General features: G+C 62.5%; 177 protein-coding genes, 1 tRNA gene and 1 pseudogene (1 of these 179 running past the window's edge). 75 read left to right on the top strand and 104 right to left on the bottom strand.

Annotation, left to right across the window (positions count from 1 at the left end; all coding sequences use genetic code 11):
* Positions 1–113 (bottom strand): annotated as a pseudogene (locus V3C85_RS05880) (sarcosine oxidase subunit delta); the annotation flags it as partial.
* Between the two features lie 81 nt (positions 114–194).
* Entirely contained in the window at positions 195–1442 is a 1248-nt protein-coding gene (locus tag V3C85_RS05875; RefSeq protein WP_331794153.1) for a sarcosine oxidase subunit beta family protein, read from the bottom strand.
* Positions 1443–1791: 349 nt separating this feature from the next.
* On the opposite strand from V3C85_RS05875, the gene ccmI reads away from it, so the two are divergent.
* The 3 genes from ccmI to V3C85_RS05860 are packed head-to-tail and all read left to right on the top strand — an operon-like array spanning position 1792 to position 3726.
* The gene (gene ccmI / locus V3C85_RS05870) at positions 1792–3021 is read left to right on the top strand and encodes a c-type cytochrome biogenesis protein CcmI (RefSeq protein ID WP_331794152.1); all 1230 of its coding nucleotides are present in this window, start codon (positions 1792–1794) and stop codon (positions 3019–3021) included.
* Positions 3018–3491 (top strand): Holliday junction resolvase RuvX, encoded by a 474-nt coding sequence (gene ruvX / locus V3C85_RS05865; protein WP_331794151.1) that lies wholly within the window; start codon positions 3018–3020, stop codon positions 3489–3491. Before ccmI ends, ruvX begins: the two co-directional genes overlap by 4 nt.
* A gap of 4 nt (positions 3492–3495) precedes the next feature.
* Complete coding sequence (locus V3C85_RS05860; protein ID WP_331794150.1) at positions 3496–3726, top strand: DUF1289 domain-containing protein; 231 nt, start codon at positions 3496–3498, stop codon at positions 3724–3726.
* On the opposite strand, the gene V3C85_RS05855 is transcribed toward V3C85_RS05860, so the two are convergent.
* Both V3C85_RS05855 and V3C85_RS05850 read right to left on the bottom strand, forming a co-directional pair.
* The gene (locus V3C85_RS05855) at positions 3723–4472 is read right to left on the bottom strand and encodes a phytanoyl-CoA dioxygenase family protein (RefSeq protein ID WP_331794149.1); all 750 of its coding nucleotides are present in this window, start codon (positions 4470–4472) and stop codon (positions 3723–3725) included. The genes V3C85_RS05860 and V3C85_RS05855 overlap by 4 nt on opposite strands.
* A complete protein-coding gene (locus V3C85_RS05850) occupies positions 4466–5290 on the bottom strand; it encodes a sulfite exporter TauE/SafE family protein (protein ID WP_331794148.1) in 825 nt (274 codons plus the stop codon). Before V3C85_RS05850 ends, V3C85_RS05855 begins: the two co-directional genes overlap by 7 nt.
* Before the next feature lie 144 nt (positions 5291–5434).
* On the opposite strand from V3C85_RS05850, the gene V3C85_RS05845 reads away from it, so the two are divergent.
* Positions 5435–6622 (top strand): multidrug effflux MFS transporter, encoded by a 1188-nt coding sequence (locus tag V3C85_RS05845; RefSeq protein ID WP_331794147.1) that lies wholly within the window; start codon positions 5435–5437, stop codon positions 6620–6622.
* Here V3C85_RS05845 and dusA read toward each other — a convergent pair.
* The 3 genes from dusA to V3C85_RS05830 form a co-directional block, all read right to left on the bottom strand.
* A complete protein-coding gene (gene dusA / locus V3C85_RS05840; RefSeq protein ID WP_331794146.1) occupies positions 6606–7598 on the bottom strand; it encodes a tRNA dihydrouridine(20/20a) synthase DusA in 993 nt (330 codons plus the stop codon). The two genes, V3C85_RS05845 and dusA, sit on opposite strands and share 17 nt — an antisense overlap.
* A 181-nt stretch (positions 7599–7779) precedes the next feature.
* On the bottom strand, positions 7780–7983 hold the full coding sequence (locus V3C85_RS05835) for a hypothetical protein (protein ID WP_331794145.1): 204 nt from the start codon (positions 7981–7983) through the stop codon (positions 7780–7782).
* 67 nt (positions 7984–8050) lie between these two features.
* Complete coding sequence (locus tag V3C85_RS05830; RefSeq protein WP_331794166.1) at positions 8051–8386, bottom strand: hypothetical protein; 336 nt, start codon at positions 8384–8386, stop codon at positions 8051–8053.
* Here V3C85_RS05830 and purU point away from each other — a divergent pair.
* From purU to V3C85_RS05815, 3 genes are all read left to right on the top strand, one after another.
* A complete protein-coding gene (gene purU / locus V3C85_RS05825; RefSeq protein WP_331794165.1) occupies positions 8292–9131 on the top strand; it encodes a formyltetrahydrofolate deformylase in 840 nt (279 codons plus the stop codon). The genes V3C85_RS05830 and purU overlap by 95 nt on opposite strands.
* Positions 9132–9302: 171 nt before the next feature.
* Positions 9303–9617 (top strand): hypothetical protein, encoded by a 315-nt coding sequence (locus V3C85_RS05820; protein WP_331794144.1) that lies wholly within the window; start codon positions 9303–9305, stop codon positions 9615–9617.
* 208 nt (positions 9618–9825) lie between these two features.
* On the top strand, positions 9826–10227 hold the full coding sequence (locus V3C85_RS05815; RefSeq protein ID WP_331794143.1) for a rhodanese-like domain-containing protein: 402 nt from the start codon (positions 9826–9828) through the stop codon (positions 10225–10227).
* Between the two features lie 97 nt (positions 10228–10324).
* On the opposite strand, the gene V3C85_RS05810 is transcribed toward V3C85_RS05815, so the two are convergent.
* The 3 genes from V3C85_RS05810 to V3C85_RS05800 all read right to left on the bottom strand — a co-directional run bounded on the left by V3C85_RS05810 (position 10325) and on the right by V3C85_RS05800 (position 14515).
* Positions 10325–12529, bottom strand: a complete 2205-nt coding sequence (locus V3C85_RS05810) for a hybrid sensor histidine kinase/response regulator (RefSeq protein WP_331794142.1) — start codon at positions 12527–12529, stop codon at positions 10325–10327.
* Complete coding sequence (locus tag V3C85_RS05805; RefSeq protein WP_331794141.1) at positions 12526–13746, bottom strand: FIST N-terminal domain-containing protein; 1221 nt, start codon at positions 13744–13746, stop codon at positions 12526–12528. Before V3C85_RS05805 ends, V3C85_RS05810 begins: the two co-directional genes overlap by 4 nt.
* 76 nt (positions 13747–13822) lie before the next feature.
* The gene (locus V3C85_RS05800; protein ID WP_331794140.1) at positions 13823–14515 is read right to left on the bottom strand and encodes a response regulator transcription factor; all 693 of its coding nucleotides are present in this window, start codon (positions 14513–14515) and stop codon (positions 13823–13825) included.
* A gap of 169 nt (positions 14516–14684) precedes the next feature.
* Between V3C85_RS05800 and V3C85_RS05795 the strand changes: the two genes are divergently transcribed.
* Together V3C85_RS05795 and V3C85_RS05790 are read left to right on the top strand one after the other, a co-directional pair.
* Entirely contained in the window at positions 14685–15155 is a 471-nt protein-coding gene (locus tag V3C85_RS05795; protein WP_331794139.1) for a lytic transglycosylase domain-containing protein, read from the top strand.
* On the top strand, positions 15155–16213 hold the full coding sequence (locus V3C85_RS05790; RefSeq protein WP_331794138.1) for a lysine-2,3-aminomutase-like protein: 1059 nt from the start codon (positions 15155–15157) through the stop codon (positions 16211–16213). The genes V3C85_RS05795 and V3C85_RS05790 overlap by 1 nt, the downstream gene beginning before the upstream one ends.
* A gap of 73 nt (positions 16214–16286) precedes the next feature.
* On the opposite strand, the gene V3C85_RS05785 is transcribed toward V3C85_RS05790, so the two are convergent.
* Complete coding sequence (locus V3C85_RS05785) at positions 16287–18056, bottom strand: PQQ-dependent methanol/ethanol family dehydrogenase (protein ID WP_331794137.1); 1770 nt, start codon at positions 18054–18056, stop codon at positions 16287–16289.
* 213 nt (positions 18057–18269) lie between these two features.
* Positions 18270–18674: a c-type cytochrome gene (locus V3C85_RS05780; protein ID WP_331794136.1), complete on the bottom strand. Its 405-nt coding sequence runs from the start codon at positions 18672–18674 to the stop codon at positions 18270–18272.
* A gap of 198 nt (positions 18675–18872) precedes the next feature.
* Between V3C85_RS05780 and V3C85_RS05775 the strand changes: the two genes are divergently transcribed.
* A complete protein-coding gene (locus V3C85_RS05775) occupies positions 18873–19856 on the top strand; it encodes an ABC transporter substrate-binding protein (RefSeq protein WP_331794135.1) in 984 nt (327 codons plus the stop codon).
* Between the two features lie 3 nt (positions 19857–19859).
* On the top strand, positions 19860–20468 hold the full coding sequence (locus tag V3C85_RS05770; RefSeq protein ID WP_331794134.1) for an ATP-binding cassette domain-containing protein: 609 nt from the start codon (positions 19860–19862) through the stop codon (positions 20466–20468).
* 26 nt (positions 20469–20494) lie between these two features.
* Here V3C85_RS05770 and V3C85_RS05765 read toward each other — a convergent pair whose 3' ends face one another.
* The 8 genes from V3C85_RS05765 to V3C85_RS05730 all read right to left on the bottom strand — a co-directional run bounded on the left by V3C85_RS05765 (position 20495) and on the right by V3C85_RS05730 (position 33860).
* Entirely contained in the window at positions 20495–21025 is a 531-nt protein-coding gene (locus V3C85_RS05765; RefSeq protein ID WP_331794133.1) for a tetratricopeptide repeat protein, read from the bottom strand.
* A 68-nt stretch (positions 21026–21093) separates the two neighbouring features.
* Complete coding sequence (locus V3C85_RS05760; RefSeq protein WP_331794132.1) at positions 21094–22623, bottom strand: trimethylamine methyltransferase family protein; 1530 nt, start codon at positions 22621–22623, stop codon at positions 21094–21096.
* A gap of 96 nt (positions 22624–22719) precedes the next feature.
* Positions 22720–24348, bottom strand: a complete 1629-nt coding sequence (locus V3C85_RS05755) for an alpha-D-glucose phosphate-specific phosphoglucomutase (RefSeq protein WP_445941982.1) — start codon at positions 24346–24348, stop codon at positions 22720–22722.
* A complete protein-coding gene (gene glgX, locus V3C85_RS05750; protein WP_331794130.1) occupies positions 24345–26468 on the bottom strand; it encodes a glycogen debranching protein GlgX in 2124 nt (707 codons plus the stop codon). Before glgX ends, V3C85_RS05755 begins: the two co-directional genes overlap by 4 nt.
* Positions 26465–27889 (bottom strand): glycogen synthase GlgA, encoded by a 1425-nt coding sequence (glgA, locus tag V3C85_RS05745; RefSeq protein WP_331794129.1) that lies wholly within the window; start codon positions 27887–27889, stop codon positions 26465–26467. The genes glgX and glgA overlap by 4 nt, the downstream gene beginning before the upstream one ends.
* A 62-nt stretch (positions 27890–27951) precedes the next feature.
* The gene (glgC, locus tag V3C85_RS05740) at positions 27952–29226 is read right to left on the bottom strand and encodes a glucose-1-phosphate adenylyltransferase (RefSeq protein ID WP_331794128.1); all 1275 of its coding nucleotides are present in this window, start codon (positions 29224–29226) and stop codon (positions 27952–27954) included.
* 25 nt (positions 29227–29251) lie between these two features.
* On the bottom strand, positions 29252–31417 hold the full coding sequence (gene glgB / locus V3C85_RS05735; protein ID WP_331794127.1) for a 1,4-alpha-glucan branching protein GlgB: 2166 nt from the start codon (positions 31415–31417) through the stop codon (positions 29252–29254).
* A 37-nt stretch (positions 31418–31454) separates the two neighbouring features.
* Entirely contained in the window at positions 31455–33860 is a 2406-nt protein-coding gene (locus tag V3C85_RS05730) for a glycogen/starch/alpha-glucan phosphorylase (protein ID WP_331794126.1), read from the bottom strand.
* A 90-nt stretch (positions 33861–33950) separates the two neighbouring features.
* On the opposite strand from V3C85_RS05730, the gene V3C85_RS05725 reads away from it, so the two are divergent.
* Together V3C85_RS05725 and V3C85_RS05720 are read left to right on the top strand one after the other, a co-directional pair.
* The gene (locus V3C85_RS05725) at positions 33951–34199 is read left to right on the top strand and encodes a hypothetical protein (protein ID WP_331794125.1); all 249 of its coding nucleotides are present in this window, start codon (positions 33951–33953) and stop codon (positions 34197–34199) included.
* A 108-nt stretch (positions 34200–34307) separates the two neighbouring features.
* The gene (locus V3C85_RS05720) at positions 34308–34742 is read left to right on the top strand and encodes an RrF2 family transcriptional regulator (RefSeq protein WP_331794124.1); all 435 of its coding nucleotides are present in this window, start codon (positions 34308–34310) and stop codon (positions 34740–34742) included.
* A gap of 10 nt (positions 34743–34752) precedes the next feature.
* Here the strand turns inward: V3C85_RS05720 and V3C85_RS05715 are convergent, their stop codons facing one another.
* A complete protein-coding gene (locus tag V3C85_RS05715) occupies positions 34753–35721 on the bottom strand; it encodes a DUF808 domain-containing protein (RefSeq protein WP_331794123.1) in 969 nt (322 codons plus the stop codon).
* Between the two features lie 206 nt (positions 35722–35927).
* Here V3C85_RS05715 and gap (V3C85_RS05710) point away from each other — a divergent pair, with 206 nt between their 5' ends.
* From gap (V3C85_RS05710) to V3C85_RS05685, 6 genes are all read left to right on the top strand, one after another.
* On the top strand, positions 35928–36929 hold the full coding sequence (gap, locus tag V3C85_RS05710; protein WP_331794122.1) for a type I glyceraldehyde-3-phosphate dehydrogenase: 1002 nt from the start codon (positions 35928–35930) through the stop codon (positions 36927–36929).
* Positions 36930–36963: 34 nt separating this feature from the next.
* Positions 36964–37107 (top strand): hypothetical protein, encoded by a 144-nt coding sequence (locus V3C85_RS05705; RefSeq protein ID WP_331794121.1) that lies wholly within the window; start codon positions 36964–36966, stop codon positions 37105–37107.
* Positions 37108–37194: 87 nt separating this feature from the next.
* Entirely contained in the window at positions 37195–38196 is a 1002-nt protein-coding gene (gene gap, locus V3C85_RS05700) for a type I glyceraldehyde-3-phosphate dehydrogenase (RefSeq protein WP_331794120.1), read from the top strand.
* A gap of 109 nt (positions 38197–38305) precedes the next feature.
* Positions 38306–38653 (top strand): hypothetical protein, encoded by a 348-nt coding sequence (locus V3C85_RS05695; RefSeq protein ID WP_331794119.1) that lies wholly within the window; start codon positions 38306–38308, stop codon positions 38651–38653.
* A gap of 160 nt (positions 38654–38813) precedes the next feature.
* The gene (locus tag V3C85_RS05690; protein ID WP_331794118.1) at positions 38814–41375 is read left to right on the top strand and encodes a cation:proton antiporter; all 2562 of its coding nucleotides are present in this window, start codon (positions 38814–38816) and stop codon (positions 41373–41375) included.
* Between the two features lie 113 nt (positions 41376–41488).
* Complete coding sequence (locus V3C85_RS05685; RefSeq protein WP_331794117.1) at positions 41489–41659, top strand: hypothetical protein; 171 nt, start codon at positions 41489–41491, stop codon at positions 41657–41659.
* A 27-nt stretch (positions 41660–41686) separates the two neighbouring features.
* Here the strand turns inward: V3C85_RS05685 and coaD are convergent, their stop codons facing one another.
* The 3 genes from coaD to V3C85_RS05670 all read right to left on the bottom strand — a co-directional run bounded on the left by coaD (position 41687) and on the right by V3C85_RS05670 (position 43661).
* Entirely contained in the window at positions 41687–42184 is a 498-nt protein-coding gene (gene coaD / locus V3C85_RS05680; protein WP_331794116.1) for a pantetheine-phosphate adenylyltransferase, read from the bottom strand.
* A gap of 89 nt (positions 42185–42273) precedes the next feature.
* A complete protein-coding gene (locus V3C85_RS05675; protein ID WP_331794164.1) occupies positions 42274–42708 on the bottom strand; it encodes a CBS domain-containing protein in 435 nt (144 codons plus the stop codon).
* Between the two features lie 56 nt (positions 42709–42764).
* Positions 42765–43661, bottom strand: a complete 897-nt coding sequence (locus V3C85_RS05670) for a LysR family transcriptional regulator (RefSeq protein WP_331794115.1) — start codon at positions 43659–43661, stop codon at positions 42765–42767.
* 99 nt (positions 43662–43760) lie between these two features.
* On the opposite strand from V3C85_RS05670, the gene V3C85_RS05665 reads away from it, so the two are divergent.
* The 4 genes from V3C85_RS05665 (at position 43761) to V3C85_RS05650 (ending at position 46837) form a co-directional block, all read left to right on the top strand.
* Positions 43761–45260 carry a CoA-acylating methylmalonate-semialdehyde dehydrogenase gene (locus tag V3C85_RS05665; RefSeq protein WP_331794114.1) on the top strand — a complete coding sequence of 500 codons (1500 nt, stop codon included), beginning with the start codon at positions 43761–43763 and terminating at the stop codon, positions 45258–45260.
* A 161-nt stretch (positions 45261–45421) separates the two neighbouring features.
* The gene (locus V3C85_RS05660) at positions 45422–45841 is read left to right on the top strand and encodes a hypothetical protein (protein ID WP_331794113.1); all 420 of its coding nucleotides are present in this window, start codon (positions 45422–45424) and stop codon (positions 45839–45841) included.
* Positions 45842–45895: 54 nt separating this feature from the next.
* On the top strand, positions 45896–46543 hold the full coding sequence (locus tag V3C85_RS05655; RefSeq protein WP_331794112.1) for a Crp/Fnr family transcriptional regulator: 648 nt from the start codon (positions 45896–45898) through the stop codon (positions 46541–46543).
* 84 nt (positions 46544–46627) lie between these two features.
* Positions 46628–46837: a YgaP family membrane protein gene (locus V3C85_RS05650; protein WP_331794111.1), complete on the top strand. Its 210-nt coding sequence runs from the start codon at positions 46628–46630 to the stop codon at positions 46835–46837.
* Positions 46838–46902: 65 nt separating this feature from the next.
* Here V3C85_RS05650 and V3C85_RS05645 read toward each other — a convergent pair whose 3' ends face one another.
* Positions 46903–47355: a hypothetical protein gene (locus tag V3C85_RS05645; RefSeq protein WP_331794110.1), complete on the bottom strand. Its 453-nt coding sequence runs from the start codon at positions 47353–47355 to the stop codon at positions 46903–46905.
* 213 nt (positions 47356–47568) lie between these two features.
* The gene (uvrA, locus tag V3C85_RS05640) at positions 47569–50427 is read right to left on the bottom strand and encodes an excinuclease ABC subunit UvrA (RefSeq protein ID WP_331794109.1); all 2859 of its coding nucleotides are present in this window, start codon (positions 50425–50427) and stop codon (positions 47569–47571) included.
* 236 nt (positions 50428–50663) lie between these two features.
* On the opposite strand from uvrA, the gene V3C85_RS05635 reads away from it, so the two are divergent.
* The gene (locus V3C85_RS05635) at positions 50664–51023 is read left to right on the top strand and encodes a rhodanese-like domain-containing protein (RefSeq protein WP_331794108.1); all 360 of its coding nucleotides are present in this window, start codon (positions 50664–50666) and stop codon (positions 51021–51023) included.
* Here V3C85_RS05635 and V3C85_RS05630 read toward each other — a convergent pair.
* The 6 genes from V3C85_RS05630 to V3C85_RS05605 form a co-directional block, all read right to left on the bottom strand.
* Positions 51005–52156 carry an MFS transporter gene (locus V3C85_RS05630; RefSeq protein WP_331794107.1) on the bottom strand — a complete coding sequence of 384 codons (1152 nt, stop codon included), beginning with the start codon at positions 52154–52156 and terminating at the stop codon, positions 51005–51007. The genes V3C85_RS05635 and V3C85_RS05630 overlap by 19 nt on opposite strands.
* An 83-nt stretch (positions 52157–52239) precedes the next feature.
* Entirely contained in the window at positions 52240–53637 is a 1398-nt protein-coding gene (lpdA, locus tag V3C85_RS05625; protein WP_331794106.1) for a dihydrolipoyl dehydrogenase, read from the bottom strand.
* A 111-nt stretch (positions 53638–53748) separates the two neighbouring features.
* Positions 53749–54327 (bottom strand): DUF924 family protein, encoded by a 579-nt coding sequence (locus V3C85_RS05620; protein WP_331794105.1) that lies wholly within the window; start codon positions 54325–54327, stop codon positions 53749–53751.
* A gap of 60 nt (positions 54328–54387) precedes the next feature.
* A complete protein-coding gene (locus V3C85_RS05615) occupies positions 54388–55653 on the bottom strand; it encodes an MFS transporter (RefSeq protein WP_331794104.1) in 1266 nt (421 codons plus the stop codon).
* An 86-nt stretch (positions 55654–55739) separates the two neighbouring features.
* A complete protein-coding gene (gene queA, locus V3C85_RS05610; protein ID WP_331794103.1) occupies positions 55740–56774 on the bottom strand; it encodes a tRNA preQ1(34) S-adenosylmethionine ribosyltransferase-isomerase QueA in 1035 nt (344 codons plus the stop codon).
* Positions 56771–60151 (bottom strand): hypothetical protein, encoded by a 3381-nt coding sequence (locus V3C85_RS05605; RefSeq protein ID WP_331794102.1) that lies wholly within the window; start codon positions 60149–60151, stop codon positions 56771–56773. The genes queA and V3C85_RS05605 overlap by 4 nt, the downstream gene beginning before the upstream one ends.
* 150 nt (positions 60152–60301) lie before the next feature.
* On the opposite strand from V3C85_RS05605, the gene V3C85_RS05600 reads away from it, so the two are divergent.
* From V3C85_RS05600 to V3C85_RS05585, 4 genes are all read left to right on the top strand, one after another.
* Entirely contained in the window at positions 60302–60775 is a 474-nt protein-coding gene (locus V3C85_RS05600) for a peroxiredoxin (RefSeq protein WP_331794101.1), read from the top strand.
* 60 nt (positions 60776–60835) lie between these two features.
* On the top strand, positions 60836–61666 hold the full coding sequence (locus V3C85_RS05595; RefSeq protein ID WP_331794100.1) for a ferritin-like domain-containing protein: 831 nt from the start codon (positions 60836–60838) through the stop codon (positions 61664–61666).
* A gap of 179 nt (positions 61667–61845) precedes the next feature.
* Positions 61846–63183: a M23 family metallopeptidase gene (locus tag V3C85_RS05590; RefSeq protein ID WP_331794099.1), complete on the top strand. Its 1338-nt coding sequence runs from the start codon at positions 61846–61848 to the stop codon at positions 63181–63183.
* Complete coding sequence (locus V3C85_RS05585) at positions 63173–63706, top strand: bactofilin family protein (RefSeq protein WP_331794098.1); 534 nt, start codon at positions 63173–63175, stop codon at positions 63704–63706. The genes V3C85_RS05590 and V3C85_RS05585 overlap by 11 nt, the downstream gene beginning before the upstream one ends.
* A gap of 61 nt (positions 63707–63767) precedes the next feature.
* On the opposite strand, the gene V3C85_RS05580 is transcribed toward V3C85_RS05585, so the two are convergent.
* From V3C85_RS05580 to V3C85_RS05560, 5 genes are all read right to left on the bottom strand, one after another.
* The gene (locus tag V3C85_RS05580; protein WP_331794097.1) at positions 63768–64541 is read right to left on the bottom strand and encodes a DUF2189 domain-containing protein; all 774 of its coding nucleotides are present in this window, start codon (positions 64539–64541) and stop codon (positions 63768–63770) included.
* Positions 64542–64655: 114 nt separating this feature from the next.
* Positions 64656–65780, bottom strand: a complete 1125-nt coding sequence (gene prfB / locus V3C85_RS05575) for a peptide chain release factor 2 (protein ID WP_331794096.1) — start codon at positions 65778–65780, stop codon at positions 64656–64658.
* A gap of 91 nt (positions 65781–65871) precedes the next feature.
* The gene (locus V3C85_RS05570; RefSeq protein ID WP_331794095.1) at positions 65872–68418 is read right to left on the bottom strand and encodes a penicillin-binding protein 1A; all 2547 of its coding nucleotides are present in this window, start codon (positions 68416–68418) and stop codon (positions 65872–65874) included.
* Between the two features lie 121 nt (positions 68419–68539).
* On the bottom strand, positions 68540–69751 hold the full coding sequence (locus V3C85_RS05565; RefSeq protein WP_331794094.1) for an N-acetylmuramoyl-L-alanine amidase: 1212 nt from the start codon (positions 69749–69751) through the stop codon (positions 68540–68542).
* Positions 69752–69797: 46 nt separating this feature from the next.
* Positions 69798–70982: a pyridoxal phosphate-dependent aminotransferase gene (locus V3C85_RS05560; RefSeq protein WP_331794093.1), complete on the bottom strand. Its 1185-nt coding sequence runs from the start codon at positions 70980–70982 to the stop codon at positions 69798–69800.
* Positions 70983–71082: 100 nt separating this feature from the next.
* On the opposite strand from V3C85_RS05560, the gene V3C85_RS05555 reads away from it, so the two are divergent.
* A complete protein-coding gene (locus V3C85_RS05555; RefSeq protein ID WP_331794092.1) occupies positions 71083–71820 on the top strand; it encodes a DsbA family protein in 738 nt (245 codons plus the stop codon).
* Between the two features lie 51 nt (positions 71821–71871).
* Here V3C85_RS05555 and V3C85_RS05550 read toward each other — a convergent pair whose 3' ends face one another.
* From V3C85_RS05550 to V3C85_RS05520, 7 genes are all read right to left on the bottom strand, one after another.
* Positions 71872–72657, bottom strand: coding sequence for a hypothetical protein (locus V3C85_RS05550; protein ID WP_331794091.1), 786 nt, complete (start codon positions 72655–72657; stop codon positions 71872–71874).
* Entirely contained in the window at positions 72654–73670 is a 1017-nt protein-coding gene (locus V3C85_RS05545; RefSeq protein WP_331794090.1) for a molybdopterin-binding protein, read from the bottom strand. Before V3C85_RS05545 ends, V3C85_RS05550 begins: the two co-directional genes overlap by 4 nt.
* Positions 73670–74662: an XdhC family protein gene (locus tag V3C85_RS05540; RefSeq protein ID WP_445941981.1), complete on the bottom strand. Its 993-nt coding sequence runs from the start codon at positions 74660–74662 to the stop codon at positions 73670–73672. The genes V3C85_RS05545 and V3C85_RS05540 overlap by 1 nt, the downstream gene beginning before the upstream one ends.
* A gap of 246 nt (positions 74663–74908) precedes the next feature.
* Entirely contained in the window at positions 74909–76837 is a 1929-nt protein-coding gene (locus V3C85_RS05535; protein ID WP_331794089.1) for an OmpA family protein, read from the bottom strand.
* A 154-nt stretch (positions 76838–76991) separates the two neighbouring features.
* Positions 76992–78257 (bottom strand): vWA domain-containing protein, encoded by a 1266-nt coding sequence (locus V3C85_RS05530; RefSeq protein WP_331794088.1) that lies wholly within the window; start codon positions 78255–78257, stop codon positions 76992–76994.
* Between the two features lie 70 nt (positions 78258–78327).
* On the bottom strand, positions 78328–79293 hold the full coding sequence (locus V3C85_RS05525; protein ID WP_445941980.1) for an AAA family ATPase: 966 nt from the start codon (positions 79291–79293) through the stop codon (positions 78328–78330).
* Between the two features lie 189 nt (positions 79294–79482).
* Positions 79483–81687, bottom strand: a complete 2205-nt coding sequence (locus V3C85_RS05520) for a hypothetical protein (RefSeq protein ID WP_331794086.1) — start codon at positions 81685–81687, stop codon at positions 79483–79485.
* A 168-nt stretch (positions 81688–81855) separates the two neighbouring features.
* Here V3C85_RS05520 and V3C85_RS05515 point away from each other — a divergent pair, with 168 nt between their 5' ends.
* From V3C85_RS05515 to V3C85_RS05445, 15 genes are all read left to right on the top strand, one after another.
* Positions 81856–84156, top strand: coding sequence for a glycosyltransferase family 2 protein (locus V3C85_RS05515; RefSeq protein WP_331794085.1), 2301 nt, complete (start codon positions 81856–81858; stop codon positions 84154–84156).
* Complete coding sequence (locus V3C85_RS05510) at positions 84153–85124, top strand: glycosyltransferase family 2 protein (RefSeq protein ID WP_331794084.1); 972 nt, start codon at positions 84153–84155, stop codon at positions 85122–85124. Before V3C85_RS05515 ends, V3C85_RS05510 begins: the two co-directional genes overlap by 4 nt.
* Positions 85121–86098, top strand: a complete 978-nt coding sequence (locus tag V3C85_RS05505) for a glycosyltransferase family 2 protein (protein ID WP_331794083.1) — start codon at positions 85121–85123, stop codon at positions 86096–86098. The genes V3C85_RS05510 and V3C85_RS05505 overlap by 4 nt, the downstream gene beginning before the upstream one ends.
* Before the next feature lie 127 nt (positions 86099–86225).
* Positions 86226–87251 carry a phosphoadenosine phosphosulfate reductase gene (locus V3C85_RS05500; protein ID WP_331794082.1) on the top strand — a complete coding sequence of 342 codons (1026 nt, stop codon included), beginning with the start codon at positions 86226–86228 and terminating at the stop codon, positions 87249–87251.
* A 49-nt stretch (positions 87252–87300) separates the two neighbouring features.
* Positions 87301–88344: a dihydroorotase gene (gene pyrC / locus V3C85_RS05495; protein ID WP_331794081.1), complete on the top strand. Its 1044-nt coding sequence runs from the start codon at positions 87301–87303 to the stop codon at positions 88342–88344.
* 88 nt (positions 88345–88432) lie between these two features.
* On the top strand, positions 88433–89113 hold the full coding sequence (locus V3C85_RS05490; protein WP_331794080.1) for an orotate phosphoribosyltransferase: 681 nt from the start codon (positions 88433–88435) through the stop codon (positions 89111–89113).
* 216 nt (positions 89114–89329) lie between these two features.
* Positions 89330–90799, top strand: coding sequence for a replicative DNA helicase (locus V3C85_RS05485; RefSeq protein ID WP_331794162.1), 1470 nt, complete (start codon positions 89330–89332; stop codon positions 90797–90799).
* Between the two features lie 50 nt (positions 90800–90849).
* Complete coding sequence (gene alr, locus V3C85_RS05480) at positions 90850–91899, top strand: alanine racemase (RefSeq protein WP_331794079.1); 1050 nt, start codon at positions 90850–90852, stop codon at positions 91897–91899.
* Between the two features lie 28 nt (positions 91900–91927).
* Complete coding sequence (locus V3C85_RS05475; RefSeq protein WP_331794078.1) at positions 91928–92338, top strand: hypothetical protein; 411 nt, start codon at positions 91928–91930, stop codon at positions 92336–92338.
* Between the two features lie 140 nt (positions 92339–92478).
* Positions 92479–93249 carry a DNA repair protein gene (locus tag V3C85_RS05470; protein ID WP_331794077.1) on the top strand — a complete coding sequence of 257 codons (771 nt, stop codon included), beginning with the start codon at positions 92479–92481 and terminating at the stop codon, positions 93247–93249.
* A gap of 35 nt (positions 93250–93284) precedes the next feature.
* On the top strand, positions 93285–93719 hold the full coding sequence (locus tag V3C85_RS05465) for a paraquat-inducible protein A (protein WP_331794076.1): 435 nt from the start codon (positions 93285–93287) through the stop codon (positions 93717–93719).
* Between the two features lie 33 nt (positions 93720–93752).
* Positions 93753–95111, top strand: coding sequence for a DNA repair protein RadA (gene radA, locus V3C85_RS05460; protein WP_331794075.1), 1359 nt, complete (start codon positions 93753–93755; stop codon positions 95109–95111).
* 20 nt (positions 95112–95131) lie between these two features.
* Positions 95132–95722, top strand: a complete 591-nt coding sequence (locus V3C85_RS05455) for a CvpA family protein (protein ID WP_331794074.1) — start codon at positions 95132–95134, stop codon at positions 95720–95722.
* Between the two features lie 107 nt (positions 95723–95829).
* Complete coding sequence (gene purF, locus V3C85_RS05450; RefSeq protein ID WP_331794073.1) at positions 95830–97293, top strand: amidophosphoribosyltransferase; 1464 nt, start codon at positions 95830–95832, stop codon at positions 97291–97293.
* Between the two features lie 82 nt (positions 97294–97375).
* A complete protein-coding gene (locus V3C85_RS05445; RefSeq protein WP_331794072.1) occupies positions 97376–98032 on the top strand; it encodes an SDR family NAD(P)-dependent oxidoreductase in 657 nt (218 codons plus the stop codon).
* Positions 98033–98084: 52 nt separating this feature from the next.
* Here the strand turns inward: V3C85_RS05445 and V3C85_RS05440 are convergent, their stop codons facing one another.
* The 3 genes from V3C85_RS05440 to V3C85_RS05430 all read right to left on the bottom strand — a co-directional run bounded on the left by V3C85_RS05440 (position 98085) and on the right by V3C85_RS05430 (position 100436).
* Complete coding sequence (locus tag V3C85_RS05440) at positions 98085–99188, bottom strand: cystathionine gamma-lyase (RefSeq protein ID WP_331794071.1); 1104 nt, start codon at positions 99186–99188, stop codon at positions 98085–98087.
* Between the two features lie 140 nt (positions 99189–99328).
* Positions 99329–99937 carry a peptidylprolyl isomerase gene (locus V3C85_RS05435; RefSeq protein ID WP_331794070.1) on the bottom strand — a complete coding sequence of 203 codons (609 nt, stop codon included), beginning with the start codon at positions 99935–99937 and terminating at the stop codon, positions 99329–99331.
* Positions 99927–100436, bottom strand: a complete 510-nt coding sequence (locus tag V3C85_RS05430) for a peptidylprolyl isomerase (RefSeq protein WP_331794069.1) — start codon at positions 100434–100436, stop codon at positions 99927–99929. The genes V3C85_RS05435 and V3C85_RS05430 overlap by 11 nt, the downstream gene beginning before the upstream one ends.
* 143 nt (positions 100437–100579) lie before the next feature.
* Here V3C85_RS05430 and V3C85_RS05425 point away from each other — a divergent pair, with 143 nt between their 5' ends.
* The 7 genes from V3C85_RS05425 to V3C85_RS05395 all read left to right on the top strand — a co-directional run bounded on the left by V3C85_RS05425 (position 100580) and on the right by V3C85_RS05395 (position 107934).
* Positions 100580–101770 (top strand): phosphoglycerate kinase, encoded by a 1191-nt coding sequence (locus tag V3C85_RS05425; RefSeq protein ID WP_331794068.1) that lies wholly within the window; start codon positions 100580–100582, stop codon positions 101768–101770.
* A complete protein-coding gene (locus V3C85_RS05420) occupies positions 101767–102585 on the top strand; it encodes an SDR family NAD(P)-dependent oxidoreductase (RefSeq protein WP_331794067.1) in 819 nt (272 codons plus the stop codon). The genes V3C85_RS05425 and V3C85_RS05420 overlap by 4 nt, the downstream gene beginning before the upstream one ends.
* 126 nt (positions 102586–102711) lie before the next feature.
* Positions 102712–103605 (top strand): fructose bisphosphate aldolase, encoded by an 894-nt coding sequence (locus V3C85_RS05415; RefSeq protein WP_331794066.1) that lies wholly within the window; start codon positions 102712–102714, stop codon positions 103603–103605.
* 114 nt (positions 103606–103719) lie between these two features.
* A complete protein-coding gene (locus V3C85_RS05410; RefSeq protein WP_331794065.1) occupies positions 103720–104022 on the top strand; it encodes an FtsB family cell division protein in 303 nt (100 codons plus the stop codon).
* Positions 104023–104234: 212 nt separating this feature from the next.
* Positions 104235–105224: a pyruvate dehydrogenase (acetyl-transferring) E1 component subunit alpha gene (gene pdhA / locus V3C85_RS05405; protein WP_331794064.1), complete on the top strand. Its 990-nt coding sequence runs from the start codon at positions 104235–104237 to the stop codon at positions 105222–105224.
* A gap of 14 nt (positions 105225–105238) precedes the next feature.
* Positions 105239–106621, top strand: a complete 1383-nt coding sequence (locus V3C85_RS05400; protein WP_331794063.1) for a pyruvate dehydrogenase complex E1 component subunit beta — start codon at positions 105239–105241, stop codon at positions 106619–106621.
* Between the two features lie 11 nt (positions 106622–106632).
* The gene (locus V3C85_RS05395) at positions 106633–107934 is read left to right on the top strand and encodes a pyruvate dehydrogenase complex dihydrolipoamide acetyltransferase (RefSeq protein WP_331794062.1); all 1302 of its coding nucleotides are present in this window, start codon (positions 106633–106635) and stop codon (positions 107932–107934) included.
* A gap of 63 nt (positions 107935–107997) precedes the next feature.
* Here V3C85_RS05395 and cysE read toward each other — a convergent pair whose 3' ends face one another.
* Positions 107998–108819 carry a serine O-acetyltransferase gene (gene cysE / locus V3C85_RS05390; RefSeq protein WP_331794061.1) on the bottom strand — a complete coding sequence of 274 codons (822 nt, stop codon included), beginning with the start codon at positions 108817–108819 and terminating at the stop codon, positions 107998–108000.
* Positions 108820–108974: 155 nt separating this feature from the next.
* Positions 108975–109856 (bottom strand): LysR family transcriptional regulator, encoded by an 882-nt coding sequence (locus V3C85_RS05385; RefSeq protein WP_331794060.1) that lies wholly within the window; start codon positions 109854–109856, stop codon positions 108975–108977.
* Positions 109857–110035: 179 nt separating this feature from the next.
* Between V3C85_RS05385 and V3C85_RS05380 the strand changes: the two genes are divergently transcribed.
* Positions 110036–111259: an acyl-CoA dehydrogenase gene (locus V3C85_RS05380; protein ID WP_331794059.1), complete on the top strand. Its 1224-nt coding sequence runs from the start codon at positions 110036–110038 to the stop codon at positions 111257–111259.
* Positions 111260–111299: 40 nt separating this feature from the next.
* On the opposite strand, the gene V3C85_RS05375 is transcribed toward V3C85_RS05380, so the two are convergent.
* The 24 genes from V3C85_RS05375 to V3C85_RS05260 form a co-directional block, all read right to left on the bottom strand.
* Positions 111300–115199: a baseplate multidomain protein megatron gene (locus tag V3C85_RS05375; protein ID WP_331794058.1), complete on the bottom strand. Its 3900-nt coding sequence runs from the start codon at positions 115197–115199 to the stop codon at positions 111300–111302.
* 3 nt (positions 115200–115202) lie between these two features.
* Entirely contained in the window at positions 115203–115646 is a 444-nt protein-coding gene (locus tag V3C85_RS05370; protein WP_331794057.1) for an NlpC/P60 family protein, read from the bottom strand.
* Positions 115646–116509, bottom strand: a complete 864-nt coding sequence (locus tag V3C85_RS05365; protein ID WP_331794056.1) for a DUF2163 domain-containing protein — start codon at positions 116507–116509, stop codon at positions 115646–115648. The genes V3C85_RS05370 and V3C85_RS05365 overlap by 1 nt, the downstream gene beginning before the upstream one ends.
* Positions 116506–117138, bottom strand: a complete 633-nt coding sequence (locus V3C85_RS05360) for a DUF2460 domain-containing protein (protein ID WP_331794161.1) — start codon at positions 117136–117138, stop codon at positions 116506–116508. The genes V3C85_RS05365 and V3C85_RS05360 overlap by 4 nt, the downstream gene beginning before the upstream one ends.
* Before the next feature lie 7 nt (positions 117139–117145).
* Complete coding sequence (locus V3C85_RS05355; RefSeq protein WP_331794055.1) at positions 117146–117799, bottom strand: phage tail tape measure protein; 654 nt, start codon at positions 117797–117799, stop codon at positions 117146–117148.
* A complete protein-coding gene (locus V3C85_RS05350; protein ID WP_331794054.1) occupies positions 117786–117995 on the bottom strand; it encodes a rcc01693 family protein in 210 nt (69 codons plus the stop codon). Before V3C85_RS05350 ends, V3C85_RS05355 begins: the two co-directional genes overlap by 14 nt.
* The gene (locus V3C85_RS05345; RefSeq protein WP_331794053.1) at positions 117992–118312 is read right to left on the bottom strand and encodes a GTA-gp10 family protein; all 321 of its coding nucleotides are present in this window, start codon (positions 118310–118312) and stop codon (positions 117992–117994) included. The genes V3C85_RS05350 and V3C85_RS05345 overlap by 4 nt, the downstream gene beginning before the upstream one ends.
* 11 nt (positions 118313–118323) lie before the next feature.
* On the bottom strand, positions 118324–118737 hold the full coding sequence (locus V3C85_RS05340; RefSeq protein ID WP_331794052.1) for a phage major tail protein, TP901-1 family: 414 nt from the start codon (positions 118735–118737) through the stop codon (positions 118324–118326).
* 35 nt (positions 118738–118772) lie between these two features.
* A complete protein-coding gene (locus V3C85_RS05335) occupies positions 118773–119171 on the bottom strand; it encodes a DUF3168 domain-containing protein (RefSeq protein WP_331794051.1) in 399 nt (132 codons plus the stop codon).
* On the bottom strand, positions 119168–119506 hold the full coding sequence (locus V3C85_RS05330; protein WP_331794050.1) for a head-tail adaptor protein: 339 nt from the start codon (positions 119504–119506) through the stop codon (positions 119168–119170). Before V3C85_RS05330 ends, V3C85_RS05335 begins: the two co-directional genes overlap by 4 nt.
* A complete protein-coding gene (locus V3C85_RS05325) occupies positions 119503–120102 on the bottom strand; it encodes a head-tail connector protein (protein WP_331794049.1) in 600 nt (199 codons plus the stop codon). The genes V3C85_RS05330 and V3C85_RS05325 overlap by 4 nt, the downstream gene beginning before the upstream one ends.
* Positions 120103–120253: 151 nt before the next feature.
* Positions 120254–121450: a phage major capsid protein gene (locus tag V3C85_RS05320; protein WP_331794048.1), complete on the bottom strand. Its 1197-nt coding sequence runs from the start codon at positions 121448–121450 to the stop codon at positions 120254–120256.
* Positions 121451–121484: 34 nt separating this feature from the next.
* Positions 121485–122030: an HK97 family phage prohead protease gene (locus tag V3C85_RS05315; RefSeq protein ID WP_331794047.1), complete on the bottom strand. Its 546-nt coding sequence runs from the start codon at positions 122028–122030 to the stop codon at positions 121485–121487.
* Between the two features lie 4 nt (positions 122031–122034).
* Positions 122035–122280, bottom strand: coding sequence for a GTA head formation protein, RCAP_rcc01685 family (locus V3C85_RS05310; RefSeq protein WP_331794046.1), 246 nt, complete (start codon positions 122278–122280; stop codon positions 122035–122037).
* Positions 122277–123467, bottom strand: coding sequence for a phage portal protein (locus tag V3C85_RS05305; RefSeq protein ID WP_331794045.1), 1191 nt, complete (start codon positions 123465–123467; stop codon positions 122277–122279). Before V3C85_RS05305 ends, V3C85_RS05310 begins: the two co-directional genes overlap by 4 nt.
* Before the next feature lie 41 nt (positions 123468–123508).
* Positions 123509–124855: a DNA-packaging protein gene (locus tag V3C85_RS05300; protein ID WP_331794044.1), complete on the bottom strand. Its 1347-nt coding sequence runs from the start codon at positions 124853–124855 to the stop codon at positions 123509–123511.
* A complete protein-coding gene (locus V3C85_RS05295; protein ID WP_331794043.1) occupies positions 124806–125195 on the bottom strand; it encodes a hypothetical protein in 390 nt (129 codons plus the stop codon). The genes V3C85_RS05300 and V3C85_RS05295 overlap by 50 nt, the downstream gene beginning before the upstream one ends.
* A 193-nt stretch (positions 125196–125388) precedes the next feature.
* Positions 125389–126567, bottom strand: coding sequence for an endolytic transglycosylase MltG (gene mltG / locus V3C85_RS05290; protein ID WP_331794042.1), 1179 nt, complete (start codon positions 126565–126567; stop codon positions 125389–125391).
* 1 nt (position 126568) lies between these two features.
* Complete coding sequence (gene fabF / locus V3C85_RS05285) at positions 126569–127828, bottom strand: beta-ketoacyl-ACP synthase II (RefSeq protein ID WP_331794041.1); 1260 nt, start codon at positions 127826–127828, stop codon at positions 126569–126571.
* Positions 127829–127948: 120 nt separating this feature from the next.
* Positions 127949–129001 carry a Gfo/Idh/MocA family protein gene (locus V3C85_RS05280; protein ID WP_331794040.1) on the bottom strand — a complete coding sequence of 351 codons (1053 nt, stop codon included), beginning with the start codon at positions 128999–129001 and terminating at the stop codon, positions 127949–127951.
* The gene (locus tag V3C85_RS05275; RefSeq protein ID WP_331794039.1) at positions 128998–129783 is read right to left on the bottom strand and encodes a ThuA domain-containing protein; all 786 of its coding nucleotides are present in this window, start codon (positions 129781–129783) and stop codon (positions 128998–129000) included. The genes V3C85_RS05280 and V3C85_RS05275 overlap by 4 nt, the downstream gene beginning before the upstream one ends.
* 115 nt (positions 129784–129898) lie before the next feature.
* A complete protein-coding gene (locus tag V3C85_RS05270; RefSeq protein ID WP_331794038.1) occupies positions 129899–132250 on the bottom strand; it encodes a TRAP transporter large permease in 2352 nt (783 codons plus the stop codon).
* 15 nt (positions 132251–132265) lie between these two features.
* A complete protein-coding gene (locus tag V3C85_RS05265) occupies positions 132266–133183 on the bottom strand; it encodes a TRAP transporter small permease subunit (protein WP_331794037.1) in 918 nt (305 codons plus the stop codon).
* A 114-nt stretch (positions 133184–133297) separates the two neighbouring features.
* Complete coding sequence (locus V3C85_RS05260) at positions 133298–134383, bottom strand: TRAP transporter substrate-binding protein (RefSeq protein WP_331794036.1); 1086 nt, start codon at positions 134381–134383, stop codon at positions 133298–133300.
* Between the two features lie 237 nt (positions 134384–134620).
* Between V3C85_RS05260 and V3C85_RS05255 the strand changes: the two genes are divergently transcribed.
* The 3 genes from V3C85_RS05255 to V3C85_RS05245 are packed head-to-tail and all read left to right on the top strand — an operon-like array spanning position 134621 to position 137427.
* Positions 134621–136024 (top strand): cache domain-containing protein, encoded by a 1404-nt coding sequence (locus V3C85_RS05255; RefSeq protein WP_331794035.1) that lies wholly within the window; start codon positions 134621–134623, stop codon positions 136022–136024.
* Positions 136025–136034: 10 nt separating this feature from the next.
* Positions 136035–136682, top strand: a complete 648-nt coding sequence (locus V3C85_RS05250; protein WP_331794034.1) for a response regulator transcription factor — start codon at positions 136035–136037, stop codon at positions 136680–136682.
* Positions 136683–136692: 10 nt separating this feature from the next.
* Positions 136693–137427 carry a phosphotransferase gene (locus tag V3C85_RS05245; RefSeq protein WP_331794033.1) on the top strand — a complete coding sequence of 245 codons (735 nt, stop codon included), beginning with the start codon at positions 136693–136695 and terminating at the stop codon, positions 137425–137427.
* On the opposite strand, the gene V3C85_RS05240 is transcribed toward V3C85_RS05245, so the two are convergent.
* Both V3C85_RS05240 and V3C85_RS05235 read right to left on the bottom strand, forming a co-directional pair.
* Entirely contained in the window at positions 137390–137839 is a 450-nt protein-coding gene (locus V3C85_RS05240; protein ID WP_331794032.1) for a DMT family transporter, read from the bottom strand. The genes V3C85_RS05245 and V3C85_RS05240 overlap by 38 nt on opposite strands.
* A gap of 124 nt (positions 137840–137963) precedes the next feature.
* Positions 137964–139907, bottom strand: coding sequence for a PhoX family protein (locus V3C85_RS05235; protein ID WP_331794031.1), 1944 nt, complete (start codon positions 139905–139907; stop codon positions 137964–137966).
* A 234-nt stretch (positions 139908–140141) separates the two neighbouring features.
* Between V3C85_RS05235 and V3C85_RS05230 the strand changes: the two genes are divergently transcribed.
* The 4 genes from V3C85_RS05230 to V3C85_RS05215 all read left to right on the top strand — a co-directional run bounded on the left by V3C85_RS05230 (position 140142) and on the right by V3C85_RS05215 (position 144176).
* A complete protein-coding gene (locus V3C85_RS05230; RefSeq protein WP_331794030.1) occupies positions 140142–141056 on the top strand; it encodes a calcium/sodium antiporter in 915 nt (304 codons plus the stop codon).
* 367 nt (positions 141057–141423) lie between these two features.
* Positions 141424–143178, top strand: coding sequence for an acetolactate synthase 3 large subunit (locus V3C85_RS05225; protein ID WP_331794029.1), 1755 nt, complete (start codon positions 141424–141426; stop codon positions 143176–143178).
* Between the two features lie 81 nt (positions 143179–143259).
* Complete coding sequence (gene ilvN, locus V3C85_RS05220) at positions 143260–143820, top strand: acetolactate synthase small subunit (RefSeq protein WP_331794028.1); 561 nt, start codon at positions 143260–143262, stop codon at positions 143818–143820.
* On the top strand, positions 143820–144176 hold the full coding sequence (locus V3C85_RS05215) for a hypothetical protein (RefSeq protein ID WP_331794027.1): 357 nt from the start codon (positions 143820–143822) through the stop codon (positions 144174–144176). Before ilvN ends, V3C85_RS05215 begins: the two co-directional genes overlap by 1 nt.
* Here the strand turns inward: V3C85_RS05215 and V3C85_RS05210 are convergent.
* From V3C85_RS05210 to V3C85_RS05190, 5 genes are all read right to left on the bottom strand, one after another.
* Positions 144151–145386 (bottom strand): cyclopropane-fatty-acyl-phospholipid synthase family protein, encoded by a 1236-nt coding sequence (locus V3C85_RS05210; RefSeq protein WP_331794026.1) that lies wholly within the window; start codon positions 145384–145386, stop codon positions 144151–144153. The two genes, V3C85_RS05215 and V3C85_RS05210, sit on opposite strands and share 26 nt — an antisense overlap.
* 68 nt (positions 145387–145454) lie before the next feature.
* On the bottom strand, positions 145455–146231 hold the full coding sequence (locus tag V3C85_RS05205; protein WP_331794025.1) for an enoyl-CoA hydratase-related protein: 777 nt from the start codon (positions 146229–146231) through the stop codon (positions 145455–145457).
* Positions 146232–146307: 76 nt separating this feature from the next.
* A complete protein-coding gene (locus tag V3C85_RS05200; protein ID WP_331794024.1) occupies positions 146308–146775 on the bottom strand; it encodes a cytochrome c-type biogenesis protein in 468 nt (155 codons plus the stop codon).
* 5 nt (positions 146776–146780) lie between these two features.
* Positions 146781–148754: a heme lyase CcmF/NrfE family subunit gene (locus tag V3C85_RS05195; RefSeq protein ID WP_331794023.1), complete on the bottom strand. Its 1974-nt coding sequence runs from the start codon at positions 148752–148754 to the stop codon at positions 146781–146783.
* A gap of 103 nt (positions 148755–148857) precedes the next feature.
* On the bottom strand, positions 148858–149289 hold the full coding sequence (locus V3C85_RS05190) for an Lrp/AsnC family transcriptional regulator (RefSeq protein ID WP_331794022.1): 432 nt from the start codon (positions 149287–149289) through the stop codon (positions 148858–148860).
* Positions 149290–149399: 110 nt separating this feature from the next.
* Between V3C85_RS05190 and rocF the strand changes: the two genes are divergently transcribed.
* Positions 149400–150323: an arginase gene (gene rocF / locus V3C85_RS05185; RefSeq protein ID WP_331794021.1), complete on the top strand. Its 924-nt coding sequence runs from the start codon at positions 149400–149402 to the stop codon at positions 150321–150323.
* Positions 150324–150336: 13 nt separating this feature from the next.
* Positions 150337–151365 carry an ornithine cyclodeaminase gene (locus tag V3C85_RS05180; protein ID WP_331794020.1) on the top strand — a complete coding sequence of 343 codons (1029 nt, stop codon included), beginning with the start codon at positions 150337–150339 and terminating at the stop codon, positions 151363–151365.
* 90 nt (positions 151366–151455) lie between these two features.
* On the opposite strand, the gene V3C85_RS05175 is transcribed toward V3C85_RS05180, so the two are convergent.
* The 4 genes from V3C85_RS05175 to V3C85_RS05160 form a co-directional block, all read right to left on the bottom strand.
* Positions 151456–152490 (bottom strand): response regulator, encoded by a 1035-nt coding sequence (locus tag V3C85_RS05175; protein ID WP_331794019.1) that lies wholly within the window; start codon positions 152488–152490, stop codon positions 151456–151458.
* A gap of 258 nt (positions 152491–152748) precedes the next feature.
* Positions 152749–152824: transfer RNA gene (locus V3C85_RS05170), tRNA-Thr, on the bottom strand.
* A 41-nt stretch (positions 152825–152865) separates the two neighbouring features.
* Positions 152866–154533, bottom strand: a complete 1668-nt coding sequence (locus tag V3C85_RS05165) for an ABC transporter permease (protein ID WP_331794018.1) — start codon at positions 154531–154533, stop codon at positions 152866–152868.
* Between the two features lie 9 nt (positions 154534–154542).
* Positions 154543–154680, bottom strand: a complete 138-nt coding sequence (locus V3C85_RS05160) for a hypothetical protein (RefSeq protein ID WP_331794017.1) — start codon at positions 154678–154680, stop codon at positions 154543–154545.
* A gap of 21 nt (positions 154681–154701) precedes the next feature.
* On the opposite strand from V3C85_RS05160, the gene V3C85_RS05155 reads away from it, so the two are divergent.
* Positions 154702–155574, top strand: a complete 873-nt coding sequence (locus V3C85_RS05155) for a hypothetical protein (RefSeq protein ID WP_331794016.1) — start codon at positions 154702–154704, stop codon at positions 155572–155574.
* A gap of 77 nt (positions 155575–155651) precedes the next feature.
* Here V3C85_RS05155 and V3C85_RS05150 read toward each other — a convergent pair whose 3' ends face one another.
* Positions 155652–155906 carry a DUF2312 domain-containing protein gene (locus V3C85_RS05150; protein WP_331794015.1) on the bottom strand — a complete coding sequence of 85 codons (255 nt, stop codon included), beginning with the start codon at positions 155904–155906 and terminating at the stop codon, positions 155652–155654.
* Positions 155907–156031: 125 nt separating this feature from the next.
* Between V3C85_RS05150 and V3C85_RS05145 the strand changes: the two genes are divergently transcribed.
* Positions 156032–156250 (top strand): hypothetical protein, encoded by a 219-nt coding sequence (locus V3C85_RS05145; protein ID WP_331794014.1) that lies wholly within the window; start codon positions 156032–156034, stop codon positions 156248–156250.
* On the opposite strand, the gene V3C85_RS05140 is transcribed toward V3C85_RS05145, so the two are convergent.
* The 3 genes from V3C85_RS05140 to V3C85_RS05130 form a co-directional block, all read right to left on the bottom strand.
* On the bottom strand, positions 156237–158015 hold the full coding sequence (locus V3C85_RS05140) for an enoyl-CoA hydratase-related protein (RefSeq protein WP_331794013.1): 1779 nt from the start codon (positions 158013–158015) through the stop codon (positions 156237–156239). The genes V3C85_RS05145 and V3C85_RS05140 overlap by 14 nt on opposite strands.
* A 157-nt stretch (positions 158016–158172) precedes the next feature.
* Positions 158173–158412, bottom strand: coding sequence for a hypothetical protein (locus V3C85_RS05135; RefSeq protein ID WP_331794012.1), 240 nt, complete (start codon positions 158410–158412; stop codon positions 158173–158175).
* Positions 158413–158428: 16 nt separating this feature from the next.
* Positions 158429–158746 (bottom strand): TraR/DksA family transcriptional regulator, encoded by a 318-nt coding sequence (locus V3C85_RS05130; protein ID WP_331794011.1) that lies wholly within the window; start codon positions 158744–158746, stop codon positions 158429–158431.
* Positions 158747–158927: 181 nt separating this feature from the next.
* Here V3C85_RS05130 and V3C85_RS05125 point away from each other — a divergent pair, with 181 nt between their 5' ends.
* From V3C85_RS05125 to V3C85_RS05110, 4 genes are read left to right on the top strand one after another with little or no spacing between them, the layout of a single operon-like run.
* Positions 158928–159791, top strand: coding sequence for an MBL fold metallo-hydrolase (locus V3C85_RS05125; RefSeq protein WP_331794010.1), 864 nt, complete (start codon positions 158928–158930; stop codon positions 159789–159791).
* A gap of 60 nt (positions 159792–159851) precedes the next feature.
* Positions 159852–160277, top strand: coding sequence for a YeeE/YedE family protein (locus tag V3C85_RS05120; RefSeq protein WP_331794160.1), 426 nt, complete (start codon positions 159852–159854; stop codon positions 160275–160277).
* Between the two features lies 1 nt (position 160278).
* Complete coding sequence (locus tag V3C85_RS05115) at positions 160279–160731, top strand: DUF6691 family protein (protein WP_331794009.1); 453 nt, start codon at positions 160279–160281, stop codon at positions 160729–160731.
* On the top strand, positions 160713–161138 hold the full coding sequence (locus V3C85_RS05110; protein WP_331794008.1) for a TIGR01244 family sulfur transferase: 426 nt from the start codon (positions 160713–160715) through the stop codon (positions 161136–161138). The genes V3C85_RS05115 and V3C85_RS05110 overlap by 19 nt, the downstream gene beginning before the upstream one ends.
* 41 nt (positions 161139–161179) lie before the next feature.
* Here the strand turns inward: V3C85_RS05110 and V3C85_RS05105 are convergent, their stop codons facing one another.
* From V3C85_RS05105 to V3C85_RS05070, 8 genes are all read right to left on the bottom strand, one after another.
* Entirely contained in the window at positions 161180–162157 is a 978-nt protein-coding gene (locus tag V3C85_RS05105) for a FliM/FliN family flagellar motor switch protein (RefSeq protein WP_331794007.1), read from the bottom strand.
* 81 nt (positions 162158–162238) lie between these two features.
* A complete protein-coding gene (locus V3C85_RS05100) occupies positions 162239–164926 on the bottom strand; it encodes an ATP-binding protein (protein ID WP_331794006.1) in 2688 nt (895 codons plus the stop codon).
* Between the two features lie 9 nt (positions 164927–164935).
* Positions 164936–165223, bottom strand: coding sequence for a hypothetical protein (locus V3C85_RS05095; protein WP_331794005.1), 288 nt, complete (start codon positions 165221–165223; stop codon positions 164936–164938).
* Positions 165224–165227: 4 nt separating this feature from the next.
* Positions 165228–165593: a response regulator transcription factor gene (locus V3C85_RS05090; protein ID WP_331794004.1), complete on the bottom strand. Its 366-nt coding sequence runs from the start codon at positions 165591–165593 to the stop codon at positions 165228–165230.
* Between the two features lie 100 nt (positions 165594–165693).
* The gene (locus tag V3C85_RS05085) at positions 165694–167001 is read right to left on the bottom strand and encodes a helix-turn-helix domain-containing protein (RefSeq protein ID WP_331794003.1); all 1308 of its coding nucleotides are present in this window, start codon (positions 166999–167001) and stop codon (positions 165694–165696) included.
* 103 nt (positions 167002–167104) lie between these two features.
* Complete coding sequence (locus V3C85_RS05080; protein WP_331794002.1) at positions 167105–167710, bottom strand: TetR family transcriptional regulator C-terminal domain-containing protein; 606 nt, start codon at positions 167708–167710, stop codon at positions 167105–167107.
* A gap of 149 nt (positions 167711–167859) precedes the next feature.
* Positions 167860–167991, bottom strand: a complete 132-nt coding sequence (locus V3C85_RS05075; protein ID WP_331794001.1) for a hypothetical protein — start codon at positions 167989–167991, stop codon at positions 167860–167862.
* 112 nt (positions 167992–168103) lie between these two features.
* Complete coding sequence (locus V3C85_RS05070; protein WP_331794000.1) at positions 168104–169324, bottom strand: deoxyguanosinetriphosphate triphosphohydrolase; 1221 nt, start codon at positions 169322–169324, stop codon at positions 168104–168106.
* Between the two features lie 83 nt (positions 169325–169407).
* Between V3C85_RS05070 and V3C85_RS05065 the strand changes: the two genes are divergently transcribed.
* Positions 169408–169734, top strand: a complete 327-nt coding sequence (locus tag V3C85_RS05065) for a HesB/IscA family protein (protein ID WP_331794159.1) — start codon at positions 169408–169410, stop codon at positions 169732–169734.
* A gap of 59 nt (positions 169735–169793) precedes the next feature.
* Here the strand turns inward: V3C85_RS05065 and V3C85_RS05060 are convergent, their stop codons facing one another.
* The 3 genes from V3C85_RS05060 to V3C85_RS05050 all read right to left on the bottom strand — a co-directional run bounded on the left by V3C85_RS05060 (position 169794) and on the right by V3C85_RS05050 (position 172120).
* Positions 169794–170729, bottom strand: coding sequence for a DMT family transporter (locus V3C85_RS05060; RefSeq protein WP_331793999.1), 936 nt, complete (start codon positions 170727–170729; stop codon positions 169794–169796).
* Position 170730: 1 nt separating this feature from the next.
* Entirely contained in the window at positions 170731–171792 is a 1062-nt protein-coding gene (locus V3C85_RS05055; RefSeq protein ID WP_331793998.1) for a DUF6902 family protein, read from the bottom strand.
* A gap of 64 nt (positions 171793–171856) precedes the next feature.
* Positions 171857–172120: a hypothetical protein gene (locus tag V3C85_RS05050; protein ID WP_331793997.1), complete on the bottom strand. Its 264-nt coding sequence runs from the start codon at positions 172118–172120 to the stop codon at positions 171857–171859.
* 198 nt (positions 172121–172318) lie between these two features.
* Here V3C85_RS05050 and xth point away from each other — a divergent pair, with 198 nt between their 5' ends.
* Positions 172319–173098, top strand: coding sequence for an exodeoxyribonuclease III (gene xth / locus V3C85_RS05045; protein WP_331793996.1), 780 nt, complete (start codon positions 172319–172321; stop codon positions 173096–173098).
* A gap of 5 nt (positions 173099–173103) precedes the next feature.
* On the opposite strand, the gene V3C85_RS05040 is transcribed toward xth, so the two are convergent.
* Genes V3C85_RS05040 through V3C85_RS05030 form a run of 3 tightly spaced genes read right to left on the bottom strand, consistent with a single transcriptional unit; the run spans position 173104 to position 176145 of the window.
* Positions 173104–174141, bottom strand: coding sequence for an ABC transporter substrate-binding protein (locus tag V3C85_RS05040; RefSeq protein ID WP_331793995.1), 1038 nt, complete (start codon positions 174139–174141; stop codon positions 173104–173106).
* Complete coding sequence (locus V3C85_RS05035) at positions 174105–175475, bottom strand: sensor histidine kinase (RefSeq protein WP_331793994.1); 1371 nt, start codon at positions 175473–175475, stop codon at positions 174105–174107. The genes V3C85_RS05040 and V3C85_RS05035 overlap by 37 nt, the downstream gene beginning before the upstream one ends.
* A gap of 4 nt (positions 175476–175479) precedes the next feature.
* Positions 175480–176145, bottom strand: a complete 666-nt coding sequence (locus tag V3C85_RS05030; RefSeq protein WP_331793993.1) for a response regulator transcription factor — start codon at positions 176143–176145, stop codon at positions 175480–175482.
* A 141-nt stretch (positions 176146–176286) separates the two neighbouring features.
* Between V3C85_RS05030 and V3C85_RS05025 the strand changes: the two genes are divergently transcribed.
* From V3C85_RS05025 to V3C85_RS05000, 6 genes are read left to right on the top strand one after another with little or no spacing between them, the layout of a single operon-like run.
* Positions 176287–177252: a Bug family tripartite tricarboxylate transporter substrate binding protein gene (locus V3C85_RS05025; RefSeq protein WP_331793992.1), complete on the top strand. Its 966-nt coding sequence runs from the start codon at positions 176287–176289 to the stop codon at positions 177250–177252.
* Entirely contained in the window at positions 177252–177692 is a 441-nt protein-coding gene (locus V3C85_RS05020) for a tripartite tricarboxylate transporter TctB family protein (RefSeq protein ID WP_331793991.1), read from the top strand. Before V3C85_RS05025 ends, V3C85_RS05020 begins: the two co-directional genes overlap by 1 nt.
* Before the next feature lie 12 nt (positions 177693–177704).
* The gene (locus V3C85_RS05015) at positions 177705–179234 is read left to right on the top strand and encodes a tripartite tricarboxylate transporter permease (protein WP_331793990.1); all 1530 of its coding nucleotides are present in this window, start codon (positions 177705–177707) and stop codon (positions 179232–179234) included.
* A 14-nt stretch (positions 179235–179248) separates the two neighbouring features.
* Complete coding sequence (locus V3C85_RS05010) at positions 179249–180607, top strand: acyclic terpene utilization AtuA family protein (RefSeq protein ID WP_331793989.1); 1359 nt, start codon at positions 179249–179251, stop codon at positions 180605–180607.
* The gene (locus tag V3C85_RS05005; protein WP_331793988.1) at positions 180604–180900 is read left to right on the top strand and encodes a DUF4387 family protein; all 297 of its coding nucleotides are present in this window, start codon (positions 180604–180606) and stop codon (positions 180898–180900) included. Before V3C85_RS05010 ends, V3C85_RS05005 begins: the two co-directional genes overlap by 4 nt.
* Positions 180897–181928: an AbrB family transcriptional regulator gene (locus tag V3C85_RS05000; RefSeq protein ID WP_331793987.1), complete on the top strand. Its 1032-nt coding sequence runs from the start codon at positions 180897–180899 to the stop codon at positions 181926–181928. Before V3C85_RS05005 ends, V3C85_RS05000 begins: the two co-directional genes overlap by 4 nt.
* On the opposite strand, the gene V3C85_RS04995 is transcribed toward V3C85_RS05000, so the two are convergent.
* Complete coding sequence (locus V3C85_RS04995) at positions 181925–182713, bottom strand: crotonase/enoyl-CoA hydratase family protein (RefSeq protein ID WP_331793986.1); 789 nt, start codon at positions 182711–182713, stop codon at positions 181925–181927. The genes V3C85_RS05000 and V3C85_RS04995 overlap by 4 nt on opposite strands.
* A 2-nt stretch (positions 182714–182715) precedes the next feature.
* Positions 182716–183100, bottom strand: partial view of a hydroxymethylglutaryl-CoA lyase gene (locus V3C85_RS04990; protein WP_331793985.1) — the 3' end only. It continues 467 nt past the right edge of the window; 385 of the gene's 852 nt are visible here — the last part of the coding sequence; its start codon lies off the right edge, out of view; the stop codon is at positions 182716–182718.

Raw genomic sequence — 183100 nt, 5'->3', positions numbered from 1 at the left:
AATTCCTCATCGGCCGAACCGGGACCAAACCGCTTGAGATGCGCCTCGCCCCCCGGGGCCAGTTCGGTTTCCTCGGCCTTAACGCCGCAATAGGGGCATTCAAGGATCAGCATGTCAGTGCTCCCTTTGAGCGGGCGCGACGGGGGCTCTGCCCCCGGACCCCCGGGATATTTATGAACAGATGAAGGGCCATGTCAGTGTGCCACCCCGGCTGCGACGCTTTCGTCAATGAAGCGGCCTTCGCGGAAGCGCCACATGTCAAATTCCGCCGCCAGCGGCCCCGGCTCTCCCTTGGCCATCAGATCGGCCATGGCCCAACCCGAACCGGGAATGGCCTTGAAACCGCCGGTGCCCCAGCCGCAGTTGATAAAGCAATTGCCAAGCGGCGTTTTCGAGATGATGGGCGAGCGGTCCCCCGTCATATCGACGATTCCGCCCCACTGACGCAACATCTTGAGTCTGCTGATCATCGGGAAGGTCTCGATCAGGGCGCGGAGGGTTTCTTCGATGTGGTGAAAGCTGCCGCGTTGGGTGTAGTTGTTGAACCCGTCGGTGCCGCCGCCGATGACCATTTCGCCCTTGTCCGATTGCGACATGTAGCCGTGCACGGTGTTGGCCATCACGACCACATCCATGCAGGGTTTGATCGGCTCGGACACCAACGCCTGAAGGCACAGGGATTCGACCGGCAGGCGGAAGCCCGCCATCTCGGCCAGCTGGCCCGAATGGCCCGCGACCACGATGCCCAGCTTTTTCGTGCCGATAAAGCCCTTGGTCGTTTCCACCCCGGTGACCTGACCGTTTTCAGACCGCACCCCTTTGACTTCGCAATTCTGGATGATGTCCATCCCCATGGCCGAACAGGCCCGCGCATAGCCCCAGGCCACAGCATCATGCCGCCCGGTGCCGCCGCGTGCCTGCCACAGCGCGCCCAGAACCGGATAGCGTGGACCGTCTATGTTCATGATTGGACAGAGTTCTTTCACCTCTTGCGGGGTGATGAAGCGGGTTTCCACGCCTTGCAGACTGTTCGCATGGGCCGTGCGCAGATAGCCGCGCACCTCGTGGTGGGTCTGGGCCAGCATCATCACGCCGCGGGGGCTGAACATGACGTTGTAGTTGAAATCCTGCGACAGGGTTTCATACAGGCTGCGCGACTTTTCATAGATCGCGGCCGAGGAATCTTGCAGGTAGTTCGACCGGATGATTGTGGTGTTGCGCCCGGTGTTGCCGCCGCCAAGCCACCCCTTTTCAATGATCGCGACATTGCGGATGCCGTGATTTTTCCCAAGATAATAAGCGGTTGCAAGGCCATGGCCGCCTGCGCCGACGATGATCGCGTCATAGGCCTTTTTCGGTTCGGGCGATTTCCAGGCCCGTTCCCAGCCCATGTGATAGCCCATGGCCTGTTTGGCGATGGCGAAGACGGAATAGCGTTTCATCGGACGAACATCCTTGGCGGTGATCCTGAAAGTCGTGCCCATATGTGGACCCGTGGCGTATTTTATCCGCCCTCAGCAGCGGCACTACAGGGAAAATTGCGACATCGGCAAGGGGTGTTTGCGCAAGCCGCCTTTGGGCTGCAAATCGGGCCGAAAGGCCGTGGTATTCGCGTGGTTTTCGCGTGGTTTTCCTGTGGTTTTCGCGTGGTGCATCTGTAGTGTCGCCGAAAAGGCACAGCAGATCACATCAATATGCAGGACGCAAAGGCCGCCTGCGGCCAATTGCGGCTTTCGGATCGGGCGGCAAACCATTAGATCGGGGGCCAAGGACGAGGAAAGGCACAAGACGATGCAAGACTGGGGCTTTTGGCTGGCGGTGGCCGGGGTGATGCTGGCCGTGGCGGCAACCTTGATCCGTGCGCTGGTAAAGGGGCGGCACGAAGGCGCAACGCCGGCTGAATTCGACATCGTCGTTTACCGCGACCAACTGGCCGAGATTGACCGCGACATTGCCCGCGGCACCCTGCCCGGCGACGAAGGCGCGCGGCTGAAGGCCGAAGTGTCACGCCGCTTGCTGGAGGCCGACCGCGCCGCCCAGGCCCAGACCGGGGCCCGCAGCGGGCGGGCCGGGATGGGGGTGATCGGGCTGATTGCGGTGCTGATCGCGGGGTCTGCGCTGTTGTATTGGCGGATCGGCGCGCCGGGCTATCCTGACCTGCCGCTGAGCGACCGGTTTGCCATGGCCGAGGAGTTGCGCGCCAACCGCGTGTCGCAGGCCGAGGCCGAAGCATCTGCGCCGCCCGTCACGCCGCGCACCGATGTGGACCCGTCTTTTCTGGAGTTGATGGACAAGCTGCGCGCCACCATGGCCGAGCGCCCCGATGATCTGCGCGGGCTGGAATTGCTGGCGCGCAACGAGGCGGCACTTGGCAATTATGCCGCCGCCAAAGAGGCGATGGCGCGGATCGTGGCGATCAAGGGCGATCAGGCCCAAGCCGAAGAAGTGGCGACCTGGGCCGAGATGATGATTCTGGCGACCGGGGGCTATATCACCCCCGAGGCCGAGGCGGTGCTGATCCAGGCGTTGGAGCGTGATCCGCAAAATGGGCTGGCGCGCTATTACACCGGGGTGATGTTCGCCCAGGTGGGGCGGTTTGATCGCACCTTTGCCCTGTGGCGGTCGCTGCTGGAGCAAAGCCCACCCGACGCGCCCTGGGTGGCGCCGATCCGGGCGCAGATGCCCGATGTGGCCGCGCGCGCAGGGGTGAATTACGAGATGCCGGCCGCCGGGCCTGCCTTGGCCGGGCCAAGTGCCGACGATATTGCCGCAGCGGGTGAAATGACCGAGGGCGACCGGACGGCTATGATTGAGGGCATGGTGGCGCAACTGGGCGAGCGTCTGGCCACCGAAGGCGGCAGCGCCGAAGAATGGGCGCGGCTGATTTCGTCGCTGGCGGTGCTGGGCCGCGTCGATGAGGCACGCGAGATCTATGCCGAGGCGATGGCGCGGTTCGAGGGCCAGACCGTGGAATTGCAGGGCCTGCGCGAGGCTGCGGTTACCGCCGGTGTGGCCGAATGATCCTGCCCGACATCGAGGGTTTTGTCGCCGCCCTGCCCGCCAATCGCGCGATTGCGGGGCTGGATCTGGGCGACAAGACCATTGGTGTCGCCTTGTCCGATCTGCGGCGGCAGGTGGCGACCCCGGTCGAGGTGATCCGGCGCGAGAAATTCACGCTGGATGCCGCGCGTCTGCTGGCCCTGCTGGACAGCCGCCAGATTTGCGGCATCGTTCTGGGCCTGCCGTTGAACATGGACGGATCAGAAGGCCCGCGCGTGCAATCGACCCGCGCCTTTGCCCGCAATCTGGAAAAGCTGACGGCCCTGCCCATCACCTTTTGGGATGAGAGGTTATCGACCGTTGCGGCAGAAAGGGCACTGCTGGAGGCGGATACGTCGCGAAAGCGTCGGAAAGAGGTGATTGATCAGGTGGCGGCGGGCTATATCTTGCAGGGCGCGCTGGACCGACTGGCGCATATGAGCCGGGGATGAGCCTTTGAAAGACGATGTCTGGAAGCGGGACGAAATTCAGTCGCCTTGTGTCAAGCTGTGCGTCGTGCATCCCGAAGAGCGCATTTGTGTCGGCTGCTTCCGGTCGATCGACGAAATCACCGCCTGGTCGCGGATGAGCCATGAGGCGCGGGCCGCCGTGATGGCCGAACTGCCCGCACGCGCGCCACGTCTGCAAAAGCGCCGGGGCGGGCGGTCGGCCCGGTTGGGCAATTAGGGGCGCGTCAGCCAATCATGGACGCTGCCCAGAAGCGGGCGGAAATAGGCGATGATCCGGCCCTCGGGCGCGGCAGTGGCGGTGCTAGCCCAAGGTGCAACGCCGTGGATGGTCAGCCGATGCAGCAACGTGGCCTCTCCGGGGCGGGCGGGCAGCAGGATGCGGCGGCAGGTGGCAAAGACCTGTTGGCGTGCCGCCTGATAGGCCTGCGTGATATCGACATTGTGCCAGTCATGCGGCGGATGCGGGGCCAGGGCCTTGTGCAGGGCGGCGCGCATCAGCTGGTGGCTGCCCTCCCACACCGTCAGGGGGGCGGCATCGGGGCTGGCGTCGGTCAGCGGCAGGCCCAGAATCCAGCCATGCGGCTCGCGGATCATGCGGCGGCGGTCGGGGCCGATGGGCAACAGGCCATCCAGATGCGCCGCATCGCGGGTTTGGCGAAAGCGAAAGGCGGCGGGGCTTTCGTCGGGTGAGGGCTGGGGATAGCCGGGGCGGATGGTCGAGAGCTGCGCAGGGTGCAGCGGTTCGGGGGCAAGGCCAAGGCTGGCCCAGGGAAAGGGCGTGGCGGTGATGCTGCCATCGGGGGCATTGGGCAGGGCATCAACCCCCACAAACCAGGTGCCCCCGCAGCGCCAGGGGTCGGGGCTGCGGGCAATGGCCTGTCGGGCCAGCGGCAGGGCCGCAGCGGCCCAGGCGGCGATGGCCGGATCGGGGCCGATGCGTTGCCAGCCGGGCGCGCCTACCATCCCAGGGCCTTGCGCAGCATGTTCAGCGCGACCAGCGTGATGAACACCGCAAATATGCGCTTGAGCGGTTTGGGATCCAGCGCATGGGCCAGCTTGGCGCCAAGGGGGGCGGTCATCAGTGTCATTGCGATCACCAGAAAGAAGGCCGGCAGGTTGACCGCGCCAAGGCTGTAGGGCGGTGCGTCCTGCACGGGCAGGATCAGAAAGCCGATGACCGAAGGCAGGGCGATGGTCACGCCAAAGCCTGCCGCCGTGGCCACGGCGCGGTGGATCGGCATGTTATACAGCGTCATCAGCGGCACCCCAAAGCTGCCGCCACCGATGCCCATCAGCACCGACAGAAACCCCACGATCGGGGCCATCACGGCGCGGCGCGGGCCTTTGGGCATCGCCTCGCCCAAGCGCCAATGGGCACGGCCAAGGGCCATGTAAAGGCCGACAAAGATGCCAAGCACCCCAAAGATCATCTGCAAGGTGCCCGAACTGAGCGCCGAGGCGGTGACAACGCCAACCGCCGCCCCAAGGGCAATGAACGGCGCCCAGCTTTTCAGCACGTCCCAATCGACGGCGCCCTTTTTGTTATGCGACAGAACCGAGCGCAACGAGGTTACGATGATTGTGGCCAGCGAGGTGGCAAGGCAGACCTGCATCAGGTTGGGCCCGACAAAGCCAAGGCTGGTAAAGGCGTAAAAGAACGCAGGCACCAGAACGATGCCGCCCCCAACCCCCAAAAGGCCCGCCAGCACCCCGGCAAAGGCACCGATCACGGCAAGCAAGGCAATCATGGCAAGCAAAAGCATGGGGTCGATTGGGGGCATTGGGGCGTTCCTTGGATCTTTCGGTGCCCCGATTTAGCGCGCGCCGCGCGCAGGTGCCAGAGCGGGGTGACATTGCAAGGTGACTTTGGGGGCCCAAAAGCCTAAGCCTGCGGGCAGAACAACCGTGGGGAAGGAGCCCGAGCCATGTCCGATAGCCTGATGCGCCCTGCCCTAGTGCTGGGGCTGCTGTCCTCGGTCGGGCCTTTTGCCATTGACATGTATCTGCCTGCCATGCCCGAGATCGGGCGTGATCTGGCGGCGGCGGTGCCGGCGATGCAGGGCACGATCACGGCCTATTTTCTGGCCTTTGGGCTGGCCCAGTTGGTGTATGGCCCTTGGGCAGATCAGGCCGGGCGCAAGCGGCCACTTTATGCCGGGCTGGCGGTCTTTTTGCTGGGCACGCTGATCTGCGCCCTGGCCGGATCGGTCGAGGTGATGTGGCTGGGCCGGTTCGTGCAGGGCCTTGGCGGGGCGGCGGTGATGGTGGTGCCCCGCGCGATCATCCGCGACATGGCCACGGGGCATGAGGCAACGCGGCTGATGGCGGCCATCATGCTGGTGATTTCCGTCTCGCCCATGCTGGCGCCCTTGGCCGGGTCGATCGTGCTGGCCTTTGCCGGATGGCGGATGATCTTTGCGGTCTTGGCGGTGGCGGCGCTGGTGTCGCTGGCGATGATCCGCTTTGTGCTGGCCGAGACGCTGCCGCAGCAGCACCGCCAGACCTTTGACATGGGGCGCAGCCTGCAGGGCGCGCGGCGGCTGCTGACCGACCGGGGCTTTATGGGGCTGACCTTTCTGGGCGGCTTTGGCATGGCCAGCTTTTTCGTCTTCATCGCCTCGGGGCCTTTTGTCTATACGCAGGCCTTTGGCCTGAGCCCCACGCAGTTTTCCCTGGCCTTTGCGGTGAATGCGATCGGCTTTTTCGGGGCGTCACAACTGGCGGCGGGTCTGGGGCTGCGGTTTGGGGCGCAGACCGTGGTGCAGCGGGCGACCTTTGGCTTTGCAGCGGCCACGGCGGGGCTGTTGGGGCTGGGGCTGGCCGGTTATGCCAGCCTGCCGGTGGTTGTGGCCGGATTGTTTCTGGCCAATGCCTGCCTTGGGCTGGTCATTCCCACCGTGATGGTGCTGGCGCTTGAGGATCACGGCGATGTTGCTGGCTTGGCCTCGTCTTTGGGGGGCACGCTGCAAATGCTGGCGGGGGGGGTGATCGTGGCGATCAGCGCGCCGTTCTTTGACGGGACGGTGCTGCCGATGCTGGCCACGATCTGTGTCTGTGCGGCTTTGGCCCTGGGGCTGGCCCTGCGGATGGGCGGGGTCAGGCGGCCAGCCTGACCTGATCCAGCGCGCGGTCCAGCAGATCAAGCCCGGCCCCGTCGCGGCTGGCGCCTTCGGACAAGGTGCGCCGCCAGTGGCGGGCGCCGGGGCGGCCGGTGAACAGGCCCAGCATGTGCCGGGTGATCTGGTGCAGGCGCCCGCCCTGCCCCAGATGCGCCGCGATATAGGGGTGCATGGCCCGCACCACGGCCACCGGGTCGGGCGCGTGATCCTCGCCCCACAGGGCATCGGCCCCGATCAGAACCGAGGCCGGATCGTGATAGGCCGCACGGCCGATCATCACCCCGTCAAGCCCAAGGGCCAGCAGATCCCTGGCCTGCGCCAGCGTGGTGACGCCGCCGTTGATGCAGATCGTCAGATCGGGGAAATCGCGCTTGATCTGCTGCACAAGGGCGTAATCCAGCGGCGGGATTTCCCGGTTTTCCTTGGGCGACAGGCCCTGAAGCCAGGCCTTGCGGGCATGGATCACGAAATGGCGCACCCCGGCGCGGCTGACGCGGTCGATGAAATCGGGCAAGATCTGTTCGGGCAGCTGATCATCCACGCCGATCCGGCATTTCACGGTGACAGGCACGGCAGATTCGCCGATCATCGCCGCCACGCAATCGGCCACCAGGGCCGGACGCTCCATCAGAACCGCGCCGAAGCAGCCCGATTGCACCCGATCAGACGGGCACCCGACGTTCAGGTTGATCTCGTCATAGTGCCAGTCGCGGGCGATGGCCGTGGCCTGCGCCAATTCGCGCGGATCAGAGCCCCCCAGTTGCAAGGCGATGGGGTGTTCCGCATCGGAATAATCCAGCAGGCGCGGCTTTGGCCCATGAATCACCGCCGGGGCCGTGACCATCTCGGTATAAAGCATCGCCCGCCGCGTCATCAGCCGGTGAAAGAAACGGCAATGGCGGTCGGTCCAATCCATCATGGGCGCGACGGACAGTTTGTGCGCGTGATCTTTGGTTGGTCGGTCTTGCATCTTCACCCCGTTGACACGGCACGGCGGGGTGCCACGGCCGCCCCACCGGTCTTGCTTGGCCCGCCTGCCCTGTGGCGGTGATCTGGCTGCCCTGCCTATAGCCGATATCGAGGGCCAAGGGAAACCACCTTGGCCCGAGTGCGGCAGGGGACAGGGCAAGGGGCCTTGCCGGATCTGCGCGTCAGATGGGGATCAGGCGGTTGTCCCAGGCAAGGGGGTGCTTTTCCAACAGGGTCAGGCCCTGATCAAGCTGCCATGCCGCGCCCTGCCCGTCGGCGACGACGAATGTCTCCCCGCGCGCGGCCACGCCTGACAGATCGGCGCGGTGATGCGTGTCCAGGGGCGATGTGCCGACATACTCGCAGCGGTTACTTATGGTCGGCACAGTGTTCGTGCCCCTGGCTTCACCGCCAAGAGGCATCCCAGCTGCGCCCAAAAATGCGGCAGATACATCAGCACATGCCCACCGAGTTCGTTTTTTGATCATCCATGCCGAGGTTCGGAGTGTTGGGCGCGCTTTGCGGGGCAAGCCGTTTGTCCTTGTGATTGACGCCAGCCTTGGCAGCATGGCACTGGCGGTTGACGGGCCATTGCGAAGGCCCGCTGAACAACGCACCCTGCGCCGCATGATCCCTTTCCGGAGTTCCCATGACCAAGTTCTGCCTGACCGTCACCTGCCCGTCCCGTCGCGGGATCGTTGCAAAGATCTCAACCTTTATTGCCCAAGAGGGCTGCAACATCACCGACAGCGCCCAGTTTGATGACATCGACAACGGGCGTTTCTTCATGCGGATCAGTGCTGTGGCCGAAACCGGCGCAACCCCCGACACCCTGACCACCAAATTTGCCGAGATTGCCAAAGAATTCGACATGGATTTCGCCTTCCATGACACGGCGACCAAGATGAAGGTCGTGCTGATGGTGTCGCGTTTTGGGCACTGCCTGAATGATCTGTTGTATCGGGTGCGCATCGGGGCGCTGCCGATCGAGGTTGTGGCGGTGATTTCGAACCATATGGATTACCAGAAGGTTGTGGTTAATCAGGATATTCCGTTCCACTGCATCCGCGTGACCAAGGCCAACAAGCCCGATGCCGAGGCGCGGATCATGCAGGTGGTCGAGGAATCGGGCGCCGAGTTGATTGTGCTGGCGCGCTATATGCAGATCTTGTCGGATGAGATGTGCCAGAAGATGTCTGGCCGGATCATCAACATCCACCATTCGTTCCTGCCCAGTTTCAAAGGGGCCAACCCCTATAAGCAGGCCTATGAGCGCGGCGTGAAGCTGATTGGCGCAACCTCGCATTATGTGACGGCCGATCTTGATGAAGGCCCGATCATCGAGCAGGACACGATCCGCGTGACCCATGCCCAATCGGCCGAAGATTATGTCTCGTTGGGCCGCGATGTCGAAGCCAGCGTGCTGGCGCGGGCCATTCACGCCCATGTGCATCACCGTGTCATGCTGAACGGTGACAAGACGGTGGTCTTTCCGGCCTCGCCCGGCAGCTATAGTTCGGAACGGATGGGCTGAGTGCAGCCGGGGGCAGCGGCGCAGGCTGCCCCCACCGCCCGCGCTGCGTCGTCAGGCGGCGGCGCGCGATGCATTCATCCTTGTGACCATCCTTCGGACAGCAATGCCTAAATCTGCTAACTTGACCTATGCGCCGACTCGTTGCCGGCGGTGGTCTTGGGGAGGGATCGGATGCCAAATTTCATATTCGCCTATCATGGCGGGGGGATGCCAGAGACGCCAGAACAAGGCGTGATCGTCATGGCCGCCTGGGATGCGTGGTATCGGTCGATGGGGGCAGCTGTGGTTGACGGCGGTGCCCCCGTTGGCCTGTCAAAAACAGTTACCAAGGCGGGTGTGCAAAGCGATGGCGGCGCAAATCCCCTGTCGGGCTATACTGTCATCTCGGCCAAAACGATGGACGAGGCTTGCGCCATGGCCAAGGGCTGCCCGATGGTCTTGGATGGCAGCGGGTCGGTCGAAGTTGCGCAAATTCACGAAATGTGAGCGCCGGTCAACGCGTGGCAGATCCCGCTTTCCTTTGCGCATCGCGCGCAAGCTGGGTCACGGGCGGAGTTCTCGGGAATCTTAAGGGCCTGCTGATGCGGGACAATAGCCTGTCGCCTGCTGTTTGCTTTGCGGATAGGGTTTGCTGAAGGTTCAGATCGCTTGCCGATGCGCTATATCTGTTCCAGATGCCAAGACAGGACCCCAGATGACTCTGAAACTCTCATCCGCCGAAATGGTCGCAGCCGCACGCCAGCGGATCACCGAAATTGAAACTCCCGACCTGATTGCCATGCTGGGACACCCGGATGTCGTGGTGGTCGATCTGCGTGATATCCGCGAGCGAATGCGCAGCGGCTTTATCCCCGGCAGTTTTCACGCGCCGAGGGGCATGATCGAATTCTGGATCGATCCTGACAGCCCCTATTACAAGGATATCTTCGGCCAAAACGGAAAGACATATGTCTTTCATTGCGCCTCGGGCTGGCGGTCGGCTTTGACCACCGCCACCTTGCAGGATATGGGGTTTAAGGCCGCGCATCTGAAAGAGGGCTTTTCCACATGGGAAAAATACGGCGGCCCCGTAGAATTCCCCGCACAGAGGGACTGACCGTTACCACACGCCCAAGAGCCGCGCGCTTTGGGGCGAACAGCGCCGAACTTGTGCTCGCGTGTCCGGTGAATTTCACCCGCGCACGGGCCATCTATCAGGGCAGGCTGGTCAGAAACGCCTCAAGCGCGCGGGGGTCGATGGGTTTCATCATCATCTCGACTCCGGCCGTCAGGGCCTGACTGCGCACCTCGGCGCTGCGATTGGCGGTGACAAGGCGGGCAGGCACATCGCCATGGCGCGCACGCATGCGGGTGATGAACTCGACCCCCGTCATCCCGTCGCCCAACTGGTGATCGACCAGAAAGAAATCGGGCAAGATCCCCAATTCCTCGATCAGGCCCAAAGCCTCTTCGCCGGTTTCGGCATCCAGCACCGACAGGCCCCATTTTTCCAGCAAGAGGCACATGGCGCGGCGCAGATCATGGTCGTTCTCGACCAGAAAGCCGATCTTGTTTTCCAGTTGCATCCGGGCTTCGGCCGGGCGGGGCTGCGGGCGGGCCACCTGCGCCTCGTCAGAATTGGACAGCGGCACCTGCAACATGAAACAGGTGCCCTTCCCCAGCCGCGACGACAGGCCCAAGGGATGCCCCAACAGCGCGCAGGCGCGCTCGACGATGGCAAGCCCCAGCCCCATGCCTTCGCTGGCCGAGGCGCGGGCGTTCAGGCGGTGAAATTCCTTGAAGATATTGTCTTGCTCTTCTTCGGGAATGCCGGGGCCGGTATCCCAGACCTCAAGCCGCACCATGCCGCCGCGCAGGCGCGCGCCAACCAGAACCCGGCCGCTGGTGGTATATCGAATGGCATTGCCGATCAGGTTTTGCAAAATCCGCCGCAAATAGGCCGGATCGCTGGTCACAAGGGCCTTGACCGGGCGCACCGTCAACCGAAGGCCCTTGGCGGCGGCAATGGCGGTGAACTCCTCTTCCAACTGGCGCAGCAAGGGGCCAAGCGCCACCTGCCCCACCGACATCGAGGCCCGGCCCGATTCCAGCTTGGAGATATCCAGCAGCGCATCCAGAATGCCCTCGACCGACACCAGCGCGTTTTGCGCCTTTTTCAGCGCCTCATGCGCCGAAGGGTCGATGGCGGCATCGTCGATCGACGAGATGAACAGCTTGGCCGCCGACAGCGGTTGCAGCAGATCGTGGCTTGCCGCGGCCACAAAACGCGAGCGGCTGGCATTGGCGCGTTCGGCATTGGTCAGCGCATCTTCCAGTTCCAGCGTGCGGTCCATCACCCGCGCCTCCAGCGTTTCATTGGCCCGGCTCAGGGCCTCGATCGCGGCGCGTTCGGCGGTGACATCCGTAAAGCTCATCACAAAGCCGCCATCGGGCATTTCCTGCGCGAAAACGGCCAGGATCATGTCATCGCCATTGCGCCGCACCTCGAACGACAGCGGAGCGCGGCCTTTGGGGCCATGCACCCAATCTTCCAGCATGCCATCGGTCATCCCATCGGAAAAACCGATCTCGGCCCGAAAACGCTGCAACAGATAGTCGAAGGACGCCCCCACCCGAAACCGCACCAGCGGAATCGCCAAAAGCTGGCCCAGCCGTTCGTTCCACCCCACCAGACGCGCCTGCGCATCAAAGATCGACACACCCTGATTGATATGGTCCAGCGTGGCGCGGATCACGCGGGCCTGATCATCCAGCATCTTGCCCCGCTCATGGCGTTCCGAGCGGATGATGTCGGTCACATCGGTTTGCAAGATCACCGTGCCGCCATCAGCGGTGCGATGTTCGCTGACCTGCACCCAACGGTCCCAGATCATGCGCACGTTAAAGATCACATGCCGGTCTTGATGACGACGCTTGCGGCGCACGGCCCAATCTTCGGGGCGTTCCGTTTCGGGCAAGGAAAAATAGCGCGACCGGCTGACCCGATCGACATATTGATCAAAGGTCAGGCCGGGGCGCAGATCGGCCTGAATATCCTCCATATGCATGCCAAAACGCGAATTGCACATCACCAGAATGTCTTGCGCGTCAAACAGGGCAAAGCCTTCCTGAATCGTCTCGATGGCATTGGACAGGTTCTGCCGGGCGGCCTCGGCATTGTGATTGGCCTGTGCCAGACGTGCGTTCGATTCGTTCAGCAGATCAAGCGCATGTTCCAGATCGCGGGTGCGGTCGCGCACCTGATCTTCCAGCATGGCTGCGCGCTGAAACTGGGCGTAGGCGGCGCCGCTGTCATCGGTGGTCTGCTCGACCCGCCGCATCAGCGCCCCGGCAATCGTCAGCAGCTTTGACAACTGCCGGTCGGGCGGATCGGCGGGGTTGATCAGCGTGTCGGTCATTCCGCCTCGCCCTCGGGGGCATAGATCGCAACCCCCGTCATTGTCTGGTTCACATGCATCGAATTCCACTGTTCGCCATAGGTGGAAAAGCCCACGACGCGATGGTTGCGCAGCACCTGCGACAAGGCCCCGTATTTCTGTTTCTCCAAGGCCTCCATCCGGCGCAGGATGCAGTCGCAGGCCAGAATGGCGGCAGGCGCGCCATCTTCGGACAGCCGGGCCAATTCGCGGTCAAGATGGGCCACCATGTCTTGCGGTTCGGCCAGAGTCAGCACAAGGCCTTCGTCAATGGCCGAGAAAAAGATCAGATCGCCGTTTTCATCAACCCGCTGGATGGCACGCACATGATGCCGCCCGCCCACCTGCACCACCACCGGATGGGCGGCAAAGGTAAAGGTGGTCAGCTGGGCGGGGTCTTTGCCCAAAAGGCGCGCATATTCCCGCGCTGCCGGTTCGGCATTGATCTGGCGCACGATCCGGCGTTTTGGGTCAGCCTCGGTCACCACCATCTTGCGCCCGGTGGGCACCAGATGATCCAGGTTGAACACCTTGACCCGCGCCCGCGTGCGCACCAGCGTCAGGATTGCCGCATTGCTCAGGGCCTTGCCCTGCCAGATCACCCGCGTTTCGCCAAAGCGAATGCCATCGCCCGCCGACCCGCCAAACAGGGGCACCGGCCCCAGCCCCGGCGCAAGGGCCGAGGTCAGTTCGTCTTCCAGTGTCGAAAGGCCATCCACCAGCAGAAAGGCAAATTCGCCATCAAAGCCCGGCGATTGCGCCGTCAGAGCCGTGCGGCGGCGGATCGTCTCGCCGATCAGATCCTGGGCCGCGATGGCCGTCAGATCAGGCACCAACAGGCAATCGACGGCAAAATGGCTGGCAGGCAGACCCACGGCCACGATCTCGCCCTCGGCATAGCCCGCGCCCGAAATCTCGCCCGCCGTGGTGCAGCCGATGACAACAGAGGCGTCAAAGCAATCGCCAATCGCCGCAGTCAGCGCGGCCAGATCGGCCTCGGCCGTGACGAATAGAAAGACCTTGGCAAACGGGCCCGGACCAAGCGCCGCGCAAAGGCGTTCGGTGCAATCGGGGTCTGTCGCAGGGATAGAGGCCGTGGCCACCAGCGGCAGCGCGGCCAAGCCACGCTTTGCCCCCACCGATGCCGGTCTGGCATCGCGGTCAGGTGAGCTTGCCCCCCATGCCGACGCGTCCTGCATCCTGATCCTCCCTCAGCCAGGAAAGGCTACGCGCCAACCTGCCCGGGCTGCAAGCGAAAGCACACCGCCCAGGGCGCTATTCGCTTTCTGGCATAAGGCTGTCGAAACTGGCGCCGCGCGCCATCAACACCGCCTGCGTGCGGCTTTGCACCCCCATCTTGCGCATGATCGCGGTGACATGGGCCTTGACCGTGGTTTCGGCAATCGACAGATCATAGGCAATCTGCTTGTTCAACATGCCCTCGCAGATCAGTTGCAGGATCTTGGCCTGCTGGCGTGTCAAAAGCGACAGTCGGGCGATCGCCTCTTCCTTTTGGGTCGCGGGGGAATTCGGATCATTCGACGGGGTAAAGCCTTCGGGCACATAGGTCTTGCCCAGACGAATGGCCTCAAAGGCGGCACGAAAAACGTCGCGGTGGCTGTGCTTGGGCACAAAGCCCGACGCCCCCGCCCGCAAGGCAGCCCCGATCACCCGATTGTCAGCCAGCGACGAAACCACCACCACCGGCGCCCCCGCTGCCACCGATTTCAGCCGGATCAGCCCATCAAGCCCATCGACATCGGGCAGGTTCAGATCCAGCACCACCACATCGGGCAGCGGTTCGCGATCCAGCCGGGCAATCGCAGCCTCAAGCCGGTCGGCGGTTTCGATGCGCGAAATACCTGCCACTGCCTTCAGCGTCATCGACAAAGCATCACAAAACAAGGGGTGATCATCCACGATCAGGGCCGAGGTCAGCATCGGTTCAGTAAGGGAATGCGAGGTCATGGAACACCTTTTCGCGCCTGCTGTCGTTTCAGCCTAACAACCCGGCCAAGTCGGGCAAAGCTGGCCTTAAGTCCTATATGGTGTCGCATGTTCCCGCCAATCGGCAAAGCAGGGACTAGAGGCGCAATCCGATTTGGTCTAAGCCCACGCCGTCACCCGGAGAGTTCACATGACGATTACCCGCCGCACCGCCCTTGTCTTGGCCCTTGGTCTTGCCGTTTCCGCCTGTGGTCGGCCCAAAGGCCGGGAAGACAAGCCGCCGCAGCACCGCGAGCAGGCGGGGAATACCCCGGAGATGCAGGCTCTGATCACCAAATATGCGCGAATCCATGACATCCCCGAAAGCCTGCTGCACCGGGTGATTCAGCGCGAAAGCAGCTATAACCCCGCCGCGCGCAACGGGCCCTATTACGGGCTGATGCAGATCTTGCCGCAAACCGCGCGCACCATGGGCCACCGTGGCCCGGCCGAGGAGTTGCTGGATGCCGAAACCAACCTGCGCTACGCCGGGCGCTATCTGCGCGGGGCCTGGATCGTGTCGCGCGGCAATCAGGACCGGGCGGTGATGTGGTATTCCAAGGGATATTACTATGAGGCCAAGCGCCTGGGCCTGTTGGAAGAAACCGGGCTGCACAGCTGATGCAGCTTGCCCCTGACACTCACAAGGGCCGCGCCACGGTGTCGGTCGCGGATCTGATCCGCGACGGTTTTGCCCTGCCCGCCGAGGCCGATACCCTGACGCGTGTGGTGCAGGATTTCCGCCTGCGCATCACGCCCGAGATGCGTGACGCCGCCACCTCGGATGGCGTGGCACGGCAATTCGTGCCCTCGGCCCAGGAATTGATTGCCCGGCCCGAAGATCTGACCGATCCGATCGGGGACGCGGCCCATGCGCCGGTGCCGGGGCTGACGCATCGCTACCCCGACCGCGCCATCCTGCACATCACCAAAACCTGCGAGGTCTATTGCCGCTTTTGCTTTCGCCGTGAAACGGTGGGCGACACCGGGCATCTGCCGCCCGACCAACTGGACGCGGCCCTTGACTACATCGCGCAGACCCCACAGCTGTGGGAAGTGATCCTGACGGGCGGCGACCCCTTGGTTCTGTCGCCCCGCCGATTGGCCGATGTGATGCAGCGGCTGGCGGCAATCGACCATGTTCAGGTGGTGCGCTTTCACAGCCGGGTGCCGGTGGTGGCCCCCCAGCGGATCAACGCGGCCCTGATCGACGCACTGCGCACCCGCCTGACACCATGGATCGTGATCCACACCAACCATGCCGATGAGCTGACGCCCGCCGCCACCGAGGCCATCGGGCGGCTGGCCAATGCGGGGATCGGCCTGTTGTCGCAATCGGTTCTGCTGCGCGGGGTGAATGACACAGCCGATGCGCTGGAGACGCTGTTTCGCCGGCTTTATGCCCTGCGGGTCAAACCCTATTACCTGCACCATTGCGACATGGCGCGGGGCGCGGGCCATTTTCGCACCACGATTGCCCAGGGCCAGGCCCTGATGGCCCAACTGCGTGGCCGCCTTTCAGGGCCCTGCCTGCCCAGCTATGTGCTTGATATTCCCGGCGGGCATGGAAAGTCACCCATCGGCCCGGGGTATCTGACCCATCTGAGCCGTGGGGCGTGGGAAGTGACCGACTGGAACGGCAAGCGCCATCTTTACGCTGATCCGGCAGAGCCGGCGTAACAGCGCGCAGGCGCAAAACCAACCGCGCCCCGGTTGCCCGGGGCGCGCGCTGGTCAGGCCTGACCGGAGGGGGTCAGTTGGCCTGCGCCAGTTGTTTGGGCAGACGGAACGTCCAGACCATACCGCCCTGGTTCAGGTAGTTGACCTTTTTGGCCACTTCGCCACCCCACAGCGGCACAGCACCCCCCCAGCCCGAGATGACCGAGACATATTGCTCGCCGTCCATTTCCCAGGTGATCGGTTGGCCCACGATGCCCGAACCGGTCTGAAAGCTCCAAAGCGTTTCGCCGGTTTCGTCATCAAGTGCCAGGAATTCGCCCTCGGGCGTGCCAAAGAACACAAGGCCCCCGGCCGTGGTCATGACACCCCCCCAAAGCGGGGCATCATTCTTGTATTCCCACTTCCATTCCCCGGTGACCGGATCAATCGCCTTCAGGCTGCCGATATGGTCTTCGTAATTGGGCTTGATGGTAAAGCCCGAGCCCAGATAGGCCGCCCCTTTCTTGTAGGTGATCGGCTCGTTCCAGATATCCATGCCCCATTCGTTCGAAGGCACATAGAACAGGCCGGTTTTCTGGCTGTGCGCCATCGGCATCCAGTTCTTGCCGCCAAGGAACGAGGGCGAGGAGAACACCACCTCTCCTTTGCCGCCATCAGCGGCTTTGGCCGGGTCGCCGGGGCGGTTGGCTTCGTTAAAGATCGGGCGGCCGGTTTCGTCGATGCCACTGGCCCAGGTGATGTCTTTCACAAAGGGATGGGCGCTGACGAATTTGCCATCTTCGCGGTTCAGCACATAGAAAAAGCCGTTGCGATCTGCGGTTGCAAACCGCTTGTTGCCGTCCTTGTCCACAAAGGACACGACTTCGTTCACCCCGTCATAATCCCAGCCTTCGCGCGGGGTGGACTGGAAGTGCCATTTGATCTCGCCCGTGGCCGGGTCGATGCCCAGGCGGCTGGCAGCGTAAAGGTTGTCGCCGACATTGCCCTCGGTCGGTGCGCCTGCATTGCGCAGGTGGCTGTTCCAGGGGGCCGGGTTGCCTGTGCCAAAGACCAGCGTGTTGGTATCGGCATCATACGAGCCCCCCAACCACGTCGCCCCACCGCCGGTTTTCCACAGATCGCCCGGCCAGGTGGCGTTCAATGTGCCGGTCATCGTGCTTTCGGCGCCGTTCAGCGTGCCCATATGGCCCTCGATCACCGGGCGCGTCCAGACGGTTTCACCGGTCAGGGCATCGCGGGCCTGCACTTCGCCCACGATCCCGAATTCGCCACCCGAATTGCCGGTGATGACCAGCCCGTTCACGATCAGCGGTGCGGCGGTGTAGGAATAGCCTTCCTTGTATTCAGCGATCTTCTTGTTCCAGACCACATCGCCGGTCTTGGCATTCAGCGCCACAATGCGGGCATCCAGCGTGCCGAAATAGATATTGTCGCCGTAAAGCGCCGCGCCGCGGTTGACCACATCGCAGCAGGGCAAGATGCCTTCGGGCAGGCGGGCATCATATTGCCACAGCTCTTTGCCCGTCATCACGTCAATCGCATAAAGCCGCGAATAGGATCCGGTGATATACATGACCCCGTCATGCACCAGCGGCTGGGTTTCTTGCCCGCGCTGCTTTTCGCCCCCAAGGCTGAAGGCCCAGGCCGGCAGCAGGTTCTTGACGTTGTCCTTGTTCAGCGTCTCAAGCGGGCTATAGCGTTGCAGGTCGCGGCCCATGCCATTGGTCACGACATCGCCCACGGTGGTGGCGTCATTGGCAAGGTCTTCTTCAGTCACACCAGCCCAGGCAGCCGGAGCGGCAGCCATCAAAGCGGCGGTGACAGCGATGACAAAGCGATTCATCCGGGTCTCCTCCCTCGGTTTTGACGACACGGTCCGCGACTTGCCCCCTCCTGCACAGTCAGCGCCGGTCTGCTGGCATCATCGTGATCGCAAGGGCCCGAGGGTATTGGCCATTGGTCTTACGACCTTTGTCTCTTGGCCGTGGCGATCAGGAGAGGCGCCCTCCCGCATCTCCTTGATCTTGCGCAGGGTTTGCCGAAAAATCGGCTGGATTTAGGGCTGGATCGTGGCCAGATAGGCAAGGATGAAATCCTGCACCACCGGATCTTCGATGCCAACATGGCGCATCTTGGTGCCCGGCACGAATCCCTGATTGTCGGCGATCCACGCCTTCAGCGCGGGCACCGTCCAGACGAATGAGGCCGATTTCAGCGCATCCGAATAGGGATAATCGGCCACAGACCCGGCTGGCCGCCCGATCACACCACCCAAAAGCGGGCCATAAGAGCTGCGGTCCGCCTCGACCGAATGGCAGCGGCGGCATTCCGCGTTGAACAGATCTTCGCCCGCTGTCACCTTGATTTCGTTAAAAATCTTCGGCTCGTCCGCTTGCGCGGGCGCAAGGGCGGGCAGGCCAAGCATCAAGGCAAGGCACAGGGTTTTGGCGGTTGGGGTCATTTTCAGTCTCCGTGGCTTGGGGTTGCGGCGTTTCCGCCCAAGGTGTGCGCCCGCAAGGCCCCTGCGCGACTTGACCCATGTCAAGAAAGGCCGGGCTTATGGTCGTAGATGGGGCGTAAAATGGTCGTAGTGCGAAGGTCGCATTTCGCCCCGGCGCAAGCTTGCTAGGCTGAGCCCATCGATCGGGAGGAGATCATCATGTCATTCACGCGCCGTTTCCTGGGGGCCGCCGTGTTGGGGGCCAGTGCTGCCCTGACGCTGGCCACCGCCGCAATCGCCCAGCAAGACAACCTGCGGATCGCCACGCAAGTCTCGGGCACCGTGAATTGGGAACTGACCACAATCGCCGCACAAGGGCTTGATAAGGCGAATGGATTCACCATGGTGGTGCAAGATGTCGCTGCCGGGCCGGCGGCACAGATTGCTTTTCAAGGCGATCAGGCCGATGTCATCGTCTCTGACTGGCTGTGGGTGGCGCGCATGCGGGCCGAGGGGAATGACTATGTCTTTATCCCTTATTCCAAAGCCGTGGGCGCGCTGATGGTGCGGGCCGACAGCCCGGCGCAGGCCCTGACCGATATGGCGGGCAAGAAGATTGGCATCGCGGGCGGGCCGGTGGACAAAAGCTGGTTGATCCTGCGTGCCTATGCCCAAAGCCAAGGCTTTGATCTGCAATCAGAAACCGAGCAGGTCTTTGGCGCCCCACCGCTGATTTTCGAAACCGCCCTGAATGGCGAAACAGATGGCGCGATCAACTTCTGGCACTTCAACGCCAAGGCCGAGGCAGCGGGATTTCGTCCCTTGATGACGGTTTCCGATGCGGCTTTGGCCTTGGGCCTGTCCGATCAGACACCGCTGCTGGGCTATGTCGTCAAGGGCAGCTTCCTGCGTGAACATCCTGAAATCGTTGATGGTTTCAGCAAGGCCAGCCGCGCGGCCAAAGAGATTCTGGCCGTCGATGACACCGCATGGGATAGCCTGCGCCCGATCATGAACGCAAAATCCGATGCCCAGTTTGAGGCCCTGAAAGCCGGGTTCCGCGCCGGCATCCCGGCCCCCGGCCCGGTTGATGAAGCTTCGGCCGCCAAGATGCTGGAAATCATGGCAAATCTGGGTGGAGAGGAGCTGATGGGCAAAACCACGTCGCTGCCCGAAGGCGTGTTCATTCAGCCCGGAAGCTGAGCGTTGACGCAAAGCCCCGCGCTTACCTTGGTGCTGGCCCATGCCAGCCATGGACAGGTGCCCGTTCTGGGTGGCCTGTCCGTCACCATTGCGGCAGGTGAAGCGGTGGCCCTGACCGGGCCGTCTGGCACGGGAAAGACCACCTTGCTGCGGGTGATTGCGGGGCTGCATCGCGATTGGGCGGGCACCGTGACCCGGCCCGGAACACTGGGCGTGGTGTTTCAGGACCCCACTTTGATGCCCTGGCGCAGTGCGATTGAAAACATCACGATACCAACGCGTTGCGACAAAAAGCTTGCGCAACACCTGATGGCCGAGGTGGGGCTTGAAGGGCTGGAACAGCGGTTTCCCGATGCCTTGTCTTTGGGCCAGCAGCGGCGTCTGGCCCTTGCGCGGGCGCTGGCGGCAAAGCCTGATCTTTTGCTGATGGATGAACCCTTTGTCAGCCTTGATCCGGCCACGGCTGATGAGATGATGATGGTGTTCGAGCGCAGCCTGAAAACGCGTCAGATTGCCGTGCTGCTGGTCACCCATGCCGAGTCCGAGGCGCAGCGGTTGGCCAGCCGCATTCTGCGGTTGCAGGGCGCGCCCGCGCAGCTGACGGCGGCCTGACGGCGGCTTGGGGCCGCCCCCGCGCATCAGAACAGGGGCGCATATTTCCAGTTGTCGGCATCGGGCGTGACCTCATCCAGATCATAATCCGAGGCCCGCAAGCGCTGCGCCGTGGGCAGGCCAAGTTCGGCGGCGCGATCCACCAAAGCGCGGCCCCCTTCGACATCTTGCGCCACACCCCGGCCCCGCATCAGATCAAGGCCCAGGTTGAACATGCCCACCGGATCACCAGCCTCGGCTGCGCGCCTGTCCCATTGGGCGGCGGCATCGGGGTTTTCGGGCGCCCCAAGGCCATTGTCGTCAAGCTGACTCATCCATGTCATCGCGCCGGTATAGCCAGCGGCGGCACAGGCCTCGAACAGTTGGCGGGCCTGAACGTGACGCCCGGCCTTGGTGATGAAATAACCTGACGCGCAGGTCGTCATCGATACATCGCCCTCACGCGCATGCTCTAGCACCCGGTCGATCGTCATTTCTTCGGGGTTCAGCGTGCCATAGCTTTCGGTTTCGGCAAAAGCCGGGCTGGCAGCAATGGCAAGGGTGATCAACGCACGCATCTGAACCTCCGGCTTTGCACAAGCCTAACGCAAAGCGGCGGGCCGATCACCCCGGCTATGGTCGTAGATCAATACCAGGCGTCTGCCATGCCCTCTTTGCGCTTGGCAATGAAATCGGCCAGCCCATCGCGGATCCCCGCATCCAAAGCCGGGGCCTGATAGTCGGCCAGGCGCTTTTTCCACAGCCGGTTGGCGCGGGTGGCGGCATCCACGCTGCCCGCGGCTTCCCATTTTTCGAACGGGTCGCTATCGGCCAGATCACTGTCCCAGAACGCGGTTTCGTAATGGGCCATGGTATGGGCGCAGCCAAAGAAATGGTTGCCGGGGCCAACTTCGGCAAAGGCATCAACGGCCAGTTGGTCGTCATCGACGGTGATCCCGTCCAGATAGGCATGCAAAGCGCCGCACAGATCGGCGTCGAGCATGAATTTTTCGTAGGACATCGACAGCAGGCCATCCAGAAATCCGGCCGAATGCAGGATGAAATTCGCCCCGCAATGAACGGCCGACAGCATCGACATCGTGCCTTCGGTCATGGCCTGCGCATCGGGCAGCTTAGAGGTGGTAAAGTTGCCCGCGCAGCGCAGCGGCAGGTTCAGCCGACGCGCAAGCTGGCCGATGACCATCGAACCGATGGCCGGTTCAGGTGTGCCAAAGGTGGGCGAGCCTGAGCGCATGGCCATCGACGACAGGAAGTTGCCAAAGATAACGGGCGCCCCCGGACGCTCCAGTTGTGTCAGCGCGCAGCCCACCATGGTTTCTGCCAGACTTTGCGCAATCGCCCCGGCGCTGGTCACCGGCCCCATCGCACCGCCCAAAATAAAGGGCACAACGACCGCAGCCTGATTGGCGCGGGCATAGGCGCGCAGGCTTTTGGTCATGGTGCCATCCCAGACCAAGGGCGAGTTGACATTCACATTGCCCAGAATGACGCAATTCTGATCGACGAAATCGGCACCGAACAGAATGCGGCACATCTCGATGCTGTCTTCTGACCGTTCCTCGGCGGTGACCGAGCCCATGAAGGGGCGGTCAGACAGTTCGATATGGGCCATGACCATATCAAGATGACGCTTGTTCACCGCGATGTCGGTGGGTTCACAAATCGTGCCGCCCGAGTGGTGAAAATTGGGGCTGGACTGGGCCAGCTTGATGAAATTGCGGAAATCCTCGATCGTGCCAAAGCGGCGGCCCTTATCCAGATCCATCACAAAGGGGCTGCCATAGGCGGGCGAAAAGACCACCGATTTCCCTCCGATCTGGATGGAATTGGCCGGGTTGCGGGCATGCTGGGTGAACTGCGCCGGGGCGGTGCGCAGGATTTCACGCAGCATTCCGGGCGGAAATCTGACCGTTAGCCCATCAATCCGCGCACCGGCCCGTTTCCACAGGGCCAGAGCGTCGGGGTCGTCGCGAAACTCGATGCCGGTTTCGGCAAGGATGCGGTCGGCCGCGGCCTCGATCTTTTGCAGGCTGTCTTCGCCCATGATGTCATAGGTCGGGATATTGCGGATGATATAGGGCCGGCCCATCCCCCCGCCCTTTTGCGCGCGTTCAGCCTGCCGGGCTTGACGCCCTGATCTGCGGTGTTCGGTCATATCGGGCCCCCCTTGGTTCCCGATATGACAGCGCCCGAGGCGGGGATAAGTCCGCATCGGGCGCGACAGTTAAAGGTCTGAAAGCGGCGTCTCAGGTCAGGTTACGACATCGGGCGCGGTGCGACCGGTGAACTCGGTCAGGCGCGACAGGCTGTGGGCCGCGCGAATGACCGGGCCAAGGGCCTGCTGCGGGTCGTGGTGCAACCCGTCCGGGCCGGGGGCAAAGCGTTCAAGATAGACGCGCAGCGTGGCGCCTTCGGTGCCGGTGCCCGACAGGCGCATCACGATGCGGCTGCCATCGGTGAACTGGATGCGGATGCCTTGCTTTTGGCTGGTGCTGCCATCAACCGGGTCGGTATAGGCGAAATCATCGGCTGCGGCGATGGTCATCCCCTCGCACTGCTGGCCGGGCAGGTTTGGCAGGCTGGCACGCAGCGCGGCGACCATGGCATCGGCGCGATCGGTGGCAATTGCCTCAAAATCATGGCGGCTATAGTAGTTGCGGCCATAGGTCTGCCAATGCTCTTCCAGGATCTGGCGCACCGATTGCTTGCGCACAGCCAGAATGTTCAGCCACAGCAGAATGGCCCATAGCCCGTCTTTTTCACGAACATGGTCTGAACCGGTGCCAAAGGATTCCTCGCCACACAATGTGGCACGGCCTGCATCCATCAGATTGCCAAAGAATTTCCAGCCCGTCGGGGTTTCAAACTTGGCAATTCCCATGGCATCGGCCACCCGGTCAGCCGCGGCCGAGGTGGGCATCGAGCGCGCCACCCCGGCCAATCCCTGCGCATATCCCGGGGCCAGATGGGCATTGGCCGCCAGCACGGCCAGACTGTCTGACGGCGAGACATAGATGCCCGCCCCCACCACCATGTTGCGGTCGCCATCTCCATCACTGGCAGCCCCGAAATCGGGGGCGTTTTCCCCCATCATCTCGGCCATCAACTCATGCGCCCAGGTGGGGTTCGGGTCGGGATGCATGCCGCCAAAATCAGGCAAGGGGATGGCATGGGTCACTGTGCCCTTGGCCGCGCCCAGCCGATTTTCCAGAATTTCCACCGCATAGGGGCCGGTGACGGCACACATGCTGTCCATCCGCATCCGAAAGCCACCCGCAAACAAGGCGCGCAAAGCCTTGAAGTCAAACAGGCTTTCCATCAGCGCCGCATAATCGGCGACCGGATCGACAACATCGACCACCATCTCGCCCAGATGCTTGCGCCCAACAGTGATCAGATCGACATCCTGCGCTTCGAGCATGTGGTATTCGGTGATCTCGGTCGTGCGCTGGAACATGGCTTCGGTCACGCCTTCGGGGGCGGGGCCGCCGTTGGGCATGTTGAACTTCACCCCGAAATCTTCGTTCGGGCCACCGGGATTGTGGCTGGCCGACATGATGATGCCGCCATCGGTCTTGTTCAGGCGGATCAGGTGGCTGGCGGCGGGCGTTGACAGAATCGCCCCCTGCCCCACGATCACCCGCACCGCCCCATTCGCCGCCGCCATGCGCAAGATCACCTGCGCCGCGCGATCGTTGAAATAGCGCCCGTCGCCCCCAAGCACAAAGGTCTTGCCCTTGGCGCCGACCACATCAAAGATCGCTTGCACGAAATTTTCCAGGTAATGCGGCCCCATGAAAACCGGGGTCTTTTTGCGCAGACCGCTGGTGCCCGGCTTTTGTCCGGCAATGGGCTGCGTCTTTACGGTGGTGATCATCACTTCCCTCCCTTGGGGTCGTCCTCTGACGGGGTCGAACGGAACATCAAGACAGATTGCGCAGGCAAATCCTTGGGCGCGGGGCCCAAGGTCACGTCGGGGCGTGTCGTGTCCAGCACCAGCTGCCACCCGGCGGTATCGGGCAAGGTCAGCGGGGTGGCAGGGCCTGCGTTAAAATACAAAAGCACCGCACCGGGGCCGGGATCGCCGCCTTCGGCGGCCATGCGCAACTCAACCCCAAGCGCGCGAAAGGCCGGATCATGCCAGACATGGCCCTGGGGTTCCCGCCCATCGGCGTGGCGCCAGATCACATCGCGCAAACCATCAGCCGGGCGTTGGCGGGCATGCAAAAAGCGGCGCTGGCGCAGTTGCGGAAAATCACGGCGCAGTTGCGACAGGCGGGCGACAAAGGCGGTCAGGCCCTGATCGGCCTTGGCCCAGTCCAGCCAGGTGGTTTCGTTGTCTTGCGCATAGGCATTGTTGTTGCCGCCTTGGCTGTGGCCGATCTCATCGCCTGCCAGCAGCATGGGCACCCCCTGCGACAGCATCAGCGTGGCCAGCAGATTGCGCTTGCGCAACGCACGGGCGGCAAGGATGGCGGGATCGTCACTCGGCCCCTCGACCCCCAGATTGTCGGCATGGTTTTCGTGGTGGCCGTCGCGGTTGTCTTCGCCATTGGCCCAATTGCGCTTGACCGTATAGCTGACCAGATCTTCCAGCGTAAAACCATCATGCGCGGTGATGAAATTGACCGAGGACGTGGCGCTGCGGCCCGAATGGTCAAACCGCTCGGCGCTGCCCAGAACACGCTTTGACAGATCGGCCGTCAGGCCCGGATCGCCCTTCCAGAACCGGCGCGCCCCGTCGCGAAACTGATCATTCCATTCGTGAAACGGATGCGGATATTGCCCCAACTGATAGCCGCCGGGGCCAATGTCCCAAGGCTCGGCAATCAGTTTGACATGGGCCAGCACCGGATCTTGGCGGATCGCATCAAAAAAGCCGCCGTTCGGATCAAAGCCCTGCGCCTCGCGCCCCAGAACCGTGGCCAGATCAAAGCGAAAGCCATCGACATGCAGGGTTTCAACCCAATAGCGCAAGGAATCCATCACCATACGCAGAACCATCGGATGCGTCAGGTTCAGCGTATTGCCAGTGCCGGTATCATTCACATAATGCCGCCCACCATCGGCAAGCCGGTAATAGCTGGCGTTATCAAGGCCGCGATAGCACAGCGTCGGCCCCCATTGGTCACCTTCGCCCGTGTGGTTATAGACGACATCCAGCACCACCTCGATCCCGGCGGAATGCAGGCGGCGCACCATGGTCTGAAATTCCCACAGCGCGCCCTTGCACATATAACGCGGCTCGGGCGCGAAGAAGGCCAGCGTGTTATAGCCCCAATGGTTCTTCAGCCCCTTGGCCACCAGAAAGCGGTCATCGACGAAATGCTGGGTCGGCAGCAGTTCGATCGTGGTGACGCCCAGCCGTTGCAGGTGGTCGATCATCGGGTCAGAGGCCAGCCCCAGATAGGTGCCCCGCATCCCCTTTTCGATGGCGGGGTGGCGTTCGGTCAGGGCTTTGACATGGGCCTCATAGATCACGGTTTCGCTGCGCGGGATGCGCGGCAGGCGATCATCGCCCCACGAAAAGGATGTGTCGGTGACCACCGCCTTGGGCACGGCAAAGGCGCTGTCGCGGGTGTCAAACGACAGATCCGCGCGGGGGCTGCCGATCTTGTAGCCCATCAGCGCGTCAGACCAGCGCAACCGTCCTTCCAGCGCACGGGCATAGGGATCAAGCAGCAGCTTATGCGGGTTAAAGCGGTGCCCCTGTTCGGGCGCATAGGGGCCATGGGCGCGAAAGCCATAGACGGTGCCAAAGGTCAGCCCACCGACATGCATGTGCCAGATGTCGCCATCGCGTTCGCGAAACGGGATACGGGCCAGTTCCTTGCGCCCGTCGGGGCTGAACAGGCACAGCTCGATCTTTTCGGCATGGGCGGAAAAGACGGCAAAATTCACGCCATCGCCATCGAATGTGGCGCCCATGGGCCAAGGACGACCAGGGCCAGTGGCATGGCCTGACAGCCGTTTGGGCAAAGGGGCTGATGCTGGTGTCACTGCGACAGGCCCTGATACAGCGCCGCATAGGCCGCAGCCGAGGCATCCCAGCCGACAGGATGGGTCATGGCGGTTTTCTGCATCTGGCCCCAGAGCTTGCGGTCGGCATAGAGCGCCACCAGTTTGCGCAGCGCCTGCCCCAGGGCCAGCGCATCGGTCGGGTGGAACACGATGCCGGTGGCTGCACCGCTGGCCAGGGTGGCCGGGCTGGCGCCGATCACCGTATCGGCAAGGCCCCCCGTGGCCGACACCACCGGCAAGGTGCCATAGCGCAGCCCATACATCTGCGTCAGCCCACAGGGTTCAAAGCGTGACGGCACAAGAACGGCATCGCCCCCGGCAAAGAGCTGGTGGCTGAGTGTTTCATCATACCCCACATGCAGCGCCACACGCCCCGGATGGGCCTGTGCCAGATCGCGCATCGCATGTTCCAGCGCCGGATCGCCCGAACCAAGGATGACAAGCCCGCCCCCGGCCGCGACGAAATCGGGGATGGTTGCGGGCAACAGGTCGATCCCCTTTTGATCGGTCAGCCGGCTGACAACAATGGCCAGCGGCCCCGGCACATCCACACCAAAGCGCGCACAAAGGGCCGCGCGGGCCGTGGCCTTGCCCGCCAAGGCACGGCCCGAATAGGGTGTGGGTTCCGCCGCCGGATCCCAGATGGTGGTATCAACCCCGTTCAAAATGCCCAAGACATCGGCCTTGCGCGCGGCCATCACGCCTTGCAGCCCCATTCCGAATTCCGGTCGCATCAGCTCTTCGGCATAGGTGGGGGAAACCGTGGTGATCTTGTCGGCCGTCACCAGCCCGGCCTTAAGGCTGGACAGGTTGCCATAATATTCCAGCCCGCCGGGATGAAACTGATCCAGCGGCAGGCGCAGGTCAGACATCAGCCGCGCATCGGCCCAGCCCTGAAAGGCGATGTTGTGAATGGTCAGCACCGACTTTACCCCGCCCGCCCCGTGATAGCGCAGATAGGCCGGGGCAAAGCCCGCCTGCCAGTCATGGGCATGCAGGATGTCGGGTTTCCAGCCGCCCACCCCTTCGCGCGCCATCCGGGCCGCAACCCAGGACAACGCGGCAAAGCGTTGGGCATTGTCCCACCAATCGCCCGAGGGGCCGGTATAGGGCCCGCCCTCACGGTCATACAGATGGGGCGCATCCAGCAGCAAAAGATCGATGCCCTGCACCTGCCCGTGAAACACCTGGGCCGCGCCGCCAAACAGCGCGCCTTCGGTCCAGACCGGGGTCATGCTGTCCAGCAAGGGACGCAACGACCGATAGGCGGGCAAAAGAACCCGCATCTGCCAGCCTGCCCCGGCCAAGGCCGCAGGCAACGCCCCCACCACATCGGCCAGACCACCGGTCTTGATGAACGGCACGGCTTCCGATGCAACTGACAGGACACGACCGCCCATGGTCTTTTCCTTTATCCAAATTCCTCAGGCCTTCGGAGGGCATGCCCCCCGAACACCAGACCTTAGGACAGCTTTGCCGCGCGGGCGTCAAGCATATCCTGTGTGATCAACACGATACCGCTTTCGGTGCGGCGGAACCACTTGGCATCTTCCAGCGGGTCTTGGCCCACGACCAGACCTTCGGGAATGATCACACCGCTGTCGATCACCACATTCTTCAACTCGGCCTTGCGATTGACCACCACACGCGGCAGCGCCACCACATGTTCAAGGCTGGCATAGCTGTGTGTGCGGCACCCCGTGAACAACAGCGAATTGCGCACCTCGGACCCCGAAACGATACAATCGCCTGAAATCAGCGAGGAGATGGCCATACCGCGCCGCCCGCCATCTTCGTCATGGATGAATTTGGCCGGGGGCACGATTTCGGAATAGGTCCAGATCGGCCAGCTGTTGTCATAGATATCCAGCTTGGGGGTGAAATCGGTCAGGTCGATATTGGCCTGCCAAAAGGCATCAATCGTGCCGACATCACGCCAATAGGGTTCATCTTCCAGCCCGGTCGTGACGCAACTGTCCGCGAATTTATGCGCCATCGCCTTGCCGTTCTTGACGATCTCGGGGATCAGATCATTGCCGAAATCATGGCTGGAATTCGGATCGGCCATGTCACGCAACAGCAGATCGCGCAGGAAATCCCAGTTGAAAACGTAAATCCCCATACTGGCCAGGGCATGGTCGGGATCACCCGGAATGGCAGGCGGATCGGCGGGTTTTTCCAGAAAGCTGGTGATGCGCATGGATTTATCGACATGCATGACGCCAAAGGCGGTCGCCTCTTGCCGTGGCACGGTCAGGCAGCCGATGGTCACATCGGCCTTGTTGTCCTCATGCTCGCGCAGCATGACCTCGTAATCCATTTTGTAGATATGGTCGCCGGCAAGGATGACAACGTATTTGACCTTATAGCTGTCAACGATATCAATGTTTTGCGCCACCGCATCTGCGGTGCCCAGATACCATTTGCTTTCATGCACACGCTGGCTGGCGGGCAGAATATCCAGATATTCATTCCGCTCGGCCCGAAAGAAGTTCCAGCCGCGCTGGCAATGGCGGATCAGGCTGTGGGCCTTGTATTGCGTTGCAATCGCCATCTTTCGGATGCCCGAATTCAGCGCATTCGACAGGGCAAAGTCGATGATCCGCGTTTTGCCGCCGAAATAGACCGCAGGTTTGGCGCGGCGGTCTGTCAGTTCCTTCAACCGGCTGCCCCGCCCGCCCGCCAGAACAAAGGCCATCGCTTGGCTGGAAAGCCTTACATTGGGTCTTGCCTTCATGATCCCCTCCCTTTGGGCTCTTGCCCTAGACCAAACTGAAATAAAGCGCAGAAAGCGGCGGCAGCGTGACAAGCGCGGAATGATCGCGCCCGTGCCAAGTGACCGCCTCGGCGACAACACCCCCCAGGTTGCCGCGATTGCCCCCGCCATAGGCGGCGGCATCGGTATTCAAGATCTCGGCCCAATGGCCCGCAGACGGCAGGCCGATGCGATAGGTGCGTTCGACCGGGGTCATGTTCACGACGGCCACCACCGGCTTGTCATCTGGCCCGCCCTTGCGCAGCCAGACGTAAACCGAGGCCTGCGCGTCATTCGACTCGATCCATTCAAAGCCCTCGGCCCGGCAGTCGTTCACATGCAAGGCCGGGGTCTGGCGATAGACGCGGTTCAGATCGCGCACCAAGGCTTGCATCCCCGCATGCTGGGGGTAATCAAGCAGATGCCAATCCAGCGACTGGTTGTGGTTCCATTCCGCGCCTTGGGCGAATTCCTGCCCCATGAACAACAGCTTTTTGCCGGGATGGGCCCACATGAACCCGTAATAGGCGCGCAGATGGGCAAAGGGTTCATCCCCGCCCCCCGGCATCTTGGCCAGCATGCTGCCCTTGCCGTGCACCACCTCATCATGGCTGATCGGCAGCACATAATTTTCAGACCAGGCGTAATGCAGGCCAAAGGTCATCTGATGGTGATGGTATTTGCGGTGGATCGGGTCTTTTTGCATGTAGGACAGGGTGTCATTCATCCAGCCCATGTTCCACTTGAAGCCAAAGCCAAGCCCCCCATGGCTGACCGGGCGGCTGACACCGGGAAAGGCGGTGGATTCCTCGGCCACCGTCATGATGCCCGACACCTCGCCATAGGTGATGCTGTTCATCCGTTGCATCATGGCGATGGCTTCGTAATTTTCACGCCCGCCATCGCGGTTGGGCACCCATTCGCCCGGATTGCGGCTGTAGTCGCGATAAAGCATCGAGGCCACGGCATCAACGCGCAAGCCGTCAATATGATATTCCTCTAGCCAATACAGCGCGTTAGAGACGAGGAAGTTCTGCACCTCGGTCCGGCCATAGTTGTAGATCAGGGTGTTCCAGTCCTGATGAAAGCCTTCGCGCGGATCGGCATGTTCGTAAAGCGCGGTGCCGTCGAAATGGCCCAGACCATGCGCATCGGTGGGGAAATGGCCCGGCACCCAGTCGATCAGCACCCCAAGGCCGTGCTGGTGGGCGGCATCGACAAAGGCGCGAAACTCGGCCGGGGTGCCGTGACGGATGGTGGGCGCAAAAAGGCCAACGGGCTGATAGCCCCAAGACCCGTCAAAGGGAAATTCCGACACCGGCAGCAATTCGATATGGGTAAAGCCCATATCCGCGGCATAGCCCACCAATTGCTCGGCCAGTTCCATATACGACAGCATCCGCCCGCCCGGCGCGCGGCGCCAAGACCCCAGATGCACCTCATAGACCGAAATCGGCGCGTCGATCGTCTGGCGGGGGCCCCGCGTGGCCATCCAGTCGGCGTCGTGAAACTCTCCGCTGATGGGGCGCACGACACTGGCATTGGCGGGCGGATGTTCGCTGCCAAAGCCCACCGGATCGGCCTTGAGAGGCAGCGCCTGCCCGCCCTGCCCGATGATTTCGTATTTATAGGTTGTGCCTTCGCCCAGACCGGGAATGAAAATCTCCCACACGCCGGTGGGGCCACGGCGACGCATCGGGTGGCGGCGGCCATCCCAGATGTTGAAATCACCCACCACACTGACGCGATCGGCATTCGGGGCCCAAACGGCGAAATGGGTGCCTGCCACGCCGTCATGGCTGATCAGATGCGCCCCCAGAACCTGCCAAAGGCGTTTGTGCGTGCCTTCGCCCAGCAGGTATTCGTCCATTTCACCCAGCACCGGGCCAAAGCGGAACGGGTCATCCCAATCCCAACGGGTGCCGTGGCCTTCGGCGCGCAACCGGTAAGCCGCCTTGCGCGGCAGGGGGCAGAGGAACAGCCCCTCGCCCCAGGCCTGCGCCTCGGTTTCCTTGGCCTTGCCGGTCAGCACCCAAAGACGCTCGGCCCCCGGTGCAAAGACGGTGACAACCCATGTCTTCCCGCGTTTGTGCAGGCCCAGCACCGAGAATGGGTCGCCGTGGCGCCCCTCGATGATGGCCCGGGCTGCACCTTCGTCTATCAGGTCTGACATGGCTTTCCCCCCCGGACTTGCCTGTTTCTGCCCCCGGTCAGAGGGCCGATGTGACGCCCCATATGTCTGACATATAGCTGCGGATCGTTCGGTCTGACGAGAAAAAGCCCGACCGTGCCGTGTTCAGTGCCGCCATCCGCGCCCAGCCATCACGATCGGCATAGGCCGCATCGACGCGCGCCTGCGCTGCATCAAACGCATCAAAATCGCTGGCCACCAGGAAGTAATCGCTGTGCCACATGTTATGCACCAGGCCATGATAGCGGTCAGGCTGATCGGGCGAAAAGCGGCCCTCGGCGATCATTTGCAGCACATCCATCAGGGCCTGGCTGGCCTCAATCGCCTTGCGGGCATGATCGGGATCCTGGCGGCGCTGCATCACCTGATCGGCGGTCAGACCAAAGAGGAAGAAGTTCTCCTCGCCCACCTCTTGCAGGATTTCGACATTGGCGCCGTCCAGCGTGCCGATGGTCGGCGCGCCGTTCATCATGAACTTCATGTTGCCCGTGCCCGACGCCTCTTTGCCGGCGGTCGAAATCTGTTCCGACAGATCCGCCGCAGGGATCAGGCGCTCGGCCATGCTGACGTTATAGTTCGGCGGATAGACGATTTTCAGCAGATCGCCCGTCAGCGGGTCGTTGTTCACCACTTCGGCCACATCATTGATCAGGCGGATGATTTCCTTGGCCACGGCATAGCCGGGCGCGGCCTTGCCGCCAAAGATCTTGACGCGCGGCACATAGGCGCCCTTCGGATTTTGCCGGATGCGGTGCCAATGGGCGATGGTTTGCAAGATGTTCAGAAGCTGGCGCTTGTATTCATGAATGCGCTTGATCTGCACATCGAACAGCGCATCAGGGCTGACCGAAACGCCTTGGGTTTCGGCGATCCAGTTCGACAGCGCCACTTTGTTCAGCCGCTTGGCCGCATCAAATTCAGTGCGGAAGGCCTTGGTTTCAATCAGCTTTTCCAGCTCTTTCAGGCGGTCAAGATCAGCTTCCCACCCGGCGCCGATGCTGTTGGTGATCAATGACGCCAGCGGACGGTTGCACATTTTCAGCCACCGCCGCGGCGTCACCCCATTGGTTTGGTTGATGATGCGGTCAGGATGCAGGCGGTGCAGTTCGGGGAACAGGTTTTTCTTGACCAGATCGGAATGCAGCGCCGAAACGCCGTTCACCTTATGCGCCATGATAAAGGCCAGCTCGCCCATCCGCACCTCATGGTGCTTGACGATGCCCACATAATGGGGCCGCGAGGGATAGCTGCGGCGGTGCCAGCTGTCGATGCGTTCAATGATCTGCATGTGGCGCGGCAGCACATTGCCAAAGGTAAAGGTCGCCCATTTTTCCAGCGCCTCGGGCAGCAATGTGTGGTTGGTGTAACCAAGGCAGGCCCGCGCGATGGTCAGGGCCTGATCGAATTCGATCCCATGATCATCCATCAGCAGGCGCATCAACTCGGGCCCGGCGATGGCGGGATGGGTGTCGTTCATCTGGATCGCCACCTTTTCAGGCAGACGGTTCAGATCGTTATGGCTTTGCAGGAAGCGGCGCAGAATATCTTGCAGCGCGGCAGAGGTCAGGAAAAACTCCTGCTTCAGGCGCAATTCCTTGCCTTGATAGGTGGTGTCATCGGGATAAAGCACCCGCGACAGCGTGCGCGCCAGCGTTTCCGGCTCGGCGGCGGCGGCGTAATCGCCGCGGTTAAAGCGATCAAGATCGAACATCGTGGTGGGCTGTGCCCCCCACAGGCGCAAGGTATTGGCCCAAGTGCCCTGCCACCCCACCACCGGGGTATCATGGGCACTGGCGATGACGGATTCGCCGGGCACCCAAAGTTCGCGCCCGTCGCGGGTTTCGACATGGCCCTTGAAGCCGATCGTATAGGCCGCCTCGGGGCGGGCAAATTCCCACGGATGGGTTTGCTTCAGCCAGTCTTCAGGGGTTTCGACCTGACGCCCGCCTTCAAACCTTTGGCGAAACAACCCGTGTTCATAGCGGATGCCATAGCCATAGGCCGGGCACCCCAGCGTGGCCATCGATTCCATGAAACAGGCCGCCAGACGCCCCAGCCCGCCATTGCCAAGTGCGGCGTCAGGTTCGTCTTCCACAATGGCGCGGAAATCCTGACCAAAACGGGCCATCACCTCTTGCGCCGTGTCGCGCAGGCCAAGGTTGATCGTGGCATCTTCCAGAATGCGACCGATCAGAAATTCCATCGACAGGTAATAGACGCGCTTGTGATCGGTCTCATACGTCTTCTTCGTCGAGGCAAACCACGGCGCCACGATCCGGTCGCGGATCGCATAGGACAGCGCCATTCGCCAATCATAGGTGCTGGCGTGATCGGCATCCTTGCCCAGCGTATAGGTCAGGTGGCGCAGGATATCGGCTTCGAGGGACGAGGGGGTGACACTGAGATCGTTCAAGGCATGTTCCATCTATAGGCGCCGTCACTGCATTCGAGGCTACGACTGCAAGCCCTGCGGTCAAGCCGCCACCGGCCCGCAGCGGACGCCTTTGGTGCGGCCATGACGGAATTGAAGCCACTGTTACCGCAAACATTCACAAAAGGCACGGAGTTTTCGCAGCTTTTCGACTGGGAAAAGGATATTCAAAGCGCTTTGAAAGATCAATCGACAGTTTTTCTGGCCGCTGCGACGCGCAGGGCTGAAAAACAGGCAGTTTTGGCGTCAAACCCCCTGCCCCAGCCTTTGCCCCCGGCTGCATCTTGGCCAAGGCACCCGGTCCGAACACCGAATCTGCGCAGGCTGATTTGATTCAGATCGCCGCGCGCGGGGCTGCGACGGATGATCTGGATCAAGGCAGGCGGCGGATGAAAGATCACAATACAATGCAGCTATTGTCCCCAAACCCCGAGAATGCCAATGCGCCTGACCACCCGAACCAACCTTGCCATGCGGACACTGATGGTTTGCGCAGCCAATCCCGGCCAGTTCGTGCGCAAGCATGAGGTTGCCGAAACCTGCGCGGCCAGTGAAAACCACTTGGCGCAGGTCATTCACCTGTTGGCACAAAAGGGGTTCTTGAAAACCATCCGCGGCCGGTCTGGCGGCCTGATGCTGGGCCGCAAGGCCGAAGATATCAGCGTGGGCGATGTGTTTCGCGCCTTTGAGGCGGTTCTGCCCTTTACCGAATGTTTTGCGGGCGGCGAAACTACCTGCCCCCTGGCCGGGGCCTGCCAGTTGAAATGCGTGCTGTCCGAAGCGTTGGATGCCTTCTATGCCCGGCTTGACCGCACCTCGATTGCCGATCTGATCGGCGACAATGCCGATCTGACCGATCTGTTGAAAGTGGCCTGAAGCCGCCGGATCACCCGGCCTTTTTACCGCCCGACAGGGCCGCCGCCAGCGGCCCCAACACCCGCGTGACCACCGGGATCAGCGCAAAGCCAAAGGCAAGGCCGATGACACCATCACAGGCCGCCGTCACGGCCCAAGCCACCAGCCCGGATGCCTGCGGCACCTGCGCCGCGGCGATTTCGGCCCAATGGTGGATCGTGTCATAGGGCGCGTGCCAGCCCAAAGCCTCGGCCCCGTGAACCAGGATACTGCCCCCTACCCACAGCATCGCCACCGTGCCAACGGTCGACAGCACCACCAGCAGTTTCGGCATCCCCGCAACCAGCCCCCGGCCCATCGAACGGCCAAAGCCCGTGCGGCCATTGGCGGCAACGTAAAGGCCGACATCATCCATTTTCACGATCAGCGCGACGGCCCCATAGACAACCACGGTGATCATCACGCCAACGATGCCCAGGGTGATCGCCTCCATCCACAAGGTGCTAGAGGGGATGGCGGCAAGGGTGATGGTCATGATCTCGGCCGAAAGGATGAAGTCGGTCTTGATGGCCCCGGCGACGCGCTCTTCTTCAAGATGCACAGGATCGCCCGTGTCGAAATCCTGTTCGACCGTCGCATCACCATGGGGAAACAGGTAGTGAAACACCTTCTCCGCGCCTTCAAACGACAGATAGGCGCCGCCCAGCATCAGCAGTGGGGTGATCAGTTGCGGCAGAAAGGCTTGCAACAGCAACAGGCCCGGCAACAGGATGACCAGTTTGTTGCGCACCGACCCGCGCGCGATTTTCCAGATGATCGGCAATTCACGATCGGCCGAAAAGCCGGTGATGTATTTGGGCGTTACCGCCGCATCGTCAATCACCACCCCTGCCGCCTTTGATCCGGCCTTGGCCGCGGCGGCGGCGATATCATCAACCGAACTGGCCGCCACTTTGGCAATGGCCGCCACGTCATCCAGCAGTGCAATCAAGCCACTCATACCCAGTTATCCCCGCGCTGTTCGCCGCCGTTCTAACCCAGCCGCGCGCAAAGGCAAAGCCACCCCCACTCGCCCGGTTTAGCGCAACCGTTAGCGCAACCAGCATATTTTTGCGCTAACATCATGAAAATACGTCGATTTTATACTTTGAACACTGGGGCATTGCGGGTAAGCCCAACCCGACTCTGATGCCACAGGAGACGCGCATGACCATCACCGTCGGAATCAACGGCTTTGGCCGGATCGGGCGTTGCACGCTTGCCCATATCGCGGAATCAAACCGGAACGACGTTCAAGTCGTGGCGATCAATGCCACCGGCCCGGTCGAAACGAATGCGCATTTGTTGAAATACGACTCGGTGCATGGCCGCTTTCCCGGCACGGTGCGGGTGACCGATGGCATGCTGGATCTGGGCCGTGGCCCGATCCGCGTGATGTCAACCTATAACCCCGAAGATCTGGATTGGGATGGCGTTGATGTGGTGCTGGAATGCACCGGCAAATTCAACGACCGCGCCAAGGCCGCCGTGCATCTGGGCCGCGGCGCAAAACGTGTGCTGGTTTCGGCCCCCGCCAAGAATGCCGACAAGACGGTGGTCTATGGCGTGAACCACCGGCAGTTGACCGCGGATCATCTGGTGGTGTCGAACGGGTCGTGCACGACCAACTGTCTGGCCCCGCTGGCCAAGGTGCTGAACGACGCCATCGGCATTGAATCGGGCATCATGACCACGATCCATTCCTACACCGGTGATCAGCCCACGCTGGACCGCCGCCACAGCGATCTTTACCGCGCGCGCTCGGCTGCGATGGCGATGGTGCCAACCTCGACCGGGGCTGCCAAGGCACTTGGCGAAGTGCTGCCCGAGTTGAAGGGCAAGCTGGATGGCAGCGCCATCCGCGTGCCCACCCCCAACGTCAGCGCCGTGGACCTGACGTTTATCGCGGCGAAATCGGTCACGGCAGATGAGGTGAACCAGATCGTGCGCGAGGCCTGCGCCGGCTATATGGGCATGGTGATGGCCTATGATCCTGAACCCAAGGTCTCAATCGACTTCAACCATACGCCGCAATCGTCTATCTTTGCCCCAGACCAGACCAAGGTCGTGGGCCGTTCGGTGCGCGTTCTGGCCTGGTATGACAATGAATGGGGCTTCTCTTGCCGCATGGCCGATGTGGCCGGCGTGATGGGGCGGCTGGCACAATAAGGCGGTCTTGGGGGCCGCCGCACAAGGGGGCCGTGTGACCGACCGAATTTCTTTGGCCTTGGGCGGCGTGATCGTCGCAGCCATATGTCTGGACCTGTTCGCCAATGGCGGGCAGGCCTTGCTTTTTCTGGCCCCAAAGTTTGCAGCTTTGGTAGATTGGGTGATATTCTGGAACTGACAACGTCAAACTGACGTTGCTTTTTGGGCCTAACTGGTGATGTTAGCGCTAAACCTGACAACCGAGTCGCAGATCAAGGGGATTGCCATGACAGTTAAAGTTGCCATCAACGGATTCGGGCGGATCGGCCGCAACATTCTGCGCGCCATCATCGAATCCGGCCGCAAGGATATTGAGGTCATTGCGATCAACGATCTTGGCCCGGTGGAAACCAATGCCCACCTGCTGCGCTTTGACAGCGTGCATGGCCGCTTTCCCAGCGAGGTGACAACGGGCGACGATTGGATCGACGCCGGGCGTGGCAAGATCCGTGTCACGGCAATCCGCAACCCCGCCGACCTGCCATGGTCGGATGTGGATATCGTGATGGAATGCACCGGCATCTTCACCAGCAAGGAAAAGTGCCAGGCCCATCTGGAAAACGGCTCAAAGCGGGTGCTGATTTCCGCCCCCGGCGAAGGCGCAGACAAGACCATCGTTTACGGTGTGAACCATGACACGCTGACCGCTGCTGATCTGGTGGTGTCGAATGCCTCTTGCACCACCAACTGCCTGTCGCCCTTTGCCAAGGTGCTGAACGATGTGATCGGCATCGAAAAGGGCATGATGACCACGATCCACAGCTATACCGGCGATCAGCCGACGCTGGATACGATGCACAAGGATCTGTATCGCGCCCGCGCCGCAGCCTTGTCGATGATCCCCACCAGCACCGGGGCCGCCAAGGCCGTGGGTCTGGTCCTGCCCGAGTTGAAAGGCAAGCTGGATGGCTTTGCCATTCGCGTGCCAACGCCGAATGTCTCGGTGGTGGATCTGAAATTCATCGCAAAACGGGCGACCAGCGTTGAAGAAATCAATGCCGCGATCAAAGCCGCGGCTGATGGCCCGCTCAAAGGCGTTCTGGGCTATACGATGTTCAAGAATGTCTCGTCGGATTTCAACCACGACCCCCATTCCAGCATCTTCCACATGGATCAGACCAAAGTCATGGATGGCACCCTGTGCTCGGTTCTGTCGTGGTATGATAACGAGTGGGGCTTCTCGAACCGGATGGCCGATACCGCCGTTGCGATGGGCAAACTGATCTGACATAGGTTCAGCAGAACAGCAGTTCCCCCTGCCAGTTCGCAGGGGGAACTTCATTTTGGAACCCGTCATGAACCCAAGTCATATTCTGCCCTCACACCTCAGACGGCCCGTGGCACTGACCGTCCTGGCCCCGTTTTTCCTGATCGGGTGCATGACAGTTCAGGCCGAACAGGCGGTGCGGATGCAAGATGGCAAGCCTGTGTATGTGACCACATGCAATGTCGATCAATCCGTGTTGGGCAACAAGGCGGTCATTGGCAAGAACCGTGGCCAGGTGATAACGCCGGAAAATTACTGCCAGAAAGTGGCCGCAACCTGCCCGAACGGGGTCAAGGTGATCGACCTGCAACAAGGCCCGCCCGAGTTTCAGGTAGCGCGCATGGACAGTGGCACCCAACGCATCACGCGGCGTTTCTATACGCGCAAAACCACCACAACCTATCAGTGCCTGGGCTGACAACGCAGGCCCGCCCCTGCCCTTGGCGCGCCTGCCCGAACCGGGTGTCAGGCTAAGGCGGCGGCGTTCATGCGGGCCGGTGCTTTGCGTGTTACTGGCCCGTCACCATTCGTGACTGGTCCTGTCTTTTTGTTTTTGGGCAAGCCTTTATGCTGACCTCATGAATCTGCTCGTCCTCTTAGCCATCCTGTCGGGGCTGTTTCTGGCCATCGCCCTGTCCGAGCCGCTTGCGGCCCGGCTGCGCCTGCCTGTCAGCGTTATTCTGGCCGCTGTGGGCATTGCCATCGGGGCGGGTGCATCGTGGTTCTGGACAACCACCGTCACCGATGCGCTGAACCCGGTGGCACTGGCGATTTTGAACCTGCCGATCTCGTCGGGCATCTTTATCTACATCTTTCTGCCGATCCTGTTGTTTCAAGTGTCTCTGACACTGAATCTGCGGCGGCTTTTGGATGATTGGGTGCCGGTGCTGACCCTGGCCGTGGTGGCTGTGATCGTGGCCACCTTCATCATCGGCATGGCCATCGCGCCCTTTACCAGCATGCCGCTGATCGCCTGTTTCCTTCTGGGATCAATCGTTTCCACCACCGACCCATCCGCCGTGGTCAGCATCTTTCGCGCCACCCCCGCCCCGCAGCGGCTGGCCCGGATTGTCGAGGGGGAAAGCCTGCTGAACGATGCCGCGGCCATCGCGCTGTTTTCGGTGTTCCTGACTGCCGTTGCCACCCGAGAGGCTGAACCCGACATCGCCGCTGCGCTGTGGCGCCTGCCGTGGTTGATCGGCGCTGGGGCCGTGGTCGGCTGGCTGATCGGGCGTGTGGGCGTTGTGGTCATGGGTTGGCTTGCCCCGTGGCCCTTGGCGCAGGTGTCGGTCAGCTTTGCCATCGCCTTTGCCACCTTCCTGACAACCGACCAGATTGTCGGGGCGTCGGGCGTGGTGGCGGTGGTGGTGGCGGGGATGACGGTCAATTTCATGGCCCCCGGCCGCATTTCACCCCCATCAGCCGAGCAATTGCGCGATTCCTGGGACTTGATGGCCTATTGGGCTGGCGGGTTGATCTTTGTGCTGGCGGCCCTGCTGATCCCACGCGCGCTTGAAAATTTGCGGCCGGGCGACTTTGGGCTGATCTTGATCACTGTCGTCGCGGCTTTGGTGGCGCGGGCGATCATCCTTTACGCGGTGTTGCCCGTGCTGACCCTGACCAAATTGTCCCCCCGGGTCGAACCGCCCTATCGTCTGGCCATCCTGTGGGGGGGCTTGCGCGGGGCCGTGACCTTGGCGCTGGCCTTGGCGGTGACGGAAAGCCCGTCGATCTTTGTCGAGGTCAAACGTCAGGTCGGCATCGTGGCCACCGGCTTTGTGCTGTTCACCTTGCTGGTGCAGGGCACGACGCTGCGCTTTGTGATCAGCCTGCTGGGGCTGGACAAACTGTCTGCGCTGGACCGCGCGCTTTCGGATCAGGTGGTTGCCGTTTCGCTGCAAGAGGTGCGCGAAACCGTGGCCGAAACCACGCGGCAACTGTCGCTGACCCCGGCCATCGTGCGCGATGAGGCCGTGCGCTTTGGCGACCGGTTGAACCGTGCCGTGGACAAAGCCGAAGAAGCGCGCGACGTTCTAGAGCGGGACCGCGTGACCCTGGGCCTTGTGGCCATGGCCGGGCATGAACGCGATCTGATTCTCTTTGCCTTTCAAGACAGCCTGATTTCGGCCCGCCTGGCCGACCGGATGCTGGCCGATGCCGACCGCCTGATCGAAGCCACGCGGGTCGATGGGCGGCATGGCTATCGTGTGCAGGCCCGCCGGTCGTTGCAGCCGGGGCGCATGTTGCGACTGGCCGAACAACTGCACAACCGGCTGCGGCTGAACGGCCCGCTTGCCACGCTGACCGCCGACCGGTTTGAATTGCTGGTCGCCCATGCCCAGATGCTGCACAGCCTTGCCAGCTTTGTCGAAGGCCGCATCCTGCGCATCCATGGCCGCCGCGTGGCTGGCCTGTTGCATGATCTGCTGAAACGACGGGTCGAAGATGCCGAGCGTGAAATGGAGGGCCTGCGCACGCAATTTCCCGGCTATGCCGAGGAGTTGGAGCGCCGGCTGATCCGTCGGCTGGTCTTGCGCCAGGAAGAGCTGGAATATGACCAGATGACCCAAGATGGGCTGATCGGCCCGGAATTGCGGCTGGCCCTGCGCGAAGAAACCTCCACCGAAAGCAGCCGCCTGCAAAAACGGCCCAAGCTGGACCTGCGGGTGCAGCGGGTTGATCTGGTGCGCGCCTTCCCGCTGTTTTCGGGGCTGGATGAGGATTCACTGGGCAAGCTGGCCGCCCGGATGAAGACAGTCTATGCCAAGCCCGGCGATGTTTTGATGAACAAGGACGAACGGCCAAACCGCGTCTGGTTCATTGCCTCGGGCGCGGCCGAGGTAGAACAGGCCGGACAGCGGCTCTTGCTGGGCCGGGGCGAGATGTTCGGGCAATTGTCCTTGTTGCTGCGAAAATCGCGCCGGGCCAAAGTCTCGGCCGTGACACATATGACGCTGCTGTCGCTGGAGGAAGCGCGCTTTCTGGATCTGCTGCGGCGGTCGCCCACCCTGTGCGCCGCAGTCGAAGCCAGTGCCGAAAAGCGCGGCGTGGCGCTGGACGAAACCGTGTTGCCTCACGGTGCCCCGTCAGAAGACCCATGGCTGAACCGGTTTCGCAGTGCCATGCGCTTGCGACGATAGCCATGCGTCTACCGCATGGCGGACTCTCGCATTTGAGCGTTGTTAGCGATAACGGAATGCTTACATCCTGACCAAGCGGAACGATCCGCCTGAATTAGGAAAGGAGAGACACCATGATCTCTGTTTATGAAATGCTGCGCAATTCGGCCCGCACCTATGCGCTTTATCGCAAAACCCGTGCCGAAATTGCCAATATGCCGCTGAATGTGGCGCGTGATCTGGATATCTACCCCGGCGATGCCGACCGGATCGCCCGCAAAGCCGTGTATGGCGACGCGGCCTAAGTCGGGCCTTATGGCCCGGCCCTCGGCCTAGCTGTGCGCGTATTTTGCCTGCAAGGCAACATCCACCGGCGGGGTCACGAACTTTGACACATCGCCCCCCAGGCGCGCGATTTCCTTGACCAGCTTTGATGCAATCGCCTGCCGTCGTGCATCGGCCATCATGAACACCGTCTCAATGCTGGCATCCAGCGCGCGGTTCATGCCAACCATCTGAAATTCATACTCAAAATCTGCAACGGCCCGCAGACCGCGCACGATGACGCTGGCCCCCACATCGCGGGCACAGTCGATCAGCAGGTTCTCGAACGGATGCACCACAATCTCACCCCCGGTGCGGTCGGTGATGGCCCGGCACTCTGCCTCGACCATGGCAACCCGCTCTTCCAGGCTGAACAGCGGCCCCTTGTCGCGGTTGATGGCAACCCCGATGACCAATCGATCAACCAGCGCCATGGCGCGCTGGATGATATCGACATGGCCCAGCGTGATCGGGTCGAAAGTGCCGGGATAAAGGCCGATGCGCATGAGAGTCCCTCGGATTTTTGCGGCACGCAACAATATTGCGCGCGTGAATGCAAGCGTGAAAGCGCTGCATCCGCCCGTTTGGCTGCCGATCAATAGCCCTTGATCATGCCTTCCAAAGCATCTTTCTCGGCCGCCAGTTCCATCAGCCGGGCCTTGACCACATCCCCGATCGAGATCAGCCCCACCATTTCATTGTCCACCATCACGGGCATATGGCGAAAGCGCCCGTCCGTCATTTTTTGCAGCACCTCATCGGTCTGGTCGCCTTGCGCACAGGCGATGATCTTTGAGGTCATGATGCTGTCCACGGTTTCGGCCATGCAAGCCGGGCCCCGGCGCCCCAATTCGCGCACGATATCGCGTTCAGAGACAATGCCCGCCACGCGTTTGCCATCGGGCGAAACGATCAGCGCCCCGATCCGGCGGGCTGACAAGGTTTCGGCGGCTTTGGCCACTGTGGTGCCCGGCGGCACAGTCACCACCCCTTCATCGGCTTTGGATTTCAGAATCTGGCTGACCAGCATGGCATCTCCTCCCCTCATGTCCTTGGGTCAAGGGTCGGACGGGCACCATGAGTCTGTCAAGAAAAAGCTTCAAGTCTTTGAACTTCGCGCCGGATTCCCAATGCCAGGGCATCGGCAAACCGGGCCAGCCTGGCCGAGCGTGCATCGCCTTCGTGACGGATCAGCCAAAAGGCGCGGGTCAATCGCATCTCTTGCGGCAGCAGGCGCACCAGCTCGGGCGCATGGGGGCGGGCAAAGTCATGCACCACCCCCACACCAGCACCGGCGCGCAGCAATTGCAACTGCACCGGCACCGAGTTTGACGTGACCGCCGCCGTCGAGGCCCCAAGTTCGGCCAGGTAATCCAGTTCCTTGTCAAAGATCATATCGGGGATATAGCCCACAAGCCGATGGTGGCGCAGATCGGCAAGGCTGGTCAGGGGCGGTGCCGCGGCCAGATAATCGGGGTGGGCCGCCAATGACAGGTGATAATCCGTCAGCTTTTGCACGGTCAATCGCCCGGCTTGTGGGCGGCTGACCCCGATGGCCATATCGGCCTCTCGTTTTGACAGGTTGAACACGCGCGGCAGGGCCACGATCTGCACCTCTAGCCCCGGATTGGCCTGCGTGATCTGGGCGATCACCGGGGGCAACAGATAGTTTGCACAGCCGTCGGGGGCACCAAGGCGGATCTGCCCGGCCAAGCCCCCTGCCCCCTCAGCGCCCCTCAGCGCCTCATCCGCGGCCAGGGCCGCAGCCTCGGCCGCTTCGGCATGGGGCAGCAGGCGCGCGCCCTCTTCGGTCAGGGCATAGCCTTGCGGGGATTTGGCAAACAACAGGGCGGCTGAACGATCCTCCAGCCGTGCGATCCGGCGGCCGATGGTTGCCGGATCAAGACCCAGCCGCTTGCCCGCGCCCGACAGGCTTTCGCTGCGGGCCACGGCCAGAAAGATGCGCAGATCATCCCAGTCCATCCGCCCCCCTTTGCATTAATGCAAAATGCTTTTGGGATATTTGATCTTTTTAAGGCATTTCCGCAAGGCTATTGTGCCCCAACAATTGGAGGACTTCCCATGAAAGAGATCGGACACTGGATCAACGGCAAGCATGTTGCGGGCACGTCGGGCCGCTTTGCGGATGTGTTCAACCCGGCGACGGGCGAGGTGCAGGCCAAGGTTGCGCTGGCCACCAAGGCCGAGCTTGACGCCGCCGTGGCCGCAGCCGCCGCCGCACAACCGGCTTGGGGGGCCACCAACCCGCAGCGCCGCGCCCGCGTGATGATGAAATTCGTCGATCTGCTGAACCGCGACATGGACAAGCTGGCCGAGGCGCTGTCTTCCGAACATGGCAAGACCTTTCCCGATGCCAAGGGCGACATCCAGCGCGGTCTGGAAGTGATCGAATATTGCATCGGCGCCCCACAGATGCTGAAGGGCGAATTCACCGACAGCGCCGGCCCCGGCATCGACATGTATTCGATGCGCCAACCCGTTGGCGTGGCCGCGGGCATCACGCCCTTCAACTTCCCCGCCATGATCCCGATGTGGAAGATGGGCCCCGCGCTTGCCTGCGGCAACGCCTTCATCCTCAAGCCGTCCGAGCGTGACCCCAGCGTGCCGATGATGCTGGCCGCGCTGATGCAAGAGGCCGGGCTGCCCGATGGCGTGTTGCAGGTGATCAACGGCGACAAAGAGTCGGTCGATGCGATCCTCGATAACCCGACCGTTGCCGCCATCGGCTTTGTCGGATCGACGCCGATTGCCGAATACATCTATGGCCGTGGCTGTTCGAACGGCAAGCGCGTGCAGTGCTTTGGCGGCGCCAAGAACCATATGATCATCATGCCGGATGCCGATCTTGATCAGGCCGCCGATGCGCTGATCGGGGCCGGCTATGGCGCGGCAGGCGAACGCTGCATGGCAATTTCGGTGGCCGTGCCGGTGGGCGATTCCACGGCAGATGCGCTGATCGAAAAGCTGATCCCACGGATCGAAAAGCTGAAGGTTGGTCCCTGGACGGCCGGAAATGACGTGGATTACGGCCCCGTTGTCACCGCAGCCGCCAAGGCCAACATCCTGAAACTGGTCGAATCCGGCGTGCAGCAAGGCGCAAAGCTGGTGGTCGATGGCCGCGACTTCAAGTTGCAGGGCTATGAGGACGGTTTCTTTGTTGGCCCGCATCTGTTTGACCATGTGACCAAGGATATGGACATCTACCGCAAAGAGATTTTCGGGCCGGTCCTGTCCACCGTCCGCGCCAAGACCTATGAAGAAGCGATCGGCCTTGCCATGGATCATGAATACGGCAATGGCACCGCGATCTTTACCCGCGATGGCGATACGGCACGCGATTTCGCCAACCGCATCAACATCGGCATGATCGGCATCAACGTTCCGATCCCGGTGCCGCTGGCCTATCACACCTTTGGCGGCTGGAAAAAATCGGCTTTTGGCGATCTGAACCAGCACGGGCCTGATGCGTTCCGCTTTTACACGCGCACCAAAACCATCACCTCACGCTGGCCCAGCGGTATCAAGGAAGGCTCGGCCTTCAACTTCAAAGCGATGGACTGATACCCGGCCAAATGCAGCGCAAGGCCCACCGATGCACAATCGGTGGGCTTTTTTCGTGGTTTCTGCACAACATACCTGATATGCCTGCAAAAAAGACTTTGCGTGTTTAATGTCGCCAGTGTTCAATCAGTGGTCGCAATGGGTAGTCAGGCATCAAAAGTATGGCAGTTGATTTTCGTATTCTCAGGGAATTTGGCCTTGTTTACGTTCGCGTCTCGGGCGACGTGACCATCGCCGAAGCGAAGGAAGCGTTTCGGGATCACATGTCTCACCCTGACTGCGCCTTGGGCCAAAAGCGGTTCATTGATCTGTCTGCCATGACCAGCATCGAGTCGAACCCGGTGGGCATGATGCAATTTCTGGCCATGATGGCCGACCATTTCGTAAAGCCGGGCGTCCAGACCCTGATGGTCTATTACGCGCCAACAGATGCGACGCGATCTGTGGCCCATACGATGACACGGTCTTGGGATGTGTCGAATTTCGTTGTGGCCCGCGTGATTGATGATGAGCAAGAGGCCCTGCAATTGCTGGGCTTGTCGGCAAAGTCGATTTCACACCTCTTGGCCCAAGCTGCCTGATCACAGGGTCTTTGCGCCCTTGCAAAAGGCGGGAATTCCAGTTCCCCTGCGCCCATGACACATTGGATTTCCACTCTTCCCGGATTGTCGCCAGACCATGCCGCGCGCCTGGCGGCGCTGCCCGCGCGCGACGTGCCCAAAGGCACCGTCTTGTTTCGCGCCGGTGATGCGGCAAACGGGTTTGCAGTGGTCTTGCACGGACGGATCGACGTCAATCTGACCGGGCCTTCTGGGCGCGAAATTCTGCTGTATGCCGTTGAACCCGGCCAGTCCTGCGTGCAAACCACCTTGGGCCTGCTGGGAGGAGAGGCCTATACAGGCGAGGCGATCACGGCGACCGCCGTGCAACTGACCGTCATCCCAAAGCCCCTGTTTCTGGATTTGATGCAGGAAGATGCAGGCTTTCGCAGTTTCGTTCTGGCAAGTTTTGCGCGCAGAATGAACGATCTGACCCGCCTTTTAGAGCGCGTCGCCTTTGGCCGCATTGAATGCCGTCTGGCGGCCGAGCTGCTGGAGTTGCAAAACGACGGTGTGGTTGTCGCCACCCATGCAGAACTGGCCGCGCGTATCGGATCGGCCCGCGAGGTGGTGACGCGCCGGATTGATGGTTTTGCGCGCCAAGGATGGGTCAGCACCGAACGGGGCGAAGTGCATTTGCGCGATATGCCTGCCTTGCGGCGGCTTGCCGCATCCCTTGGGTGACCAGATCACAGACGGATCTGACGCCATCGCCTAATCTTATGCGTGATCTGGCTGGTGCCAGAACCTTAGGGAAAGGGTCTTGATATGCTTAAAACCAATGTGGGCGGCACAGACCGCATCTTGCGCATCGTTGTCGGGATCGCGCTGTTGGCGTGGTTCTTCCTCGATCAGGGCACGGGCTTTTGGCACTATGCCAAACTGATCGGGATTGTGCCCTTGCTGACGGGCCTGATGTCCACTTGCCCCGCCTATTCGATCCTGGGGCTGAACACCTGCCCGATGAAAAAGGGCTGACAAAGCCGGAACAAACGTCGAAAGGGCCCCCTTGGGGGCCTTTTTGGTGTGGCTTTGGCGACAGATCAGAACCCGCCAATCGACATCGGCGAAAAGGCAGAGCGGCCAACAGCCTGCACGCCAATCTCTTCTTCCCATGTCCGCTCCAGATCATAGGGCGTTTCGCGCATCGCCATCAAGGTTTCGAACAACGCCTGATTGCCAAGCTGATCACGCGGCAAAAGCTGAACGATGGTCTGTTGCGGATAGCCCTCGAGATCAATCTGAACCGTCTGGATCACGCCACCACCAGACAGCCCCCCCATCGACACCACCGCCACAAGGGCAAAGATGATGCCATAGGCCGCCGCCAGAACGGGTTTCATGCTGCTGGGTTGGCCAATCAGGATCAGCGCCGCAAGCGCAAGGCACAGCATAACAATCCCGAACCGCAGGGTCAGAACCGGTGCGTCGAGCAAGGTCACACCAGCCGCAAGCCAGACCCACGACAGGACCAGCGCCAAAAGCAAAAGTTTCAAAAAGGATGTTGTAAATGTTTTCGTCAAAGTCATGTCGGCCCCCTAGACCTGCTCATTCTTTCACGATGAAGAACAATCAGGGCCGATAGGCGACAACAATAGGGAAATCGCGCGGCAATCGGCCCGCTGCTGCCCCATTGTTGCCGCAGCGTAAACCAAGGTTTCCAAACCGCAACCAACCGGCCCTGCCACACAGCAGGGCCGGTGCCCGTATCACTCGGCAGCCACGCGGCGCGGCTTGAGCATATCTTTCAGATAGCGCCCGGTATGGCTGGCCTCGACCTTGGCCACGTCTTCGGGCGTGCCCTCGGCCACGATCTTGCCACCGCCATCACCGCCTTCGGGGCCAATGTCGATGATCCAGTCTGCTGTTTTGATCACATCAAGATTATGTTCGATCACCACCACGGTGTTGCCCTGCTCGACCAATTCGTGCAGCACTTCCAGCAGTTTGCGCACATCTTCGAAATGCAGGCCCGTCGTCGGCTCGTCCAGAATATACAGCGTGCGACCCGTGGCCCTGCGCGCCAGTTCCTTTGACAGCTTGACCCGCTGCGCCTCGCCCCCGGACAGGGTGGTGGCCTGTTGGCCTACCTTGATGTAACCCAGACCCACCTGACACAAGGCATCCATCTTTTCACGGATGCTGGGAACGGCGCTGAAAAACTCTTGCGCGTCTTCACAGGTCATGTCCAGCACATCGGAAATCGACTTGCCCTTGAACTTGATCTCTAAGGTCTCGCGGTTATAGCGCTGGCCCTTGCAGGTTTCGCAGGTCACATAGACGTCGGGCAGGAAATGCATCTCGATCTTGATGACGCCATCACCCTGGCAGGCCTCGCAGCGCCCGCCCTTGACGTTGAAACTGAACCGCCCCGGCTGATACCCGCGCGCCTTTGACTCGGGCAGGCCCGCGAACCAGTCGCGGATCGGCGTAAAGGCCCCGGTATAGGTGGCCGGGTTCGACCGTGGCGTGCGGCCAATCGGGCGCTGGTCGATGTCGATGACCTTGTCCAGATGCTCAAACCCCTTGATCGTCTCACACGGGGCTGGGGTTTCGCGCGCGCCGTTCAGCTTCATCGCGGCGGTCTTGAACAGGGTTTCAATGGTCAGCGTGGATTTACCGCCCCCCGACACCCCGGTAACACAAACAAACTTGCCCAAGGGGAAATCAGCCGTCACCTTTTTCAGGTTGTTGCCCTCGGCCCCGACCACGGTCAGCTTCTTGCCGCTGCCCTTGCGCCGCACCTTTGGCACTGAAATCTCTCGCTGGCCCGACAGATACTGGCCGGTCAGACTGGCCGGATCGGCCGCCACCGCCTGCGGCGTGCCATGGCTGACCACCTGCCCGCCATGCACCCCGGCACCGGGGCCGATGTCAAAGACGTAATCCGCCTCACGGATCGCATCCTCGTCATGCTCGACCACCAGCACAGTGTTGCCCTGATCGCGCAGGTTTTTCAGCGTGGTCAGCAGGCGATCGTTGTCGCGCTGATGCAGGCCGATACTGGGTTCATCCAGCACATACAGCACCCCCGTCAGGCCCGAGCCGATCTGGCTGGCCAGACGAATGCGCTGCGACTCTCCCCCTGACAGCGTGCCTGCGTTGCGCGACAACGTCAGGTAATCAAGCCCGACATTCACCAGAAAGCCCAAACGTTCGCGGATCTCTTTGAGAATGGCGCGGGCGATTTCATTCTTCTGGTTCGTCAGCGCCTCGGGCACCGAGCCGATCCAGTCAAACGCCTCACGGATCGACATCTGGGTGACCTGACCCACATGCTTGCCCGCGATTTTCACCGCCAAAGCCTCGGGCTTCAGGCGATAGCCACCGCAACTGCCACAGGCGCGGTTGTTCTGGAACCGCTCCATATCTTCACGGCTCCAGGCGCTGTCGGTTTCGCGGTAGCGCCGTTCCATATTGGGAATGACCCCCTCGAACACCCGCTTGACCTGATAGATCCGCCCCCCTTCGTCATAGCGGAACTCGATCTCCTCGCCACCCGAGCCATGCAGGAACAACTGCTGCACAAAGGCGGGCAGGTCTTTCCACTTCTTCTTCTTGTCAAATTCGTAATGCTTGGCCAGCGCATCAATCGTCTGGGTGAAATAAGGGGATTTCGACTTTGACCACGGCGCAATTGCCCCCTGCATCAGGGTCAGCCCCTGATCTGGCACAACCAGCCGTTCATCAAAGAACAACTCTACCCCCAGCCCGTCGCACACCGGGCAGGCCCCAAAGGGCGCGTTGAACGAAAACAGACGCGGCTCGATTTCGGCAATGGTAAAGCCCGACACCGGGCAGGCGAATTTCTCGGAATAGGTGATCCGCTCGCCCTCGCCCTCAGTTGGCGCGGTTTCAATCACCGCAATGCCATCGGCCAGATTCAGCGCGGTGCGAAAACTGTCGGCAAGCCGCGTCTCAAGCCCCTCACGCACCACGATGCGGTCAACGACCACGTCGATATTATGGCGGAACTTCTTGTCCAGAACGGGTGGTTCTTCCAACTCATAAAACGCGCCATTCACCTTGACGCGCTGAAACCCCTGCTTGCGCAGATCAAGGAATTCCTTTTTGTATTCGCCTTTTCGGTCGCGCACGATGGGCGCCAGCAGATAGGCGCGCGTGCCCTCCTCCATCGCCATCACCGCATCGACCATATCCTGCACCTGCATGGCCGTGATCGGCAGGCCCGTGGCGGGGGAATAGGGCGTGCCCACACGGGCAAACAGCAGGCGCATATAGTCGTAAATCTCGGTCACAGTGCCAACGGTGGACCGGGGGTTCTTGCTGGTGGTCTTTTGTTCGATGGAAATCGCGGGCGACAGACCGCTGATATGGTCAACGTCTGGCTTGCCCATCATGTCCAGAAACTGCCGCGCATAGGCCGACAACGATTCGACATAGCGCCGCTGGCCTTCGGCATAGATCGTGTCAAAGGCCAGACTGGATTTGCCCGACCCCGAAAGCCCCGTAATCACAACCAGTTGGTCACGCGGAATATCGACATCGATGCCCTTGAGATTATGCTCTCGCGCCCCGCGCACTTCGATGAACTTCTGCTCGGCCATGATCACCCCCGATACCAGCCGCCCACAAATAGGCTGAAATGCAGGACTCTCCAATGCCAAAATGTGAACAAACCAGAAACGGGCAAGAGTTTTCCCCCGTTCTCTGACACGGGCTTGGGCGCCTTGCCCAGTTTGACGCAAAAAGCGCCGCGGCTTGCGGGGAGCGCGGGCCTTTGGCTCTTTACATATTCATTAGTTTATATATGAAAGAGAAACATCGGTTTCAGGAGTTCAGAATGTTCAATTTCCTGCGCAGTGCCCCCTCTGCCCCGCCACCGTCCGTTGCCGAAATCGCTGCCAAAGTTGCGAGAAACGAGATGACTTTGGTCGATGTGCGGGAAATGGCCGAGATCAAGGCCTCGGGCAAAGCCAAGGGCGCGGTGGCCATTCCGCTGTCGATCCTTGGCCTGAAATGCGATCCGCAGGCCGCCGATTGCATGATTTCACATGACAAGCCGGTGGCTCTCTATTGCGCCTCGGGCGGGCGGTCGTCGATGGCGGCGCAAACCCTGTCGCGCCTTGGCTATGCCCAAGTTTACAACATCGGTGGCTTTGGCGACTGGATGGCGGGGGGCGGTCAGGTCGAAAAGATCTGACGCCGCCGCGCCTGCAGTGCATGCAGGCCAATCCCCAACAGACAGGCGGCAATGGCAACCAGGGCAAGCCCCTTTGCGCCGCCTGTCGCCAGGATCGCAGCGATCACCGGGGTGCCGGTGGTTGTGCCCAGATTTCCCAGTTGCGCTACGGCCCCCGCCGCCCGTGCCCGCCCCTCGGCCGTGGGGTTCAGCACCGGAATCGCTGCGAAACTGGCCCCCTGCACCAACCCCAATGCGGCCGACAGCCACAGCGCCGCCACCGCCATCGTGGGGCCATGCCCCCATCCCAGGGCCAGCACCCCAAAAGCCGGGATCGCCGCCCAATAGCCCATCTGCACCAGACGCACCGGGCTAAGGCGCGACAGCAGCCACACCCCCAGCGTCAAAGACACGGCAATCGACACAAAGGGCATCGCCCCCGCCACGAACCCACGCAATGCCCCAGGCACCTGCGGCGGCACCAGCGTCAGCAAGGCCACATAAAGAAAGGTGTAGCAAAAGAACCCCATCGCCGGCGCTGCCATCTGGGGCGAGCGATAGATGGCCAGATGTTGCGCCCAAAGCCCCCCGCCCTTGGGCCGGCCCGGCGATGGCGGATCCGCGGGCAGCAACACCGCCAGCGCCATGCCGCAGATCAGCAACCAGACCGCATGGCCAAGAAACAGCCCCTCGACCTGCCAGGGTGCGAACAGCGCCAGGAGGGTATAGGCCATGCCAAAGAAACTTGACCACAAGGTCATCACCAAACCGCGCGTGCGGTCTGTCGCCATGGCCGCCATCACTGTCGGCCCCACCACCACAATCGTCAGATGCGAAAAGCCCTCGACAATGCGCGAGGCGATCATCAGCGGATAGCCAAGCCCCAGCGCCTGCACCGCCGACATCGCGGCCCCGGCCCCCAGCGCCGCCACCATGGCCCGGCGCGGCCCGATCCGCGCCACCACCAACCCTGCCGTTGTGCCAAAGATCAGCCCGACGATGCCCACGATCGACACCACCAGCCCAACCGCCACCAAGGAATGATCGGAATACTGCCGGGAAAAGGCTTCGAACAGGATCGAGACCTTGCCGAATTGCGCTGCAGCACCCAGACCCGCACACCAGACCGCGATGACCGTCAGCACTGAACGCATAACCGCCCCTTCATCTGTTCATAAATATCCTCGGGGGGCGGCCGCAGGCCGAGGGGGGCAGACAGCCCCCCTACAGCCTTTCATTACATGTGCAGTGCCCGGCCATAGGCGTCCAGCACCGCTTCATGCATCATCTCGGACAAGGTCGGATGCGGGAAGACGGTGTTCATCAGGTCTTCTTCCGTCGTCTCCAGTGACCGCCCGACAACATACCCTTGGATCAGCTCCGTCACCTCGGCCCCAATCATATGCGCGCCCAGCAATTCGCCCGTCTTGGCATCGAACACGGTCTTGATCATGCCCTCGCTCTCGCCCAGGGCAATCGCCTTGCCATTGCCGATAAAGGGGAAGCGCCCGACCTTGATCTCATGGCCCGCCTCTTTGGCCTTGGCCTCGGTCAGACCAACGCTGGCAACCTGCGGGTGGCAATAGGTGCAGCCGGCAATGCTGTTGGGCTTGATCGGATGCGGATGACCGCCCGCGATCAATTCTGCAACCATCACGCCCTCATGGCTGGCCTTGTGGGCAAGCCACGGCGCCCCGGCGATGTCGCCAATGGCATAAAGCCCGTCAACGCCAGTGCGGCAGAATTCATCCGTCACCACATGGGTGCGGTCGATCTTTACGCCCAAAGCTTCCAGCCCAAGGTTTTCGACATTGCCAACAATGCCAACGGCCGAAATAACGGTGTCGAACTCGTGGGTTTCAACTTTGCCCCCCACCTCGATATGGGCAACCACGCCTTTGCCGGGCGTGCGATCCAGCTTTTTGACTGCCGCCTTTTCCATGATCTTCATGCCCTGTTTGACAAAGCTTTTCTTGGCAAAGGCACTGATCTCGGCATCCTCCACCGGCAAGATGCGGTCCATCACCTCAACCACCGTGGTATCGGCGCCAAGTGTGTTGAAAAAGCTGGCGAATTCGATCCCGATCGCCCCAGACCCAATGACCAGCAGCTTTTTCGGCATCCGGCTTGCCACCAGCGCATGTTTGTAGGACCAGACCAGATCACCATCCGCCTCTAGCCCCGGCAATTCGCGCGCCCGCGCCCCGGTGGCCAGCACGATCGACTTTGCCGTCAGTTCCTCGGTGCCCTTGTCGGTCTTGACCGAAACCACACCCTTTTTGGGCAAGGTTGCGGCACCCATGAAGACCGTCACCTTGTTCTTCTTCATCAGATGGCCAATGCCGCCCGACAGTTGCTTGGCAACCGCGCGGCTGCGCGCCACAACGGCGGGCAGATCATAGCCGATACCGTCGGCTTTCAGGCCAAACTCCTTGGCGCGCTCCATCAGGTGAAACACCTCGGCGCTGCGCAGCATGGCTTTGGTCGGGATACAGCCCCAGTTCAGACAAATGCCGCCCAGATGCTCGCGCTCGACAATGGCCACCTTCTGGCCCAGCTGACTGGCGCGAATGGCCGCGACATAGCCCCCCGGCCCCGCACCGACAACGATCACATCAAAGTTCTGAGCGGCCATATTTCCCTCCCGTGAAAAAGTGGTTTACCCCTAAACTATCGCCTCGGATGAAGCAACAGAGCTGACGCCCGCCCCCCATGCATGCAGCGCATGGCTGACGCCGGGCCCGTTTCATGCCTGATCGGCCTGCAACTGCCGCACCACCGCACCATACCCCCCGGCCTCCAGAAAGGCGGCTTCCTCGGGGCTGGTGTCACGGCCAAGGGCAGCGTTGCGAAACGGAAAGCGGCCAAACCGCGCAATGATCTCACGATGGGCGCGGGCATGCAGCAGGTTACCCGGCTCGGATGGCAGGCGTTCTTCCATCAGGCGCACGCAAAAGTCCTGATCGGCCAGATCTTCCGAATGCTCGAAGGGCAGGTAAAAGAATTGCCGTTCCGGTTCGGGCGCATCCAGATCCCAGCCCTGTTCGACCGCCAGCCGGGCCGCGGCGCGGGCCTTGCCATCGGTGGCGAAAGCCAGTGCCGTGCCGCGATGGATGTTGCGCCCGAACTGGTCGGCCACGATCAGATAGGCCAGCGTGCCCACCGTGCCCCCGATCCAATGCTCCAGCCCGTCATCATGCAGGGCCTGCCACAGATCGCCAAATTGCACGGCAATCGCATCATCAATTTCGGGCGTGCCCGCATACCAACCCTCGGGGCCGATGTCCCCCAGCCAGAAATCCAGCACCTGAACCGGATCAGACATGCGCGCTTCCTTCTCTTTTGGCCCACCGTGACAGCAGGCCAAGCGGCGCGCAAGCCTCGTTCACTCTCCCGGTGTTGCGTTGGGGTCGTTCAGCCGGGCATCCTCGGCATCTACCAGCGCCGCCGCCTCGACCGCCACGACCGAGGCCGTGGGCGAAATCGCCGTATAGCCCGAGGTCGCATCTGGCGTGATCCGCCGCTGCGTCATCCGCCAGCCGCCATAGGCCGCCAGAACCGCGAACAAAATCGCCATGAACAGGAAAAAGCCCGAAGGCCCCACGGTTTCCATCATCCAACCGGTGATGATCGGGCCGGAAATCGCGCCCAGACCATTGATGAACAACAGCCCCGCCGAGGCTGCGGCCATGTCGGTCTTGTCCAGATAGTCGTTCACATAGGCCAACAGCAGCGAATAAAGCGGATTGGAAATACCGCCCCCAAAGGCCCCAATCAGCACCAGCCCCCAGAACGGCAGATCGGTCAGCACCGGCAGCGTCAGAACCAAGGCCCCCGCCACCGAAAGCCACAAGATCAGCGTCCGCCGATCCATCCGGTCAGACAGCCAGCCAATCGGATATTGCAGCACCAGACCGCCCGTATAGATGCCCGAGACGAAAATCGTCAGATCAGCCACCGAAAGCCCCACCTGCGTGCCCCAGACCGAGGCCATGCCGAACTGCGCCGAAAACACGCCGCCCAGCAAGAACATCCCGACGCAGCCTAGTGGCGACGCATGGAACAACCGCTTGAAGGACAAAGGCTTGGTCGTGTCAAAGGCCGGGGCCTGACTGACCGACAAAAGAATGGGCGTAAAGGCCAGTGACACCAGAACCGACGGGATCACAAACAGGATATAGCCAGACGGATCGCCCACATTCAGCAGCAACTGCGCCGCGATGATCCCGATCATCTGCACGATCAGATACAGCGACAGCGCCTGCCCCCGCGTTTCATTGGTCGAGGCGTTGTTCAGCCAGCTTTCGGCGGTGATATAGACGCCCGAGAAGGAAAACCCGATGATCACCCGCAACGCGGCCCAAACCATCCAGTCGGGGGCCGCCGCATACAGCACCAGCACGGCCGAAATCATCGACCCCAAGGCCGCAAACACCCGCACATGCCCCACACGGCGGATCATATCGGGGGCCATGCGGCTGCCGAACAGAAAGCCGACGAAATAGCATGACATGACAATCGACATCTGGGTGGTCGTGAATTCTTCCAGCGCGCCACGAATACCCAAAAGCGTGCCCTGCATGCCGTTGCCCAGCATCAAAAGCCCAAGGCCAAGCAGCAGGGCCCAAGTGTTGCGCAAAACCAGAAACATCCGAAAGTCCTTTTTCCTGCCTCAACCCTAGCGGGCGCGGCCGTCTTTGTCGCGCTGTCGGCGACCTGAAAGATGAAGTTCCCGCCCTAGCCCGGGATCAGCAGTGACGCATCGCCATAGCTGAAAAAGCGATAGCCCTGTTTTATGGCATGGGCATAAACGCGGTCGATGCAATCCTTGCCCATCAACGCCGAGACCAGCATCATCAAGGTCGATTTCGGCAGGTGGAAATTCGTCATAAGCGCATCGGTCACCTGAAAGCGGAAACCGGGATAGATGAAAATATCAGTCGGCCCTTCCCAGGCCTGCACCCGGCCCGAGCGGCCCGCAGATTCGATCAACCGCAGCGCCGTGGTGCCAACCGGAATGACACGCCCCCCCGCCGCCTTGGTGGCGTTGATCTCGGCGGCGGCAGTTTCGGTCACGCGGCCCCATTCGGCATGCATCTTGTGGGTGGCAACATCTTCAACCTTGACCGGCAAAAAGGTGCCCGCCCCGACATGCAGGGTCACTTCGGTGATCGTCACGCCCTTGGCAACCAGGGCGCGCAACAGCGGCTCGTCAAAATGCAGGCTGGCGGTGGGGGCCGCCACAGCCCCGGCGTGGCGGGCAAAGACCGTTTGGTAATCGGTGGCATCCTGCGCATCCGGCGCACGTTTGGCCGCGATATAGGGCGGCAGCGGCATGGCCCCGGCCTGCGCAAGGGCCGCGTCAAAATCATCCCCCTGCAGGTTGAAGATCAGCCGCAGGTCGCTGTCCGACTTTTCGGCCACCGTTGCCGAAAGTGCGGGCGAAAAGACAATCACCTCGCCCGGATTGACCTTGCGCAGCGGCTTGGCCATCGCGCGCCACCCGTCGGATGCAGGTTCCATCAAGGTGATTTCGACCTTGGCTTGCGCCTCTCCGCGGGTGCGGGTGCCGGTCAACCGGGCTGGAATAACCTTGGTGTTGTTCAGAACCAGCCTGTCGCTGGGCTGAAACAGATCAACCAGATCGCGCACATGCAGATCGCGGATCGCATCGCCCTGCGCCACCAGCAAGCGCGCCGAAGTGCGCGGCTTGGCCGGCCGCGTGGCAATCAGCCCTTCGGGCAGATCAAAATCAAAATCACTCAGCTTCATTCGGCGCGTCTTCCCAAGACTGGTGCGGGGCTGCGGAAAATCTCGCGGAACATGCCCGGCGTCAGGATAGACAGCGGGTTGACCTGCACCTGCGGATCATCCGCCGTGCCCGTAACAGCATAGTTAAAGCCGAACAAGCCTTCGCCGCGCCGTGTCAGCGCCGCCCCGATGCCGTTGATCACATAAACCGGCGAGATCACGCCCTGCAGGGCCAGTTGCTTGGTGCGCGTGGCATAAACCCCCGCCACGGTCACACCCAGCGTAGCACCAATGGCCGCCCCATTGCTGATCTGAACGGCATCGGGTGTCAGCACCAGATCGAAATCGGCATTGGCAAACAGAATGCCCGTGCCGTTCAATTGCTCAAGCAGCCCCACCACGGAAATGGCCGATAGCAATTCTGCCAACGCGCTGGTCTTGCGCACCCGCACCCCCACCATTTCGGCGCGGCCATCATAGCTGTCGGCCTCGGGCCGCGGGATCAGGCGCAACGCCAAAGTGCCACCGCGCGCAGACTGGAAAATACCTGCCGCACGCAGCACCGCGCCCGCATCTTCGCCCGACAGGCGCAGAGCCGTGCCATATTTCGAGGGCACCACCTGCCCGCTGACCCGCGCCGCACCATTCACACTGCCCCGGAATTGCCCGTTCAAGCCACCACGCAATCCAAAGGTGCCCTGCAACCCTGTCAGGGCAATGCCATCGGTCACGATCAATCTGTCAAGTTGCAGGCTGACGGTGCCCGCGTCAGTGTTTGACCTGCCGTTGCCCCCCGGCGCCTTGAACCGCCGCAGATCAATCTCGCCCGAGGTGACGGCAACATCCGGCGCGCGGTTGGCCCCCCGCCCGGTCAGGCGCACCGCCCCCTTCAGCCAGTCGCCCAGAACCACCCGGTCAAAGCTGGCAGCGTCCAGCCCGCCACCCGCGCGCAGGCTGACCGCGCCTGTCGCACTCAGCCCCGGTGCCGTCAGCGCCAGCCGCGTCACCTGCGGCGGGCTGCCAAGCCGGGCCTCAAGCTCCAGCTTGCCTTTGGTGCCCGCCCCTATCGCCCAGCCCACCGCATCTATCCGCAGCCCCAAGCCCGCCAAATCGGTCTGCAACGACAACAGCGGCGGCGCGCCTTTGACCAGGTCCAGCCGCAACTGCCCCCGTCCCGCGCCCGACACCATGCCATCGGGCAGCGCCACATCAAATTCCTTCAGCGCAGCGGGCGACAGTGCCACCTCACCTTCCACACTGGCCCGCCCCTTGGCCTCGGGGCCAAAGCCTTGGCGGAACGTCACGTCAAAACTGGCCGCCCCCACCTGACCGGGGCCAAAGATCGCCAATCCGCCCTTGTCCGCCTTCAGGCCCAGCTCTTTCGCCGTAACGGTCTTGCCCGGAATGATCTGGTCCGAGGCCACATCGCGCAACACCCCCGACACGGAATAATCGACATCATCCAACTGCACCCGCCGCTGCATCGGCAGCGACAATTGCGTATGAACCACGGCCCGCCCCTGCCCCAGATCGGCTGGCCGACCTGCCTTTGTCATGAACCCAAAGGGCGGCAAATCCAGCAGCGACAGGGCCGCTGTGATCGTGCTGTCTGTTTTCAGGCTGATCTCGGCGCGGGCGGGCTTTTGTGTGACATCCGGCACCCGAAAGACCGACCCCGAGGCATTGATTTGCCCCCCCAAGGGGGCCTCAACCTCGCCTGAATCCAGCACGACCAGATAGGTCTTGCCCTCGATCGACGATCGTCCTTTCCCGTTGCGGATGGGCGGCAAGGTGCGCAGGAACCGCACTTCGGCATCGTCGAATTCATACCCCAGGGCCAGCCGCGGCTCGGCCCCCGGAGAGATCCGCAGCGCGGCCTTGACGTCGGTCAACAGGCCCGTGGCCACGTTCTGGCCCACCCAGTCGCGGGTCTTGGGCACCAGTGCCTTGGGCCAAAGCTGCAACAGCCGGTCATGGGCAATGGCATCCAGCCGCAAATCCATCGCCACCTGCCAGCCTTCGGGCAAAACCGCCGCATGGCCCGACAGCGACAAACGACGGTCGCGCTCCTCTGTCAGCGATACCTGCCCGATATCCAGCCGAAAGGGCGACAGAGTCAGCCGGGCATCCATCGCACCTTGGGTAAAGATCAGCGGGCGTTCAAACAGGCCTTCGGGGTCAATCTGGGCCTCGCTGACCTGCACCTGCCCCAGAAAGGCCGCTGGCAATCGCTGGCCCAAGGGCCCGGTCAAGATATGGCCCGACTGATCCAGCGGATAGGCATGGCCACTGGCCTGCAACCGCAGGGTCTGGCTTTCAACCGACAGATCATCCAGCCGGATGCGCCCCCGCGTCGGATCATAGCCAAGACGCAAAGCCGCCCGATCAAAGGGGATGGGCCGGGCAGCGCCTTCGGGTTGCAAGGCCCCGGCCCCCAAGGCCATTTCCGCATCCAGCACCGCAAGCCCGGTTTCCGTAACCTCTGCCGCAATCCGCCCCGAGATCGGCGCCGACAGCACCCCCAGCCACGACAGGATCGGGGCCTGCGCCGCAATATCGCGCGCGGCCACCTGATCGATCGCGGCATTCACGCGCAGCCGCGTTTCGCCCTTGGGGCGGATCACCGTCAGCACGGCCTGCGCCGGCGTCTCACCCCCGTCCAGCAGCGTCAGCGCGACTTCGGCGGCCAGTTCGTCAGACCGCAGATCCATTCGCATCCGCCCATCGCCCACCGACCACAGCCGCCCCGTCAGCGCATCCCGCAGCGTCAGGCTGGCGGCCTCGGCCTCGATCAGCGTCAGCCGAGACAGCAGGGGCGCGGCCAAGGCGCGGTCCACCAAGGCCAGCGCATCACCCAGCCCCCGGATCGGCGGCAATTGCCCGCCACCGCCAAATTGCAGATCCAGCGTGCCATCGGTCTGCCGACGCAGCGCCACCGAACCGCCGATCAACCGCAGGCTTTTGGGGCGCAGTTGCGCGCCCGTCAGCAGGGCCGTGCCATCGAACACCACCCGCACATCGGGCAGCGCCAGCACCGTGCTGCCCTGCCCTTGCAACAGCCGCAGATCCTCAAGCCGCAGGCGCGGGGTCCAATCGGGGTCAATGGTAATTTCCACGCCGCCAAGCGCGATGCCCGCGCCGGGCATGTCGCGGGCCAGAATGGCATTGCCCCGCGCCTCTACCTCGGCCACCACCCAGACCGGCAGGCGGATCGCCTTGCCCGTCACCGCCAACAGCCCGACAGTGGCAACAGCGGCCATCAGCCCCAGCACCAACACCAGAACCAGACTGGCCCGCCCGGCCCGGCGCGCATGATGACGCGCGCGCTGCCCGCGACCCGAGCGCGGCCTGACCGGCTTTTGCACCTTTTCCCCCAGATCCGGGGGCGCGTCTGTCATCGCTGATCCTGCCTCGGTTGCCCTGTGTCCTGCCCGCAAACCACGCCACAGGCCTGTCTTTTGCGCCTATGCGCGTCTTCTCTCTTTATTCTTGCGGATCGTCACCTAAAACACAAAGGGTCGTGACAAAAACAGCAAGGAGCCGCCCAGATGGCCGCCGACCTCCCCGCCGCAGGAAGCCCTGCCCCCGATTTCACCCTACCCCGCGATGGTGGTGGCACCGTTACCCTGTCGGCGCTGCGGCCCGGCAAGGTGGTCTTGTATTTCTACCCCAAGGACGACACCCCCGGATGCACGCTTGAGGCGCAGGATTTCAGCGCCCGCATGACCGATTTCGCCGCCGCCAACACCACCGTGATCGGGATCAGCAAAGACAGCGTCGCCAAGCATGACAAGTTTTGCAAAAAGCACGGCCTTTCGGTCATTCTGGCCAGTGATGAATCCGGGACGACCTGCGAAGACTATGGCACTTGGGTTGAAAAAAGCATGTATGGCAAAACCTATATGGGCATCAACCGCGCCACCCTTTTGATCGACGGCGAAGGCAAGGTGGCCCGCGTCTGGCCCAAGGTTTCGGTCAAGGGCCATGCCGATGAGGTCTTGGCAGCAGCCCAAGCGCTGTGAGATAGCACGCCCAAGGCCCTGACAGCGGCAGGGCCTTGGACACAAGGCAGCGGGGCACCCATGGCGCAGACATTGGCAGATATGGCGGTCGAGGTTCTGACCACAGCCGATGGGCGCGAAAAGACGGCCCTTGCGCGCCGCCATGCCGCACAGTGGTTTGCCGCCCGCGCCGCAGGCACACCCTTGGCCGTGGGTCGCGCCAATCCACCCGATTTTCCCGCCCGCCCGACTGACCCGCCACTGCTGCCGCCGCGAGATGTGCCGCGCCGTCGCCCGGGAACTTTGGTCGGGCGTCAGGCCCTGTTGCATGCGGTGGCGCATATCGAATTGAATGCCGTCGATCTGCACTGGGATATCATCGCCCGTTTTACCGACCAGCCGATGCCTCTGGGCTTTTACGATGATTGGGTCAAGGCAGGCGACGAAGAAGCCAAGCATTTCAACCTGATGTGCGACTGCCTTGAAGCAACCGGCAGCCATTACGGCGCCATGCCCGCCCATGCCGGAATGTGGCGTGCCGCAACCGACACCCAAGACGATCTGCACGGGCGGCTGGCCGTGGTGCCCATGGTGCTTGAGGCGCGTGGCCTGGACGTGACCCCCGGCATGATCGAGATTTTCCGCAAGGCTGGCGACACGGCGGCCGTTGCCGCGCTTGAGGTGATCTATGCCGAGGAAGTCAGCCATGTGGCCTATGGGTCCAAATGGTTCAACTGGCTGTGCGGGCGGGATGGCAGCGACCCGAAAGAGACGTTCCACACCCTTGTGCGGCGCTATTTCCACAGCACGCTGAAGCCCCCGTTCAACGAGGCCAAGCGCGCCGACGCCGGCCTGCCGCCCGATTTCTACTGGCCCTTGGCCGAAGAAGCTGCGGCACGTTCACGCAGTTGACGGCCCGCATCCACGCCAATCGGCGAAACTTTGCCGATCCCATGCTCAAAACCGCCTAGAAATCGTCGGATTGGTCAAATTTGTTGCAGGGGTTGGCGGGCTTGGCTAATCAAAGGCAGGGTTCGCCACTGGCATGGCCCGTCGCCAACTGGAACAGGTAACGAACGGAAAAAGCTCGCGTGTTGAACAGGCTTGCATATCGCATCAATGGAACGCTGGAACGGTATTTGCCCGAACAGCGTCTTTTCTTGAAATCAGACCGTGAGACGCGCTTTATCCGCCTGCGGCCCGCAACCCAAGCCATTGCCTTGGCCGGGGGCGGCATTGCCCTTGCGTGGACGATCCTGGCGACAGCGATCATCTTGATGGATTCGATCAGCGCCGGATCAGGCCGCGATCAGACCGCGCGCCAGCAGGTGCTGTATGAACAGCGGCTGAACGCGCTGAGTGAAGACCGCGACACCCGCGCCGAAGAAGCCGCCAGCGCGCAGGATCGGTTCAATCTGGCGCTGGAACAGGTTGCTGAAATGCAAGGCCGCCTGCTGGCCTCCGAGGATCGGCGGCGCGAGTTGGAAACCGGGATCGACGTGATCCAGAACACCCTGCGCCGCACCATCAAGGAACGCGACGAAGCGCGTGTGCAACTGGAGGCGATGAATGTGGCGCTGGCGGAATCGGGGGCCAGCCACACCGAGGCGGGCCGCGCCCAGGATGCGCTTGCCACTGTCGATATCCTGTCCCAGGCCCTGGCCTCGACCGCGCAAGAGCGGGATGTGATGGAGGGCGCCGCAGAAATGGCGGCCGCGCGGATTGATACCGTTCTGGCCGAAAAGCGCGCCCTGCAAGACCGCAACAATGAGATTTTCGCCAAGCTGGAAGAGGCGGTTTCCGTCTCGATGGAGCCGCTGGACAAGATGTTCCGCGAGGCGGGCATGTCGCCCGATGACCTGCTCAATCAGGTTCGGCGCGGCTATTCCGGCCAAGGCGGGCCGCTGACGCCGTTGTCTTTGTCCACCAAGGGCAGCGTGGCCCATGGCGATGAATTGCGCGCCAACGCCATCCTGTCGGGGCTGGACCGGATGAACCTTTATCGTCTGGCTGCCTTCAAAGCCCCCTTTGCCATGCCTGTGAAAGGCGCGTTCCGCTGGACCTCGGGCTTTGGCTATCGCCGCGACCCCAAGGGCGCCGGCACCCGGATGCACGAAGGCACGGATATGGCGGGCGCCTATGGCTTGCCGATTTATGCCACCGCCGATGGGGTCGTGGTGCATGCGGGTTGGGATTCAGGATATGGCCGTCTGGTCAAGATCAAGCATGAATTCGGAATCGAAACGCGCTATGCTCACATGTCCGCGATACGCGTCAATGTTGGCGATCGGGTCTCGCGCGGGGACCGGATCGGTGATATGGGCAACTCTGGCCGCTCGACCGGCACTCACCTTCACTACGAAATCCGCATCGGCGGCAGAGCCGTGAACCCGATGACCTTCATAAAGGCAGCGAACCATGTTTTCTAAGAGCCGAATCAACGAACCCGGGCCCAAGGCAGACGACAAGCCGAAGGCCCCCGAAACACCGGCAAAATCTGGCATGGAATTTACTCCCCCCGCCCCCAAGGGCAAAGCTTCGGCTTCTGTCCTTTCGTCTGACCTGACCATCGTCGGGAACCTGCGCACCACTGGCGACATCCAGGTCGAAGGCACAGTTGAGGGCGACATCCGCGCCCACCTGTTGACCGTTGGCGAAAGCGCCACCATCCGTGGCGAGATCGTGGCCGATGATATCGTGGTCAATGGCCGCGTGATTGGCCGTGTTCGTGGCCTGAAAGTGCGCCTGACCGCGACCGCGCGCGTCGAAGGCGACATCATCCACAAGACCATCGCAATCGAATCTGGGGCCCATTTCGAAGGTTCGGTTCAGCGTCAGGACGACCCGCTGGCCCAGGGCCGCATCTCGGCCCCGGCAGCACAGCCCGCCCTTGCCGCCCCGGCCCCGGCACAAGCCCCGGCCCCCAAACAGGCCGCTGGCGACGGCGTCTGATCAGCCGCCATTCTGGCCCAAAGACAGCCCGGCGCGCCATCTGGCGCGCCTTTTTCATTTTTCAGTCCAAGGCACGCCGATACAAATGCCAGGTGGCATGACCAAACAACGGCAAGACCAGAAACAGGCCCAGAAAGCCGCTGATCATGCCCAGAAACAGCCCGGCGGCGATCAGAAACGCCCAGACCGCCATGACCCTTGGATTGGCCATCACCAGGCTCCAACTGGCTATCATGGCGGTGATGAAATCCACCTCACGGTCCAGCAACAGCGGCAGGCTGACCACGGTCAGGGCGAACAAGACACCCGCAAAAAGCGCCCCCACCACGGTGCCAAAGGCCAGCATGGTCAGCCCCTCGGTCGTCAGAAACACATCAAGACTAGAGGTGATATTCGTCAGCGTGGCCTGCCCCAGAAACAGGGCAAAGATCATATGCGCAAGGAAGTTCCAGAACAGAAAGAACACCACGACAATCGCGGCCATCGTGGGGATCTGACGATCCTTTTGCCGAAAGATCACCCCCAGCACCTCGGGCCAGGCCAGCGCTGCCCCCTGCTCTAATCGGCGCGACACTTCGTAAAAGCCGCAGGCGATGAACGGCCCAAGAATTGGAAAGCCCGCCCCGGCAATGATGGTCCACCAGATCTGGCCCTTGGTGGTCATCGCCCAATAGATCATCCAGCCGCCCAAGACATAGACCGCCGAAAAGAACAGGCCAAACAGCGGCGCCGCCCGGAAATCGGCCCAACCGGCCGTCAGCGCGGCCCGCAAGTCGCCAAGATCAAGCAGCATGATTTCGGGCATCGGGCGGCTGTGCACCACGTCTTCGGCCATTCGGTCCTCCCAAACCTGTGTCAGGGAAAGACTAAGCGCCAAAACGCCGCAGGCAAAGACATATCTGCAAGCCGGAATGCGACGGCGGGGCAATCGCCCCGCCCGGAAGACACCTTAGTCGGCGTTTGCCTCGGCCCGGCTTTTGCCAGACACATCCATGGCCAGGGTCGCGGCCATGAACTGGTCAAGGTCACCATCCAGCACCCCTTGGGTGTCACTGGTTTCCACACCGGTGCGCAGATCCTTGACCATCTGATAGGGCTGCAACACATAAGACCGGATCTGGTTGCCCCAGCCCGCTTCGCCCTTGTTTTCATAGGCGGCGTTGATGGCAGCGTTACGCTTGTCCAACTCCATCTGATACAGCCGCGATTTCAGCGCATTCATCGCAATTTCGCGGTTCTGGTGCTGCGACTTCATCGAACTGGTCGTCACGATCCCGGTGGGCAAGTGCGTGATCCGCACGGCCGAGTCCGTGGTGTTGACGTGCTGCCCGCCCGCCCCCGAGGACCGATAGGTATCAATGCGGATTTCGTTGTCGGGCACCACGATTTCGATATTGTCGTCGATCACCGGATAAACCCAGACCGACGAAAAGGACGTATGCCGCCGCGCCGCCGAGTCATAGGGCGAGATCCGCACCAGCCGATGCACGCCCGACTCTGACTTTAGCCAGCCATAGGCATTATGGCCCGAGATCTTGTAGGCGGCAGACTTGATACCGGCCTCTTCGCCCGCGCTTTCAGACTGCAACTCAACCTTATAGCCCTTCTTCTCGGCCCAACGGACATACATCCGCGCCAGCATGCTGGCCCAGTCACAGCTTTCCGTGCCCCCTGCCCCCGAGTTGATTTCAAGGAAGGTATCGTTGCTGTCGGCCTCGCCATCCAGCAGCGCCTCAAGCTCTTTGGCCTGTGCCAGCGGCACCAGATCCTTCAGGGCCTTTTCCGCTTCGGTGACGATTTCGGCATCACCCTCCATCTCGCCCAGCTCGATAAGCTCGACATTGTCTTTCAAGCCGCTTGAAATCAGCTTGTAGGTCGAGACCGCATCCAAAAGCCCCTGCCGTTCCCGCATCAGCTTTTGCGCCTTGGCGGGATCGTTCCACAGGTTGGGGTCTTCGATCATCGCATTGAACTCTTCCAGCCGATGCGGGGCGGTTTCCCAATCCATCCGCTGCGCCAGAAGTTTCAGCGACTTCTCGATCAGGGCGATGTTGTTCTGCGTCTCTGCGCGCATGTCTCTTCCCTTGGGCTGTGCCGGGTGTGATTAGCGAAAAGCAGCGGGCGCGGCAAGACACAGCGCCGCGCCACAGGCTGTAACAGGGCCGTTAATACAGGCCGCCCGAACTGAGCGAGCCGAAATCAGCCTTTTTCGGGATCACCTTGGTTTCCCCCGTGGCCGTGGTGACGGTCGATCCACCCGTATCCACCTCGCCCGCCGCGAACAGCGGCAGGTTGCCGCCCATTTCAAAGCCGCCATCGACGAACAGGCCAAAGATCGGCTCTTCGCCTTCGCGGAAATATTCGGCCACCACATTGTCGCCCGATGCCCCTTCGCCCAGACGGGCACCCGTAAAGCGGTCGATGTTGATGAAATAGCCCCCCGGCGGCACCTTGAACGACGTGCCACCGTATTTCTTGATCGCGGTGCGCATGAATTGTTCGAACACCGGCCCGCAGAACCCACCACCCGACGCGCCCGAGCCCAGAGTGCGCGGCTGGTCATAACCGATATAGCAGCCCGCCACGATGTTGCTGGTATAGCCCACGAACCACACATCCTTGGAATCGTTGGTGGTGCCGGTTTTGCCCGCCACCGGAACCGGCAGGTTGATGCCGCGCGCCGTGCCGCGCTTGACCACACCTTCCATCATGCTGGTCAGCTGATAGGCGGTGATGGCATCCATCACCCGCTCGCGTTTGGACACCAACTCAACCCCCGCACCGGGCGACAGGCTGGCCAATTGGCAATCGCGGCATTCGCGCTGATCGTGGCGATAGACGGTGCGGCCATAGCGATCTTGCACTCGGTCCACCAAGGTCGGCTCCACCCGCTCTCCGCCATTGGCGAACATTGCATAGGCGGCCACCATGCGGAACAGCGTGGTTTCCTGCGACCCCAGCGCATTGGCCAGAAACGCATTCATCCGGTCATAAACGCCAAAGCGTTCGGCATAGCCTGCGACCGTATCCATCCCGATTTCTTCGGCAATCCGCACCGTCATCAGGTTCCGCGATTGCTCAATCCCGGTGCGGATGGTGGTGGGGCCGTAAAACTTGTTCGACGCATTCTTGGGCCGCCACAGGCCCTGCGGGGTGTTCACCTCGATCGGCGCATCGACGACGATGGTGGCCGGGGTAAAGCCACTGTCCAGCGCAGCGGCATAGACAAAGGGCTTGAAGCTGGACCCCGGCTGGCGCGTGGCCTGCGTGGCGCGGTTGAACACCGAATACTGATAGGAAAAGCCACCCTGCATCGCCAGAACGCGGCCCGTGTTCACGTCCATCGCCATGAACCCGCCCTGCACCTCGGGCACCTGACGCAGCGACCAGCGCATGAAATCGCCGGTCTTGTCATCGGTCACCGCGCGCACATGCACCACATCGCCGACATCAACCAGATCGCCAGCCCGTCGCGCCTTGGACGCCAATTTGCCATCGGGCAGGCGCTTGCGGGCCCAGGTTACATCTTCTGCCGGGATGAAATGGCCGTCTTCGTCTTCCTCAACGCCTTCGATCCCGATCCGCGCGGCGTTTTCCCCAACCGACAGCACCACAGCCGGATGCCAGCCCGCAATGTCGCGCGGCACATCGACCTCGGCCAAAGCCGCGCGCCAATCGTCTTCCGATGTCAACCGATCAGGCGAGATGGTCTGTCGCGTGCCGCGCCAGATGCCCAGACCGCGGTCATAGCGTTCCAACCCGCGACGCAGCGAGGCTGCGGCCACAGTCTGCAATTCAGGATCAACCGTGGCGCGGATCGACAAACCACCGGCGAAAAACTCTTCCTCGCCAAAGCTGCCCGAAAGCTGGCGGCGGATTTCATCGGTAAAATAATCGCGGTCAGGCAAGGATTCGCGGAAGGCCGGGTAATCGCCGTTCTGCACCGATTTCAGCGGCTGCGCCTTTTCGGCTTCGGCCACCTCACGCGTGATGGCCCCATCCTCGACCATGCGGTTCAGCACATAGGCCCGCCGTTCCATCGCGCGTTCCTTGTTGCGCACGGGGTGCAGGTCGGACGGGGCTTTGGGCAGGGTCGCCAGATAGGCGGCCTCGCCCGCTGTCAGATCGACCAGCGACTTGTTGAAATAGGTCTGCGCCGCAGCCGCCACACCATAGGAATTCTGGCCCAGAAAGATCTCGTTCAGATACAGTTCCAGGATCTTGTCCTTGGACAGCGTTTCTTCCAGCCGGCTGGCCAGAATCAGTTCCTTGATCTTGCGTTCGCCGGTGCGGTCGCCCGACAACAGAAAGTTCTTCATCACCTGCTGGGTGATGGTGGATGCGCCGCGCACATTCTGACCCCGGCTTTTCACCGCATCCACAAGGGCCGAAACCATACCCGTCACGTCATAGCCGCGATGGGTGTAAAAATTCTTGTCCTCGGCGCTGATGAAGGCGGCCTTGACCAGATCGGGAATATCCTCGATCGGCACGAAAAGGCGACGTTCCTGGGCGAATTCGTCGATGATCCGGCCTTCGGCCGAATAGATGCGGCTGATCGTCGGCGGCGAATACTGGGCAAGCCGTTCATGGCTGGGCAGATCTTGCGCATACATGTAAAAAATCGCGCCAATCGACAGCGCGGCAAAAAGCACACCCATGGTGATCATCGTAAAGATGCCACCGAAGAAAGAGCCGACAAATCTGACCACGCGCGGGAATCCCAAAACTACTGCTGCGGTATCATATCGCTTGTGCGCGATGCGGTCAAAACGATCAGGGCCAAACCGGCCCCTATCCGCGCACAACTTTGCGTCACAGCGCCTGCCGGGGCTATTGGCGGCGCAGGGCCGACAGGGCGGCATCTTCGGCCGCCCAGGTCTTCAACCCGTCGCGCAGCGCATCGACCATCCGGGCCCGCCAGTCGGAATCGGTCAGCCGGGCCAGATCGCGCGCCGAAGACATGAAGCCAAGCTCGACCAGGACCGACGGAATATCGGGCGATTTCAGCACCGAAAACCCGGCCGTCTGATGCGGAAAGCGGTGCATCCGCAAGTCACGCGCCTTGATTGCCGACTCCAGCGCGACGGCCAGCCGTGCGATCCGTGGTTCGGTATCGGTGCGTGCCATATCCATCAGCACCGTCGCCACCAGATCATCCTGCGCACTCAGATCAACGCCCGACAGCAGATCGGACCTGTCGTGGCGTTCGGCCAGGGTCTGGGCCGCAGCGTCACTGGCATCATCCGACAAGGTATAGATCGTGGCCCCCACGGCCTCGCCCTCGGCAATGGCATCGGCATGCAACGACAGGAAAACATGGGCCCCAGCCGCGCGAGCGATCGAGATGCGCGTCTCCAGCGGCACAAACACATCTTCCTCGCGCGTCATCACCACCAGAAAACTGCCATCCCGCAGCAGGGCCTCTTTCAGCTCGCGCGCGAAGGTCAGCACCAGATCGGCCTCGGTAAATCCATCTCGCTCGGCACCCGGATCGATGCCGCCATGGCCCGGATCCAGCACCACGACGATGGGGCCCGCCCCGCGCGGCAAGGGCTTGGCCAGATCGGCCGCAGGCGGCAGCGCCCATTCGGGCGGCTCGGGCTGGGCTGCGGCTTGGGCAAAGGCCTCTGGCGTCTCGGGTTCCAGCCGCAGGGTCAGCACCGTTGTCCCCGTCGTCTGCATCTCGGCACTGGCCACCCGCATCGGCCCGGCCAGTTCCAGCACCAGCCGCGACCAGCCCTGACGGAACACACCCGCGCGCAACGACAAGATGTCCGGGCTGTCTTGTGCCACCTGCCCAAGGGGCGACCAATCCACCTCGCGCATATCCAGAACCAGCCGCGGCGGGTTGTCCATCACCCGCACCCGCCATGGCACCGGCTGGCTGATGGTCAGGGCAATTTCCGTTGCAGATCCGTCCTGGGTGATGACCGACTCTGCCGCATCCAGCCGCGCCAATGCCGACAGCGTTTGCGCCGCCACACTGCCCGCCCCACCGACCAGACACAGCCAGACACCCAGACCAATCAGAAAAAACCGCATCACCCTGCCCTTTTTCGCGCCACTGTCCCGATCAACCGGGGCGCCGTCAACTCACACCCCGGTCAGAAGCGCCTTCCCCCCCCACAAAGCCCGCCGCAGCCATGAAATCTTGCAACCGCGACAGCCCTTCGCGGATATCGGCCGTGGCGCGCGCATAGGAAAAGCGCAAGGTGCCCTTGCCGCGCACAGGATCAAAATCGACCCCCGGCGTCACGGCGACCCCCGCCTCGTTCAGAATGCGGCGGGCAAAGGCAAGGCTGTCGTCCGTCATCTCGGACACATCGGCATAGATGTAAAAGGCCCCGTCGGGCGGTGCAATCTTGGTAAAGCCCGCAGCCGGCAGCCCCTCCAGCATCAGGCGCCGGTTCTCGGCATAGACCGCGCGGTTCGCCTCCAGCTCGTCAATCGCCTCCAGCGCGTGCAGGGCCGCGATCTGGCTGGCATGGGGCGGGCAGATGAACATGTTTTGCGCCAGCCGCTCAACTTTGCGGATATGGTCTTCGGGCACAACCATCCAGCCGATCCGCCAGCCCGTCATGCTGAAATACTTGGAAAAGGAATTGATCACATAGGCCTCGTCGCCAATTTCCAACGCCGAGGTGGCGCGGTCGGCATAATGCAGGCCGTGATAAATCTCATCCGAGATAAAGCTGATGTCATGCGCGGCGCAATGGGCCATCAGCGCGGCAAGGGCGGGCTTTGACAGCATGGTGCCCGACGGATTGCCGGGCGAGGCGACGATCAGCCCTTGCATGTCAATGCCCTGCAAATCGGCAGGCACCGGTTGCAGCCGGTTTTCCGCTGCCGCAGGGATGCCCACCGGCACCAAGGACAGCGCCCGCAAGATCTGGCGATAGCTGGGATAACCGGGTTCGCCCAAGGCCACACGGTCGCCCGCATCAAACAGCGCCGTAAAGGCCAGCAAAAAGGCCGCAGACGACCCGGCGGTGACCACAACCCGGTCAGGGTTCAGATCCACACCATACCAACGCCGATACAGCGCCGCGATCCCTGCCCGCAACTCGGGCAGGCCAAGCGCCACAGTATAACCCAACGGCCCTGCCTCCATCGCCTGCGCCAGACCGGCCCGGGCAAGGGCGGGCGCAGGTGTTCCGGGCTGGCCCACCTCCATGTGAATGATGCTGCGCCCCGCCGCTTCCAGCCGCCGCGCCTCCTCCATCACATCCATCACAATGAAGGGATCAACATCACCTCGCCTTGAACTTCTCATGCCCGTTCCCCTATGGTTCACGCCGATGTGTCCCGTTCGGGGGCGCAAGGTCAACCCCGGCACAAAAAGATGATGCCACCCGCAAGCGAACGGAGACTGCATGCGCCGCTTTCTGACGACCCTTGGACTGGTCACCCTGACTGCTCTGCCCGCCGCCGCCGAAATGACAGCCGCCGAGCGCGAAGACTTTCGTGCCGAAGTGCGCGCCTATCTGCTGGAAAACCCCGAAGTTCTGATCGAAGCCATGGACGTTTTGCAGGGCAAACAACAGCAAGATGCGGCACAGCGCGATCTGCAAATGATGTCAGACAATGCCGACGCCATCTACAACAGCCCGAATGACTGGGCCGGTGGCAATCTGCAGGGCGATATCACCGTGGTCGAGTTCATGGATTACCGCTGCGGCTATTGCAAGAAAGCCTATACCGAGGTTGAAGAACTGGTGAAATCAGATGGCAACATCCGGTTCGTGCTGAAAGAATTTCCGATCTTGGGCGAACAATCCATGCTGACATCGCAGTTTGCCATTGCCGTGCGTCAGTTGCATGGCGACGATGCCTATAAGGCTGCGCATGACGCATTGATGGAAATGCGCGGCGATGCAACCGCAGAAACGCTGGCCCGCCTGGCCGAGGATCTGGGCCACGACCCCGCCGCCATTGCCGCGCAGATGGGCAAACCCGAAGTGATGGCGGTGATCGAGGCCAATCACCAATTGGCCACCACGATGGAAATCAACGGCACTCCGGCCTTTGTGATCGATCAGACCATGGTGCGCGGCTATGTGCCCTTGGATGCCATGCGCCAGATTGTCGAAGGTCAGCGCAACGACGGCTGATGCCATCGCGCCGGACCGGATCGGTGACGGGGGGCCATCTGGCCCCCTTTTTCACAGCCCGGCCAGCGCCGTTTGCAAACAGGCAGGCCCGTCCCCCCGCCAGCCCGAGGTTGCAATCAGCCGCAACAGCGCAGCCTGCCCCTTGGCGCTGGCCGCCCAATCGCCGGGTGCGATGATCTGGGCCGCAGGGGATCCGGCCATGGCGATATCGCCGTGCAACGCCATGCTTACCGCCTTGCGGCAGGCTTCGGCCTCGCCGGGGCAATGCGTGGCGCAGGCGGTGTCGATCACGGCCCACTGCCCGTCATCGGGGGGCGGCATGTCACCAACTCCGGCAAAGCGGCGCAGATAGGCTGGCACATCGGGCGCGGCCATGGCCTGCGCCAGATCACGGTTCTGGCGGCGGTGCAGGGTGCGCGCGGCAAAAACTGCGGCCCGATCTTCGCCCAAGGCGGCAAAGGCCAGCACCACGCCCGGCCCTGCCGACGTGTCCAGCAGATCGCGCCAGGCCTGGGCCACCGGGCCCGTGGCGATATCAAGCCAGCTTTGCCCCGACAAACCGCCGGGCCTGCGCATCAGCGCGATCCGCGCCGTTCGGTCCAAGCCGCCCAGCCAATCGCCCTGATAGGCCGCCGTCATGTCAATCAGCGCCAACAGCAGGCGGGCGGCGTCATCGCCCCCTTGCGCCAACCGGGCCAGTGCGGGCAAGGCCTCTGCCTCGTCTCCGGCCAGCCACTGCGCCACCGCCGCCTGCAACGGCGGGGCGTCAGGGCCGCCGCCTTGGGCCAATGCCGGGGTGCCCAGCAGGCCCAGCACAAGACACAGGGCGCGGATCATGGCCGTTCTCGCGGTTGCGGGCGGATCGGGATTTCCTTCAGCAATCCGCCCACCCCCATGGCGGCCACATCCGCATCGCTGACCACCAGACCGCAGGCCAAACGCTCCAGCACCCAATCGGCCCCGTTCAGCGCCGGGCTGCGGGCGCAACCGGGCAGGCCGATCACCGGGCGTTGGCCCAACTGGCCGTGGAACAACAGATTGCCCGGATCCACCGGCATCCCGAACCGCGCCACGCGGCCCCCGGCCCGGCGCAGGGCCTGCGGGGCGGTGTCATACAGATCAGACGTCGCCGAGCCGGTCAGGATCAGCACCATATCGCCCGGCAGGTCCACCAAAGCCTGCGCAATCGCCGCCTCGTCATGGGCCACCACCCGATGCGCGGCCAGATCCATCCCCAAGGCGCGCAACCGCCCCTCGATCGCGGTCAGGCCCTTGGCGTTCAGCTTGTCCGGCAGGCCCGGCACCTCGGTCAGGATCAGGCTGGCCGAGCGCAGCACCACAGGCCGCACCCGGATGGCCGCACGGGCCAGATCGCAGGCCTGGGCCAGCCGGTCGGCTGCCACGGCATAAGAGATGATCTTGACGGTGCCCACCAGCATCCCCTGTTCCACCCGCGAAAAGGGCGCAAGGGTGGCAAGCGTAATGGCCGGGTCCACCCGGTTCAGGGCATGCACGGCATCGGTATCAATCTGGGCAATGCCCGGCCCAACCGCATTCAGGTTCACCCGCCCGGTAAAGGCCGCCGACACGGCCAGCCCAGAGGCCACCGGATCAGGCACCAAAGCCGCCGCAAGGGCTGCCGCGGCGCTGTCTTCGGCCACATCACCCGGTTCCAGCAGCGCCACAGTCACCCGCGCCACCCCGGCCGCGCGCAAGCCATCAATCTGTTCCGGCCCCAGCACCAAGCCCTTGCGAAACCGCGCAGGCCCACCGCCATCGGCCCCCGGCATCACCGAATGTGCCAGAATGGCGCCCTTGGCCTGATCCAGTGGCACCTCGCCAAAGCGCATCAGCCCCTCCTCAGACGCTGGGTGATCTGCGCCAGAATGGACACGGCGATTTCTGCCGGGGTCTTGGCCCCGATATCAAGACCCACAGGCGCGTGGATACGGGCGATTTGCGCCGCAGTCAGGCCGGCGGCCTGCAACCGATCCACCCGCTTGGCATGGGTGCGCGAAGACCCAAGGCAGCCCAGATAAAAGCAATCGCTGGCAAGGGCCGCGTGGATGGCCGGATCATCCAGCTTGGAGTCATGGGTCAGGGTGACAATGGCTGTGCGCGCATCGGGGCGCAGTGCCGCCATGGCCTCATCGGGCCAGTCTTCCAGAATGGTCTCTCCGGGAAAGCGCTCGGCACTGCCAAAGGCGGCACGCGGGTCGATCAGCGTGGGGTCATACCCGCAGGCACGCGCCATTGTCAGCAGCGGCTGCGCAATATGCACCGCCCCCACCACGATCAGGCGCAGGGGCGGGTTGTAGATCGCGATAAAGCGCCCGTCCTCCTCCATCCCCGATTTGTCAGACCGGAACCGCAGATCGGCCGCCGCATCTGCACCGGGCGGCAGCAACTGGCGCGCCCAACTGTCGGGCGTGATGGCATAGGCCAGGGCCAGGCGCGCAGCACGGGCCGCCACGATCTGGGCCAGCATCGCCTCGGGCAGGCGGTGGCCGCCGGTGCCGATGGGTTCAACCAGAATCCGAATGGTGCCGCCGCAGGCCAGCCCCACGGCAAAAGCCGTCTCATCACTGACGCCAAAGGTCAGCAGGCGCGGCGTGCCATCATCCAGCGCCTCGAGCGCCTCGGTCACGACGGCCCCTTCGACACAGCCCCCCGAGACCGAGCCCATGATCTGCCCCTGCCCCGAAATGGCCAGTTGGCTGCCCGCCTGTCGCGGCGCGCTGCCCCAGGTTTCCACCACGGTTGCCAAAGCCGCCCCTTGCCCCTGTCGGTGCCAATCAAGCGCGATTTCGGGTATCCGGTCGTGGTCGGCAGGTTGCATCATGGTTGTCCCCCTTGGCCCGACTATGGCGGCAGGCGGGCGGCTTTGCCACTGGCAAAAGGTGGCAAAAGCCCCCAGACGCGCCCCCCAAAAAGCCAAACGCCGCAGGAGGGAGGCCTGCGGCGTCGCTGTGGTGTTGCGACAGGGAAGACGGAACACCGTGACCATCGGCGGCGGAAAGGTTGGGAGCGCCGGACCGATAGGCCCATTTCACCCGAATCCCCGCCGCCGTCTTTGACCCAAGTCAAATCAACGCGACGCCGTTTGCATCAGCGGCGAAATCAAGCGCACGGCCACCCGGCGATTGCGCCGCTCATCCGCGTCGGTCTGCACCCGCAAGTCATACTCGCCGTAACCCTGCACCACCATGTTTTCGGGCGGAATACCGAAATATTCGCTCAGGGCCAGCGCCACCGATTCCGCGCGCCGGTCTGACAGCGCCAGGTTCGATGCCGCCGAGCCCACGGCATCGGTATGGCCCTCGATCAAGAACAACTCATAGGGGTTCTGGTCCAGCAGATCGGCCATCACCCGGCCCAGATCGGCCAGATTGCGCGCCTCGGTGGTGCGGATCACAGCCGAGCCGCTGTCAAAGGTGATGTTATCTACATCAATCGCAGCCGCCAGCCGGCGCACTTCCTTGATCTCGCGGATCTGGCGCAGGCTAAAGCTGCGGCCCAGACGCTGGGCCTCGACCCGGGCCAGTTCGGCACGCAAGGCCGCATCTTCGCTGCGCGACGAAATCGTCGTGCGGTTCGGGCGGGGTTGCGGCAGGGTCGAAACCTCGATCCGTTCTTCGGGCATCAGATCGTTGATCAACACGGTTTCATTTCCCCGCGCATCATAAACCGCCCGGCGCAAGACCCGGCCAGTGGCATCGCGGATCGTCACAACCTCGCTGCCATCTTCGCGCAACACCGTGCTGCGGGTCGAGCCATCGGCATAGCTTTCGGTGCGCACCGTGGCGCCCGGGCGGCGCAGCAGGGTGTCATCATCCTTATAGACCTGATAATTGCCATCCGGTTCGCGCACCACGACACGGTCGCCGGTATTGGCCACCACCTCACGGCCATCCGACAGGATCTTGCCCACGACAATGGCCCCAAGCGCGATCAGCCCGGCTTTCTCCAGATCAGACAGACCCGATTTCTTGCGCCCGCCCTCCAGCACCTCGGGCGCCTTGGCAAAGTCTTCGAACGAAGACCGCGTGTCAGACTCGGTGATCGTGGTCTCGGTCACGCTTTGCGGCTCGGGCGCTTCGGCGGGCGTGGTGGTATCGGCCCCCGCCCCTTGCGTGGCCAGTGCGCCAAACACCCCCCCAAGGCCAAGGCTTTCGCCCGACAACAGCTGATTGACGGTATCCGCGGCCTCTTCCGTGACAACCGGCGCGTCAACCGGAGCGATGGATGCTCCTGCTTCGGCCGTGGCGGTATCCGCTGCGGCCGATTCTGCGGCACGGGCGCGCTCAAAGACGCTTTCAACCTCGGCAGGCAGTTCTACGGGCAGTGCATCTGCGGGGGAGGCGTCTGCTTCTCCCGGCTCTGGCGCTGGCTCTGGCGCTGGAAAGACAGAGCCGGTTGCCTCGGGCTCTGCTGGTCTGTCTGACGGCACGTCCTCCAGAGTTGGCGAGGCAAAGACCCCCTGCCCGCTGCCATTTGGCTCATCCCCAAGACCACTGCCGCCCTCTGGCTGCGGTGCAACCCCGGCCTCAGGCTGGGCTTCTGGCGCAGGTTCCACAGTGGGTTCGGATTGCCCAAGCAACGGCGGAGCAGAGTCAGCAGGCGGTTCATCGGCCACAAGGGATTCGGGTGCGGGCGCATCTGACGGCGCAGGCGGTGGTTGCAACACCGCTTCGGGTGCCGAGTCGGGCGTGGCCAATTCGGGGGCTGCTTCTTCAGGATCAGCGTCCGGCCCGGACCCGGCCCCATTTCCAAACACACCGCCAGAGGCGCCTTCTTGCGGCGCGGGCACCAGATCAAGGCCAAAGTCCAGCGGGTTGCAGGGGGCGTCGGCTGCGGCCTGACACAGCACCGTCCCATCCGCCGCGATAATTGATCCATCTTCGGCAATGGTGACCCCATTTGCCTGACCAAATACGCCTTGGGCAAACAGTGGCCAGGGTTGCACCGGCATCAGGGCCAGTGACAATGCAGTGGTGGTCGAGAGCAGCTTGTTCATAGCATTCCTTTCACGGCAAGGGGGCAGAGGTTGCGCCCCCCACGTTACGCCTTGTCCCCAGACAGGCCACAGACCACCATGTTATGCCATATCAAAGCGGTTCATGGGCGGGGTTCAGCCGGGAAACGCCCAAATCACGGGTTTGGTTCCCCGTTCAGCCAGCAGTCAACTGCCGCATCAGCCGCGCCTTTTCACCTGCATCCCCCGGATCGGAAATCGCCTGCCCCAAGGCCTGCAAAGAGGCAATGGAATGGCTGGCGCGAAACGCATCGCAATGGGGCAACAAGGCGCGCACCCCACGCGCCTTGGGGGCAAAGCCTTCCCAGCGCAACAAGGGATTCAGCCAGATCAGCCGCCGACACGACAGATGCAACCGCTCGGCCTCGGCGGCCAACAGGCCGGTGTCATCGCGGTCAAGGCCATCGGTGATCAGCAAGACCACCGCCCCCTGCCCCAACACCCGGCGCGACCAGTCGCGGTTGAAATCGTGCAGACAGGCCCCGATCCGGGTGCCGCCCGACCAATCCTGCGCCTCGGCCCCGGCCAGTTTCAGCCCGGCATCAACATCGCGGTTGTGCAGGTGGCGGCTGATATTGGTCAGCCGGGTGCCAAAGGTAAAGGCATGCACCTTGGCCCATCCCTGCCCTTTGCGGTTGGCAACAGCATGGATGAAATGCAGCACCATACGGGAATACTGGCTCATCGAGCCCGAGATGTCGCAGATCACCACCAGATTGGGCCACCGCTTGCGCGGCGCCTTCAGCGCAAGGCGCTGCACCTCGCCGCCCGTGCGCAGGCTGGCGCGCAGGGTGCGGCGCAGATCAATCTGCGGGCCATGCAAGGCCGCCACACTGCGCCGTGTCTTCAACGGCTGCACCGGCAAGGACAACCGCGCCAACATCCGCTTGGCCTCGGCCATTTCTTCAACCGACATCAGTTCGAAATCCAGCGTTTTCAGCCGTTCTTCCGCGCTCATGGTGGTTGAGGCATCAATCTCGATCTGGCTGTCTTCGGCCTTGGCATCGCCGGGCGGCTTGGGGATGTCACGGTCAACCCCGTCCAGCAGGGCCTCGGCGGCGCGCTTTTCGGCCGCTTGCGCCTGCCGGTCCTCTTGCAGCCCCTGGATCGAGGGCAGCAGCAGGCTCATCATATGGTCAAGGTATTTCGGGTCGCGCCAGAACAGCCGGAACACCTGTTCATAGATCACCCGCTCTTCGGGGCGGCTGACGAAACAGGCGTGCAGGGTCCAGTAAAAATCGACCCGTTCGGAAAAGCCCGCCGCCTGCACCGCGCGGATGGCGTCAATCACCCGCCCCGGCCCGATGGGCAGGCCCGCCTTGCGCAGGGCGCGGGCGAAATGAGTGATATTCTGGGCCAGTTTGCCATCTTCGGGAATATCCAGCGGGGCATAGGTCGTCATCGTGCTGGCCTGTTCCTAGCCGCGGGGGCGCTGCCCCCACCCCCCTGGCTGAAGGCGCCGACATCCCGTCTCATGCCGGGGCCAGTTCCTTGCGCACCTCATCCAACAACTGCTTGGCCTGTGATCCGCTGATCTTCTGAATATCATCCTGATATTTCAGAATGGCCCCCAGCGTGTCGGCGATCACCTCGGGCGACAAGGCAATGACATCAAGGGCAAGAAGACATTTGGCCCAGTCGATGGTTTCGGCCACACCGGGGCGTTTGAACAGGTCTTCGCGGCGCAGTTTCTGAACAAAGGCCACGATTTCGCGACTTAGCGTATCTTGCGCTTCGGGGCAGCGCGATTTCAGGATCTCAAGCTCTCGGTCAAAGGCGGGATAATCGACCCAGTGATAAAGGCAGCGCCGTTTCAACGCATCATGCACCTCACGCGTGCGGTTCGAGGTCAGGATGACAATCGGCGGTTCAGGCGCGCGAATGGTGCCAAGTTCGGGAATGGTCACCTGAAAATCTGACAAGGCTTCCAGCAAGAACGCCTCAAACGGTTCATCGGTGCGGTCCAGCTCATCTATCAGCAGCACCGGTGCCCCGCCCGATTGCGGGCGCATGGCGGCCAGCAGCGGCCGTTCGATCAGAAAATCTTCGGTGAACAGATCTGCCTTGGCCGTGCCTTGGCCCGTGGTTTCGGCCGCGCGGATCGCCACCATCTGTGCGGCAAAGTTCCATTCTGCCACCGCCGAGGCCGCATCAAGGCCTTCATAGCATTGCAGACGGATCAGGCGGCGCCCCAGGGCCTGGGCCAGGGTTTTGGCGATTTCCGTTTTGCCGACACCCGCTTCTCCCTCCAGAAACAACGGGCGACCCAACCGCAAGGACAGAAACACCACCGTGGCCAGTGACCGGCTGGCGACATAGCCCTGATCCGAAAGCAGGGTTTGGGTCGCATCAATAGAGGGCGGCAGAGGCGTCACGTCATGTCCTTTCGGGGGGCCGCGGGTCAAGGCGCGGGCTGCACCCAATGCTGACGGTCGCATCCGGGGCGGTCAAGCCAGCACAGCGGGAAATGCGACCAATGGACAGGGTGACAGGGTGGGCTGGCCGGCGACTGTGGCCGGCGACTGTGGGCGGGGGGGCGCACCCCTGCACGGGCCTGCGCGCTGTTCCGTGACACCACCGCCAAGGCGGGGTTGATGCCCCCCAGTGTGGCCGCCCCCGGCCCTGCGCTACAGCGCCATCAGACCCTGACGGATATAGCGATTGTCACCACGCGTCAGAACATAGCGCCCCAGTTTGCGGGCCAGATCGGGCCGGCCACGATCAACCGCCCGTTTGAACAGCTCTTTCTGATAGCGGGCAAAGCCTTTGCGGGCGCGCAACATGCGATAAAACTCGGCTTCGGTCAGGGTGCCATTCAGCGCACCCAGCGTGATCGGGGCCAGGATGCCCATTTGCTGCAGGCTGGAGCCAAGACGATGCCCCATCAGGGGCGCGCGCAGGCGGGTGACATTCGCACCGGTAAAGCGGTCGGCATGGCCGCTGTCCAACGGCTCATAGGGATCATACAGCAAAAATACGCGCCCTGCCGCCGCGCTGACCCGCGCCGCATCGCCATAAGGCCCGGAAAAATCACGGTCCCACGCGGTTTTATAGCGGGTTTCCCAAGGCACGATGGATTTGTCGAGTGTCGATTGCGGCGAAATCGCCACCACATCGGCCCCCGGACAGGCGGCAACGAAAGCCGAGGCCGCATAGCCCCCCATCGATGCGCCGTAAAACACCACCCGTTTGAAGCGTTTGAAAAAGCCGGTGTCGCGCAAATCATCGAATTGCTGCCACACCCAAGGGTCGCGATACCATGTCCAGCCATTGGCCATGACACCCAACATCGACCAGCCCTGCTTTTCGATAAAGGAAAAGCCCCAAGGCCTGCGGTCCTCACGCTTGCCCATGGCGATATCCAGATTGTCAAAGGTTACAACCAGCGTATCCGATCGCTGGATGAACAAAAAGGAATGGTCTGGGCTTTCGCGGAAAAAGCCATCCTTGCCCGCAAGTGTGGTGGCAATCGACGACCAGCTGTCATCTTGCGCCTTTGCCGCGATTTGCGGCCCCGCGCGAAACAGGCTGCGCAAGATCGGCACGCCATCGCTTTCCGAGGTTGAGAGCGTTTCGGTGCTGCCAAAGGCCTTGAGAAAGGGAAAAGCCCCCGAGCCTTTGCGCACATCCAGAACCATGCGGCTGTCCGAATGCAGCAATTTCGGAAGAATGCCCGATAAATGCTTGATCTTGTTCACATCCCCAAACCCGCCCAGATTGGCGATCAGATCACTGGGGGCCAGATCCTTTGCCTCGGACAAACGGGTGATGCGGTCTTCGGGCACGCCGTGTTCGGTCAAAAAGGCGATATAGGGGGCAACCCATGGGGACGGGGTCGCGCAGAACGCCCCGGTGTGGTCAACATCAATCAGGGTGACATCGCAATCCCACCGCGCATGGGCCGCAACGGCCAAAGACTGGGCGGTGCCGCCGATATCGGCAAAGCTGGTGACATCATTCAGATCGACCTGATCGACAAGCCCGGCCTCGAACACCCGCTTGCCGCGCCCCTTGATCGGGGCGGCCTCGGGGGCGATGCCATGTTTTTTCAGCAACCCATCCAGAAAGCTGCCCGCCGGCGGCAGGCCATTGTGGCGCAGGCCCAGTTCGCGCTTGTTCGACGCCCACAGATGCAGGGCCGTGGTCTGGGGCGACAGCATCTTTTCCACCAGTTCGGCGGGGCGCAGGAACCTTAGCCGATCGGGAAAGGTGACGGGATAAAACGCCTCAAGCGGCAGCACCTTGTCGGCAAGGCCCAGCGCATGGGTGAAATGGGTCACCATCATCGGCCCCCAGACGGCCCAGGGCTGCTGGCTGACATGCACCGGATGGCCCTCTGCTGCGGCCTGACGATAGTCTTCTTGCAACTTGGGTTTGACAAAGGGCGGAATGGCAAAGGGATCAGACGTATAGTCCAGCATTGCCTGCAACAGCGCACTGTCGGCGGGCAGGCCCAGAACCGCGTTGTTCACCCGATGATCGCCGGGCAACTCAAACCCCAGCACATAAGGGCTGTCATAGGTCATCGGACGGTGGCAATAGACGTCGGTGTCGATCCAGATCATGCCGGGGTTCTTGGCCAGCATATGCAGGCGGAACAGATCGGCAAACAGCGCAAAACTGTCTTTCTTTTCATATTTCATGAAGTTGTCGGTATCGATGACCTCGCGCCCGTCGCGCCGGATCACCCCCTTGGGCACGTTGGGGATGTCTTCATAGGAAAACAGCGTGATCTTCTGGCCCTGATCGACAAAGGATTTCAGGCACAACTGCTCCATCCAGGACAGGCTGCCGCCGATCCACAGCGTGCCGACTTCTCTGACCATACCCATTCACCTGCTCCTTAGCCCCGTCTTTGGGGGATACTTGCGAAACAGTCTGGCGAAACTTGGGCGATTTGCCAAGGTTACGGAAATAATCTTGGCTGCCCCGGCTTTGCCCAACCGCTGCCCATATGTTATGAAACAGCCAGCGCGGCGTCAGACCGCAGGCAAGGGGCAATGGCAGCACAGCACAAGAACAAAGGCCCAACGGCCGCAGAACCCAAGTCGGGCGGCCCGCAGGTCTTGCACCGCCAGATGGTGGCCCGCGCTGTGCAGGCCCATGGGCTGACGGTGCTGCTGGATGTGGTCCAGCAGCCCGATGGCGCGGTGATCCATTTCTTTGGCGCGGGCACGTCGCCCACGGCCTTTGCCCCCGATGGGGCCGATGGCTGCGCCCGCCCGACCGAGTTGCGCGATGTCTCGGGGGCGGCCATGGTTGTCACCGAAGCGCCGGGGGAACTGGCGCTGACAGATGGGGGCCGGTTTGCCGCGCCGCCCAATCTGGTCGAGCCTGATCTGCTGGCGGGCCTGAATGTCACCTTTGGCATGCGGCTGGAAGAAACGCCCGAACAGGTGGCGCAGGGTCTGGCCTATCACGCCCGCACCCACGGCCTGCAAGGGGCGCTGATCCTGAACCGGTTGCCTGATCCGGGCTTTGCCAGCGCCTTGCAGCGCGCCCTGGGGCAGACGGCCATCACCGTTGTGGTACTGGAATGCCCCCTGCCCTTGGGCAAGCCCGGACTTGGCCCGGAAAACCACCCTTTTCTGGCCCCCGACGCCCCCGGCAAAGACCGGATGGACCCGCCCCCACCCGACCCGTGGCGCGCCCCTTTGGGCGAGCAGTTGGTGTTCGAAATTGCAAAATGGCGGTTTTTGTCGGCGGCGCGGGCGGTGCTGGTGCTGGATGTCACGGATATTCTGGCGCCCGAGGCGACCGATGCCTTTGACAAATGCGTCTCGGCCCAGCACGGCGTGGCGCTGCTGGTGGGGCGCAGGATCTACCCCTGGCGGGTGCGCCCGCGCGATGCGCCGCAGTTTGGCGACCATATCTGCCGTCAGTTCGATGCGCGGCGCGGGATCGCCCGCTGGGGGGTGGCCCCGGAAAAGGCAGGGCTGGCCAACACCTGGCGCATGGTGCGGGTGGCCTATGCCAAGCCTGACCCGGCCGAGACTATTCCCTTTTATCGCGCCATGGCCCTGCGCGTGCCCAAACGGGCTTCGGGCGAACTGGCGCCGAAAACCTCGCTGATTGAAGATATGGGCCTGCTGACCCTGGCCGAAACCCATTTCGGCCATAAACCCGTGCGCGCCCCAGTGTCGAAACCCAAGAAAGCGCCAAAGGCCGCGGTCAAGGGCGGGCGCACGGCGATTGTCACCACGATGAAGAACGAAGGCCCCTTCATTCTGGAATGGATCGCCTATCACCGCGCCATCGGTGTGGATGATTTTCTGGTCTATACCAATGACTGCACCGATGGCACCGATACGATGCTGGACTTGTTGCAGCAAAAGGGCCTTGTGCAGCACCGCCCTAACCCTTGGGTGCCGGGCGGAGAGTTGAAGCCCCAGCATGCGGCGTTGCAGGCCGCCGAGTCTGAGCCGGTGATGCAGGATTGCGGCTGGGGCATCTGCATGGATGTTGATGAATTCATCAACATCAAGATTGGCGATGGCACGCTCAAGGCGCTGTATACCGCCATGGGGGATGCCAATATGATCAGCCTGACCTGGCGGCTGATCGGCAATTCCGATGTGGCCCCCTATGAAGATCGTTTTTTGCTGGAACAATTCACCGATTGCGCCCCCGAGGTGATCCGCAAGCCGCATCAGGCCTGGGGGTTCAAGACGCTGTTTCGCAATATCGACATCTACAAGAAGCTGGGTGTCCACCGGCCCAAGGGGCTGAAGCCCGACCTGTGGGATCAGGTGAAATGGCTGAACGGATCAGGCCAGCCCATGCCGCGCGAGATGTTTCGCAACGGCTGGCGCAGCACGCTGGAAACCTATGGCTATGATTGGGTGCAACTGAACCACTATGCCGTGCGCAGCGCCGAAAGCTTTCTGGTCAAGCGGGACCGGGGTCGGGTGAACCATGTCGATCGCGATCAGGGCCTGAACTACTGGTTCCGGATGAGCCATAACTCCGATACCGACACCTCTATCCTGCGGATGCTGCCTGCCTTGCGCGCCGAATATGACCGGCTGATGGCCGACCCTGACATCCGCGCCGCGCATGATCATTCGGTGGCCTGTCACCGGGCCAAGATCGCAGAATTGCTGGAAACCGAGAACTATCGCAATTTCTATGCCGAACTGACCAGCGAGAGGATGCGACGGCTGTGCCGGATGCAGCATCACTTCGGCTCGAATGTCTTTGGCGTGGGGCCACATGTCATTCCTGACGACATCGCCTTTCGCGACGATCTGCCGCCGGATTTCTTCTTTACCGTGGAACACAGCGGCGAGGCCGAGCATTGAGCGGCTTTACCGTCATTACCACGATGAAGAACGAAGGCGCATTCCTGCTGGAATGGGTGGCGCATCACAAGGCGCTGGGGTTTGACAACATCCTGATCTGCACCAATGACTGCGCCGACCACACCCGCAAGCTGGCCTTTCGCTTGCAGGCCTTGGGGCTGGCGGTGCATCACCCCACGAAACACTGGCCCGCCACCTCGATCCAACGCTCGGCCCTCAAGCAGGCCACCCGCTATGAGATGGTGCAACAGGCCGACTGGATCTGGGTGTGTGATGCCGATGAATTTCTGACGATCAAGGCGGGGGACGGCACGGTGCAGGCGCTGGCTGCAATGGCCAGCCCCGGCGCCGAGGTGATTTCGGTGCCGTGGCGCATCTTTGGCCCCAATGGGCAGTTGCGCTATCAAGATGGGCCGATCTCCCGCCAGTTCACCCATGCCAATCGTCAGATGCCCCCCGATGTTGGCGCCTTTGCCTATGCCAAATCGCTGTTTCGGGGCCAGATCCCCTATGGCCGCATCGGGATTCACTGCCCCCTGCCCAAAGACGGCGCCCCCGACTTTCGGCGCGAAGAACCCGGCGGTGCGCCGTGGCGCCCGCAGCGCCACCCGATGTTTGTGGCCGCCGATTACACGGTGGCGCAGGTCAACCATTACGCCTTGCGCAGCGCCGAAAGCTTTTTGGTGAAGCGTGACCGCGGGCGGGTCAACCATGTGGGCCAGGACATGGGGCTGGACTATTGGGAGCGGTTCGATCTGCAAGATCAGCCCTGCGATGCCATTCGCCGCTATGACCCTGCCGTTGGCGGGTGGATGGAACGGCTGATGGCCGACCCCGATCTTGCCTTTTTGCACCGCAAGTCAGTGGCTTGGCACCGCGCCCGGATCGCCACGTTGCAGGCTGACCCGGCCTATGCGCCGCTGTGGCAGGCGCTGGGGCAAAAGATCAGCCAAAGGGGGGCGGCATGAAAGCACTGGCCATTGTGACCCTGCGCAACGAAGGCGCTTTTCTGATTGACTGGCTGGCCCATCACCGGGCCGTGGGATTTACTGATTTTCTTGTCTTTTCAAACGATTGCGATGATGGCACCGATGCCATGCTGGCCCGGCTTGACCAGATGGGCTGGCTGACGCATCTGCCCAATCCCGGCCCTTGGGATCAGGGGCCGCAATGGGCCGCGCTGAAATCAGCCGAAAGCCATCCGGCCTTTCGCCGCTGCGATTGGGCGATGGTGATCGATATCGACGAATACGTCACGATCCATACCGGCGATCACAGCCTTTCGGCCCTGCTGGCCAGCCAGCCGCAGGCCGATGCCTTTGCGCTGACCTGGCGGATGTTCGGCAATGCCGGGGTGATCAACTATCAGGACCGCCCGGTGACCGAGATGTTCACCCGTGCGGCCCCTGCCGTTCTGCACTGGCCGTGGCGGGCGCTGATGGTGAAAACCCTGTTCCGTCGCGACGCCTTTCGCAAATTGGGGGTCCACCGGCCCAAGGGCGAAAAGCGGCCGGTCCAGTGGTCTGATCCGACACTGGGGCAACGGCTGTTTTCCGAACCGGGGCGCGACCATTATGGCGTGGCGCAGTTGAACCACTATGCCTTGGGCGCGATGGAAAGCTATATCGTGAAATGCGACCGGGGGCGGGCCAACCGCGCCGCCTCGGCCTTTGACATGTCGTATTGGTGCGACCGCAATTTTTCAGATGTCGAGGACCGCTCGGCACTGAACCTTGACTGTTCCGATCTGCGTCAGGCCCTGCGCGCCGACCCGGTGTTGGGCCCGCTGCATCAGGCGGCGGTCGCGTGGCGCCATGCCCGCTTTGCCACGCTGATGGCCGAAGAACCGTGGCGTGCGCTTTTTGGCCGGTTGATGATGACCCCCCCTGCCCGCAGCCTGGGGCCGGAACAGGCGGCCAGAATCCGCCAGCACCGCACTTAGCCCGCACAGGAAACAGTCTGTCGCCGGACGCGGGCTTGCCCCATGGGCATAAATTGGCGACACTGACATATATATTAGACCGCCGTGCGGCGGAAAGTTATTCCGCCCCATAATGAAGGAGCGATCCATGTCAGACCAGACCGCCCCCGCTGCTGCGGCCGAGGTGCGATCACAGCCCGTGCGGGCCGTGCCGGTGGACGCATCTGCCGCGACGGACGTGCCCGGATGGGTGGCGGAAATGGAAAAGATCGCCGAGGAAGAAGGCTATTTCGACCCGCTGGGCGACCGCCATTGGGCTTTTTTTCACGATGACGGCCCCACGCTGCTTGTGACCTTTGAACAGCTTGACGATATCCGCGCGCGCCCGTCGCAAATGCCAATGGGCTATGACTGGGCCAAGGCGCGGGGGTGGTCGCATCTGTGCGTCATTGCCCAAGGCGAAACCTGGTATCGGGACAAGCGCGTTTATGGCTATTTCGACCGGCTGGTCGATGACGCCTTTTTTGAGGATTTCGATCAGGTCATGTTTCTGGGCAGCGGCGTGCAGGGCTATGCTGCCGCCGCCTTTGCCGTGGCAGCCCCCGGCGCGCAGGTTCTGCTGATCTCGCCCCGCGCCTCGCAAAGCCCCGATGTGGCAGGCTGGGACCGGCGCAATCTTAAATCGCGCAAGCTGGATTTCAACAGCCGCTATGGCTATGCCCCCGATATGGTTGAAGGTGTGGGCCGGGTGTTTGTTCTGCATGATCCGGGCATCGCCGAAGACGCCATGCATGCGGCCCTGTTTCGGGGCAAGCACATCACCCATCTGCGCACCCCGCATCTGACCGGGCGCGTGGACTGGGCCTTGGGCCATATGAAACTGTGGGGGCCGCTGATCGACGCGCTGTCAAAGGGCACGCTGACCCGGCAAAGCTTTGCCCAGATGTGGCGCGCGCGGCGCAGTTTTGGCCCCTATCTGCGCGGTCTTTTGGCGCGCAATGCCGACCGCCCCAGCCCCAAGCGCGAAAAGTGGATCTGCACCAGCGTTGTGGCCCGCCTGAACGCCCCGAATTTCCGCAAGCGGCTGAACGACATTCTGGCCGCCGAGGCCGAAGCCGAGGCGACATCCGCCTTGGCCGCAATGCCAAAGGCCACCACCGCCCAGCCGGGCTGATGCAGCGATTGTGCTGGAAATATGCGCCACTTCGCGCTATCGCCCGCGCATGAGCAAAGAGATCACGATCACCCGCCCCGATGACTGGCATTTGCACCTGCGCGATGGTGCGATGCTGCAAGGTGTTTTGCCCGAAACGGCGCGCCATTTTGCCCGCGCGATCATCATGCCCAATCTGGTGCCCCCAGTAGTGACCGGGGATCAGGCGGCGGCATATCGCGACCGCATTCTGGCTGCCCTGCCCAAAGGCATGGCCTTTGAGCCGCTGATGACGCTGTATCTGACCGAAGGCACCGACCCGGCCGATGTGGCGGCGGCGGCGGCCAGTGGTCTGGTCAAGGCGGTCAAGCTGTATCCGGCGGGGGCCACCACCAATTCGCATTCCGGTGTGCGCGATCTGGATAAGGTGATGCCGGTGCTGGAGAAAATGGCCGAGATCGGCCTGCCGCTTTGCACCCATGGCGAGGTGACGACGCCCGAGGTTGACATCTTTGACCGCGAGGCTGTGTTCATCGACACCGTGCTGGCGCCCCTGCGCCGCCGGCTGCCCGAACTGCGGGTGGTGATGGAGCATATCACCACCGAGGAAGGTGTGGCCTATGCCGCCGAGGGGGGGCCCAATCTGGGCGCCACGATCACCACGCATCACCTGATCATCAACCGCAACCATATTCTGGTGGGCGGGATCAAGCCGCATTACTATTGCCTGCCCGTGGCCAAGCGCGAGCGTCATCGTCAGGCCCTGCGCCGCGCCGCGACCAGTGGCAATCCGGCCTATTTTCTGGGCACCGACAGCGCGCCCCATGTGGATGCGCTGAAAGAACACGCCTGCGGCTGCGCCGGCTGTTTTACCGCAACCAACACCATGGCCCTGCTGGCGCATGTGTTCGAGGAAGAAAACGCGCTGGATCGGCTGGAGTCCTTTGCCAGCCTGAACGGGCCGACCTTTTACCGCCTGCCGGTGAACAGCGGCCAGATGCGACTGGTCAAACATGAACAGCCCCAGGTCTTTCCGGCAAAGATCTTTACCGAAGCTGGTCCCGTGACGGTGTTTGACCCCGGTTTTGCCGTGCAATGGAGCGTTGAGGCCTGAGCCGACCCAAGCCAGCCGCATGCCGGGAAAGCGCCTCCGGCGGGAGTATTTGGACCAAGATGAAGGCGCATCGCGAAAAAGGAATGTCATGATTACCGCCAGTTTTCCGCCCAAGGAAGAAATCGCCCGCCTGACCGCCCGTGCGCTGTTGGAAATCAAGGCTGTGCATTTCAACACCGAAACGCCCTTTACGCTGGCCAGCGGCCTGCCATCGCCCACCTATATCGATTGCCGCAAGCTGATTTCCTATCCCCGCATCCGCTCGATGCTGATGGATTTTCTGTCTGTCACGGTGATGCGCAATGTCGGGTTCGAAGCCTTTGACAATATCGCAGGCGGTGAAACGGCGGGGATTCCCTTTGCGGCGCTGGTGGCCGAACGGCTGGCCTTGCCGATGACCTATGTGCGCAAAAAGCCCAAAGGCTATGGCCGCAATGCCCGGATCGAAGGCGCGATGTCGGAAGGCCAGCGGGTGCTGCTGGTTGAGGATCTGACGACCGACGGCGGATCGAAGCTGTCGTTTGTCGATGCGATCCGCGATACCGGGGCCAGTTGTGCCCATACGGCGGTGATCTTTTACTATGGCATCTTTGAGGGCACCGAAGAGCGGCTGGCCGGGCATGGGGTGGCGCTGCATCATTTGTGCACCTGGTGGGATGTGCTGGCCGAGGCCCGCGCCCAAGGCAGCTTTGACGAAAAGACGCTGAGCGACGTCGAGGCATTCTTGCGCGCGCCACGCGCATGGCAGGATGCGCGCAAAGGCGCCTAAGCGTCAGATAAATTCCGTCACAAGATATCGGCTCGCGCCCCACTGGTGGTCGGGCCTTTGTTTCCCAACCCCAGCTGTGGTAGGCTCTGAACTTCTCCACAGGTATTTCCACAAATACCTTTCTGCGTGGATTTGCTAGGGAAGAGCCCTTGGCGGGAATCAGTCCCCGCCCAAAGGAAGGCCATGAACGAAGTCGCCAAGATCGCCAATCGCGGCATGGGCACCGATGGCGCCCAGCCTGACGTGCTGCCCCATAATATCGAGGCCGAACAGCAATTGCTGGGCGCGATCCTGACCAATAACGATGTTTTTGACCGTATCGCCAGCCTGGTTAAGGCCGAGCACTTTTTTGATCCGGTTCATCAGCGCATCTTTGAAAAAGCCTCGGCACGGATTCAGAAGAACGCGCTGGCCAGCCCCGTCACGCTGAAGCCGTTTTTTGAAGATGACGAAGGGCTGAAGGAACTGGGCGGGCCGGCCTATCTGGTGCGTCTTGCGGGGGCGGCGATCAGTGCCTATGCGGCGCGCGACTATGCGCAGATGATCTATGACCTTGCGGTGCGGCGTGAGTTGATTTCGCTGGGGCGCGAGATCAGCGCCAAGGCCGCCAAGGTTGAGATCCAATCCGAGCCGCGCGAGCAGATCATCGAAGCCGAACAGCGGCTTTACAAACTGGGCGAACAAGGTGTCGCCGAACGCGGGTTCCAAAGCTTTCTCAAGGCCGTGACGGATGCCGTGAACGTGGCCAACGCCGCCTATCAGCGCGGCGGCGGTTTGGCCGGCATTTCGACCGGGCTGATTGATCTGGACAAAAAGCTGGGGGGCCTGCACGAAAGCGATCTGATCATCCTGGCGGGTCGTCCGTCGATGGGCAAGACCTCGCTGGCCACGAACATCGCCTTTAACGTCGCAAAGGCCTATAAACGGGGGCGCAAGCCCGATGGGCATGAAGGGGCCGTCGAAGGCGGTGTCGTTGGGTTCTTCAGCCTTGAAATGAGCGCCGAGCAATTGGCGGCGCGGATCTTGTCAGAGGCCTCTGAAGTGCCAAGTGAGCAGATCCGCCGGGGCGATATGACCGAGGTGGAATTCCGCCGCTTTGTCGAGGCCGCCAAATCGCTGGAAAGCTGCCCGCTGTATATTGACGACACGCCTGCCCTGCCGATCAGTCAGGTGGCGGCACGGGCGCGCCGGTTGAAGCGCACCCATGGGCTGGATGTGCTGATGATCGACTATTTGCAGTTGCTCAAGGGGTCATCAAAGTCATCCGAGGCAAACCGGGTGCAGGAAGTTTCCGAAATCACCCAAGGGCTGAAGGCCATTGCAAAAGAGCTGAACATCCCCGTGATCGCGCTGTCGCAGCTGTCGCGTCAGGTGGAAAGCCGCGAGGACAAGCGCCCGCAATTGTCTGACCTGCGCGAATCCGGCTCGATCGAACAGGATGCCGATGTGGTGATGTTCGTCTATCGCGAAGAATATTACAAAGAGCGCGAGAAGCCCGGCGACCATGAGCTGGACAAGATGGCCGCCTGGCAGCAGGTGATGGAACAATGCCACGGCAAGGCCGAGGTGATCCTGGGCAAGCAGCGGCACGGGCCAATCGGAACGGTCGAACTGTCGTTCGAGGGCCGCTTTACCCGCTTTGGCAATCTGGCCAAGCCTTGGCAGGGCGAGGAAGGCGGGTATTGATCCGCGTTCTTGCCCCTTGACCTGCCCCTGTGATCATTCAAGAAAGCGCCATGGCAACTGCAACTCTCTCAATCGATCTTGATGCCATTGCCGCCAACTGGCGGGCTTTGGACCGTGCCTCATCCTCGGGCGTGCAGACGGCCGCTGTGGTCAAGGCTGATGCCTATGGTCTGGGCATCACGCGGGTGGCCCGCGCCTTGGCGCAGGCGGGGGCGCGGCGGTTTTTCGTGGCCGTGGCCGAGGAAGGCGCTGCCCTGCGCCAAGCCCTTGGGCCGGGGCCGCAGATCTGCATTCTGTCGGGCCATATGGCGGGCGACACCGAGATGATCCATGATCTTGATCTGACGCCCATGCTGAACAGCCTTGATCAGGTGACCCGCCAGCTTGAGGCCCTGCCGGGCCTGCCCTTTGGCATCCAGCTGGATACCGGCATGAACCGGCTGGGTATGGAGGAGGCCGAATGGGAAGCCGTGGCCCCCTTTGTGCTGGAGGCGGGACCCGAGCTGTTGATGTCGCATCTGGCTTGCGCTGACGATCCTGATCATGCGTTGAACCAGTTGCAGTTGGAGACGTTTCTGGCGATGACCGATGGCACGGGTGTGCCCCGGTCTTTGGCGGCCACGGGGGGCATCTTGCTGGGGCCGCGCTATCACTTTGATCTGACGCGCCCCGGGATCGGGCTGTTTGGCGGCTATCCGTTTGAAAACGCGGCGCGGGTCGTCACGCTGTCGCTGCCGGTGATCCAAAGCCGGATCGTTCAGGCGGGCGAGGCTGTGGGCTATTCCTGCACCTGGACGGCCGAGGAAGAATCGATGATTGCCACTGTTTCGGGGGGCTATGCCGATGGTCTGCTGCGCAGCCTGTCAGGCAAGGCCATCTTGTGGGATGGCGACACCCCCTGCCCCGTGGTGGGGCGGGTGTCGATGGATCTGATCACGGTGGACATCAGCCATTTGAAAACCGTGCCGCGCAGGCTGGATATTCTGGGGCCGCATCAGACGGTGGATGATCTGGCCGAAATCGCGGGCACCATCGGCTATGAGATCCTGACCTCGTTGGGCCATCGCTATTCGCGCCGCTATATCGAAGGTGTCGCATGAGGCGCGCCATGGTCATCGGGGCCATCTAATGGACTGGGCGTTCCAGATTGACCTGTCGTTCTTGTTTGAACAGCCGTCGATCTGGCGCGCACTGGTGCAGACGCTGATCGTTGTCATGCCCTTGGCCATTCTGGTGTCGGGCTATGCGTCCTGGCGGGTAGGAGAGCGGCAGGGCCTGCTTTTGATGCTGTGGGCCGTGCTTTACGCGGTCTGGATGCTGTGGCCCCTGCCCATGCCGCTTGAGTTCATTTTGCCCGGCCGGGTGATTTCGGTGATCGGTTGGTTCTGGCTGCTGGGGGCCTGGGCGCGGCGGGCGCAATGGCACGATCCGCTGTTGCTGGCAGCAAATGGATTCGTCGTGGCCTTGGGGTTGGCGCTGTTCCTGACCACCCTGGTTGCCAGCATTCGCGATATCATGGGCTGGGATATTCCCGCATAACGCGAACCATTGTTTCCGTTTCGGCAACCATTCAGCGCAAAGTGCTGAATTTTAGACGATTAAAGCACAATATGACCGAGGGGCTTGGCCGCAGGATCGTTTCACGGCACTGTTAACCTATTGCGGTGGGGGTGTGCGTTATGTCGGTCGTGCGGGGCAGCTTTTTGGCGCTGCTTGTTTCTGTTTTGCAAATGGTCGCCTTTTGGGGCGTGGTCTTTCTGGCGGTGTTTCTGACGGCCTTTTGCCTGATGGCCGTGCTGGGCTGGGTGCCCTGGCCGGTGCTGCCGCTGAGCCTTGGGTCCAGCCTGTTGCCCGATGCGGGCATGTGGGCGCTTGTCGGGCTGACCCTGTTCAGCATCTTGCTGACCTTCTTTCTGCCGGCCAATGCGCGCATGGCCCGGCTAGAGCGCAGCCATCGCAGTTTTGCCATGGGGGTCGAGGATGTCGCCCGCGCCTATCGGCAGGCCCATGCCAGCGACCGCGCCACTGTGTTCACCCTGTCGGGGGAGTTCGAGTCGGTCCGGGCGCGGATGGAGCATTTGCGCCACCACCCCGATCTGGCGCATCTGGAGCCAGAATTGCTGCAACTGGCCGCCCAGATGAGCCACGAGACACGCGAACTGGCCCGCGCCTATTCCGATGAAAAGGTGGCCCGTGCCCGCATTTTCCTGCGCCAACGTCAGGAAGAAATTCAGGCGCTGACCGACCGTTTGTCGATTGTGCGCCACACCTGCGATGAGTTGCGGCGCTGGAAGCAGGATATCGATTCCGAAGAGCGCCAGGCGCAATTGCAATTGCGCCGCCTTGAGGCCGATCTGAAGGAAATCTTGCCCAGCCTTGGCTATGATCTGGATTGGGGCGAAGACCCCCGTGATGGCAATGTCGTGACCCTGCCGAAACCGGCAAAGTGACTTGACCTTTGCCCGGCCCGGCGCGACGACGGGGCATGAAATGGGTGAACCTCAGCTTGCTGATCCTGTTCCCGCTGTCGTGGTTCGCGCCATTGCTGCGGGCCGGCCTGTTGCCCCTGTTCGGGCTAGAGGAAATCTCGGTGATCACCGGTTTGCAGTCGCTGTGGGGCAGCGATCCGGTTCTGGCGCTGGTGGTGACGGTGCTGGCTGTCTTTGCCCCGATGGCCAAGACCACGGGCCTTGCGCTGCTGGACTTTGGCCTGCTGTCACCGCGCGCCCTGCCTGCGCTGCATCTGATGGGCAAGCTGGCCATGGCGGATGTGTTTCTGATCGCGCTTTATATCGTGATTGCCAAAGGGGTTGGTCTGGCGACGGTGCAGGTGGCTTGGGGGCTGTATCTGTTCACGGCCTGTATCTTGCTGGGTCTGTTTCTGTCGCATCACGCTGCCCGCACAGCAGGGCGGGCTTGAACCCTGCCCGAAAATCGCGCTAGGCCTGTGGGCATGAGCAAATCTTCCCCCGTCTTCACCTGTTCGTCCTGCGGCACCACGCATAAAAAATGGCAGGGCCGTTGTGATGGCTGTGGGGCGTGGAATTCCATTGTCGAAGAGGCGCCGCTTTCGGCTGGGCCGAAGTCGCTGGGCGCGCGCGGTCGCAGCATTGCGCTGACCGACCTTGCCACCGAAGAGGCCCCGCCCCCCCGTGCAAGCTCGGGGATCGAGGAATTGGACCGGGTGCTGGGTGGTGGGCTTGTGCCCGCATCTGCCATCCTGGTCGGGGGCGATCCGGGCATCGGCAAATCAACCCTGTTGTTGCAGGCGGTGGCAAGTTTTGCCCAGAATGGCCTGAAATGCCTGTATATCTCGGGCGAAGAGGCCTCGGCGCAGGTGCGGATGCGGGCCCAAAGGCTGGGCCTGACCCAAGCCCCGGTCAGCCTTGGCGCCGAAACCAATCTGCGCGACATTCTGACAACCCTGGATGCCGAACGCCCCGATCTGGCGGTGATCGATTCGATCCAGACCATGTGGCTGGATACGGTCGAGGCCGCGCCGGGCAGTGTCAGCCAGGTGCGGGCCGCCGCGCATGAACTGGTGACTTTTGCCAAAAAGCGCGGTGTGGCGATCATTCTGGTCGGCCATGTCACCAAAGAAGGTCAGATTGCAGGCCCCCGTGTGGTGGAACATATGGTCGATACCGTGCTTTATTTTGAAGGCGAGCGCGGCCACCAGTTCCGCATCTTGCGCGCGGTGAAGAACCGCTTTGGCCCGGCAGATGAAATCGGCGTCTTTGAAATGACGGGGGCGGGCCTTGCCCAAGTGACCAACCCCTCGGCGCTGTTTCTGTCCAGCCGCGACACCCCTGCCCCCGGATCGGCCGTTTTTGCCGGCATCGAAGGCACGCGCCCGGTGCTGACCGAAATTCAGGCACTGGTCGCCCCGTCAACACTCGCCAGTCCGCGCCGCACGGTGGTGGGGCTGGATTCGGGCCGGGTTTCGACGATTCTGGCCGTGCTTGAGGCGCGCTGCGGCATTCCCTTTACCGGGCTGGATGTGTTTTTGAACGTGGCCGGCGGGTTGCGGGTGAACGAACCTGCCGCCGATCTGGCCGTGGCCGGTGCGCTGCTTTCCGCGCGTGAGGATGTGGCAATTCCGCCAGACATGGTGCTTTTCGGGGAAATCTCGCTTTCTGGGGCGCTTCGTCCCGTGGGTCAGACCGAAAACAGGTTGAAAGAAGCCTCGAAACTTGGTTTTCAACAGGCCACCGTGCCCAGCCGATCAAAAACCGGCGGGGGTGAAGGAATGAGAATGCGCGAAATGGCCGATCTGACGGCCTTCGTGGGTGAGATGTTTGGCGCGGGCTAAACCCGGGCAAGGAGCGGATGATGGAAGGCTTTACCCTGATCGACGGCGTGGTCGCGGCAGTGATCGTGCTCTCGGCAATTCTGGCCTATTCTCGCGGGCTTGTGCGCGAGGCGATGGCCATTGCCGGCTGGATCGGCGCCGCCATCCTTGCCTATATCTTTGCGCCCGCCGCCCAGCCTTTGGTGAAAGAAGCCCCCGTGGTGGGTGAGTTCCTTGCCGACAGTTGCGTGCTGTCGCTGGGGGCGGCCTTTGTAGTGGTCTTTGCCATCGGTCTGGTGATTGCGGCCCTGTTCACGCCGCTGTTTTCGTCGGTGGTGCAGCGTTCGGCCCTTGGCGGCATCGATCAGGCGCTTGGCTTTTTGTTCGGGGCCGCGCGCGGTGTGCTGTTGGTGGCGGTGGCCTTCATCGTCTATGACCGCGCTGTGGCCGCAAACACCATTCCGATGGTTGATTCGTCCCGCTCGGCCAAGGTGTTTGCCAATTTTCAGACCAAGATCGACGAGCAGATCCCGCAAGACGCACCGGGCTGGATCATGCAGCGCTATAACGATCTTACCTCGGTCTGCGTCGATACGGGCGCAACGCCCTCGGCTGCCCCCGCGGGCAACTGAAACGCCGCGCCGCAGCAGAATGTGATGCCGGAAACGGCTTTCAGGTCGTGACACGGGCGTGACATTGCCCTAAACGGGGGCGCATCAGCCCCCTGATGGAGAGCCAGATGCGCCCGTTCCTCTCTCACCCCTTCGATGATGACAAGCTGAAGGAAGAATGTGGGATCTTTGGCGCCATCGGCATGACCGACGCCGCTAATTTCGTGGCCCTTGGCCTGCATGCCCTGCAACACCGCGGGCAAGAGGCGGGTGGCATTGTCAGCTATCACCCCGAACATGGCTTCAATTCGGCCCGTCGCTTTGGCTATGTCCGCGACAATTTCACCAAGGCCGATGTGATGGATACCCTGCCGGGTGAATTGGCCATCGGCCATGTGCGCTATTCCACGGCAGGCTCTAAGGGGGCCACGGCCATTCGCGATGTGCAGCCCTTTTTTGGCGAATTTTCAATGGGGGGCTGCGCAATTGCCCATAACGGCAATCTGACCAATGCCGCAGCCCTGCGCCGCGAACTGATCGAACGTGGGTCGATCTTTCAGTCGTCGTCAGATTCGGAATGCATCATCCATCTGATGGCGCGATCAATCCAGAAAACCATTGCCGAGCGGATCAAGGATGCGCTGCGCGCCTGCGAAGGTGCCTTTTCGGTTGTGGCCATGACCCGCACCAAACTGATCGGCGTGCGCGATCCGCTGGGCGTGCGCCCCTTGGTTCTGGGCCGGATCGGCGACAGCGGTTGGGCCCTTTCTTCGGAAACCTGCGCGCTGGACATCATCGGGGCTGACTTCGTGCGCGAAATCGACCCCGGCGAAATGGTGGTGATCGAGGGCAACAAGGTCGTCTCGACCCGCCCCTTCTCGCCCGGCCCGTCGCGCTTTTGCATCTTTGAAAAGGTGTATTTCTCACGCCCGGACAGCATTATTGGCGGTCGGTCAGTCTATGAAACCCGCCGCCAGATCGGCGTCGAGCTTGCGAAAGAGGCCCCGGTCGAGGCAGATCTGGTGTGCCCCGTTCCAGACAGCGGCACACCTGCCGCCATCGGGTTTTCGCAAGAATCCGGCATCCCCTATGCGATGGGGATCATCCGCAACCAATATATGGGCCGCACCTTTATCGAACCCACGGAAAGCATCCGCAACATGGGGGTGCGCCTGAAGCTGAACGTGAACCGCGCCCTGATCAAAGGCAAGCGCGTGATCCTGGTGGACGATTCCGTTGTGCGCGGCACGACCAGCCGAAAGATCAAGGACATGATCCTTGAGGCCGGGGCCGCCGAAGTTCACTTCCGCATCGCCTCGCCCCCGACGGCATGGCCGTGCTTTTACGGCGTCGATACGCCCGAACGCTCGAAACTGCTTGCCGCCACGATGAGCGAGGAAGAAATGCGCGAATGGATCGGCGTCGACAGTCTGAAATTCATCTCGCTTGATGGGTTGTATCGTGCGGCGGGCGAAGCCCAGGGCCGCAATGCGGCCGCCCCCAAATTCTGCGACGCCTGCTTTTCTGGTGACTATCCCGTCGCCCCCTCTGACAAGATCGCCGAGGGTTTTGAGATGAAAGCGGCAGAATAGCCCTTGTCTTGGTGCATATATCCTCGGGGCCTTGGGGGCTGATGGCCCCTGCGGCGTCTGATCCGTTGAAAGGCCTGTCAAAATGACCCAGAAAATCGCCCTTGTGACTGGCGCCTCGCGCGGGCTTGGCTCTGCCATGGCCGAACAACTTGCCTTGCGCGGGTGGCATGTTGTGGCCGTGGCCCGTACCGTGGGCGGTCTGGAAGATCTGGACGACCGCGTCAAAGCGGCCAAATTGCCCGGTGCGGGCAGTTTGACACTGGCACCGATGGATGTGACCAACGAAGATGCGATGCGCCATCTGTGCCGCAGCATTCATGATCGCTGGGGCGGTTTGCAGGCTTGGGTGCATACGGCGGTGCATGCCACGGCGCTGGCCCCGGCGGGGTCGCTGGATATGAAAGACCTCGACAAATCCATCGTCACCAACCTGCGCGCTGCGGCGTTTTTGATCACCATGGTCGAACCGCTGCTGCGCGCCGGTCAGGGCCGGGCGATGTTCTTTGACGACCCCATGGTGGGCAGCAAGTTTTCGGCCGCCTATGGCGCCACCAAGGCTGCACAACTGGCATTGGCCCGGGCCTGGCAGACCGAGGCCGCCAAGGTTGGCCCAAGCGTGATGATCGAAACCCCGGCCCCGATGGCCACGGCCGTGCGCGCCCGGTTCTACCCCGGCGAAGATCGCAGCCAACTGGCCGATTTGCAGGCCGAGGCCAGCCGTCTGGTGGATCTGATCTGAACCAGACCTGCGCTTTTGGCGCAGATCTGGCGGCATGTCTGGCCTTTGGCGCCTAGCCAAGCGCCGCGGCAATCTCGCTCCACAGCGCCTCGACCGGTTCAACCCCGATCGACAGCCGCAAAAAGCCCTCGGGCACGGCGTCGCCCCAGCGCGCGCGGCGTTCGCCCGAACTGTGGGTGCTGCCAAAACTGGTGGCGCGGGTCATGAAGGCGCAGCGCTCCAGAAAGCCCTCGGCCACGGTTGCATCTTTCAGCGTGATGCCGATCAGAAAGCCAAAGCCCGTCATTTGCCGCTTGGCCAGATCATGGGCCGGGTCCGTCGCAAGGCCGGGATAGCGGATCGCCTGCACAGCCTCGTGCTGGGCCAGACGTGCGGCGATTACCTCGGCGCTGGCACACATCCGTGACAGGCGCACGTCCAGCGTCTCAAGGCCACGGTGCACCAACCATGCCTCCATCGCGCCGGGAACCGCGCCCGACAGCCGCCGCCAGTCACGCACCCGCGCCATCAGGGCGGCGTCACGGCCAGCGACATGGCCGAACAGCGCATCAGAATGGCCGCCGGGGGCCTTGGTATCGGCGGCCACCACCAGATCAGCCCCCAGATCCAGCGGGCGCTGCAACAGCGGGGTCATCGTGGTGTTATCCACAATCACCTTGGCCCCCACAGACCGGGCCCGGGCCACCACATCGGCAATGTCGATCAGATCAAGGCCCGGATTCGACGGGGTTTCCAGATAGACGACGGCGCACCCGGTGAAGTCGGCCTGCGCATAGGCGCGGGTGGCGATCTCTGTCACCTGCACCCCAAGGCCGGCCAGAAAATCACGGGCGAAGACGCGGGTGACGTAATAGCCGTCTGACGGCAGAACAACCTTGTCCCCGGCCCGCAGCGTCGCCATCAGCGCCGCCGAAATCGCCCCCATACCCGATGGGAAGCTGACCACCTCGGCATCCTCCAGCAGGGCAAGTTGTGCCTCGACCGCAGACCATGTCGGGGTGCCGTTGCGACCGTAGATATAGGGCGCGCCCTGAACATCGGGCAGGTGAAACGTGGTGGATGGTGTCAGGGGCAACGTCACGGGATCACCCTTGGCCAAACCGGCCCGGCGGTGATGCAAAAGTTCTGCCACGCGGCGATCCATCTGGGTGGTCATGATTTATCCCTTTCTGTTGCGGCGCGACATTGAAAGCAGTCCGCGCCGAAGGCAAGGCGGGTATTGTGACCGATACAGCGCAGCAAAAAGGGGGCCCGAAGGCCCCCGATTTTCATCACCCTGTCTGGCCTTGTGCCAGATCACTCTTGCACAGTGACCTTGACCATCACATCAGGCTCTGACACTTCGCCATTCCGGCCCTGGCCGCGCTTGATGGCATCGACCACATCCATGCCCGCAATCACGCGACCCACAACGGTGTATTGCCCGTCAAGATGTGGTGCCGGTGCGAACATGATGAAGAACTGGCTGTTGGCGCTGTTGGGATCGGCCGAGCGGGCCATGCCCACGACGCCACGATCAAAGCTGAGGCTGGAGAATTCAGCCCCGAGATCGGCCAGAGACGACCCGCCCATGCCCGCCATCGACAGATCGCCCTGAGCCTTGCCGAACTGGACATCGCCGGTTTGCGCCATGAACCCGTCAATCACGCGGTGAAACACCACGTTGTCATACTGGCCTTGCTTGGCCAAAGCCACGATCTGCGCCACATGGTTCGGGGCGGCGTCACTGGCCAGGTCGATCACGACCTGCCCATTGGCCTCGCCCGCCACATCGATGATCAGGTTCGGGCCGGGGCCATCTTCCTGCGCCATCACCGGCGTGACAAAGGGGCCAAAGGCCACATAGCCCAGAACGGCCAAACCGGCGGCAAAGACGCCGCCGACAATCAGACGGTCACTGAACATCGGCAGCCACCCGGACGGTGATCATACGGTCAGGGGTGGCCGGCGGCTCGCCGCGCTGGATCTTGTCGACGAATTCCATGCCCGAAATCACGCGACCATAGACGGTGTATTGGCCGTTCAGGAAATGGTTGTCCTTGAAGTTGATGAAGAACTGGCTGTTGGCCGAATTCGGATTCATCGACCGGGCGGCCCCCAAAGTGCCACGGTCATGCGGCAGCTTGGAAAACTCGGCCGGCAGGTCAGGATAGGACGACCCGCCCGTGCCTGCGCGGCGCAGGTTGAAGTCCTTTTCCATGTTGCCATTCTCGACATCACCCGTCTGGGCCATGAAGCCCTCGATGACACGGTGAAACGCCACATTGTCATAGGCCTTGTCGCGGGCCAGTTGCTTCATCCGTTCGGCGTGCTTGGGCGCCACATCTTGCAACAGCTCGATCACCACTTCGCCGTCTTTCAGCGTGACGATGATGGTATTCTCGGGATCCTTGATCTCGGCCATGTTGGTCGGACTCCTGTTTTTTTCAGCTGCGCAGAACCTAAACACCCTTGCGCCCAAGGAAAAGGGCAAAGGCAGGGATGAGTTGACGCAAGGCGGCAGTTCGCGGACAAGTGAGGCGCATTCTTGAGAAAGGAATCCCCCTGATGGCCTGGAAAACGCTTGATGATGCCGGTCTGGCCGGAAAAACCGTACTGACGCGCGTCGATATCAACGTGCCGATGGAGGGGGGCCGTGTCACCGACACGACTCGGATCGACAAGATCAAGCCCACCGTGGAAGACATCATCGCCCGCGGCGGGCGAGTGGTTCTGCTGGCCCATTTCGACCGGCCCAAAGGCAAAGTGGTGCCGGAGATGAGCCTGAGCCATATCACCACGGCGCTGGAGTCCAGTTTGGGGCGCAAGGTGGTGTTTGGGGCCGATTGTGTGGGCGATGACGCCGCCAAGGCCATTGCTGCGGCCGGGCAAGGCGATGTGGTTTTGCTGGAAAACACCCGCTTTCACGCCGGCGAGGAAAAGAACGACCCCGCGCTGGCCGCCGAAATGGCCAAACTGGGCGATATCTTTGTGAACGATGCCTTTTCGGCAGCCCACCGGGCCCATGCCTCGACCGAAGGGCTGGCACGGTTGCTGCCAGCTTTGGCTGGCCGCTTGATGGAGGCCGAATTGCGCGCGCTGGACGCCGCCTTGGGCACGCCGGTTCGCCCTGTGGTGGCCGTTGTGGGCGGGGCAAAGGTCTCGACCAAGCTGGATCTGCTGGGCAATCTGGTCGGCAAGGTCGATCATCTGGTGATCGGTGGCGGTATGGCCAACACCTTTCTGGTGGCCCAAGGCATCGAAGTTGGCAAATCATTGGCCGAACGCGACATGGCCGAAACCGCCCGCGAGATTCTGGCCAAGGCCAAGGCAGCGGGCTGCACCATTCACCTGCCGGTCGATGTGGTTGTTGCCCGCGAATTCAAGGCCGGGGCCGCGAATGAAACGGTGGCTGCCGACGCCTGCCCCGCAGATGCGATGATTCTGGATGCTGGCCCCGCCAGCGTTGCGGCCATCATCAAGGTGTTTGAGGCCAGCAAGACCCTGATCTGGAACGGCCCCCTGGGCGCCTTTGAGATCGCGCCCTTTAACGCCGCCACAGATGCGGCCGCCCTTGCTGCCGCACGTCTGACGCGCGACGGAAAGCTGGTGTCGGTTGCCGGGGGCGGTGATACGGTTTCGGCGCTGAATCAGGCCGGGGCAGCGCATGATTTCACCTTTATCTCTACCGCTGGCGGGGCCTTTCTGGAATGGATGGAAGGCAAGGATCTGCCCGGCGTCAAGGCCTTGATGGGATGAGCGATACGTCACTGGCGCAAGATTACCGGACACGGGATTGGGCGCTGGTGACAGGTGCCTCGGACGGGATCGGCCGTGCCTTGGCGACCGAGGCCGCGAAAGCGGGCTATAACGTGATCTTGTCCGGGCGCCGGGCCGACAGGCTGGAACTGCATGCCGAAGCGCTGCGCCGCGCCTATTATGTTGCCACCATTGTGCTGCCTGCGGATTTGTCTGACCCCGATCAGGCAGACGCCCTGTGGGCTGCGGCGGTGGCCGGGCGGCGGATTGCCGTGCTGGTCAACAATGCCGGGTTGGGGCAGTTGCGCGACTTTGCCGAAACCGAAGGTTGGGCGCGCGAGACTGAGACGATCATGGTCAATGTTGTTGCCGCGACGATCTTGATGAAGCGGGCAGTGGCCCATATGGGGATGAACGGAGGCGGGCATGTGTTGAACGTGGCCTCTCTGGCCGGGTTCATGCCGGGGCCGCATATGGCCGTCTATCACGCAACCAAAGCCTATCTTTTGTCGCTGTCCGAGGCCGTGGCGGTGGAAGCGGCCAAGGATGCGGTCTTTGTCACTGCTTTGTGCCCGGGCGTGACGCAAACAGGCTTTTTCGCCGCCGACGGATCAGAACGCGCGCATATTCTGAACCGCTGGCTGCCCCCACAAAGTGCCGAAAGCGTCGCGGCAAAGGGTTGGCAGGCGATGGAAAAGCGCCGCAGGATCTGCGTGACGGGGGCGATGAATACGGTGTTTTCCCTGTTGCCGCGACTGGCCCCCCGGCGCGTTGTGACCGCCCTGACGGGGCAATTTCTGAAACGACGCTGGTAGAAAATCCGCACCTGCGCGCAAGAATGGAAATGTTAGCGACACCATGATTGCGGGATCACCTGTCGCGGTCTATCCCCCCTTAGACAGGCGCCACGGCGCCAGCGAATGGCAAAAGGAAATTGGACGATGGCATCGGCACAGCAGACGGCACAGGTCAAGAACGGCAAGGGCTTTATCGCGGCCTTGGATCAATCGGGCGGCTCTACCCCCAAGGCTCTGCGCCTGTATGGGATTGAGGAAAGCGCCTATTCCAATGAAACCGAGATGTTTGACCTGATCCATGCGATGCGCGCCCGGATCATCAAGTCACCCGCTTTTACCGGTGACAAGGTCGTGGGGGCCATCCTGTTTGAGCAGACCATGGACCGCAGCGTTGATGGCATTCCGACGGCCACCTATCTGTGGGAAAAGCGGGGTGTCGTGCCATTCCTCAAGATCGACAAGGGCCTGCAGGCCGAAGCCGATGGTTGCCAGTTGATGAAGCCGATGCCGGATCTGGATACGTTGCTGGCACGGGCCGCCAAGGCAGGTATCTTTGGCACCAAGGAACGCTCGGTGATCTCGGCCGCCAATGCCAAGGGGATTGCCGCGATCGTGGCCCAGCAATTCGAAATCGGTGCCCAGGTTCTGGCCCATGGCCTGATGCCGATTCTGGAACCCGAAGTGACCATCACCATCGCAGACAAGGCCGAAGCCGAGACGATGTTGAAGGACGAAATCCTGAAACATCTGGATGCCCTGCCCGAAGGCACGCAAGTGATGCTGAAACTGTCGCTGCCGACGGTCGCAAATCTTTATGCTCCGCTGGTCGATCACCCGAAGGTGCTGAAGGTTGTGGCCCTTTCAGGTGGCTACAGCCGCGATGAGGCGAATGCGATTCTGGCCCGCAACCGCGGAATCATCGCCAGCTTCAGCCGTGCCCTGACCGAAGGGCTCAGCGCCCAGCAGTCGGATGCCGAATTCGACGCAGCTTTGGGTCAGGCGATCGACTCGATCCATGCGGCGTCGATTGCCGGGTAACGGAATTCTGACGAAAAATTCCGGGAATTCCCCCTGCGGGGGATTCCCTTTGCGAATCAGCTGTGACATGATCATGCCAAGGCCCCCGGCTGAGAGGGGCAAAAAGGCAGTGACATGACCCAAGCTGGCACCCGTTTTTCCATTGGTGGCATCCTCTATCTGGCACTGGCCTTCACGCTTGGCGCCTATTTCACCTTTGCGGCGGTGCAGGGAGATTACGGCGTCTTTCGTCAGGTGCAGATCCGGGCCGAGGCCGAGACCCTGCGGATAGAGCGGGATCGGCTGTATGAAGAACTTGGCAAAATGACCAACCTGACAACGCGTTTGTCGGATCGGTATCTGGACATCGACCTGCTGGATGATCGCGTTCGAGACGTGCTGGGTTATGTTCGCGCTGACGAAATCGTCATTCGCTAAGCCCCGCCAGCCGGGCAGCACCCCGGAATTTTGAAAATTCCGGGCAAATTTCTTCGAAGAAATTTGACGCCCCACAAGAAGCCTTGCATCCTTGGCATACGAGCCTTGCCCGGTTGAGGCAGGGAAAAATATGCTTTGACCCAACAAACACCGATAGCCTATAGATGGTTTAATGTTGAACTATTCCAGTTGCTGACGGGAGGATGCCGCAGATGGCCGCGAAGAAACCAGCCGAGAGGCCCAATGCCTCAAAGGACGAGCTTCTGAAATTTTACCGAGAAATGCTGCTGATCCGCCGGTTCGAGGAAAAGGCGGGCCAATTGTATGGCATGGGTCTGATTGGCGGCTTTTGCCATTTGTACATTGGTCAGGAAGCTGTCGTCGTCGGGCTGGAGGCTGCGGCCAAAGAGGGTGACAAGCGCCTGACCAGCTACCGCGACCATGGCCATATGCTGGCCTGCGGCATGGACCCCAAGGGCGTTATGGCCGAACTGACCGGGCGCGAGGGCGGTTACTCAAAGGGCAAGGGCGGCTCGATGCACATGTTCTCGAAAGAGAAGCATTTCTACGGCGGCCATGGCATCGTTGGCGCCCAAGTGCCGCTTGGCGCAGGTCTTGCCTTTGCAGACAAGTATAAGGGCAATGACAATGTGACCTTCACCTATTTTGGTGACGGCGCGGCGAACCAGGGCCAAGTCTACGAGACCTATAACATGGCCGAACTTTGGGATCTGCCGGTGATCTTTGTCATCGAAAACAACCAATACGCCATGGGCACCAGCGTGAAGCGGTCGACCAAATCGACGACGCTGTTCGAACGGGGCGTGGCTTACGGTATTCCGGGCGAGCAGGTGGATGGCATGGATGTTTTGGCCGTCAAGGCGGCCTCGGAAAAGGCCACCGCGCACTGCCGGGCGGGCAAAGGCCCCTATATCCTTGAGATGATGACCTATCGCTATCGTGGGCACTCGATGTCTGATCCGGCGAAATACCGGACGCGCGAGGAAGTGGACAAGATCAAGTCGGAAAAAGACTGCATCGAGCAGGTTCGTGACCTGCTGCTGACGGGCGGCCATTCCAATGAGGATGAGCTGAAGGCCATCGACAAAGAGATCAAGGCGATCGTGAATGAGGCCGCCGAATTCTCGAAAGAAAGCCCAGAGCCGTCGCTGGACGAGCTTTGGACCGATATTTACGCATAAGGGAGGGGAAAGACATGGCAACAGAAGTTCTTATGCCCGCGCTTTCTCCGACGATGGAGGAAGGCACGCTGGCCAAATGGCTGGTGAAAGAAGGCGATGCGGTCAAATCGGGCCAGATCATCGCCGAGATCGAGACCGACAAGGCCACGATGGAATTCGAGGCTGTCGATGAAGGTATCGTTGGCAAGATCCTGATCGCCGAAGGCACCGCGAATGTGAAGGTGAACACGCCGATTGCGGTGATGGTGGAAGAGGGTGAAAGCGTATCGGACGCCCCTGCCCCCAAGGCCGACGCCGCCCCGGCAGCACCCGCTGCCGCGCCCGCCGCAGCGCCGGTGGCCGCAGCCGCCCCTGCCCCCGCGCCTTTGGCGGCGTCCAAGGGATGGCCGCATGCGGATGTGCCAGAGGGCGCCCAGACCAAGACCATGACCGTGCGCGAAGCACTTCGGGAAGCGATGGCCGAAGAGATGCGCGCCAATCCGAACGTCTTTCTGATGGGCGAAGAGGTGGGCGAATATCAGGGTGCCTACAAGATCAGCCAGGGCCTTCTGGACGAATTCGGTGCCAAACGGGTGGTCGATACCCCGATCACCGAACACGGCTTTGCCGGGATCGCCGTTGGTGCAAGCTGGGGTGGGCTGAACCCGATCGTCGAGTTCATGACCTTCAACTTCGCCATGCAGGCGATTGACCATATCATCAACTCGGCCGCCAAAACGCTGTATATGTCGGGTGGCCAGATGGGCAGCCCGATCGTGTTCCGCGGCCCCAACGGTGCTGCTGCCCGCGTGGGCGCCCAGCACAGCCAGGACTATGCGGCATGGTATGCTGCCATTCCGGGCCTGAAAGTCTGCATGCCCTATTCGGCCGCAGACGCAAAGGGCCTGCTGAAATCGGCAATCCGCGATCCGAACCCAGTGATTTTCCTTGAAAACGAGATCCTGTACGGTCGGTCGTTCGAGGTTCCGGTGGATGAAGACTTCACCATTCCCTTCGGCAAAGCCTCGGTCATGCGGGCTGGCGATGATGTGACGCTGGTGTCTTTCGGCATCGGCGTGGCCCATGCCTTGGCTGCGGCCGAGGAACTGGCAAAAGACGGCATCAGTGCCGAGGTGATCAACCTGCGCACATTGCGCCCGATTGATTACGACACGGTTCTGGCCTCGGTGCAAAAGACCAACCGCTGCGTCACTGTCGAGGAAGGCTTCCCCGTGGGGTCTATCGGCGACCACCTGGCCAGCACGATCATGCAGCGCGCCTTTGACTATCTCGACGCGCCCGTGATCACCTGCACCGGCAAGGATGTGCCGATGCCTTACGCCGCGAACCTTGAAAAATTCGCGCTGATCACGCCGGCAGAGATCGTCACTGCCGTCAAATCCGTCTGCTACCGGTAAGGGAGGGCACCATGGCAACCGAAATTCTGATGCCGGCCCTTTCTCCGACGATGGAGGAAGGCACACTGGCGAAATGGCTGGTCAAGGAAGGGGATGAGGTCAAATCAGGCCAGATCCTTGCCGAGATCGAAACCGACAAGGCGACGATGGAATTCGAAGCCGTTGATGAAGGCATCATCGGCAAGATCCTGATCGCTGAGGGCAGCGCCGGTGTGAAAGTAAACACGCCAATTGCCGTTCTTCTGGAAGATGGCGAAGAAATGGGGGCCACCCCGGCCCCGAAAGCAGCGGCGGCCCCGGCTGCACCTGCGGCCCCTGCCACGGCAGCGCCTGCTGCGGCCACCCCGGCGGCCCCTGCGGCAACAACCGCAACTGGCACACGGGTCTTTGCGTCGCCTCTGGCGCGCCGGATCGCCAAAGACAAAGGCATTGATCTGACCAAGGTGTCCGGCACTGGCCCGCATGGCCGCATTGTCCGGGCCGATGTCGAAGGCCTGTCGGCAACGCCCGCTTCCGCGCCGGCAGCAGCACCTGCACCTGCCGCGACAGCCCCCGCCTCGGCAAAGGCAGCCGTGGCTTCGGGCCTCTCGGCAGAAACCGTTCTGAAGATGTATGCCGACCGCGCCTTTACCGAGGTGCCGCTTGATGGCATGCGCCGCACCATCGCAGCCCGCCTGACCGAGGCCAAACAGACCATTCCACATTTCTACCTGCGCCGTGACGTGCAGCTGGATGCTCTGATGGCCTTCCGCGCGCAGTTGAACAAGACGCTGGAAGGGCGTGGCGTCAAGCTGAGCGTGAATGACTTCATCATCAAGGCCTGCGCCAACGCCCTGCAACAGGTGCCAGATTGCAACGCGGTCTGGGCCGGGGATCGCATCCTCAAACTGAAACCCTCTGATGTGGCTGTTGCCGTCGCCATCGAGGGGGGGCTCTTTACGCCGGTCTTGCGCGATGCACATCAAAAGTCGCTCTCTGCCTTGTCAGCCGAGATGAAAGATCTGGCCACCCGCGCAAAGACCAAAAAGCTTGCCCCCCATGAATACCAAGGCGGCAGCTTTGCGATCTCAAACCTTGGGATGATGGGGATCGAGAATTTTGATGCCGTGATCAACCCACCCCATGGGTCAATCCTGGCCGTTGGCGCTGGACTTAAAAAGCCAGTTGTCCAGGCAGACGGCACCATTGGTGTCGCCACGGTGATGTCAATGACCCTGTCAGTCGATCACCGTGTGATCGACGGTGCCCTTGGGGCGGCGTTCCTGGCCGCGGTTGTTGAGGCGTTGGAAAACCCGATGTCGATGTTGGCCTGACAGCACTCTGGCCAAATCAACCACACAAAGCAAAAGCCCCGGATTTTCCGGGGCTTTTTCGTTTCAGCTGTTGGAACTGCAACCTGCGGGCAGCACCTGATCCATCGTGCTGGCCGGATTTGAACATCCCGCCTCGCCCACAACCCGCGCAGGCACCCCCGCGACGGTCACACATGGCGGCACATCTTGCAAAACGACAGATCCGGCCGCGATGCGCGAGCAGTGACCGACCTTGATATTGCCAAGGACTTTTGCACCGGCACCAATCAGAACGCCCGCACCAATCTTGGGATGACGATCCCCATCTTCCTTGCCCGTGCCCCCCAAAGTCACCGAATGCAGCATGGAAACATTGTCGCCAACCACGGCTGTCTCACCGATCACGATGGAATGGGCATGGTCAATCATGATCCCACGGCCAATTTGCGCACCGGGGTGAATGTCCACGCCAAACACCTCTGACACGCGCATCTGCACAAAATACGCCAGATCCTTTCGTCCATTCGTCCACAGCCAATGCCCAATGCGATAGGCTTGAATGGCCTGATACCCTTTGAAGAAAAGGATCGGCTGCAAATACCGGTGGCACGCAGGGTCGCGGTCATAGACCGCCATCACATCCGCCCGCGCAGCGCCCCCCAATTCAGGGTCATTCCGATAGGCCTGATCCGCGATCTCACGCAAGATCTGCTCGCCCATCTCGGCATTCGCCAGTTTGAATGAAAAGCGATAGGCCAGCGCCTGCTCCATCGTCGGATGATGCAACAGGCTGGAATGGATCATCCCCCCCAGCAGCGGATCATCCTTTACAGCATCTTCCGCTTCACTGCAGACCCGCGACCAGACCGGATCAAGTGGGGCGAGTCTTGGTTTCAATTCAGCCATGTCCGGCCTCCTGACAAACATCCTTTTGTGTCAAATGTAGCAGAAACCCCAGGGCTTCAACAGCCCGCCCGGAAAAACAGGTGCAGACCCTGCCGGCTGGCGTTCCCAAGGTCAAAATCCGCCATCCACACCCTTATTTTCCACGACCTCATGGGTCAGTCTTTGGCGTCCCAAGCAAGCCCCTCGCGCACCTCTGCCGCCAGCCAGCCCCGAAAAGCGGCCAAAGGCCCCCGATCTGGCCGCCCTTTCGGCCAAACCAGATAATAGCTGCCCAACCCCGTGCCAGGCACCGGCCAGGCTTGCACCAGCCGACCCTCTCGCAATGGCTCTTGCACCATGAACTGCGGCAACAAGGCCACGCCCAACCCATGCAGCGCGGCCTGAGCCATGGTCGCAAACTGATCAAACATCATGCCCGCCGGTCGCCTCCCCTCGACGCCTTGCAACGCCAGATACCGACGCCACGCCCCAGGCCGGCTTTCCAGTTGCAAGATCGGCAAGTCCAGCAGGTCATCCGCACGCTCTAACGGCGTGGTCAGCAGGCCGGGCGCACAAACAGGCAAAACCACCTCATCCAACAGCAACATATGCTCAGCACCCGGCCAATCCTCACGGCCAAAGTGAATGGCGGCATCAAAATCGGTCTCATCAAAGTCGAACATCTGCAATCGGGTAGAGAGGTTGACGGTCACGCCCGGCACCTGCTGGGCAAAGCGCGACAAACGCGGCGCCAGCCATTGCACGCCAAACGCGGGCAAGATCGCCAGATTCAGGCTCCCGCCCTCTGGATTGGCCCGCAACTTCAGGCTCGCCCCCGAAATGCTCTGCAACGCGGCCCTGATCTGGCGTGCGTAATCTTGCGCGGCAGGGGTCAGGCGCAGCCGTTTTCGCTCTCGGACCACCAGCGCCACACCCAGTTGCCCCTCCAGCGCTTGCAAGGCCCGGCTGACCGCCCCTTGGCTTAACGACAACTCCTCGGCCGCCGCAGTAGCCGTTCCCAAACGGTCCACCGCTTCCAAAGCCGTCAGGCCAGACATAGACGGCAACAGCCTGCGCGACGCCATTATATGCACGTTCCTCATGTTTTTCTGAGAAATAATCCTTATTCTTCGCAAAGTATATGCGCTATATGCTGACACAGACAAAGATCACGCCTGCGCGCGATCGCCCATCCCGCCCCCGCAAAGCACCCATTCTCTTTATACCGGAGATCGAAATGCCTGCCGACACCCCGAAACTGAAAGCCAAAGATGCCCCTGACCTGGGCCGGTTCGATTGGCAAGATCCCTTCCGGCTTGATGATCAATTGACCGAAGATGAGCGTATGCTGCGCGACGCCGCACGCACCTATGCCCAGGACAAGCTGCAACCCCGCGTCATCGCAGCCTATCGCGACGAAGCCACCGATCCCACCATCTTCCGCGAAATGGGTGACATGGGCCTGCTCGGTGTCACCATTCCCGAAGAATACGGCGGCCTTGGCGCATCTTATGTGGCCTATGGCCTTGTCGCGCGGGAGGTAGAGCGTGTGGATTCCGGCTATCGCTCGATGATGAGTGTTCAGTCCAGCCTCGTCATGTATCCGATTTACGCCTATGGCTCAGAAGCCCAGCGCCAGAAATATCTGCCCAAGCTTGCCAGCGGCGAATTCATCGGCTGCTTTGGCCTGACCGAACCTGACGCAGGCAGCGACCCATCCGGGATGAAGACAATCGCCAAGAAAACCGCCAACGGCTATGTGCTGAACGGCGCCAAGATGTGGATCTCGAACGCCCCGATTGCCGATGTCTTTGTGGTTTGGGCCAAGTCCGAGGCGCATGGCGGCAAGATCCGCGGTTTTGTCCTGGACAAGGGCACCAAGGGGCTGACCGCCCCCAAGATCGGCGGCAAGCTGTCGCTGCGGGCCTCGATCACTGGCGAAATCGTCATGAAAGATGTCGAAGTCGGCGAAGACGCGCTGCTGCCCCATGTCGAGGGGCTGAAAGGCCCGTTTGGCTGCCTCAACCGTGCCCGCTATGGCATTTCATGGGGGGTTATGGGTGCGGCCGAATTTTGCATGCAGGCTGCCCGCCAATACGGCCTTGATCGCAAGCAATTCAACCGCCCCCTTGCGCAGACACAGCTGTATCAAAAGAAACTGGCGGATATGATGACCGAGATTTCGTTGGGCCTGCAGGGAAGTCTGCAAGTGGGTCGGCTGATGGATGCAGCCAATGCCGCACCCGAAATGATCTCGATCGTCAAGCGCAACAACTGCGGGAAGGCACTGGATGTGGCCCGCATGGCGCGCGACATGCACGGCGGCAATGGCATTCAAGAGGACTATCAGGTCATCCGTCACATGATGAACCTTGAAACCGTGAACACTTACGAAGGCACCCATGATGTGCATGCCCTGATCCTGGGGCGGGCCATCACCGGCCTGCAGGCGTTCTTCTGATCGGCGACCCCGGGGCCGAATGACGGCGCCGGGGATCACCTCAGATCGCCACGGCCAGACTGCGCCATGGCCCCAGCCCATAACTTGCCGAAATCTGCGCAACATCCACCCAGACAGTTCCCGAAACGCCATCTGCCAACTGATCGGCCAGCGAGTAAACAAAAGCCGGAACTGTGGTGGTCACTGTCCTGACCGTTTGCCCTGCACTGCTCCTGACCCTGATCTGATAGGCTTCCCGCTCTTCCGATACAGGCACGTCCAGCGGCTCCCAGGCATCCCCGCCAAGCCGCGTGCGCCTTATCCACGCCACCTGCACACCGCCATTGGCCTCTCGCAACTGGCGCAGGTGACAAACGGCATAGGGGCGCAGTCCATGGCCCGCAAACGCCAACCTGTGCAGCGTGGCATCGTCATGCCCCGGCCCCTTCGCGGCCAGACCAATCCGATAATCCTGCTCGACATTGCGCTGGTCGCTGGCCAGATCGACGGTGCCAACAGTCGTGTCCAGCACTACAAACACACTTCCGGCCGGCCAGATTTCCGGCATCACCGCATCTGTGCCCAATTGCCCACGCAACAGCCCCGCAAGTTCATACAAATCCGGCGCCACCAAAGTGGCCGTCGTAAACTGAATGATCTCCCAGTTGTCCTTCGATCCATCGCCAATCGCGGCGATATTGGCGCCTCCCAACACACTCAACCCCGAAACCGAAGCAAGCGCCCCGGTCGTCATCCGAACTCTCAAAACTGGCTTTGCATTGATCAGGCCAATCTGGCCCGCAGGCAAATCCGTCTGCGTGATCCCCAGTGTCGAGGTTTGCTCGACCGTGCCGATCAACCCATAATCGGCATCCTCAAGTCCCTTCCAAATGCCAACCGTGCCCGACCATGGCCGGGCCGCCACAGCCAGATGGGGCGTGCCCTGGGCGCCGCCGCCCGGTGCAGGAATATCCATCCAAACCGCTTGAACAGGAACAGTGGTCGTCGCCCCCTTCCACTCCGGCAAATCCACCTGCATATCGCGCAGCCGATAAATCGAACGCTCGACCCTGCTTGCCTCAACCTGCCGGGTTTGCGCTACCTCCACACGGTCCACCCGATAATCAACCTCTGCCACCCGAACCATGGTGCCAGGTGCCACATCCACACGCGACGGCGGCAGCTCCATCGCAATCAGATCGCGCCCTGCCGCGCCTTCCACCAGCCAGCGCGTGGCCACCGATTGCGCCATCCCATCGTCCAAGATGCCTGTAAACTCGACTTGAGAAATGCTTTGTCGCGACGACGCCTGATCAACGGCTTCCGCAACCCGAACTGCAAAATCACCCGCATGCGACACAAAGCCAAGCCGAACTTTTCCCACCACCTCTGACTCTGGCAAGCGGGTCAGTTGCACACTGGCCTCCAGATCGTCCTGCAACGCCGTGGTGTCCAGGTCGATGGCAATCGGCTGGCTTAACCCCCGTGTCACAAAAGACAACATGCCATCTGCCTCGACAGGATCAAACGCAAAGGCCATCGACAGCGGCTGCAAAGCAGACCTCGCGGTGCCAACGTCCTGAACCGCATAACCATCAACTGCGCCATACAAAGCCGATGTATCAACGGCGCGAACCCCAGACCGACCACAGATCTCGCGCACCACCGCATCCAAAGGCTGAAGCGCGCTGCGTCCGTTCAACCAATGCCCAAGCCGCCAATTGTCACCATCTGACCAAAGCTCCACGTTGCGCGGAAATTCGGGATAGGGCCGGGCGTCCCAGGCCCAGGCATAGCAATGGTCCAGATCGACCATCCGCCCTTCAAAGGCAGAGGCTTGGGGATTGTGCGCCATATCCTGCCAGTAACGGTCCATCGCCCGAAAATACTGCATCTGCAGAAAATCGTCCCGCTGACCATTCGAATAATGCGGAAACCCCGATTCCGACGACTTCGGATCATAAAACCGGTTCGGCTCGTTGGTGCCTTTGTCCACGGCAGCGCAACCATATTCGGTAAACCTGAACGGCTTTGATCCGGGCACCCAAGCGGTCGGCTGCGCACTGCGCACACCCCCAATGCGGTTGTGATGCAGATTGCCCCACCAACCCGCCAAATCCTTATAGCGATAGATCCAATCCTCACCATGGGCCAGATCGGCAATCGGGACACGCCGTTGAAAACTGCGCGCTTCAGGCCCGTCGTAATACCAGTCAAACCCCTCACCGCCGCAAACATTGGCCGATAGATAGTCCAGATTGTAGATCGCACCCCAACTTGCATCGGCATGGTCATCACCCTCACGCCAATCCGACAAGGGCATGTAATTGTCGATGCCAATGAAATCGATATCGGGATGCGCCCACAAGTCATCAAGGTGAAAGTGGATGTCGCCCCCGGCCTGATGGCCAAAATATTCCGACCAATCCGCCGCATAGCTGATCTTTACGTCTGGCCCCAGAATGGCCCGCACATCCGCGGCCAGTGCCATAAGCGCCTCGACCGCCGGAAAGCGATGCGCCTCGGCCATGATCGTCGTCAGCCCCCGCAGTTCCGAGCCGATGCAAAAGGCCTCTACCCCACCGGCAATCGCAGAAAGATGGGCGTAATGCAGAATGAACCGCCGATACCCCCAATCGTCCGGCCCAAGATAGCGGATCTCCTCCCCTGCAACTGTGAAGTCACCGGGCTGCGCGGCACCAAAGAACGCATCCACCTCTTGCCGCGCGGCCATCGTCCCGTTGCTTGACCCTGCCCGCCCCGGTGCCGCATCCAGCGTGATCCGCCCCCGCCAGGGAAACACCGGCTGCCCCACCGCGCCGGTATAGGGGTCGATCAGCGTGTTTCCTGAAATTTGCTCCATCAAAACAAACGGGTAAAACATCACCTGTTGCCCCTTGTCCTGCAAGGCCGCAATGGCTTGCAAGATGCTCTGATCAGCAGGCGTGCCCCCGTAAATCGCCCGTCCCTCCACCTCGGGCAGGCGCAAAGCCTCTATCGCGTCAATACCGCCCGCGCGCCATGGCATCGTCATCTGCAACGGATTGGTCAGATCCATGGTCACCTTGGGGCGCACCTGGCACGCGCCACAGCGCAGATCATTGCCAAACCATGACACCACCAAAGACGTGGCCTGACAGGCGGGCAACTCTCGCACCAACTGATCCAAAGCCACGCTGAAATCAGGCTCATCGGCCACAGTATGCACGTTCAGGTTTTCTTGTGCCCCAAACACCCGGCGTTTGCGCACCCGGTCGGTGGCCAGCGCGAATTCCCCCGTTCCAGGGATCAGCGCCACACCTCGAATGATGTCTTGATACCCATCATCGGCCACCAGATCGCCCTGCGCCTTGCGCAGCACTTCAAAGCTGAACTGCGGCACCCGGTTGCCAAACGGCTCCAGCGACAAGTTTTCCAGCACCACATAGGCCGTGCCCCGATAGGCGGGCACAATTCCATCGGTTTGCTCGGCGGCAATCGCCGGGTCGGGCATCTGGGTCTCATCGCCCGGATAAACCCGCATATCCAACGATCCCGGCGCCAATTCCGTGCCATCGGCCCAGATCCGGCCAACGCCCAGAATCTCCCCTTCACACAGTGCAATCGCAAGGCTGACGGTGTAGGAAAACTTCACAGCCTGAGGTTGGGGTGCCCCCTTGCCCCCGCCGATCTTTTGCTGCGTTTCCGAAAAGCCCGAAGCCCAGATCACTTGCCCCGGCAGACGCATCCGCCCCCAGCTTTGCGCAACCAGCCCGCCTTCGCCGGCCCCCATCAACTGCAGACGATCCAGCCGCCCCACCTCAACAGGGTCCGACCCGGTGCCAAGAATGCGCTGATCAATCACCCGCCCCAGTGTGGCCCCCACAGCCCGGCCGATCACCGCCCCCGACAGCCCCAGCACCGTCCCGCCAAAGCCTGCCCCAATCGCAGCTCCTGCCGCGGCCAAAAGGATAGTTGCCATCTGTCAGTTCCCTTCTGGAAAGGCAAAACTTGATACAATCCGCCGGGCCCAAGGGGCCGACAGCGGGCTTTCCACAACGCCGTGGCCCGTATAGGCATGCACAAAACGGGGCTCAGGTCCGGCCGCGACCAAAATGCCCAAATGCTTGGCCACCGCATCCTTGCGCATGCGAAACAGCAAGACACTGCCCGGGCGCATGGCATCGGGCACCTCTGGGCAAAGCCATGTCATTGCCGCGGCCATCAGCCGTTCATCGCCCGAGCACTCGCCCCAATCCATGGAATAAGACGGCGCGGCAAAGGGCTCGGCTCCTCTCACCGCCCGCCACACACCCCGAACAAGCCCCAGGCAATCCGCCCCCGCCCCAATGGCCGAGGCTTGGTGCAAATAGGGCGTTCCAATCCAGCGCCGTGCTTCGGCAATGATCCTGTCTCGCTGCGCCCCCATCACGCCTGCCCCTCTGCCTCAGGTGCCCGCCGCAACCAATCTTCGCCCGGTATATGCGGAAAACCGCGAAAATTGACGATATTGGCAAAGCGGTTCAGGCAGGTCGATGCGCGCCGATCACAGCCCGCCACCAGACGCACACGATCACCCGCCTGCGGGGCCGGGACGATGGCATGCCACAACTCGACCCGTCGATCAGCCAAGCCGCCCACATCCGCGCGCACTTCGGCCACCACCCCAGCCGCCGCCCCGTCCAGCACAGTCAGCTTGCCATGCGCAAAGACTCCGGCAGCGATCTGCGGCACAGAGTCCAGCGTAAACACGCGGCCACCCTCGACCGATTGTATCACAGCCTCAACAACCAACCCCAACGCCTCGGGGTTCACCTTGCACTTCGCATCGCCGAACTGCGCCGCGCACCGGGCCAGATAAGCGCGCCCTTGGGCAATGTTCAGCCGTTCAGCAAGGCCACGCAATTCAACACGGAATGCCCCCTTTTCACGGGTTATCTCGCCGAAATTGCCGTGAAACAGCACCAAACGGTCATCCGTGTCCTGCCAGTTCACCAGATAGGCCGACACCTCAGCATCGTCATAGCGTCCGGCCAGAATATCTTCCTCTCGCACGGCCGCATCCGACAGGGCCCCCATCGCCTCGCTGTTGTCCACAGCCAGGCCCGTCGTCTGATGCAAGGCGCTTGACGACAGGCCCGTGCGCGCCGAATAAGTCATGCCCTCAATCACCAGATCCAGATCATGGTCGGTAAAGCCAAGCGCCTGGCCATCCTTGCGCACCACCTTCCACGCCCGGCACAGCGTCGTCGCCCCAGATTTCAGATGCGCCGCCAAGCTGTCGCTGCTCATACCCGCACCTCGACCACTGGCACATCAGGCACCTCTCCCGCTTGAAATGATGACATCGAGGTCAGGATCTGATCGGTGTCAAAGCGCACGGGCACATCAAATTCAAACCCGGCCGAAACAGGCACCCCGATGTCAGGCGGCACCGCAAAGGTCAGCACTCCGGTCGCAACATCCACCGAAAACTCCACCCCCAAAACCTTGGGATCACGCGCCACAGCGGCGACCACAGTGCCCGCCACCGGCTTGCAGATCTGGCGCGTATAGCTTTGCGCACCCGAACGATAGGTTTTCGACAGGCCGAATTCGGTCTGGTATCCATCCCCGGTGCCGATCACCTGATCCAAGGGCGAAACCTTGCGCGATGGCTGGCAGGATTTGTAGTCAGACCAATCCTTCCACCGAAACCCGTGCATCCGCCCGCCGCGTGCCTCAAAAAACGCAATCAGCGTTTCGATATCATCCAGCGTGCGCAACCCCGACCCGGCCTCATACCGGCGACGCGAATGCGCCCAAGGCGTATTGCGCTCTTCAAACCCGTTGGCCAGCGTCACCACTTCGGTGCGCCTCTCGGGCCCGCCAACTGATCCAAAGCTCAGGTTGGTCGGAAATCTGATCTCGTGAAATGCCATCTCATCCTCACCGGTTGCGTTGACCACGCGCCAAAGCGCGCGAAGCCTGTGCCGCGATCTGGCTTTGACTGCGCTGGAACCCCTGCACATCCGGGGTCTGGATGTTCATCACCACCGTCATAGCCTGCCCGCCCCCGGCAGCCTGCACCCCCAAACGGCCATCAGCCCCACGCGCCAGCGGCATGATCGCTTCCGGCCCCGCCTCGCCCATCAACCCCGTGCCGCCACGCATCGGGAACTGTGTGGCCGCCGTCACCACCCCCCCCTTGGCAAAGGGCATGACCCGTCCGGCTGAAAACGCCCCCCCCTCGGCAAAGGGCATCAGCCCACTTACGACCGAGTTGATGCCACTGGCGATATATCCGCCCACGGCCTGCTGCACCGGGCGCATCGCCACGCTGTAAACACTGTCGATCATCGACTTGGCGACCATCCGCAGGGCATCCGACAGCTTCATGCCGTCAAAGATCAGCCCATCAAAGGCACGCCGCAAACCGCCGCCAATCCCGTTGGTCAAGGTGTTCACCTCACGCCCAGTAAAGACCATGGTCTCCTGCATCCGGGCCAATTCGCCCTCAAAGGCCGCAACCATCGCCGTAGAAACCCCCAAAGTGGCCTCCAGCGCGGCAACTTGCTCTTGCAACTCATCAATCGGTGTCATCACCCGTCTCCCTCACGATATCCGGGAAAGCGGCGGCCAGTTCGTCCAGCCGCGCGCGTGTCAGGGGCGGCACCATCGCCTCCGCCCCCAGCATGATCCGCAATTCCAAAGGGGTCAGCCGCCAGAACACCGCAGGGTCCAGCCGCAAATCGTGCAAACCAACCCGCAGCAACCCTGGCCAGTCGATGCCCCTCATCGCGCCTCCGGGCTGGCAAAGGCCCGCGCCAGCAGTTCAGCGGCCACTCGGGCTGCCTCTAGCGGACCACCGCCAATGTCCACACTGCGCAGATCGGCGGGCCCGCCTTGCCAGCCGCCCCCCCGCAACCCCGCCACCAGCAGCGCCAACACATCGCGCGTGGAAAACCGCCCCGCTTCGAACCGCTCGACCAGATCAAGCAGCGACCCAACCTCCAGCGCCGCCTCCAGTTCGGCCAACGCGCCCAAGGTCAGCTTTGCCCGGTGCGGCGCACCATCCAGAACAACCGTCACCTCACCCGCCCACGGGTTTGCCATCGGTGCCCCCATCACAGGGCCGTAAAGGTCAGCGCCCCAGCCGAGGCCAGCGACAACTCATAGGTCGCTTCGCCATTGTGGCTGCCCGCGTATTCGATCGAGGTGATCAGAAACGGCCCCTCAACCACCCCAAAATCGGGAATGATCACCTGCCAGTTCGGCACTTCCCCATCGAAAAAGATCTGCCGGGTGCGCTCATCCGTGCCCGCATCGCGAAAAACGCCCGAGCCCGAGATCGCAGCCGTCTTGACCCCGGCGCCCCCCAACAACTCGCGCCAGCCGCCTGCACTCTCCAGACTGGTCACATCCACCGTTTCCGCATTGAAACTGATCCGCGTTGCCCGCAAACCTGCCACTGTTTCGAACTGCCCATCGGTGGACAAGTCCACCTTCAAAAGCAAATCCTTGCCGCTTTGAACTGCCATCGCATATTCTCCAGAAAATGCCCGTTTTCAGGGCCTTACACTTCAATCCTTGCACGAAACGTCAGGTCGATCCGGCGGATATCACCCTCATCCAGGCGCTTTGCCACCGCCTTGACAAACCCGATGCCGACCACTCGCCCCACGGCCATCACAGGTCGCGCATCGACCAGTGCCAAAGACACCCGCGCCGCAATGGTCTTGGCCGCCAAGAAACCTGTCGCATCCGAAATCACGCTGACGACGAACCGATGGGTTGCCCCACCACCAGAGTTGTCCGACGCATCCACCACCTCTTCGGGGCCAATCAGAACGAATGTCCCACCCCCACCACCCGGGGGCACCGCATCATGCACCGGCACCCCCGACAAATCAGGTTCCGTCGCCAGCACCTCATAGACAGCCGCCTGAAAGGCCGCCGCTGCGCCGTAACTCATGTCAACAGCTCCTCTCGCGCAAAACACGTCAGATACAGGCCAGCAGGATCGCGCTCGGTCACCGCAAGAATGGCAAAGACACGCGATCCGTCGCGAAAGCGTTGCCCCGCAATTGGTCGGCGCGCTGCACCTTGCGGGGCCCCACGGACCACGATCCGATAGGGAACGCTGGCCAGCGTCACTTCCTCGCCCCCCCGATCCCGGCCCTGGCCGGGTGAAATCTCGGCCCAGATCGACCCGACAGGGGCCCAGTTTTCGACAAATCCACCCGCCCCATCCGACACCCGGACCGAGGCTTCCAGCACCAGCAACCGCCCCAGATGAACCGGCTTCATATGCCAGCCCCCCCCAGCAACCGCACAATGCGCCAACGCTCAATCAGCCCCTGCACCACCGCTGGCAGGGCCAGAACGCGGCCATCATCCGCATGCCGTCGCTCATAGAATTCGGCCGCCAGCAGAAAGACGGCCTGTGCCAGATCGCCCGGAATATCAGCCCAAACCGGCCCAAAACCGGCCTCAAAGACGATCTCGACAAAGCCGCCCTCGGCGATCACGGGCAGCCCGCCAATCCCCTCCAGACGTGGCCGCGCCATGTCTCGCACCAATCGCCAACGCTGCGGCGCCAGCACCACCAAGCCACCCACCGCATCGCCCAGCGTCACCGATGACACCGATGCAACAGGCGCCACCGGCAGGGTCTGGCCGCTACCCGCAGGCCGCCACCGGTCCAGCCGCAGTGAAAATTCTCGCGTGATCAAGGCCTTGCCGGTCCGCGCCTCAATCATCGCCATCGCCGCCCGCAAATGGGCGGCTATCAGGCCATCTTGCAGGCCATCATCGGCAAAGCCTGTGCCCAGCCGCAGATGGTCTTTCATCGCCTGCACCGGCAACACCCCTTCGGGCACTGCGGTCACTTCGGTCAACATCATGGTCAGAACCTCCGCTCACCCCGCACAGCAAAAGGGTTCGGGCGCGCGTCCCACACCGCTCGAACGGAGGGGGGAGCAGCTAGTCGGCATGGGGGATCACGCGCGCCCGAGGAGAAACCGGGGGGAACGCCCCCCGGCCATCCACCGCGCCTTACGACACGGCGAATTTCAGCAGCTTGATCGCCGCGAAATCAGTGACTTCCCCCCCCACACGCTTGTTGGCATAGAACAGGACATGGGGCTTTGCGCTGAACGGGTCGCGCAGCAGACGCAGATCCGGGCGCTCTGCAATCGTATAGCCCGCTGCAAAATCGCCAAAGGCGATGGCATAGGCGTTTGCAGCAATATCGGGCATATCCTCGCAGATCAGCACCGGATACCCCATCAGGCGCGCAGGTTCCGCCGCTGCCAGCCCATCCGACCACATAAAGCGGCCATCGGCATCCTTCATCTTGCGAACCGCCCCCGCCGTTTTGGAATTCATGACAAAACTGGCATTCGCGCGGTAATCAGCACCCAGGGCATAGACCAGATTAACGATGCAATCGGCCGCATTCGTGGTGGCGAAATCAGACGCTGCGCCTGATGGCACATAGCCAAGGCTGCCCCAGGTCCAAGAGGCATTGGCAACCTTTGGCGGCAGCAAGATGCCCTTGGGCTTGTCGATGCCATCGCCAGTGATAAACGCGGCCGATTCCGCCCGCAGGAACCGGGTGGCAATCTTGCCCGCAAGCCAGCCTTCCACGTCAAAGGCGCTGTCATCCAGCAAACGCTGGCTGGCCTTCGGCATCGCCGACAACTCGTGCAACCGGATCGAGATCCGCTCGATCGCCGGTGTCGAGGTTTCGGTCTGAGAACCCGTCTCGGTGGCCCAGCCCGACCCAACCTCACTGCGGTCGATCAGCACGTCAAAGGTCGAGGATTCGACCGTCACCACATTGGCAATCGCCCGGATCGAACTGGTCGAAACCAGCATCGAGCGGATCAGCTCGGCGGTCTGCGGATCAACCAGATAGCCGCCATCGGCAGCCACACTGGTGTTCAGCGCCTTGCCCTCCAGCACCAGCCCGCGCAGGCCATCATCATCGCCCGAGCGCAGATAGGCATCAAAGGCCTTCTGGTGCGGGGCATCCATCTCGGCGCTTGCCGACAAGGCGGGGCGGCCATAGGTCATCGTCTTTTGGTTCAGCATGGTCAGTCGCTCTTCCTGATGTTGCAGCGCTTGTTTCACGTCAGCCTGAAAGCCTTTGAACTCTTTCAGAAATCCAGCCATCGCGGATGTCACTTCCGCACCCGGATGGGTGGGCTCGGGGTATGCGTCCCCGGCCCGAGCCTTTGTCTCGGTCATCGTCTCTCCTCGGGTTTGACGAAAATGCCGGGCCTTACCGCTCGGCCAGTTCCCGGCGGGCGTTCTCGAACAGCCCCGCCAGATCGCGCCAGATGGTGTCGTCGGCTTTCGCCGCCACCCGCGCCTCTCGAAGCATCGGAAAGGTCACCAGTGACACTTCCCAAAGCTCCAGTTCCGACAACAGCCGATGGCCCTTGCCGTCACGTTCCGCCTTGACGGTGCGATAGCCGATCGACAACCCGTCAATCGCGCCCGCCGCCAACAGGGCCGCAGCCTCGCGCCCCCGCTCTACTTCGGTCAGGATACGCCCCTTGACCCACAGGCCAGTGGCATCCTCACGCACCTCATCCCAAACGCCGATCGGCTGGCCAGGGTCGTGCTGCCACAGCATCTTGACCTTCTCTCCCCGCCCACCCAGCCGCTTCAGGCTGGCAGCATAGGCACCCGGGCGCACCGTATCGCCGCCCTGATCCTTGATGCCGAACAGGCTGGCATAGCCTTCGATCACCCGGCCATCCGTCACCGTCAGCCCGGTCTCACGCCGCAGATATTTCCGCTCCGGCGCTCCATGTTCCGTCATCCCATCACCTCATCGACGCTTGGATTATGGCTTCGGCCCCCTGCGCCAGCAGAAAGGCCGCAACCCCGTAAACGCCCAGCCAGATGCGCCTTTCCAGCCGTTCCAACACGGCATCAATCTGGGCCAGACGAAAGTCCAGCGCCGCCCAACGCTCCTCGGCAACCCGCTCATTGGCTTCGATCCGCGCCTGCGCCGCATCGAAACTGTCGTAAAGAAAGCGGGAGCCTCCGGGCGGTCGGCGGGCGCTCATTCACCCTCCGCAAGGGGCGGCAGCCCCAGCAGCCGCCGCTTCTCGGCCACTGTCAGAAATTCTGCCGCCCCCACCCGGGCCCATTGCTGATCACGCTCGGCCGCCAGTGCGGGGATCTGGTCCAGATCGACCTTCACCTCCACCGCCTCGCCCGTGAACCCGCCCAGCCAATGGCTGACATCCGCCAGAACCTTGGCCGCCAGCGGCAGCACGGTCAGGCGATAAAAGGCCCGGTTTGCCTCTTGGTAATTTGCGTAAGTTGCATCCCCCGGGATGCCCAGCAGCATCGGCGGAATGCCAAAAGCCACGGCAATCTCACGCGCGGCCGCCTCTTTGGTCTTCTGAAACTCCATATCGCTGGGGCTGAACCCCATCGGTTTCCAGTCCAGCCCGCCTTCCAGCAGCATGGGCCGGCCCGCATTGCGCGCGCCCTGATGGTTCATCTCGATTTCGCTGACCAGCCGGTCATACTGATCCGGGGCCAGCGCCCCCTGCCCGTCCACCCCCTTATAGACAATCGCCCCCGAGGGCCGCGCCGCATTGTCCAGCAGCGCCTTTGACCACGCACTGGCCGCACCATGCACATCCACCGCCACCGCAGCCGCCTGCATCGGCGACAGGCCGTAATGGTCATCCAGCGGGTGAAAGGCCTTAAGGTGGCAAATCGGCTTGACGGCGCCGCGCATGTCAAACCGATGCGACCGACCGCCCACGGTGTAATCATAGGCCACCGGCCAGCCATCGGCCCCCGGCACCAGGCTCATCCGATCCGAGCGCAGCACATGCAACTCGCCCGGCACAGCCCCTTCGGCCGGAACCGCCTCCAGATAGGCATTGCCGTTCAGCAGCAAGAACCCATACACCGCCTCCAGAAACTCGGCCCGTCCGGCCGCATCATTGGGGCGGTTGATCAGATCCAGCACCGGATGCAGATCATAGCGCCGCTCGGCATCCTGACAGACCAACGGCAAGGCCGCCGCCGCCTCGGCCACCAGCTTGACGGCCCGAAAGCCCACCGGATTGCCCAGAAACCCGTTGCGTGTCAGCGATCCCGCATCCCGCGGGCTCCAGGCCACCCGGCCCGACGCACCAAAGGCCACCACGCGCCCGGTCGCACTTGCCTTCTTTTCCAAAGCAATCTCGGGCGCGGGCGAACCATCGCCCCGCCGCAGAAAGTTGAACACCATATCCCGATCTCCAAAGCGCGGGCCATGCCCGCCAGTTCTGTTCAGTAAAGCGAACGCACCCGAGGGTCAGGGGCCCGCCAGCGCGCCGGTTCCAGCAGCGCCTCTGTCGCAGCCCAGACCAGCGCATCCACCCGGTCCGGGCTGCCCTTGCCGACAAAGCCCTGCCGCCCCATCTGCAACATCTGCTCTTCCAGCCGCGTCACCCCGCCCAGATGAATGATCCGCCCCTGCTCATACAGCGCGGCCACCGGCTCGGCCCGGGCAACCTTTCCCTTGGTCGCATGCACACAGGTCAGCGGCACCAGCGGATCAACCTGACGCAACATATCGGCCACCAACTCGCCGCCCTGATTAACCTCTGCCACCATCCGGTCAGCGCCGTGGCGGTGAAACGCCTCGATCGCCGCACGCGCCCATTCGGTGGCCGATCCGCGCACCGTCGCGTCTTCCAGCACCACGCCGCGCCAATCCTGAACCGGCCCCTCGGTCACCGCGCCAAAAACCACGATCCCGCATTCGTCCGAGGTTTCCTTGCCCGAAACCGGGGGGTCCACCGCCACCACGATCCGGCTCAACCGCGCCGGCCGCGATCCCTTGGCCTGCTCCAGCATGGCCATGGTCCACAGGGCGCCTTCGATATCCTCGATCAGCCGCCCGTCCAGCTCTTGCGCGCCCTTGATGCCATTGCCATAGCGGCGATACACCTCATCCAGAAAGGTCTGCGCCAGATAGGCCCGGTTCGCCTCGGTCGGCGCATGGGTCATCACGGTCGAGGGGTTGCGGATGATCGCCTTCAGCACCCCCACGTTCTGCGGCGTCGTCGTCACCACCTGCTGCGGGTGGCTGCCCAGCCGCAACGCAAATTGCAGCATGTCCCAGGTATCCTCAGCCCGCTTCCACTTGGCCAATTCGTCCACCCAGGCCGCGTCAAATTGCGGGCCGCGCAAACTGTCAGGGTCATGGGCCGAAAACACCTGTGCCTCGGCCCCATTGGGCCAGATCAAGGTGCGGCGCGTTGCATTCCAGCTGGGGCGCCGGTCGGGGGGCGAACATGCCAGAATTCCGCTGTCGCCGAACACCATCACTTCGCGCACCTGATCCTGCGTTTCCCCCACCAGCGCCACCCGGCGCGCGCGGCCCGGATCCCCCGGCCGGTCGCCCTCTACCATGCTGCGCACCCATTCGGCCCCGGCGCGGGTTTTCCCCGCACCGCGCCCCCCCATGATCAACCAGGTGCGCCAGGCCCCGTCGGGCGGCAACTGATGCGGCAAGGCCCAGAATTCGAAAATCCACGGCAGCGCCAACAGCGCCTCATCCGACAAGCCTTCCAGAAACGCATCAATCTGTTCCTGCGTCGCGGAGGCAAGCCAGCCTGCGCCCGATCTCATCGCGCGCGGCCCCAAGGTCCATCTCCGAGGCTCCGATGGCCCCGGCAGTTGTTCTGCGATCTCGTTCAAGGCGGTTCCTTTCACTCATCATCCAGTCCAGGGCGGTCTTGTAATCCTTCATCGCCTGAACGGCGGCTTTGGATTGTTCAAAATCTCCCTGCTTCACTGCATTGATCGCGGCGATCAAAGCGACCGCCGCCTCATCCAGAAAGCCAGCGGCCCCCTCGATGATCTGGATCGACGTCATTTCAGCGACATCTTTTGCCGAAAAGTTCATGCTCATGCTGCACACCCGCCTCGTTATTCCCTCCGGACGAGCCGAAATGAAAAAAGCGGCCAAGGGTTGCCCCCGCCGCTTTCGACACTTCTTCTAGCATGTCACAAGTGATACTTTGGACCGTTCCGAAAGTCAATAGAAAAATAAATTGCGATCAAAGGCTTAGCGAACCCCGCCTTTACCTTTTGTTTACTCTTGAACGCACAAGGGGCGCACCAACCGGCGCGCCCCTTGCAAAAATTCCTGCATGTTCAAGCTATTCGCCCTGAACACCCCCCGCGCCTTCAGCCCCCTGCTGCGCCTCGATTTCGCGCCAGCGGGCCACGTTGCGGTTATGCTCTTCCAGCGTCTCGGCAAAGGCATGGCCACCGGTGCCATCCGCCACAAAGAAGATATAGGGCGTGTCATCAGGGTTCAGCGCGGCCTGAATGCTCAGCCGGCCGGGGTTGGCGATCGGCGTCGGCGGCAAACCGTTGATGACATAGGTGTTATAGGGCGTCTCGCGGCGCAACTCGCTTTGCCGCAAGCCACGCCCCAGCACACCTTTGCCCAGAGTGATGCCGTAAATCACCGTAGGGTCGGTCTGCAACCGCATCCCGCGTTCCATCCGGTTGACGAACACACTGGCCACCTGCGGGCGCTCATCCGCGATCCCGGTTTCCTTTTCCACGATTGACGCCATGATCAACGCATCTTCCGGCGTTTCATAGGGCAGCCCGTCGGCCCGTTCGGCCCAAAGCTGCGCCAGAATCTGGGCCTGGGCTGCTTCCATCCGGCCAATCAGCGCCGCCCGGTCAGACCCTTTCTCCACCTCATAACTGTCAGGCGCCAGACTGCCCTCGGCCGGAACCTCGGTCACCTCACCCGTCAGAAAATCAGCCCGCTTCAATTCCTCAACCACCTGCCAGCTGGTCACACCTTCAGCCAGTGTCACCCGAAACCGCAGATCGGATTCGTTGACCACATCCAGATAGGCCTGTGGTGCCGCTTCGGTCTCGGGGTCGTATTTCACCACTTCGACATAGCGGTTTGTGGCCGGGTCCAATTCACGCAAGATCACCTGCGCACTGGCCACGCCCACGCGGAAATTCACTTCACGCCCACAGGTCGATTGTCCGCCCGCAGTCAGGGCTGCAAGCACCTCTTTCATGCTGGCCCCGGGCGGGATCAGATACGAGCCGAACTTGAGATCACCACCCGCATCGGAATAATCCGCGCCGATGCGGAAAATCCGCGCATCGCTGATCGCGCCTTGCTCTTGCAATGCACGGCTGACAGCACTCAGGCTCGCCCCCCGCTCTACCCGAAAGCAGATCGCATCCGCCAACGGTCCGGGGCCACGATATTCCTCACGCCCCCAGGCCAGCAGGCCCGACACAACCACCAGCAGCACAATGAACAGCGTCAGCGCATTCGAAGCGAGTGAGCGCCACATCCTATTTCACCTTGCCCAGAACAAGGCTGGCATTGGTGCCGCCAAAGCCAAAGCTGTTCGACAAAGCCACATCAATCTTGCGCTTCACAGCCGCATTCGGCGCCAGATCCAACTTTGGCGCCACGGCAGGATTGTCCAGATTGATCGTCGGCGGGGCAATCTGATCGCGGATCGCCAGAATGCAGAAAATCGCCTCGACCGCGCCAGCCGCCCCCAGCAAATGCCCGATCGACGACTTGGTCGAAGACATCGTCGCCCCGGCTGCGGCATCTCCCATCAACCGCTCGACGGCGCCCAGCTCAATCGTATCGGCCATCGTGCTGGTGCCATGGGCATTGATGTAATCAATATCGGCAGGCGTCAGCCCGGCGCGCTTCAGCGCCGCGGCCATGCTGCGATAGCCGCCGTCGCCATCCTCGGCAGGTGCGGTGATGTGATAGGCATCGCCCGAAAGACCATAGCCCAAGACCTCGGCATAGATCTTGGCGCCGCGCGCCTTGGCGTGCTCATATTCCTCCAACACCACAACGCCTGCCCCCTCGCCCATCACAAACCCGTCGCGGTCCGCATCATAGGGCCGGCTGGCCTTGGCCGGGTCGTCGGCACGCTTGGTTGACAGGGCTTTGCAGGCGTTAAAGCCGGCAATCCCGATTTCCGAAATCGGGCTTTCCGCCCCGCCCGCCACCATCACATCGGCATCATCCAGCATGATCAGCCGCGCCGCATCCCCAATCGCATGCGCCCCGGTCGAGCACGCGGTCACCACCGCATGGTTCGGCCCCTTAAAGCCGAACCGAATGGAAACCTGCCCCGACACCAGGTTGATCAACGCGCCGGGGATAAAGAAAGGCGACACCCGCTTGGGGCCCTTTTCCTTGATCAGCACGGCCGTATCGGCGATCGAGCTTAGCCCGCCAATACCCGATCCGATCATCACACCGGTGCGTTCCTTGTCCTCATCCGTCTGGGGCACCCAGCCGGAATCCGCAACCGCCTGAGCCGCCGCCGCCATGCCATACAGGATGAAATCATCCACCTTGCGGCGGTCCTTCGGCTCCATCCAGTCATCGGGGTTGAACGTGCCGTTGCTGCCATCGCCCAGCGGGATTTCGCAAGCATATTGCGTGACCACATTGCTGGCATCAAAGCGGGTGATAGGCCCGGCCCCGGACTCGCCCGCCAATAGGCGGCTCCAGGTTTCTTCGACCCCGCAGGCCAAAGGCGTGACCATACCAAGACCGGTGACAACGACACGACGCATCTGGACTTCTCCCTGCTCGGAAAATCGGCTTTTCCGCCTGATACACGCGGGGGCGCAGTTGCGCAACATTCCCAAAGCCATGGCCTGACCGGGCGGCAAGAAACCCGCCTGCCGCGCAGATTACACCGGCAGCGCCAGCCCACCCTGGCCCGCACTTTCTTCGGCACGGTCCAACAGGCGCTGCAACTGCGCGCCTTTGGCAAAGTCAGGGATCGCCGGGCCCGTGCCGTTGATCGCCGCAACAAAGCCCTGATAGACCGAAGGCACCGGCGGGCAGTCAACCGTCCGCCACTGCCCGGTCAACCGATCTGCCCCCAGACAGGCGCGCAGGGTGCTCTGGTTCTGCTCAAACCCCACCTCCAGCCCGCCCAGATCACCAAACAGCCGCAACCGCAGATCATTCAGATGGCCCGTGGCCAAGCGTGTGGCATGCACCACCCCCAGGGCCCCACCCGCCAGCCTGATCTGCATCGTGGCGCTGTCATTGGCATCCAGCACATAGTCACCGATCCGCCCCTCGGGGGCCTTGTCAAAGGTCACCAACCGGGCCGACACCTCAACCGCGGCCTGCCCCGCCACAAAGGTTGCGAAATCAAGGATATGTATCCCCACATCTCCCAACACCCCCTTTGACCCATGCGCAGTGGACAGGCGCCACAGCCATTGCGGCTCGGTTTTCCAATCCCCCCAGGCGGGCTGGGTCAGCCAGCTTTGCAGATAGCTCGCCTCAAAATGGCGCAACGGCCCCAGCAACCCACCCGCAACCATCTGGGCCGCCTTTTGCAGCGCAGCACCATTGCGATAGGTCAGGTTGACCATATTCACCACCCCTGCCCGCGCCGCCTCCGTGGCCATCTCTTGCGCTTCGGCAGCCGAGGTGGCCAAAGGTTTTTCACACAACACATGCTTGCCCGCCGCCAACAGCGGCAAGGTGGTGGCGAAATGCGCGGCATCGGGGGTGACATTGGCCACGGCATCGAACTGGCCCCACTCCAGCGCCTCCTGCACCGAGGCAAAGCCCCGCGCGATGCCATGGCTGGCGCAAAAGGCCTGCAAGGCCGTGGCCCGCGGATCAACCCCGGCCACCAGATCAACGCCTGGAATGGCAGCAAAGGCCTTTGCATGGCTCTGCGCCATCCCGCCGGTGCCAAGGATCAGCAGACGGATCGTCACCGAAAGCCCTCCTCGCCCCTGGCATGCAGACTTGGCCCGCGCGCCGTTATGGGTTCGGGGGCCTGATCCACCGGCACATTCGGCGCGGCCCCGGCATCCAGCAGACGCGCCGCCGGATTATGCGCCCATTTCACCGCATTCAGGATCACCCGCTGCACATGCGGATTGTGATAGGTTGGATAGGTTTCATGCCCCGGCCGGAAATAGAACACCGACCCTGCCCCGCGTTTGTAGGTCAGCCCAGACCGAAACACCTCGCCCCCCTGAAACCAACTGATGAACACCGTCTCCAACGGCTCGGGCACGCCAAAGGGCTCGCCATACATCTCTTCGTGTTCCAGTTCGAAATGGTCGGGCAATCCGGCGGCAATCGGGTGGTTGCGGCTGGTCAGCCAGATCCGCTCGCGCTCGCCCGCCTCGCGCCATGTCAGATTGCACGGCCCACCCATCAGGCGCTTGAAGGGTTTGGCGAAATGGGCCGAATGCAGAAAGATCGCCCCCATCCCCGACCACACCGCATCACAAACCCGGTCCACCACCGCATCGGCAACCTCGCCATGCGCGGCATGGCCCCACCAGATCAGCACATCGGTGTTGTCCAGACACTCTTTCGTCAGCCCGTGCTCAGGCTCTTGCAGCGTGGCCGTGGCGGCCTGCACGCCCGCGTCGCGGTTCAACGCATCGGCAATCGTGCGGTGCATGCCTTGCGGATAAATCCCGGCCACCACCTTGTTCGTCTGCTCATGCACATTTTCGCCCCAGACCGTAACCCGGATAGCCATCGCGAATCCTCCTTGCCTTGCGTCCCGGCCAGTACGACCCAAAGCGCTTTGGAAGCCAAGTCAAAAACAAACGCGCAGCGGTTTCCCCCTGCGCGTCTGGCATTTTCAACGGCCCTTAGCCCAAAAGGCTGGGAACAATGGTCACGATCCAAGGTGCGAAATACAACAGCAGCAAGGTGCCCATCTGGATCAGCACGAAGGGAATGATCCCGGTATAGATATGCCGGGTCGTCACCTCGGGCGGGGCCACCCCGCGCAGGTAGAACAGGGCAAAGCCAAAGGGCGGCGTCAGAAAGCTGGTTTGCAGGTTCACCGTGATCATGATCGTGACCCAGCTTGGATCAAACGTGCCGCCATAAATCACCGGGCCGACAATCGGCACGACGATATAGATGATTTCAAGGAAATCCAGCACGAAGCCCAGCACGAACAAGACCAGCATGACGATCAGAAAGGCTGTCAGCTCATTGTCGAAACTGCGCAGGAAGCTTTGGATGTAATGCTCTCCGCCAAAGCTGATCAGCACAAGGTTCAGGATCTGCGAGCCGATCAGAATGCCAAAGACCATCGAGGTGATCTTGGCCGTTTCGCGCACGACCGAGGTCAGCACCGCAGTCCGCCACAAGACCCAGCAGGCGTAAAGGATGCCAAACATGGTCATGCTATAGGCGGCCATGGTCACATAAAACGCCACCACCTGTTCGGGCAAGGTCACGCCAACGCCGATCCGAAGATCAAAGTTGGTGCCGACCAGCAGCATGATCACGATGGAAAAGGCGGTGATCAGGATGATGCGGCCCGATTTCTGCTGATCTTGCAGCTTGCGATAGGCGGCCAGCAAAATGGCCCCCCCCGCCCCCAGCGCCGCAGCCGGCGTCGGGTTGGTGATGCCACCAAGGATAGACCCAAGCACCGCCACCACCAGAACCAGCGGCGGGAAGACCACCCGCAGCAGGTCGTTCTGCACCAGCATCGGCACGGCTTTCCACATGCCATAGCCGGCAATCACCAAGGGCAGCGCAAGCATCAGAATGGTGACACCCGGCGTGGTGGTCGGGGCGATCAGCACCGCATCGGCCAGCAGCCCCAGCGCAACCCCACCCAGCCCAATCCAGACCGGACGATGGTCAGACATCGGCGCAATGCCGCGCGCCGTGGTCAGCACCAGCGCGATCATCATGAACAGGATGGCCACACCGGTGCCGATCGGCGCCCGGCTGGCGATCTTTTCGGCCCGTGCGGTTTCGATCTGCTCGGGCGTCAATGCCTCAGATTTGGCAACGCCACCGGCGGCCATGATCGCCTGCTGCTCGGCCACGGCCTGATCCCAGGCATCCTGGCCATGCAATTCGATCATGCTGGCCTGACATTGCTCTGACACATTGGTGCGCAGGCTGGCCGTCTGACCGGCGTCAGAATAGCTGTCCACCGTATAGTCCTGGGAACCGACAAGGTTGACTTGCGCAAGCAGCATCAGCCCGCCGATGATCGCCACCGGCACGATCAGAAACCACGTCGTCGCCTCGCGCCGGGTGACGATCTGGCCACTGCCATCGGTCGAGACTACGGCAGGCGCCCGCGACGGATTGATCATCGCATAGCCAAAGGCATAGGCACCATAAAGGAACGCCAGCATCAGACCGGGCAAGATGGCCGCCTGAAACAGCGTGCCCACCGACACCACAGCCGCCTTGCCCAGATAGGTCAAGGCATCCGAACACCCCGCGGCCGCGGCCCGCACCTCTTGGCCCGCCGAATACAGATCGCCCGCCATCGTGCCCAGCAGCACGATCACGATGGACGGCGGGATGATCTGGCCCAACGTGCCCGAGGCCGCGATCACACCCGTTGCAAGCTGCGGGCTGTAGCCCGCGCGCAGCATGGTGGGCAGCGACAGCAGGCCCATGGTCACCACCGTGGCCCCCACGATCCCGGTCGAGGCCGCAAGGAAGGCCCCCACGACCACCACCGAAACCGCCAGACCGCCGGGCAAGGGCCCAAAGATCCGCGCCATCGTGGTCAAAAGATCATTGGCGATCTTTGACCGTTCCAGCACGATCCCCATCATCACGAACATCAGCACCGCCAGCAGCGTCTCGATGCTGGCCCCGGCGATGACACGGTCATTCATCCGGTTCACGATGAACGAAAGGTTCCGGTCCATCGCCAGTTCCCAACCACCGGGGAACAGCGACTCGGGCACCATCGGCAGGTCAGGATACCGGAAATGGGTGATTTCAAAGGTTGAAACCCCCTGCGCGATCAACGCGCGATAGGCGTCGGAACTGGTATCAATCGCCTGATGGATCAGGATACCCGCAGAATCCAGCGCGGCGATCACGCCAAAGCTGATGATCCCGGCCCCGCCCAAGGCGAAGGCGACCGGAAAGCCCGAGATGATCGCGCCAAGCAGGCTTAGAAAAACAATGATCAGGCCGACTTCAACGCCGTCTAGTCCGAAAAGCATGATGAACCCCGTCCTTTAATGCGTTTGAAGCTCGTGGGTGCTGTCACCCGGCGCATCGCGATCAAGGTATTTCCCCTCGGCCCCGGCCCCTTCGCGAAACTCGCCCCATGACCGCCACAGAAACGCCCAGGCATGGATGAACACCAACCCGGCATAGGCAACCATCAACAGCTTGAACAAAAAGTAGGCGTCAAAGCCGTTGGGCGAAAAGGCGATCGTCTCGACATTCCACTTGATGATCCGCGATTTCAGCAACAGCTGTTCCAGCTTGTCGGTGGCCGAAACCTTGGGGGTGATCAACGACCGCCACATGAAATACCAGGCAAACAACCAGGTCAGGACGGCCGATCCCATCATGAACAGAACGGCGCCGAACATGTCGATCACCTTTTTGGTGCGGAAACTGACATTGGCATACAGCAGATCCACCCGCACATGCCCGCCCTGCACAAAGGTATAGGTCATGCACAGGCAGACGATGATCGCGTTATACAGCTTCAGCTCTTCCGACCACCAGGACAGATCCTTGACGAAAGCAGGCCCCGGCAGCAGCGGAAAGCCAAAAGGGGCAAAGGGGCCGAATTCGATGGTGGCCACCCGAAAGATGCGCTGCAAGAAGATGATGACGATCTGCTGCAACACCATCAGCAGGCCGAACCAGGCAAAGAACCGCCCGATCCCGTTGGCAAAGCCTTCCAGCCCACGCACCATGGCCCACATGAACGATTGCCGGAACATGCCCACAACCGTCAGCACCAGAAAGAAGGTAAACACCACAAAGAAGAACTCGACCGACCCGCCGTAATAGACTAAGCGGGCGATGGCTTCCTTGTTCGACCAATCCAGCCACAGGCCCGGATTGGCGATGGCTACGAAGAAATTGACGAAGGCCATGCCGATATTCGACAAAACCCACGAAATGCCTTCCAGCATTTCCCTGTCCCCCTTGGTTTATCGATATGTTGCTGCGGGCGGTCGCCTGCCCTGTGCGAAATCCCCGGCCCGCAAAACGGGCCGGGGGGACTGCCGTCAGACGGCTAAGACAGATCAGCCCTGAGTGCGGTCACGCTGTGCGGTATAGGCGCCGTCCGACAGCTTGATCCAGGCCGAAGACGACTTCATCGACGCCATGTAGCTGTCATAGACCTTCTTGTAGATCTCATCGCCCATGTTTTCGTCATGCACTTCCTGGCTGGCCTTGGCAAAGGCATCCCAGACGCTGTCGGGGAATTCCAGCGTCTTGACGCCAGCCGCCTGCAGGCGGGTCAGGGCCGCGGCGTTGTTCGACAGGAATTGCGCCAGGTTGTTCTGATGCGCTTCACCGGCCGCGATTTCGTAAATCCGCTGCTGGGCGGGCGTCAGGCTGTCATAGACTGCGCGGTTCATGCCAAGGGTCAGACCGGCACCCGGCTCGTGGAAGCCTGCGGTGTAGTAGAACTTGGTGATTTCCTGGAAACCGGCCTTTTCATCCGCCCAGGGGCCGATCCATTCGGTGCCGTCAATCGCGCCCGATGCAAGGGCCTGATACACTTCCGACCCCGGCAGGTTCTGAACGCTGGCGCCCAGCTTCCCCAATGCCTTGCCGCCAAGGCCCGGCATACGGAATTTCAGGCCGTTGAAATCTTCCGGCCCGGCAATTTCCTTGCGGAACCAGCCGCCACATTGCGCACCCGTGTTGCCGCCCAAAAAGCCCTTCATGCCGAAAATCGTGTTCAGCTCGTCATGCAGCTCCATCCCGCCGGCATAGTAATACCAGTTCGCCAGTTCCTGCGCCGTCATCCCCATCGGCACGGCCGTAAAGAACGCATAGGCCGGGTGCTGGCCAACCCAGTAATAGTCTGCGCCATGATACATATCGGCCTGACCCGAGGCCACGGCGTCAAAGCATTCAAACGCCCCAACCAACTCGCCCGCCGCTTTCAGATCCACGGTCAGCTGGCCATCGGTCATGCTGGTGATGTTGTCGGCGCAGCGCTGTGCGGCATCGTGCACACCTGCAAGGCCGCGGCCCCAAGTGGTGACCATGGTCAGCGTCCGCTTGCCCTGCGCATACATCGGCGCGGCCAAAGTGGTGGCGGCTGCGGCGGTTGCACCACCAAGGGCGGCCTTCGTCAGAAATGAACGACGATCCATAGGGTAACTCCTCCCGTATATGTTTTGTCCGCATGGCGCTCCCCGCGCCCACGGTTTTGTGACACTAGCGGGTGCCCGGCCCGCGCGAAATACCGACTACTACGCAGAAGCCGTCGGATTTGGGCAGAAACTCTGGCCCGACCCCCAGATTTTTGTGCCTCTTGCAGATAATTCCGGGGCACGGGCCACCCAACGCGTTGACGCCCCCGCCCCGCCGCCCCACTCTGTGATTCGACCATGAGCAATCCAGACCGCCGCCCCTTGTCGCTGACCTATGGACAGAAGATCACCCTTCTGGCCGTGCTGCCTTTGGTGCTGGCCATGGCCGTGCTGTCTGTTCTGGTCACGCGGGAAGCCAGCCAGATGTCGGAACGCGAAATTGCCGGGCTGGAGGCCAAGCTGATCGCGACCAAGCGCGAAGAGCTGAAAAACTATATCTCGATAGCGCGCACCGCCTTTTCCCCCATATACGGCAATGCCCTGCCCGATGATGAGGCCGCAAAGACCCGCGTGGCGCAAATTCTGGCGGCCATGACCTATGGCACCGATGGGTTCTTTTTCGTCTATGATTACGACGGCAAGAACATTGTCAGCCCGCGCCAGACATGGCTGATCGAAAAGAACTGGGCCGGGCTGAAGGATGCCGAAGGCACGCCCGTGGTTGACAAGCTGATCGACATGGCGCGGCAGGGTTCGGGCTTTCACACCTATGTCTGGCCGAAACCGTCATCGGGGCGCGACGGGCGCATGATCACCCATGTGATCGGGCTGCAAGACTGGCGGTGGGCGGTGGGCACGGGGGTGTTCATCGACGATGTTCTGGCCTCGGTCGCTGCCGCGCGCGCCGAAACCGAGGCGCGGGTGCGCCGCACCTTTATCTATATCGGCACCATCACCGCGGCTTCGGTGCTGTTGGTCTTTCTGTCGGGCCTGGTTCTGAACCTGCGAGAGCGCAGGCTGGCCGATGCCAAGCTGAAGGCGCTGACCCAGCGCATCTTTGACACCCAAGAAGAAGAACGCGGCCGTGTCGCGCGCGAATTGCACGACTCGATCAGCCAGATCCTTGTCGGCGTGCGCTATACGCTGGAACTGGCCCGCCGGCGTCTCTTGGGGGGGGATGCGCGTGCGGCGGAAAGCCTGGGCCAGGGCATCGACACGCTGAACGGGGCGATCCAGGAGGTGCGGCGCATCAGCCGTGATCTGCGCCCCGGCGTGCTGGACGATCTGGGCCTTGGGCCTGCCCTGCAAGCTCTGGCCGAGGAATTTGGCAAACGCACCGGCATTGATGTGAAATACACCACCAACCCCTTTCGTAACCGGCTGGACCAAGAGGCCAAGATTGCCCTTTACCGCATCGCCCAAGAGGCGCTGACCAATATCGAGCGCCACTCGGGCGCCACGCATGTGACCATGCTGGTGCGTGGCACCAAGGATGGCGCCGTGGTGCGGATCGAAGATAACGGCCACGGCATGCCCCAAACCCGGCGCGACGGGCTGGGCCTGCGCAATATGGCCGAACGCATGGAACAGCTTGACGGCACGCTGCGCATCCTGTCCACCAGACAAGGCACCCTGATCGAGGCACAGGTGCCGCTGTCGCATATGTTGCCCCCCACCGGTTCTGCGCGGGCGCAAGGCTAAAGGCTTGGATATGACCGATAAGACCCGCGTTCTGATTGTCGATGATCACCCCATGGTGGCCGAAGGGCTGCGGGCGGTGCTGGAAAGCTATGACGATATCGAAGTCGTGGGCACCCTGTGCAATGGCCGCGAGGCGATTGATCAGGTCAGCGCGCTGGACCCGGATGTGATGCTGCTGGATCTGAACATGCCGCAGGTCAGCGGGCTGGCCGCGACCGAGATCATTCTGGAACGGCGCCCCGACACCCGGATCCTGATCCTGTCGATGCATGACAGCGCCGAATATATCTCTACCGCCTTGTCGCATGGCGCCATGGGCTATGTGCTGAAAGACGTGCCGACCGAAGAGGTCAAGACCGCGATCGACACGGTGATGGCGGGCAACAAGTATCTGTGCACCGGGGCCAGCGACAGCCTGCGCCCGATGCAGGCCGAGGGGCGCGAGCCGCTGACCAGCCGCGAACAAACCATTCTGCTGGATCTGGCGCAGGGCAAATCGAACAAAGAGGTTGCGCTTGCACTGGATATCAGTGTGCGCACTGTCGAAACCCATCGCAAGAACATCAAGCGCAAACTGGGCATTTCGTCAACGGCTGGCCTGACCAGATACGCCATAGAACACGGCGTGCTGCAAGGCACGGGCCGGTCGGGCGGATAGCAGGCGGATGGTGCAAAAGCCTGACCTTTCCGGTTTTGGCAGCTTTTCGGTGCTGCGCCCCCTGACGGGGGGGCATCGCGCGCAGGTCTGGCTGGTTGGGCGCGGTGGTGACTTGTTCGTTGCCAAATCGACCCGGCGCACCGAAGATCAGTTGCGCTGGCTGGCCCCCTTGCAGGCGCAGGCGCGGCGGGCCGGATTTGTCGTGCCGGGGCTGATCCCCGCAGCCTCGGGCCGACTCAGCGTTGGCGGCTGGACGCTTGAGCCCTTTTTGCCCGGCACCCCCATGATGCGCAACGCCTTTTGGCGGCTGGTGCCAAAAATCACCGTGTTTCAGCGGTTGGCGGCACCGATCGGGCAAAGACCCGGTTTTCTCAGCCTGCCCGAGTTGATGTTCAGCGACCGTGGCGGCGACATTGATCTAAGCGCTTTGCCGAAAAAACTGGTGCCTGCCCTGCGGGCGGCATGGGCCGAAGTGACCCACCAACCCGTCTGTGCCATTCATGGCGACCTGACCCCGGCCAATATGATCCAGACCGACACAGGCCCGGCCCTGATCGACTGGGATGAGGCACGGGTGGACCTGCGTTTTCTGGACCGCATGGCCCTGCCCGGCAGATCGGCCTTGGAAATCAGGGCACATCTGGCGCGCGAAATCGCCGTGGGCTGGCTGTATGAACCCGACCATGCGCGCGCGTTGTTGCAGCGTTTCACCCCCGCTGCACAAGCACAACGCCCAAGGCCATAAGCCCCAACCCCGTCGCCCGCAGCGGCGTGATCTGGCGCACCATGGCCCCCATCAGGCCAAACTGGTCAATCACCGCTGCCGCCACCAATTGCCCCAGCAACACACAACTGATCGCATTGCCAAGGCCAAAGCGCGGGGCCACCCAAGTGACGGACAGCACATAAAAGCACACGAAAAAGCCCGCCAAAAACAGGTGCTTGGGTTGCTGCGCGATCTGCGCCATGGCCGTGGCCGATCCGGTCAGCAACATCACCACGACCGCCCCGCCAAAGGCCACCGCGAACAGAACAACCGCCGCTGCCGCCGGGGCTGCGATCAGCGCGCCCAACCGCGCGTTCAGTGCCGCAAGGATCGGAATCCCCACCCCCGCCGCCACCATGATCGCGCCGTAGCGCAGTGCCTCTGCCGACATCCCTGCCCCCCCTGTCCTCTTCCGGGCCAGCTTGGCGGCTGCGGCAGGCCCGCGCAATCGGCCAAATGCACAAAGGGCCCGCAGTGCAGGCCCTTTGTCTGGTTTCAGGGATCAGGTGCCAGCGTCAGGCGATGACCGCGCCATCATCACGGCGGATGGCAATCACGGCCGAACGCGGCAAGCCCGAGGCTTCGGGCCAGCTGCCGCCCGGATGCTGGATGCCGACAAAGATCGTCCGGCGATCGGATGAGACGGTAAATCCGGTAATCTCGCTGTCTTTCGGCCCGGTCAGGAACCGTTCGATCCGGCCCGTCACCGGGTCGCCCACCAGCATCTGGTTGTTGCCCTGGCCCGCGAAATCGCCCTCGTTGCTGTCATCCCCATCGGTCTGGATCCACAGCATGCCATTGGCGTCGAACATCATCCCATCGGGCGAGTTGAACATATTGCCTTCGTTGATATTGGTCGAACCCGCATAGGCATCCTTATGCACCGACGGATTGCCCGCCATCACGAACAGATCCCATGCAAAATCCGGGGCGGCGTGGTCATCGCCTGCCGGATACCAGCGCACGATCTGGCCATAGTTGTTTTCGGCCCGCGGGTTCGGCCCCCCAACCGGGGTTTCATCGCCCCCCGCATTGGGCTTGACGCCCCGGCGGCTGTTGTTGGTCAGGGCGCAATAGGCCTCGATGGCCACAGGGTTCACCGCCACCCATTCAGGCCGGTCCATCGTGGTGGCCCCGACTTTCGAGGCCGCCATCCGGGTGTGAATGGCGATTTCAGCCGCCGTCATGCCGGTGGTTTCGGGGGTCAGCGGCATCCAGACGCCGGTCTGATCATCGGCAAAGGTGGCCGCGTACAGCACGCCTTCAACCAGCAGGGTCGAGGTATCGCCGCCCGGCACATAGGCATCACGGCTGACCCATTTATACAAGAACTCGCCGCGTTCATCATCGCCCATATAGACGATCACCCGGCCATCGCGCGCCAAGGTGCAGGCCGCGTTTTCATGTTTGAACCGGCCAAGGGCGCTGTGCTTTTTCGGCATGACCTGCGGATTGGCCGGATCAATCTCGACGATATAGCCAAAGCGGTTGGGTTCGTTCACATTGGCCGCCAGATCAAAGCGCGCGTCAAAGGCGTGATACATGTAAACGCTGTCAACGCCGATGCCATAGCGGGCAAAGGCGGCCGGCAGGGTGGCGGCAACAGCTTCGGCCTTGGCTTTGATCTGGTCTTCGCTTTCGCCATCCGCCGGCAGCGCGGCGCTGTGGCCGAAATAGCCGTTGAAGTTTTCTTCACAGGTCAGATAGGTGCCCCAGGGCGTGCGACCCGAGCCGCAATTGTTCAGCGTGCCCAGCACGGTGCTGCCATCCGGGTCATTCGCGGTTTTCAGCAGGTCATGGCCAACCGCGGGGCCGGTGAACTGCATCGGGGTCAGATGGGTGATGCGGCGGTTCAGTGGGCTGTCGGTGACAACCTGCCAGCCACTCGCGCCCTCGGCGATTTCGAACACCGACACGCCTTGGGCATTTTGCAGCAGCAGCACATCTTCGGCCGATTGCGGCTGGCCCTCGGGGCGGCCCGGCAGGTTGATGTCCAGATTGGCATATTCATGGTTCACACAAATGACCTGACGGCCAGCGATGTTGAACAATTCCATCCCGTCGGTGTTTTCGCCAAAGGCCCGCTCTTGCGCGGTGGCGGTGGTGCCGGTTTCGGGGTTGAACTCGGCCACATCCGAAAACAGCGGCTGGCCCCATTTGGCCACGGGCTGCCAGCTATAGCCTTCGGGCACATGCACCTCATAGTCGGTGGCAATCGGAATCGGCTTAAAGGCAAAGCGGGTGGTGGCGGCGGTCTGCGCCCGTGCGCTGCCCGAATTCATCAACGGTGACAGGCCCATGGCGGTGGCCGCCGAACCAAAGGCCAGCACACCGCGCAAGAAACCGCGGCGCGACAGGGCCCGCTCGACCACGCGGTCGAAATCCTGCACTTCAGGGCGCGGATTGCGGGCTTCGTCGTATTCGTCAAACGACATGTGGCGGATATCAAGATCTTTCATGGCTTTCCCCAAAAGAGTGGCTGCACGCATTCACCCGTGCCAATCTGCCAGGCGGGATGATTGCGGCGATCAGTGCCAGTGCTGGGTAACATTTCGCTGACAGCCCGACGAAAGCCGTGTGAAAGATGCACCTTTCGCCAGACTCTGCACGGGAATGTTATTTTTTCGCCCCGCCCGCCCTTGCAAATCGACCTTCAGACCCAAAGTCAGGCCCACACAGTTGGGGAGCACGACTTGACCTATATCCTTTTCGCCCTGGGGCTTGTGGCCCTGTTTGCGGGCGGTGAATATCTGGTGCGGGGGGCGTCGAACATCGCACGGCACTATAATCTGTCTCCCATGGTGATTGGCCTGACGATTGTGGGCTTTGGCACATCGGCCCCGGAATTGCTGGTGTCGGTTCAGGCCGCGCTGGATGGCCAGCCCGCCATTTCGATCGGCAACGTGCTGGGGTCGAACATTGCCAATATCCTGCTGATCCTGGGCACATCGGCCGCCATTTCGGCGCTGATGATCCCGCTGGCCAAGGTCTGGCGCGATCTGGGCTTTATGATGCTGGCCACCGGCATGATCTGGTGGATGCTGCTGGATGGCACGGTCACGCGGCTGGAAGGCGTGGTTCTGGTGGCGGGCCTGCTGACCTTTCTGGTCACCGCCTTTGTGACCGGCAAGGAAGACCCGGAAGAAGGCCTGCCCCCGCCGGCTCCCATGCTGATGTCGATTGCGCAAACCGTGGGCGGCCTGGTCGTGCTGGTGATCGGCGCCCGCCTGCTGGTGGACAGCGCCACCACGATTGCCCGCGATTTCGGCGTATCCGAAGCGGTGATCGGCCTGACCGTGGTGGCCGTGGGCACCAGCCTGCCCGAACTGGCCACCAGCGTGGTTGCCGCCCTGCGCAAGCAAACCGAGATCGCGGTGGGCAATGTGGTGGGGTCAAACATCTTCAACATCTTCTCGATCCTTGGCATCACCGCGCTGATCACGCCCATCCCGGCAGACCCGCGCTTTGCCAGTGTCGATATGCTGTGGGTTGCGGGCACATCCCTTGGCCTTGTGCTGGTCGCTGTGCTGCTGCGGGGCATCCCGCGGATCGCGGGCTTTGGCCTGTTGGCCGCCTATGCCGGCTATGTCGCCCTTATGATGGCCTGACCCGCCACAGCTGTTGCAACCCAAACCCGGGCGCGAGTCGTCCGGGTTTTTTCTGGGCTGCACCCCTGAAATCCGGCCCATATTTTTCACAAATGTCTGGCAGATCGCACCAAACGTAAGAAAAATACAAAAATACCCCCAACCTGCGACACTTTCAGCGTCTTTTTGGTGTTGACGCCCCCTTTGCCCCGCCATAGTTTGCCCCCGGTAAGGCACAGGGGGCGGCAATGCTGCACATTCTCGTACTTGTAGGGGTCAGGCGCATGGGTCGGTAACGACATCCAGATCTGGAACCATGCGCCCTCGGGAAACCCTCCCCGGGGGCTTTTTATTACGCCATTGGGCGATTGATGCGGAGAGACAGACGATGACACGTCAGATGACAGGCGCAAAGATGGTGGTGCAGGCGCTGAAGGATCAGGGGGTCGAAGTTGTCTTCGGCTATCCGGGTGGCGCCGTGCTGCCAATCTATGACGAGATCTTCCAGCAGAACGACATTCGCCACATTCTGGTGCGTCACGAACAAGGGGCGGTGCACATGGCCGAAGGCTATGCCCGGTCAACCGGCAAGCCCGGCGTGGTGCTGGTCACCTCGGGGCCCGGTGCGACCAATGCGGTGACCGGCCTTGTCGATGCGCTGATGGACAGCATTCCGCTGGTCGTGCTGACCGGTCAGGTGCCGACCTTCATGATCGGCACCGACGGGTTCCAAGAGGCCGATACCGTGGGCATCACCCGCCCCTGCACCAAGATGAACTGGCTGGTGAAAGATACCGCCGACCTGTCGGCCACGATTCACAAGGCGTTTCAGGTGGCCACGGCAGGCCGCCCCGGCCCGGTGCTGATCGACATCCCCAAGGATGTGCAATTCGCCAATGCCGAATACACCCCCAAGGAAAAGATCAAGATCAGCCATTACCAGCCCAAGATGAAGGGCGATATCGACCAGATCACCAAGCTGGTCGAGATGCTGGAAACCGCCGAACGCCCGATCCTTTACACCGGTGGTGGCGTCATCAACTCGGGCCCCGCCGCCAGCCAGCTTTTGCGCGAACTGGCCGAGGCCACGGGCTTTCCCGTCACCTCGACCCTGATGGGTCTGGGCGCCTATCCGGCCAGCGGCAAGAACTGGCTGGGCATGCTGGGGATGCATGGCCTGTATGAGGCCAACCTTGCCATGCACGGCTGCGATCTGATGATCAACATCGGCGCCCGCTTTGATGACCGGATCACCGGGCGGATCAAGGATTTCAGCCCGAAGTCGAAAAAGGCCCATATCGACATCGACCCGTCGTCGATCAACAAGGTGATCCGCGTCGATGTGCCGATCCTGGGCGATGTCGGCTATGTGCTGGAAGACCTGCTGCGCATCTGGAAAGCCCGTGGCCGCAAGGTCAACAAAGAGGGCCTGACGAAATGGTGGGCGCAGATCAATGACTGGCGGGCGGTGAACTGCCTTGCCTACAAGAACAGCGAAAAGACCATCAAGCCGCAATATGCCCTGCAACGGCTTGAGGCCCTGACCAAGGGCATGGACCGCTATATCACCACCGAAGTGGGCCAGCACCAGATGTGGGCGGCGCAATTCCTGGGCTTTGAAGACCCCAACCGCTGGATGACCAGCGGCGGCCTTGGCACCATGGGCTATGGCCTGCCCGCCAGTGTCGGTGTGCAGGTCGCCCATCCCGAGGCCCTGGTGATCAACGTCGCGGGCGAGGCAAGCTGGCTGATGAACATGCAGGAAATGGGCACGGCGATGCAGTTCCGCGCCCCGGTCAAACAGTTCATCCTGAACAATGAACGCCTTGGCATGGTGCGCCAGTGGCAGGAACTGCTGCACGGAGAGCGCTATTCGCACAGCTGGTCGGAAAGCCTGCCCGATTTCGTGAAACTGGCCGAAGCTTTTGGCTGCAAGGGTATCAAATGCAGCGATCCCAAGGATCTGGACGATGCGATCATGGAGATGATCAAATATGACGGTCCGGTGATCTTTGACTGTCTGGTGGAAAAGCACGAAAATTGCTTCCCCATGATCCCCAGCGGCAAGCCGCACAACGAAATGCTGCTGGGTGAAGCCGATACCCAGGGCGTGATTCAGGCCGGCGGTGCCGTTCTGGTCTGACGCGCCTTGCCGAACCGCCGGGGGACTTTGCGTCCCCCGGACCCCCTGCAGGATATTTATGAACAGATGAAGGGAGAGGCGATGTCGCCGCTCAATATCAAAAAAGGCTCGACCAGCCATTCGGCCTATGACTTGCGTGACAGCCATGCGCAGATTGAGGAAAGCCACACCCTTGCGGTGATCGTCGAGAATGAGCCGGGCGTGCTGGCGCGCGTGATCGGGCTGTTCTCGGGCCGCGGCTATAACATCGACAGCCTGACTGTCGCCGAGGTGGACCATACCGGCCACAAAAGCCGCATCACCATCGTGACCCGTGGCACCCCCGCGGTGATCGACCAGATCGAGGCACAACTGAGCCGGATGGTGCCGGTTTACGCCGTGCATGACCTGACAGCCGAAGGCCCGTCAGTGCAGCGCGAACTGGCGCTGGTCAAGGTGGCGGGCAAGGGCGATGCGCGCATCGAGGCGCTGCGTCTGGCCGAGATTTTCCGCGCCAATGTGGTGGACAGCACGCTGGAAAGCTTTGTCTTTGAAATGACCGGCACGCCGGAAAAGATCGACGCGTTTGCCGATCTGATGCGCCCCTTGGGTCTGCGCGAGATCGCCCGGACCGGGGTTGCCGCGCTGGCGCGGGGCGCCTGATGCGGCGCGCCTTGTGTCTTGTCGCAGCGCTTTGCCCCGGCCTTGCCGGGGCCGAGGCGTTCTCGGACTTTGGGCGGCCCGAACAATGTGGCACCTATGCCGAAGTCAGCTATGACCGCGACAGCTATTTCCCGGGTGGCGAGGCGGGGCTGTTGTCGCTGACCAATCCGCAGGTCGTGCAGGGGCTGAATGTGCTTTTGGCGGATGCAATCGTCAGCGAAGAGGGCATGGCCGATCCGGCGGGCCGCGTCATGGCCGTGCGGGCGCCTTTGCTGGTGGCCGAAGGGGCCGCGGCAAGTGATGTGCTGGTGGTGGTGACCCAAGCCGGGATCAGGTTGTTGCAGCCCTGTCGCTAGGGCCAGCATTGCCTGCCCAAAGATAATCGCGCGTCGCGGGCACGGCATCGGCGCGGCGCGCGATCTGCATCTGAAACAGCACATGGCCCATATGGGTGAACGACACCTCGGCCGCGATCAGATACCACCACCACATCCGCACGAACCTGTCATCGAACAGGGCCAGCACCTGATCTTCGTTCTGGCGAAACCGGTCCTGCCATTGCCGCAGCGTGGCGTCGTAATGGCCGCGCCAGACCTCCAGATCCGTCATCACAAGACCCGCGCGTTCCAGACGGGGGATCACTTCGGAAAAGGCGGGTGAATAGCCGCCGGGGAAGATGTATTTCTGAAACCACGGCGACAGCACCCCCGGCGGGGTGGACCGGCCGATGAAATGGATCAGCCCCACCCCATCTTCGGCCAACAGGCTGTGGATCCTGGCGAAATAGCGGGCATACTGCGGCACGCCGACATGTTCCATCATGCCAACGCTGACCACACGGTCAAAGCAATCGGGGACATCGCGGTAATCTTGCAGCCGAAAGGTCACGCGGTCGGACAGGCCCAGATCGGCCGCACGGGCGAGGGCTGCATCAAGCTGCACCTGCGACAGGGTGATCCCGGTCACATGCACCCCATGCCGCGCCGCCAACCGCAGGGCAAGCCCGCCCCAACCGCAGCCGATATCCAGCACACGCAGTCCCGGACGCAGGCACAGCTTGCGCGCGATCAGATCCATCTTGGCGGCCTGGGCCTGTTCCAGCGTGGCGCCCGGATCAGCGAAATAGGCGCAGGTATATTGCAGGTCTGCATCCATAAAAAGCGCATAGAACGCATCGGGAATATCGTAGTGATGGGCCACCCGCGCGCGTGATGCGCGGTGGTGGTTCCACTGCATCAGCGCCTTGGCCCGCCGCCGCAGCTGATGGGCCATACGCATCGGCAGGGGCAGGCTGCCAGCGGCGGCATTGCGGGCCGCGATTTGCAGAAAGTGGCGCAGATCCTCGTCCGAGGCAAAGCAAAGCTGGCCCTGCATATAGCCCTCGCCCAAGGCCATTTGCGGGTTGGTCAACAGGCGCGGGATCAGGCGGCCATCGGTGATCTGCACCCGCGCCACGGGGGCCGGGCCGGGGCCATAGTCGCGCGTCACGCCGTCAGGATAGGTCAGCTGCACCCTGCCCCAGCGGATGGCGCGCTGCAACAGCCGATCAAGCCCGATGGACCACATGCATTGCCCCCTAATCCCGCCCCGATTGGCCCCCAGAATAGTCAGGCCGACTGCGGAAAGGAAAGGGATCAGCGCCCTTCAAATGCGGGGGGGCGCTTTTCGACAAAGGCCACCACGCCCTCTTTGAAGTCGCGGGTCAGGCCACAGGCCCCTTGCAACTGCGCCTCAAGTGCCAATTGTGCCGTCAGGTCATGGTCATAAGACTGCCGCAGCGCCTGTTTCACGCCGCGGTAAGCCACGGTCGGGCCTGTGGCCAGGGCGCTGGCGCGGGCCTGCACCTGGGCCTGAAAGGCCTCCTCGGGCACCGCTTCCCAGATCATGCCCCAGTCAGCGGCCTGACGGGCGCTGATCTTGTCGGCAAACAGCATCGCCCCCATGGCGCGGGCAAAGCCCACCTGGCGCGGCAGCCAATAGGTGCCGCCCGCATCGGGCATCAGGCCGATGCGCGTAAAGGCCTGGATGAAACTGGCGCTTTCACTGGCGATCACCACATCGCAGGCCAGCGCCAGATTGGCCCCAGCCCCCGCCGCCGCCCCGTTGACCGCAGCAATCGTCGGCACCGGGCAATTCATGATCGCCTGCAACAGCGGTTCGTATTCGTCGCGCAACGTGCGCTCCAGGTCGATCTCGGCCACCTTGGCCCCATCGCCCAGATCCTGGCCCGAACAAAAGGCGCGGCCCGTGCCTGTCAGCACGATCACCCGCGCCGTCTTTTCGGCATGGCGGATGGCGTCCAGCAGTTCCGCCCGCATCAGGCTGGACAAGGCATTCATCACCTCGGGGCGGTTCAGGGCGATGGTGGCGATGCCGTCTGCCTGATCGACGGAAATGGTTTTATACTGCATGCAGGCCCCCGTTGCGCCGTGATTTGGCCACCAGCTTAGCCCCGCCGCCCCCGGTCAGGAAAGGTGAAACGCCACGTCACGACTTGAGCAGTTCTTTCAGACGCGCCTCTTCTTCGGCGTTCAAACCCGCATCAGCCCCCGCCGCAACCGACCGGCGACGGGTATAGGCAAAGGCCAAACCGCCCCCCATCAGCAACAGGCCCGGGCCTGCCAGCCACAGCAGCAGGTTCGCGCCCTCGGCCCGCGGGTTGAACAGCACGAATTCACCATAGCGCGCCACGATGAAATCCACCACTTCGGTATCCGTGTCGCCCGCAACCAGCCGCTCGCGCACCACAAGCCGCAGATCGCGGCTGATGGGGGCATTGGAATCGTCAATCGACTCGCCCTGACAGACGGGGCAGCGCAGATCGCGGCTGATGGCGCGGGCCCGCGCCTCAAGCACCGGATCGGACAAAACCTCATCCGGTTGCACCGCAAAGGCGGCGGGGGCGGCCACCAGAGTGGTCAGCGACAGCATCAGGGCCAGAACAACAGCGCGCATCTTGCCTACTCCGCCGGGGCCATGGCTGCGGCGCGGCGCGCGGCACCTGCGGCCACGCGATAACGCCGGTCAGACAGGCTGAGCCCGCCGCCAAAGGCCATGATCAGAATGCCCGCCCAAAGCCAGTTGGCAAAGGGTTCGATATAGGACCGCACGGCCCAGCCGCCATTGGCCTGCTGATCCCCGATCACCAGATAGATGTCGCGCCACAAACCATAGTCGATGGCCGCCTCGGTCGTTGGCATGGCGGCCACCGGATAGGTGCGTTTTTCGGGCGTCAGCGTGGCGACCAGCGCGCCGTTGCTGCGCACCTCCATCGTGGCCATGGTGCTGAAATAATTCGGCCCCTGCACCTGTTCGACATTGGCCAGCGTCACCTCATAGCGGCCCAAGGGATAGCTGGCCCCGATATCGACAACGCGAATATCCTCGGTTTTCCACGACAGCATGGCCGAGACCGCAAAGATGGTGATCCCAAGCCCGGCATGGGCCACGGCCTTGCCCCAGTCAGCACGCGGCAAGCGCGTCAGGCGCGACAGCCGCACCCCAAGGCCGTCACGGCCCGTGCGTGTCCACAGATCGACCGCCGCCCCCAGAATGACCCAGATCGACAGCATCACCCCAATCGGCCCCAGCGTCGATTTCTGGGTCTGCATGGCCCAGACCAGCAAGCCGACCGCCACCGCCAGCACAAAGGCGGGCAGCATCAGGCGCAGACTGCGGCGCAGATCGCCCCGCTTCCACGGCATCATCGACCCGATGGGCAACAACAGCGCCAACCCGACAACAAAGGGCGAAAAGGCGGCGTTGAAAAACGGCTCGCCCACCGAAAGTTTGCGGTCAAAGAACAACTCGGCCACCAGCGGCCAGATCGTGCCGATGAAGACGACGAAAGCCGAAACCGACAGCAGCAGGTTATTGGCCACCAGCGCACTTTCGCGGCTGATCATGGCAAAGACGCCCTTTGCCTCTAGCACACCAGCGCGCAGGGCGAACAGAACCAGCGCCCCACCGGTGAAAAACGCAAGGATCGCCAGAATGAACACACCGCGTTCGGGATCATTGGCAAAAGAGTGAACCGAGGTGATCACGCCCGAGCGCACGATAAAGGTGCCGATCAGCGAAAAGCCAAAGGCCATGATCGCCAGAAGAATGGTCCAAGCCTTCAGGCTTTCGCGCTTTTCCACCACGATGGCGCTGTGCAGCAAGGCTGCGGCCAGCAGCCAAGGCATGAAGCTGGCGTTTTCGACCGGATCCCAGAACCAGAACCCGCCCCAACCCAATTCGTAATAGGCCCACCACGACCCCAGCCCGATGCCGATGGTCAGAAAGATCCACGCGGCCAGTGTCCACGGCCGAACCCAGCGGGCCCAGGCCGCATCGACACGGCCCTCGATCAGCGCAGCCACGGCGAAAGAAAACGCCATACTCAGGCCGACATAGCCAAGATACAGAAACGGCGGGTGGAAGGCGAGGCCGGGGTCTTGCAGCAGCGGGTTCAGATCCTCGCCGTTCAGGGGCGGCACTTCCAGCCGCAGAAACGGGTTCGAGGTCAGCAGCATGAACAACAGGAAGGCGACGCCGATCATGCCCTGAATCGCAATCACCCGCGCGCGCAAGGTGGGCGGCAGGTTGCCGCCAAACCAGGCCGCACAGGCCCCGAACAGCGCAAGGATCAGCACCCACAGCAAGAGCGAGCCTTCGTGGTTCCCCCAGACGCCCGACACCTTATACAGCATAGGCTTCAAGGTATGAGAGTTCAGCACCACCAAACGCAGGGAAAAGTCTGATACAACAAAGGCATAGGTCAGGGCCGCGAAACTGGCCAGCACCAGCACGAACTGGATCACCGCCGCAGGTTCCGCCACCGCCATCAGCGCGGCATTGCGGGTCTGCGCGCCCCATAGCGGCAGAATGACCTGCACCAGCGCAACCGCCAAAGCAAGGATCAGGGCAAAGTGGCCAAGTTCGACAATCATGCGGGCTCCTCCGTTCTTGCGACGACTGTAGGCGCAAATGCCTGCGCTTGCCATGCCCTGTGCGCCTTGGTCGCGGGAAAGCTTTCGTGAGTGTGGGCGCGCCTTAACGACGCCCGGCGCGGCGGGTGGACAGCAGCAGATTGGTTTCCGATGTCATCACCCCGTCAAGGTTGCGGATGCGAAAGATCACCTCATCCAACTCGGCCAAAGTCTGCGTGCCCAGATCAACGATCAGATCCCATTTGCCATTGGTCGAATGCACCGCCTGCACCGCAGGCAGGCCCGCAAGCCGCGCCATGATGCGCTCGGCACCCTTGCCCTCGATCCCGATCAGCATGATGGCCCGCACTGGGGCGGCGGTGACATCCGCCCGGGTCAGCGCGGTAAAGCCCGCGATTTCGCCCCGTGCCACCAGCCGGTCTATCCGGGCGCGCACCGTGGCGCGCGACAGGCCCAGGGTATCGGCCAGTTCTGATACCGGCGCGCGGCCATCGCGCCGCAGCGCCGCCATGATCATCTGGTCAGTATCATCCATTTTGCACAGTCTTTCCGCCGATTTGCGCAATCTATATTTCAAATTGCACAAAATCAGGGTTCAATCCAGTCACAGTTTGCCCCACCCTGACCCAAGACAGGAGATTTGCCATGCCCCGCACCATTCTGATCGGCGCCCCGATCGACACCGGCCAACGCCGCCCCGGCTGTTTGATGGGGCCATCGGCCTATCGCGTGGCGGGCCTTGCCCAGGCCATTGCCGATCTGGGCCACCCGGTCAGCGATTGGGGCGATCTGTCCCTGCCGGTGCTGGATCAGGTCACCTGCCCCAACCCGGCGGTGCATGGGCTGGCAGAAACGCTGGGCTGGACACAGGTGCTGACCGACCGCGTCGAAGATGCGCTGACCGAAGGCGCGATGCCGATCATCCTGGGGGGCGATCATTCGCTGGCCTTGGGGTCGGTGGCGGGGGCTGCGGCCTTTGCCCATCGGGCAGGCAAGCCCTTGTTTTTGCTGTGGCTGGATGCGCATTCCGATTTTCACACGCCGATGACCACCACCAGCGGCAATTTGCACGGCACACCCGTGGCCTATATCGCCGGGCGCGACGGGTTTGATGCCTTCCCCGCCTTCCCCGCCCCGATTCCGGCAGACCGGATCTGCCTTTATGGCATCCGCTCGGTCGACCCGGCCGAACATGCGGCGCTGCTGGATCATGACATTGCCATCAATGACATGCGGGTGCTGGATGAACATGGCGTCGTCAAACCCTTGCGCGACTTTCTGGACCGCGTGCGTCAAGTGGGCGGCATGCTGCATGTCAGCCTTGATGTCGATTTCCTTGACCCCAGCATCGCGCCCGCCGTCGGCACCACCGTTCCGGGCGGCACCACCTTTCGCGAAGCGCATCTGGTGATGGAATTGCTGCACGAATCCGGGTTGGTGACCAGCCTTGATCTGGTTGAATTGAACCCCTTTCTGGATGACCGCGGCATGACGGCGCGGCTGATGGTTGATCTGGTCGGCAGCCTGATGGGCAAAAAGGTGTTTGACCGCCCGACCCGCGCCAAATGACACGGAGCCTGACATGACCCTGAACCTTGTGCCGTTTGTCAGCGTCGATCACATGATGAAGCTGGTGCTGCATCTGGGGATCGAGCGCGTCTTGGTGGACCTTGCGGCGGAAATCGAGGCCGATTTCCTGCGCTGGGGCCAGTTCGACAAAACCCCGCGCATCGCCAGCCATTCCGATGTGGGGGTGATCGAGTTGATGCCCACGTCAGATGGCCAGACCTATGGCTTCAAATATGTGAACGGGCATCCGGCGAACATGAAGCGGGGGTTGCAGACGGTGACCGCCTTTGGCCTGCTGGCCGATGTCGAAACCGGCTATCCACTGCTGCTGTCTGAAATGACGATCCTGACGGCGCTGCGCACGGCGGCCACCAGTGCCATGGCCGCCAAATGGCTGGCGCCCAAAACCACGGTCATGGCGCTGATCGGCAATGGCGCACAGGCCGAGTTTCAGGCGCTGGCCTTCAAGGCGGTCTGTGGCATCACCGAGGTTCGGCTTTATGACATCGACCCTGCCGCCACCGCAAAATGCGCCCGCAATCTGGCCGGGCGTGGGCTGACCCTTACCCCCTGCACATCGGCCGAAGAGGCTATTCTGGGCGCTGGCATCATCACCACCGTGACCGCCGACAAGAAAAACGCCACCATCCTGTCGGACAATATGGTGGGGTCGGGTGTGCATCTGAACGGGGTTGGCGGCGATTGCCCCGGCAAGACCGAACTGGCACGCGACATCCTGCTGCGGTCAGACATCTTTGTCGAATACCCCCCCCAAACGCGGATAGAGGGCGAGATTCAGCAATTGCCGGCCGACCATCCGGTCACCGAATTGTGGCAAGTGATCACGGGCCAAGCCCCGGGCCGCAGATCGCAAGGTCAGGTGACGGTGTTTGACAGCGTGGGCTTTGCAATCGAGGATTTCAGCGCGCTGCGCTATATCCGGTCAAAGCTGGCCGAAACCGGGCTGTTTGATCAGCTTGACATGATCGCCGACCCGGATGATCCGCGTGATCTGTTCGGCATGATCCTGCGCGCCGCCTGACGGGCCCCGGCGCAGTGCGGCGGGGCCCATTCGGCCTGTGGTTTTGCAATCAAAGGCCCGCGACAGATCGCGAGGGTCAGATCTTCTGCGTCAGATCACCTGGGGGCGAAAGGGACGGCCCGGCCCCAGCAGACGGGGGCGCTGAGGCACGACCATCCTTGCCCCCATCCGATCGGCATCAAGGTCATGGCGTCTTTGATCAAGCTTCTTGAGGTCACGCGCCGCTGCCAGTGCCTTTCGCAACGCCGCCGCCCCCGCAATGCCAGACAAAAGCCGCGACTCGGCGCTTTGGTTATACCCAAGCGTCACCGGCCCCACCTTTGCCCCCGCCGTCGGCGTCGGGATCTTGCCCGCATATTTCATCGCCTCGGGCCCCGCCTGTTCGGTGGCGCGGTCACGCCCAAAGGCCACGGCGCCAAAAATGCCATCCCCGGCATAGGCGATATAGTGATCGCGCGGGGCGATCCGTTCGGAAATCGTCTTGGCGATGTCTGACAGAAACGCAAAGAACTCACCCGGGCCAAGGGCGGCATGGGCCTCGTCGATCTCGGCGATGCGCAAGGCAAAGACCGACATGTTATAGCCCCCGCTGGGCAAAAGCCGCAGCAATCCATGCAGTTGCGGCATCGAAAGACAGCACGGCCCGCCCGCCAAATCCAGCTCTGCCGACAGCTCGATCTTGGTCAGCGTGTCCAGCCTTGCTTGCATCTTCCCTGCTGACTGACGCAGGCAAACGGTCTGCCGCGTCTGCTCGGCCAACATCGCGGCCATACGGATGCGCGCGCCCAATTCCAGACCCTTGAGAGGTTTCGTCACATAGTCGGTGGCCCCGGCCTGAAAGGCGCGGTCGATCATGTCTTCGTCGATGACGGCTGTCAGCATCAGGATGGGGACAATCGTATAGGCTGGCAAAGCCCGCAGTTGGCGGCACAATTCGATGCCATCGGTGCCGGGCATGCGAATATCCAGCAAGAAGCAATCAAACGGCACCTCTGCCGCCCGCACAGCGTCCAGCGCAGCCTCGGCGCTGGCAGAGTAATCCACCTGATCATAGCCAGCGTCAGCCAAGGTGCCCTGCAAGAGCCTAAGAAATAGCGGGTCGTCGTCCACTGCCAAGATGCGCATCTGTCATTCCTACGCCACTGCTCTACCAGATGAAAAGAACCAGGAAGGGCCACACAACACACCTTTGGCCCTTTCGCTTTCGGAATTACGGGTAGAAATGGGCGTAAGTTGGGCCAAGCTGCGGCGATCTCCTCGCAGACATCGATTTGCGGGCCATCGCCTTGGGATGTGCAGCACAGCAGCCGCTGCCCAACCAAACGACAAAGGCCCTGCCGACAGATGCCAGCAGGGCCTTGGCGTGGGAAACCCACGAAATCTTGGTGCCCCCAGCAGGACTTGAACCCGCGACCCCCTGATTACAAATCAGGTGCTCTACCAGCTGAGCTATAGAGGCATGCCCTTCAAATAACCAAGCGCGCGGCGGGGCGCAAGGGTTCAGCGGTTGGTTCTGGCAAGAAGTGCAACCGCCGCCAGGCCCACGGCCATCACCACCAGTGCGGCGGGGGCGGCCTCGCTCAGCCGCTCTAGACTGGCCAATTCGAACACGCGGGTGGACAGGGTGTTATAGTTGAACGGGCGCAGCAGCAGCGTGGCGGGCAGTTCCTTGACGCAATCGACAAAGACAATCAGCAAGGCCGTCAGCACCGAGGCGCGCATCAACGGCAGATGCACCGCCCGCAACGCCCCGCCCGGCCCCCGCCCCAAAGACCGCGCAGCCATCGGCAGAGAGGGCGAGATCCGGCCATAAGCCGCATCCACCGCCCCCTGCGCCACGCCAAAGAACCGCACCGCATAGGCCAGCACCAAGGCCACTGCCGTGCCGGTCAACACAAGGCCGGGGTCCCATCCGGTCAGCGCCAGAATGCCATCGGCTTGCCAATGATCCAACCGCGCCAGAGGAATCAGGATGCCCACCGCCAGCACCGCCCCCGGTGCGGCATAGCCCAGCGTCGTCAGCGGCAAGACCACACGCGCCGCCCGGTGCCCGGCCATGCGCAACCCGTAAACCAGAAACAGCGCCGCCCCCACCGTCAGCACCGCCGCAGCCCCCCCGGTGACCAGCGTATTGCCAAAGGCCACCATCAGGTCAGGCGACGTCCAGGCCGAGGGCTTTTTCAGCCCATGCCACAACATCACACCAACCGGCAGGATGAACCCCACCGCAAAGGGCACCATGCACAGCGCAAAGGCCACCCAGCCTGCCCGCGCGGGCAGGCGCTGCGCCTCGACCGGGCGCGACGACCGGCTGGGGCGGTGAAAGCGCGCGTTGCGACGGCTTAGCCTTTCGACCCCGACAAGGCCAAAGACCACCACCAGCACCACACAGGCAATCTGCGCCGCGCCGCCCGCATTATTGCCATTCAGCCAGGTGGAAAAGATGCCCGTGGTCAGCGTTTGCACGTTGAAATAGGCCACCGTGCCATAATCGGCCACGGTTTCCATCAACGCCAGCGCCACACCCGCCGCGATCGCGGGGCGCGCCAGCGGCAGACCCACCCGCCAGAACAGGCCAAAGGGGCCACAGCCCAAGGCGCGCGCCACCTCATAGGAACAGCCCGATTGTTCACGAAAGGCTGCCCGCGCCAGCAGATAGACATAAGGATACAGCGCCGCCGACAGCACGATCACCGCCATGCTGCGCGACCGCACCTCGGGGAACCAGTAATCGCGCGCGGTTTGCCAGCCCATCACCTCGCGCAGCGCCCCTTGCACGGGGCCTGCATATTGCAGGAAATCAACCAGCGCATAGGCCCCCACATAGGCCGGAATGGCCATCGGAAACAGCAGCGCCACATCCAGCCAGCCCTGGCCGGGAAAGCGATACATCGTGGTCAACCACGCAGCGCCTGTGCCCACCGCCGCCGTCAGCACCGCAACCCCCCCCATCAACACCAGCGTGTTGCCCAGATAGCGCGGCAGAACCGTCGCCATCAGATGCGGCCAGATGTTCTCGGTCGGGTGCAGGGCCAGCCAGAACACCGACATCATCGGCGCCAGCACGATCACCGCAATCAGCACGGCCCCCAACGTCCAGCGGTCGGGCCAGCGCAGGGCAATGCGCGGCAGATGCGGGTCAGGAACTTGAGTCTTTTGCTCGGCCATATCTGCCGATTACACCGGTTGCGCCCGCCTGTCCAGAAACAGCCGCACCCAAGGGTTGGGCGCAAGGGCAGTGGCACGAAGGCAGCGGCAGGTGTTTTCTTTCGACAGCCCGTTTTCCTTGGCCCAAAAGCCCGTATAGTTTGCCAAAGCAAAAAACGAGAGCAGTCGATGCGCATAGTCTATCACTTGGGTGCCCATTGCACCGACGAAGAGCGCTTGCTGCGCTGCCTGTTGAAGAACCGGGATGTTCTGGGACAGCAGGGCATCGTGGTGCCGGGGCCCACACGCTATCGGTCTTTGCTGCGCGATACGGCCATCACGCTGAAAGGCCAGCCTGCCAGCCGCGACACTCAGGCACTGGTGCTGGAACAGATCATGGAGGAAGACCGCGCCGAGCGGCTGATCCTGAGCTGGGAAAACTTCCTGTCCTTTCCGCAATGGGTGCTGAAAGACCGGCTTTACCCGGCGGCGGCGGAACGCGTGCGCGCCTTTACCCAGATTTTCCCAGAGATCGAGGCCGAGTTCCATCTGGCCATCCGCAACCCGGCCACCTTTCTGCCCGATCTTTACGCCAAACAACGCGACAAGACCTATGAACAGTTCATGCAAGGGGCAGACCCGCTGCTGCTGCATTGGTCTGATGTGATCGAGGATGTGCTGGAACAAAACCCCGGCGTGCCCTTTACCGTCTGGTGCGACGAAGACACGCCCCTGATCTGGCCCGAGGTGCTGCAAGCGGTGTCAGGCCATGCCCCCGGCACCGTGCTAGAGGATAGCGACGATGTGCTGGCCGCGATCATGGCGGGCGAAGGGCTGACGCGGTTGCGCGCCTATCTGGCAGAACATGCGATCACCGCCCCGGCGCAACGGCGGCGGGTCGTCTCGGCCTTTCTGGATAAATTCGCCCTGCCCGACCGCGTGGAAATGGAAATCGACCTGCCGGGCTGGACAGAAGAGACTGTCGAGGCGCTGACGGCCGCCTATCTGGCCGATGTGCAGCGCATCAAGACACTGCCGGGCGTCACCTTCATCACTCCCTGATCCCGCTGCAGCGGCATGCGCATGAAAAAACCGGCCACGACGGGCCGGTTTGCCACGCGCATCGGCTGTGCCAGACGTCAGGCCATGCCAAGGGCGGATTTGTACATTTCCAGCACGGCTTCTTCTTCGGCAATCTCGTCGGGCTTGCGCTTGCGCAGTGCAATCACCTTGCGCATCACCTTGGTGTCATAGCCCCGGCCCTTGGCCTCGGCGAACAGCTCTTTTTCCTGTTCGGCGATGTCTTTCTTTTCGGCCGCCAACTGCTCGGCGCGCTCGATGAACTGGCGCAACTCGTCTGCGGTGACGTTATAGGCGTCGGTCATATCGTTCATTTTGGCCTCATGCTGGCAGATCCTGGCGGGAACCCTTCCCTAGCGCGGCGCGGGCCGGGGTTCAAGACTTGCACCAAGCCCCCGCACAGGATAGGCGGCGGGCGGTATCTGAACGGGGATGGGCAATGATGGAATATGTGATCTGGGTCGGCACGGCACTGACGATGGTGGGCGTGGCCGGGCTGGTCTGGTGCATCGTTCTGGCGATGCGCGCCAAAAAGTCGGGCTTGCCGGATGATCAGATCAAGGCACAGCTTCAGCGCGTGATCGTGCTGAACCTTGGCGCACTTGCCGTCTCGGGCCTTGGGTTGATGGCCGTGGTGATGGGCGTCATTCTGTCCTGATCGCGCCCGCAAAGCCCCGGCCCAGCGACACCAGCGCATCCAGCGCCGCCACGGGCACCCAGACCGGCGCATCGGCCTGCCATTGCATCAGATCACGGCGCAGGATCAGCAGCCCGCGCTGATCGGCCTGATGCAGCGGGCCGCCGCGATGGCGCGGAAAGCCAAGGCCCGCCACCGCCACCAGATCAATATCGCCCGGCGTGCTGGTCAGCCCCGCCTGCATCAGCCGCGCCGCCTCATTCGCCAGCGCCGCCAGCCAGCGTTGGCAGATTTCGGCATCCTCCATGGGGCGCGGCGGCACGTCCTGGGCCGGGGCCAACCCGTTCAGCGACTGGCCAAAGGCCCGAAGTGCGGCCCGCACCGCATCAGGCGGCACCCCCATGTCAACCAAACCGCGCAGCGCCGCCCCCCCGGCGGCCGCCAAGCGCCCCGCGATGCCGATGGCAGATTGCTGGCCCGTCAGCACCACATGCAGGCCCATCCGGCGCAAGAACGCCCAAGCGGTCAGCGCCACCGGACCAACAGAAGAGGCCGGCAGGCCCAGTTCCGCCACCCGCCCCGTCAGAACCAGCCGGTAAGCCCCCACAGCCAAAGCGCCGCGCCCTGTGGTCAGCACAGGCACCGTTTTTGCCAGTGCGGGCAAAACCACCTCGGGCTGGGCCAGGATCAGATCGGCGGCACCGAGGGCAGAGGCGTCGACAACCGGCGACAGGCGCGCCCAATCGGCATCGCGCTGCGTTGCAGTCATTTGCCCGGCTTTGACGGCTGCCTCTTGCCGGGCCGCAACGGTTTGCAAAAAGGCAACCAGCCGGTCACGCTGCGGCTCGACCAGGGTCACGCTGGCCCCCCGGCTTAGCGCCGTCAGCACCAGCCCGGCCAGCGCCGGATCGGCCCCCGCCACACCCAGATGGCGCACCAGTCTGGCCTCAAATTGCGACAATGCTGCCGGAATTTGCGCCGCCCGCAATTCGGCGCGGTAGATATGGGTCAGGGCCGCAGCCTCGGCAGACTGGGCGATTTCCGTGCCCAGCGTCTGCGCAAAGGAAAGGCCCTGATCGGCGGGCAACAACAGCGCCGCCTCTACACAGTCAATCAGCGCGGCCTCTGCCTTTGATCGCGTGGCCGGGTCTGAACCCTCTTTGCGCGCCGCTGCAATCGCAGCCAGATAGGCGCGCCCGTCGCGAAAGCCCTCGGTCCGGGCCAGACTGGGGCGCGGTGCAGCCATCGCCCGCAGGGCGGCCCGCGCAGTGGCCAAAACCTCGGGCTCCTCGCTTTGGTCCAGCACCTGATCGATCAGACCAATCGCCAGCGCCTCGGCGGCTGGCACGGGCCGCGCCGCGCGCATCAGGCGCAAGGCATGCTCGGCACCCACCAGACGCGGCAGGCGCTGCGTCGCCCCTGCCCCCGGCACCTGCCCAAACGATACCGATGAAAACACCACCCGCGCCGCAGGAACGGCCAACCGCAGATGGGCGGCCAGATACACCTCGGCGCCGCGACCGCTGGCCGTGCCTTCCAGCAAGATGCCAACCGGCACCGGGCAAGCCTCGATCGCCGCGCAAAGATCAGACAGGGTCGGAGAAGCCGCATCCTCGGCCTGCGGCAAATCGGGCCCGGCAAATGCCGCAGCCACAGCCCCCCGGATCAACACGAAAGACACACCGGCGGGCAGAGAGGTCAGCGCCGCCACCAATCCGTCGCGCAGATCGCGCCGCCCCAAGGCCACAGCCGCCTGGCCTGACCCTGCCTCGATGACAAGATCCATGCCCCCGCTGTCATGACCTGTTCGGATCAGCTCGCTCACACCCTAACCTGCTGTTTCGACGGGCTGACACAGGCCCGCAGCGCCACAGTGCCGCGCCCTGTTGGCTGTGGTCAAGCCACTTGCGCCCGAATGGGCGTCAATACCGCGCAGAACCGGCCTAAACCGGCATGTTGTCAAAGCTGTCTTCGACTTCGGCCTCTTGCTGGCGACGCCGTTCTTCCTGCTCTTTGGCCGACAGCGCAGGCTGTGGCATCCCGAACACGCCCGGCATCATCGCGCTAAGTGCATTCATTTCTGCCAACAGCAAAGACAAGCCTGCCGTGCTGCCTTTGGCTGCGGCTTGGGCCATCTGGCCTGCCAGATCAGACATCCGCTTCATGTCTTCATCTTGTCCCATGTCTCTTCTCCCTGTGTTATTTTGCGCAGGTCTTGCAGAACGGGGTAAAGGGCAGCACATCCAGCCGCTCTTCGCTGATCTGGTCGCCACAGGTCATGCAAAACCCGTATTCGCCCGTCTCGATGCGCTGCAAGGCGGCCTCGATCATCTTGATCTCTTGCTGGCCCGAAACACCCATCGATTCCAGAACCTCATCGCCCTCGCGCTCAACCGCCAGTTCTTCCCAGTCGGGGTTGTTGTGGCTGTCCAGCTCGGCATCGATCTGCGTCAGCCGTGAGGTGAGGTCACCAAGGCGAGCCACCAACTGGGCCTTGCGCTCTGCTACATCCTTCATCGTGATCTCTCTCCCTTTTCGTGCCCGATCAGTCTAAACTGGGGCCAAGGACGCCGCATTGACTCAGGTCAAGCCCCTGACCGCCGGCCCGTTCACAAGACAGACAGCGCGTCATATTCATGACTTGCAATGTTTGGCACCGAACCTATATCCTGCCCAGAGCTTTTACAGGAGATGCCCGATGTCCCCCGCCGTTCACGCGTTTTTCGACGAGGCCACCAATACGATCACCTATGTGGTGGTCGAACCCGAAGGCAAATCTTGCGCCGTGGTCGATTCCGTTCTGGATTTTGACTATGCATCAGGCCGCACCGACACCCGCTCGGCCGATGCGGTGATCGATTTCATCCGCAAGCAGGATCTGCGACTGGAATGGGTGCTGGAAACCCATGTGCATGCAGACCATCTCTCGGCTGCGCCTTATATTCAGGAACGCCTTGGCGGCAAGATCGGCATCGGTGACCGGATCACCGTGGTGCAGGATACCTTTGGCAAGATCTTCAACGAAGGCACGCGGTTTCAGCGCGATGGCAGCCAGTTCGACCAGTTGTTCAAGGAAGGCGACAGCCTGATGATCGGCCAGATGCGGGCCGATGTGCTGCACACGCCCGGCCACACCCCGGCCTGCCTGACCTATGTCATCGGCGATGCGGCCTTTGTCGGCGACACGCTGTTCATGCCCGATTTCGGCACGGCGCGCTGCGATTTTCCGGGTGGCTCGGCGGAAATGCTGTGGAATTCGATCCAGAAAATCCTGGCCCTGCCAGAAGAAACCCGCATTTTCGTCGGCCACGATTACAAGGCCGAGGGGCGCGACACCTATGCCTGGGAGACGACGGTGGGCGCACAAAAAGCGCTGAACAAACATGTTGGCGCGGGCAAATCCAAGGCCGATTTCATCGCCATGCGCACCAAGCGCGATTCCGAACTGGCGATGCCGCGCCTGATCATTCCGTCGTTGCAGGTGAACATGCGCGCGGGCCAGATGCCCGAGCCCGAGGACAACGGCCAATCCTATCTGAAAGTGCCCATCAACGGGCTGTGATCTATCTGGCGGCGCCGGAATGGGAGCCTGCGCCGTCGCGTCTTACAGGGAAAAAACATGATCGAACAAGATTGGGTCTGGGGCTTTGTTGGCGGCCTCATGATCGGATGTGCGGGTGCCCTTTACCTGCTGGTCAACGGGCGCATCATGGGGGCCTCGGGCATTCTGGGTGGGCTGGTCGATGGCAGCGGCCGCAGCACCTGGGCCGAGAGGCTGGCGTTTCTGGCGGGGCTGATCCTGGTGCCGCCACTGATGGTGCCACTTTATGACCGTGTTGACACGCGGCTGACCGACAATATCTGGCTGCTGGTGGCGGCGGGTTTGCTGGTCGGATTTGGCACACGCCTTGCCAATGGCTGCACCTCGGGTCACGGGGTCTGCGGCATTTCGCGGCTGTCGCTGCGCGGCATCATGGCCACTGTGGCCTATATCTTGGCCGGCGGCGTTGTTGTTCTGGCCTTTCGGCACTGGTTGGGGGTGATCTAAGATGAAGCGCAGCTTTTTCGCGGCCCTGTCCGGGGCCTTGTTCGGCGCAGGCCTGTTGGTGTCGGGGATGATCGACACCGTCAAGGTGCAGGGCTGGCTTGATGTCTTTGGCGATTGGGATCCGACCCTTGCCTTTGTCATGGGGGGGGCGATCATACCGATGTTCGTGGCCTGGCGCATCGCCGCGGCGCGGCGTGTGGCGGTCTTGGGCAATGCCCTTCCCGAAAAGCCGGAACAAACGCTGGATGGCCGCCTGATCTGGGGGTCTGTCCTGTTTGGGGCCGGTTGGGGGCTGGTGGGGCTGTGCCCTGGCCCGGCCCTGGCCGCCGCCTTTCTGAATGGTTGGGGCGGTGTGGTCTTTCTTCTGGCGATGGTCGCCGCTATGGTCGCCACGCCCCCCATCTTGCGCCTGATCCGCGCCCAAGGAGAAACCGCATGGACATCCGCCCGCTGACCCCCGATTACGCCGTTTCGCCCCAGATCGACCCCGCGGATTGCGCGGCGATCAAGGCCGCAGGCTTTGCCATGGTGATCGACAACCGCCCTGACGGCGAAATCCCCCCCAGCCACCATACGGCCCTGATGGCCGAAGCGGCACAGGCGGCGGGTTTGGTCTTTGTGGCCAACCCGGTGATCGGCGGCATGCTGACGATGGAGAATGTCGTGGCACAGGCCAAGGCGATTGCGCAGGCCACCGGCCCGGTTCTGGCCTATTGCGCCAGTGGCAACCGGTCGTCCATCGTCTGGGCCCTGGCCCATGCCGACAAGATGCCGGTTGATGATCTGATCAACCTTCCGGCCCGGCACGGTTATGCGCTGGAGGGCCTGCGCAGCCAGTTGGAGGCGATGGCCAAAGGCTGAGCCACGCCACAGCCAGATCAGCACAAGCAACCAGACCCTGATCATGTCCCCGTCGCAGCCAGCGGCGGGGACATCTCTGTTTGATCTGGCAGCCGGTCGCCGGGCATCGGCTTTGATCGCCCGGGCTCTGCCCAATGGCCCGTGGCCGGCACGGTCAGGCGCACGGCGCGCATGCCGCGTTGCTGGCCCAGCTTGCCCTCACCCAGCTTGCGCCCATCCAGCCCTTCCAGACTGATCCGGTCCAGCGCGGCACTTGGCAGTGCCAGCACCATATCGGGGGTCAGCGCCATTGCGTCGGCAATCGGCAGGGTCAGCCGGGTCAGCACCGCGTCAAACCGGACCTGCGCCTGTTCCACCTGGGCCGCAAGCTTGGCCGCGAAGACAGGCGCTGCCAGGGATTCGGGTGTCACCTCGGGGGGCATATCGGGTTTGCGGCCCCGCCCTTCGGCTGGCAGAACCAGAACGACCCCGCCTTCGCGCACGCCATCAGCCAATGTCAGCCGGCCCCGGACCACCCGATAGGGGATGTCTTCCAGCAGCAGCGCCAGCGGGCGCGCATCTTCAAGACTGGAGGCAAAGTGGAAATCGCTGGTCCAGACCAGATCAGCCTCGGCCTCCAGCGCCGCTTCAAGGTTGCGCAGGGCCCGTTCGGCCACGGGGGCCACCATGGCCGCATCGGTGCGCGTGGGTTTGCGCGCCTCAACCGGTTGCGAGGTGCAGCGGCCCAGCGTCATCATCTCAACCATCCCCGACATCACTTCCGCCGAAAGGATCAGCAGGCCCATACCCAATTCAGGCCCCTCCAGCGTCAGGATCAGGGCGCGTTCGGGGGGCAGATCCAGCACTTCGGCCAAAGACATGCGGGCGATCGACAGGGATGCAAATTCGCCCTGCAACCCCACCTCATCTCGCAGGGCGCGGGCGAAGGCCACGCGCCACGCCCGTTCGGGAACAGACCCCCCTTCTGCCGGGCCGCGTTGCACGACCCGCACCTTTCGCCGCAAAACTTGACCCGTCACGCTGCTGCCCTTCTGACTTTGCCCGTTCAAATTGCGGCACAAGCCTTGCCAAAAGGTTACGATCCGTGGCCCCGCGATGCCTTAGGCGGCGCGTTGTTCAAGCCGCAGCGGCACCGAGATGCGAAAGGCTGCCCCGCCCTGCCCCGGCAAATAGCTGATCGTGCCGCCCAGATTGGCCATCACCTCGCGGCAGATGGCCAGCCCCAGACCCGCCCCCCCGGCGCGGGTCTGATCGGTCAGCCGGGCGAATTTCTCAAAGATCAGCGCCTGCTTATCCGCCGGAATGCCCGATCCGTTGTCGATGAAATCAATCGTCACCCGCCCGGCCCTTTGGCGGATCGCAATGCGCAATTCAGGGTTCTTGGCATCGCAATATTTGCGCGCGTTGGAAATCAGATTGATGAACACCTGCACAAGACGGTCGGCATCGGTGCGGATGAACAGGTTTTCCATCGGCAGATCGCGGTGGATCAGAAAGCTGCGCTCGGGCTTTGTATGGCTGGCCGAGGCCAGGGCGCGGTCGATCATCTGGCTTAGGTTGGCCAAGCCAAGGTTCAACTGCACCGTCCCGCTTTCCAGCACCGACAGATCCAGCAGATCATCCAGCAACCGCGTCAGACGCTTGGCCTCATCATGGATGATACGGCCGTAATTGGCGACCATTTCGGGCGGCAGATCACCTTCGGTCAGAATTTCGGAAAACGCCCGGATCGAGGTCATGGGCGTGCGCAACTCATGGCTGATCTGCGACAGAAAGGCGTCTTTCTGCACCGAAAGCTGGGTCAGCTTTTCATTGGCCTCCCGCAGGGCGCGGGCGGTGCGGGTCAGCTCTTCTTGCTGGCTTTCCAGTTGCGCCGAATATTCCATGATCTGGGCCGATTCACTGGCCACAGCCATCAGATCTTCCACCGTGACCGTGGCATTGCCCGCCAGTTGCGAAATCATTGCATGGGCCGTGGCCGCCCCCACCGATCCGGCCAGACGGCGTTCCAGCTGCGCCAGAAATTCGGGGGTTGTATCGGGCAGATAGCCCGCCTTTCCCTGCGATTTGGCCGAGCTTTCAAAGAACTGCAAGGCATCGTCATCGCCCAAGATGCGCTGGGTCATCACCAGCAGGTCTTCGGGTTCGGCCAGCCCCTTGCTCCAGCCTCGGGGGCCTTTGGCATCCACCTCGAAGACGCGCACAAAGGCCGCGCCCTGCATCCGCTCCAGCGGGCGCGGAAAACTGAAGATCGAGCCGACCAGAAAGACCCCGGTGTTCAGGATCATCGACCAGAACAGCGAATGGATCAGCGGATCCATCCCATCAACCCCGAACAGGGCCCGTGGGCGCAGCCAATGCAGGCCAAAGGGGCCATCGACGAAAACCATGGCCGGAATCACCGCATCCGGCCCGAAAGATGGCAAGAACAGCGTATAGGCCCAGACGGCAAAGCCCATGGTCAGCCCCAAAGCCGCCCCCACCCGCGTGGCCCCGCGCCAGAAGATGCCAAAGATCATCGCGGGCAGGAATTGCGCCACCCCGGCAAAGGCGATCAGGCCAATCGCCGCCAGCGCCGTCGATCCGCCCGACATGCGGTAATAGGCATAGCCAAGCGCCAGCACGGCCGCGATGGAAAACCGGCGCGAAAACAGCACCAGCCGCCGCACATCGCCCGACACCGCACGAGACGGGCGCAGGCGCAGCCAGACCGGCATCACGATATGGTTCGACACCATGGTGGCCAGCGCGATCGACTCGACAATCACCATCGAGGTTGCGCTGGAAAACCCACCCAGAAAGGCCAACATTGCCAGCGCCCCCTGCCCTTCGGCCAGGGGCAGGGTCAGCATGAACATATCGGGGTTGGCACTGCTGGGCATCCGCTCCAGCCCGATCACGGCAATGGGCACGATGAACAGGCTCATGGCGAACAGATACAGCGGAAAGGCCCAAGCGGCGGTGAACAGATGCCGCTCGTCGCCGTTTTCCACCACCATCACCTGAAACATGCGCGGCAAACAGATCACCGCCGCCGCCGAGGCAAAGATCAGCCCGGCCCACCGCCCCGGTTGCAGGTTCCAATCCGCAATGGGCGAGGCATTGATGCGGGCGATCATGTCGGTCACGCCATCGGCCAGCCCCCAGACCACGAACAGGCCCACCGCAATCAGCGCCACCAGCTTGACCACCGCCTCGACAGCAATGGCCGTCACAATGCCGTGGTGCTGTTCCTTGGCATCCAGATTGCGGGTGCCGAACAGAATGGTGAACAGCGCAAGGCCCCCCGCCACCCAGATCGCCGTCGCCTCGGTGCCGGGGGGGGCATAGCCATCTTCGGTGGGGCTGGCAAAGACGCCGAACGACAAGGTCACCGATTGCAATTGCAGCGCGATATAGGGCGTGGCGGCAATCACCGCCATCACCGTCACGATCACCCCCAACAGGTTTGACTTGCCAAAGCGCGACGAAATCAGATCGGCAATCGAGGTGACGCGCTGCTGCCGCCCGATGCGCACCAGTTTGCGCAAGATCCACCACCAGCCGATGAACACCAGCGTGGGGCCCAGATAGATCGTCAAAAACTCCAGCCCCGACCGCGCGGCATAGCCAACGGCGCCGTAAAACGTCCAGGCCGTGCAATAGATCGACAGCGACAGGGTATAGACCAGCGGCGAGCGCAGCCAGCCAAACTGCCCCCGATCGGCCCGACGCTCTACCGCCCAAGCCACCAGAAACAGAAAGACCACATAGGCCAGACAGGACAGAACCAGAATGTTGAACGGCATCGGCGCCCCCTATGAGCCGTTGCCCGGATCATCCGGCTCTTCGGGGTCGCCATCATCGCCGGGTTTGGCAAGGCTGCGGGTGATCAGAAAGGTCAGAAAGATCAGGCCCGCCCAAGCGATGAACAAATAAATGCCATCGGGCGCCGTGTCGCGGCGAAAGGTCTGCTGCGGTGCCCACAGGATCGGCAGCAAGAACAGAAACACCCCCACAAAGGGCAGCAACCGCGCGGCATCGCGGCGGCGGCGGCGGCGATAGGTGGCCGGGCGCAGGAACAGGGGTGGGCGTTGCGCGGCCATAGGGTTACCGCGCCGTCAGCGCGCGCACCGCGGCGCGCATGTCATCATTGGAAAAGGGCTTGGTCATAAAGCGGTTGACCCCGGCCCGCTCGGCCGCCTCACGGTCACGCCCCTGCCCCTTGGCGGTCAGCATCAGCACCGGCAGATCGGCCAAGGCGGGCTGCGCACGCATCGCTGAAAGGATCTCCAGCCCGCTGATCCCCGGCAGCATCAGATCAAGGATCACCAGATCAGGCCGCTGCGCGGCGATCTGTTCCAAGGCCCCGGTGCCATCGGGCAGCACCGTCACCGAACAGCCATCGCGCGACAGGATAAAGCGGATCGCTTCGCTGATGTTCGGCTCATCCTCGATCAGCAGGATTTGCGGCATCTGGTGGTCCCCTCCCTCCGGTCTGGGCCGGTTTGCCCGACTATCCGGGGAATGGGGGGCAAAGTCAAAGCCAAGGTGCCGATTTGGCGGCGGAACGGGCCTAGGCCGTTTCCGACAGGATCGACGGTTCGCGCCGCGCCGGGCACTTGGCGCGCGGGCAGATGCGGCATGAACTGCCCACCCCCAACACCGCCGCCCCCGCAGGGGGCTGGTCCAGCGGCAGCAGCAGCATCCCCGCCTCTCGCAATTCAGGCCCGTCAAAGCCCTGCGGCACGCGGATGTCACACATTGCCAAGGCACGAAACAACCGGCTAGAGCGGCCCGAGGTGGCCACCACAGCCCCCACCGGCGACATCGGGCGGGTCAGCGCGGTGAACAGCGGCCACAAAGGGCAAGCCGCACCAAAGCGGGGCAAGGCAAAGCCTTCCACCGGTTTGCGAAACAGCAGCGTGCCCGAGGCATCGCAGATCACCAACCCCAGTTTTGATCCGGGCCGCAACGCCATGCGCCGCATCACCAGCAGCACCGGCAAGCCCAGCCGATCCGCCAGCAAAGCCGGGTCGTCGCCATGCTCTTCTTGCGCTTGGCCCAAGACGGCTGCGGGCAGGCGCGCGCCCTCGGCCTCGGCCTGAGTGATGAAGGCCATCGCCAGTTTGCGCGCCGCGGCCGAGGCCAGCCCCGCAACCTCGGCCATCAGCAGCGCCCGCCCACCCGGCTGTTCCAGTTCGGCCAGATGCCAGCCACGGTCGGCCAGCCAGCCCTCAACCTCTTCCTGCGGGGACGCCGTATCCTGATCCTCGTCATTCTCGGACCGGTCAAGATAGGCCACCAAAGCCTCGGCCCCCGAGGCCAGACGCTCGGAATCCTGATGCAGATTGCGGTGAAACCGCGCGCGCCACTCGGGGTCGATATCCTCGGTCTCGGCCAGAATGGCCGCTGTCGAGCGCACCGAGGACAGGGCCGACAGCACCTCATGCAGCGAAGCCGACAGATGCGGATCATGGGTGATGCGGTCATTCAGCGCCGCCACCAACCGCTCCAGCTGCCCCGCCCGCGCCTGGGTGGCCACCAACACCGCCGCCCAGCCGGGAAACCGCCCGGCAAAATCCTCGATCCGGTCCAACTCGGCCCCAGCCGTGGGGGCCGCCGCCGCCGCTGCGCGCAGATCATCAACCAGCGCGCCGCCCGCGCCCTCGGCCAACAGCGCGGTTTCCACCCCCAGCACCTGCGCCAGCCTGTCCAACACCTCGCCCTTCACCTTGCGGCGATTGTGCTCGATCAGGTTCAGATAGCTGGCCGAAATGCCCGCCCCCGCGGCCACTTCGGCCTGCCGCAGCCCAAGCGCCAGCCTGCGCTCGCGGATATGGGTGCCCGCCAGCAAGGTTGTCTGGGCATGTGTCTGGGGCATGGGTGGGCACCTGTGGGTTGGGCATGCACCGCCAGACTGACACGAGGCGGTAAAGTTTACAACGGTTGTAAATTCGCGTCCGATGCCCCAAATCCAGACAGGATCAGGGCCGCAGCAACCGGGTGTAAAGCGTGTTCAGAAAATCGCCCGCCTCGGCAAAGGGATCATGGCCCGCGCCCAGAACGGCGCGCACCTGCATGTCGAAATCGGCGTAATGCTGGGTCAGCGCCCAGATCGAGAAGATCAGATGCACCGGCTGCATGCGCGCGATCTTGCCTTCATCCATCCAGGTTTGCAGGATGGCGGCCTTGTCATCCACCAAATCCTTCAACTCGCCCTCGATGGCCGCCTGCATGCGCGGGGCGCCTTGCAGGATTTCATTGGCGAACAGACGGCTTTCGCGCGGATAATCGCGCGATAGATCCAGCTTGCGCCGGACATAGGCCATGATCTCGGCCACCGGCTCTCCTTGCGGGTTCATGGCGCGCAAGGGATCAAGCCAGGTGTCCAGCAACTGGGCCAAAAGGGCCTGATGGATCGCCTCTTTCGAGGGGAAGTAATACAGCAGGTTCGGCTTCGACAGCCCCGCCACCTCGGCGATCTGATCCAGTGTTGCCCCGCGAAACCCTTGCGAGGAAAACACATCCAAAGCCGCTTCCAGGATGGTTTCCGAGTTCTTTTGCTGAATACGGGTCTTGGGTCTGGGCATCGCTGTTCTGGTCCTGCACGGGCGGGCAGCGTTGCGCAGTTTTTGCGGCGATGCAATGGCTTGGTAAAAAAACTCCCCGCCGGTTGTGTTGGCCAGACAAGATGAAGGGGGCCGGGCATCCCCGACCCCACGCCTTGCGGCAATCGTGATCAGAAAAACGGGTTCATCTGCCCGAATTTCTCAATCCATTCGCCACCGCCAGAAGCCATCAGAACCACTGCCGGCAAAACAACCATCGCAGCGGTGACAATCACCAAGGTGCGGGTCAAACCCTTGAACATGCGCGTCTCCCCTTTTTCCATTCGCCTCAATGAATTAGGGGCATGGTGGCAAATGGGCAGGCTTGGGCAGGTCACGTTTTTGTCAGCTGACCGCCCGCCCGACCGGGGCGCGCTATAGCCCCACCCAATCGCCCGGACGGGTCAGGGTTTGCGCCCCCAGATCGGTGCCGCCGCACAGGCGCGCATGTTCTTGCAGTGCGAAACGGTCAGTCATGCCGGCCACATAATCCGCCACGATCCGCGCCACCTCAACCTCGGACTGCGCGGCGGCCAGATCGGCCTGCCATTCGGACGGCAGCAGCGCTGGATCGTTCATGAAACGGTCAAACAGATCGCGCACCACTGTGGTCACCTTGGCCCGCACCTCCATCACCGAGGGCGCGCGATACATGCGGGTGAACAAAAACGACCGGATCGCCTTGAGTTCCTGATACAAGGGCTTGGAAAAGCGGATGATCGTGGTGCCCATGTGGCGGATATCATCCACCGACTGCGGCTGCGCGGCCTCTAGCCGACCTTGGGCCACGGCGATCACATCTTCGACCATGCGCCCAAACACGCGGCGCAACGCCTCGTGGCGGCGGCGCATCGGCTCTAGATCGGGGTAAAGGGCATCGACCTCGGCATAGGCGGGCCCCGTCACCGGCAAGGCCCGCAGATCAGCCTCGGTGAACAGGCCCGAGCGCAGGCCATCATGCAGGTCGTGATGCGAATAGGCGACGTCATCGGCGATGGCGGCCACCTGCGCCTCGGCACTGGCATGGGTGGTCAGTTCCAGATCCCAGGCGCGGTTCACCTCCTCCAAGGCATAGGGCAAGGGCTGGCCCGCATGTTTGGGATCGGCGTTTTCGCCCAGAACCGGGCCGTTGTGCTTGGCAATGCCTTCCAGCGATTCCCACGTCAGGTTCAGCCCGTCGAAATCGGCGTAATGCCGTTCCAGCCGGGTGACGATGCGCAGGGCCTGGGCATTGTGATCAAACCCGCCAAAGGGCTGCATCACCACGGCCAGCGCATCTTCGCCGGTATGGCCAAAGGGCGTGTGGCCCAGATCATGGGCCAGGGCAATCGCTTCGGCCAGATCGGTGTTCAGACCCAGCACGCCCGAAATCGTGCGCGCCACCTGCGCCACCTCGATCGAATGGGTCAGGCGGGTGCGGTAGTAATCGCCCTCATGTTCGACAAAGACCTGGGTCTTGTGCTTAAGCCGCCGAAAGGCGCTGGAATGGATGATCCGGTCACGGTCACGCTGAAAGGGCGAGCGGAAGGACGACATCCGTTCCGGGTGCAGCCGGCCCCGGCAATCGGCGGGCTGGCAGGCAAAGGGGGCGAGCATATGATCTGCCTGTTCTTGTTGAAGCCTTTGATCGGACTTATATTGCAAGGGAACGCCCAAGGATATGTGAACAAACCATGGACCTGACCCTGCCCCCCCGCGTGACAGACCGTGCCTTTGCCCGGCTGGCCGAGATTTGCGAAATGACCGGCGAACACAAGGCCTTGCGCGTCGCGGTTGAAGGCGGCGGCTGCTCGGGCTTTCAGTATGACATCCGGCTTGATGACCCGGCCAGCGATGATCTGGTGCTGGAAAAAGACGGGCAAAAGGTGTTGGTAGACAGTGTCTCACTGCCCTTTTTGCAAAATGCGGTGATTGATTTCACCGAAGAGCTGATTGGCGCGCGCTTTGTGATCGAAAACCCCAATGCCAGCAGCAGTTGTGGCTGCGGCACGTCGTTTTCGATGTAACCCCCGCATGATCAAAGGGCGCCCGGAGGCGCCCTTTTGCCGTGGCGAACCCGCCCGTGTTATTCGGCGGCAATGGCGCTTGCCCGGCGTGCAGCCAGACGGGCCAGCCGCTCCTCGCGGGCCTGTTCGGTCAATGCGATGATGCCCGCCAGCATCACCAAGGCGGCCCCGACCAAGGTCAGCGCGGCCGGCACCTCGCCGAAAAAGACAAATCCCACGCCCACCATCCAGACAAATTGCACATTCATCAATGGCAGGGCCACCGGGGCGCGCAAGCGCCGCATCACCAGCACCATCCCCCATCGCGCCACGAACAGCAGCGCCGAATACAGCACGATCAGCCCAAGATCGGCCAGCGACATCGGCTGCCAGACCGCGGGCAGCAACACAACCGCAGACAAAGCCAGCGCCAGATTGGGGTAAAAGACCTGCACCAGCGCATTGCTTTCCACCTTGGCCATCCGGCGCGACAACACCAGCGACAAGGTGCCCATGAACGCCCCGGCAAGGCCGCACAGATGGCCGACTGTCAGGCCCGACAATCCATCGGGAAACAGCAGCGAAACGCCCAAAATCCCGATGCCCAGCCCGACCCAAGCGGCAGGCTGCACCCTTTCGCCCAGCAAGGGGCGCGACAGGATGGCCGACATCAAGGGCATCAACCCGATGAACAAGAACACTTCGGCCAGGGGAATGCTGGCGACCGCATAAAAGAACCCCAGCGCCGCCGCGACCGTGGCCGCCGAGCGCAGCGCAAGCAGACCGGGGGCCTTGCTGCGCAAACAACTGGTGGTGAACAGCCCCAGCCGCGACCCGGCCCGCGCCGTCAGCAGGCTAAGCCCCGCCATGATCAGCCCAGACAAGAAGAACACCTGCGGCGCCTGCAACCGTGCCGCCAGATCCTTGACCGTGCCATCAGCCAGCGAGTTGGTCAGCGTGGCCCCGATCAGCAGCAAAACCCCGGAAATGATTGGATTGCGAACCATGCTGATCATATCACTGACCCCCACCCGCGCCCGCACGGGCAAAACCTTCAAAAAATACTTCGAACTCTGGCAAAATTTCCAAAGCCGCAACGCGGGCGCGACTGGCCTCGGACAACCTGCCCCAAATCCGCCACCGCATCTTTGGCCAGTCTCCACTGCGCTCGGCCCCCATGTCCAGCAAGATCATCGACAGGTCGCGCAAAGCCGCCGATGCGGGCCTTGGCTGATGAACAAGGCGCGCTTGGGCAGGCACAGCTGCGGCAAAGGCCCGCCCGCCCATCAGCGAAACGGCCCAGTTCGACACCAGATACTGGTGATAGTCGTCGTCAAATTTGGCGCCTTCATGGCCTTGCGCAAACTCTACCTCGCCCGCGCCTTTGGTGACGGCCCGCCGCCAGGCCTCGGGCGGCGTTTCGCCCGAAAGCACCAAGGCGATCACCACCTCGGACAGCAGATCAAGGTTGTCTTCCAGCCACGCAATCATGCCGGCATTGATCAGGCTGGCGCGCCGGTCGGCATCGGGCGCGACGCTGCGGCGCCCGTAATCCGTGGCGTGAAAGACGATATGCGTCAGATCATAGGCCGCACGCCGGTTTGGCAGACAAAAGCCGCGCGCATTGGCGGCAAAGCGGGCCAGCCGCGCGTCAAGAGCGGCATCCCCCCCCGGCACGGCCCCGGCGCGTTCCAGCAGCAACCGGGCCTCGCCGCGATGGGTGTCCGACAGTTCGACTTCGGTCAAACGCTCGGCCAATATGAAATCGCTCATCTGTTGCAGCGGCACGTCGGGCATGCCCATGGCGGCAAGATCAACCGCCAGCGACAGATACAAACGGTAATACTGCGGAAAAAACCGCAGTTCGGGCATCAAGGTCGCAAGAAACGGCTGCAACGGCCCAAGATCGGCATCGCAAACCCCTGTTGCCGCCAAAATCTGCGCCAGTTCGGCGTTTTCTTTCAGCCAAAAGGGATCGTGGCGATGACGCCGGCGCGTGGCCAGCAGATCAATCAGTGCAGGAACGGCACGATCGCCGACCCCAAACCCTTGGCGGCGCAGCGCAACAACATTTGACATCTCGGACCTCGCTTTGGGGGATCAGGGGGCACCGTGGCAGCGGCACCCCCCAAAGGTCAGGGCATCACACTTCGGCGATGCTGGTCATCAGGCTGCTGGCGCCGCCCGAGAACTTGTCGCCCATGGCATCATCCGCTGCGATGCTGGTCATCGCCGAGGAGGCAATGCTGGTCATCATCGACGAAGCGATGCTGGTCATCATGGATGACGCGATGCTGGTCATCATGGTCGAGGCGATGCTTGTCATCATCTCGGTTGCGGCACCATCCAGCATGTCGGCGGTGGTTTCTTCAACGATATCAAGGCGAAGTGCTGCAGACGTGGTCATCGTTACCCTCCAGGTTGTGATGTTTTGGCATGACTCACGCTAGCAACCAGACCGCGATTCGCAATTCATTTGTCTACCTTTGGTTGTATTTCTTGTGGATAACTCAGCCCAGGGCAGAACCGCAGAAAAGGCTGCTCTGTGCTTGCCTTGCGGGCCCGCATCGGGGATAGCTTGGGCATCCAGACAGGCGGGGGCCGCATGAAGATTGCGACATTCAACATCAATGGCATCAAGGCCCGGATCGAGGCTTTGCCCCGCTGGCTGGAAACGGCCCAGCCCGATGTCGTTTGCCTGCAAGAGATCAAATCCGTTGACGAAGGCTTTCCCAGCCAGATCTTTGAGGACATGGGTTACCAAACCGTCACCCATGGCCAGAAAAGCTTTAACGGCGTGGCGATCCTGTCAAAGCTGCCGCTGGAGGATGTGACCCGCGGCCTGCCCGGGGATGACAGCGACGAGCAGGCCCGCTGGATCGAGGCCACGGTGATGGGCCGCCGCCCGGTGCGGGTGTGCGGGCTGTATCTGCCGAACGGAAACCCCGCCCCCGGCCCGAAATATGATTACAAACTGGCCTGGATGGCCCGGATGGAGGCGCGGGTGCGCGCGCTGCTGGCCAGCGAAGAGCCGTTTCTGTGCGCAGGTGATTACAACGTGATCCCGCAGGCCGAAGATGCCGCCAAGCCCGAGGCCTGGGCCACAGATGCGCTTTATCTGCCCGCCAGCCGCGAGGCTTTTCGCCGGATCGTCAATCTGGGCCTGACCGAGGCCTTCCGCGCCCGTGTTCAGGGCCCGGGCCACTACAGCTTTTGGGATTATCAGGCCGGCGCGTGGGAGCGGAACAACGGCATCCGCATCGACCATCTGCTTTTGTCGCCACAGGCCGCCGACCGGCTGACAGATGTGGGCATCGACAAAGCCTGCCGGGCGGGCGACAAACCGTCAGACCATGTGCCGGTCTGGATCACGCTGGCGGACTGACGGCCCTAGGGCTGCACCATTGCGGCCCGCCATTCCTCTAGAAACCGGCGGCGCGAGACGCTGTCGAGGGCGGCCAGAAGACCGGGGTCCAGCCGGATCGGGCGCAAATGCGGGTGGCGCTCGAACGCTGCGGCCTCAACCGTAGGCAGGCCTGCGCCTTCGGCAATCAGGCTTTGGCCCAGGGGCGACAAGAGATAGCGCAGGAAATCAGCCGCCCCGTCCGGGTTCGGCGCCCGCCGCGGGATCAGCGCGGTGCGCAGCAATGTCAGCGTGAAATCCTCCAGCTCGATGATGCGATACCCCTGCCCGCCCCAAGCCAGGGCATAAGACCCCAGCACATTATACCCCACCAGCAACCGGCCCGCGCGCAGATCGTCGATCATGGCCGAAGAACAACAATAAAGCCGGGCATCCAGCCGCCCCATCACCTCGGCCAGGCGCCAGAACGTGTCAGACAGCCGCGCATCCTGGGCGGCAAACAGATAGCCCGCGCCCGAAATCGCCGGATCATAGGTGCCCACCTTGCCGCGAAACCAGTCGGGGTTGTCGCGCAGCAGCGCAATCAGTTCACGCCTTGTGCGCGGCGGCTCTTGGCCCTTGGGCAGGGCACCATCAGACAGCACCAGCACCACCGGTTCTTGCGCCACAGCCACCAGCACATCGCGCCACCGCGCCCAACCGGGTTGGCGTGCCATCGCATCTTCGGGCAGCGCCTGCGCCTTGCCATCATTGGCCAGCTTCATCTGCAAATCCATGGCCGAAGAAATCACCACATCAAATTGACGGTCCTCCTCGGCAATGGCGCGATACACCTCTTGGCTAGAGGCCATCACATAATGCAGCCCCATGCCGGGATTGGCCTCTAGCCAAGCGGTGATCACCGGCTGCAAGATGGAAATATCGGTGGTCGAAAGCACCTCGAGCGGGGTGACGCCCCTTGGCCCGAACTGGCGCTCATCCTCGATCTCAAAGGCCCGCACGGGGGCAAAGGCCGCCAGCCACAGGCCTAGGGCCGCGCCAAGGGCAAGGACAAGAATGCGCATGCGCCGCCTCCTTCTCTGTTCTTCAGTGAAAACCGGCCCCCCATGGCGGTGGCGGCCTCTTCGACAATCGTCAGCCCAAGTCCCGAGCCTGCCACATCAGTCACATTGCTACCGCGCCGGAACCGGCGTTTCAGGCGTTCGGGCGTGGCCGCGCCCAAACCGCGCCCACGGTCTTTGACATGAATGCGCGCCATCCCGTCACCAGAACGGGCCGTGATCTCGATCAGCGTGTCAGCGGGCGAATATTTGATCGCATTGTCCAGGATGTTGCGCAAAGCCGCCTCCAGCAACACCGCGTCACCGTCAACCGGCAGCGCCGGGTCCAGGTCAAGCGACAGGGTGATGTCCTTCATCTCGGCGGCCGGGTCCAGCCGCTTGGCCACGGCGCGCACCATGGCGGTCAGGTCCAGCCGCGCCCATTCGGCCTGATCGGCGCGATACAGAACCGTGGCATGATCCAGCAACTGCCCGGCCGAGCGCGCCGCATCATCTGCCGACCGGATCAGCCCGCGCAGGCGCGCGCGCGTCGCCTCTTCATTCGATTGGCGCAGGGCCAGTTCGGCCTCGTTGCGCATGACCGCAAGGGGGGTGCGAATGTGATGCGCGGCCTCGGCGATAAAGGTTTCGGTCTGGTTCAACGTGCCACGCAGCCGCCCGATAAAACTGTTCAGGGCCGTGACAAAGGGCTGCAATTCGCGCGGGGCCGGATGGCGCACGGGCCGCAGATCGCGCGGGCCGCGCCGCCCCACCGCCTCGGCCAGCCGGTCAACCGGGCCGATCAGGCCCCGCGCCACGAACAGCGACAGCGGAATGGCGGCCAGAAACACCGCCAACCCCAAAGCTGCCGCCCGGTTGCCAAGGTCATCGGCAATCGCCTGCTGCCCTTGGCGGGTCTGCCCCATCAGGACCAGCACCTTTTCCGCCCGCCCTTCAACCCGGATCGAACGGGCCACAGCCGCAACCCGCACCTGCGCATCGCGGAACGGCACCGTGTAAAAGACCGGCACCAGGGCCGTGGGCAGCGCCGCGGGCAAGGGCAGATCGTCATAGCCCGTCACCGTCAGCCCGCCCACATCGATGCGATAGAATATACGCTCTTCGCCCATCGCGGCCAGCATCGAGAATGTGCCGGGCGGCAGGTCGATCTCGACCCCGCCTTCGACACTGCGCATCTCTTCGGCCAAGCCCTGCGCCGCGGCCCCCAGCACCGCGTCCAGCGTGGCCTCGGACGCACGGTCTGCCCCGATCCGCACCGCAAGATACAGCCCCACAGCCAGCACCGCCGCCAAAGCCAGCAACTGCCAGACCAGACGGCGGCGCAAAGACAGGGCCACGGGCCTAACCCTCGGTCAGGCGGTAGCCAAGGCCCCGCACGGTTTCAATCCGCGCCCGACTGCCCAGCAGCTTTTTGCGCAACCGCCCGACATAGACCTCGATCGCATTGTCACTGACCGGTTCCGAAAAGGAAAACAGCCGGTCCACCAGATGCTCTTTCGACAAGATGCGCCCCTGCGCGCTCAGAAACAGCTCGAACAGCCGCACTTCGCGCGACCGCAGATCACGCGCCTCGCCCGCCACCAGCATGGTGGCGGCCAAAGGGTCAAAGACCACATCGGCAAAGCTGCGCTGCGTCTGCGCCGCCCCACCGCGCCTGCGCAACACGGCCCGGCACCGCGCCTCCAGCTCGGCAAAGTCGAAAGGCTTGGTGATATAATCATCCGCGCCGGTATCCAGTGCATCGACCCGGTCACTGACGGCCGACCGCGCTGTCATCACGATTACCGGTGTCTGGCGTTCGGCCAGCCGATGCCGGGCCAGAAAATCGCGGCCATCGCCATCGGGCAGCATGATATCCAGCAAGATCAGATCATAGCTGGCCACGCGCAGGCAATCTTCTGCCTCGGCCAAACAGCCTGCCAGATCAACCGCATGCCCATCCAGCGACAGCCGCGCCGCGACCGATCCGGCCAGATCCGCATTGTCCTCGATCAGCAGGAATCTCATGCACCCTCTCGCTTGTCCGCCAATTTTTTCATCGCGTGACAGGTTGGTGTCAGCTTTCCAGCTTTGACTGCGGCTCGCAAGCCCCAAGCGCCCACACAGGGAACAGCGGGGGATGCACCAAGAATTCTGGGAGGAAATCATATGACTACGACGTTCCGCGCCTTTGGACTGGGCGCTTTCGGCCTGATGCTGGCCTCGACCTCGGCCCTTGCCACCGAATGCATCGCCCCGGCCAACCCCGGCGGCGGCTGGGATTTCACCTGCCGTCAGGTGGCCCGCATCATGCAGGAAGTCGGCGCGATCGATGCCCCGATGGTTGTGACCAACATGGCGGGTGCTGGCGGGGGCGTGGCCTTTGCCCATGTCGTGACCGAGCGCAACAGCGATGCCGACCTGATCGTTGCCGCATCGTCGGCCACCACCACCCGACTGGCACAAAACGCCTTTGCCGGTGCGACCGCCGATCAGGTTCGTTTTCTGGGGGCCATTGGCGGCGATCCGGGTGTGATCGTTGTGGCCAAGGACAGCCCGTTCCAGTCGCTGGGCGATCTGGTCGAGGCGATCAAGGCTGATCCGGGTTCGGTTGCCTTTGCCGGCGGGTCGGCCGTGGGCGGGTTCGACCATATGAAACCCCTGCGCGTGATGAAAGCCGCCGGTTTCACCGACATCACCAAGATCAAATATATCGGTGTTGATGGCGGCGCGGATGCGATCACCCAAACCATCGGCGGCTTTACCCAAGCCATGACGGGCGACATGTCGGAAATCACCGGCTTTATCAAATCGGGCGATGTGCGCGCTTTGGCCGTTCTGTCAGAAGAGCGTGTTGCCGGCTTTGACGACATTCCCACCGCCCGCGAACAGGGCTTTGACGTGATCGCGGTCAACTGGCGCGGCCTTTATGTCCCCAAAGACATCTCGGACGACCAGTATAACGCCTGGGCCGACAAGTTGCGCGCCGTGGCTGAAAGCGAGCAGTGGCAGCAGGTCATGGCGGAAAACGGCCTTGCGCCTTTCACCAAGATCGGTGGCGATTTCCAGGCTTGGGTTGATGGCGTCATCGTTGATGAAGTCGCGCTTTCCAAGGAAATCGGGGTCATCCAGTAATGGCAAAAGACCGTATTTTCGGTCTGTTCATGCTTGTTTTGGCGCTGGGGTATGTCCTCAGCGCCACCAACATCCAGACCTCGTTCATGTCTGACCCAGTCGGCCCGCGCGTCTTTCCCTATCTGGTGGCCGCCGTTGTGGCACTTTGCGCCCTTGTGATGGTGCTGAAACCCGATCCCGACACCGAATGGCCGGGGCTTGTGATGTTTGGCAAGCTGGCGTTCGCCACGGCCATTCTGCTGGCCTATGCCATGACGATCAGGCCCTTGGGCTTTATCATCCCGACCGTCATCGTGGCAGGGCTGCTCAGCTATATGATCAACCCGCGCCCGGTTCCGGCTGCCCTTGCCGGGCTTGGCCTTGGCGTCGGGCTGTTCGTTCTGTTCAAAGTCATCCTCGGCCTTGGCCTTCAGGGCCTGCCGCGCGCCCTGATGGGCTGACAGGAGACATCCATGGATATCCTTACCAACCTTGCGTTGGGGTTCAGCATTGCGCTGTCGCCCTGGACGCTGCTTCTGGCCGTGATCGGCTGCTTTGTCGGCACCATCATCGGCGCGCTGCCGGGCCTTGGGCCATCGAATGGCGTAGCACTTTTGATCCCGATTTCCTTTTCGATGGGCCTTGATGCGATCTCGGCCCTGGTGCTGCTGACCAGCGTTTATTACGGGGCCATGTATGGCGGGCGGATCAGTTCGATCCTGCTGAACATTCCCGGCGATGAACCGGCGATGATGACCTGCCTTGACGGCTATCCGATGGCCAAGCAGGGCTATGCCTCGGATGCGCTGGTGATTTCGGGCGTGGCCTCGTTCGTGGGCGCGTTTCTGGCCACCTTGGGGCTGATGTTCCTGTCGCCCCTGCTGGCCCGTGTCGCCTATCAGTTCGGACCGGCTGAATATTTCGCGCTGTATATGCTGGCGTTCTGCACCCTTGGTGGCATCGGGTCGAACAATCAGGCCAAGGCCGCACTGGCCGCGGCACTGGGTCTGGCGATTGCCATGATCGGGATGGACAAGACCACCGGCATGCCGCGCTTTACCTTTGGCGAATTGCATCTGATGGACGGGATTGATTTCCTTGTGGCCATCGTGGGCCTGTTCGCGGTGGCCGAAGTGTTCCACTTTATCGAAAGCCACGGCAAAGACAGCGCCATCGGCGTCAAGCTGGGCAAGATCGTGGTTGATTGGCGCAAGCTGTGGTCCACCCGCTGGGCCATGCTGAAAGGCTCGGGCATCGGCTTTCTGGCCGGCATCCTGCCCGGGGCTGGCGCCTCGCTGGGGTCGTTCCTGGCCTATATGACGGAAAAGGCCACCGCGCCCGAGGCGGAAAAGGCCAGCTATGGCACAGGCAACCCCAAAGGCGTGGCCGCACCCGAGGCTGGCAACAACGCCGCAGCCGGGGGCGCGCTGATCCCGATGCTGACGCTGGGTGTGCCCGGCTCTGGCACCACCGCCGTGCTCTTGGCGCTGCTGTTGACGCTGAACATCACCCCCGGCCCGCTGCTGTTTACCGAACGGCCCGACGTGGTCTGGGGCCTGATCGCGGCCCTGCTGATCGCCAACTTCGTGCTGTTGGTGATGAACGTGCCAATGGTCAAGGTTTTCGTCCACATCCTGTCGGTGCCAAGCTGGATCTTGTTGCCGGGTGTCACGATGGTGGCCTTTGTCGGCATCTTCTCGCTGACCGGATCATCCTTTGACATGATGCTGATGGTGGGCTTTGGTGTGATGGGCTGGGTGTTTCGCAAGCTGGACATCCCGACCGTGCCGGTGATCCTTGGCATCCTTTTGGGCAATTCGATGGAAGACAACCTGCGCCGGGCCATGGTGCTGTCTGATGGCGACTGGACCTATCTGTTCTCGTCGCCGATCTCGATCGGGCTGTGGCTGGCGGCGGTCCTCGGCTTTGTTGCGCCCATCTTCCTGCGCAGCCGCCTGAAAAAACCCAGCCTTGTGTCGCACGACGACCTGACGGGCGATTGACGGAGACACATCTGATGCCAACCCGCGTTCTCGTGCCCTCGGGCGTTCTTGGACTTGGCTTTGACCGAGAGGCACTGGCCCGTGGCGTGGCCATGGGGCCCGATATCATCGCAATCGACGGGGGGTCCACCGACAGTGGGCCCTTCTCTCTGGGGGCGGGGCAGTCGAAATATTCGCGCGCCGCCACCAAATCGGAATGGCGCGACCTGATGCTGGCCCGCGCCCAAGCGGGGGTGCCGCTGATCATCGGCACAGCCGGCACCTGCGGGGCCGATGCCACTGTGGACTGGATGTTTCAGATCACGGTCGAGCTGGCACAGGAACTGGGCCAAAGCCTGCGCGTGGCGCGGCTTTATTCCAGCCAGTCACCCGACCAGATCGTCACCGCGCTGGATGCGGGCCAGATCACCCCGCTGACCCCCGCCCCCGAGATTTCGGCCGAGGTGATCGGATCCATGACCAATATCGTGGCACTGGCCGGGGCCGAGCAGATACAGGCCGCCCTTGCCACCGGGGCCGAGATCATCATCGCCGGGCGCACCACCGACACCGCCACCATCGCCGCCCTGCCGCTTTCGCGGGGCGATCATGCCGGGGGGGCGTGGCATGGTGCCAAGATCGCCGAATGTGGGGCGCTGTGTTCAACCAACCCCACGTCCGGCGTGATCGTCGTTGATTTCGACGAAACCGGCTTTACGGTCGAGGCGATGCACAAAACCGCGCTGTGCACCCCGCATTCGGTATCGGCCCATATGCTTTACGAAAATTCCGACCCGTTCCAACTGTATGAACCGGGCGGTTATCTGGATGTGCGGGGCGCCCGCTATACCGCGCTGGATGATCGCCGCGTGCGGGTCGAGGGATCAAAATGGGTGCCCGGTCGCTATACGGTGAAACTGGAGGGCGCGCGCATCGCGGGCTATCAGACCACCATTCTGTCCGTGCTGCGCGACGCCCATTATGCCGCAAATGCAAGGGCCTGGGTCGAAAAGCTGCACGGTTTTCTGACCATCGAAATCCAGCGCCGCATGGGCCTTGCACCCGGCGATTACAGCCTTGATTTTCGCCTGATCGGGGTAGACGGCGCCTTGGGCGCGCTGGAAAACCGCACAGGCACCCCGGTCGAGGTGGGGGTGCTGGGCATCGTCACCGCCCAGACCCAAGGCATCGCCGCCGAGATCGGCAAGCTGATCAACCCCTTTGTTCTGCATTATCCGCTGACCGAGGATGAGGAATTGCCAACCTTTGCCTTCCCCTACTCGCCCGCCACCACCGACCGGGGCGCGCTGTATGAATTCGCGCTGAACCATGTGATGGAACTGGCCGATCCAATGCAGGCCTTCCGCCTGACAGTCACCGAGGTGGGCGCATGACACTGGCCGATCACGTCTTGAAAGTGCGGTCCAAGAATGCCGGGCCATTCTGGGTGACCATCGACATCTTCTGCGGCAGTGACGCAGCCTTTGCCAAGGTCTGCACGCAGTTGAAAACCGAAACCGTGGCGCGGCTTTATGGCACCGAATTGCAACTGGTAAAGCGCTTTGACATCGCCGATCTGAACGTCGTCAAATTCTCGATCCCGCGCCCGGTTGTGCAGGGGTCGGCGGCCGATCGTGACATGCACGGCGCGCAATGGGCACATCTGTTGGCCGAGGCTGATCTGTGACCTTCGTAACCAAGGGCCGCGTGACCACCTTTGCCATCGCCGCCCTTGGCGCGCTGCTGTTCACGCTGATGGGCCTGCCGCTGCCGTTGCTTTTGGGCCCGCTTGCCGCCTGTCTGGTGGCGGCTTTGGCCGGGGCAAAGATGCAGGATGCGGGGGGCCTTGGCACGTTCATGCGCACCTTTCTGGGGGTGGCGGTTGGCAGTTCAATCACCCCAGCCACCGTGCAGCACCTGCCCGATTTCGCCACCTCGCTGCTGTTCGTGCCGGTCTTTATCGCGCTGATCGGGGCGATTGGCTATCCGCTGTTTCGCTATGGCTTTGGCTTTAACCACCCGACGGCCTGGTATGCCGCCATGCCGGGTGGGTTGCAGGATATGCTGATCTTTGGCGAAGAGGCCGGGGGCGACCCGCGCGCATTGTCGTTGATCCATGCCACACGGGTACTGGTCATCGTGACCGTGGCGCCGCTGATCATGGTGGCCTATTGGGGGGTGGATCTGACCCAGGCCCCCGGCAAACCCGCAAGCAGCATGGACCCGGTGCAAATCGCGCTGATGGTCTTTGCCTGTTTCAGCGGCTGGAAACTGGCCGAGCGTGTGGGCCTGTTCGGGGCCTCGATCCTGGGGCCGATGATCATGACGGCGGCCCTGTCCCTGACCGGGATCATCACCACCAGACCACCTGCCGAGATCATCTGGGCCGCGCAATTCTTTATCGGCATTGCGGTGGGGGTGAAATATACGGGCATCACCTGGCGCGAATTGCGCGTCGATGTGGGCGCGGGCGTGGTGTATGCCATGATCCTGGCGCTGATTTCGCTGGGCTTTTTCGAACTTATCCACCTGACGGGCGTGGCCCCCGCACTGGATGCCTTTCTGGCCTTTCTGCCCGGCGGGCAGGCAGAAATGGTGGTGATTGCCATCATTGCCGGGGCGGATCTGGCCTATGTGGTCAGCCACCACCTGCTGCGCATCATCATCGTGATCCTGCTGGCCCCGATCGTGTCGCGCCTGTTTCAGCGGCCTTAGCCCCGCACCCAGGCTGCCTTGCGCTTGTCGAAAAAGGCGGCAACGCCCTCGCGCGCCTCATGGGTTTCCCATGTATCGGCAAGGGCCGCGATGCTGGCGTCGATCATCGCATCTGTCGCCCCCTGCCCCAGCTTGCGCGCCAATGCCTTGGCGGCGGCCACAGCGCCGGGCGCACAGGCCAGATAGGGCGTGGCCTCGGCCTCGGCGGCACGGGCCAGATCGGCGGCTGGCACCACGCGCGCCACAAGGTTCAACGCCTGTGCCTCGGCCGCGCCGAACAGGCGGGCCGACATGAACACCCGCCGCGCCAGACCTTCGCCCATACGGGCGATCACATAGGGGCCAATCGTCGCCGGGATCAGCCCCAGCCGCGTTTCGGTCAGGCCAAAGCGCGCATCTTCGGCCGCCACCACAACATCGCAGACCGCGCACAGGCCCACCCCACCGCCATAGGCCCCGCCCTGCACCACACCGATCAGGGGCTGCGGCAGATCGTTCAGCGCCTTCAGCATAAGCGCCAGCTTTTTCGCCTCGGCCATCCGCGTGGCCCGGTCAGCCGCCATCTGCGCCTGCATCCAGCCCAGATCGCCGCCAGCGCAAAACACATCACCCGCCCCCGTCAGCACAACCGCCCGCCAATCGCGGCGCGGGCCTGCCTGAGCGGCGAAATCCGTCAGCTCGGCAATCATCTGCGCCGACAGGGCGTTGCGCTTGTCTGCCCGGTTCATCCGCAACTGCACGATGCCCCGGTCATCGGGCACCACGCTGATCGTGTCATAGGCCATCGTCATCCCCGTAACCCCCGCGCATAATCTGCGGCCCGGGCCAGCTTTGCGGCATCAAGCCCGGTGTCAAACCCCAAAGCCGCCAGATGCGCGGCCACCGCCTCGGTCGCCACATTGCCCGCCGCACCGGGGGCATAGGGGCACCCGCCCAAGCCCCCCACCGCCGCATCAAACACCCGCACACCAGCCGCAAGCGCCACATCAATATTCTGCAGGGCAAGGCCCCCGGTATCATGGAAATGCCCCGCCAGACGGTTGGCGGGCACCTCGGCCAACACCGCTGTCAGCATGTCGGCCACGCGCGCAGGCTGGCCGCGCCCCAGCGTTTCGCCCAGACTGATCTCATGGCAGCCCATGGCCGCCAGATCAGCGGCCACACGCGCCACC

This window comes from Pseudotabrizicola sp. L79 (assembly GCF_036553525.1).
Lineage (GTDB): Bacteria > Pseudomonadota > Alphaproteobacteria > Rhodobacterales > Rhodobacteraceae > Pseudotabrizicola.
The sequence above is the reverse complement of the archived record's forward strand: the minus strand, read 5'-3'. Positions and strand labels throughout refer to the sequence as shown.

What these genes read in the sequence shown, in the direction of transcription:
- queA (WP_331794103.1), bottom strand. Translation starts at nt 56,774, where the DNA reads ATGAAGCTGAGTGATTTTGATTTTGATCTGCCCGAAGGGCTGATTGCC.
- V3C85_RS05795 (WP_331794139.1), top strand. Translation starts at nt 14,685, where the DNA reads ATGACGATTACCCGCCGCACCGCCCTTGTCTTGGCCCTTGGTCTTGCC.
- V3C85_RS05010 (WP_331793989.1), top strand. Translation starts at nt 179,249, where the DNA reads ATGCCAACCCGCGTTCTCGTGCCCTCGGGCGTTCTTGGACTTGGCTTT.
- V3C85_RS05595 (WP_331794100.1), top strand. Translation starts at nt 60,836, where the DNA reads ATGGCGCAGACATTGGCAGATATGGCGGTCGAGGTTCTGACCACAGCC.
- V3C85_RS05305 (WP_331794045.1), bottom strand. Translation starts at nt 123,467, where the DNA reads ATGGTGTTCAACTTTCTGCGGCGGGGCGATGGTTCGCCCGCGCCCGAG.
- V3C85_RS05815 (WP_331794143.1), top strand. Translation starts at nt 9,826, where the DNA reads ATGACTCTGAAACTCTCATCCGCCGAAATGGTCGCAGCCGCACGCCAG.
- V3C85_RS05665 (WP_331794114.1), top strand. Translation starts at nt 43,761, where the DNA reads ATGAAAGAGATCGGACACTGGATCAACGGCAAGCATGTTGCGGGCACG.
- V3C85_RS05005 (WP_331793988.1), top strand. Translation starts at nt 180,604, where the DNA reads ATGACACTGGCCGATCACGTCTTGAAAGTGCGGTCCAAGAATGCCGGG.
- rocF (WP_331794021.1), top strand. Translation starts at nt 149,400, where the DNA reads ATGCCCCGCACCATTCTGATCGGCGCCCCGATCGACACCGGCCAACGC.
- V3C85_RS05365 (WP_331794056.1), bottom strand. Translation starts at nt 116,509, where the DNA reads ATGAGCAGCGACAGCTTGGCGGCGCATCTGAAATCTGGGGCGACGACG.
- V3C85_RS05080 (WP_331794002.1), bottom strand. Translation starts at nt 167,710, where the DNA reads ATGCCCAGACCCAAGACCCGTATTCAGCAAAAGAACTCGGAAACCATC.
- V3C85_RS05165 (WP_331794018.1), bottom strand. Translation starts at nt 154,533, where the DNA reads ATGGCCGAGCAAAAGACTCAAGTTCCTGACCCGCATCTGCCGCGCATT.
- V3C85_RS05790 (WP_331794138.1), top strand. Translation starts at nt 15,155, where the DNA reads ATGCAGCTTGCCCCTGACACTCACAAGGGCCGCGCCACGGTGTCGGTC.
- V3C85_RS05720 (WP_331794124.1), top strand. Translation starts at nt 34,308, where the DNA reads ATGCGCCTGACCACCCGAACCAACCTTGCCATGCGGACACTGATGGTT.
- V3C85_RS05725 (WP_331794125.1), top strand. Translation starts at nt 33,951, where the DNA reads ATGACGGAATTGAAGCCACTGTTACCGCAAACATTCACAAAAGGCACG.
- V3C85_RS05445 (WP_331794072.1), top strand. Translation starts at nt 97,376, where the DNA reads ATGACCCAGAAAATCGCCCTTGTGACTGGCGCCTCGCGCGGGCTTGGC.
- V3C85_RS05180 (WP_331794020.1), top strand. Translation starts at nt 150,337, where the DNA reads ATGACCCTGAACCTTGTGCCGTTTGTCAGCGTCGATCACATGATGAAG.
- V3C85_RS05175 (WP_331794019.1), bottom strand. Translation starts at nt 152,490, where the DNA reads ATGCGCATCTTGGCAGTGGACGACGACCCGCTATTTCTTAGGCTCTTG.
- V3C85_RS05525 (WP_445941980.1), bottom strand. Translation starts at nt 79,293, where the DNA reads ATGCGACCGTCAGCATTGGGTGCAGCCCGCGCCTTGACCCGCGGCCCC.
- V3C85_RS05145 (WP_331794014.1), top strand. Translation starts at nt 156,032, where the DNA reads ATGATGGAATATGTGATCTGGGTCGGCACGGCACTGACGATGGTGGGC.
- purF (WP_331794073.1), top strand. Translation starts at nt 95,830, where the DNA reads ATGCGCCCGTTCCTCTCTCACCCCTTCGATGATGACAAGCTGAAGGAA.
- V3C85_RS05375 (WP_331794058.1), bottom strand. Translation starts at nt 115,199, where the DNA reads ATGGCAACTATCCTTTTGGCCGCGGCAGGAGCTGCGATTGGGGCAGGC.
- V3C85_RS05810 (WP_331794142.1), bottom strand. Translation starts at nt 12,529, where the DNA reads ATGACCGACACGCTGATCAACCCCGCCGATCCGCCCGACCGGCAGTTG.
- V3C85_RS05090 (WP_331794004.1), bottom strand. Translation starts at nt 165,593, where the DNA reads ATGCCGCAAATCCTGCTGATCGAGGATGAGCCGAACATCAGCGAAGCG.
- V3C85_RS05195 (WP_331794023.1), bottom strand. Translation starts at nt 148,754, where the DNA reads ATGATTGTCGAACTTGGCCACTTTGCCCTGATCCTTGCTTTGGCGGTT.
- V3C85_RS05250 (WP_331794034.1), top strand. Translation starts at nt 136,035, where the DNA reads ATGACCGATAAGACCCGCGTTCTGATTGTCGATGATCACCCCATGGTG.
- V3C85_RS05540 (WP_445941981.1), bottom strand. Translation starts at nt 74,662, where the DNA reads ATGATGCAACCTGCCGACCACGACCGGATACCCGAAATCGCGCTTGAT.
- V3C85_RS05350 (WP_331794054.1), bottom strand. Translation starts at nt 117,995, where the DNA reads ATGAGGGGCATCGACTGGCCAGGGTTGCTGCGGGTTGGTTTGCACGAT.
- V3C85_RS05455 (WP_331794074.1), top strand. Translation starts at nt 95,132, where the DNA reads ATGGAAGGCTTTACCCTGATCGACGGCGTGGTCGCGGCAGTGATCGTG.
- V3C85_RS05020 (WP_331793991.1), top strand. Translation starts at nt 177,252, where the DNA reads ATGGCAAAAGACCGTATTTTCGGTCTGTTCATGCTTGTTTTGGCGCTG.
- V3C85_RS05805 (WP_331794141.1), bottom strand. Translation starts at nt 13,746, where the DNA reads ATGCAGGACGCGTCGGCATGGGGGGCAAGCTCACCTGACCGCGATGCC.
- V3C85_RS05845 (WP_331794147.1), top strand. Translation starts at nt 5,435, where the DNA reads ATGTCCGATAGCCTGATGCGCCCTGCCCTAGTGCTGGGGCTGCTGTCC.
- V3C85_RS05800 (WP_331794140.1), bottom strand. Translation starts at nt 14,515, where the DNA reads ATGACCTCGCATTCCCTTACTGAACCGATGCTGACCTCGGCCCTGATC.
- V3C85_RS05470 (WP_331794077.1), top strand. Translation starts at nt 92,479, where the DNA reads ATGTCGGTCGTGCGGGGCAGCTTTTTGGCGCTGCTTGTTTCTGTTTTG.
- V3C85_RS05275 (WP_331794039.1), bottom strand. Translation starts at nt 129,783, where the DNA reads ATGGCTATCCGGGTTACGGTCTGGGGCGAAAATGTGCATGAGCAGACG.
- V3C85_RS05500 (WP_331794082.1), top strand. Translation starts at nt 86,226, where the DNA reads ATGTCAGACCAGACCGCCCCCGCTGCTGCGGCCGAGGTGCGATCACAG.
- ilvN (WP_331794028.1), top strand. Translation starts at nt 143,260, where the DNA reads ATGTCGCCGCTCAATATCAAAAAAGGCTCGACCAGCCATTCGGCCTAT.
- V3C85_RS05085 (WP_331794003.1), bottom strand. Translation starts at nt 167,001, where the DNA reads ATGCCCCAGACACATGCCCAGACAACCTTGCTGGCGGGCACCCATATC.
- V3C85_RS05830 (WP_331794166.1), bottom strand. Translation starts at nt 8,386, where the DNA reads ATGAAGAAACGCCCGTTGTCGATGTCATCAAACTGGGCGCTGTCGGTG.
- V3C85_RS05535 (WP_331794089.1), bottom strand. Translation starts at nt 76,837, where the DNA reads ATGAACAAGCTGCTCTCGACCACCACTGCATTGTCACTGGCCCTGATG.
- glgC (WP_331794128.1), bottom strand. Translation starts at nt 29,226, where the DNA reads ATGAAGGCAAGACCCAATGTAAGGCTTTCCAGCCAAGCGATGGCCTTT.
- V3C85_RS05255 (WP_331794035.1), top strand. Translation starts at nt 134,621, where the DNA reads ATGAGCAATCCAGACCGCCGCCCCTTGTCGCTGACCTATGGACAGAAG.
- V3C85_RS05775 (WP_331794135.1), top strand. Translation starts at nt 18,873, where the DNA reads ATGTCATTCACGCGCCGTTTCCTGGGGGCCGCCGTGTTGGGGGCCAGT.
- V3C85_RS05855 (WP_331794149.1), bottom strand. Translation starts at nt 4,472, where the DNA reads ATGGTAGGCGCGCCCGGCTGGCAACGCATCGGCCCCGATCCGGCCATC.
- mltG (WP_331794042.1), bottom strand. Translation starts at nt 126,567, where the DNA reads ATGTGGCGCTCACTCGCTTCGAATGCGCTGACGCTGTTCATTGTGCTG.
- pdhA (WP_331794064.1), top strand. Translation starts at nt 104,235, where the DNA reads ATGGCCGCGAAGAAACCAGCCGAGAGGCCCAATGCCTCAAAGGACGAG.
- V3C85_RS05785 (WP_331794137.1), bottom strand. Translation starts at nt 18,056, where the DNA reads ATGAATCGCTTTGTCATCGCTGTCACCGCCGCTTTGATGGCTGCCGCT.
- V3C85_RS05210 (WP_331794026.1), bottom strand. Translation starts at nt 145,386, where the DNA reads ATGTGGTCCATCGGGCTTGATCGGCTGTTGCAGCGCGCCATCCGCTGG.
- V3C85_RS05190 (WP_331794022.1), bottom strand. Translation starts at nt 149,289, where the DNA reads ATGGATGATACTGACCAGATGATCATGGCGGCGCTGCGGCGCGATGGC.
- V3C85_RS05420 (WP_331794067.1), top strand. Translation starts at nt 101,767, where the DNA reads ATGAGCGATACGTCACTGGCGCAAGATTACCGGACACGGGATTGGGCG.
- glgA (WP_331794129.1), bottom strand. Translation starts at nt 27,889, where the DNA reads ATGGGCGGTCGTGTCCTGTCAGTTGCATCGGAAGCCGTGCCGTTCATC.
- V3C85_RS05115 (WP_331794009.1), top strand. Translation starts at nt 160,279, where the DNA reads ATGAAGCGCAGCTTTTTCGCGGCCCTGTCCGGGGCCTTGTTCGGCGCA.
- V3C85_RS05100 (WP_331794006.1), bottom strand. Translation starts at nt 164,926, where the DNA reads ATGCCGTTCAACATTCTGGTTCTGTCCTGTCTGGCCTATGTGGTCTTT.
- V3C85_RS05485 (WP_331794162.1), top strand. Translation starts at nt 89,330, where the DNA reads ATGGGCACCGATGGCGCCCAGCCTGACGTGCTGCCCCATAATATCGAG.
- V3C85_RS05580 (WP_331794097.1), bottom strand. Translation starts at nt 64,541, where the DNA reads ATGGCCGAAGACGTGGTGCACAGCCGCCCGATGCCCGAAATCATGCTG.
- V3C85_RS05370 (WP_331794057.1), bottom strand. Translation starts at nt 115,646, where the DNA reads ATGGGGGCGCAGCGAGACAGGATCATTGCCGAAGCACGGCGCTGGATT.
- V3C85_RS05260 (WP_331794036.1), bottom strand. Translation starts at nt 134,383, where the DNA reads ATGGATCGTCGTTCATTTCTGACGAAGGCCGCCCTTGGTGGTGCAACC.
- V3C85_RS05340 (WP_331794052.1), bottom strand. Translation starts at nt 118,737, where the DNA reads ATGGCAGTTCAAAGCGGCAAGGATTTGCTTTTGAAGGTGGACTTGTCC.
- V3C85_RS05315 (WP_331794047.1), bottom strand. Translation starts at nt 122,030, where the DNA reads ATGACGGAACATGGAGCGCCGGAGCGGAAATATCTGCGGCGTGAGACC.
- dusA (WP_331794146.1), bottom strand. Translation starts at nt 7,598, where the DNA reads ATGCAAGACCGACCAACCAAAGATCACGCGCACAAACTGTCCGTCGCG.
- V3C85_RS05300 (WP_331794044.1), bottom strand. Translation starts at nt 124,855, where the DNA reads ATGAGATCGGGCGCAGGCTGGCTTGCCTCCGCGACGCAGGAACAGATT.
- V3C85_RS05225 (WP_331794029.1), top strand. Translation starts at nt 141,424, where the DNA reads ATGACACGTCAGATGACAGGCGCAAAGATGGTGGTGCAGGCGCTGAAG.
- V3C85_RS05075 (WP_331794001.1), bottom strand. Translation starts at nt 167,991, where the DNA reads ATGTTCAAGGGTTTGACCCGCACCTTGGTGATTGTCACCGCTGCGATG.
- V3C85_RS05095 (WP_331794005.1), bottom strand. Translation starts at nt 165,223, where the DNA reads ATGGCCGCGCAACGCCCACCCCTGTTCCTGCGCCCGGCCACCTATCGC.
- V3C85_RS05395 (WP_331794062.1), top strand. Translation starts at nt 106,633, where the DNA reads ATGGCAACCGAAATTCTGATGCCGGCCCTTTCTCCGACGATGGAGGAA.
- V3C85_RS05140 (WP_331794013.1), bottom strand. Translation starts at nt 158,015, where the DNA reads ATGGATCTTGTCATCGAGGCAGGGTCAGGCCAGGCGGCTGTGGCCTTG.
- alr (WP_331794079.1), top strand. Translation starts at nt 90,850, where the DNA reads ATGGCAACTGCAACTCTCTCAATCGATCTTGATGCCATTGCCGCCAAC.
- prfB (WP_331794096.1), bottom strand. Translation starts at nt 65,780, where the DNA reads ATGCGCGCAGAGACGCAGAACAACATCGCCCTGATCGAGAAGTCGCTG.
- V3C85_RS05335 (WP_331794051.1), bottom strand. Translation starts at nt 119,171, where the DNA reads ATGAGTTACGGCGCAGCGGCGGCCTTTCAGGCGGCTGTCTATGAGGTG.
- V3C85_RS05025 (WP_331793992.1), top strand. Translation starts at nt 176,287, where the DNA reads ATGACTACGACGTTCCGCGCCTTTGGACTGGGCGCTTTCGGCCTGATG.
- V3C85_RS05685 (WP_331794117.1), top strand. Translation starts at nt 41,489, where the DNA reads ATGATCTCTGTTTATGAAATGCTGCGCAATTCGGCCCGCACCTATGCG.
- V3C85_RS04995 (WP_331793986.1), bottom strand. Translation starts at nt 182,713, where the DNA reads ATGGCCTATGACACGATCAGCGTGGTGCCCGATGACCGGGGCATCGTG.
- V3C85_RS05110 (WP_331794008.1), top strand. Translation starts at nt 160,713, where the DNA reads ATGGACATCCGCCCGCTGACCCCCGATTACGCCGTTTCGCCCCAGATC.
- V3C85_RS05040 (WP_331793995.1), bottom strand. Translation starts at nt 174,141, where the DNA reads ATGCGCATTCTTGTCCTTGCCCTTGGCGCGGCCCTAGGCCTGTGGCTG.
- ruvX (WP_331794151.1), top strand. Translation starts at nt 3,018, where the DNA reads ATGATCCTGCCCGACATCGAGGGTTTTGTCGCCGCCCTGCCCGCCAAT.
- V3C85_RS05440 (WP_331794071.1), bottom strand. Translation starts at nt 99,188, where the DNA reads ATGACCACCCAGATGGATCGCCGCGTGGCAGAACTTTTGCATCACCGC.
- V3C85_RS05875 (WP_331794153.1), bottom strand. Translation starts at nt 1,442, where the DNA reads ATGAAACGCTATTCCGTCTTCGCCATCGCCAAACAGGCCATGGGCTAT.
- V3C85_RS05600 (WP_331794101.1), top strand. Translation starts at nt 60,302, where the DNA reads ATGGCCGCCGACCTCCCCGCCGCAGGAAGCCCTGCCCCCGATTTCACC.
- V3C85_RS05520 (WP_331794086.1), bottom strand. Translation starts at nt 81,687, where the DNA reads ATGGGTATGGTCAGAGAAGTCGGCACGCTGTGGATCGGCGGCAGCCTG.
- V3C85_RS05615 (WP_331794104.1), bottom strand. Translation starts at nt 55,653, where the DNA reads ATGTTTCTGGTTTTGCGCAACACTTGGGCCCTGCTGCTTGGCCTTGGG.
- V3C85_RS05360 (WP_331794161.1), bottom strand. Translation starts at nt 117,138, where the DNA reads ATGGCATTTCACGAGATCAGATTTCCGACCAACCTGAGCTTTGGATCA.
- radA (WP_331794075.1), top strand. Translation starts at nt 93,753, where the DNA reads ATGAGCAAATCTTCCCCCGTCTTCACCTGTTCGTCCTGCGGCACCACG.
- V3C85_RS05200 (WP_331794024.1), bottom strand. Translation starts at nt 146,775, where the DNA reads ATGCGCGCTGTTGTTCTGGCCCTGATGCTGTCGCTGACCACTCTGGTG.
- V3C85_RS05310 (WP_331794046.1), bottom strand. Translation starts at nt 122,280, where the DNA reads ATGAGCGCCCGCCGACCGCCCGGAGGCTCCCGCTTTCTTTACGACAGT.
- V3C85_RS05675 (WP_331794164.1), bottom strand. Translation starts at nt 42,708, where the DNA reads ATGCTGGTCAGCCAGATTCTGAAATCCAAAGCCGATGAAGGGGTGGTG.
- V3C85_RS05265 (WP_331794037.1), bottom strand. Translation starts at nt 133,183, where the DNA reads ATGCTGGAAGGCATTTCGTGGGTTTTGTCGAATATCGGCATGGCCTTC.
- V3C85_RS05630 (WP_331794107.1), bottom strand. Translation starts at nt 52,156, where the DNA reads ATGCGTTCAGTGCTGACGGTCATCGCGGTCTGGTGTGCGGGTCTGGGT.
- glgB (WP_331794127.1), bottom strand. Translation starts at nt 31,417, where the DNA reads ATGTCAGACCTGATAGACGAAGGTGCAGCCCGGGCCATCATCGAGGGG.
- V3C85_RS05550 (WP_331794091.1), bottom strand. Translation starts at nt 72,657, where the DNA reads ATGATCCGCGCCCTGTGTCTTGTGCTGGGCCTGCTGGGCACCCCGGCA.
- V3C85_RS05715 (WP_331794123.1), bottom strand. Translation starts at nt 35,721, where the DNA reads ATGAGTGGCTTGATTGCACTGCTGGATGACGTGGCGGCCATTGCCAAA.
- lpdA (WP_331794106.1), bottom strand. Translation starts at nt 53,637, where the DNA reads ATGGCCGCTCAGAACTTTGATGTGATCGTTGTCGGTGCGGGGCCGGGG.
- V3C85_RS05560 (WP_331794093.1), bottom strand. Translation starts at nt 70,982, where the DNA reads ATGAGAAGTTCAAGGCGAGGTGATGTTGATCCCTTCATTGTGATGGAT.
- V3C85_RS05150 (WP_331794015.1), bottom strand. Translation starts at nt 155,906, where the DNA reads ATGAACGATATGACCGACGCCTATAACGTCACCGCAGACGAGTTGCGC.
- gap (WP_331794122.1), top strand. Translation starts at nt 35,928, where the DNA reads ATGACCATCACCGTCGGAATCAACGGCTTTGGCCGGATCGGGCGTTGC.
- V3C85_RS05505 (WP_331794083.1), top strand. Translation starts at nt 85,121, where the DNA reads ATGAAAGCACTGGCCATTGTGACCCTGCGCAACGAAGGCGCTTTTCTG.
- V3C85_RS05760 (WP_331794132.1), bottom strand. Translation starts at nt 22,623, where the DNA reads ATGACCGAACACCGCAGATCAGGGCGTCAAGCCCGGCAGGCTGAACGC.
- V3C85_RS05330 (WP_331794050.1), bottom strand. Translation starts at nt 119,506, where the DNA reads ATGAAGCCGGTTCATCTGGGGCGGTTGCTGGTGCTGGAAGCCTCGGTC.
- V3C85_RS05355 (WP_331794055.1), bottom strand. Translation starts at nt 117,799, where the DNA reads ATGACACCGATTGATGAGTTGCAAGAGCAAGTTGCCGCGCTGGAGGCC.
- V3C85_RS05235 (WP_331794031.1), bottom strand. Translation starts at nt 139,907, where the DNA reads ATGAAAGATCTTGATATCCGCCACATGTCGTTTGACGAATACGACGAA.
- pyrC (WP_331794081.1), top strand. Translation starts at nt 87,301, where the DNA reads ATGAGCAAAGAGATCACGATCACCCGCCCCGATGACTGGCATTTGCAC.
- V3C85_RS05385 (WP_331794060.1), bottom strand. Translation starts at nt 109,856, where the DNA reads ATGTCTGGCCTGACGGCTTTGGAAGCGGTGGACCGTTTGGGAACGGCT.
- V3C85_RS05545 (WP_331794090.1), bottom strand. Translation starts at nt 73,670, where the DNA reads ATGCGCTTTGGCGAGGTGCCACTGGATCAGGCCAAGGGCGCCATTCTG.
- coaD (WP_331794116.1), bottom strand. Translation starts at nt 42,184, where the DNA reads ATGCGCATCGGCCTTTATCCCGGCACTTTCGACCCGATCACGCTGGGC.
- xth (WP_331793996.1), top strand. Translation starts at nt 172,319, where the DNA reads ATGAAGATTGCGACATTCAACATCAATGGCATCAAGGCCCGGATCGAG.
- V3C85_RS05530 (WP_331794088.1), bottom strand. Translation starts at nt 78,257, where the DNA reads ATGACGACCTATGCCCCGCTGGATATTCCCGAAGATGGCAAACTGGCC.
- V3C85_RS05270 (WP_331794038.1), bottom strand. Translation starts at nt 132,250, where the DNA reads ATGCTTTTCGGACTAGACGGCGTTGAAGTCGGCCTGATCATTGTTTTT.
- V3C85_RS05565 (WP_331794094.1), bottom strand. Translation starts at nt 69,751, where the DNA reads ATGCGGTTTTTTCTGATTGGTCTGGGTGTCTGGCTGTGTCTGGTCGGT.
- V3C85_RS05690 (WP_331794118.1), top strand. Translation starts at nt 38,814, where the DNA reads ATGAATCTGCTCGTCCTCTTAGCCATCCTGTCGGGGCTGTTTCTGGCC.
- gap (WP_331794120.1), top strand. Translation starts at nt 37,195, where the DNA reads ATGACAGTTAAAGTTGCCATCAACGGATTCGGGCGGATCGGCCGCAAC.
- V3C85_RS05465 (WP_331794076.1), top strand. Translation starts at nt 93,285, where the DNA reads ATGAAATGGGTGAACCTCAGCTTGCTGATCCTGTTCCCGCTGTCGTGG.
- fabF (WP_331794041.1), bottom strand. Translation starts at nt 127,828, where the DNA reads ATGCGTCGTGTCGTTGTCACCGGTCTTGGTATGGTCACGCCTTTGGCC.
- V3C85_RS05215 (WP_331794027.1), top strand. Translation starts at nt 143,820, where the DNA reads ATGCGGCGCGCCTTGTGTCTTGTCGCAGCGCTTTGCCCCGGCCTTGCC.
- V3C85_RS05730 (WP_331794126.1), bottom strand. Translation starts at nt 33,860, where the DNA reads ATGGAACATGCCTTGAACGATCTCAGTGTCACCCCCTCGTCCCTCGAA.
- V3C85_RS05430 (WP_331794069.1), bottom strand. Translation starts at nt 100,436, where the DNA reads ATGGCCGAGATCAAGGATCCCGAGAATACCATCATCGTCACGCTGAAA.
- V3C85_RS05670 (WP_331794115.1), bottom strand. Translation starts at nt 43,661, where the DNA reads ATGGACTGGGATGATCTGCGCATCTTTCTGGCCGTGGCCCGCAGCGAA.
- V3C85_RS05585 (WP_331794098.1), top strand. Translation starts at nt 63,173, where the DNA reads ATGTTTTCTAAGAGCCGAATCAACGAACCCGGGCCCAAGGCAGACGAC.
- V3C85_RS05015 (WP_331793990.1), top strand. Translation starts at nt 177,705, where the DNA reads ATGGATATCCTTACCAACCTTGCGTTGGGGTTCAGCATTGCGCTGTCG.
- V3C85_RS05650 (WP_331794111.1), top strand. Translation starts at nt 46,628, where the DNA reads ATGCTTAAAACCAATGTGGGCGGCACAGACCGCATCTTGCGCATCGTT.
- V3C85_RS05415 (WP_331794066.1), top strand. Translation starts at nt 102,712, where the DNA reads ATGGCATCGGCACAGCAGACGGCACAGGTCAAGAACGGCAAGGGCTTT.
- V3C85_RS05660 (WP_331794113.1), top strand. Translation starts at nt 45,422, where the DNA reads ATGGCAGTTGATTTTCGTATTCTCAGGGAATTTGGCCTTGTTTACGTT.
- V3C85_RS05475 (WP_331794078.1), top strand. Translation starts at nt 91,928, where the DNA reads ATGGACTGGGCGTTCCAGATTGACCTGTCGTTCTTGTTTGAACAGCCG.
- V3C85_RS05620 (WP_331794105.1), bottom strand. Translation starts at nt 54,327, where the DNA reads ATGTCTGATCCGGTTCAGGTGCTGGATTTCTGGCTGGGGGACATCGGC.
- V3C85_RS05490 (WP_331794080.1), top strand. Translation starts at nt 88,433, where the DNA reads ATGATTACCGCCAGTTTTCCGCCCAAGGAAGAAATCGCCCGCCTGACC.
- V3C85_RS05030 (WP_331793993.1), bottom strand. Translation starts at nt 176,145, where the DNA reads ATGAGATTCCTGCTGATCGAGGACAATGCGGATCTGGCCGGATCGGTC.
- V3C85_RS05380 (WP_331794059.1), top strand. Translation starts at nt 110,036, where the DNA reads ATGCCTGCCGACACCCCGAAACTGAAAGCCAAAGATGCCCCTGACCTG.
- V3C85_RS05400 (WP_331794063.1), top strand. Translation starts at nt 105,239, where the DNA reads ATGGCAACAGAAGTTCTTATGCCCGCGCTTTCTCCGACGATGGAGGAA.
- V3C85_RS05135 (WP_331794012.1), bottom strand. Translation starts at nt 158,412, where the DNA reads ATGGGACAAGATGAAGACATGAAGCGGATGTCTGATCTGGCAGGCCAG.
- V3C85_RS05410 (WP_331794065.1), top strand. Translation starts at nt 103,720, where the DNA reads ATGACCCAAGCTGGCACCCGTTTTTCCATTGGTGGCATCCTCTATCTG.
- V3C85_RS05555 (WP_331794092.1), top strand. Translation starts at nt 71,083, where the DNA reads ATGCGCCGCTTTCTGACGACCCTTGGACTGGTCACCCTGACTGCTCTG.
- V3C85_RS05345 (WP_331794053.1), bottom strand. Translation starts at nt 118,312, where the DNA reads ATGGCAAACCCGTGGGCGGGTGAGGTGACGGTTGTTCTGGATGGTGCG.
- V3C85_RS05060 (WP_331793999.1), bottom strand. Translation starts at nt 170,729, where the DNA reads ATGATCAGCATGGTTCGCAATCCAATCATTTCCGGGGTTTTGCTGCTG.
- V3C85_RS05055 (WP_331793998.1), bottom strand. Translation starts at nt 171,792, where the DNA reads ATGTCAAATGTTGTTGCGCTGCGCCGCCAAGGGTTTGGGGTCGGCGAT.
- cysE (WP_331794061.1), bottom strand. Translation starts at nt 108,819, where the DNA reads ATGGCTGAATTGAAACCAAGACTCGCCCCACTTGATCCGGTCTGGTCG.
- V3C85_RS05850 (WP_331794148.1), bottom strand. Translation starts at nt 5,290, where the DNA reads ATGCCCCCAATCGACCCCATGCTTTTGCTTGCCATGATTGCCTTGCTT.
- V3C85_RS05655 (WP_331794112.1), top strand. Translation starts at nt 45,896, where the DNA reads ATGACACATTGGATTTCCACTCTTCCCGGATTGTCGCCAGACCATGCC.
- V3C85_RS05155 (WP_331794016.1), top strand. Translation starts at nt 154,702, where the DNA reads ATGCGCATAGTCTATCACTTGGGTGCCCATTGCACCGACGAAGAGCGC.
- V3C85_RS05205 (WP_331794025.1), bottom strand. Translation starts at nt 146,231, where the DNA reads ATGCAGTATAAAACCATTTCCGTCGATCAGGCAGACGGCATCGCCACC.
- V3C85_RS05435 (WP_331794070.1), bottom strand. Translation starts at nt 99,937, where the DNA reads ATGTTCAGTGACCGTCTGATTGTCGGCGGCGTCTTTGCCGCCGGTTTG.
- uvrA (WP_331794109.1), bottom strand. Translation starts at nt 50,427, where the DNA reads ATGGCCGAGCAGAAGTTCATCGAAGTGCGCGGGGCGCGAGAGCATAAT.
- V3C85_RS05320 (WP_331794048.1), bottom strand. Translation starts at nt 121,450, where the DNA reads ATGACCGAGACAAAGGCTCGGGCCGGGGACGCATACCCCGAGCCCACC.
- V3C85_RS05515 (WP_331794085.1), top strand. Translation starts at nt 81,856, where the DNA reads ATGGCAGCACAGCACAAGAACAAAGGCCCAACGGCCGCAGAACCCAAG.
- V3C85_RS05780 (WP_331794136.1), bottom strand. Translation starts at nt 18,674, where the DNA reads ATGACCCCAACCGCCAAAACCCTGTGCCTTGCCTTGATGCTTGGCCTG.
- V3C85_RS05635 (WP_331794108.1), top strand. Translation starts at nt 50,664, where the DNA reads ATGTTCAATTTCCTGCGCAGTGCCCCCTCTGCCCCGCCACCGTCCGTT.
- V3C85_RS05050 (WP_331793997.1), bottom strand. Translation starts at nt 172,120, where the DNA reads ATGACCACGTCTGCAGCACTTCGCCTTGATATCGTTGAAGAAACCACC.
- V3C85_RS05130 (WP_331794011.1), bottom strand. Translation starts at nt 158,746, where the DNA reads ATGAAGGATGTAGCAGAGCGCAAGGCCCAGTTGGTGGCTCGCCTTGGT.
- V3C85_RS05070 (WP_331794000.1), bottom strand. Translation starts at nt 169,324, where the DNA reads ATGCTCGCCCCCTTTGCCTGCCAGCCCGCCGATTGCCGGGGCCGGCTG.
- V3C85_RS05765 (WP_331794133.1), bottom strand. Translation starts at nt 21,025, where the DNA reads ATGCGTGCGTTGATCACCCTTGCCATTGCTGCCAGCCCGGCTTTTGCC.
- V3C85_RS05605 (WP_331794102.1), bottom strand. Translation starts at nt 60,151, where the DNA reads ATGACAGACGCGCCCCCGGATCTGGGGGAAAAGGTGCAAAAGCCGGTC.
- V3C85_RS05325 (WP_331794049.1), bottom strand. Translation starts at nt 120,102, where the DNA reads ATGATGTTGACCGAAGTGACCGCAGTGCCCGAAGGGGTGTTGCCGGTG.
- V3C85_RS05425 (WP_331794068.1), top strand. Translation starts at nt 100,580, where the DNA reads ATGGCCTGGAAAACGCTTGATGATGCCGGTCTGGCCGGAAAAACCGTA.
- V3C85_RS05820 (WP_331794144.1), top strand. Translation starts at nt 9,303, where the DNA reads ATGCCAAATTTCATATTCGCCTATCATGGCGGGGGGATGCCAGAGACG.
- ccmI (WP_331794152.1), top strand. Translation starts at nt 1,792, where the DNA reads ATGCAAGACTGGGGCTTTTGGCTGGCGGTGGCCGGGGTGATGCTGGCC.
- V3C85_RS05125 (WP_331794010.1), top strand. Translation starts at nt 158,928, where the DNA reads ATGTCCCCCGCCGTTCACGCGTTTTTCGACGAGGCCACCAATACGATC.
- V3C85_RS05240 (WP_331794032.1), bottom strand. Translation starts at nt 137,839, where the DNA reads ATGTCGGCAGAGGCACTGCGCTACGGCGCGATCATGGTGGCGGCGGGG.